Genomic DNA, 223787 nt, shown 5'->3' on the forward strand with positions numbered 1-223787 from the left:
GTCAACGTCCTGTGGGCTCTGATCCGTGACCGACGGTGTTACGAAGTGACACCCCCAGCGACTACGGCAGCTTGACAACAGCATTAGGAAGCGACGCGGCTGCGCCATCAGGCGGAGCTGTCCTCCGGGCGCCGCTGCGGGGCGTACGGGCCCAGGTAGTCGGCCCCGCTGCCCTGGCCGTGGGGCGCGGCCGCCGGGACAGGCTGCGGCTGACGCAGCGCGCGGCGGGGGGCGATCTTGTTGCGCAGCCTGATGGTCCAGGTGGCCAGCAGGGCGAGCACGATCAGGACCAGCACGGTGTTCTGCACCCAGTCGGGCAGGAACCACAGCAGGCTCTCGAAGATCTGGCTCTTGCCGGACGCCAGCGGCTGACCTGTGGACATCGAACGCGTTCCCCTCCCGGTCCCGCCCCCTGCGGAACCGGAAGGATCTTAGCGGGCGTCGAGCGCGTGTTCGCCCGCTTTTCGCATGGCGTCCAGCGGGGCCGGGGTGCGCCGCGTCATCTGCTCGACCTGGAGCACCGCCTGGTGCACCAGCAGGTCGAGCCCGCTGACGACGGCCCCGCCGAACATGGACCAGCGGGCCGCGAGCGCGGTGGGCCAGGGGTCGTAGAGCACGTCGAACAGCGTGGCGGGGCGCTCCGGTACGGCGGAGGCGAGCTCGTCGGTCGTACCGGCCGGAGTGGTCGCGACGACCAGGGGCGCGCGCAGCGCCTCGGCGGCGTCCGCCCAGTCCGCCGTCCGCACCTCGACGTCGAGCCGTTCGCCCCACTGCCGCATCTCCGCGGCGCGGGCAGGGCTGCGGACGTAGGCCACGACCTCGCCGGTGCAGATGCGGGCGAGCGCGGCCAGCGCGGAGGAGGCGGTGGCGCCGGCGCCCAGGATCGCGGCCGAGTCGACCTGCTCGATGCCGCGTTCGCGCAGGGCGGCGACCATGCCGGGGATGTCGGTGTTGTCGCCGGTGCGGCGGCCGTCCTCGGTGAACACGACGGTGTTGACCGCCTCGACCGAGCGGGCCGTCTCGCTGATCTCGTCGAGCAGCGGGATGACCGCCCGCTTCAGCGGCATGGTCAGCGACAGTCCGGCCCACTCGGGGCCGAGCTCGGCGAAGAACCCGGGCAGCGCCGCCTCGTCCACCTCGTACCGGTCGTACGTCCAGCCGGTGAGCCCCAGCTGCTCGTAGGCGGCGCGGTGCAGCACCGGCGAGAGGGAGTGGGCGATGGGCGAACCGAGCACGGCGGCCCGGCGGGCGTCTGTGCCCTGACCTGTCATTGCACCTGTCCTTGAGCCGTCAGTCGTTGTTCCGCGACGCGTTGAACTGCTCGACCAGCTTCTCGTGCTCGGCGAGCGTCTTGGTGAACTTGCTGGTCTTGCCGTCCAGCGAGATGAAGTAGTACCAGCCGTCGTCCGTCGGGTTCAGCGCGCCCTTCAGCGCCTCTTCGCCCGGGTTGTCGATCGGGCCGGGCGGCAGTCCCTTGACGAAGTAGGTGTTGTACGGGTTGTCGAACTCCCGCAGCTCGGCGATCGTCAGGTCGATCTTGCTCTGGTTCTTGATGTAGTTGTACGTGGAGTCGAACTCCAGCGAGCCGTAGGTCTCGGGGTTGCCGGGCTCGAGGCGGTTGTAGACCACCTCGGCCATCTTGCGGAAGTCGTCGTGGCTGGTGCCCTCGGCCTGCGCCAGGCTCGCCACGGTGAGCAGCTGCCAGGGGCTTTCCAGGCCCAGGTCGGCGGCCTTCTTCTCCAGGCCGAGCTCCTCGTACTTCTCCGTGGCCCGGGCGACCATCCGCTTGAGGACGGCCTCGGGCTTCTGGCCCTTGGCCACCGGGTAGCTGGACGGGTAGAGGAAGCCCTCCAGCGGGTCCTTGACGTCCTTGTGGCCCGTCGCCCACTCGGGAAGGCCGAGGCTGTCCGCCTTCTCCTCGGCGATCTCCGCCGTGGTGCCCTTGTCGAGTTCGAGGCGCGCGTCGATCAGCTTGTAGACCGCGACATTGCGGGTGCCCTCGGGGATGATCAGGTTGTTCTGGCTCTTCGGGCTGAGCATGAGGTCGACCGCGCTGCTGGCCGACATCTCCTTCTGCAGCGTGTAGACACCGGCCTGGATCGTGTTGCCCTTGGGGTTCTGCTGCTGGGCGGCGACGAACGCGTCGACGCTCTTGACCACGCCCTTCGACTTCAGCTCCTGGCCGATGGAATAGCCGCCGGCGCCCTCGGGGATCTCGACGGTCACCTGCTCGCCGTTGCCGCTGCCCGCATAGTCCGGGGCGTCGCCGAAACGATCCTGGTAGAACTGATAGCCGAAATATCCGACGCCGCCGATGCCTCCGCCGAACACCAGCAGGACGACCAGACAGGCGCATCCGCTACGGCGTTTCTTGCCGCCTTTGCCGCCCCGGCCCCGCCGGTCGCCTCGGCCGCGGCGGCTCCCCAGGTCGTCGACGTCGTCGTCATCGTCGCCGCCCGCGAAGAAGGCGTGCTCGCCCTGGTCGGGACCCGGGTCCCAGTCGGTGCGCGGCTCCGGCTCGGCCTGTCGTCGGCTCGGCGGCTCCGGCGGCGGGTACGCCTCGGGAGTGCCGTAGAAGTCCGGCTGCTGTTCGCCGTAGGCGGCGTTCTGCTGGCCGTAGGGGTCGGCGGGATCGGTGTACTGGACCTGCCCGTGCGTGCCGGTGCCCCAGCCGCTGTTGTCGTACCCTTGCTGGCCCTGGTCCTGGTACTGCTGCTGGTCGTACTGCTGCGGGTACTGCTGCTGCGCCTGACCGTATCCGCCCTGCTGGCCGGTGCCCCAGTCGCCGTACTGCTGCGGCTGCTGGGGTTCCTGCGGCTGCTGCTGCTCCGGATAGTGCTGCGGCTGGCCGCCGTAAGGGGACTGCTGGCCCGCCTGGGCCTGCTGTCCCTCCCATCCACCGTCCCCGTGGTACGGGTCCTCGGGATGCCACGGTTCGGAGCCCTGGCCCCGGCCATACTCAGTCATCGATCCCCTAGAGCCGCGAGGCGGCGGTCGCGCGGGGTGGGGCCCGGCTTCCGTTCCGCCTCTCTTTGTGCGGCGGCTGTTCGAACACCGCCGCATCGCGCGGAACGTTACCGTATCGCGATCAGATGACCACTTCGACGCCCTCGCCGGGAGCTTTACCTGACACCCGTTCGGATTCCAGTGCCTGCTGGAGGATGATCACAGCCGCTGCCTGGTCAATGACCGATCTGCCCTTTTTCGACTTCACGCCCGAGGCGCGCAGTCCTTGACTGGCCGTCACCGTGGTCATCCGTTCGTCCACGAGCCGCACCGGAACCGGCGCGATCAGGCGCGCCAGTTCCTGGGTGAAGCCGCGGACCTTGACCGCGGCCGGGCCCTCGCCCCCCTTGAGGGAACGCGGGAGACCGACGACGACCTCGATCGGCTCATACTCCTCGACCAGTTGCCTCAGCCGCCGCTGGGCCGCGGGGACGTCCCGGCCGGGGACCGTCTCCACCGGGGTCGCGAGGATCCCGTCGGGGTCGCACGAGGCGACCCCGATCCGGGCGTCCCCGACGTCGATGGCGAGCCGACGTCCTCTGCGCATTACTTGGCCGTCTCCCCGACCAGGCGCTCCACGGCGTCCACGGCCTCGCCGACCGCGGCCGGGTGCTGGCCGCCGCCCTGGGCGACGTCCGGCTTGCCGCCACCGCCGCCGCCGAGCGTCTTGGCCGCCGTACGGACCAGGTCGCCGGCCTTCAGGCCGCGCTCGCGGGCGGCCTCGTTGGTGGCGATGACCGTCAGCGGCTTGCCGTTGACCACGCTGAACAGGGCGACTACGACGGCCCGGCCGCCCTGGATGCGGCCACGCACGTCGAGGACCAGCCTGCGCAGGTCGTCGGCGGTGGTGCCGTCCGGGACCTGGCCGGTGACCAGCGCGATGCCGCGGACGTCCTTGGCGGACTCGGCGAGACCGGCGGCGGCCTGGAGCACCTTCTCGGCGCGGAACTTCTCGATCTCCTTCTCGGCGTCCTTCAGCTTGCCGAGCATGGCGGAGACCTTCTCCGGAAGTTCCTCCGGGCGGCCCTTGATCAGCTCCTGGAGCTGGGCGACGACCGTGTGCTCACGGGCGAGGAAGTTGTAGGCGTCGACACCGACGAGAGCCTCGATACGGCGCACACCAGAGCCGATCGAGGACTCGCCGAGCAGCTTGACCAGGCCGAGCTGGGCGGTGTTGTGCACATGGGTGCCGCCGCACAGCTCCTTGGAGAAGTCGCCGATGGTCACCACCCGCACGCGCTCGCCGTACTTCTCGCCGAACTCGGCGATGGCGCCCTGCTTCTTGGCGTCGTCGATGCCCATGACCTCGGCCCGCACGTCCAGATCGCGGGCCAGCACCTCGTTGATCTTCTGCTCGACGTCGGTCATCACGGCCGTCGGAACGGCGGACGGCGAGCCGAAGTCGAAGCGGAAGCGGCCGGGCTGGTTCTCGGAACCGGCCTGGGCGGCCGTCGGGCCGAGGGCGTCACGCAGGGCCTGGTGGGTCAGGTGGGTGGCCGAGTGGGCGCGGGCGATGGCCGTCCGACGGCGGGCGTCGATGGCGGCCTCGGCCTTGGCGCCGACGGTGACCTCGCCGACCTGGACGACGCCCTTGTGGACGTACACACCCGGCACCGGCTTCTGGCAGTCGCGGATCTCGATCACGGCACCGGAGTCCACCTTGATGCGGCCGGTGTCACCGATCTGGCCGCCGCCCTCGGCGTAGAACGGGGTGCGGTCGAGGACGATCTCGACCTCGTCGCCCTCGGTGGCGGCCGGGGAGGAGACGCCGTCGACGAGGATGCCGACGATCGTCGACTCGCCCGCGGTGTCGGAGTAGCCGATGAACTCGGTCTCACCGGCCCGGTCGGCGATCTCGCGGTAGGCGCCCATGTCGGCGTGGCCGGTCTTCTTGGACTGGGCGTCGGCCTTGGCGCGCTCCCGCTGCTCCTTCATCAGGCGCCGGAAGCCGTCCTCGTCCACGGACAGCCCTTGCTCGGCGGCCATCTCCAGGGTGAGGTCGATCGGGAAGCCCCAGGTGTCGTGGAGCAGGAAGGCCTTGTCACCGGCGAGGACCGTGCCACCGGCCTGCTTGGTCTCGGTGACGGCGGTGTCGAGGATGTTGGTGCCGGCCTTCAGCGTCTTGAGGAAGGCGTTCTCCTCGGCGACGGCGACCTTCTCGATCCGCTCGCGGTCGGTGACCAGCTCCGGGTACTGCTGGCCCATCATCGCGATGACGGTGTCGGCCAGCTCCTTGACCACCGGACCGGTGGCGCCGAGCAGCCGCATGTTCCGGATGGCGCGGCGCATGATGCGGCGCAGGACGTAGCCGCGGCCCTCGTTGCCCGGGGTGACCCCGTCACCGATGAGCATCACGGCGGTGCGCATGTGGTCGGTGACCACGCGCAGCGAGACGTCCGAGCCGTGGGCGTCGCCGTAGGCCACGCCGGTCAGTTCGGTGGCCTTGTTGATGACGGCCATGGAGGTGTCGATCTCGTACATGTTCTGCACGCCCTGCAGAATCATGGCGAGCCGCTCCAGGCCGAGCCCGGTGTCGATGTTCTTGCTCGGCAGGTCGCCGAGGATCTCGAAGCTCTCCTTGCCGGTGCCCTCGCCCCGCTCGTACTGCATGAAGACGAGGTTCCAGATCTCCACGTACCGCTCGTCGTTGACGGCGGGACCGCCCTCGGCGCCGAACTCGGGGCCGCGGTCGTAGTTGATCTCGGAGCAGGGGCCGCAGGGGCCGGGGACGCCCATCGACCAGTAGTTGTCCTTCATGCCGAGGCGCTGGATGCGCTCCTTCGGCACCCCGACGACCTCGTGCCAGATGCGCTCGGCCTCGTCGTCGTCCTTGTAGACGGTGATCCAGAGCTTCTCCGGCTCCAGGCCGTAACCGCCCTTGTCCTGGGGGCTGGTGAGCAGCTCCCAGGCGAGCTTGATGGCGCCTTCCTTGAAGTAGTCGCCGAAGGAGAAGTTGCCGCACATCTGGAAGAACGTGCCGTGCCGGGTGGTCTTGCCGACCTCTTCGATGTCCGGCGTGCGCACGCACTTCTGCACGCTGGTGGCGCGGTCGAAGGGCGGCTTGACCTCACCCAGGAAGTAGGGCTTGAAGGGCACCATGCCGGCCGGGACGAGGAGCAGAGTCGGGTCGTCCGCGATGAGCGACGCCGAAGGGACGACGGTGTGCCCGCGCTCCTCGAAGAAGCTCAGCCAGCGGCGGCGGATCTCAGCCGACTCCATCAGTGGTCCTCATTCCGGTTGTACGTGTACGTCGTGTCGTCGATGACGTACGTCTTCGGCTCGGTGCGGTTCTCGATCGCGGCTTGCCGCCGCAGTGCGGGGAGTTCGGGGTCCGCGTCGATGCCCAACGCGTTCTCCAGCTCGGCCTCCCGCTGGGCCATGTTGTCGCGGACGTCGAGGGCGAAGCCCACCGCGCGGTCCTTGAGGCGGGTGCCCGCCTCGAGTGCCTTGTTGGCGGCCTGGGTGGCCAGGTGCTCCGGGGTCAGCTGCTTGATCTTGCGGTTGACCTTGGTGGTGGCCCACACACCGGCCGCGACACCTGTGGTGAACCAGAACGAACGGCGGAACATCGCTGGATCAGCCCTTCTTCCGCTTGTTCCGCCGTGCGGCCGGAACGGTACGGCCCACGATCACGGTACGTCGGGGTTCCTTGGCGGGCACGTCGTCCTTGCGGCCCGCGATCGCGCGGCGCACGCCGTAGCCGAAGGCCGCGACCTTGACCAGGGGGCCGCCGAAGGTGGAGGCCACCGTGCTGGACAGCGCGGAGGCGTTGGAGGTGACCTCCTGGACGTCGGAGGCGATCGCGTCGACCCGGTCGATCTGGGTCTGCGCCGAGCGCACCGCCGAGGAGGCGTCCGCCAGCAGCGGCACGGCCTGATCGGTCACGTCCGCGACCAGCTTGGTGGTCGCCCTGAGCGTCTGGGCCAGCCTCACCAGTGCCACGGCGAGGAAGGAGACCAGGATCGCCCAGAACACGGCCACCAGGATCCCGGCCACCTCTCCACCGGACACTGTTGCACCCGCTCCCTGAAACGTGTCTCACCATCGAAAAGTCGTGGGTCGAGCCTATCGCGCCGGGCGCGCGGCTCCGTACCGGATTACGGCCCGCGGGCGCGCGAGTTCGACGAAGCGATTGTACGGAGTGAATACGGTTCAGTACGCTCCGTATCCCATGCGAGATCGACAGCGTGAGGCCGCTCCGGTGGCCGGCAATCTCCCTTTGGAGCTCGACGCGTTCGTCGGGCGTACGGCCGAACTCGCGGGGCTTGCCGAGGCGCTCGGCGAGACGCGGCTGGTGACCGTGTGCGGAACGGGCGGGGTGGGCAAGTCACGGCTCGCGGCCCACGCGGCCGCCCGGTGCGCGCCGCCGGACGGGGTGTGGCGGGTGGAGCTGGCGCCGGTCAGCGATCCGGCGTTCGTCGACCACGCGGTGGTGGCGGCGCTGGGCCTCACCGACCACACCACCCGCCCGCCGCGCGAGACGCTCCTGTCCCATCTCGCCGGACGTCAACTCCTGCTGCTGCTCGACGGGTTCGAGCACCTGGTCGACGCCTGTGCCGAGCTGGTGACCGAGTTGCTGGGCCGGGCGCCGGGTCTGACGGTGCTCGCGGTGGGCCGCAGGCCGCTGTCGGTGCGGGGCGAGCGGCTGTTCCCGCTGGAGCCGCTGGCCGAGGACGAGGCCGTCGAGCTGTTCGCGGAGCGGGCCGCGCTGCACGGGGCGAAGGTGGCCACCGGCGATGACGACGTACGGGAGCTGTGCCGGCGCCTGGACGGGATCCCGCTGGCGGTGGAACTGGCGGCCGGGCGGCTGCGGGCGCTGTCGGCCGGGCAGTTGCTGGCCCGGCTCGACGACCGGTTCCGGCTGCTGACCCGGGACGGCGGGGAGGCGCTGTGGCGGCACCGGACGCTGCGCACGGCGATCGGCTGGAGCCATGAACTGTGCACGCCCGAGGAGCGGTTGTTGTGGGCGCGCCTGTCGGTGTTCGCGGGGAGCTTCGACCTGGAGTCCGTGGAGTACGTGTGCAGCGGGCACGGCCTGCACGCCGACGACGTCCTCGACGTGCTCTCGGAACTCCTCGCCCAGTCGGTGGTCTCCCGGGAGGAGACCGCGTCGGGCGTGCGCTACCGCATGCTGGACACCGTCCGGGCCTACGGGGCCGACTGGCTGGCGGCGACCGGTGACGCGGAGCGGCTGCGGCGCCGGCACCGCGACTGGTACCTGGGCCTGGCGACCTGGTGCGAGCTGGACTGGTTCTCGCCGCGCCAGGCGGAGGTCGCCGCGCGCGTGGGGGCGGAGCTGCCGAATCTGCGCAGCGCCCTGGAGCACTGCCTGTCCGAGCCCGACGAGGCGCATCTGGGCCAGCTCCTCGCGGGCTCGCTGTGGTTCTACTGGGTCGGCTGCGGACGTCTGTCGGAGGGCCGGCACTGGCTGGACCAGGCCGTCCGGCTGGACTCCGGCCATGAGCAGTCCCGGCTGAAGGCGCTGTGGGTGCTGGGTTACGTGGCGGTCCTCCAGGGCGACACGGGCGCCGCGCTCGCCGCGCTGCACGAGTGCGGTGAGGAGGCGCGGGCGTCGGCGAACCCCGTCGCGGCGGCCTACGCCGAGCACCGCATCGGCTGTGTCGCCCTGGTCACCGACGACATGGCCCGTGCTGAAACGCTGCTGCGCTCGGCGCTGGCCCGCTACCAGGAGATCGGCGAGCTCAACAGCAACGTCCTCATGGGCCAGGTGGAGCTCGCCATGGCCCGGGCCTTCCAGGACGATCCGGCCGAGGCGGTACGGCTGTGCGAGGACGTGCGCCGGGTGTGCGAGGACCACGGCGAGCGCTGGGCCCGCGGCTACGCCCTGTATGTACTGGCGTACGCCGCCTGGCGCGAGGGCGACCGGGCACGCGCGCGCGAGCTGCTGACCGACTGCCTGTCCGGCGCCCACTCCTTCCACGACCTGCTCGGCTCGGTGCTCACGGTGGAGCTGCTGGCCCTGGTCACGGCGGCCGACGGCGACGCGGCGGAGGCGGCGCTGCTGCAAGGGGCGGCGGAGCGGATGTGGCCGTCGGTGGGACTGCCGCTGTTCGGCTCGGCCTACTACAACGCCCCGCACGAGCTGTGCGAGGCCATGGCCCGGGAGCGACTGGGCGACGAGCGGTACGAGGAGTGCGTACGGGCGGGTGCGCTGCTCGACCGGGAGGCGGCGGTGGCCCGGGCGCTGCGCCTCGGGGGGCCGGCGGCCGGGGCGCCGGCGGGGCTGCCCGCGCCGCGCGGGCCCGTACGGCACTCGCCCGCCACCCCTGACATGCACGAACCCGCCGCCTCGCCCACCCGGAAGGGCGGCGAGACGGCGGGCTGACGCGCAGGTGGTGCTACGTCCGCTGACGGATCAACGGGCGTAGTACTCGACGACGAGCTGCTCGTCGCAGATCACCGGGATCTCCTTGCGGTTCGGCTCGCGGTCCAGGCGGAACGCCAGGGCCTTGAGGTTCACCTGGAGGTAGCGCGGGATCTCGCCGTCGGGGGCGAAGCCGCCCTCACGGGCGATCGAGAAGAGGGTCTTCTCGCGGCTGCGCTCGCGGACCATCACGACGTCGTCGGGACGGACGCGGAACGACGGCTTGTCGACCTTCTGGCCGTTGACCTCGATGTGGCCGTGAACGACCATCTGACGGGCCTGGTAGATGGTGCGGGCGATGCCCGAACGCAGCACCAGGGCGTCGAGACGACGCTCGAGCTCGATGATCAGGGCCTCACCGGTCTTGCCCTGAACCTTCGAGGCACGCTCGTAGGCGCGGACGAGCTGGCGCTCGGACACGTCGTACTGCGCGCGCAGACGCTGCTTCTCCAGCAGACGGACCTTGTAGTCCGAGTTCTGCTTGCGGCCGCGGCCGTGCTCGCCCGGCGGGTAGGGACGGGCCTCGAAGTACTTGACGGCCTTCGGGGTCAGCGCGATGCCGAGGGCACGCGACTTCTTGACCTTGGGGCGGGGCTGATTCGCCACTTGTTTCTCATTTCCTGGTGTTCGGCTTGTCAGGGTTGAGGGAGGTCGCATCCGCAGCCGGGGAGACCCTGCACGTCCGGTCGGTCGGACCTGCTGGGCAGCCGCTCCCTGATCTGGGCACATACGTGCAGCACGCGAGTGGCCCACCGACCGGTCCCGTCCTGCGACGAGTGGTGGTGGGCTGCCCGCGACACCGTTCGACGGTGCGCGACGCTCCTGGAGCCGGTTCCTGGGAACCGGGTCTCCGGCTGACCGTCCCGTTCTGACTGCACGGGACACAGCACTTCGAGGGAGTCTACAGGTTGCTCAGGACCGCTTGCGACCGAGGCGCTTCCTGGTCCACTCCACCGCGTCCGCGTACCGGGCCTCCGTGCCGTGCCGGGTGGGGGTGTAGTACTCGCGGTCCTTGAGGGCGTCCGGGGCGTACTGCTGCTCGGCGATGCCCTCGGCCAGGTCGTGCGGGTACACATACCCCTGCGCGTGGCCGAGCTTGGCGGCGCCCTTGTAGTGCCCGTCGCGCAGATGCGCCGGCACCGGCCCGGCATGTCCCTTGCGGACGTCCTCCATGGCTGCGCCGATGGCGGTCGTCGCGGCGTTGGACTTGGGCGCCAGGGCGAGGGCGATGGTGGCGTGGCTGAGGGTGAGGGCGGCCTCCGGGAAGCCGATCATGGCGACGGCCTGGGCCGCGGCGACCGCGAGGGGCAGGGCCTGCGGGTCGGCGAGCCCGATGTCCTCGCTGGCCGAGATCATCAGCCGACGGGCGATGAAGCGGGGGTCCTCGCCGGCCTCGATCATCCGGGCCAGGTAGTGCAGGGCCGCGTCGACGTCGGAGCCGCGGATGGACTTGATGAGGGCGCTGGCGACGTCGTAGTGCTGGTCGCCGTCGCGGTCGTACGTCACCGCCGCCCGGTCGACGGTCTGCTCCAGCGTCCGGAGGCTGATCTCGCTCTCGCCCTGGTCCAGGGCGGCCCCCGCGGCGGCCTCCAGGGCGGTCAGGGCGCGCCGGGCGTCGCCGCCGGCGATCCGAAGCAGGTGCTCCTCGGTGTCCTCCGGGAGGCCGAGGGCGTCCCCGAGGCCGCGCTCGTCGCTCAGCGCCCGCCTCAGCAGACCTCTGACGTCGTCGTCGGTGAGGGATTCGAGGGTGAGCAGCAGGGAGCGGGACAGCAGGGGCGAGATGACGGAGAAGTACGGGTTCTCCGTGGTCGCCGCGATCAGCGTCACCCAGCGGTTCTCCACCGCGGGCAGGAGGGAGTCCTGCTGGGCCTTGCTGAAGCGGTGGATCTCGTCGAGGAAGAGGACGGTCTCCTTGCCGTAGCCGCCGGTGGCGCGGCGGGCGCCCTCGATGACCGCGCGGACCTCCTTGACCCCGGCGGTGATCGCGGACAGCTCCACGAACCGCTTGTTGGTGGCCTTGGAGACGACGTAGGCGAGGGTCGTCTTGCCGGTGCCGGGCGGGCCCCACAGGATCACCGAGGAAGGGCCGGCCGGGCCGCCGCCGGACTCCCCCACCAGTCTGCGCAGCGGTGAGCCCGGCTTCAGCAGGTGCTGCTGGCCCACCACCTCGTCGAGGGTGCGCGGGCGCATCCGGACGGCCAGGGGGCTGGCGGCCGGGTCCTTCTCCTGGCGTTCTTCGGCTGCGGCGGTGAACAGGTCGGGCTCCACCCTGAAACCCTACCGGGGGTCTGGGGGTGTCCCCCAGAATGCACAGCACCGCACTGACAATGCCCCCGGCGCCGTCAGCTGGTCCAGAAGTCCCACCAGCGGGTCATGATCAGGATGCCGATGACGCCGATGTGCAGCACCGGCAGCACCCAGGTGAACTCGCCGAAGAAGGCCTTCAGCCGGCGGGGGCCGGGCATGAAGCCGTTGCGCACGTTGAACGAGGTGACGTACCAGAACATGATGATCGTCGCGACCCACGCCAGCGAGCACCACAGGCACAGGGCGCCGATGCGGTACAGCGACTGGAACTGCAGCCAGGTGCAGAAGCCGACGCCGAACAGGGTGCCGGCGTTGAAGGTGAGCCAGTACCAGCGCGGGAAGCGGGCGCGGGCGAGCAGGCTGATGCCGACGCAGACGACGATGCCGTAGGCGACGAGGCCGAGCATCGGGTTGGGGAAGCCGAAGACCGAGGCCTGGTCGCTCTCCATGACGCTGCCGCAGGAGACGACGGGGTTCAGGCTGCACCCGGGGACGAAGGTCTTCCCCTCGGCCTTGGCCTCCAGCAGCTTGAACTTGTCGAGCGTGATGACCCACGCGGCGAGCAGCCCGGCCGCGCCGGTGATCACCAGCATCAGCGCGAAGGCCGTGCTGCCGCCCGCCGTGCGCGGCGCCTCGACGGTGCGCTCGGGCTCGGTGGAGACGTCTTGGAGGGTCGTCTTGCTCATCACGCCGATTCCGTCACTTGAGAGGGGGACCTGCTCCGGGCAGGGGTCATTGTGCCGCAAACGGACCCGTCCCCACCGTTCACTGGAGATAAGGAACCCTCGCGAGGGACGAGGAGCGTTCGGTTCACGACAACGGGGGCCTCGCGTTCCCGCGAAGCCCCCGTGACCGTGACCGTGCGGCCCTCAGCCCAGCCGGGCCTCCAGCTCGGCGACGATCTCGTTGACGCCGATCGCCGTCTGCTCGCCGGACTCCATGTCCTTGAGCTGGACGACGCCCTCGGCGAGGTCGCGTTCGCCGGCGACGACCGTGTAGCGGGCGCCGCTGCGATTGGCGTTCTTCATGGCGCCCTTGAGGCCCTTGGCGCCGTAGCAGAAGTCCGCCGCGACGCCCTGCTTGCGCAGCTCGCCCACCTTGGCGAACAGCACCCGGCGGGCCTCCTCGCCGAGCGGGACCGCGAACACGCTGGTGGTGGAGGGCAGTTCGAGCTCGACGCCCTCCGCCTCCAGCGCGAGGACCGTGCGGTCGACGCCGAGGGCCCAGCCGACGGACGGCAGCGCGGGGCCGCCGATCATCTCGGACAGGCCGTCGTAGCGGCCGCCGCCGCCCACCGCGGACTGGGAGCCCAGACCGTCGTGGACGAACTCGAAGGTCGTCCGGGTGTAGTAGTCCAGGCCGCGCACCAGCTTGGGGTCGTCCTCGAAGCCGACGCCCGCGGCCGTGATCAGCTCGCGGACCTCCTCGTGGTACGCCTTGCACGCGTCGCAGAGGTAGTCGCGCAGCAGTGGCGCGTCCCCGAGCTGCTTCTGGACCGCCTCGCGCTTGTCGTCGAGGACGCGCAGCGGGTTGATGTCCGCCCGGCGCAGGGTCTCCTCGTCGAGGTCGAGGCCGCGCAGGAACTCCTGGAGCGCGGCGCGGTAGACCGGACGGCACTCCTTGTCGCCCAGGCTGTTGAGCAGGATGCGGAAGTCGCGCAGGCCCAGGGAGCGGTACGCCTGGTCGGCCAGGATGATCAGCTCGGCGTCCAGCGCCGGGTCCTCCGCGCCGATCGCCTCGGCGCCGACCTGCGAGAAGTGGCGGTAGCGGCCCTTCTGGGGGCGCTCGTAGCGGTAGTAGGAGCCGGAGTACCAGAGCTTGACCGGGAGGTTGCCCGCCTTGTGCAGGTTGGCCTCCAGCGCGGCGCGCAGCACGGACGCGGTGCCCTCGGGGCGCAGGGCCAGCCGGTCGCCGCCCTTGGTCTCGAAGGCGTACATCTCCTTGGTCACGATGTCGGTGGACTCCCCGACTCCGCGCGCGAACAGCTCGACGTTCTCGAAGCCGGGCGTCTCGATGTAGCCGTAGCCGGAGTTGCGCAGCGGGGCGGCGATGGCCTCGCGGACGGCCAGGAACTTGGCGCTGTCCGGCGGGATCAGGTCGTAGGTGCCCTTGGGGGCCTTGAAGGTGCTCACGGGAGGTCTCTCGTCACATTCCTCGTCGGGGAGCCTGCGGGGCTGCTCCGCGATCCTGGCGGCCTGCGGCCACCTGCCGCAGATACGGGTTGGTGGCACGCTCGTGGCCGATGGTCGTCTGGGGGCCGTGGCCGGACAGCACCACGGTCGAGTCGTCGAGCGGCAGGCACACACGGGCCAGCGAGTCGAGGATCTCGGCCATGTCACCGCCGGGCAGATCGGTGCGTCCGATGGAGCCGGCGAACAGCAGGTCGCCCGAGAAGAAGACCGGCGGGATGTCCGCCGCCTCGGGCATCCTGAAGGTCACCGACCCCTTGGTATGGCCCGGCGCATGGGCGACGGACAGCTCCAGGCCCGCCAGCTCCAGCTTCGCGCCGTCGGCCAGCTCCTTGACGTCGTCCGGCTCGCCGATCGTCAGGTCGCCCAGCAACGGCATCCCGATGGAACGGCCGAGCGCCCGCTCGGGGTCGCTCATCATGTACCGGTCCTCGGGGTGGATCCAGGCCGGTACGTCGTGCGCGCCGCACACCGGGACGACCGAGGCCACATGGTCGAGGTGGCCATGGGTGAGGACGACGGCGACGGGCTTGAGCCGATGCTTCTTCAGTGCTTCCTCGACTCCGGGGGCCGCCTGGTGGCCCGGGTCGATGATCACGCACTCCTCACCGGCGGCGGGGGCGACGAGATAGCAGTTCGTCCCCCAGGCCCCGGCGGGGAACCCGGCAATGAGCACGATCGTCCTTCGTTGTGTCGGTTCGGGTGACAAGTCGGTGGGCTGCGCCTGAGGTCAGAGCCTACCGGCGCTGCCGATTCCGCAGCGAACCCATATACGGTACGGGGCACACGCAGACGGTCGGCCCACCGGACGCACTCGCACCGGTCGACGCATTCAGACGCTTGAGGAGACAACCCCGTGGTCAGCCAGGAACAGCGGCGGCGTCAGCTCGCCCGGGAGAAGTTCTTGCGGCAGCAGCAGCGGCGCACGGACGCGCGGCGCAAGTCACGCACGCGCAACGCGGTCATCGCGTCCGCGCTCGGCGTCGTACTCATCGGCAGCCTCGGGCTGTATACGGCCGGCGCCTTCGACGGGGACGACGGCAAGTCGAACGCGAGCGCGGAGGCCACCCCGAGCGCGGCGCCGACCAGCAAGGTCCCGGACCCGTGCAAGAAGCCGGCCGCGGGCAAGGTCGAGACCATGAGCTGGAAGAAGGAACCGGCCATGACCATCGACAAGTCCGCGGACTACACGATGAAGCTGGACACGACCTGCGGTGAGATCGACATAGCGCTCAAGGCGTCGGCCGCCCCGCACACCGTCAACTCGTTCAACTTCCTCGCCGGCAAGGGCTACTTCGACCACACCAAGTGCCACCGGCTGGTCGACAGCGGGATCTACGTGCTCCAGTGCGGCGACCCCACGGGCACCGGCACCGGCGGTCCCGGCTACACGATCCCGGACGAGAACCTCAAGGACAAGAGCCTCAAGGGCGACACCTACCCGGCGGGAACGGTCGCGATGGCGAACCAGTTCAACGCCCAGACCGGGGAGGGCAAGGACTCCGGCGGCAGCCAGTTCTTCCTCGTCTACCAGGACAGTCCGCTGCCGCCCAACTACACCCCGTTCGGCACGGTGTCCGAGGCGGGGATGAAGATTCTCAAGAAGCTGGCGGCCGCCGGAGCGCAGGCCGCGGACCCCACGACGGGCAACACCGCACCCAACGCGACCGTGGTGATCAACAAGGCAACTGTCACCAAATCCTGACCCCTCAACTGCGAAATTTCGGTCGCGCGGGATGCGGACAGGCAACCCGCCGGTCGCCTATGTTGGCCGTGACGAAACTGTGGACGATGCCCGGGGGCGCTGAAGCCCCGAGCAGGCATCATGTGGAGGAGGCGCTGTGAGCAGCGACCCGTGGGGCCGCGTCGACGAGACGGGGACCGTGTACGTGCGTACGGCCGACGGCGAGCAGGTCGTCGGTTCCTGGCAGGCCGGCTCCCCTGAGGAGGCGCTGGCCTACTTCGAGCGCAAGTACGAGGGCCTGGTTGTCGAGATCGGCCTCCTCGAGAAGCGAGTGAAGACCACCGACCTGTCCGCGAAGGACGCCCAGGTGGCGATCGACCACATTCGCCAGCAGGTCGACGCGCACCACGCGGTCGGTGACCTGGACGCGCTGCGGCAGCGTCTGGACAAGCTCGTGGAGACCGTCGAGAAGCGGCGCGAGGAGCGCAAGCAGCAGCGCGCGAAGCAGTCCGACGAGGCGCGGCACGCCAAGGAGGCGCTGGTCGCCGAGGCGGAGGAGCTGGCGCAGTCCGACCAGTGGCGGTCGGCCGGCGAGCGGCTGCGGTCGCTGGTGGACACCTGGAAGGGGCTGCCGCGGCTCGACCGCAAGTCGGACGACGAGCTGTGGCACCGCTTCTCGCACGCGCGCTCGGCGTTCTCCAAGCGCCGCAAGGCCCACTTCGCGGCGCTGGACGCGCAGCGCGAGGAGGCCCGCAGGACCAAGGAGCGTCTGGTCGTCGAGGCCGAGTCGCTGTCCGGGTCGACGGACTGGGGTCCGACGGCGGCCCGATACCGCGAGCTGATGACGGAGTGGAAGGCCGCGGGCCGTGCCCAGCGCGAGCACGAGGACGACCTGTGGAACCGCTTCCGCGGCGCCCAGGACGTGTTCTTCGCGGCGCGCAGCTCGGTCTTCGCCGAGCGCGACGCCGAGCAGTCCGAGAACCTGAAGCTGAAGGAGGAGTTGGCCCACGAGGCCGAGAAGATCCTCCCGGTGACGGACCTCAAGGCCGCACGTGCCGCGTTCCGCCAGATCAACGAGCGCTGGGAGGCCATCGGCCATGTGCCGCGGGACGCCCGGCCGAAGGTCGAGGGCCGGATGCACGCCGTCGAGCGGGCCATCCAGGCGGCCGAGGAGACCGAGTGGCGCCGGACCAACCCGGAGGCACGCGCGCGTGCCGAGGGCCTGACCGGCCAGCTCCAGGCCGCCGTGGACAAGCTGCGCGGCCAGATCGAGCAGGCGCGCGCCCAGGGCAACAACGCCAAGGCCGACAAGCTGGAGCGTGAGCTCGAGGGCCGCCAGGCGCTGCTCGACCAGGCCCTGAAGGGCCTTCAGGAGTTCGGCGGCTGACGACGACGGAGAACATGGGAAGGGGCTCCCCGCGGGGAGCCCCTTTCGTCATGTCCCGTCTCGTCATGTCCCGTCTCGTCATGTCCCGTCTCGTCATGTCCCGTCAGGAGGGCGAGGCCCTACGACCGGCTGCGCGCCGAGGTGACCCGGTAGACGTCGTAGACGCCCTCCACTCCCCGGACCGCCTTCAGGACGTGCCCGAGGTGCTTGGGGTCGCCCATCTCGAAGGTGAAGCGGGAGGTGGCGACGCGGTCGCGCGAGGTCTGCACGGCCGCCGACAGGATGTTGACGTGCTGGTCGGACAGGACGCGGGTGACGTCCGACAGCAGCCGCGAGCGGTCCAGGGCCTCGACCTGGATGGCGACCAGGAAGACCGAGGACTGGGTGGGCGCCCACTCGACGTCGAGGATGCGCTCGGGCTCGCGGGACAGTGAATCCACGTTCACGCAGTCGCTGCGGTGAACCGATACACCACTGCCCCGGGTCACGAAGCCGATGATCGGGTCGCCGGGGACGGGCGTGCAGCAGCGGGCGAGCTTGACCCAGACGTCGTCGACGCCCTTCACCACCACACCGGGGTCCTGGCTGCTGCGCCGCTTGCGGCTGCGCCCGCGCGCGGGCGGCACCGACTCGTCGATCTCCTCGGAGGCCGCCTCCTCGCCGCCGAGCGCCTGCACCAGCTTCTGTACGACGTTCTGCGCGGCCACATGGCCTTCGCCGATCGCCGCGTACAGCGAGGAGATGTCGGGGTAGCGCATCTCGTGCGCCAGCGTGACGAGGGAGTCGCCGGTGAGGATGCGCTGGATCGGCAGGTTCTGCTTGCGCATCGCGCGGGCGATGGCGTCCTTGCCCTGCTCGATCGCCTCGTCGCGGCGCTCCTTGGAGAACCACGCCCGGATCTTGTTGCGGGCGCGCGGTGACTTGACGAAGCCGAGCCAGTCGCGGGACGGGCCCGCACCGGCGGCCTTGGAGGTGAAGACCTCCACCAAGTCGCCGTTGTCCAGGGTGGATTCGAGAGGGACGAGACGGCCGTTGACCCGGGCGCCTATGGTGCGGTGGCCGACCTCGGTGTGGACGGCGTAGGCGAAGTCGACCGGGGTGGCGCCCGCGGGGAGCGCTATGACGTCGCCCTTGGGGGTGAAGACGAAGACCTCGTTGCGGGACAGGTCGAAGCGCAGGGACTCCAGGAACTCGCCCGGGTCCTCGGTCTCCTTCTGCCAGTCCAGCAACTGGCGCAGCCACGCCATGTCGTTGAGGTGGTCGTCCTTGCCCTTGGCGACCCTGGGCACATCGGTGCGCACCTTGGAGGCGCCGGCGACGGCCTCCTGCTTGTACTTCCAGTGCGCGGCGATGCCGTACTCGGCACGGCGGTGCATGTCGAAGGTGCGGATCTGGAGTTCGACCGGCTTGCCGTTGGGGCCGATGACCGTCGTGTGCAGCGACTGGTACATGTTGAACTTGGGCATCGCGATGTAGTCCTTGAACCGCCCCGGAACCGGGTTCCAGCGGGCGTGGACGGTGCCCAGCGCGGCGTAGCAGTCGCGGACGGTGTCCACCAGGACGCGGATGCCCACCAAGTCGTAGATCTCCGCGAAGTCACGGCCGCGGACGATCATCTTCTGGTAGACGCTGTAGTAGTGCTTCGGGCGGCCGGTGACGGTGGCCTTGATGCGGGCCGCGCGCAGGTCCTGCTGGACCTCGTCGGTCACTATGGCCAGGTATTCGTCACGCTTCGGTGCCCGCTCGGCCACCAGCCGGACGATCTCGTCGTACATCTTGGGGTAGAGGATCGCGAAGGCGAGGTCCTCCAGTTCCCACTTGATGGTGTTCATGCCCAGGCGGTGGGCGAGCGGCGCGTAGATCTCCAGGGTCTCGCGCGCCTTCTTCTCCTGCTTCTCTCGCTTGAGGTAGCGCATGGTGCGCATGTTGTGCAGCCGGTCGGCGAGCTTGATGACCAGGACGCGCGGGTCCTTGGCCATGGCGACGACCATCTTGCGGACGGTCTCGGCCTGCGCGGCCTCGCCGAACTTGACCTTGTCCAGCTTGGTGACGCCGTCGACGAGCAGGGCGACGGAGTCGCCGAAGTCCCGGCGGAGCTGGTCGAGGCCGTACTCGGTGTCCTCGACGGTGTCGTGCAGCAGGCCCGCCATCAGCGTGGCCGGATCCATGCCCAGCTCGGCCAGGATGGTGGTGACGGCGAGCGGGTGCGTGATGTACGGGTCGCCGCTCTTGCGCTTCTGGCCGCGGTGCCAGCGCTCGGCGACCTGGTAGGCCTTCTCGATCTGCCGGAGGGTGGCGGTCTCGATCTTCGGGTCGTTACTGCGCACTATCCGCAGCAGGGGCTCCAGCACCGGGTTGTACGGGTTGGAGCGCTGCACTCCGAGGCGGGCGAGACGGGCGCGGACGCGGTTGGAGGAGCCGGTGCGGGGCGGCTGGCCGGTGTTGGGGCGGACCACGGGGGCGGCCGGGCGCTCGGCGGGGACCGGCTTGGGGCGCGACTCGTCGGCCGACTTGTCGACGGGCGCGGACTGGGCGTGCTCGACCGGCCCGCGGGCGTCGTTCTTCGCGTTCGACGTCTTCGGCGCGGGCTTGTCCGCGGGGCCCGAGGCGGAGTCGGGCTTGGCGGCGGTCAGGTGCTGGGCCTCGTCTGGCAAGAGGGCTCCTCGTGCGCGATCCGGGTCCCCCGGTCAGGCTCCGGATACCCCATGGTAGCGATCCTGCGCCCCGGGATCGCCTTCAGGCCGATGTGGGGGCCGTATACCGGAGGAACGCGAGGGACTGCCGCCGGATTCCCGGGGAGGGGTCTCCGCGTCGCGGCGGGCACGGAAACGGCCGCCCCGATGTGCCGGGGCGGCCGTTTCCGTGATGTGCGGGGTCAGACCCTGAGCAGCGCTTCCAGCGGGGCGCCGGCCAGCGCGGGCTCCAGGCGGGCGCGGCCGCCGAGGAAACCGAGCTCCATCAGCACGGCCAGGCCCGAGACCTCGGCGCCCGCCCTGCGGATGAGCTGGATCGAGGCCTCGGCGGTGCCGCCGGTGGCGAGGACGTCGTCGACGATCAGGACGCGGTCCTCGGCGGTGAGGTCCTCGGCGTGCACCTCGATCTCCGCCGAGCCGTACTCCAGGTCGTAGGCCTGGGCGAGGGTGGCTCCGGGGAGCTTGCCCGCCTTGCGCACCGGGATGAAGCCCAGTCCGGCGCGGACGGCGACGGGGGCACCGAGGATGAAGCCGCGGGCCTCCAGGCCGACGACCTTAGTGGCGCCGGTGCGCTCGGCGATCTGCGCGAGGGCGTCGGTGAGCGCGGTGAACGCGGCCGGGTCCGCCAGCAGCGGGGTGATGTCCTTGAACTTCACCCCCGGCTCCGGGTAGTCGGCCACATCACGGATACGGCTGAGCAGCAGCTCCTCGATGCCGGTCATCGCCGCTTCCCCGACGGGCGGCCACGGCCCCGGGTGCGGGACGCGGGCTGGTTGCGGGGGCCGACGACCGCGGGCGCGGCATCGTCCGGCTCGTCGTCGTAGGGCTCGTCGACCGGACCGTCGCCCACCGGCTCACCCTTGGCCGCGGCCTGGGCGCGCTTGGCGAGTACGCGCTTCTTCAGGGCCTTCATCTGCGGCTCGAGCTCCTTGAGATCGGCCACGAGCGGGGTGGCGATGAAGATCGAGGAGTACGCACCGGCGGCGAGGCCGACGAACAGCGACAGCGAGATGTCGTTCAGCATGCCGGCGCCGAGGAAGCCGCCGCCGATGAACAGCAGGCCGGCCACCGGCAGCAGCGCGACCACCGTGGTGTTGACGGAACGCACCAGCGTGCTGTTGATCGACCGGTTGGCGATGTCGCTGTAGGTCCAGCGGGTCTGTTTGGTGATGTCCTTGGTCTGTTCCTTGAGGCTGTCGAAGACGACCACCGTGTCGTAGAGCGAATAGCCGAGGATGGTCAGCAGACCGATCACCGTGCCCGGGGTGACCTCGAAGCCCACCAGGGCGTAGATGCCGACCGTGATGGTGATGTCGTGGATCAGCGCGACGAACGCGGCCACCGCCATGCGCCACTCGAAGGCGATGGCCAGATAGATCACCACCAGGACCAGGAAGATCCCCAGACCCTGCCAGGCCTTGTTGGCGATCTGCTCACCCCAGCTGGGGCCGACCAGCTCGCCGGTGACGTCGTTCTCGTCGACCTTCAGGTCCTTGGCGAGCTCCGCGGAGACCCGGTCGGCCTCCTTGGTCTCGATGCCCGCGACCTGGATGCGCAGCTTGCCGTCGCCGAGCTTCTGCACGATCGCGTCATGGCCGGAGGCCTCTTCCGCGTACTCCTGCGCCTGGGCGACGGAGACGGAGGTCTTCGGGGTGGTGAAGACCGCGCCGCCCTGGAACTCGATGCCCATGTTCAGGCCGCGCACCGCGAGGCCCACGATCGCCGTGATGGTGATCAGGATGGACAGGCCGTACCAGAGCTTGCGGTTGCCGACGAAGTCGTAGCCGACCTCGCCACGGTGCAGTCGGGCGCCGAGGTTGCCGAGCTTCGACATCTCACGCCTCCTTCGGGTCGACGGGGCCGGCGGGACGACGGGTACGGCGCAGCGGCGGCTCGGCCCCCAGTCGCTTGGGGTCGAGGCCGGACCAGGGGTGGCCGCTCGCGAAGAACTTGGTGCGGGCCAGCAGGGTCAGCAGGGGCTTGGTGAACAGGAACACGACCACCACGTCGAGCACGGTGGTCAGGCCCAGCGTGAACGCGAAGCCCTGGACCTTGCCGACGGTGACGACGAACAGCACCGCGGCGGCCAGGAACGACACGAAGTCGGAGACCAGGATGGTGCGCCGGGCGCGCGGCCAGGCCCGCTCCACGGCGGGGCGCAGCGAGCGGCCCTCGCGGATCTCGTCCCGGACGCGTTCGAAGTACACGATGAACGAGTCCGCCGTGATGCCGATGGCGACGATGGCACCGCAGACGGCCGGCAGGTTCAGCGCGAAGCCGATGGCCGGGCCCAGCAGCGACATGATCACGTAGGTGAGGGCGGCGGAGACCAGCAGCGAGGCGATGGCGACGAGCGACAGGCCGCGGTAGTAGACCACCAGGTACAGGATGACCAGGGCGAGACCGATCGCGCCCGCGATCAGACCGGCCTTGAGCTGCTCGCCGCCGAGCGCGGCGGTCACCGTGGTGACGCTGTCCTCGCTGAAGGACAGCGGCAGGGCGCCGTACGACAGCATGTTGGCGAGGCTCTGGGCGGACTCCTGGTCGAAGTTGCCGGAGATCTCGGCGTTGCCGCCGGTCAGGGCCTGGCTGACGCGCGGGTCGGAGACGACCTCGTTGTCCAGGACGATGGCGAACTGGTTCTGCGGGGGCTGGTTCTGCGCCAGCTTGCCGGTGATGTCACCGAACTTCTTGCGGCCCTCGCCCGTGAACTTCATGTTCACGGTCCAGCCGGCGCCGGTCGTGGTGGCGAAGGCGGCCTCGGCCTCGGCGACGTCCGTGCCGTCGACCTCGGCGGGGCCGAGGATGTACTTCTGCCACTGGCCCGGCGTGCTCTGGCCGCAGGCCACGGTCGGCTCGGTGGGCTTGGCGCCGTCACCCGCCTTGGCGCGGGCCGTCTCGTCGGTGCAGTCGAGGGCCGCGTACTGGGCTTCGAGCTTGCTGGTGTCCGCGGCGCCGGAGGCACTGGCGGACGGCGAGGCGCTGGAGCTGGGGCTCGCCGATCCGGTGGGGTCCGCCTTGAGGGCGTCGGTGACCGCGCGGCCCTGGGAGGTGGCGCTCGCCGAGGGGGTGCCGGTCGCCGAGGGGGACGAGGAGGAGGTCGCCTTGTCGGTCGCCTTGTCCGTGGCGCTGCTGGAGGCGCTCGGCGACGGGCTGGTCGTCGCGGCGGCGCCGGCGGCCTCGGTGGCGATGACCGGGCGGAAGTACAGCTTGGCGGTGGTGCCGACCTGGTCCCGGGCTTCCTTGGAGTTCGTGCCCTTGGGGATGTTGACGATGATGTTCTTGTCGCCCTGGGTCTGGACCTCGGCCTCCGAGACACCAAGACCGTTGACACGCCGCTCCATGATCTCAACGGCGGTGTCCATGTTGGTCTTGTTGATCGCGGATTCCTGGCCCGGCTCGGCCTCCGCGCGCAGCGTGATGCTCGTACCGCCGGCCAGGTCGATGCCCAGGCGCGGGGTGGTGTGCCCGGAGAGGAACATTCCTCCGGTGAGCGCCACGATGGCGATCAGAATGAGGGCCAGCGAGCGCCCCGGCCTGCTCTGGGCGCTCGCGCTCCGGCCCTTCTTAGGTGCTGCCACCTTCTCGTACTCCCTCTCGGGCCGCCTCTCGCCGGGTGGGCGCCGGCGGCCATGCCATGTAGTCGGGATGCCGTGCGAGAGCCACGCGTGCCCGGGGCGCGCGGGTCACGCCCGCGCGCTCCGGGAAGCGGCTACTTCGCGCCGGATTCGCCGTCGGACTTCTTCGGCTCGCTGTCGGCCTTCGCCTCGGCGGCCGCGACGTCGTCGGCGGGCTCCGCGTCCGCGTCCTTCTTCCCGAGGTCGACGGACTTCTCGTCGGAGGCGGCGGCAGCGTCGTCGGGCTCGGTGAGGGAGGAGGCGTCGTCCGGAACGATGTCGGCGTCGGCCTTCAGGTCGTGCTCGACGCCGTGGACGATGCGGTTGTACTCGTCGTCCGAGAGGACGGCGCCGATGGCGTTCTTCGCGAAGAGCAGGTCCACGCCCGGGCCGGCGTCGAGGAGGACGGTGTCCTCGTTGACCTCCTTGACCGTGGCATACATGCCCCCGATGGTGCGGACGCCGGAACCGGGCTGCATCTGGTTCCGCATGTCGGCGGCCTGCTGCTGCTTCTTCTTGGCCGACCGGGTCATCAGGAACATGGCCCCGATGAGCACGATGAACGGGAGGAGGGTCACGAGACTCACGGGTCGGAACTTCCTTCACACGACCGCGATGGTGAGCGGCCTGATGGTTGGGGGTGTATGTGCCGCCGACAACGGCGGCATCGGCGGAGTCTAAGCGAGTCCGCGTGCAAGGAACAACGCTCAGCATGGCACCGAGGTTCCTGACCCGGCCAATGCCCGCGCCGGGCGAGCCCCGGCACGGGGTCCTACGCCCCGAACAGGTCCCCTTGTCCGTTTCCGGCCGCCGCGGAGCGGGGCGGGGTGAGGCCGAGATGCGCCCATGCGGCGGGCGTGGCCACCCGGCCCCGGGGTGTACGGGCCAGCAGGCCCTCCCGGACCAGGAAGGGCTCGGCGACCTCCTCGACCGTCTCGCGCTCCTCGCCGACCGCGACGGCGAGGGTGGACAGGCCGACCGGCCCGCCGCCGAACAGCTTGAGCAGGGCCTCCAGCACCCCCCGGTCCAGCCGGTCCAGGCCCCGGGCGTCGACCTCGTAGACCGCGAGGGCCGCGGCCGCGATGTCCTTCGTGATCACGCCGTCGGCCTTGACCTGGGCATAGTCGCGCACCCGGCGCAGCAGCCGGTTGGCGATGCGGGGCGTGCCACGGGAGCGGCCGGCGATCTCGGCGGCGCCGGCGGAGTCGATCTCGACGTCGAGGAGGTGGGCGGAGCGGTGGATGACGCGCTCCAGCTCGGGCGGCTCGTAGAACTCCATGTGCGCGGTGAAGCCGAAGCGGTCGCGCAGCGGGGGCGGCAGCAGTCCCGCGCGGGTGGTGGCGCCGACCAGGGTGAAGGGGGGCAGCTCCAGGGGGATGGCGGTGGCGCCGGGGCCCTTGCCGACGATCACGTCGACGCGGAAGTCCTCCATCGCCATGTACAGCATCTCCTCGGCGGGCCGGGACATGCGGTGGATCTCGTCGAGGAAGAGGACCTCGCCCTCCTGGAGGGAGGAGAGGATCGCCGCGAGGTCGCCGGCGTGCTGGATGGCGGGCCCGGAGGTGATGCGGATCGGGGCGCCCATCTCGGCCGCGATGATCATCGACAGGGTGGTCTTGCCGAGGCCGGGGGCGCCGGAGAGCAGGACGTGGTCGGCGGTGGCGCCCCGCGCGCGGGCGGCGCGCAGGACCAGGTCGAGCTGTTCGCGGACCTTCTCCTGGCCGATGAACTCGTCCAGGTCCTTGGGGCGCAGCGCCGCCTCGACGGCCTGGTCGTCCCGGTCGGCGGACGCGCCGACGAGCCGCTCCTCGGCGGGGGTGTCGGTCGTGTCGTCCCAGTTCACGGCAGTTCTCCTCGGTACGGGCTAGCGGGCGCGGTTCAGCGTCTGGAGGGCCGCCTTCAGCAGCTGCCCCACTTGCGGCGTGCCCTCGGCCGCCTCCGCCTGGGGCGCCACCGCGGACACGGCCTCGTCCGCCTCCCGGGTCGCGTACCCGAGGCCGATCAGCGCCGCGTGCAGCTGGTCGCGCCAGCCCTGGGTGACCGGTGCGCCGACGGCGGGGGCGCCGATCGGCTCGCCGAGCCGGTCCTTGAGCTCCAGCAGCAGTTTCTGGGCGCCCTTCTTGCCGATGCCGGGGACGGCGGTGAGTGCCTTCTCGTCGCTGGTCGCGACGGCTCTGCGCAGGGCGTCGGGCGCGTGCACGGCGAGCATGGCCTGCGCCAGGCGGGGTCCGACCCCGCTCGCGGTCTGGAGCAGCTCGAAGACCTGGCGCTCGTCGTCGTCCACGAAGCCGTACAGGGTCAGCGAGTCCTCGCGGACCACGAGGGAGGTGGTGAGTTTCGTCTGTTGGCCCATGCGGAGCCCGGAGAGCGTGTTCGGCGTGCACTGGACCGCGATGCCGATCCCGCCCACCTCGACCACCGCGGAGTCGGGGGCGAGGGCGGCGACCGGGCCGCTGACGAAGGCGATCATGTCGTACGGCCTTTCGATGCGTGCAGGGCCACGGCCTGCTGGAGTCGGTTCTGGGCGGGGGCGCGCCAGATGTGGCAGATGGCGAGCGCGAGGGCGTCGGCGGCGTCCGCGGGCTTGGGCGGCGCGCTGAGCCGCAGCAGCCGGGTGACCATGGCGCCGACCTGGGCTTTGTCGGCGCGGCCGCTGCCGGTGACGGCCGCCTTGACCTCGCTGGGGGTGTGCAGGGCGACCGGGATGCCACGGCGGGCGGCACACAGCATGGCGACGGCGCTGGCCTGGGCGGTGCCCATCACGGTGCGGACGTTGTGCTGGCTGAACACCCGCTCCACGGCGACGCATTCGGGCCGGTGCTCGTCGAGCCACTGCTCGATGCCCTGCTCGACGGCGACGAGGCGCTGCCCCAGCTCGGCGTCCGCGGGCGTACGCACGACCCCGACGCCGAGCATGGTGAGCGGCCGGCCCGCGACTCCCTCGACCACGCCGACCCCGCACCGCGTCAGGCCCGGGTCCACCCCCAGTACGCGCACTGAGCGCCCCTCCTTCGATCGCCTGTTTGTGCAGGCTATCCGCCGGCACTGACAACGGCGGCGGGCCGGTGGGTGTGTCCCACCGGCCCGCCGGTATCCGCTCGGTCCGCGGCAGGGGTTACGCGTCGACCTTCTCCATGATCTCGTCGCTGACGTCGAAGTTGGCGAAGACGTTCTGCACGTCGTCGCTGTCCTCGAGCGCGTCGATCAGCTTGAAGATCTTCTTCGCGCCCTCCTCGTCGAGCTCGACCTGCATGGTCGGGACGAAGTTGGCCTCGGCGGAGTCGTAGTCGATGCCGGCTTCCTGGAGGGCGGTGCGCACCGCGACCAGGTCGGTGGCCTCACTGAGCACCTCGAAGGACTCACCGAGGTCGTTGACCTCCTCGGCGCCGGCGTCCAGGACGGCGCCGAGGACGTCGTCCTCGGTCAGCTCGCCCTTGGGGACGATCACGACGCCCTTGCGGTGGAAGAGGTACGACACCGAGCCCGGGTCGGCCATGTTGCCGCCGTTGCGGGTCATGGCGACGCGGACGTCGGAGGCGGCGCGGTTGCGGTTGTCGGTGAGGCACTCGATGAGCACCGCGACACCGTTGGGGCCGTAGCCCTCGTACATGATCGTCTCGTAGTCGGCGCCGCCGGCCTCGAGACCGCCACCGCGCTTGATCGCGGAGTCGATGTTCTTGTTCGGGACCGAACTCTTCTTGGCCTTCTGGACGGCGTCATAGAGCGTCGGGTTGCCGTCGAGGTCGACGCCGCCCATGCGCGCCGCGACCTCGATGTTCTTGATCAGCTTCGCGAAGAGCTTGCCGCGCTTGGCATCGATCACGGCCTTCTTGTGCTTCGTCGTGGCCCATTTAGAGTGGCCGGACATCTGCCTGTCTCCTTCGCGTAACCCGTCTATGAACGAACGCCAGAGATCCTACAAGGACTCGGCCGCCCGGGTGGCGCGCACCATCTCGACGAAGAGCCCGTGCACGCGGTGGTCACCGGTCAGTTCCGGGTGGAACGACGTGGCGAGCGCGTTGCCCTGGCGGACCGCGACGATGTGGCCGTCGTGCTCGGCGAGCACCTCGGCCTGGGCGCCGACGGATTCCACCCAGGGGGCGCGGATGAAGACGCCCTCCACAGGATCGCCCGGGATGCCCGTCACGTCGAGGGCCGCCTCGAAGGACTCGTTCTGGCGTCCGAAGGCGTTGCGGCGCACGATCATGTCGATGCCGCCGACGGTCTCCTGGCCCGAGCGCGGGTCGAGGATCTTGTCGGCGAGCATGATCATGCCGGCGCAGGTGCCGTAGACGGGCAGTCCGGCACGCACGCGTGCGCGCAGCGGCTCCATGACGCCGAACAGGACGGCGAGCTTGGAGATGGTGGTGGACTCGCCGCCGGGGATGACCAGGCCGTCGATGTCGTCGAGCTCTTCGGGGCGCCGCACCGGCCTGGCCACGGCGTCGGCCGCGGCCAGGGCGATGAGGTGCTCCCGTACGTCGCCCTGGAGTGCGAGCACTCCGACCACGGGAGCGGTCATCACCAGCCCCGGTTCGCGTAGCGCTCGGCCTCGGGGAGGGTGTCGCAGTTGATGCCGACCATGGCCTCGCCGAGGTTGCGGGAGGCGTCCGCGATGATCTTCGGGTCGTCGTAGAAGGTGGTGGCCTTCACGATGGCGGCGGCGCGCTTGGCGGGGTCGCCCGACTTGAAGATGCCGGAGCCGACGAAGACTCCCTCGGCGCCGAGCTGGCGCATCAGCGCGGCGTCGGCCGGGGTGGCGACGCCGCCGGCGGAGAACAGCACGACCGGCAGCTTGCCGAGCTCGCTGACCTCCTTGACCAGCTCGTACGGGGCGCGCAGCTCCTTGGCGGCGGCGTACAGCTCGTTGTTGTCGAAGCCGCGCAGCTTGGCGATCTCGTTCTTGATCTGGCGCAGGTGGCGGACGGCCTCGACGACGTTGCCGGTGCCGGCCTCGCCCTTGGAGCGGATCATGGCCGCGCCCTCGGCGATGCGGCGCAGGGCCTCGCCCAGGTTGGTGGCACCGCAGACGAAGGGGGTGGTGAACGCCCACTTGTCGGAGTGGTTGACCTCGTCGGCCGGGGTGAGGACCTCGGACTCGTCGATGTAGTCCACGCCGAGGGACTGCAGGACCTGGGCCTCGACGAAGTGGCCGATGCGGGACTTGGCCATCACCGGGATGGAGACCGCTTCGATGATGCCTTCGATCATGTCCGGGTCGGACATACGGGCCACGCCGCCGTCCTTGCGGATGTCGGCCGGGACCCGCTCCAGGGCCATGACGGCGACGGCGCCCGCGTCCTCGGCGATCTTCGCCTGCTCCGGCGTGACGACGTCCATGATCACGCCGCCCTTGAGCTGCTCGGCCATGCCGCGCTTCACGCGGGCGGTGCCGGTTGCGGGAGCCTGGTTCTCGGTGCTGGACACGGGTTGACCTCACATATGTGAAAAGAGGGTTGCTACTGCACCGAGGAAACGCGAATGGGCCAGGCCACAGCAAGGGCCAATGGTCAGGCGGTGGATCCTTTTCGGGTACGGCGGCCTAGTACTGCAACGGTGCTTGTTCTGAGTGCTGGGCAGTTTTCAAGGGCTGTGTCCACGTCGTTTGTAGTGACTGAGTCGTGCTTGATACTGGCGTCTGCGGCGCCATGTCGACCAGTGCAGGATGTGGTCGACCGGGGTGGGACGGCGGTCGGTGAGACGGGTGATCAGGCGTCGGATTTCGGCGAGGCTGAGGTGGATGAGCTGGGAGGATCCGTTTCTGCTTTGTCCGCGTTCAGTTGTCGGGCTCGCAGGACGGTCAGGCAGGCGTGGGCGGCCATGGCCAGGGTCATGTGGCGGTGCCAGCCGGGATAGCGGCGGACCTGGTAGTCGTCCAGGCCGCACTCCTGCTTCGCGGTCTGGAAGCACTCCTCAACAGCCCAGCGGCTGCCCGCGATGCGGATCAGCTCGTCCAGTGTGGTGTCGGCCGGGCAGTAGGCGATGTAGTAGGAGATCTCCTCGGGCCTGTTGACGCTGCGGCGGGCGAGAACCCAGTGCCGGCGGTCCTCGCGGTGCCAGGGCCTGACCTCGATGCGGGCCCAGTCGTAGATGCGCCTGCCGTGAGCTCCTTCACCGCAGGAACGGCGTTTCCACTTCTGCCGCGCAAGGCCGGGGAACAGGTCGTGGACGGGGTGGTCGATGGACCAGCGGGTGACGACGGTGTCGTGGCGGGTGGTGGCCATGACGTGGAAGACATCAGCCTGTTCCAGCTCGAACCGCCAGCCCTTGCTGAACCCATAGGCAGCGTCTGCCGTCACCCACCGGAACGGGACCTTGTCGGCGATGGCCCGGCGGACCATCGCCTTGGCCATCGCCACCTTCGTTTCGAATACGACGCTGTCGTCGATGCCGGCCCGACGGCAGCGTTCCCGGTCGTCCGTCCAGGAGGTGGGCAGGTAAAGCCGCCGGTCGATCAGAGTGCGTCCGCGGCTCGTGGCGTAGGCGAGGAAGACGCCGATCTGGCAGTTCTCGGTGCGTCCGGCGGTGCCGGAGTACTGCCTTTGCACGCCGGCCGAGCGGATGCCCTTCTTCAGGAACCCGGTGTCGTCGACGATCAGGACGGCATCCTGGTCTCCGAGGTGTTCGACGACGTAGTCGCGTACGTCGTCCAGGACCTCGTCGGCGTCCCACTCGATGCGGTTGAGCAGTCGGTGGATGCGATCGGGGCCCGCGTGCCCGGCCTCCTCCGCCAGTGTCCAGCCGTTCTTTCGCTCCAGCGGAGCGATCAGTCCGCGCATGTATGCCAGTGCCGACTGGCGCGGCTCCTCCCGGTTGAACCGGTGCACGAACCGGTCATGCATCGCCTCGAGTTCACCAGCCCACAACCTGACATCAGCAAGGTCCCCACCCATGACCACATCAACGACCGAGCTGGCCAGCAGTCACGGCAAGCACCGTTGCAGTACTAGGCGGACCGGTCCGTGAGCGCCGACGGGGGCTCGTCGTCCATCTCGAAGGCCAGCGGGAACGGCGCGTGGCCGGCCAGCCGGAACCAGCGGACCTTGTAGTGCCGGCGCAGCGAGCGGGCGGCGCGTACCGCGTCGTTGTGGAAGCGGCGGGCCATCGGCACCCTGCGCACCGCCTCGGTCAGTTCGCGGGCGGCCTCCTCTCCCCCGGGCGCCTGGCGGACCGCCTCGACCTGCTGGGCCTCGGCGAACACGGCCCGCAGCGCCTGGCTGAGTTCGCTCTCGGCGACCTCCCGGTGCTCCTCCTCGGCCTGCCGGGCGGCGTGGGCTGCCTCGTAGAGGACGATCGAGGCGGCCGGGTCGAGCACTCCGGAGGTGGCGAGTTCCTGGGTCACCGAGGCCCGCCTGAGCAACTGGGCGTCCAGGGCGGCACGGGTCGCGTCGATCCGGGCGTGCAGCCGGTCCAGACGACCCGCGGTCCAGCTCAGATACAGGCCGATCGCGACGAGGGCGACGAGGATCCAGATGAGGGTTGCGGTCACGGGCGGCAAGGTTACCGAGACCCCACCGGCACGCTACGAGCACCCACGCGCAAGCGGGCCGGACCCGAGGGCGAGGCGTGCCACGCCGCCCCGCCGGGACCACACGCACTTACGCGGCGAGCGCCCGCCCAAACGGGCCAAGGCCCAAGGGCCGAGCGCCCCACGTCCCGCCCCAGCCGGAACCACACGCGCTCACGCGGCAAGCCCCGCCCGAACAGGCCAGGGCCCAAGAGCCGGCATCCCACGCCACCCCGACCAGGACCACACGCGCTCACGCGGCGAGGGCCCGCCCAAACGGACCGGAGCCCAAAGGCCGGGCACCCCACGCCACCCCGACCAGAACCACACGCCCCCACGCGGCAAGCCCCCGCACAAACGGACCGGAGCCCAAAGGCCGGGCACCCCACGCCACCCCGACCAGAACCACACGCCCCCACGCGGCAAGCCCCCGCCCGAACAGGCCAGGGCCCAAAAGCCGGGCATCCCGCGCCACCCCGACCAGGACCACACGCGCTCACGCGGCGAGGGCCCGCCCAAACGGACCGGAGCCCAAAGGCCGGGCACCCCACGCCACCCCGACCAGAACCACACGCCCCCACGCGGCAAGCCCCCGCACAAACGGACCGGAGCCCAAAGGCCAACCGCCCCACGCCGCCCCCGGCCGGCACCACGCGCGCTGACGCCAAGAACGGCGCCGAGTCGCACGCCCGCATGCCCCAGCCCGACCCCTCAGGGTGCCGCCACTCGGCCCAGGGTGTCCGCAACACTCCTCCGGCCTCCGGGCACGCGCCTTGCCGCTGGCCCCCGACCTGCGCACGACGATGCGGGCACCGACCCGACGAGCCCCGCAGCACCTGCGCGTGCCGAGCCACCCCCGCCCCTCTGCACGCCCGCTGAGACCGCGCCACCCATACGCGCGCCTCACGACGAACCTACGCACGCATACCCGTACCGCCGCCCCAGCTTCCACACACGGCCGGCCCTGCCAAGCGGCGCCCCCGGCTCAGTCCCGCGCCAACCCCAGCCGTGCCCGCAGCCCCGGGAACCGGTCCGTGCGGTCGTCCGCGGCTACCGCTGTCGTTCCGTCGGTCACCGTCTCGTACACCGACAGGATGTCCGCGCCGACCGTCGACCAGTCGAACCGCCGGACATGGGCGCTGCCCCGCTCGCGCAGTTCCGCGCGCCGGGCCGGGTCCTCCAGCAGCCGTACCGCCGCCTCGGCGAGCGCGTCGGCGTTCTCGTTGGCGAACAGTTCGCCCGCCGCTCCCTGGTCCAGTACCTGGGCGAAGGCGTCCAGGTCCGAGGCGAGCACCGGCGCCCCCGCCGACATCGCCTCGACCAGGATGATCCCGAAGCTCTCGCCGCCGGTGTTGGGGGCGACGTACAGGTCGACACTGCGCAGGAAGCGTGCCTTGTCCTCGTCGCTGACCATGCCGAGGAACTCCACGCGCGAGCGCAGTTCCCGCGGCAGGTTCTCCACCGCCTCCTCCGCGTCACCGCGCCCGGCGACCAGCAGCCTGGCCTGCGGCCGCGCGGCGAGGATCCGCGGCAGCGCCTTCATCAGCACCGGCAGGCCCTTGCGCGGCTCGTCGATCCGGCCGATGAACCCGATCGTGTCACCCTGCCACTCCGGCTTGGGCTCGGCCTTGGCGAAGAAGTCGACGTCGACGCCGTTGGGGATGACGACCGCGTCCCCGCCCAGGTGCTCCACCAGCGTGCGGCGGGCGTACTCGCTGACCGCGATCCGCGCGCTGATCTTCTCCAGGGCGGCCTGGAGGATCGAGTACGCGGCGATCATGGCCTTGGAGCGCGGGTTGGAGGTGTGGAAGGTCGCGACCAGCGGGCCCTGCGCGGCCCAGCAGGCCAGCAGCCCGAGGGACGGCGAGGACGGCTCATGGATGTGCACGACGTCGAACGCGCCGTCGTGCAGCCAGCGCCGCACCCGCGCGGCCGACAGGAAACCGAAGTTCAGCCGGGCCACCGAGCCGTTGTACGGCACCGGGACGGCACGGCCGGCCGAGACCACGTACCGCGGCAGCGGGGTGTCGTCGTCGGCGGGGGCGAGCACGGACACCTCGTGGCCGAGGCGGATGAAGTACTCGGCCAGGTCCCGGATGTGGAACTGGACGCCGCCCGGCACGTCCCAGGAATACGGGCAGACGATGCCGATCCTCACGACGAGCCCTTCGCGGAGTCGAGATCGGCCACCCACAAGCGCTGCAGCATGTGCCAGTCCTCCGGATGCTCGGCGATCCCCGTGGCGAAGGCGTCGGCCAGCGCCTGTGTCATGACAGACGTCTTCTCGGCCCGGGTACCTGTCTCGGGCACCTCGACCGGGGGATGCACCCGGCCCCGCATCATGCGCGGGCCGTCGTACCAGAGCGTCGCCGGAAGCAGCAGCGCGCCCGTGTGCTGGGCGAGCAGCGCCGGTCCGGCCGGCATCCGGGCCGTCTCGCCGAAGAACTTGACCTCGACGCCGGAGGCGGACAGATCCCGGTCGGCGACCAGGCAGACCAGGCCGCCGTCGCGCAGCCGCCGGGCCAGCGTGCCGAACGCGGAGCCGCCGCTGTGCGGCAGCACCTCCATGCCGAGGCCCTCGCGGTAGGCGACGAACCGGTCGTAGAGGGTCTCCGGCTTCAGCCGCTCGGCGACCGTCGTGAACGGTGTGTTCATCGCGGTGGTCGCATAGGCGCCGGCCAGGTCCCAGTTGCCGAGGTGCGGCAGCGCCAGGACAACGCCCTTGCCGGCCGCCAGGCCCTCGGTCAGGCGGTGCAGGTCCTTGATCTCGACCCCGGTCCTGATGCGTTCCGCGCTCCAGGCCGGGAGCCGGAAGGACTCCATCCAGTAGCGCAGGTACGAGCGCATGCCCGCGCGGGAGAGCTCGGCGAGGCGCTGGGGGCTCGCGTCGGGCACCACGCGCGCGTAGTTGCTCTCCAGCCGCAGCACGCCCTGGCCGCGCCGCTTCCACGCGGCGTCCGCGATCGCCTGACCGAGCCGTACCGCGACCGGCTCGGGCAGCTTCTTCACGGTGCTCCAGCCCAGGCCGTACAGCGCGTCCGTCAGCCGCTCCCGGGCGCTCATTTCGCGGCCTCGCTCCCCCGCGCGGTGCTCCCCTGCCCGGTGCTCCCGGCCGCGTCCGCCTGGTCCGCCTCGGCGGATTCCCGGCGGACGGTGACGACCCGCTGGATCAGCGTGATCAGGCTGCCCACGGCGACGATCCACAGCGCGACGGGCAGCAGGTACTGGATGCCGGGCACCCCGAAGGCGTGCAGGCCCGCGAGTCCGGCCGCGACCAGGGAGATCACCAGCCGCTCGGCCCGCTCGATGAGACCGTTCACGGCGACCGGCAGCCCGATCGACTCGCCCCGGGCCTTGGTGTACGACACCACCTGGCCGCTCGCCAGGCAGAAGATGGAGACCGCGCACAGGACGAGGTCGTCGCCGCCCCCGGCGTACCAGAGCGCGAAGCCGCCGAAGACCGCGCCGTCGGCGACCCGGTCGAGCGTGGAGTCCAGGAAGGCGCCCCAGCGGCTGGAGCGGCCCAGCTGGCGGGCCATGTTGCCGTCGACGAGGTCGGAGAACACGAAGAGCGTGATCACGACCGTGCCCCAGAAGAACTCGCCCTGCGGGTAGAACACCAGCGCGCCCGCCATCACGCCGGCGGTGCCGATCAGCGTGACCGTGTCAGGGCTGACGCCCCGCCGGATCAGAAACGCGGCGAACGGTGTGAGGACACGCGTGAAGAATGCACGCGCGTACTTGTTCAGCATGGCCTTCCCGAGGTTCGGTGTGGCCGCGCGGCCCCTGCTGGCCACCGGCTGGCCCATCGTAGCCACGCGCGCGTGGCCGCGGCGGCCGGGCGCCGGTTCACGGGACGGACAGGAGGGGCGGGCGGGAGCGGCGGGCGCGATCGCGTCCGCCGTATGGACGCACCGTGACGGGAGTGGAAAGCTCGAAGAACCGCGGGCGTCACCGGAGCCGCCACCGAACGCGGAGTCGCACGTCCGCGCCCACAGAAGACCTCACCGTGCACGGGAGGCAAGGCCATGGGCGACAAGGCGAACGCACACCCCGGAGCCGCCGGCAGGGCAACAGCGGCCGACCACCCCGCGTCCGTACGGAATGTGGTGCTGGTCGGCCACTCCGGATCGGGCAAGACGACGTTGGTGGAAGCCCTCGCGCTCACCGCGGGGGCAGTGAACCGGGCGGGCCGCGTGGAGGACGGCGGCACCGTTTCCGACTACGACGACATCGAGCACCGCCAGCAACGCTCGGTACAGCTCTCCCTGGTGCCCGTCGAATGGGACGGCATCAAGGTCAACCTTCTGGACACCCCCGGATACGCCGACTTCGTCGGGGAACTCAGGGCCGGTCTGCGAGCGGCGGACGCGGCCCTCTTCGTCGTCTCGGCCTCCGACGGCGTGGACGGCTCGACCCGCATGGTGTGGGAGGAGTGCGCGGCGGTCGGCATGCCGCGCGCCATCGTGATCACGCACCTGGAGTCCGCGCGCGCGGACTACGAGGAGATGACGCGGATCTGCGCGGACGCCTTCGGCGCCGACGACCCCGACGCCGTGCTCCCGCTCTACCTGCCGCTGCACGGCCCGCCGGCACCGGACGGGCACGCGCCGGTGACCGGCCTGATCGGGCTGCTGTCGCGGAAGCTGTTCGACTACTCCTCCGGGGAGCGCAAGGAGTCCGAACCCGGAGAGGACCTGCTGCCGCGGATCGAGGAGGCCCGCAACCGGCTCATCGAGGGGATCATCGCCGAGAGCGAGGACGAGACCCTCATGGACCGCTATCTCGGCGGCGAGCAGGTCGACGTCAAGACACTCATCCAGGACCTGGAGCGGGCCGTCGCGCGAGGGGTCTTCTTCCCCGTCCTGGCCGCCGCCCCCGCGGCCGAGGGCGCCCGGCAGGGCCTCGGCACCATCGAGCTGCTGGAGCTGGTCACCGGCGGCTTCCCGACCCCGCTGGAGCGCGAGGCGCCCCGGGTCACCACGATCGACGGCAAGCCGCGCGAGCTGAAGCTGTGCGATCCGGACGGGCCGCTGGTCGCGGAGGTGGTCAAGACGGCGTCGGACCCCTACGTCGGCCGGGTCTCGCTCGTCCGCGTCTTCTCCGGCACCCTGCGCCCCGACCAGACGGTCCATGTCTCGGGGCACGGCCTCGCCGACCGCGGGCACGAGGATCACGACGTCGACGAACGGATCGGCGCGCTGTCCCGGCCGTTCGGCAAGCAGCAGCGGGCCCTGACCCACTGCATCGCCGGCGACCTCGCCTGCGTGGCGAAACTGAACCGCGCGGAGACCGGCGACACCCTCTCCGCCAAGGACGACCCGTTGCTGATGGAACCGTGGGAGATGCCCGACCCGCTGCTGCCGCTGGCCATCCAGGCGCACAGCAAGGCCGACGAGGACAAGCTCTCCCAGGGGCTGTCCCGGCTGGTCGCCGAGGACCCCACCATGCGTCTGGAGCAGAACCAGGACACCCACCAGGTGGTCCTGTGGTGCCTCGGCGAGGCCCACGCCGACGTGGCCCTGGAGCGGCTGCGCAACCGCTACGGCGTCCAGGTCGACGTCGTACCGCACCGGGTCTCCCTGCGGGAGACGTTCGCCGCCAAGTCGGCCGGGCGCGGGCGGCATGTGAAGCAGTCCGGCGGGCACGGGCAGTACGCCATCTGCGAGATCGAGGTCGAGCCGCTGCCCGGCGGCTCGGGCATCGAGTTCGTGGACAAGGTGGTCGGCGGAGCCGTGCCGCGGCAGTTCATCCCCTCCGTCGAGAAGGGCGTACGCGCCCAGGCCGCCAAGGGAGTCGCGGCCGGCCATCCGCTCATCGACGTCCGGGTCACCCTCACCGACGGCAAGGCGCACTCGGTGGACTCCTCCGACGCCGCCTTCCAGACGGCCGGCGCGCTGGCCCTGCGGGAGGCCGCGGCCGACGCGAGGATCCACCTCCTGGAGCCGGTCGCCGAGGTGAGTGTGCTGGTCGGCGACGAGTACGTGGGCGCCGTGATGAGCGACCTGTCCGGGCGGCGCGGCCGGGTGCTCGGCACCGAGCAGACCACGGGCAACCGCACCCTGGTCCGCGCCGAGGTGCCGGAGATCGAGATCGGCCGGTACGCCGTCGACCTGCGCTCCCTCTCGCACGGCACCGCCCGCTTCAACCGCTGCTACGCGCGGCACGAGCCGATGCCGCCGCAGGCCGCTGAGAGGGTCCGCGAACAGACCCGGGAATCCGCGTAGTTGGTACCGGGCACCAGCCGGGCGGGGCCGAACGGGTCCCGCCCGGAAGGCCTTTGTGCAGCGCTCCCCTCCGCGCCGGCGGGCGGCTTCGGCCGTCCGCCGACGAACTGCCGGTGGCTGCGGATACCCTGATGACCTGATCAACAGGTGTGCGGGGCAGGGAAGTCGGGAAGGCCGCAGAACGACAGTGGCGGCGATCGGGGGCGGGAATGACCGTTGACAGCGGCTACGGGGACATCTTCGGTCCCCAGGTGCCGCGCACGGGCGACGAGGGACAGACGGCGACGTTCGCGCTGGCCTCGGCGGCCTACCGCGACACCGGCGTCGAGCAGATCCTGGACGCCAACAGCGAATGGCACCAGTCCGCCGTCAAGGCGGGCAAGATCAAGCTGTTCCGGCCGAACCTCGGCGAGGCCTTCTCCCGCGCGGTCGTCGACCGCATGATCGGCCCCGGCCGCAAGCCCCTCATCCAGTCCTTCGGCGCCGAGCCGCAGGTCGTCGTCGAGCACTGCCTGGCGGCCAACAACATCCGCAAGGATCGCGACAACCGCCTGACCGTCGTGATGGTCCTGTGCGGCGTCCTCTTCCTGCCCGGACTGCTCGCCTGGCTGCTCGTCTTCCAGCTGCGCACCAGCATGACCAGGCGCGAGGACCGGCGGGTCGGCGCGCTCGCCACCGTGCTGCTCGTCGCCGTCGGCGCCCTCGCCATGCTCTTCCTGGTCAAGATGCCGTTCACCGGCTTCTGGGCCTGGTATGCGCGCGCCTCGCTCGTCCTGCCCGTCATCGGCTGGTACCTGGCCAAGCAGATCTGCGAGCGCACGGCCGCGGACCTGCGCGAGCGCTGGGACGGCCTGCTGGCCGGCAGCAGCGTCGGCGCCAAGGTCCCCGAGGCCGTCCCCAGCAGCCCCGGCGAGAACGCGGCCGAGCAGCTCCGCCAGTCCCTGGCCAAGCTCAGCGCCGAACAGCAGTCCAACTCCGTGTTCTACGCCGGCCCCAAGGGCATCCTCGGCATGGGCACCCGCTGGGGCAGCTGGCAGCTCGCCGAGGATCTCGTCTCCGCCGACCCCACCCGCGAGATCCACCCCTTCCGCAGCTGGGACGTCATACGGTCCATCCACGACCAGCTGAAGATGCTGGCACGCGGCCCGCTGAACACCGGCGGCTTCCCGACCCCGTCCATACGGCACTGGGTCGTCACGCCGATCGGCGAGAACGCCAAGGCGGTGGCCCGGCCCGGCGGCACCGACGTCGAGGCCTACCAGGTCAAGCAGCACGCGATACAGGAGATCTGCAACAAGCAGCAGTTCGGCGCGGGCGACCGGCACTACCTGGGCGTGCAGTGGACCCTGTGGGACGGACAGCTGGTCATCACCATGCTGATCACGGTCACCGTGCTGCACGAGACCCTGCGCATCGAGGTCACCGGCCACGCGCTCGGCCCGGTGCACCCGCTGTTCACCTCGAAGTCCGAGGCCCCCACCAGGGAGGTCAGCAAGTCCCTCAAACCCTGGGAGACCCGGACGATCAAGCTGCCGCTGGTCAACGCCGACGAGGTGGTACGCCTCGCCGCCCGCGCCCCGCTCGGCTGGTACCCGCCGCTGCTGAACTGGCTCGGCGGCAGCCTGAGCCTGCCGGAGCCGTTCGGCCTGCGGCACGCCTGGGCCGACAAGCCGTGGCGGCACCGCTTCATGGCCGACGACGCCCTGCGGGCGGCCACTCCGGTGCTGCGGGTGGTGCACGCGGCGGCGATCAAGGTGCTGGAGGAGAACGGCGTGAACACCGAGAAGTTCGGGGCACGGTCCGCGTTCCTCAGTACGGCGGTGCAGGACCCGGCGCCCCGAAAGGCGGACGTGTACGACGCGTGACGGCGGCGGGCGCCGGTCCGGCGGACGGCGCCCGTCCCCACGTCATACGGCCGGCCAGGCCTCCGCCAGCATCTTCCTGGTGTCCGCCAGCAACTGCGGCAGCACCTTGGTGTGCCCCACCACCGGCATGAAGTTCGTGTCGCCGCCCCAGCGCGGCACGACGTGCTGGTGCAGATGGGCCGCGATCCCGGCACCGGCGACCGTGCCCTGGTTCATGCCGATGTTGAAGCCGTGCGCCCCGGACGCGGTGCGCAGAGCCGTCATCGCCTGCTTGGTCAGAGCCGCCAGCTCGATGGTCTCCGGCTCGGTGAGATCGGTGTAGTCCGCGACATGGCGGTAGGGCACGACCATCAGATGGCCGCCGTTGTACGGGTACAGATTCAGCACCGCGTACACCTGCTCACCGCGCCGGACGACGAGACCGTCCTCGTCGGATTTGGCCGGAATCGAACAGAAGGGACAGCCGTCGTCGGCCCCGGGGCCGGTCGGCTTGTTCTCGCCCTGGATGTAGGCCATCCGATGGGGTGTCCACAGACGCTGGAACGCGTCCTGCGTCCCCACTCCCCACTGCTGCTCCGGCTCACTCGTCATGCCATGCAGCATATGGCGTCGCCCGTTCGAGCCGTGTCGCCGGGGCTCGCGGGACGGCGGCTCGGGCGAAGCTGGGCCCGTGTACGAAGACGACCGTCGGGGCCGCTGGGAGCAGCGCACCGAGGTGCCGCTCGCTGTGGCGTCCGTCGCCTTCCTCATCGCCTACGCGGTCCGCGTCCTGGCCACCGGTCCGACCGGGTTGGGACCGGATGTGACCCTGGCGGTGATGCTGGGCGCCTGGGCGCTGTTCGTCGTGGACTACGCGGTCCGCTGGCGCCTCGGCGGCCAGGGGCTGCGTTTCGTACGGACGAACTGGCTGGACGCGCTGGTGGTGCTGCTGCCGCTGCTGCGCCCGCTGCGCATCGTCCGGCTGTACGAGGCGGTCCAGCGCCGGCACGGGCAGCCCCGGCTGTCGCTGTACGCGCGCGTGATCACCTACGCGGGGGTGTCGGCCGTGCTGCTCGGCTTCGCGGGCGCCCTGGCGGTGTACCAGCAGGAGCGCGGGGCGCCCGGCACCTCCATGCACACCTTCGGGGACGCCGTCTGGTGGACCTGCGCCACGCTCACCACGGTCGGCTACGGCGACGTCACCCCCGTCACCTTCTGGGGCCGGCTGATCGCCGTCGGCATGATGGCGGGCGGCCTGGCCCTGCTCGGCGCGGTCACCGGCTCGTTCTCGTCGTGGCTGATCCAGGTGTTCTCCCGGGAGGACGACGAAAGGCCCCCGGGGAGCTGAACTCTCCAGGGGCCCGACAGCCGGATCAGACCTGCGTCCGCTCCTCGACGACCTTCGCGATCTTCGCGAGGGCCTCCTCGAAGGGGATGCCGTTCTCCTGCGAGCCGTCGCGGTAGCGGAACGACACCGTGCCGCCGTTCATGTCGTCGTCCCCCACGATGATCATGAACGGCACCTTCTGCTTCTGCGCCGTCCTGATCTTCTTCTGCATGCGGTCGGACGACGAGTCCACCTCGACCCGCAGCCCCTTGCGCTTGGCCTCCGCGGCGAACTTCTCCAGGTACTCGACGTGCGCGTCGCCGACCGGGATGCCGATCGCCTGCACCGGCGCCAGCCACGCCGGGAAGGCGCCCGCGTAGTGCTCCAGCAGCACCGCGAAGAACCGCTCGATGGAGCCGAACAGCGCACGGTGGATCATGACCGGGCGCTGCTTGGAGCCGTCGGGGCCGGTGTACTCCAGGTCGAAGCGCTCGGGCAGGTTGAAGTCGAGCTGGATCGTCGACATCTGCCAGGTACGGCCGATGGCGTCCTTGGTCTGCACGGAGATCTTCGGGCCGTAGAAGGCGGCGCCGCCCGGGTCCGGGACCAGCGGCAGGCCCTGCTTCTCGGCGACCTGGCGCAGCGTCTCGGTCGCCTCCTCCCAGACCTCGTCCGAGCCGACGAACTTCTCCGGGTCCTTGGTGGACAGCTCCAGGTAGAAGTCGGTCAGACCGTAGTCCCGCAGCAGCCCGAGCACGAAGGTGAGCGTCTTGTCGAGCTCCTCCGACATCTGCTCGCGGGTGCAGTAGATGTGCGCGTCGTCCTGCGTGAAGCCACGCGCCCGGGTGAGGCCGTGCACGACGCCCGACTTCTCGTACCGGTACACGGTCCCGAACTCGAAGAAGCGCAGCGGCAGTTCACGGTACGAGCGGCCGCGCGCGTCGAAGATCAGGTTGTGCATCGGGCAGTTCATGGGCTTGAGGTAGTAGTCCACGCCCTCGTCGAGCTGCATGGGCGGGTACATGCCGTCGGCGTACCAGTCCAGGTGCCCGGACGTCTCGAAGAGCTTCCCCTTCGTGGCGTGCGGGGTGTAGACGAACTCGTAGCCCTCTTCCTCGTGCCGACGGCGCGAGTAGTCCTCCATCACGCGGCGGACGATGCCGCCCTTGGGGTGGAAGACGGCGAGGCCGGAGCCGATCTGCTCCGGGATGGAGAACAGGTCCAGCTCGCTGCCCAGCTTGCGGTGGTCGCGCTTCTCGGCCTCGGCGAGGAAGTCCAGGTAGCCCTTGAGCTCGTCCTTGGAAGGCCAAGCGGTGCCGTAGATGCGCTGGAGCATCGGGTTCTTCTCGCTGCCGCGCCAGTAGGCCGCGGCGTTGCGCATCAGCTTGAACGCCGGGATCAGGCGGGTCGAGGGCAGGTGCGGACCGCGGCAGAGGTCCTTCCAGCACAGCTCGCCGGTCTTGGCGTCCAGGTTGTCGTAGATCGTCAGCTCGCCGGCGCCGACCTCGACGTCCGCGCCGTCGTCGGAGGACGCGGCGCCCTTGAGGCCGATCAGCTCCAGCTTGTAGGGCTCGTCCGCGAGTTCCGCGCGGGCGGCCTCGTCGGTCACCACGCGGCGGGCGAACTTCTGCCCGCGCTTCTGGATCTCCTGCATCTTCTTCTCGATGGCCTTGAGATCCTCGGGCGTGAACGGCTTCTCGACGTCGAAGTCGTAGTAGAAGCCGTCCTTGACCGGCGGTCCGATGCCGAGCTTGGCCTCGGGGAACAGCTCCTGCACGGCCTGCGCCATGACGTGCGCGGTGGAGTGGCGCAGGATGTTCAGGCCGTCCTCGGAGGAGATCTCGACGCCCTCGACCTCCTCGCCGTCGGCCAGGACGTACGACAGGTCCCTGAGCTCGCCGCCCACGCGCGCGGCGATGATCGAGCGCTCGCCTGCGAAGAGCTCGGCGGCCGTAGTGCCCGTCGTCACCACGCGCTCTTCCCGCTCGGAATCGCGATGGATGATCACACGGACGTCTGACACCGGTCTCTCCTGACTGAAGGGGGGCTGCGGCGCCATACCGGGAGCGCACGCATGACGGGATCGTACCGACCCGCACCCGGTCAGGGCGAAATCAATCCCCTCCGCAGGCTTCCTCGAAGCAGTCGAGATTCTCCTGGAGCGACTTCATCAGCCGGTCCCGTTCCGCCTCGTCGACCTGCACGGGTACGACGCCACGGACGCCGGTGAGCTTGCGGAAGCCGCCCCGGCTCTCCAGCCGCCCGTGCACCCGCACCGGCAGTCCGACCAGGTGGGCGTGGCCGGCGATCCGGTAGGACTCCTCGTCCAGGGTCAGCCGGACGTGCGGGATCTCGGCGCCGGCCAGCACCCGCAGCCGTACCGCCCCCTCGCCGCGCGGCCCCGACCGGCGCATCCGGACCACGGCGCCGGTGACGCGCACCGCCACGGACGGTTCCGCGCGCAGATAGCGGGCCCCGGCCTCGCGCAGCACCGGCAGGTCGCCCGGGGAGAACTCGACGGCCTCGGCACCGGCCGCACAACCGTCGGGGACCGCGGCGGCGGGCGCCCACTCCACCGCGATGCGCGCGCCCTCGGTGCCCCGGACGAGGGCGATCAGGGCCTCGGTGAGTTCGCGGCTGACGCCGGCCTCGACGGCGCCGTCGAAGGCGTCCATGCCGCCGGTGGCGCGCCGGTAGTCGATGGCCTCGCGGGCGGCGTACAGCGCCTGGTGCAGGCGTACGGCGAGCGGGCGGCCGGTGCCGACGGGCACGAAGGCGGTCAGGTTCCGGCCGCCGGCCGGGGAGCCGACCAGGACGTTCTCCAGCATCGCGGCAGCGGGGCGGCGGTGCCGGGCGCCGTGGTAGCCGGCACGCGCGCGGGTGGCGAGGGCGGCGGCGAGGAGTGTCTGGCGGGCGGCGCTGCGCAGCTGCTCCTCGACGGTCCAGGAGGTGGTGCCGGCGGGGCCGGTGGGCACGTCCCGCCACCAGCGGATCTCGTCGCTCGGTACGGCGAGGCAGACCAGCACCTCGCGGGCGGAGGGAGTGCCGCTGCGGGCGAGGGCGGCGAGCGCCTCGCCGAGCAGGTCGTCGCTGTCGGGGAAGGCGCGGCTCTCGGGCACGAGCAGGCTGGTCCCGCCGCCGTCCGGTCCGGGCGGGGTCCAGCGGCCGTAGCGTCCCGCGGCGCCGCCGCGGCGCCGCCAGCCGTGCCGGCGCAGCAGGGCGCTGAGGACGGCGGGGTCGACCTGGTCGGGCTCGGGGGGCCGGTACCAGCCGGCGGGGTCGGCCGGGTGCGGCCCGACCGGCCGCCGGGGCTCCTCGATGGGGCGGTGCGTCATGGTATGCCTCCCGTCCCGACCCGCGTCATGATCTCGCACAGCGCACGGTCGTCGAAGATGCGTGCGGTCGGGATCCGCACGGTGGTCCGGGTGCGGCCGGTGACCGGATGCCCCGCGAGGTTGACCCAGTAGCAGCAGTGCCTGAGGTCGAGCCGGTCGTGGCTGGCGCGCAGCCAGTCGTCCGGTGAGCGCGGGACGAGCATCACGACGAGGATCTTGTGCACGGAGACCGGGGTGCGGGCGAGCTTGCGCAGGTGGTCGTTGTCCAGCGTGAAGGAGAAGGTGCGGCCCGGGGGGTTGGGCGGGATCTGGTAGGTGGCCTTGAGCTGCACCTTGATGGTGACCTCGTCGTCGACCGTGTGGCCGGGTGCGCTGTGGCTGACGTGCCAGTCGATGCCGTTGTCCGGGAACGGCTGCGACAGCGAGCACCCGGCGGCCGCCGCGACGGCGTGCAGATAGCCCACCTGCAAGGTCTCCATGCAGGCGGTGGTGGCGAGTGTGCCGCGATGGGGGCCCGTGCGCTCGGGCAGCAGCCCGCTCCGCTCGGGCTGCGCTATCGCCATGACGAACAGCCTTCCACGCCAAAGGAATCCCCCTGCCGGGCCGCTGAACTGCAAGGACCCGCACTCCTGTTCTGTCCTTCGGGCGTACGGCGCAAACAGCCCGGGTATCACCGAACCGGCAGAAGACGGTGCGTCAGCTGCCGTGGGTGAGCGAGGGGTTGTGGAGATATGGCGAGCTGGTATGAGGGCCCGCTGGCGGCATTCGACACGGAGACGACCGGCGTACATGTCGAGACCGACCGGATCGTGTCGGCGGCGATCGTGGTCCAGGACACCCCGGGCGCCCGGCCGCGGGTGACCCGGTGGCTGGTGAACCCGGGCGTGCCGGTGCCGGAGGCGGCGACGGCGGTGCACGGACTGACGGAGGAGCAGCTGCAGCGCAACGGCCGCTGGCCCGCGCCGGTGATGCACGAGATAGCCGCACGACTGGCCGAACAGGCCCTGGCGGGACGCCCGTTGGTGGTGATGAACGCGCCGTTCGACCTGACGATCCTCGATCGTGAGCTGCGCCGCCATCGGGCGTCGTCCCTGGACCACTGGTTCGAGACGGCTCCGCTGCTGGTGCTCGATCCGAGGGTGCTGGACAAGCATCTGGACCGCTATCGCAAGGGCCGGCGCACGCTCACCGACCTGTGCGCGCACTACGGGGTCGCCCTGGACGGCGCGCATGACGCGGGCGCGGACGCGCTGGCCGCGCTGGAGGTCGTACGGGCGGTGGGGCGCCGTTTCGCGGCACGGCTCGAGCGGCTCTCACCCGCCGAACTGCACATGCTGCAGGCGGTGTGGCACGCGGCGCAGGCCCGGGGGCTCCAGGCGTGGTTCGCGCGCAGCGGCACGGAGGAGGCGGTGGACCCGGCGTGGCCGCTGCGTCCGGATCTGCCGGCGGCGGCATGAGAAAAGGCCGGTCCGTACGGACCGGCCTTCTTTCCCGGTGGGCGATACTGGGTTCGAACCAGTGACCTCTTCGGTGTGAACGAAGCGCTCTCCCACTGAGCTAATCGCCCGGGAACGCACTGAACCATACAGGCCTTCGCGGGTTTCCTTCAAACCGCTTCCAAGTGCGCGGCAAGGCCCCGCCGTCCGGCCCGCATCATCAGCCAGTGGTTGGCGCGGAAGACGGGCCGTCCGGGCACGGCCAGTGCGCGCATCAGCGGCTTGCGCACGTCGACGACCTGCTCGTAGCGGGCCAGGCTGCCGGTGCCGTCCGGGGTGACGGTCCAGCGGGCCCAGCCCTCCAGGTCGCCGGAGAGGGCGATCTCCAGCACCCCGGCGGCCGGATCGCGCCGCGTCTCCCGCGCGGTGAAGGTCAGGTCGTACGGCAGCAGGGAGCGGATGCGCACCACGCCGCCGGTGTCGTCGAGCCGGTTCACCTCGCGCACCTGGGGCCACCAGCAGGGGTAGTCGTCGGCGCGCTCCAGGGCGGTGTAGACGGCGGCGGGCGGCGCGGGCAGGGGCCACAGGCTGCGGAATCGGTAGTGGGACCAGTCCATGGGCCGAGTGTGGCACCGGAAGTGAGTAGGTTCTGAGTACGCGCACTCATGTCGTACGGCGTGACGGGGACCACACTCCAAGCCATGACGCACATTCCGTCCCCCGTCGAGGAGCTGCGGCTCCTCGACGCCGAGCTGCGGCAACTGGACGCCCGCCGGTTCCAGTTGCTCGCCCGCCGCGGCTGGCTGGTCGCCTCCCTGGAGGCGGCCCGCCCGGCGCCGGTTCTCGCACCGCCGCGCCCCGAGGCAGCACCGCCGCGGGTGCAGAACGTGCTCCTGCTGCTCGGCGGCGCCCTGCTCACCATCGCCGCGATGGCGTTCACGCTGGTCGGCTGGGGGCACCTGGGCATCGTCGGCCGCTCCGCGGTGCTGGGCGCGATCACGGTGGCGGCGCTCGCGGCACCCCTGCCGCTGCTGGCCCGTGGGCTGCGCTCGACGGCGGAGGCGGTGGCGGGGCTCGGTCTGGCGCTGACGGTGCTGGACGCGTACGCGCTGCACGAGGTCGCGCTGGGCGGGGTGGACGGGGTGGACGGGGTCGGCTATACGGCGGTCGCGGCGGCGGTGCTCGCGGCGCTGTGGACGGCGTACGGCCTGCTGCCGAGGACGGCGGAGCTGCGGCTGCCGCTGCCCGCCGCCCTGGCCTCGGCCCAACTCCCGCTGCTGCTTTGGGCGTTGGCGGCGGACGCCGGCCCGTACCTGCTGGCCGCCGCACTGCTGGTCACCGCCGGCCTCGACACCGCTGTGGCGCTCCGGGTGCCCACCCGTTCCGTACGGATCGCCGCCGCGGTGGGCGCGTACGGCATGGGCGCCGGGGGCGTGCTGACGGCCGGGGGGCTGTCCTGGACGGCCACCGGTCCGAGCGCCGCCGCCCGTGCGGCGGCGCTCCTCCTCCTCGCGGCGCTGATCGCCCTGGCGGCGGCCCGGCGCACGGCGACGGTGACGGCGCCCGTGGGCGGTCTGGTCCTGGTCGCAGCCGCGGGCGGCGTCCCCCGCGTGCTGCTGCCGGAGATGTGGACGGTACCGGTGCATCTGGCGTGCGCAGTCGCCCTGTTGGCGTCGGTACGGGTGCGGCGGTTGCCCGAGCCGGTGCGCCGGGGCCTCGGTCAGGCGTCCGCGGCGGTCCAGGCGCTCGCCGTGCTGTGGGCGGCACCGGTCGTCGCCGTCACCCTGCTGGGCCCGCTCGCCTGGATCGGCCGCCCCTGGTCCGGGGCGCCGGCGGACATCCGGGCCGCGGTGACGGCCGAGGTGCCGTGGCCCGCGCTGTCCCAGACGGCGCCGCTGGTCCTGGCCACCGTCGCCGCGGTACTGGCGCTCTCGGCGCGCCCCGGAGCGAGGACGGCGGCGCTGGTGGTGGTGTGGGCCACGGCGCTCGTGCTGCCGCCGGTGCTTCAACTCCCCTACGAGGCTGGTCTGGTGGTGGCGCTGTCGGTGGTGGCCCTCGCCCTGGTCCCGGCGGCGCCGACGGCCACCGTCCTCGCCGTGGCCGCCTCCCTGCACGCGGCCTCCCTGGCCCTGGCCGCGCAGTCCGCGACGCTGGCCGTCCTCACCACGCTGACGCTCCTGTTCGCGGCGGCCTCCCGGCGCCGCGCTCTCGTGGCGGCGCCGGCCGCCCTCGTCTGGGCCACCGCGCTGGCCTGTGCGATCGGCGCCGCCGCGGGCTGGGCACCGCAGCACACCGCGCTGCTGGTCCTGACGGTTCCGGTGGCCGCCGCCCTGCTCGCCGCCCGCGGCGCCGGGGCGGCCCTCCCGGTCGAGGTGACGGGTGCCGCGGCGGGCCTGCTCGCCATCGCGCTGACGATCACCGACCCGCCCGTGCTGGCCCTCGTCCTCGCACTGTGCGGCGTGATCACCGCGGCCACGGCACTCCGGCCGGACCGCCGCCTCGTCGGCTACGCGTCCGCCGCCCTCTTCGTGCTGGCCGCCTGGGTCCGCCTGGCGGCCTGGGAAGTCGGCACCCCGGAGGCGTACACGCTCCCGGTGACGATCCCGGCCCTGCTCGTGGGCGCCCTGCGGCGGCGCCGTGACCCACGGACCTCGTCCTGGACGGCGTACGGGCCGGGCCTGGCCGCGACCCTGCTGCCGAGCCTGGTCGCGGTCTGGGCCGACCCGCACTGGACGCGCCCCCTCCTGCTGGGCCTGGCGGCCCTCACGGTCACCCTCCTGGGCGCCCGCCACCACCTCCAGGCACCGCTCCTGCTCGGCGGCGCGACCCTGCTCCTGGACGCCCTGCACGAACTGGCCCCCTACCTGATCCAGGTGGCGGGCGCCCTCCCCCGATGGGCCCCGCCGGCCCTCGCCGGCCTCCTCCTGCTCGCCCTGGGCGCGACGTACGAGCAGCGCATCAGGGACGTCCGGCGGGTGCAGGGAATCCTCGGGAAGATGAACTGACCCACAGAGGGGCGGGGAACTGCGCGACCGGCGCCCACCGGCCCGCAGTTCCCCACCACCGTCACGGCATCCTGTGCCCGAGCAGCGCCAGATTCTCGATGGCGGCCAGCCCGTACAACGCGGTGTCATTGGTGGACACCCAGGCGGCCTCGCTGCCCGGCACCAACGCCGCCGGCCCGCTCAGCTCCACGGTCTTCCAGGGCGCCGACTCCCGGTAACCGTCGGAGTTGTAGAACTTCTCCCAGGCCCGCTTGGCCAGCTTCTCGTCCCCCGTCTTCACGGCGGCGTAGGCATCCAGCCGCGAGTGCCCCTGGAACAGCAGCAGGTTCCCGAAGTTGGACCCGTAGCGCGCCGCCTGCTCGGCCTTGGTGGCGTTGAAGTACCGGCAGTAGTCGAAGTACGCCTCGTTGAACTTCGGCATGTCGACGAGGTCGATGAGCTCGGCGCACAGCTCGTTGAGCCCGAACACCGCGGACAGATGCGACACCCCCACCACCGGCTTCTCGGCGACGGCGAAGCGACCGATGTCCAGGTCGTAGAGGCCGGTGCCCTGCACGAAGCCGTTGGGCTGCGCGGCGATGGTCTCCATCGTCGACAGCACCCGCGCCTTGGCCTTCTCCCACTTGGGCCCCTTGCGCTCCCACTCCGTCAGCCAGGCGGAGACCAGTCCGCTCCAGTCCGTGCCGAAGCCGACCGACAGCGCGTGCCGGTCGGGCGTGTACGGCTCGGTGCGGATCTTGCGGATCGGGTCGAGGACGAGGAACGTCTCGTCGGAGTCGACATTGGCGTGCATGAGGTCGCCGACCCGCTCGTCGCCGGTGAGGAAGTAGTAGTAGCGGCGGTACGTGGTGTTGGCGATGCGCTGCTGCTTGGCGCTGTCGGCGTAGTGCTGGACGCCGTGCCGGGTGCCGAGGCCCGCCCATTCGCCGAGGTGGTAGACGTCGACCTCGCCGGTGTGCCGGGTCATCGCCTCGGCGAAGCGGAAGATGTCGGCGCGTCCGGAGCGCAGGTAGGCGAACCAGAGCCACAGGTCCGGCGACAGCTCGGAGTTGTCCCAGGCGTAGCCGCCGATGTCGTACCGCCACTGGTGCCTGACGGTGTCGTAGGTGTGCATGATGTCGCCGTAGTCCCAGAAGCCGTACCAACGACGCATCTCCACCTGGTCCTTGTAGTAGGTGAAGAGGAAGTCGAGGTGGTCCTCGATCCTGGCCTTGGCGGGGGTGGAGCGGTCGGGCTCGGAGTACAGGCCGGGGCCGAAGACGCCGGCCTTGATGAGCTGCCGGGGCGGCGCGGCGAGCTGTGGCAGCACCCGTACCGCCTCGACCTGCTGGGCCAGCGCGTCCGCCGAGGGGGTCGACTCGTTGGCCCAGAAGAGGAGTTCGGAGGTGCGGGCGATGCCGTAGGGGGTGCCGAAGCCGGGTTCGTAGTCCTCGTAGGTGATGTTGAGGCCTTCGAGCTGCTCGGGGAAGGTGTCCTGGCCCATGCCGTCGTGGTAGAAGCGCAGGTCCATCGGCTGTGCCTCGGGCGACCAGAGCCAGAGGGTGACCTCGGCCGCGTCGGTGTGGGCGTCGCGGATGTCGAGCTGGGCGGGGAACTTCTCCCAGAAGTCCCGCAGGCCGAAGGAGAATCCACCGCTGACGCCGCCGACGTACCCGAAGCCGTTCGCGCGGCGCCCGCCGCCGGCGGCGATCCAGCCGTGGCCCTTCTTGGTCCGCTTGCGCACGGTGAAGCCGTCGGCGGACAGCTGGGAGAGGGTGTAGTCGCCCCACTCGGGGATGTACTGCAGGCGGGTGGTGACGCGCTGGTCCCAGGTGGCCGGGTCGGGCAGCTTCCTGCCCTCGAACTGGGCCGCCTGGACGGCCGCGCCGGGGTCGCGGCGCAGTCCGGTGATGCCCTTGACGGCCTCGCGGAGCATGCCGGTGCCCTCGCCGCCGAGGCGTATGTGCCGGTCGTAGGACTGGTCGCGCAGGGGGACGGTGAAACGGACGCCGAGGCCGCGGATGAAGTCGCCGCTCGCCTTGCCTGGCTCCTGGGTGCCGTCGAAGGTGAGGGTGTGCACCATGCGGAAGGAGTCGGCGCCCGCGTAGAAGTACAGCCGGATCGAGAAGGGCAGCCAACTGCGGTTGCCCTTGCGGTGCTTGCCGTCGATGCGGACGACCGCGCGGACCGGGCCGTCCTGCTCGACCTCGACCTTCGCGATGGCGCCGTCGAAGCGCTCGGTCCTGACCTGGCCCTGGTCCTCGTCCTCGATCTCGGGCTGGCGGAGCAGGACGAGCCTGCCGTTCCTGGCGATCTCGGTGGAGCCGCGGGTGACGGACTTGATCAGCGTGGCGCCGGACGTGCCGATCCGCGCGGTGATGACACCGGTCGATATGTCGATGGTGCCGCCGCTCTTGTCGACGGTGACCTTCTTCGCGGGGGCGGCGGGCTCGCCCGCGGCGAGGGTGAGCTTGCCGGCGCCGCCCGAACTCACCGCGTGAGCGGTCCACTTGAGGGATCCGTCGGGCCAGTAGGCGAGCGGCCACGTCTGTACGGGCACCGCCTTGCCGTCCGCGTCCGTCAGCGCGAAGGTCTGGTCCTCCTGGAAGGTGCCCTTCGGCCAGGGCACGCCGAGGGTCGAGCCGGGGGCCGCGCCGAGGCCGCCGTCCTCCAGCCAGTCCAGGGTCACGGGGTCGCCGTCACCGGCTACGGCGCGGGGCGCGGCCTGCGCGTCCTTGGCCCCGAGCGCCCAGCTGAACTGCGCGGCGGCGCCGGCGACGGCGGCCGCTTTGAGGAGGGACCTGCGAGGGATGGGAGACATGACCGTTCCTTCCATGCGGAGGGGATGGGCAGGGGCATGACAGACAGCGGTACGGCGCCCAGGGGGCACCGACCTGTGCGGGGTCAGCGGTGCCGGTACCGCTCCTCCACGGCGACGGCCGCCGCCGCGACGGCCCCGAGGACGGGGACCGCGAGCGGTGCGACGAACGCGGCGGACAGGGCCACCACGGCGAGCCCGGCGATGATCAGAAAGGAACCGGCGGGGTCGAGCACGGTCCGGCGTCCGGCGTCCGCGAGCAGCGCCCGCCAGGTGCGGCCCGGTGCCCACAGGGCCGTCGCCCGCAGCAGGGCCACGGCCAGGCCGATCAGCGCGAACAGGCCGACGGCGCCGACGAGGGGCCCGCCGGGCAGCCCGGCCCGCGCGGCCTGGACGTCCACCCAGACCGCGGCGGCCGCCGCCCAGCCGGCCAGCCCGACGGCCCACCCCGCGCGCAGGGCCGCCCGGAAGTCCGCGACGAACTCCCGCACGCCACCGGCCTCGTGCCGGGCCCGGCGCCGCAGATGCCGGGCGCCGGCGGCGAAGGCCGCGGGGTAGGTGATCACCCCGAGGCAGGCCACGGCGATCCACACGCCGGTGAGCAGCGCCTCGGCGAAGAGCGCGAAGCGCTCGCCGAACAGGGATTCCCGGCGCGCCTTCGTGCGGGCCTCGGCCATGGTCACCCCTTCAGTCCGGACGTCGCCATACCGTCGATGAGATACCGCTGGAAGGCCATGAAGAAGGCGATGACCGGCACCAGCGCCACCAGCGACATCGCGATCATGCTGCCGTAGTTGGAGATGCCCTCCTGGTCGCGGAACATCATCAGGCCGAGCGAGACCGTGTACTTCTCCGGGGTGTTGAGGTAGATCAGCGGCCCCATGAAGTCGTTCCAGGCGTTGATGAAGGTGAAGATGGCGCTGGTGATGATGGCCGGGCGGCTCAGCGGCAGCACGATGGACCAGTAGGTCCTCAGGTGCCCGCAGCCGTCGAGCTTGGCGGCCTCGTCCAGCTCGCGCGGCAGCCCGCGCATGAACTGCACCATCAGGAAGACGAAGAACGCCTCCGTCGCGAGGAACTTGCCCGCGACGAGCGGCACCAGGGTGTCGACGAGTTCGAGGTTGCGGAAGAGCACGTACTGCGGGATGAGCAGCACGTGGTACGGCAGCAGCAGGGTGCCGATCATCAGCGTGAACAGCAGGTTCCGCCCGGCGAACCCGATCTTGGCGAAGGCGTAAGCGGTCAGCGAGCTGGACACCACGACACCGGCCACGGCGAGACCGGCGTACATCAGCGAGTTCCAGAAGAAGCTGCTGATGGAGATGCCGGAGATGCCGTCCGCGAGCCCGGAGAAGTTCGCCCAGACCGGCTCGGTGGGCAGCAGGTCGAGGCTGGCGATGATGTCCTTGCTCGGCTTGAACGAGGCACCGACGACCCAGATCACGGGATACAGCACGACCGCGAGGACGAGCAGCGCGCCCACGTGCCAGGCGATCGATCCGGTGCGCCGTCGCTCGTTCGCGGCGTGCGCGGCGGGGCTGGTGGCGGTGGTCACTTGGCGGCCTCCTCGTAGTGCACCCACTTCTTCTGCGACCAGAACAGGACCGCCGTGACCAGCGCCACCGCGACCACCAGCGTCCAGGCCATCGCGGAGGCGAAGCCCATCTGGGCCTCCTTGAAGCCCTTCTGGTAGAGGTAACAGGTGTAGACGAGGGTGGCGTCGGCGGGCCCGCACCGGGTGTCGGAGACGACGTAGGCGGAGCCGAACACCTGGAACGCGTGGATGGACTCCAGCAGGACGTTGAAGAACAGCACCGGCGAGATCATCGGCAGGGTGATGTTCCAGAACCGCCGCAGCGGACCGGCCCCGTCCACCTCGGCGGCCTCGTACAGCTCCCGCGGCACCTGCTTGAGGCCGGCCAGGAAGATGACCATCGGCGCGCCGAACTGCCAGATGCTCAGGGCCACCAGGGAGTACAGGACGTAGTCGGGGTTGCCGATCCAGCCGCCCACGTCCAGCCCGAAGATCTTCTGGGTGCGGTCCACGACCGCGTCGTCCGAGAACAGCGCCCGCCACACGAAGCCCACGGAGACGCTGGCGCCGATGAGCGAGGGCATGTAGAACGCGGCCCGGTACAGGCCCTGTCCGCGCCGGCTCTGGGCGAGCAGCAGCGCGACACCGAGGGCGAGCAGCAGCTTCAGCGGGGTGGCGATGACGACGTACTTCAGTGTGACCTCGACCGACTTCTGCCAGCGCGGGTCCTGGAACATCGTCGTGAAGTTGTCGAGCCCCACCCACCGGGGCGGCGTGAACAGGTTGTAGCTGGTGAACGCGTAGTACAGCGACGCGATCATCGGTCCTGCCGTGAGCAGCAGGAAGCCCGCGATCCACGGCGACATGAAGAGATAGCCGGCGAGGTTCTCGCGGCGCCGCCCGCGCCGCCCGGCGGGGGGTGCGGCGGACCGCTTCCCGGCCGGGCGCACGGGCGCTTCCTTGACGAGCGTCATGGTGGTACGTCCCCTCAGCCCGCGAACGCGGCCTTGGCCTCGCTGAACAGCGCCTTGGCGGCGTCGGCCGGCTTGGTCTTGCCCTGGGCGACCTCACCGCCGAGCCGCAGGAACGCCGCCTCGATGACATCGGCGCCGGACGGGTGCGGAGTGATCTTCCCGAGCACGCCCGCCGCGGCGACCTCCTCCTCGTACGCCTTGACGCCCTTGTTGGTCTCGTCGGTGGGCGTGAACGCCTCGTACTGCTCGGTCGTGGGGAGGATGCCGCGGTCGTAGCCCATGATCTTGCCGACCTCGGGGTCGTGGACCATGAAGTCGATGAACTGGGCGACTTCCTTGGGGTGCTTGGTCCCGGAGAAGGCGCTGAGCATCAGGGAGCCGAGGTACTGGCCGGTGTCCTTGCCGTCCGTGGTGGGGATCGGCGCCAGCCCGTAGTCCGACTCGCCCTCACCCTCGTAGCGAATGGAGAAGTTGTCCCAGGTGAACTCGGACGCGGCGAGTCCCGCGGACAGGCCGGACTTGGGCGCGACCTGCTCGATCTTCTTGGGGTCGGCGACCAGCCCGGAACGCACGCGCTTGTAGCCGTCCTCCCACCACTGCGTCAGATCGTCCTGGGTGAAGCCGAGATCGGAGTCGGTGAAGAAGGCCTTTCCGTTCTGACGCAGATACAGGTCGTAGAGGTACATGATGCCGAAGTAGCCGGTGTCACCGGCGATCTTCAGCTTGTCCTGGATGGTCTGGAGCGCGTCGAAGTAGTCGTCCCAGGTCCAGCCGAACTCCGCCTTCACGCCTGCCTTCTCGAAGGCCTTGAGGTCGATGACCAGCGCCATGGTGTTGGCACCGACCGGGATGCCGAGCTGCTTGCCGTCGACCTGACCGTTCGCCAGAACGCCGTTGCGGAAGTTCTCCAGGCTCAGATTCCCGGAGTCCGCCTGCGACTTGAGATCCATCAGAACGCCGCGCTTGTCGTACTTGCGCAGAAAGCCGACCGCATTCTGGAAAACATCCGGCGGATTCCCGCCGGAGGCCTGCGTCTGGAACTTCTCCCAGAAGGCCGCGTAGTCCGTGAATTCCGGCTTGATCTTGATCTTCGGGTACTTCTTCTCGAAGAGCGCGATCGACTTCTTGATGGCGATGGTGCGCGGCTCGCCACCCCACCAGGCGTAACGGAGCGTCACCGTCCCGTCTCCGGAACCGCTGTCGCCGCCGCACCCCGTCGTCGCCGCCAGACCCAGCGTGGCCGCCGAAGCACCGGCCACCTTCAGGATCGTTCGCCTCTCAACATTCCTGCTGGTTCCCATGGTTGGGCCACCTCCCCGCAGCGTCATCGCCGCCTGCATGAATCGTTTCAAGTAAGCGCTTGCTGGCACAAGTTACGGAGGGCCCCGGAGTGCGTCAATGATTCGGACAGGAATTTCTTGCGGAGGCGGCGGGCGGGTCGGCCGCGCCCGGAGCCCGGCAGCGGCGCCCTGCGGCAAGTCATCGCAGGTGGGGCGCTCAGGATCGACGGGCGAACGGAATGCGGGGCGTCGGACAAAAAGGCGGCTCGGCCGGAAGTCGTCCCCACGCACGGGAGGTCCGGCGCCGCCCCGAACGCCGACGGCCCGTCTGCTGTGCAGCAGACGGGCCGTCGTCCCGGGTGGGCGATACTGGGTTCGAACCAGTGACCTCTTCGGTGTGAACGAAGCGCTCTCCCACTGAGCTAATCGCCCGGGCGCAGGAAGAACATTACCCCATGTCAGGGGGTGCCTGTGACCAGCACGGACATGGACCGGCCGGCCCCCGCGCCCCCTCGGCGGATCACTGGTCCTTGATCTTCCAGGGCATCACGACGCCGAACTTCCAGAGGTAGATCCCGCCCAGGACGGCCACGATCACGAGGCCGATCGACGTCAGGATGATGTTGCGGCGGCGCACCTTCGGATCCAGGGCTCGCTGGGCGGCCTCGGTGACCTTGCGCTTGGTCCAGCGCAGCACCAGCTGGGCCCAGACGAACTCGGTCGCCCAGATCGCCATGCCACCGAAGATCACCACCCAGCCGGGACCGGGCAGCGGCAGCATCACGATGCCGACCCCGACGACCGCCAGGCCGATGATGAAGACGCCCACCTGCCAGCTCAGGTGCAGCAGACGGCGGGCCCTGACGAATTCCGGCGCTCTGGAGCCGAGCGCCCGCTCGCTCCGCGCACCGTCCACTTCGGTCTCGTTCGACGCCATGGCCACCTCGCCAGGCTCGCTACTCCCCGTGTTCATACGGCCAAACCCTACCGGAGAGAAACGAGTCACCGGAATGGTCGTACCTCGCGAACGGGACGTCGGCCGGAAGAGTTACATAAAGGCACGCAAAACACTCAGAGGGGTTTACAACGGCACCGTAGGTGGCATGTCGATTTCGCCGACGTGCGAATCCCCGAGCGCACACTGAGCGAAAGGCCCTGGCGCTTATGAACACCACGGTCAGCTGCGAGCTGCACCTGCGCCTCGTTGTGTCGAGCGAGTCCTCCCTGCCTGTCCCCGCAGGCCTGCGGTACGACACGGCCGACCCCTACGCCGTGCACGCCACCTTCCACACCGGAGCCGAGGAAACCGTCGAGTGGGTGTTCGCCCGCGACCTTCTGGCCGAGGGCCTGCACCGACCCACCGGGACCGGCGACGTCCGAGTCTGGCCGTCGCGCAGTCACGGCCAGGGCGTCGTGTGCATCGCCCTGAGCTCCCCGGAGGGCGAAGCCCTGCTCGAGGCCCCGGCACGGGCCCTGGAGTCCTTCCTGAAGCGAACAGACGCCGCCGTGCCCCCCGGCACGGAACACCGGCACTTCGACCTCGACCAGGAGCTCTCGCACATTCTGGCGGAGAGCTGAAGCGGGGCACCACGAAGCCGCCCGGCGCCGTCGACTCGGGGAGACGGCTCGGGCCCAGGACAAACAACTGCATACGGTATGCGCCGACGCCGTCACTGTGAGTCACCCACGGGGCGGCGTCGGCGTGCGTGGGTCCGGCCCCGGCGCGGCCTGATCTCGCCGCCCGGGGCGCCATTCGGTTGCCCCCGGCTACCAGGCCCTGGCGCGACCCTCCCGCCGTCGGCGAAGCTACTACCATCGGCCAGCATCGGCGGGCGCCCCCGCGTCCGACCCTCCGGCCAGGGAGCGAAATGTGCTGATCACCCACGACACCCGGTGCGCCCTCGACGCTGTCGTGGATCTGGTGAACACCGCACCGGACGACGACGGGACGCAGGAGGCGCTGCCGGACGTCGCGGCCCTCGCCGACTTCGTGCGCCGGCACGAGATCAGCGATGTCGGCGTGCTCTCCGAGCTGGACCTGTCCGCGGTGCGCAAGATCCGGGCGAGGTTCGCCGGGATCTTCGCGGCACCGGAGGCCCGGAGCGCGGCCGGTCTGATCAACGAGCTGATCGCCGCCGCCGGCACCACTCCCCGGCTCACCGACCACGACGGCTACGACTGGCATGTGCACTACTTCGCGCCCGGCGCCTCGGTCGCCGACCACCTCGCGGCGGACGGCGGCATGGCCCTGGCGATCTTCGTGGTCGCCGGAGAGCAGGAACGGCTGCGGCGCTGCGAGGCCCCCGACTGCCGTCGCGCCTTCGTCGACCTCTCCCGCAATCGCTCCCGCCGCTACTGCGACAGCCGCACCTGCGGCAACCGCCTCCACGTCGCCGCCTACCGGGCTCGACGCAAGGAGGCGGCGGGCTGAGATCCCCGGGGGCGGGGGGCGAACACCGGCGTCATGGAGGGTGCTCGGCCGGACACCGGCACCGCGAGGGCTCCAGGACTGGACACCGGCATCGTGCGAGATCGCGGAGGCAGACCCCGGCGTCGAGCTGGCTCCGGGGGCCGCGGGGGCGGACACCGGCATCGTGCGGGGTCCCGGGGGCGGACGCCGGCATCGAACTGCCTCCGGGTGCGGACACCCGCGTCGTAGGGCTGCGGGGCCGGACACCGGCGTGGACTCAGAGGCTGGACACCGGCCTCGTGCGGCTCCCGGGGGCAGACCCCCGGCGTCGAGCTGGCTCCGGGGCCGGGCACCGGCGTCGACGCGGGCCCCGGCGGGTGGCGCCGGGGGCCGCGGGTAGGGCTCAGAGCAGCAGCAGGTCGTGCAGCGCAGCCATGAGCAGCAGACACCCGATCACCGCAAGGAAGATCATCAGCGGTGGCTGGGAAAGGGCGAAGAGGCATCCACGCGGCTCGTCCTGCGGCGGCGCGGTCTCGCTCTGTGTCGTGTCCAGCATCTCGCGGGCGATGATGACGCAGTGAACCCTCCCGGCGCGATCAACACGCCCGCAAGCAGCGGTAGTTCGCCTTAATCCGCAATGTCCGGTCCGGGTCGTGATCGATTACGCGCGGACGGCGACCCCCTGTGTCGTTTCAGCCTTTGTGCGGGCCGTCATATGCCGTGCTTCTTCAGGATGGCCTCGATGTCGCTGAAGTCCTCCTGCGGTGCCGCCGCGGGCCTGGCCGTCGGCCGGGAGCCGGAGCCCAGGGTGGGTGCCGAGGCCGCCGGGGCCACCGCCTCGCGCTGCGCGGACCGGGCCTGCCTGCGCTCCTTGCGGGTGCCGCCGCCCCGGCGGCGCTCCACGGCCCGGGTGCTCGCGAAGAGCACCCAGGAGACACCGAGCACGCCGAAGCCCGCCCAGGCGGCCGGGCTGAACGCGGTGTCCGCCAGCCACTCGACCACTCCGGTCATCACCAGACCCAGCGGGACGAGGGAGTACGCCGCGATCCGGGCCGCGGAGAGGAAACGCTTCCGGTACGCCGTGATCGCCGCGATGCCCAGGCCGGCCGCGGCTACGGCGGAACAGACGGTCTCGGCAATCATCCGGTCCTCCAGACAGGATTCGGTCAGGCGCGGAGCCCTCGTCCCCTCCATCCTGCACCTGCCGGGCCCCGCCGGGCCATGCTCCCGCCGGACATCAGGGACATCTCCGGGTCGGCTCCTCCGCAGGTGCCGGTCCGCTCGCGGATCCCTGATTGGGCCCGGACGGTACCGGGCTGGGAGACTGAGCCCATGAGCGACTCCTCCCCCGTCCGTCCCACCGCGCCCGTCCTCGACGTGTGGTGCGAACTCCAGTGCCCGGACTGCCGTACCGCCCTCGATGACCTGCGAGCCCTGCGCGCCCGCTACGGCGACCGGCTGGAGCTCAGGCTGCGGCACTTCCCGCTGGAGAAGCACAAGCACTCCTTCGCCGCCGCGCAGGCCGCCGAGGAGGCCCTGGAGCAGGGCCAGGGATGGCCGTACGTCGAAGCGGTGCTGGGCCGGGTCGAGGAGCTGGACCGTCAGGGAGAGCCCTTCCTGGTCCAGGTGGCCGGAGAACTCGGGCTGGACGCCGAGGAGTTCGACACCGCGCTCGTCGACGGCCGGCACATCCTGATCGTGGACGCCGACCAGGCCGAGGGCAAGGCGATCGGCGTGACCGGCACGCCCACGTACGTCATCGGCGGCGAGCGTCTCGACGGTGGCAAGAGCCAGGAGGGACTGCGCGAACGCATCGAGGAGATCGTGGACCGGCTGCTGGCCGAGGCCGGGCAGGGCTGACCCCGGAGCGGCTTCCTGCACTCAACGCGGGTCCTTTTCCCGTACTCAGCGCAGGTCCTCGCACTCTCACAGCAGGTTCTTGTACATGGAGTAGCCCACCGGCACATAGCCGAGGGACGCGTACAGGCGCTCGGCCGGGGTGTTGTCCGCGAAGACGTTGAGGCCGATGGTCCGCTTCCCGGCGGCCACCGCCTGCCCCTCGGCCAGCAGCATCAGCGTGCGGCCGTGCCCCCGGCCGCGGAAACGGGCGTCGGCCTCGATGTCGTAGACGAACGCCTTGTCCCCCGCCACCGACAGCCACAGCGTGCCGACTGCCTCGCCGACGTGCTCCAGGACGCTGATCAGCATGCCCTCGGTGGCCAGGCCCTGCGGGAGGAGCGTCGACATGTCGCTCAGCGCCTTGGCCCACGCCTGGTCCTCGGGCACGCCGCGGTCGATCCAGCTCTGCGCGTAGTGAGAATTGCCGTGCTCCACCCACGGCTCGTACTCGCCCTGGGTCATGGGCCGCCCCCGGCTGCCCTCCGGCAGGGCGGGCGGGGTGGTGCCGAGCTGCTTCTCCATACCGCGGTTGCGGTGGACGTAGCCCAGCGCGGTGGCGAGCCGCAGCGCGGGCCCGCAGTCGCCCGGCACCCTGATGTCGATCCGGGTGCAGCCCCAGCCGCGGGCCACTTCCTCGGCGGCGAGCGCGGCCACGGTGCCCCGGCCGCGCCCGCGGTCCGGCTCCTCGATGCGCAGGTCGCTGATGCGCGCGACGGCCGGCCCGAACAGGGGGTCCGTCGCCAGGTGTATCGCGCCGACGGGACGGCTGTTCACGCACACCCGGAAGTGGCGCGACAGCACCCCGTCGGCATCTCGCTGGAGCGGCTCGGTCGGCCGCAGGGTCGTGGTCATCACGGGTGTTCTACCCGCGATGGAGGCCCACGTCAGCTTCTTTTCGTCCGGTTCACGGATCTTGGTCCTGGCCGGAGCGCTCGTCGAAGATCCGCATGGCCTTGGCGGTCACCGGCCCCGGGGCGCCCGGCAGTTCGCGCTCGTCGACGCGGTGCACGGCCTGGACGTCCCGCAGCGTCGACGTCAGGAAGATCTCGTCGGCCCGCTGAAGGACGTCCAGCGGCAGATCGGTCTCCTTGGCGCCCGTCCACTGGACGACCAGCTCGCGGGTGATGCCCGCCAGACAGCCGGAGCTGACCGGCGGGGTGTGGATCTCGCCGTCCAGGACGACGAAGACGTTGGACCCGGTGCCCTCGCAGAGTTGCCCGACCGTGTTGGCGAACAGCGCCTCGGAGCCACCCTCTTGGTGGGCGCGGGCGAGGGCGACGACGTTCTCGGCGTACGAGGTGGTCTTCAGGCCGGTGAGCGCGCCGCGTTCGTTGCGGGTCCAGGGGACCGTGATCACGGCCGTGGAGTCGGGGCGGCGGGTGGTCTCGCCGAGGGCGACGACCAGGGTCGGGCCGTGCTCGCCGCGGTCGGAGCCGAGGGGGCCGTGACCACCGGTGTAGGTGATGCGGAGCCGGCCGAGCGGCATCGGGTTGGCCTCGAGGACGGCCGTACAGGCGCGGCGGATCTCGTCGTGGTCGGGGTCCGGCAGGCCGAGTCCGCGCGCGGAGCGGGTCAGCCGGTGCAGATGCCGGGTGAGCGCGAACGTCTTGCCGTCCGTCGCCTTCACCGTCTCGAAGATGCCGTCGCCCACGGTCAGCCCGTGGTCGAAGACGGAGACACGGGCGGACTCGATGTCCTGGAGCCCGCCGTCGAGCCAAAGCTTCACTGGTCAGTACCTCGTGTGAGTGTGCCGGGCGCGTCGGGCCGGCCGGGGGTGCGGGGGTCGCTCCCCGGGTCAGCACAGTACGTGAGTGCCTCGCCGTGCACCTCGTACGCCCCCGACGCTACCGCGAGCAGCCGGGACGCCTTCAGTTCGGTCTCCCGCCACTCACCCTCCGGGTCGGAACCCCAGGTGATGCCGGCGCCGGTGCCGAAGCGCAGCGCCCCCTGCGCGCGGTCGATCCAGAAGGTGCGGATGCCGACCGCGAGCTCGCCGGTCCCCCGGTCCGCGTCGACCCACCCGATCCCCCCGCAGTACGGGCCCCGGGGTGCCGTCTCCAGGGCGGCGATGATCCGCAGCGCGCTGGACTTGGGGGCGCCGGTGACCGAGCCGGGCGGGAAGGCGGCGGCGAGCAACTCGGGCCAGCCGGCGCCGGCGCGCAGCTCGCCGCGCACGGTGGAGACGAGGTGGACCAGGCCCGGGTGCTTCTCCACGGCGCACAGGTCGGGCACGGTGACCGTGCCGGTGGCGCAGACGCGGCCGATGTCGTTGCGGACCAGGTCCACGATCATCACGTTCTCGGCGTAGTCCTTCTCCAGCAGGTCCGCCTCGGTGCGGCCGGTGCCCTTGATCGGCCCGGACTCCACGGTCCGGCCGTCCCGGCGCAGGAACAGCTCCGGGGAGGCGGTGGCGATCTCCACGCCGTGCTCCGGCAGCCGGATCGTTCCTGCGTACGGCGCCGGGTTGCCGCGGGCCAGCAGGGCGGTCAGGGCGTCCACGTCGGCGTCGGGGGCGACCGGGGCGGAGAGCACCCGGCAGAGGTTGGCCTGGTAGACCTCGCCGGCCGCTATGTGCTCGCGGATGCGGCGCACGCCCGCGGTGTAGGCGGCGCGGTCGAGGGAGGAGGTCCAGTCGGCCGCCGCGGGGCCGTGCCAGGCGCCGGGCACCGGGGCGGGCACGGGCGACTCCCGGACGTCCCGGAAGCGGGCGCAGGTCAGCCGGCCCTCGAAATCCGCGGTGACGGCCCAGAAGCCGGTGGAGTCCAGGGCCGCGGGGTCGCTGGTGACGTCGAGGAGGCCGGTGGCGAGACGGTCGCCGAATCGGGCCAGGGGAGGGAGGTCGAGCACGCTGTCGAGTCTATGGCGGGTGTCTTCGGGGTGGCCCGGTCATGTCCTCGCGGGGGCTCTGACCACGTCCGGGACCAGGTCGGGCCGGGGTGAGGCGCAGCACGCTGCACAAACGCGTTTTTGTACTGGCCCAGGAATCCGCTAGAGTTCAACACGTCGCCGGGCCGCGCAAGCGGGTCGGAAGGACAGGCGAACGTAGCTCAGTTGGTAGAGCGCAACCTTGCCAAGGTTGAGGTCGCGAGTTCGAACCTCGTCGTTCGCTCGGAAGAGCAAGGGGGATCATCCCGAACCCCCGCACTCCTGGTGGAGTGGCCGAGAGGCGAGGCAACGGCCTGCAAAGCCGTCTACACGGGTTCAAATCCCGTCTCCACCTCCAAGGACGATTAGCTCAGCGGGAGAGCGCTTCCCTGACACGGAAGAGGTCACTGGTTCAATCCCAGTATCGTCCACTGGATCTTCTCGAAGATCTGTACCCGCGCGATTAGCTCAGCGGGAGAGCGCTTCCCTGACACGGAAGAGGTCACTGGTTCAATCCCAGTATCGCGCACGCAGCAGTCGTGATCTCCGGGTCACGGTTCCCCGCGCGATTAGCTCAGCGGGAGAGCGCTTCCCTGACACGGAAGAGGTCACTGGTTCAATCCCAGTATCGCGCACGCACCGAAGCCCCCGGCCTTGTGGTCGGGGGCTTCTTCGTGTGTGCTGCCGCTCAGCTGCTCAGTGCTCAGTCCTCAGCTGGAGAAGAGCATGTGGCCGAAGCTCTTCTGGCGCTTGTGGCCGTAGTGACCGCCGCCGTGCTGCGGGGCGCCCCAGGCGGGTGCCGCGGGGGCGGGGGCGGCCGGGTACGCCTGCGGGGCGGGGGGCGCGGGTGGGGCCGGCTGGGACCACTGGGACTCCAGGCGGGTCAGGGCCTCCAGCTCGCCGTAGTCCAGGAAGATGCCGCGGCAGCCGCTGCACTGCTCGATCTGGACGCCGTTGCGGTTGTAGGTGTGCATGGGGGCACGACACTTCGGACACTGCATGGTCGGCTCAACTCCTCGCCGGTCGGTCCTGCTTCGCGTATTGCCAGGACAGACTCTGTCCGGCTGTGGTCGGTTGCACCCTACTTGGCTGATTCGTACGTCAACTCGGGCGGGGTGGACGCGATTCGGTCGCAGGCGTCGATCAAGGACTGCTCGATCTCGTCGAGGGGACGGCCGGCGTGGGCCGCCTTGGCTGTCGCGGTCGCGGCGGTCTGCACGGTCAGGGCGCGGGCCGCGAGGTCGAGGGCGGGCCAGGGGTCGCCGTGCGGGGGGACCGCCGGGCCGGCCGCGGCGCGGTAGGCGGTGAGGAAGCGGGTCCACTCTTCCGGGGCGAGGAGGCCGCAGGCGTACCAGGCGGCGGGGCGGGCGAGGTCCCAGGCGGGGGTTCCGGTGCCGAGGTCATCGACGTCTATGAGCCGCCAAGGGCCGTGGGGGGCGGGGTGCCGGACGAGCTGGCCGAGGTGGAAGTCGCCGTGGCAGAGGGTGCGAGGGGCGTCGCCGGGCATCGGGGTCTCGGCTCGGGCCCAGGTGGGGAGGGTGCGCCAGGCGCGGAGGACGGCGGCGGTTTCGCTGTCGGCGGGCGCGGTGGCCTTGAGTCGCTCGATGGCTTGGGCGGCCTTGGCGGGGCCGCGCATGGGCGGGGTCCCCGGGAGGGGTGGGTGGCGGTGGAGCTGGGCGAGGAGGGTGGCGGCGGCTTCCCAGGGAGCGGTGTCGGGGTCGTGCGGATCTACGGGGGTCCCGTACGGCCAGCAGGTCACCAGACGGTCGTGGAGGGGCGCCGGGGAGGGGGTGAGCGGGGGCAGGAGGGTGCCGGGGAGGGCGGCGGCGGTGGCGAGGCGGAGGGTGAGGTCGGCGGGGTCGGTGTTCGGGGGGTGGGCCTTGGCGACGGTGTCGGCGTGCCGGACGACGGCGGCATCGGGGCGATCGGCGAGCGTTTCGGTGACCCCGCAAGGGCAGGTGGAACGGCGTGCGTGGGCGGTGACGGTGGCGGCACGGGCCAGGTCAGGCAAGAGGCGGGTGACTGTCACGGGGCTCCCTGCGGGGGGGTGGGTCTGGGGTGAGGGTACGCAGGGGTGGGGGTGGGCTGGTGAGGGTGGGTCGATGGGGTCGGGTGCTTGCGGGCGGGCCGAGTATGGGGGGGTGCTTGGCGGCGGGCCGGGTGTGGGGGCAGGTCGGTGGAGCCCGGGAGCCAGTTGGGGCCGGGAGCGTGGGTGCAGGGCGGTGGGGGTGGCGGGGTGGGTTTCGCTCGATCGCGCGGACGGGGTGTCCCCGGAGGAAGCCCCAGCGCCCATCCGTGACGCCCCAGTGGCACGGGTGCCCGCAGCTAGTGCGGCTCGAGGCGGCGCCCAGCAGGGGCGGGCGGGTGGGGCGGCACAACTGCCCGCGGCTGGGCGACTACGACGAGCTGAGGCGGCTCGGCGAGACGGTTACCGAGGGCTACGGGCGCCGAGGCAGCCCGCCGACTGGGGCGACTACGACGGCACAGCTTCGCAAGGCCCGCGACACGTCTGACCGCGGCTGGGGCGATGACCGCAGCGCGGGTGCCTCAGCTGAGGCGGCACGACTTCAGCAGCGCGAGCGGCTACGTCGGAACGGCCGCCTGAAGCTGGGCGGCGCCACGGGCGGTACGACTGCCCACGGCTGCGCCGGCATCCGCCCGCCGCCTGGGCGGCCACGACTCGCGCGGCTCCAGCGAGACCGCCGCCGACGGCTCCGGCCGGCTTCGGCGACACGACCTCCGACAACGCGAGCGGCTTCGGTGAGACGGCTGGTGCCCAACTGCGTCGGCATGGCCGGCTGTGGACCGACCCGCGGGAGCCGCAGAGCCGTCTGGTAAAGGAGATGGGCAACAGTAATGCCGGCGCAGCTCCCCAGCTGCGCCGGCATTTGTGCCGTCCGCCGCACCCCCGTCCCCACGGGGTTTCATGGGTGGATGTCCCCGCCCGGACCGCTCATCCGGGCCTGGGGTCGCCGCTCAGCGCCCCAGCATCACTCCCACGGACGACGCTTGTGTGGCCACTGTCTCCCAGCCGTCGAAGACGAGGAGCAGCAGGGCCGCCAGAGGAAGGGCCATCAGCGTCGCCACCAGCGGGTGGCGACGGCCGTCGCGGCGGGAACGGAGCGCCGTGCGGGTCCGCGGTGCCGTGTAGGCCATGGTCCCTCTCCTGACCGTTCGGTTGTCGTGACAGCGGCGGGTGTCTGACCTCGGGGGACGAGTGCTGCACCCGCCGCTTGACCTCAAATCTACGGGCGCGGCCCCCGCCGGACGTCATGCCCTCGTACCGATTGCCGGGCCTCCCGGAGGATGAGCCATGACCCGCTGAGTACTCCCCTGGGTGGAGACGGAGTCCTAGGTCTCGGGGTCTTCCCCGAGGGGTCGCCCGGTGTGCCCTGCTTTCTCCGAGCCGTCCTCGCGCGGCACCGGCTGCTCGACCAGTGCCAGCACCCGGTTCGCCATGAACCGGGCCGTACGGACGACAGTCCCGCTGCGGGTGACTTCGCTCACTTCGACCACGCCCCGGCGTACCGCCGTCTCCACCCGGCGGCCCGCCCTGCTCGCCACCACCTCATAGGTGCGGGTCGTGTCCCCCGCATCCACCACTATCTCCACGCGATCACCCTTCACGGGTTCAATCCCCCTTCTGTGACGGGTGGTTGGGATCACAGGCAACGCGAAGTCGGCCTGTTCTCCAGCTCCCTGACCACCCCTCAAGTCTCCCACCCGGCACTGACAATCCGTCGGGCCGAGAGGGCGCGGCCTCTGCGCGCGGGCGGCCGGGGAAACGTAAGCTGTGGCTCGTCACAGGACCGGGCAGCGGGGATGAACATGGCGATGATGCGCCTGAGGCGCGAGGACCCGCGCGTCGTCGGCTCGTTCAGGCTTCACAGGCGGCTGGGCGCGGGTGGGATGGGCGTGGTCTACCTGGGCTCCGACAAGAAGGGGCAGCGGGTCGCGCTGAAGGTCATCCGGCCCGATCTGGCCGAGGACCAGGAGTTCCGGTCGCGGTTCGCGCGCGAGGTGTCCGCCGCCCGGCGGATCCGGGGCGGCTGCACCGCGCGGCTCGTCGCCGCCGATCTCGACGCCGACCGGCCGTGGTTCGCCACGCAGTACGTTCCCGGGCCGTCCCTGCACGACAAGGTCGCCGACGAGGGCTCGCTGATCGCGGCCGAGGTCGCCGCGATCGGGGCGGCCCTGTCGGAGGGGCTGGTCGCGGTGCACGAGGCCGGGGTCGTCCACCGGGATCTCAAGCCGTCCAACATCCTGCTGTCCCCCAAGGGACCGCGGATCATCGACTTCGGCATCGCCTGGGCCACGGGGGCCTCGACGCTGACCCACGTGGGCACGGCGGTGGGCTCGCCCGGCTTCCTCGCGCCCGAGCAGGTGCGCGGCGCCGCCGTCACCCCGGCCACGGACGTGTTCTCGCTCGGCGCGACCCTGGCGTACGCCTCGATGGGCGACTCGCCCTTCGGGCACGGCAGTTCCGAGGTGATGCTCTACCGCGTGGTGCACGAGGAGCCGCAGCTCCACGGCGTGCCCGACGCGCTGGCGCCGCTGGTGCGGGCCTGTCTCGCCAAGGCGCCCGAGGAGCGGCCGACCACGCTCCAGCTGTCGCTGCGGCTCAAGGAGATCGCGGCCCGCGAGGCGCAGGGCGTCGCCGAGCTGCGTCCGCCCGCGCCCCGCGCCGGGGACGGGGACCGGCCGACCGGACGGCTCACGGAGAGCTACCCGGACCGTGCTCAGCGGCGCCCGCAGGGGACGACTCCCACGCCGCGCGCCACCGGTCCCGGCTCCCGCGGTACCGCTCCCTCCCGGGGCGGCGCCGCGCGCGGTGGTCCGGCGCCCTCCTCGTCCGGCCGGTCGGGGCCGCGGCCCACGCCCACCTCGCGGAACACCGGACGGACGGGCAGCGGCAGCCGGCCCGGCCCGCGCAGCGGAACCCGGCGTACGGCTCCGCGGACCACGGGCACGGGCCGCCGGCCCGCCAACCCGCAGCTGCTGCGCCAGCGGCTGATCGTGTTCGTCGTGGTGACCTTGCTGGTCGCGCTCGGCATCGCCGCCGCCCAGGGCTGCCAGGGCCCGAGCCGGGGACTGGGCGGCCAGCGGGACGTCGTACGGCAGGAGCGGTCGGCCTCGCCCGCGCCGGGTCACCAGCCGTCGGACGGGGCGCTCATGTCGCAGCGGTACGAGTCGACGTTCGAGGCGTCGGACTAGTCACGCTTCGGGGCGGCCGGTCGCCACCGCGTAGAAGGCGACCGCGGCCGCCGCGCCCACGTTGAGGGAGTCCACGCCGTGGGCCATGGGGATGCGGACCCACTCGTCCGCGGCGACCAGGGCCTGGCGGGACAGGCCGTCGCCCTCGGCGCCGAGCATCAGGGCGACCCGGTCCATCCGGTGCGGGGCGGCCTCGTCGAGGGACCTGGCCTTCTCGTCCGGCGTGAGGGCGAGAAGGGTGAACCCGGCCTCGCGGACCGACTCCAGGCCCTTGGGCCAGCTCTCCAGACGGGCGTACGGCACCGAGAAGACGGCGCCCATCGACACCTTCACGCTGCGCCGGTACAGCGGGTCCGCGCAGTCCGGGGAGAGCAGGACCGCGTCCATGCCGAGGGCCGCCGCCGAGCGGAAGATCGCGCCGATGTTGGTGTGGTCGTTGACCGACTCCATGATCACCACCCGGCGGGCGGTCCCCAGCAGCTCGGCCGCCGTGGGGAGCGGCTTGCGCTGCATGGAGGCGAGCGCGCCGCGGTGCACGTGGTAGCCGGTGACCTGTTCGGCCAGCTCGGGGCTGACCGCGTAGACGGGGGCCGGGAGTTCGTCGATCACATCCCGCATGACGTCGACCCACTTCGCGGACAGCAGCATGGAGCGCATCTCGTAGCCGGCGTCCTTGGCCCTTCTGATGACCTTCTCGCCCTCGGCGATGAACAGGCCCTCGGCGGGCTCGCGCTTGCGGCGCAGTTCTACGTCGGTCAGGCCCGTGTAGTCGCGCAGGCGCGGGTCGGCGGGGTCCTCGACGGTGATGAGATCGGCCACAGGGTGATACTGCCTTGTCGTGCGTGCGGTGCCAACGGCTCGGGAGTCGGTGAGTTACCTCGGGTTACGGCAAGGTCGCCGGGCCGACCTTCACGACCTCGCCGATGACGATGACGGCCGGTGGCCGGACCTCCTGGGCGATGACCGCTTCGGCGGCCGTCGCGAGGGTCGCGTCGACGCGACGCTGGGCGGCCGTGGTGCCCTCCTGGACCAGGGCGACGGGCGTGTCCGGGGACTTGCCGTGCGCGATGAGCGTCTCGGCGACCTTCCCGATGGTGCCGACGCCCATCAGGATCACCAGCGTGCCGGTCAGCTTGGCGAGGGACGGCCAGTCGACCAGGGAGCGCTCGTCGTCGGGGGCGATGTGGCCGCTGACCACCGTGAACTCGTGCGCCACGCCCCGGTGGGTGACCGGGATGCCCGCGGCGCCCGGGACCGAGATCGAGCTGGAGATGCCGGGCACGACCGTGCACGGGATGCCGGCCTCGGCCAGCGCCTGGAGCTCCTCCATGCCGCGGCCGTAGACGTAGGGGTCGCCGCCCTTGAGGCGGACCACCGACTTGCCCTGCTTGGCGTGCTCGATCAGGGCGTTGTTGATGGCCTCCTGGGCCATGAACCGGCCGTACGGCAGCTTGGCCGCGTCGATGACCTCGACGCTGGACGGCAGTTCCGCGAGGAGGTCGCGCGGGCCCAGGTGGTCGGTGATGACCACGTCGGCCTCGGCGAGCAGCCGGCGGCCGCGGACGGTGATCAGGTCCGGGTCGCCGGGGCCGCCGCCGACCAGGGCGACGCCCGGGGTGCGGGTGCGGTGGTGGGGGGCGACGAGGGTGCCGTCGCGCAGGCCCTCGACGACCGCGTCCCGGATGGCGGCGGTGTGCCGGGGGTCGCGGCCGCGGGCCTCGGTGGTGAGGACGGCGATGGTGACGCCCTCGCTGGTGCCCGTGGCCGGGGTCCAGGCCGTGGCCCGGTCGGCGTCGTCGGAGCGGACGCACCAGACGCGGTGCCGCTCCGCTTCGGCGGAGGCCGCGTGGTTGGCCTCGGTATCGCTGGTCGCGATGAGGGCGTACCAGGCGTCCGCGAGGTCGCCGTCCGCGTAGGGCCGCTGGTGCCAGGTGAGCTCGCCCGCCTCCGCCATGGCCTCGACGGAGGGGGTCACCTCCGGGGAGACGAGGTGGAGGTCCGCGCCCGCCGCGATGAGTGCCGGGAGGCGGCGCTGGGCGACCTGGCCACCGCCGAGGACGACGACCCGGCGGCCGGTGAGGCGGAGGCCTACGGGGTAGGCGGGGTTTTCGGCCATGAGGGTCTGGCTCCCTTTTGCGGCAGTGGTGCGATGCCCTGACGTGCGGATTTTACGGGGCGGGTGCGGGGGACGGCTCGGGTGTCCGATGGCTGAGCAGCGTCACCGCCGGGTGGGGCAGTCGGGGATGTGGGCAGTCGCTCCGCCGTGCGGAACGACTGCCCACGCCGTGCGCCGGCCGCCTACTTCTCGGTGACGCCCGCCGAGTCGAACGTCGCCACCTCGTGCATCGCTCTCGCCGTACTCTGCACCAGAGGCAGCGCCAGGAGCGCGCCCGTGCCCTCGCCGAGGCGGAGGTCGAGGTCGACCAGCGGGCGCAGGCCCAGCTTGTTCAGCGCCGCCACATGGCCCGGTTCCGCGCTGCGGTGGCCCGCGATGCACGCGGCCAGGACCTCCGGGGCGATGGCACGGGCGACCAGGGCCGCGGCGCCCGCGCTGACGCCGTCCAGGATCACCGGCGTCCGCAGGGACGCGCCGCCCAGCAGCAGGCCCACCATCGCGGCGTGCTCGAAGCCGCCGATCGCGGCGAGGACGCCGATGGGGTCGGCCGGGTCCGGCCGGTGGAGTTCGAGGGCCCGGCGGACCACCTCGGTCTTGCGGGCGAGGGTCTCGTCGTTGATGCCGGTGCCGCGGCCGGTCACCTCGGCCGGGTCGGCGCCGGTGAAGACCGAGATCAGGGCCGCCGAGGAGGTGGTGTTGGCGATGCCCATCTCGCCCGTCAGCAGCGCCTTGTTGCCGGCCGCCACCAGGTCGCGGGCCGTCTCGATGCCCACCTCGATGGCCTGCTTGGCCTCCTCGCGGGTCATCGCGGTGCCGGTGGTCATGTCGGAGGTGCCCGCGCGGACCTTGCGGGGCAGGAGGCCGGGGGTGGCGGGCAGGTCCGCCGCCACGCCCACGTCCACCACGCACACCTCCGCGCCGACCTGGCCGGCGAAGGCGTTGCAGACCGCGCCGCCGCCGAGGAAGTTGGCGACCATCTGGGCCGTCACCTCCTGCGGCCAGGGGGTCACGCCCTGGGCGTGCACCCCGTGGTCGCCGGCGAAGATCGCGACGGCCGCGGGCTCCGGGATCGGCGGCGGGCACTGGCGGGACAGCCCGGACAGCTGGGCGGAGATGATCTCCAGCATGCCGAGCGCGCCGGCCGGCTTGGTCATCCGCTTCTGCCGCTCCCACGCCTCGCCGAGCGCCTTGGCGTCCAGCGGGCGGATCTGCGCGACGGTCTCGGCGAGCAGGTCGTGCGGGTCCTCGCCGGGCAGGGCGCGACGGCCGTACGTCTCCTCGTGGACCACCCAGGACAGCGGGCGGCGCTTGGACCAGCCGGCCTGCATCAGCTCGGGCTCGTCCGGGAACTCGTCGACATACCCGACGCACAGGTAGGCGACGACCTCCAGGTGGTCGGGCAGGCCGAGGGCGCGGACCATCTCGCGCTCGTCGAAGAAGCTGACCCAGCCGACGCCGAGGCCCTCGGCGCGGGCGGCGAGCCAGAGGTTCTCGACGGCGAGCGCGGAGGAGTACGGGGCCATCTGCGGCTGGGTGTGGCGGCCCAGGGTGTGCCGGCCGCCGCGGGTCGGGTCGGCGGTGACCACGATGTTCACCGGGGTGTCGAGGATGGCCTCGATCTTCAGTTCCTTGAACTGCTTCGCCCGGCCCTTGGGCAGCGACTTCGCGTACGCGTCGCGCTGGCGCATCGCCAGTTCGTGCATCGACCGCCGGGTCTCGGCGGAGCGGATGACGACGAAGTCCCAGGGCTGCGAGTGGCCGACGGACGGGGCCGTGTGGGCGGCCTCCAGCACGCGGAGCAGCACCTCGTGCGGGATGGGGTCGCTGCGGAAGCCGTTGCGGATGTCACGGCGCTCGCGCATGACCTTCAGTACGGCCTCGCGCTCGGCGTCGTCGTAGGCGGGCGCGGCCGGGCCGGTGGACTGTCGTGCTTCTGCCACGGGGGCCGTGCTCTCTTCCTGCTCGGCGGCCCGGGTGTCCAGGTCCTCCGCGTGCTGTACGAGTCCGGGGTCGCCCGCGCGCGGTGCGGGGACCTCGGGGGCCTCCTCGACGGGGAGGACGATCGGCTGCGGCGGGGTCGGCGCGAGGTGCGGGGTGGTCGGCACCTGGCCGTCCACCGGCACGAACTGCCCGAGCGGCTGCTCCGGCCCGGGCTCTCTCGGCACGGCGGCCTCCGGCATCCGCAGCTGGGGCCCGGCCGGGTCGGCGACGTAGGGCTGCGGGGCGGGTGCGGGTGCCTGCGGCGCCTCGGCGAGCGGGGGGACGGGGTGGGGTTCGGCGGGGGTGGCGTCGGGGTGCGCTTCGACCGCGGCAGGCTCGGGGTGCGGGGTGGGCTCGGGGATGACGGCCGGGGCCTCTGCTGCGACGGGCGCGGCGGGCTCGGCGGGGGTGTCCACCAAGGGCTCCGCGGGGGCGTCCACGAAGGCGGCGGGGGCCTCGGGGGTCTCCGGGGCGGGTACGGGTGCCGCCTGCGGGGCCTCCGGGGCGGGCGGCACCTCGGCCACGGCCGCGACCGGCTCGGGGGTGAGGGCCGCGGGGGCCTCGTGCGCTTGCGGGGCGTCGGGTACGACGGACTCGGGGGCCTCGGCGGTCTGCGGGGCATCCGGTACGACGGACTCCGGGGCCTCGGCGGTCCGCGGGGCATCCGGTACGACGGACTCCGGGGCCTGGAGGGCTTGCGGGGTGCCCGGCACGACCGACTCGGGCAGCTCGGTGGCCTGCGGGGCGTCCGGTACGACGGACTCCGGGACCTCGGGGGCTTGCGGCGCGGTCGATACGACCGACTCGGCAGCCTCCGGCGCGTCCGGTACGACCGACTCCGGCAGCTCGGTGGCCTGCGGGGCATCCGCAGCGACGGAGTCCGCGACCTCGGCAGCCTGCGGGGACTCCGGGGCCTCGGGAGTCCGCGGCGCGTCCGGTACGACGGACTCCGGGGCCTCGGGAGTCTGCGGCGCGTCCTCAACGACCGGCTCGGGGACCTCGGCAGCCTCCGGCGCGTCCGGTACGACCGACTCGACAGTCGCCGGAGCCTCCTGGGCAACCGCCTCTACCGGAAGCTGCTCCGCGACCCCCGCTTCGGGAGCCGCGACCTCCGGCGCCGCCACCTCGTCGCCCGGCGCCTGCACAGCCTCGACGGACTGCCCATCCGCAGGCGCGATCTCAGGCTCTGCCACCGGCACCGCGTCCGCGACCGGCTCCCCGGCCTGCACACCCTCGAAACCGCCGACCGAGCCGTCCTCCGCCACGGGCACGGAGAACGCCTCCGCCACCGGTGCCGCCGGCATCTGCTGCTGGGCCTCCTCCGGCGCGGGCACCGTCTCCGGGGCAACGTGGGCCATGGCCGCCTGGGCCGGGTCGGGAGCCGGGGCGGGCGCCGGAACAACCGTTTCCGCAGCCGAGACCTCGGTGCTCACCGGCGCGGCGGCGGGCACGGGCATCGGGGTGCCCCAGGGCGTCGCCGGCTGGGGGCCCGGGATGTCGAGGTACTCCGGACCTGCCATGGACGGACTTGCCATGGACGGGCCCGCCATGGACGGCCCCGGCTGCCGTACCGGCGGCGCGCCCACCGCGCCGCGGTCGGCGAGGGAGCGGACCGGGCTGGCGGAGGCGTCCGGGGTCGGCGGGCCGAGGTGCAGCGGGCGCCGCGGGGTCGTCGGAGGCACCGGCGCCGGACCCGGCACCCGGACCGCACTGAGGTCCACCGAGCCGCTGTCGCGGCCGGACATCTCGTGCGCACCGGGTTCGTGCAGGGCCTCCACGACCGGCTCCGGCGCGGGCGGAGCGACCTCGTTGCCCCAGGCGCCCTGGGCACCGGGCAGCAGCAACAGGTCGTCGTCCTCGGCGGTGGTCTCGGAGAGGTAGGTGTACGCACCGGGCGCGGGGACGCCCGGCTGCTCCACCATGCCTGCGTTCTCCGGCAGTCCCTCGCCCGGGACCTGGCCGGTGTCGGTCATGCGTACCCCTCGCCCATCGGTTAGTGCTTCCACGACCAGCTCACCCGGAGCGGCGCACCGACCGCCCCGTAGTGAAGAACGAGCGTGCGCGCCCAGCGGCACGAACGACCCGTCCACAAAGACGACAAAGCCATTAACTGGCATTGTCGCGGCCGTTCCCCCGTCACGACAGCTTCATCCGCGACGATCCCGCTGTGGACTGCGCCACGTTGCGCGTCCTCCGGTTGTGCCGTACCACACCCACCCCAAACCGGGCGTGTTTTCGGGACATTGACCTACGAAGCGTCAGGTGTCCGAGTGCGGTGCAACGATCGGCCAGCCTACCGCGCGCGGTACGACAACAGGATCACGGGGACGGGATCGGGGTCAGCCCGTTCTGTCCGGCAGCAGGCCGCTGAGCAGGAACGCGACACTCCGCTCCCGCTCCGTCCAGGCCCGGGTGTCGAGTTCGACGGACTGGAGCAGGGCGCACTCCACCCGGTAGCCGTGCTCGGTCAGGTCGCGGCCGACGATCTCGGCCTCGTCGCGGGTGGCTGCGTGCGTGACGATGCGCTGCGGGCGTCGGTCGGCGACCGCGGAGACGACCGCCGCTCCCCCGCCGCCGACGCGTACGACATCCGGTTCGGGCAGGTTCTCCAGGACGTGCGGCGCGGTGCCCTGGACCACCTGGAGCTGGACGCCGAGGGCGCGGGCGTTGGCCTCGGTGCGGTCGCAGGCCCGTGGGTCGTGGTCGACGGCGATGACGGCCGCCCCGGCCCGTGCGGCCTCGGTGGCGAACGCGCCGCTGCCGCAGCCGATGTCCCACACCAGGTCCCCCATGCGCGGTCCGAGCCGGGCGAGTTGGGCGGCGCGCAGCGGTTCCAGCTCGCCCTCGCCCATGAGGCCGCCGTAGGTCTCGGCGGGCAGGGTCCAGCCGCGCGGGGTGGCGGACGGGTCGCGGCCGGCGATCCAGCCGCCGTCCTCCGCGGCGCCGGCCGGGCCGCCGATGACGATGACGACGTTGGGGTCGCGCCAGGTGTGGTCTGCGGCCTTGTCGGAGGTGACGACGGTGACCTGTTCGCGTGCGGTGCCGAGTTCCTCGCAGATGACGAAGGTGCGGTGGACGCCTTCGAGCAGGAGGCCGAGTTCGGCGGGGCCCGCGCCGGGCGAGGTGAGAACGGCGACCTTGGGGTGGGCCCGGCACACGTTCACCGCGCGTCGCAGGGTGCGCGGGTGTGCGACGACCACATGGGCGTCGTCCCAGGGCATACCGGCGCGGGCGAAGGCGGCGGCGACCGAGGAGACGCCGGGCACGACCTCGACCTCCAGGCCGAACTCGGGCGCGCGCAGGGTGCGTACGACTCCGAAGAAGCCGGGATCGCCGTCCGCGACGACGACCGCCGTGCCGCGATGGCCGGCGATCCGGCGGGCGGCGAGGGCGACGCTGCCGAGGCGGATGCGCTCGGCGGTGGCGGGCACCTCGGGCAGCGCCAGGTGGTGCGCGGCACCGGCCACCAGCGTGGCGGCTCCGAGGGCGGAGCGTGCCGCGGCGGTCAGCGGCGAGCCGTCCCATCCGATCACCGTGACCCGGTCGGCCATCGTCGTCAGTCTCCAGGGGTTTTGCGCAGGTGGACGGGGCAGCCTGAGGGTATCCCGTCCGGCCGGGGTCAGTTCCAGTCGGAGTAGGACGTGAACCCGCCGGAGTCGGCCGGCTGCTCCGCCGCGCCTTCCAGGTCCTCCGGCAGCAGGCTCCAGACGATGAAGTCGGTGCGCAGGTCGCTCCAGGTGCCGTCGTCGCCGCGGACGTGCGCTATGCAGGCGTTGCGCAGGACGCCCTCGCTGATGCAGCCGATCTTCTGGGCGACCTGCTGGGAGGCGGTGTTGCCGGCGGCCGTGCGCAGCTCGATGCGCTCGAACTTCTGGTCACCGAAGAGCCATTGGGCGGTGGCGAGGGCGGCCTCGGAGGCGTAGCCCTCGCCGCGGGCCCAGGGGGCGATGATGTACGACAGCTCGGTGGAGCGGATGTGCCAGTCGGTCCTGCCGAGTTGGACGAGGCCGACCAGGCGCTGGGTGAGGAACTCGGTGACGGCGAGGTCGAGACCGTGGCCCCCGGTGCGCTGGGCGGGGGCGTACTCGGTGATCCAGGTGTGCGCGCCGGCCCGGGTGAAGGGCCGCGGGACGTCCGTCCAGGCGGCGACCTGCTCGTCGTTCATCATCTCGGTCAGGGCGGGCACGTCGTCCTCGTCCAGGGGACGCAGCACCAACCGCTCCGTGCTGATGGAGATGTTGGGGAAGGTGCTCGTCATGCGCCGCTCCGTAACCTTCGAAACCGTCGGCCTGCTGAACTGCCCAGCATGCAGCATGAAAGCACCGGGCCGCACCACGGGGTCCGCCCTGTTCGGTGAGGGCGGACCCCGTGCTGCGGCGCGTCGCCGGACGGCTGCGGTCAGAAGGAGGCGATGACGGAACCGGCGTACTTGTCCTCGATGAACTTCTTGACCTCGGGGGAGGTCAGGAGCTTGGCGAGCTTCTTCACGCGCGGGTCGTCCTCGCCGCCCTCCTTCACGGCGAGGAAGTTGCCGTACGGGTTGTCGTCGGCGGACTCCAGGACGAGGGCGTCCTCGGCGGGCTTGAGGTCGGCCTCGATGGCGTAGTTGCCGTTGATGACGGCGGCGTCGACGTCGTTGAGGGAGCGCGGGGTCTGGGCCGCCTCCAGCTCCTTGAACTTGAGGTTCTTGGGGTTCTTGACGATGTCGGCCGGGGTCGCCTCGTTGCCCACGCCGTCCTTGAGCGTGATGATGCCGTTGGCGTCGAGCAGCTTGAGGGCCCGGGCCTCGTTGACGCTGTCGTTCGGGACGGCGATCGTGGCACCGCTCTTGAGGTCGTCGGCGCTCTTGACCTTGCTGGAGTAGAGGCCGAGCGGCTCCAGATGGACCGTGACGACGGGCACGATGTGGGTGCCGTTCTTCTTGTTGAAGTCGTCGAGGTACGGCTGGTTCTGGAAGTAGTTGGCGTCGACCGAGCCGTCCTCCGTCGCCGTGTTCGGCGTGACGTAGTCGGTGAACTCCCGGACCTCCAGGTCCAGGCCCGCGTCCTTCGCCAGGTTGTCCTTCACGTAGGTGAGGATCTCGGCGTGCGGGACGGGGCTCGCGGCGACGACCAGCGGTCCGCTGGTGTCGGAGGAGGAGTCGCCGTCGGAGGAGCCGCAGGCGGTGAGCCCGAGGGTGAGGGCTCCGGCGGCGAGGGCGGCGGTGGTGAACTTGGCGGTGTTACGCACGAAAAGTGCCTTTCCTGAGGTGGTGCGACCCCGTGATGGGTTGTACGGGGGGTTTCAGACGGTCTTGCTGGTGGCCGTCGCGGCCTTCAGCAGCCGAAGCCTGGGGGCGGGGCCCGAGGTGCCGCTGCGGCGGTGCAGCGAGCGGGCCGCGTAGTCGCCGGCGAACTGGATGAGGGAGATGACCACGGCGAGGATGGCCACGGTGATCCACATCAGTTCGGTCTCGAAGCGCTGGTAGCCGTAGCGGATGGCGATGTCGCCGAGGCCGCCGGCGCCGACCGTGCCGGCCATCGCGGAGTAGCCGATGAGGGCGACGATCGTGGTCGTGGTGGAGGCGATCAGCGAGGGCAGGGACTCCGGTACGAGGACCTTGCGCACGATCGTCCAGGTGTTGCCGCCCATCGACTGCACGGCCTCGACGAGCCCGCCGTCCACTTCGCGGACCGCCGTCTCGACCAGGCGCGCGAAGAAGGGGATGGCGCCGATGGCGAGCGGCACGATGGCGGCCTCGCGGCCGATGGTCGTGCCGGTGATGGAGCGGGTGAAGCCCATCAGCGCGACCATCAGGATGATGAACGGCATCGAGCGGGCGACGTTCACGACCTGCCCGATGACCTTGTTGGCGACGACGTTCTGGAGCAGGCCGCCGCGGTCGGTGAGGACGAGCAGGACGCCGAGCGGAAGGCCGCCGACGACGGCGATGAGCGTGGACCAGCCGACCATGTAGAGGGTGTCCCAGCACGCCTGCTCCAGCAGCGGCTGCATCTCGGACCAGGTCACTTGGCACCTTCCTTCAGCAGAACGGGCTCCTGGCCCAGTACGTCGATCTGCAGGCCCTGCTCGCGCAGGAAGCCGATCGGCACGACGTTGTCCTCGTACCGGCCGGGCAGCTCGATGCGCATCCGGCCGACCTGGAGGCCGCCGACGGTGTCGATGGCCGCGCCGAGGATCGATATGTCGACGTTGTAGGTGCGCGCCAGCTGGGAGATGACGGGCTGGGTGGCGGCCTCGCCGTGGAAGGTGACGTCGACGACGGTGCGGTCGGTGCCGGTGGCGTCGCCGGTCACCGGGAACAGCGCGGAGGCCAGTTCGGAGCCGGGGGTGGCGAGCAGTTCGCTGACGGTGCCGGACTCGACGATGCGGCCGTTCTCCATGAGCGCGGCGGAGTCGCAGACCGACTTCACGACGTCCATCTCATGGGTGATGAGCAGGACCGTGAGCCCCAGTTGGCGGTTCAGGTCGCGCAGCAGCTGGAGGATGGAGCGGGTGGTCTCCGGGTCGAGGGCGCTGGTGGCCTCGTCGGAGAGCAGCACCTTGGGGTCGCCGGCGAGCGCCCGGGCGATGCCGACGCGCTGCTTCTGACCGCCGGAGAGCTGGGCGGGGTAGGCCCCGGCCTTGTCGGCGAGGCCGACCAGGTCGAGCAGTTCGAGCGCCTTGCGGGTGCGCTCCTTGCCGGACCTGCCGAGAATCTCCAGCGGCAGTTCGACATTGTCCCGCACGGTCCGCGAGGACAGCAGGTTGAAGTGCTGGAAGACCATGCCGATACGGCTGCGCGCCTGCCGCAGCTCCCGGCCGGCGCGCGGGCCGCGCCCGGCGAGCGCGGTGAGGTCCTGGCCGGCGACGGTGACCGTGCCGGCGGTGGGGCGCTCCAGGAGGTTGACGCAGCGGATGAGCGAGGACTTCCCGGCGCCGGACTGGCCGATGACGCCGTACACCTCGCCTTCGCGGACGTGCAGGTCGACGCCGTCGAGGGCGGTGACCTCTCGACCTCGGGTGCGGTAGACCTTGGTCAGGCCCGATGTGGTGATCACTGGGGTTTCCGTCACTGTCGAGTACGCGGGCGTGGGTGTGCCCTGGTACGGGAGGGAAAAGGTGCGCGGGGCAGCTGGGTCACGTACGGCTGGAGGCGTACGGACAGGCCGTGGCGGCTCGCTTCGGGGCGCGAGGCTCGAAAAGTGGTGCGGGGGCCCTCTAGAAGGCGCACATTCGACACATACAACGAGCACCGGGCGTCATGGTCGCCTCGGTCGCAAGGGTGCGGCAGCTCGTCGTGGTCATGCGATCAGTAAAGCAGACATGGAGCGGTGAGCGAGAACCGCTGTCCGGCATCCGGACAGCGGTGGACAGGCGTCAGCCCCGGACGGAGATCTCCACGCCCCGGGCGGTGACCAGCGCGGACAGGACCGAGAGGTCGGTGACCACCAGGTCTGCGTCCAGCTCGTGGGCCTGGTGGGTTGTGGCCAAGGCCACGGTGGTCATCCCGGCGGCACGGCCGGCCTGCAGACCGGCGGGCGCGTCCTCGAAGACGACGCAGCGGGCCGGGTCGACGCCCAGCCGGCGGGCGGCGAGCAGATAGGGCTCGGGGTCGGGCTTGCCACGGGTGATGTCGTCCGCGGCGATCAGGGTCTTGGGCAGGATGCCGACGGCGTCCAGACGGGCCTCGGCGAGCCGGCGGGTGGCGGAGGTGACGACCGCCCAGCGGTCGGCTGGCAGTGAGTCGAGGAAGGCGCGGGTGCCGGGCAGCAGCTCGACTCCCCCGTCGGGCACGTCCTCCACCTCCAGCGTCTCGATCCGGGCCACGGCCTGCGGCACGATGCCTGCGGGCAGCAGGTCGGCGGCTATCTCGGCGGCCGGCCGGCCGTGCAGTTCGATACGGGCGAACTCCTCGGCGGTGATTCCGTACTCCCCCGCCCACCGCGTCCAGCAGCGGTCGACCGAGGCGAGCGAGGAGACGAGGGTGCCGTCGTTGTCGAACAGCAGGGCTTCGGCGTGGATGTGCATGCCCTCGACCCTACGGTGCCACCCGGGGCCGCCCGCACCAGGCCTTTTGGCCCGTAATAGGGTCGCTGCATGCTTGCTGCCCTGACGCTCGTGACCGGCGTCTTCGCCCTGCTGCTCGCCGCGTGGTGCGGCTTCGCCGCGTACCGCGACCAGCCGACGAAGGACTGGCACTTCATCGGCATGGCCGTGGTGACCCTGCTGGCGCTGGTCCAGCTGGTGGTCGGGATCGTGCTGCTGGCGCGCGGCGAGGACCCCGAGCAGGGGACGACGATCTTCGTCGCCTATCTGCTGGGCTCGTTCGCGTGCGTGCCGGCCGCGGGGTTCCTGTCGCTGGCCGAGCGGACCAAGTGGGGGTCGATCACGGTCGCGGCCGGGGGCGTGGTGCTCGCGGTGCTCCAGGTCCGGCTCTACGACATCTGGGGAGGCTGAGATGACGGCCGTGGAGGGAAAGCGCACCCGGCTCATCAGCGGGCCCGGCATGCTGCTCGTCTGGCTGTACGGCGTGATGGTGGTCGGCGCGGTGTCGCGGTCGGCGGTGCAGATCGCCACGGAGTTCGACCGGGCCCCGCTCGCCTACTCGCTGTCGGCGGTGGCGGGGCTGGTGTACGGCTTCATCACGTACACGCTGGTCCGGGGCGGGGAGATGGCCCGCAAGGCGGCGCTGGTGTGCTGCGCCGCGGAGTTGCTGGGCGTGCTGGTGGTCGGCACCTGGACGCTGGTCGAGCCGTCGAGGTTCCCGGACGCGACGGTGTGGTCGGACTACGGGATGGGCTACCTGTTCATCCCGGTGCTGCTGCCGCTGTCGGCGATCTACTGGCTGCGCAAGGCCGCGCGGCCGGGGGATGCCGCCTGAGTCGTCGGGCGACACCCGGCCGGTCGTGGCTGGTCGCGCAGTTCCCCGCGCCCCTTCGAGGCGCGTTCGTCAGGCCGTGGCCGCGTAGTCGCCGACCGCCTTCTCCAGGATGATCATCGGTACGCCGTCCGTGCCCTTGGAGGTGCCGACCGCGGTGTAGCCGACCTTGCGGTAGAGGCGGAGGCTGGTTTCGCTGCGGTGGCCGGTGTGCAGGCGGAAGCGCTTGGCGCCGCGCTCCTCGGCGAGGGCGGATTCGGCCGCCCGGAGGAGACGGGCACCGATGCCGTGGCCCTGGAGGCGGGGGTGGACGCAGAGCTTGCCGATGGCGGCGGCGCCGTCCTCGGTGACCGAGCCGCGGACCGAACCGACCACCTCGTCGCCGAGACGGGCCACGAAGACGCAGTCCCGGACGACCTCCTCACGCACCGAGTCCAGCGTCTGGACGAGCGGGTCGATGCGGTAGTTGCCGTACAGCGCCGCCTCGCTCTGGAAGCACAGGTACTGCAGCTTGTAGATCTGCTCCGCGTCCTGCTCGGTCGCCGCAGAGATGGTCACGCTCATGCCCATGTGCGCACGCCTCCCGCTCACCTGATCACCTGTTGTCCCTCACTCCTATCCCCGTGCTCCGGAAGCCGCAACCTCCGGCGTCAGCATTCGCCGCAGACAACCCAGGCATCTGGAACGTTCCGGGCCAAGACTGCCCTGTGAGATACCCAACTCCCCCGCGATCTCCCGGTATGTCAGGTCCCTCGGCGAGAGCAGCGCCTCCACCAGGCCGGGGCAGCGGCCGGGCAGCCGGCGGACGGCGTCGCGCAGGGCCTGGTGGCGGGCGGAGCTGAGGGCCAGTTGCTCGGGGTCGCGGCCGGACTCGTCCGCGGGTTCGGCGCCGTACGGCCGTTCGAGGCGGTGGGTGCGGCGGGTGCGGCGGACCTCGGAGCGCACGGCGGAGCGCAGCCAGCGCTCGGGGTCGGGCGGCGGACCCTGGGCGTCGAGGAGCTCCAGGAGGCGGAGCCAGACCGCCTGCTCCAGGTCGCCGGGTTCGGTGCCGGAGGCGTGCGCCTCGGCGGAGGCCTCTGCGGTGAGCAGGGGACGCAGGGCGAGAACGTCGGCAACAAAGTCGTATGTCATATGCGGCACGACGCGGCCGCCCGGGCAGCGGGTTGCCCGGGCGGCCGCGTGTCACCCCAACCGGGGCGTGGGGCTCAGCCGTTGACGAAGTCCTCGCGGGCCAGCAGACCGGTGTCCGGGTGATCCGTGAAGACACCGTCGATGCCGGTGGCGAAGTACGCCCGGTACGCGCCGAAGACATCGCCGTAGGCGTCCGGGTCCGTGCCCTTGCGGAAGTCCGCCGGCAGGAACGGGTTCTCGTTGCGCAGCGTCCAGGGGTGCAGGACCAGGCCCACCTTGTGCGCGTCGGCGACCAGGGTGGTGGGGGTGGTGAGCCGGCCGCTTCCGTCCCTCGGGATGATCAGGTCGAGGGTCGGGCCGATGCCCTGGGCGTAGGAGGCGATCTCGCGCAGCCCGGCCGGCTTGATCAGGTCGGCGACGGTCCGCGGGTCGCCGCTGTCCACGAAGTCGTACGGCCGCGTGCTCGCGCCGGACAGCAGCACCACCAGCGGGTTGTCGATGAGCTTGTGCAGGCGCTGGATGCTGGTCGGCTCGAACGACTGGACGATGACCGGCGAGTTCCACTTGTGCTTGCCGTACTTGCGCAGCACCTTCGCGATCCGCTCCTCCAGGCCGAGGCCCAGCGTGCGGAAGTAGGTGGGGTGCTTGAGCTCGGGGTAGATCCAGACCTGCTTGCCGCGCTTGCGGGTCTGCTCCTCCTGCCAGCGGAGCACCTCTTCGAAGGTGGGGATCTCCCAGCGGCCGTTGTAGAGGGTGTTGTGCGGGCGGGTGGCCGGGATGCGCTCGATCGCGCGGAGCGTCTTGAGCTCGGCGAGCGTGAAGTCCTCGGTGAACCAGCCGGTGGTGGCGACCCCGTCGAGCAGCTTGGTGGTCTTGCGGCCGGCGAACTCGGGGTGGTCGGCGACGTCGGTGGTGCCGCCGATCTCCGGCTCGTGGCGGCAGACCAGATGGCCGTCCTTGGTGGGCACCAGGTCGCCGGCCTCGACGACGTGGGCGCCCATGTCCAGGGCCAGCTGGTAGGCGCCCAGGGTGTGCTCGGGCCGGTAACCGCTGGCGCCGCGGTGGCCGATGATCGTGGGCTTGGGCAGGCTCTTCACCCCGCCGCCTCCGTGTCCGGCGCCCGCGGCCCGGGCCGTACCGGACAGTCCGAGGACCGCTCCGCCCGCCCCCAGCACCGCGGCGCCCAGCAGCGCCCGGCGCCCGGTTCCGCGCACCTGCTCGTCCGACTCCTGCGTTCCCATGAGCGCCCTCCAGCCCTCGGCTCTTCAGTGCGGGCCGATCGTAGGTTGCCTCCCATGACCGGCGGGAGACCCCTGATCGAACACGCGGGTGACTCGGGATGTCGTGTGGGGACGGAGTTCTGACGAGCCGTCGGCATCGGGCGCGGCTTCCAGGGTAGTCGTCAGGCGTACCCCCTCACCCGGGTCGGCGCGATGTCGGTCACACCGTTCCGCGCGGGTTTCCGGCGGGCGACGGCACAGCACCGCAGGTAAACCTGCGTCAACAGTGCGTAAGACCTCCGTGAACCCGATGTGCGCCACCCCGGGGACCGCGAGTATCGTCCTCACCTGCACAGATTTATATCGACCCCTTGACACCGGAGGGCCCGTTGTCCCGCTTCGCGCTCATCAAGGCAGTGCTCGGACCGATCATGCGCCTGATGTTCCGCCCACAGGTGGAGGGCGCGGAGCACATCCCGGGCGACGGTCCGGTCATCCTGGCCGGCAACCACCTCACGTTCATCGACTCGATGATCCTGCCGCTCGTCTGCGACCGGCAGGTCTTCTTCATCGGCAAGGACGAGTACGTCACCGGCAAGGGGTTCAAGGGCCGGCTGATGGCCTGGTTCTTCACCGGCGTCGGCATGATCCCGGTCGACCGGGATGGCGGCCGGGGCGGTGTCGCGGCGCTGATGACCGGACGCCGGGTGCTGGAGGAGGGCAAGCTCTTCGGCATCTACCCCGAGGGCACCCGCTCGCCCGACGGCCGCCTCTACCGCGGGCGGACCGGTATCGCGCGGCTGACCCTGATGACCGGGGCGCCGGTGGTGCCGTTCGCGATGATCGGCACGGACAAGATCCAGCCCGGGGGTGCGGGGATGCCTCGCCCCAGCAAGGTGACGGTGCGCTTCGGCGAGGCGATGGAGTTCTCCCGCTACGACGGCATGGACCGCGACCGCTACGTCCTGCGCGCGGTCACCGACTCGGTGATGACCGAGGTCATGCGACTGTCCGGCCAGGAGTACGTGGACATGTACGCCACCAAGGCCAAGGCGGCGTAGCCGAATTCCCCCCGTCCCGGCGGGCCGCTCCCCGAGCGGCCCGCCGTTCGCGTTCCTCCGGCTTCTCGCCGGGCGGGGGGCAGGTGCTCGACGCGGCGGGTCGTCCCGGGGGCCGCTGCAGACGGCGCGTGCCTGCGGGTTCCTCGTCGGGCGCCGATGTCGACGAGGGGGCCGCCGCGCGGGTCACCTTCCGGTCGCCGGGGCGGATGCGCCGGTCGGCGGTCGAAGGCCACCGAGCCCACCATGCCGCTCCTCATTACGCCCGGTTGTCCAGCTTCTGGTGGCGGAGCATGAACCACGCCGCCACCGATGCCAGCAGCAGGACCGTCGCTCCGGCGCCCGCCGCGAGTGCCAGACCGTCCACGAAGGACTGACGGGCCGCGTCCAGCATGCTCTGCGCGGACTCCGCCGGCATTCCCGCCGCCGCTTCCACGGCGCCGCCCAGCGACTCGTGCGCCCCCGCGGGAGTGCCCGCCGGGCCCGTGAAGTCCCGGTAGACGCCCGTGACGATCGAGCCCAGTACGGCGATGCCGAGGGCCGCGCCCAGTTCGTACGCCGTTTCCGACACCGCCGAGGCCGCGCCCGCCTGTTCCTTCGGTACGGAGGACAGGATGACGTCCGCCGTCACCGTGAAGGAGAAGCCGGCGCCGATGCCGACCACCAGCAGGGCCGCGCCGAGCAGGGGGTAACCGGTCGACTGGTCCAGGACCGTCAGCGCGGCCAGGGCCAGGCCCACCGCCGCCAGGCCGCCGGAGACCACCGCGCGCACGGAGTAACGGCGCGCGGTCCGGCCCGCGATCAGGCCCGCCGCCACCGCGCCCACGGCGGCGGGGAGTTCGGCGAGACCCGCCTCGAAGGGCCCGCGGCCCTGGACGAGTTGCAGGTACTGGGAGAGGAAGAAGACCAGTCCGGACAGGCCGAGGATGGTCAGCAGGTCGGCCAGGACCGCCCCGCTGAAACCGCGGTTGCGGAACAGCCGCATGTCCAACAGCGGCGCCGGAAGCGTCAACTGGCGGCGTACGAAGCCGTACAGCGCGGCGGCGCCCAGCAGGCCCACGGCGAGGGAATCGAGGGCCGGTCCGTGTGCCGCGGCCTCCTTGACGGCGTAGACCAGGCCGACCATGCCGACCAGCGACAGCAGCACGCTGGGCAGGTCCCAGGGGCCGGGGTTCGGATTGCGCGACTCCGGCAGCATCTTGATGCCGACGAGCACCAGGACCGCCATCACGGGCAGGTTGATCAGGAAGACCGAGCCCCACCAGAAGTGCTCCAGCAGGAAGCCGCCCACGATCGGGCCGACCGCCGTACCCGCGGAGGCGGTGGCGCCCCAGATGCCCACGGCGAGGCTGCGTTCGCGCGGGTCGTGGAAGAGGTTGCGGATCAGGGCGAGCGTGGCCGGCATCAGGGTGGCACCGGCGACGCCGAGCAGCGCGCGGGCCAGGATCATCAGCTCGGGGGTGGTGGCGTACGCGTTGAGCACGGAGACCGCGCCGAACGCCGTCGCGCCCACGAGCAGGATCTTCTTGCGGCCTATTCGGTCGCCGAGGCTGCCCATGGAGACGAGCAGACCGGCGATGACGAAGGAGTAGACGTCACCGATCCACAGGAGCTGGGTGCCCGAGGGATTCAGGTCCTCGCTGATGTAGGGGGTCGCGAGACCGAGGACGGTCGCGTCGACGGCCACCAGCAGCACGGCGAGCACCAGGACGGACAGCGCGAGCCACCGGCCCGGACGCTGCACCGCCTCGGTCGGGTCCGCCGGCCGCAGGGTGCTGGTCATGATTCCTCTCTCCGTAGTGCGCCGCCGAGCAGCAGCTCGGTGATCATGTGTGTGAAGTCGTTGGCCGCGACCCTGCCCTCCTGGACCGCCCAGGCGGCGGAGGCCGTCAGGCCGTACAGCGCCTCGGTCAGCCAGGCCGGGGTGAGGTCGATCCGGAACTCACCGCGGTCCTGGCCCCGCCGGAACAGCGCGGCGATCCGGACGTCGAGCCGGGACCAGCCCTCGTGCTGCCCGTCGCCCTCGAACAGCTGGTTCTCGGTGTAGAGGAAGGCGAGCAGACCGGCCGCGGGCTCCATCTCGCGCACGAGCCGCCGTACGGCCTCACTGGCGCTGCCCTCCTCCAGGCGGGCGGCGTCCAGCGCGGCCTCGCACTCCGCGATGCCGAGCGCCTCCAGCGCGCGGACGAGCGCGTCGCGCCCGGCGAAGAGGCGGTGCAGCGTGGCCCGGCTGATCCCGGCGGCCTTGGCGACCTCGTCCATGGTGGACGTGGATTTCCGGGTGAGCAGGGCGGCTGCGCTGCGCAGCACGTGGTCACGATCGACAGCCATGAGACAACCATAACCCACATGAGACATTCTTGTCTCACAGTGGGCGTGCGCGTCTCACGGTGCCGTCACGCAGTCAACAACTGGGTCCGTCAGTGCCAGGGCAACCGGCCGCGCCGCTCCCAGTACGCCCCCGGTTCCTCCACCAGCTCCGCCAGCCTGCTCAGCTGGTCCTCGTCGAGGTCCACGACGGCCGCGTGCAGGTTGGAGGCGAGCTGCAGGGCGGTCGCGGCGCCGGAGAGGACGACCCCGGCCCAGGGCTGGCGCAGGACGTGCGCGAGGGCGACGGCGTCGGCGCCCAGGGAGGTCTCGGCGGCCACGGCCTTCAGGACGTCCGGGGCGTGGGGCTCCGCGAGCCTGCCGTTGGCCATGGCCTCCTTGACGATCACCGTGAGCCCGGCGTCACGGGCCTCGGCCAGGGCGGGGGCGGCGGAGGTCTCCAGGAGGTTGTACGTCGACTGCACGGTACGGAAGAGGGGCTCGCCGTCGACCGTCACGGTGAGGGCGGCCCGGATCGCGTCCGCCTGGGCGGGCCCGCTGGTGGAGAAACCGACGCTGAGGCCCTGGGCGGCGGCCTCCGCGAGCCGGGCGTGCAGTTCCTTGTCGGTGAGGGCGGGGCTGTCCGGGGTCACCGAGTGGATCTGGTAGAGGTCGAGCCGGTCTCCGAGCAGGGCGTCGGTCTCGGCGCGCTGGCGCTCGTACGTCGGGAGGCTGTGGTCCTTGACCTCGTGCGTCTCGGCCTCGGCCGACCAGCCCGCGGTGTAGGTGTAGCCCCACTTGCTGCCGATGACCACGTCGTCGATGTCGGGGCGGGCGTTCAGCCAGTCGGCGAGGAACTCCTCCGAACGGCCGTAGGAGCGGGCCACGTCGAAGTAGCGGACGCCTTGGGCGTAGGCGGCGTCGAGGAGTTCGTGCGTCCGGGTGCGCAGGGCGTCGACACTGCGGTTCTCTCCGAGGTCCTGGTCCCGGCCGAGGTTGATGTAGCCGGGGCGGCCGACGGCGGCGAGGCCCAGTCCGATGTGGCAGGTGGGGGTGGTGGCGGTGGCCAGTCGGGCGAAGGGCATCGCGGGCTCCGTTCGGTCGTTCCGGTACGGCTTCGACCAACGTAAACCCGCGATGACCTTCGCGTCGGAGTGCGGTGGCTCGGCGAGTGCGGGCGCGTCGTGGCTCGGCGCGCGCAGTTCCCCGCGCCCCTAGGCCTGCTTTGCCTTCGCCCAGTCGTGCTGTGCCGCCACGTCCGCCTTGATCTCCGCCAGCTGAATCGCCACCGCGCTCGGTGCCGTGCCGCCGCGGCCGTTGCGGGAGGCCAGGGCGCCCGGGACGTTCAGGACCGAGCGGACCTCGGGGGTCAGGTGCTCGGAGATCTTCGCGAACTGGTCGTCCGTCAGCTCGTCCAGTTCCTTGCCCTCCGCCTCGGCGGCCTTGACGCAGGCGCCGGCCACCTCGTGCGCGACCCGGAACGGGACGCCCTGCTTGACCAGCCACTCGGCCACGTCGGTGGCGAGGGAGAAGCCCGCCGGGGCCAGCTCCTCCATGCGCTCCCGGTGGACCGTGAGCGTGGCGATCATGCCGGTGAAGGCGGGGAGCAGCACGTCCAGCTGGTCGCAGGAGTCGAAGACCGGCTCCTTGTCCTCCTGGAGGTCGCGGTTGTACGCGAGCGGAAGCGCCTTGAGGGTCGCCATCAGGCCCGTCAGGTTGCCGATCAGACGGCCCGACTTGCCGCGCGCCAGCTCCGCGATGTCCGGGTTCTTCTTCTGCGGCATGATCGACGAGCCGGTGGAGAACGCGTCGTGCAGGGTCACGAAGGAGAACTCCTTCGTGTTCCAGATGATGATCTCCTCGGCGATCCGGGAGAGGTTCACGCCGATCATCGCGGTGATGAAGCTGAACTCCGCGACGAAGTCACGCGAGGCCGTGCCGTCGATGGAGTTGGCGACCGAGCCGTGCTCGAAGCCGAGGTCGGCGGCGACCGCCTCCGGGTCGAGGCCCAGGGAGGAACCGGCCAGCGCGCCCGAGCCGTACGGCGACACGGCCGTCCGCGCGTCCCACTGGCGCAGCCGCTCGGCGTCCCGGGACAGGGCCTGCACATGGGCGAGGACGTGGTGGGCGAAGAGCACCGGCTGGGCGTGCTGGAGATGGGTGCGGCCGGGCATCGCCACGTCCGGATGGGCCTCCGCCAGGCCGATCAGGGCGTCCTGGAGGTCGGCGATCAGACCGGCGATGCTGCGCGCCTGGTCCCGCAGGTACATCCGGAACAGGGTCGCCACCTGGTCGTTCCGGGAGCGGCCCGCGCGGAGCTTGCCGCCGAGGTCGGGGCCGAGGCGCTCCAGCAGACCCCGTTCCAGGGCGGTGTGCACGTCCTCGTCGGCGATGGTGCCGGTGAAGGTGCCGTCGGCGACGTCCGCGGCCAGCTGGTCGAGCCCGGCGATCATCCGCGTCAGCTCGTCGTCGGAGAGCAGTCCCGCCTTGTGCAGCACGCGCGCGTGGGCCCGCGAGCCGGCGATGTCGTACGGCGCGAGCCGCCAGTCGAAGTGGACCGAGGCGGACAGCCTGGCCAGGGCCTCGGCGGGCCCGTCGGCGAACCGTGCGCCCCAGAGCCGGACGTCTGAGCTGTTGCTGCTCACTTGGTGTGCTCCTCGAAGGATCTGGATGTGGCACCGCCTCCCCGTGGCGTGAACGGGGAGGCGGCCGTCGGGGGCGGGGCCGCTCACGGCGCCCGGGCCGGTCAGGACAGGTCTCGCCGGGCGGCGATCTTCGACGACAGACTGTAGATGTCGATGAAGCCCTTGGCGGCGGCCTGGTCGAATGTGTCGCCGGTGTCGTAGGTGGCGAGGTCGAAGTCGTAGAGCGACGCCTGCGAGCGCCGTCCGGTCACCACCGCGCGGCCGCCGTGCAGGGTCATCCGGATGTCACCGGTGACCTGCCGGCTCGCCTCCTCGATGAAGCCGTCCAGGGCGCGCTTGAGCGGGGAGAACCACTGGCCGTCGTAGACGAGTTCGCCCCAGCGCTGTTCGACCTGGCGCTTGTAGCGGGCGAGTTCGCGCTCGACGGTGACGTTCTCCAGCTCCTGGTGGGCGGTGATCAGGGCGACGGCGCCCGGAGCCTCGTACACCTCGCGGGACTTGATGCCGACGAGACGGTCCTCGACCAGGTCGATCCGGCCGACGCCCTGGGCGCCGGCGCGCTCGTTGAGCTGCTGGATCGCCTGGAGAACGGTGACGGGGCGGCCGTCGATCGCGACGGGGGCGCCCTCCTCGAAGGAGACGATCACCTCGTCGGCGTCCCGGGCGACGGCCGGGTTCTGCGTGTACGCGTAGATGTCCTCGGTCGGCGCGTTCCAGATGTCCTCCAGGAAGCCCGTTTCGACCGCGCGTCCAAAGACGTTCTGGTCGATGGAGTAGGGGGACTTCTTGGAGGTGGCGATCGGGAGGTTCCTCGCCTCACAGAACGCGATGGCCTTGTCCCGGGTCATCGCGTAGTCGCGGACCGGGGCGAGGCACTTCAGGCCGGGGGCGAGGGCGACGATGCCGGCCTCGAAGCGGACCTGGTCGTTGCCCTTGCCGGTGCAGCCGTGGGCGACGGTCGTGGCGCCGAGCTTCTTCGCGGCGGCGACGAGGTGCTTGACGATCACCGGCCGGGAGAGCGCGGAGACCAGCGGGTAGCGGTCCATGTAGCGGGCGTTGGCCTTGATCGCCGGGAGGCAGTACTCCTCGGCGAACTCGTCCCTGGCGTCCGCGACCTCGGCCTCGACCGCGCCGCATGCCAGGGCGCGCTTGCGGATGACATCCAGGTCCTCGCCGCCCTGGCCGACGTCCACCGCCACCGCGATGACCTCGGCGCCGGTCTCCTCGGCGATCCAGCCGATGGCGACGGAGGTGTCCAGACCGCCCGAGTAGGCGAGTACGACGCGCTCGGTCACGGTGCTCTCCTCACCTGCGCTCCCGACTGATATGCATGAGTATGCAGAACCCTGCATGATTCGTCAATCTGGTCGGGCTTTGAACGGGGGAAAACGCTTTCCCGTATCTCTCGGCGGACGCAGGCGCCGCGTCCGTACCGAGATTCCCGAGCGAACACCCCCGACCCGAGTGAGGCTTGCGCATGTCCAGGGCTCTTCCGAAGTACCACAAGCGTCGTGTCGCGCTGATCGGCGGCGCCGCCGCGCTGGCACTGTCCGGAGCGGTGATCGTCAACTCCGCGCTCGCCGGGGAGACGCCCGGCAGCGACGCGCGTACCCTGGCCGGCCCCGGCACGATCAGCTGCCCGGACGTCGCCTCCCAGCTCCCCGCGATCCCGGCCACCGCCCAGGCCGAGGTCGACCGGAACCTCGCCCTCCTCCAGACCCAGATCGACGAGGCCGACAAACGGCTCACCGAGACGGTCGGCCAGGGCGGGCCCAACTTCGTCCAGAACGCCATCCTCGGCCCCCTGGCCAGCAAGCGGACGGCGGCCATCGACCGCATCGCCATCTCCATCGGCCGCACCGCCGAAAAGCCCCAAGGTCTCGGCGCCCTGGCCGCCTGCACCCTGAACGCCGACGGGGCCGCCGACACGGGCGAGGAGGTCGAGGCCACTGCCCCCGCGACCGCCCCGGAGGAGGGAGGCGGAAGCGGCACCGGCGCCATCAGCTGCCCGGACGTCGCCTCCCAGCTCCCCGCCGTCCCGGCCACCGCCCAGGCCGAGGTCGACCGGAACCTCGCCCTGCTCCAGACCCAGATCGACGAGGCCGACAAACGGCTCACCGAGACGGTCGGCCAGGGCGGGCCCAACTTCGTCCAGAACGCCATCCTCGGCCCCCTGGCCAGCAAGCGGACGGCGGCCATCGACCGCATCGCCATCTCCATCGGCCGCACCGCCGAAAAGCCCCAGGGCCTCGGCGCCCTGGCCGCCTGCACGCTCGATCAGTGAGCTGACAGGCAGCCATGGCCGCCCCGTTGCACGCCGGCCGGGGCGGCCATGACCGGGCGGCGGAGCCAAGAATTCCTTAGACAAACGAAATACTTGCCCGCATAATCATGAATCATGGGAAAGACCTATGAGCGCATAGACGGCAGACTCCGCACCTTCATCGAGGCACAGCCCCTCTTCTTCACCGCGACCGCGCCCCTCTCCGAGGACGGCACGGTCAACCTCTCCCCCAAGGGGCTCAAGGGCTCCTTCGTGGTCCTGGACGAACGGACCGTGGCCTATCTGGACTTCGCCGGGTCCAACGCGGAGACCATCGCGCACCTGCGGGAGAACGGCCGGATCACCCTGATGTGGTGCGCCTTCCAGGGCCCGCCCAACATCGTCCGGGTACACGGCCGAGGTGAGCCGGTCTTCCGCGACGACCCGCGCTTCGCCGCACTCCTCGCCCACTTCCCCGACATCGACCCCGGCCCGCACGGGCTGCGCGCGATCATCGTGGTGACGGCCGAACTCGTCCGGGACACCTGCGGATACGCGGTGCCCTTCATGTCGTACGACGACGAGCGCGACCTGCACCGGAAGCGGTTCGCGCGCGAGGACGACGAGTCGCTGAACGCCTACTTCACCAAGAAGGAGCACATCGCCACCAGCCTGGACGGCCTACCCGGGCTGCCGTTGCCGCTGCCGCCGTCTACGGTCTGAGCCATGCGTCCCGGTGTCGTCGCCCTCGCCCTTGCCTCCCTGCTCGCACTCGGTGCCGCGCCCGCCGGTGACCCGCCGCTGCCGGCGCGGATGGCGGACACCGGCGGCGGCACCCAGCTGATCACCGCCGTCGCCGACCGGACGGACGCCACCACCGGCACGGTCACCTGGTGGGACCTGCGGCACGGCCGCTGGGTGCGGGCCGGTACCGCCGCCGCCCGCTTCGGGGCGAACGGCCTGGTCGAGGGCGCCACGCGCCGCCAGGGCACCAGCACCACCCCGACCGGGCTGTACGACCTGCCGTACGCCTTCGGGATCAAGGCGGCGCCGGCCGGGACGGCGTACAAGTACCGCCCGGTGCACCGGGATTCATGGTGGTGCCAGGACAACGACTCGCGCTCCTACAACCGTTGGACCGAGCCCCGCCCGGCGGACTGCCGGGCCGCCGAGTCCGAGCAGCTGATCACCTACACCGGCCAGTACGCGCACGCCCTCGTCATCGGCTTCAACTACGCGCAGCCGGTGCGCGGACGAGGGGCGGGGATCTTCCTGCACGTCCACGGGCGGGGTGCGACCGCCGGTTGTGTGTCCGTGCCCGCCGAGGACATGCGGCGGATCCTGCGGTGGGCCGATCCGGCCCGAAAGCCGCACATCGCCATCGGAACGACGAGCGGACCGACCGCGATCACGCGGTACTGAACACACCGGCCGCCCCGCACGTACCTCTGGGCCGAGGGACCACGCCACTCCCCCTTGTCCGTCCCCGGAGGAACCGTGACCACCACGCTCGCAGGCGGCCGTGCAGCCCGCCGCCAGACGATGCGCCGCATCCGTCCGCGCCGCTCCCCGGCCGTCCCGCTGGTGATCGCCCTGTGGGCCGGCGCGGCGGCGGTGCTGTGGCTGTGGTGGGACAACACGCCGTCCCTCGCGGACAACACCGCCAGGATCCTCGCCGCCGGCCGGATCACCGGTCTGCTCGCCGGCTATCTGATGGCGCTGGTCGTGCTCCAGATGGCCCGGGTGCCCGCGCTGGAACGGCGGGTCGGCTCCGACCGGGTCGCGCGCTGGCACGCGATGAGCGGCCGCTACACGATCTGCCTGGTCATCGCGCACGTCTTCCTCATCATGTGGGCGTACGCGCTCCAGGCGGGCAGGACGCTCGGCGACATCGTCCAGCAGACCGTCGACTCGATCAACACGCTGCCGGACATGGGCAAGGCGGCCATCGGCACCGGGCTGCTGTTCCTGATCGCGTTCCTGTCGATCGGGGGCGTGCGCCGCCGGATCCCGTACGACACCTGGTACCACGTGCACCTGCTGACGTACGCGGCGGTGTACCTGACCTTCTGGCACCAGATCACCACCGGCAACGAGTTCGCCGTGGAACCCTCCGCGAAGACCTTCTGGTACGCCCTGTACGGCGCCGTCACCGCGCTGGTGGTCTGGTACCGCGTCCTCACCCCGATCCGCCTCAACCTGCGTCACCGGCTGTACGTCGAGGCGGTCATCGAGGAGACCCCGGGCGTGGTGTCGGTGCTGATCGGCGGGCGCAGGCTGCACCGGATGGGCGCGGAGGCCGGGCAGTTCTTCCGGTGGCGGTTCCTGGCACCGGGCATGCGGTTCAGCTCCCACCCCTACTCGCTGTCGGCGGCACCCCGCCCCGACATGCTGCGCATCACCGTCAAGGCGATCGGCGACCACAGCGCACGGCTGCGCGAGCTGGAGCCCGGCACCAAGGTGTGGGCGGAGGGCCCGTACGGCGCACTCACCGCGCAGCGACGCAGCCGGGGCAAGGTGCTGCTGGTGGCGGGGGGGGTCGGGATCACGCCGATGCGGGCACTGTTCGAGACACTGCCCGGCGCGTCCGGGGACATCACCCTGCTGTACCGGGCCAACAGCACCCAGGACCTGGCCCTGTGGGACGAGCTGTCCGCCATCGCCGAGGAGCGCGGGGCGCGGCTGATGTACGCGGTCAACAGCCCGGACGGCGAGCGCCCCGACATCTCGGCCGAACGGCTGCAGCAGAAGCTGCCGGACATCGACCAGCACGACGTCTTCATGTGCGGGCCGCCCGGCTTCGCGCAGTCCGTCTACGAAGCACTGCGCGGCGCGGGAGTGCCCGCCCGCCGCATCCATCACGAGTCGTTCGAGATGTGAGCGACGGGACTTCAGGAGCTGTAGGAGCGATGAGGAAGACTCACCCCATCCGGCGTGTCGTGCTCGCGGGCGCCGCCACCGTGTCCGGGATCGTGCTGCTGCTGTCGCTGAAGCCGGCGTCCGACCCGGCGTCGGCGGCGGGCAGCGCGGCCCCGCAGCAGACCGCGGCCGCCCAGGAGTCCGCGCAGGGCGGCAGCGCGGACCCGGCGGGCACCGTCACCGGCGACGCGGTGCGGACGCAGTACGGGCCGGTGCAGGTGCGGCTGACCGTGAGCGGCGGCAAGGTCACCGATGTGCGGGCCGTGCAGGCGCCGAGCGGTGGCCGCAGTACCGAGGTCACCAACACCGCGGTGCCCCGGCTGAACCGGGCGGCGCTCGCGACCCAGAGCGCGGAGATCGACGCGGTGTCCGGAGCGACGTACACCAGCAGCGGGTACAAGCAGTCGCTGCAGTCGGCGCTGGACAAGATGGAGAAGGCGGCCGGTGGTGCCGAGGCCGGTGACTCCGGGACCGGGGGTTCCGCCGAAGCCGGGGGTTCCGCCGAAGCGGGGGGTTCCGCCGAGGCCGCCGCCCGTACGGTCACCGGGGAGACGGTGACGACGCAGTACGGGCCCGTGCAGGTGCGGATCACCGTGAGCGGCGGGAAGATCACGGCGGCGGAGGCCGTGCAGGCGCCGAGCGGCGGGCAGAGCACGCGGATCAACGGCAGTGCCGTGCCGAAGCTGAACGCCGCCGCCGTGGCGGCCGGGAGTGCCGACATCGACGCGGTGTCCGGCGCGACGTACACCAGCAACGGCTACCAGCAGTCGCTGCAGTCGGCGCTGGACCAGGCCGGTGGCTGAGTCGGTGACCGATCCGGCGCAGGCTCCCGCCGCGGTGCGTCATGCGGAGGAGGTCATGGGGACCGTCTTCTCCTTCGACGTCCGTGGCGGGGATCCGGAGGCGGTGCGGGCGGCGCTCACGGAGGCGGTGGCCGGGCTGCACCGGGTCGACGAGGTGTTCAGCACGTACCGGGAGGACAGCGAGGTCTCGCGGCTTGCGCGCGGGGAGCTGACGGTGGCGGAATGCGCACCGGAGGTCGGTGAGGTCCTGACGCTGGGCGCGGAGGCCGAGCGGCTCAGCGACGGCTGGTTCAGCACCTCGTACGAGGGCCGGCTCGATCCCACCGGGATCGTGAAGGGGTGGGCGGTCGAGCGGGCGGCCCGGCGGCTGGCGGAGGCCGGGGCGAGCGGGGTGAGCGTCAACGGCGGCGGGGACGTGCAGCTGTTGGGCATGCCCGGTCCGCAACGGCCGTGGCGGGTAGGGGTGTCCGACCCGCTGCGCCCGGGCGGGCTGGCGGCGGTGATCTCGGCGGCGGGCGCCGCGGAACTGGCGGTGGCGACCTCCGGTACGGCGGAGCGGGGCGCGCACATAGTGGACCCCCGCACCGGCCGCTCGGCGGTGACGGACCTGCTGGCGGTGACGGTGGTGGCCCCCATGGTGACCTGGGCCGACTGCTGGGCCACGGCGGCGTTCGCGATGGGCTCCCGGGACGGCTTGCGCTGGCTGGAGACACTGCCCGACGTGGAGGCCCTCCTGATCACGGCAGGCGACGAGGTCCGCTGCACGGGGGGCCTGGCGGCGCGCCTGGGCTGACGGCGACTGCACCCACCCAGGTGCGCGGGGCTGTGTCGCAGTGCGGCGCGCGACCAGCCCTCACGCACCCGCACCCGGCCCCGCACCGAACCGCCCCTCTCAGTGGCCGTTCTGAGCCAACCGCAGCAGATGTTCCGCCAGCGCCTGACCCCCCATCGCCTCCCGGCTGATCAACAGCAACGTGTCGTCCCCCGCGATCGTCCCCAGGATGTCGTGCAGTTCCGCCTGGTCGATCGCCGACGCCAGAAACTGCGCCGCCCCCGGAGGGGTCCGCAGGACCACGAGGTTCGCCGAGGCCTCCGCCGAGATCAGCAGCTCCTGCGAGAGCCGCCGCATCCGCTCTTCCTTCGCCGACCCCCCCAGCGGAGCCCGGGGGGTACGGAAACCGCCCTCGCTGGGCACCGCGTAGATCAAGTCACCGTCGGTGTTGCGGATCTTGACCGCGTTCAGCTCGTCCAGGTCCCGGGACAGCGTCGCCTGCGTCACCGTCAGCCCGTCGTCCGCCAGCAGTTTCGCCAGCTGACTCTGCGACCGCACCGGCTGCCGGTTGAGGATGTCCACGATCCGGCGGTGGCGGGCGGTCCGGGTCTGCGGTACGGCAGGCCCGGCGCCCGCGTGCTCGTGATCCTGCGCCTGACTCATCGTCGTCTCATTCTCCGGCTCATCCGTCCACCCCTTGGGCCTCGTCCAGAACGCCGGGCAGCGCCCGGAGGAACGCGTCCACCTCGTCGTCGCCGAGATTCAGCGGCGGCATCAGCCGTACGACATCGGGGGCGGGCGCGTTGACCAGGAAGCCGGCGTCCTGAGCCGCCTGCTGCACCCGCGGTGCGAGCGACTCGGTGAGCACGATACCCAGCAGGAGCCCCGCACCCCGGACATGGGAGACCAGCGGATGCCCGAGCGACTCGATTCCGTCCCGCAACTTCTCGCTCTGCCGCTTGACGTTCTCCAGCAACCCCTCGTTCTCGATCGTGTCGAGTACGGCGAGTCCGGCGGCGCACGCCACCGGGTTGCCGCCGAAGGTCGTGCCGTGGTGACCGGGCCCGAGCAGTTCGGCGGCCCGCCCGAAGGCGACGGTGGCGCCGAGCGGCAGCCCGCCGCCGAGCTGCTTGGCGAGGGTGACGACGTCGGGCAGCACGCCCTCGTGGGCCTGGTACTCGAACCAGTGGCCGGTCCGCCCGATGCCGGTCTGCACCTCGTCCAGGACGAGCAGCGCGCCGGTCGCGGCGGTGATGGCCCGCGCGGCCTTGAGGTAGCCGGGGGGCGGGACGACCACGCCGTTCTCGCCCTGGATCGGCTCGATGATCACGAACGCGGTCTCCTCGGTGACCGCCGCGGCCAGCGCCTGCGCGTCGCCGTAGGGCACATGGGTGACGTCGCCGGGCAGCGGCAGGAAGGGGTCCTGCTTGGCGGGCTGGCCGGTGAGCGCGAGGGCGCCCATCGTGCGGCCGTGGAAGCCGCCGTCGGTGGCGACCATACGGGTCCGCCCGGTGAGCCGGCCCAGCTTGAACACGGCCTCGTTGGCCTCGGCGCCGGAGTTGCAGAAGAAGACCCTGCCGTCCCGGCCGAAGAGCTGGAGCAGCCGCTCGGCGAGCGCGACGGGCGGCTCGGCCATGAACAGGTTGGAGACATGGCCGAGGGAGGCGATCTGCCGGCTCACGGCCTCGACGACCGCCGGATGGGCGTGGCCGAGGGCGTTGGTGGCGATCCCGCCGACGAAGTCGAGGTACTGCCTGCCGTCCGCGTCCCACAGCCTGGCGCCCTCACCGCGCACGAGGGCGAGCCGGGGGGTGCCGTAGTTGTTCATGAGGGCGCCCTGCCAGCGGGCGGTCAGCTCCTGGTTGGTCATGACTCCCCCTGATCGGTTCCGTCGGGCACGACCATCGTGCCGATGCCCTCGTCCGTGAAGATCTCCAGCAGGATCGAGTGCTGGACCCGGCCGTCGATGACGCGGGCGGTGTGCACGCCGTTGCGGACGGCGTGCAGACAGCCCTCCATCTTCGGCACCATGCCGGAGCTCAACTCCGGCAGCAGTTTCTCCAGTTGGGCGGCGGTGAGGCGGCTGATCACCTCGTCGCTGCGCGGCCAGTCCTCGTAGAGGCCCTCGACGTCGGTGAGGACCATGAGGGTTTCGGCGCCCAGTGCCGCAGCGAGTGCCGCAGCCGCCGTATCAGCATTGACGTTGTAGACATGTCCGTCGTCCTGGCTACGGGCGATCGACGAGACGACCGGGATCCGGCCGTCGGCCAGCAGTGCCTCGATCGCGCCCGTGTCGATGTCGGTGATCTCGCCCACCCGCCCGATGTCGACCAACTCGCCGTCGATCTCGGGCCGGTGCTTGGTGGCGGTGATGGTGTGCGCGTCCTCGCCGGTCAACCCCACGGCCAGCGGCCCGTGTTCGTTGAGCAGGTTGACCAGCTCGCGCTGCACCTGCCCGGCCAGCACCATCCGTACGACGTCCATGGCGTCCTCGGTGGTGACGCGCAGGCCCGCCTTGAACTCGCTGACGATGCCGTGCCGGTCGAGGGCGGCGCTGATCTGCGGGCCGCCGCCGTGCACGACGACCGGCTTGAGCCCGGCGTGGTGCAGGAACACCACGTCCTGGGCGAACGCGGCCTTCAGGTCCTCGTCGATCATGGCGTTGCCGCCGAACTTGATCACGACGGTCTTGCCGTTGTGGCGGACCAGCCAGGGCAGCGCCTCGATGAGGATCTGGGCCTTGGGCAGGGCGGTGTGCTTGCGTGTCGATCCGCTGCTCATGAGGAGTACGCGCTGTTCTCGTGGACGTAGTCGGCGGTGAGGTCGTTGGTCCAGATGGTGGCGGTCTCGGCGCCGGCGGCGAGGTCGGCGACGATGTGCACCTCGCGGTAGCGCATGTCGACCTGGTCGCGGTCCTCGCCCACGCCGCCGTCCTTGCAGAGCCAGACGCCGTTGATGGCGACGTTGAGCCGGTCCGGCTCGAAGGCGGCCCGCGTGGTGCCGATCGCGGAGAGCACCCGGCCCCAGTTGGGGTCCTCGCCGTGGATGGCGCACTTGAGGAGGTTGTTGCGGGCGATGGAGCGGCCCACCTCGACGGCGTCGTCCTCGGTCGCGGCGTTGATCACCTCGACCTTGATGTCCTTGCTGGCGCCCTCGGCGTCCCGGATCAGCTGCTGCCCGAGGTCGTCGCAGACCTGCCGTACGGCCTCGGCGAACTCCTCGTGGGCGGGGGTGACCTCGGCCGCCCCCGACGCGAGCAGCAGCACGGTGTCGTTGGTGGACATGCAGCCGTCGGAGTCGACCCGGTCGAAGGTCGTCCGGGTGGCGGCCCGAAGCGCCGTGTCCAGCACGTCGCTCGGGAGGTCGGCGTCGGTGGTGAGGACGACCAGCATGGTCGCCAGGCCCGGCGCGAGCATGCCGGCCCCCTTCGCCATCCCGCCCACGGTCCAGCCGTCCTTGGTCACAACGGACGTCTTGTGGACGGTGTCGGTGGTCTTGATGGCGATGGCGGCCTTCTCGCCGCCGTGCTCGGAGAGCTGCGCCGCGGCGGTCTCGATGCCGGGCAGCAGCTTGTCCATCGGCAGCAGCACGCCGATGAGACCGGTCGAGCAGACGGCGACCTCGATCGCGCCCCGGCCGAGCACCTCGGCCGCCTTCTCGGCGGTGGCGTGCGTGTCCTGGAAGCCCTTGGGTCCCGTACAGGCGTTGGCGCCGCCGGAGTTGAGGACGACCGCGGAGACCTCGCCGCTCTTGAGGACCTGCTCCGACCACAGCACGGGCGCGGCCTTCACGCGGTTGGCGGTGAAGACGCCCGCGGCGGCGCGGCGGGGACCGTTGTTGACCACGAGGGCCAGGTCAGGGTTGCCGTTCTCCTTGATCCCGGCGGCGATGCCCGCCGCCGTGAATCCCTTGGCTGCCGTCACGCTCACGGCGCAACTCCGATCGTGGTCAGCCCCGTGGTCTCGTCGAGTCCCAGGGCGATGTTCATGCTCTGGACGGCACCGCCGGCGGTGCCCTTGGTCAGGTTGTCGATGGCACTGATCGCGATGATGCGTCCGGCGGCCTCGTCGTACGCGACCTGCACCTGAACGGCGTTGGAACCGTGGACGGACGCCGTGGCGGGCCACTGGCCCTCGGGGAGCAGATGGACGAAGGGCTCGTCGGCGAAGGCCTTGTCGTAGGCGGCGCGGACGGCCTCGTCGCTCACCCCCGGCTTCGCGGCGGCGCTGCATGTGGCGAGGATGCCGCGGGACATGGGCGCGAGGGTCGGGGTGAAGGAGACGGTGACCTTCTGCCCCGCCGCCGCGCTGAGATTCTGGCTCATCTCGGGCGTGTGCCGGTGGCCGCCGCCGACGCCGTACGGCGTCATGGAGCCCATGACCTCGCTGCCCAGCAGGTGCGGCTTGGGGGTCTTGCCCGCGCCGGAGGTGCCGGACGCGGCGACGATCACGGCCTCGGGCTCGGCCAGTCCGGCGGTGTAGGCCGGGAAGAGGGCGAGGGAGACGGCGGTCGGGTAGCAGCCGGGCACCGCGACCCGCCTGGACCCCTCCAGCGCGGCGCGGGCGCCCGGCAGCTCGGGCAGGCCGTACGGCCAGGTGCCGGCGTGCGGGGAGCCGTAGAACGTCTCCCAGTCGGCCGGGTCGGTGAGCCGGAAGTCAGCGCCCATGTCGACGACGAGCGTGTCCGGGCCGAGCTGTTCGGCGACGGCGGCGGACTGGCCGTGCGGCAGGGCGAGGAAGACGACCTCGTGTCCGGCGAGCACCTCGGCGGTGGTGGGCTCCAGGACACGGTCGGCCAGCGGCAGCAGGTGCGGCTGGAGCGCGCCGAGCCGCTGACCCGCGTTGGAGTTGCCGGTCAGGGCGCCGATCTCGACCCGCGGATGCGTCAGGAGCAGACGCAGCAGCTCTCCGCCCGCGTATCCGCTCGCTCCGGCCACGGCCGCACGTACCGTCATGGATTCCTCCTCCGTGATGGCATGACTATACGTTTCGCTGCACGTTTATGCAATGCTGTTCCGCTCCACGCGGCCCTGCCCCGCCGACGCGGTCGTCGGCGGGGCAGGGCCTGGGACGATCTTCGGCTAGCTCTGCTTGATCCGCAGGAAGGTGACCGAGTTCGCCGGGAAGGTGTACTCGAACGTCGAGGCGATCCCGGAAACCGTGGACGTCACCGGGGTGACCGGAGTGTTCGTCTCCGTGTTCACCGAGTCCGGGTCGCCCGCCAGGGTGGTCACCCGGGCCCGGGAGGCGACCTTCGCGCCACCGAGGTCGACGGTCGTCCGGGCGTCGGCGGACTGGGCGTTGACGACCTTGACGATCAGGTCACCGGTCGCCGCGTCCTTGGTGACGACCTGCCGGAACGGCTCGGCGGGCTTGTCGTCGGTGAAGCTGCCCCACTCCTGGCCGTCGAGGTAGAGGGTGACCTGGCGGCCCCGCACCTTGATGTCGATGTCGTAGGCGCGGCCCGTCTCGATCGACCCGGCCTTGGAGATCAGCGTCGACTTGCCGCCCTCCGAGGCCTGCTCGACGGCGGACTGGGTGTTGTTCCAGCCGCCCAGGTTCCACCAGTAGTAGTTGCCCGTGTCCTTGACGCCGAAGGCGACCAGGAAGCCCTCCTTGCCGGACTTCTTGGTGGCCTTCACATGCAGGTCGTAGTCGTGCCACGCGGGGTCACCGGCCGTGACCAGGGTGTTCTCGGCGGCCTCGTCGGTCTGGACGTAGGCGCCGTCCCGGACGGCCCAGCTGCCCGTGCCGTGGTGCGTCCACTTCGATGCGTCACCGGAGAAGTCGTCGCCGAGCAGCGGGGTTCCGTCCGCCGCCGTCACCGACACATCGTCGTACGCCGCACTGGTCGCCCACGTCGACAGGCCGACGGCGCCGGAGATCGGGCCGCTGACGTCCGGGGTGCCGGTCGCGGTGGACGGGACGACGCGGTCGCCGACGTTGGTCATGAACAGCTTCTGGACCTCGTAGTTGGCGGAGTTCCAGGAGGCGTGGTTGTTGAACCAGATCAGGTCGGGCCGCCACTGGACGTAGTCCTCGTTGGCGAGCAGCGGGGCGTACGAGGCGAGTTTGACGATGTCGGCGTTGCGCTCCAGGCCGGTCATGAACGCGGCCTCGGCGAGGGCGTTCTTCATGGCGTTGCCCTGGGAGGCGTACTCACCGAGGAAGACCTGGGGGCCGTTCCTGTCGTAGCTGTCGTAGCGGTCGTTGTTCTGCAGGAACCACTGCGGGCTGTTGTAGTAGTGCTCGTCGACCATGTCGACCTTGCCCTCGCGGTTGAGGTCCCAGTGCCGGTCGAAGGTCGAACCGGTGTCGTCCGGGCCGGAGTTGGAGATCACCGTGATGTCCGGGTACTTCGCCTCGATCGCGGTGCGGAACTTCTGGAAGCGGGCGAAGAACTCGTCCGGGAGGTTCTCCTCGTTGCCGACGGCGAGGTGGGTCAGACCGAAGGGCCTGGGGTGTCCCATCTCGGCGCGCTTCTTGCCCCAGGTGCTGGTGGCGGGGCCGTTGGCGAACTCGATGAGGTCGAGGGTGTCCTGGATGTGCCGCTGGAGCAGCGCCTCGTCGTCGGTGGCGCGGTTCTGGCCGCAGCCGGTCACCAGGGCGGGGACGACGGGCAGCGGCATGGCGCCGATGTCCTCGGAGAAGCGGAAGTACTCGTAGTAGCCGAGTCCGTAACTCTGGTTGTAGCCCCAGAAGTTGGCGTTGGTGGCGCGCTGCTCGACCGGGCCGATGGTGTCCTTCCACTGGTAGGAGCGCTTGCGCTGCCAGCCGGACGCCTCGCTGTAGTCCTGCATGGAGCCGGTGTTGACGATGCAGCCGCCCGGGAACCGGACGAACGACGGGTCCAGGGCCTCGATCTTCTCGGCGAGGTCCTTGCGCAGGCCGTTCGCCTGGCTCTTGTAGGTGTCGCGCGGGAAGAGCGAGACCATGTCGAGCGCGGCGGCCCCGGTGGAGGCGACGGCGAGGCGGCCGTGGGAGCTGGTGCGGCTCGCGGTGAAGGTGGCGGTGTACTTCTTCCAGCCGCCGGAGACGGCCACCTGGCGGGCGGTCGCGAGCGTGCCGGCGGCGTCCTTCAGGCCGACGGTGAGGGTGCTGCTGGCCTCGGCGCGGGCCCACACCGAGAAGTCGTACCGCTTGCCCTGCTCGACACGGATGCCCGTGTTGTAACCGGCGTTGGTGACGGACGAACCGGCGCCGAGGGCCAGGTAGTTGCGGTTGCGCTCGTTCAGGCGGCCGGTGTCGTCCCGGACCTGGGCGGTGCCGGAGGCCGCCCAGGAGGTGAGCGGGGTGTACGAGCCGTTGTCGGCGGTGGAGTACTCGAAGGACCGGTTCTGCACCAGCTCGGCGTACAGACCGCCGTCGGCGGCCCGGTTGATGTCCTCGAAGAAGACGCCGTACATGGTGTCGTCGATGGCCGCGCCCCGGGCCGTCGGGTCGACGGTGATCGTGTAGTCGGTGACGTCCTCGGCGTGCGCGGGTGCCGGGACGAGTCCGGTGGCCGCCACCAGGAAGGCGGTGGCGGCGAGACCGAGTCTCCAGCGGGTGCGGGTGCGTGACATGGATACTCCGCGGCTCGATGGTCGTGATGCAGGTCGCTCAAAAGTGTTCGGGATATCGGACGTTGACCAGAAGGTCGAACGGCAAGATAGGGAGGGGGCAGGGGCCCGTCAATGGGTCGCGCAGGAACGGACGGGACGGAGACAGCGGCGTCATGGGCGAGTTCTGGCCAGTACCAGATGTGCTGGCGTACCTGACGGGCTCGTGGCGGGTGCGGCGGTCCGTGCGGGATCACGCGAGCGAGGCGTGGGGCGAGTTCACCGGGACGACTGTTTTCGGCCCGCTGGAGACGGGCGGGCTGCTGCACGAGGAGTCCGGAACATTCGTCTGGCAGGGCGTGCCCCGGCCCGCCGAGCGGACCCTGCGCTTCCTGCCCGGGAGCGCGCCCGGCACGGCCGACGTCCGCTTCGCCGACGGCCGCCCCTTCCACGACCTGGACCTGTCCACGGGCCGGCACCTGGCGGACCATCCCTGCTCGGCCGACCTCTACCGCGGCGAGTTCACCGCGGTCGACGAGGACCACTGGCGGACGGTGTGGCGGGTGCGCGGCCCCGCGAAGGATCTCGTCCTGACCACCGACTACGCCCGGGAGCGTCGGCCCCTACGCCCATGAGGGCTGGACCGGCGCCCCGTCGAAACGGAGGTTCCAGCGGCCCGCCCGACCGCTGACGGTCGTCGTCGACAGCGAGCGGACGTCGAAATTCCAGTAGGTGGCGGGCGGCGCCTTGAGGGCGTAGACCAGGGCGGCGCGGATCACCGAGGGTTCGGCCACGGCGACGACCCGGCCGCCGTCCTCCACCGGCCGGGTGTCCAGCCAGCCGCCGACCCGGCCGATGAACGCCGACAGCGACTCCCCACCGTGTGGAGTGGCTCGCGGATCCGCGAGCCAGGCGTCCACCGCCGCCGGTTCCCGGGCCATCGCCTCGCCGAGCGTCAGCCCGCGCCAGCGGCCCATGTCACAGTCGCGCAGGGCGAGTTGCACCAGGGGCGCGTACCCGAGGGCGTCGCCGGTGGCGCGGCTGCGCGGCGTGGGCGAGCAGTAGCGCAGCTCGGCCGCCGACAGCGGCACCAGATCATGGGCGAAGCGCTGCACCTCGTCCCACCCGGCCTGGTCCAGCGGACGGTCGTCCTCGAAACGCTCGGCGAGCAACGAGGAGCTGCGCGCGGCGGCGACGAACGTGACCCGAAGTGACATGCCGAGATGGTGATTCCCGGAAGTGCGCAGGTCAAGTGGCGTTACCTCTGAGTCACCCAGCGTACCCAAGGCCTTACTCGCAGGTCAGGACCGGCCGCCCTCGGCTAGCGGACCTCCGCCAGGGCCCGCCGCAGCCGCCGTACCCCTTCCGCGATCTCGCCCGTCCCCGCCACCGCGGCGAAGCTCAGGCGCAGGTGGGCGGCCGGGGGTTCGGCACTGAAGTACGGGCGGCCGGGGGTGATCGCGACGCCCGCGCGCAGGGCGGCCGCGGCCAGGGCGGTCTCGTCGGTGCCGTCGGGCAGCCGGGGCCAGAGGTGGTAGCCGCCGGACGGGATGTGCGGCAGGGCCAGTTCGGGCAGCTCGCTCAGCAGCGCGGCCGTCATCGTGTCCCGGCGCAGCCGCAACTGCGTGGAGATGGCGCGCAGATGGCGGGTCCAGGCGGGCGAGCCGACGAGCTCCAGGGCCGCCTCCTGCAGCGGCCGGGGCACGAAGAAGGTGTCGACGACCTGGATGGCGCGCAACCGCTCCAGCACCGGACCGCGGGCGGCCAGCGCGCTGACCCGGAAGCTCGGCGAGGTGGCCTTGGTCAGGGAGCACACGTGCACCACCACCCCGTCGGGATCGTCCGCGGCCAGCGGACGCGGCAGCGGCCCGGCGTCCTCGTGCACCAGCCGTCGGACGAAGTCGTCCTCGATCACGAACGCGCCGGCCGCGCGCGCGATGCGCAGCACCTCGGCGCGGCGGTCCGGGGCGAGCACGGCGCCGGTCGGGTTCTGGAAGAGCGGCTGGCAGACGAAGACGCGGGCGCCGGTGGCCCGGAACGCGTCGGCGAGGAGGGCGGGGCGCACCCCGTCCGGGTCCACCGGGACCGGCACCGGGCGCAGGCCGGCGGCCCGGGCGATGGCCAGCATGCCGGGGTAGGTGGGCGACTCCACCAGGACCGGCGCCCCGGGCGGTGCCAGCGCGCGCAGGGCCGTGGTGAGCGCCGACTGGCCGCCGGAGGTGACCAGCACCTCGGCCGCGGTGACCGCGCCGCCGATGCTCCGCGCGAACCACTCGCGCAGCTCCGGCAGCCCCTCCATGGGCGGCCGCCCCCAGGCCCCGGGCCGGCGCCCCGCCCGGGACAGCGCCGCCGCCATGGCGCGCTCCGGCTGCAGGGAGGGGTGCAGATAGCCGCCGTTGAACTCGATTACTCCGGGCGGCGGAGCGGCGAGCGACACGAGGACACCGGAGGCGTCCACCGAGCGCGGCACGAGTTCGGCGGCGCTGTCCGCGCTCAGCGACACCTCCTGCCAGGAGGTGTCCCCGGCGGGCGTCGCCTCCGCCCGCGGCCGGGCCCGGAAGGCTCCGGCGCCGGGCCGGGTGACGACCAGGCCCTCGGCCGCGAGCTGCGCCAGGGCGCGCGAGACGGTCACCGGGCTCACCCGGAACCGCTCGACGAGGGCCCGGCTCGACGGGAGCTTTCCACCGTATGAGTAGCGGTCGAGTTCTCGCCGCAGTTGATCCGCCAGTTCACCGACGCTGCTACGCTCTTGCATGAGAGCACAGAGTAGCGCTACCGCTCCGAGCCGGATAGCGGTCGACACCCCGAGCGGCACCTCACCGGCGTACGGCACCCTGCTGGCCGCGCTTGGCGTGACCGCCTTCTCCCTCACCTTCCCCGCCACCGCCTGGGGCCTGGAGGGCTTCGGCCCCTGGTCGCTGGTGGCCGTGCGCAGTGTCCTCGCCGCCGTGCTCGCCGGTGGCTGCCTGCTGGCGCTGCGGGTGCCGCTGCCGGACCGCCGGCACTGGGCGGGGCTCGCCATGGTGGCGGCCGGAGTGGTCGTCGGCTTCCCCCTGCTGACCACGCTCGCGCTCCAGACGTCCACCACCGCGCACGCGGCGGTCGTCGTCGGCCTGCTCCCGCTGACCACCGCGCTGCTCTCCGCCCTGCGCATGGGCACCCGGCCCTCGCGCACCTTCTGGACGGCCGCGCTGGCCGGCGCCGCCGCGGTCGTCGCGTTCACCGTGCAGCAGAGCGGGGGCGCCCTCACCACCGCCGACCTGTACCTCTTCGGGGCCCTGCTGGTGTGCGCGGCCGGTTACACCGAGGGCGGCCGGCTGGCCCGGGTCATGCCGGGCTGGCACGTCATCGGCTGGGCGCTGGTGTGCTGCCTGCCGGTGTCCGTGCCCGCCGCCGTGCTCGCCCTGGCCCAGGAGCCGGTCCAGCTCACCGCGCACAGCGTGACCGGACTGCTGTGGGTCGCGGCCGGCTCGCAGTTCGCCGGCCTGGTCGTCTGGTACCGGGGCATGGCGGTCATCGGCATCCCCAAGGCCAGCCAGTTGCAGTTGGCGCAGCCGCTGCTCACACTGGTGTGGTCGGTGCTGCTGCTGGGCGAGCATCTGACAGTGGCCGCCCCGCTGACGGCCGCGGCGGTGCTCGTCTGCATCGCCGTCACCCAACGGGCGCGCGGTTGAGCGGGTCGTACGACCCCCTTACCGCCGCCGCCCGCGGCCGTGGGCTCAAGGCCACGGACCGCTGCTCCCGCACATGCCGAGGAGGCCCCCAGATGCGTGCAACCGTGGGCGACCAGCTTGTCCAGCACGGCAGGGTGGTCGGACAGCACGACAAGGTCGGCGAGATCGTCGAAGTCCTGGGCCAGGAGGGCAATCCGCCTTACCGCGTCCGCTTCGAGGACGGGCACGAGGGCCTGTGCTCGCCCGGCCCCGACACCGAGATCCGCCACACGCGGATGCCCCACCGGGACATCACCCCGATGTAGGCCGGCGCGGGGTCGCCGCCGGCTGCCGGTAGTGGTCGGCGACCACCCGCGCCATGGCCCCGATCGGGTCCGCCGCCACCTCCTTGGCGGCGAAGAAGACATGCCCGCGCGCCTCCGGGTGCTCCTTGGCCAGCGTGAGGTGCCGGGACAGCTCGGCCGGCTGCTGCCAGGCGGCGCCCTGCGCCGGGTCGCCCGCCCGGTACAGCCCCTCACCGACGTACAGCTGCGTCGCGGTGCCCCGGACCGTGCGGGCCCACCAGGGCAGCAGGACGGCGTAGTCGGCGGCGGCGTGGCCGATGGGCCAGTACAGCTGCGGGCAGATGTAGTCGAGCCAGTTCTGCCGCACCCAGCTGCGGGTGTCCGCGTACAGGTCGTCGTACGCCTGCAGGGCCCGGGTGTCGCTGCCGAGCGGGTCGGTGCCCGCGTTGCGCCACACCCCGAAGGGGCTGATCCCGAACCGGGCGCCCGGCCGGATCCGCCGGACCCGGGCCGACGTCTCCTGGACCAGCCGGTCGATGTTGTGGCGCCGCCACGCGGCCCGGCCCGAGAACCCGCCGCCGTGCCGGTCGTAGGCCTCGTCGTCGTCGAAGGTCTGGCCCGCCCGCGGATACGGATAGAAGTAGTCGTCGAAGTGCACGCCGTCCACGGCGTACCGCTCGACCGCGTCCATCATCGCGTCCTGCACGAAGGCGCGGACCTCGGGCAGCCCGGGGTTGTAGTAGAGCTTCCCGCCGTAGCGCACCACCCAGTCGGGGTGCCGCCGGGCCGGATGCGAGGCGACGAGCGCGCTCAGGTCCGTGTGGTTGGCGATCCGGTACGGGTTGAACCAGGCGTGCAGCTCCAGGCCGCGGGCGTGGGCCTCCCGGACGGCCGTGCCGAGCGGATCCCAGCCCGGCGCCTTGCCCTGCGTCCCGGTCAGCACGGCCGACCAGGGTTCGTGCGGCGAGGGCCACAGCGCGTCGGCCGTCGGCCGCACCTGGAAGATCACCGTGTTCAGCCGGCGCCGTACCGCGGTGTCGAGATGGGCGATCAGCTCGGCGCGCTGTCTCGCCGCGCTGAGGCCCGCGGCGGAGGGCCAGTCGCGGCCCGCGACCGTCGCCAGCCACATGCCCCGCATCTCGCCGCCCGCCGCATGCCGCCGCTCCGGCGCCGCCGACGCTCCCGAGGCCGTCGAGAAGGCTCCCAACGCGGCCAGGGCGAAGGCCCGACGCGTGATTCGGCCCATTTCGCGCACCCCCATCGCACTGCGGATCCGCACGGTCACGGATCGTCTTCGCGCCCCAGGATGCCCCCACCCCGGCGATCGATCATCGATACTTGGCGGTAACGTGCACGAACGGAGCAGGCACCGGGACCCGGGGTCCTGCCACAGCCGAAGTTCAGCGAAAGGGACGATGTGACCGACATCGAACGCGTCGGAGTGGTGGGCTGCGGCCAGATGGGCGCCGGCATCGCCGAGGTGTGCGCCCGGTCCGGGCTGGACGTGAAGGTCGCCGAGACCACCGGCGAGGCCCTGGAGATCGGCCGTACCCGGCTGTTCAACTCCCTGGCCAAGGCCGCCGAGCGCGGCAAGATCAGCGAGGACGAGCTGGCGGCCACGCAGGCGCGGCTCAGCTTCACCACCGACCTCGGCGAGTTCGCGGACCGCGATCTGGTGATCGAGGCCGTCGTGGAGAACGAGCAGGTCAAGACCGAGATCTTCCAGGTGCTGGACCAGGTCGTGACCCGGCCGGACGCGATCCTGGCCTCGAACACCTCCTCCATCCCGCTGGTGAGGCTCGCGGTCGCCACCTCGCGGCCCGACCAGGTCATCGGCATCCACTTCTTCAACCCGGCCCCGGTGCAGAAGCTGGTCGAGCTGATCCCGGCGCTCACCACCTCCGAGGGCACCCTCAGCCGCGCCCAGGTCTTCACCGAGAAGGTGCTCGGCAAGCACGCCATCCGCGCCCAGGACCGCTCGGGTTTCGTGGTGAACGCGCTGCTGATCCCCTACCTGCTCTCCGCTATCCGGATGTTCGAGTCGGGCATCGCCAGCCGCGAGGACATCGACAACGGCATGGAGCTCGGCTGCGCCCACCCGATGGGCCCGCTGAAGCTGTCCGATCTGATCGGTCTGGACACCGTCGCCTCGGTCGCGTACTCGATGTACGAGGAGTACAAGGAGCCGCTCTACGCCGCTCCCCCGCTGCTCCAGCGCATGGTCGACGCCGGCCGCCTCGGCCGCAAGTCCGGTTCGGGGTTCTACAGCTACTGATTGCACAGTGCCCGATGCAGGGTGCTGATTACACAGTGCGACGAGCACGGGCCCGGCACTCCTCGGAGCGCCGGGCCCGCGGCATTCACACACCGTGTGCGCGCCGGGCTCGCATATGCCCTTCGCACACTCTCCCCACGCGCCCACCAGGGGAGTTGACTCTTCATGCGCATGCAAGAGCGCACGCAGGGATGTGACGACTACGGAAAGGAGCGGACTCGTGACCGCCGAACCCGAGCATCCCGTGGTCCATGGAGAACTCGCAGAGTTACGGCGTCGCCTCGACGTGGCCTATGCCCGTGTCGAGGGAGGCCTGGCCCTGCTCAGCCATCGCACCGAGGAGACATGCAAGGAGCTCGATGATCTGTCCGCGCGCATCGTCGCCCTGGAGCACGCCCGCTGGCCGCTGCCCGCGGTGGCGGTACTGACCGCGCTGGGCGCGCTCGTCGTGGCGATCTGGCAGGCCCTCGGGCATTAACTCGCAGGGCGCGGCGGGGGGATCAGGGCAACGCGTCCTGCCCGAGCCTGAGGTGGTGCAGCAGGAGTAACGCGGCCGCCATGTTGGCGGCCGGGACCTCCCCACGGGCGACCATGTCGGGGACGAGCTTGAGGGGGACCCATTCCCGGCGGTCCGACTCGAAGTCGTCCACGGGGTGCCCGACGTACTCACCCTCGTCGGCCCAGTAGATGTGGTGCCTGGCGTCGGTGAGTCCGTTGGACGGCTCCACGCTCATGAGGTGGTGCAGCCGTCCCGGCCGCCAGCCGGTCTCCTCCTCCAGTTCCCTGGCGGCCGCCACGGCGATGTCCTCGCCGTCCTCGACCACTCCGGCCGCGAGTTCCCACCCCCAGCTGTCGGTGATGAACCGGTGGCGCCACAGGAGGAGGACCTCATTGGCCTCGTTGACCACCGTGGCCACGGCGACCGGCCGCAGCCGGATCAGGAAGTGGTCGAGGTGCCGGCCGTCCGGCAGTTCGACATCCGCGAGATTGACGCTGAACCAGCGATTTGAGTACACAGTTTGTTCGCTCTGTTTCGCCCACTGCACGGTTCTGCCACCTTCCGTCGAGTAAGTGGCAATATCGCAGCAGGGACTGTGAGCTGTCGGTGGTCGAGCACCGACCTACAGCGGTACGCGTAGTGCGCCGTCGATGAGTTCGGCGGCCTCGGAGGTGCCCGCGCAGCCGCTGCGCACCAGGTATTCGCGTACCGCGCGGAGTCTGTCGCGCAGCCGCTGGGACTCCATTCCCCTCGCCTGTTCGGCCATCTGCACCGCGGTGGCCACCGCCTTGTCGGCGTGGCCCTGACGCAGTTCGATCGTGCTGAGCATGGCGAGCCGGTGCACCCGGCCGCGGTCATGGGCGGGATTGTCGACGGCCGCGGCCGCGTGCTCGCCGGCCGCCGCGAGTTCGCCCAGGCTCAGCAGCGCCTCCGCCACCTGGACGTTGACGAGCCCCGGCTGGACATAGCCCGTTTCGTCGGGTTCGTATCCGCGCCGGATGCGTTCGGCGGCCTGCTCGGCACGCCGGATGCAGGACAGGGCGCTCGTGCCGTCACCGAGGTGTGCGTACGCCTTCGCCTGCATCGCGTACAGATCCGAGGCGAGCGCCGGCGTGATGTGCCGGCCCGCGGCACGCAACGCGGCCTCCGCGAAGGCGACGGCCTGGCGGAACTCCCGCATGAACAGCGCCTGGTTGACCAGCAGGGCGATCACATAGGCGCCGAGCCCTCGGTCACCGCTGGCCTTCGCGAGCCGCAGCGCCTGGTGGAAGTAGCGCTGGGCCAGGCCGTGCGCGTCGGAGTCGTAGGCACAGATCCCGGCGACGGCCACCAGACCGCCGGTGGCGCGGTGGAGTTGGCGGCCGATGGCGTCGGTGTAGCTGCCGCGCAGCAGCGGGGCGGCCTCGGCGTTGAGGAAGCCGACGATCCGGGTGCGGGTCGCGATGCCGCCGGCCTTGCGGTACATCTGCTCGTAGTGGGTGCGGGCGGCCCGCAGCATCTCCAGGTCGGCGGGCGTGACCCGGTGCCGGCCGCCACGCGAGACGTCCACGTCCTCGGGCGGGTTCTCCCACTCCCACACCGGCATCACGGCGGGGGTGCCGGTGACGGCGGGCGCGCCGAGGATGTGCGGACGCTGCTGTTCGTCGGAGCGCCACAGGGCGGTGGCCCGCTCGACGAACCCGGACAGCGAGGTGGCGTGCGGGGCGGAGGGCTCGCCGGGTACGCCGAGTCCGATGTCGTCGAGGGTGACCGGGCGTTGGAGGCGGCCGGCCAGCACCTCGCAGATCAGGTCGGGGACTTGACCGCGCGGCCGCTGCCCCTTCAACCACCGTGCGACGGCGGTGTGTTCGTACCTGAGCGCGAGCCCGCGCGCCCGTCCGGCCTGGTTCACGTGTGCTGCCAGCCCCGCGTGCGAGATCCCCGCCTCGTCCAGGATCGCGTCGAGCAGAGTGTTGGGCTGCATATATGCCCCCCGGGTGGCTCGGTTCCGTCAGAGTAGTGGTTCCGGCTTCACACGGGGTGTGAACGGAGTGCTCGAATCCGCGCAGTGTGCGCACTGTCGCGGAGAGTTTCCAGCCGGTTGACTGAATTGCCTCGCAAGAGGCCGGCCGGGCCGCCGGCTCCCCCTCGTACAGTGCGGCGGCCCTGCCGGGACGCTGCGCTCGCTGCGCCGGGCGACTGTTCACCGTGGCACTAGTGGTGCTGTGTCGGCTGCGGGTTCGATGTGGCTGGTCGCGCAGTTCCCCGCGCCCCTATGGAGTTGCCCCTCACGTGAGTTCGGTCGTTCCGCAGGATCAGCAGTGCGATGTCGTCGGAGGGTGTGCCGCCCGCGTGACGCATCAGCGCGCTCAATACCGTACGGAGGATCAGCTGTGGGGAGCCGGGGTGTGTGCGGGAGGCGCCCAGCAGAGCCGCCGGAAGTGAAAAGAACCGGCCACGCGCGTCCCGCGCGTCTTCCGCACCGTCCGTGTACAGGGTCAGGGACTCGCCGGGGAGCAACGGTCCGCACGAAAGGGCCGCCAGTTCCCTCGGCAGCGGGAAGGGACCTAGCGGCGGCAGCGGATCCGCGCGCGCCAGGGGCTCCACCCGCGTGCCGCTGATCAAGTAGGGCCAGGGATGGCCGCAGTTGAGGGCCCGCACTTCCGCGTCCCGGCCGATCTCCAGCAGCAGGACGGTGGCGAACTCCTCCGCCGCCTCGGGTTCGTCCCGGTACCGCTCCCGCAGGTGCCGGGCGAGGGCGCGGTCCATTCGACGGAGCACCCGCCCCAGGTCCGGCTCGTCGTGGACCGCCTCGCGGAAGCTGCCGAGGAGTGCCGCGGCCGTGCCGACGGCGGCGATGCCGTGTCCCCGTACGTCGCCCATCACCACGCGCACCCCGTGCTCGGTTGCGATGACCTCGTACAGGTCCCCGCCCACCGAGGCCCCCCGGTCCGCGGAGAGCTGGGTGGCGGCGATGTTCAGTCCGTCGATCCGCGGCGGCAGCGGCCGCAGCAGCACGCTCTGCGCGACCCCGGCGACCCGGCGGATCTGCCGCAGCTCCCGCAGCAGGACTTGGCGGACATGGAGGATCAGCCCGGTGCCGACCGCGAAGAAGACGGCGCTGGTGACCGCGCGGGCTCCGATGCCGTCCTGCTGGGCGAGCGGACAGGTGAGCTTGTAGGTGATCGCCATCGCGCCCCAGGCGGTGGGCAGCCCCAGCGCGAGCAGCCGACGGGGAAACACAGCCTTGATGCGGATCATGCCGGTGGCCCCCAAGTAGGCCGCGTCAACGCAGAATCGGACCGACCCCGAAAGGCCGGTCCGATTCTGTCGACCGCATGGCCCAAGAGGACCAGTACACCGGCAGTTCTCACTCGAACGAGTGAGGTGACCGGCAACAACCCGCAGGCGTACGAGGACTAGCCCCGCAACACCGCCCCGGTCCGCTCGCCCGCGAGGGCGACCGCCGCGTCCCGGGCCGCCGAAGCCTCGTCCACGGTCAGCGTGCGATCCGGCGCCCGGAACCGCAGCGCGTACGCCAGCGACTTCTTCCCGTCACCCAGCTGCTCCGCGTTCTCGTACACGTCGAACAGCCGGATGGCCTCCAGCAGGCCCCCCGCGCCCTCGCGCAGCGCGGCCTCCACCTCGGCGTGCGGCACGAACTTGTCGAGGACGAGGGCGACATCCTGCGTGGCGACCGGGAACGAGGAGATGCCCGGCGCCTGCGGCACCCCGTCGCCCACCTGCTCCAGCGCGTCCAGGTCCAGCTCCATCGCGCAGGTGCGCGCGGGCAGTCCCAGCGCCTTGAGGACCCGCGGGTGCAGCTCACCGGCGTGGCCCACGACCCGCTCGGCACCGTCGACGGTGACGACCAGCTCGGCGCACCGGCCCGGATGCCAGGGCCCGTACTGCCCGGGCCGCACGATCAGTTCCGCACCCGCCTCGGCGGCGACGGTCCGCGCGGCCTGCACCGCGTCGGCCCACCCGGCCGGACGGCCCGCGCCCCACCAGCCGGCCTGCTCGCGGGCGCCCGCGAGGACGACGGCGACATGGCGCGGCTGCTCGGGCAGGACGGCGTCGAGCGCGGCGATCTCCTCGTCGGTCGGACGCCGGTCCACGGGCAGCTGCGCGGCGACCCGCTGCTCCTCGCGGGGCAGGAAGACCAGGCCGGTCTCGAACAGGGCCAGGTCGTGCGAGCCCCGTCCGTCGTTGCGCCGCAGCGCACCGAGCAGGCCCGGCAGCAGCGACGTACGGAGCGCGGGCTCCTCGTCGTTGAGCGGGTTGGTCAGCTTCACGACTCGGCGGGCCGGGTCGTCGGCGTCGAGACCGAGCTGGTCGAAGACCTGCTCCCCCACGAAGGGGTAGTTCGGCGCCTCGACGTACCCGGCACCGGCCAGGGCGCGGCCGACGCGCCGGTGCAGCCGCTGACGGGGGGTCAGGCCCCGGCCGGACGGCGGCTTGGGCAGCGTGGAGGGCAGGTTCTCGTAGCCCTCGAGCCGGATGACCTCTTCCGCGAGGTCGTTCTGCTCCAGCAGGTCGGGACGCCAGGACGGGACGGTGACGATCAGCTCGTCCTGTCCGTAGACGTCGCAGCCGACCTCCTGGAGGCGGCGTACGACGGTCTCGCGGCCGTACTCGACGCCGGCGACCTTGTCCGGGTGGTCCGCCGCGACCGTGATGGTGTGCGGCGCGGACGGGGCGATGACCTCGGTGACGCCGGCGTCGGCGGTGCCGCCCGCGAGCAGCACCAGCAGGTCGACGGTGCGCTGGGCGGCCGCGGCGGCGGCCATGGGGTCGACACCGCGCTCGAAGCGGCGGGACGCCTCGGAGGACAGTTTGTGCCGGCGGGCCGTCCGCGCGATCGCCACGGCGTCGAAGTGCGCCGCCTCGATGACCACGTCCGTCGAGGCGTTCTCGACATCGTCGTGGTCGGCGATCTCGGTGTTGGCGCCGCCCATGACACCGGCGAGGCCGATGAGGCCGCTGTCGTCGGTGATGACCAGGTCCTCGGCGTGCAGCGTCCGCTCGACGCCGTCGAGGGTGACGATCTTCTCGCCCTCGGCCGCGCGGCGGACGCCGATGGTGCCCTGGACCAGCTTGCGGTCGTAGGTGTGCAGCGGCTGGCCGAGCTCCATCATCACGTAGTTGGCGACGTCGACGGCGAGCGAGATCGGGCGCATGCCGACCTTCTGCAGCCGCCGCTGCAGCCAGATCGGGGACCGCGCCTCGGCGCTCAGACCGGTGACCGTACGCGCGGTGAAGCGGTCGCAGCCCACGGGCTCGGAGACCTGCACCGGGTAGCCGAAGGCGTTCGGGGCCGGGACGTCGAGCAGCGCCGGGTCGCGCAGCGGCAGACCGTAGGCAATGGCGGTCTCGCGGGCGACGCCGCGGATGGACAGGCAGTCTCCGCGGTTGGCGGTGACGGCGATGTCCAGGACCTCGTCGAACAGTTCCAGCAGCTCGATGGCGTCCTTGCCGACCTCGGTCTCCGGCGGCAGCACGATGATGCCCTTGGTGCCGTCGTCACCCATGCCCAGCTCGTCGCTGGAGCAGATCATGCCGTGCGAGGTACGGCCGTAGGTCTTGCGCGCGGAGATCGCGAAGCCGCCGGGCAGCTCGGCGCCGGGGAGCACGACCACGACCTTGTCGCCGGCCTGGAAGTTCCGGGCGCCGCAGACGATCTCCTGGGGCTCACCGGTTCCGTTCGCGGTGCCGACGTCGACGGTGCAGAAGCGGATCGGCTTCTTGAAGCCCTCCAGCTCCTCGATGGTCAGCACCTGGCCGACGACCAGGGGGCCCTTGAGGCCGTCGCCGAGCTGCTCGACCCTCTCGACCTCGAGGCCGGCCGAGATGAGCTTGGCCTGCACATCGCGGCCGGTCTCGGTGGCCGGCAGGTCGACGTACTCCCGCAGCCAGGAAAGCGGGACCCGCATCAGATCTCCATCCCGAACGGCCGGGTGAACCGGACGTCACCCTCGACCATGTCTCGCATGTCCTCGACGTTGTGGCGGAACATCAGCATCCGCTCGATGCCGAACCCGAAGGCGAAGCCGCTGTACTTCTCCGGGTCGACGCCGCAGGCCGTGAGCACCCGCGGGTTGACCATGCCGCAGCCGCCCAGCTCGATCCAGCCCTCGCTGGAGCAGGTGCGGCAGGGCCGGTCGGGGTTGCCGACGGACTCGCCGCGGCAGACGTAGCACACCATGTCCATCTCGGCGGACGGCTCGGTGAACGGGAAGAAGTTCGGCCGCAGCCGGGTCTTCATGCCCTCGCCGAACAGGGACTGCACCATGTGGTCCAGCGTGCCCTTGAGGTCCGCCATGGTGAGGCCCTCGTCGACCGCGAGCAGCTCGACCTGGTGGAAGACCGGGGTGTGGGTGGCGTCCAGCTCGTCGGTGCGGTACACGCGGCCCGGGCAGATCACGTACACCGGCAGCTCACGGTCGAGCAGCGAGCGGATCTGGACCGGCGAGGTGTGGGTGCGCAGCACGACACCGGACTCGGTGCCGCCCTGCGGGCCCTCGACGAAGAAGGTGTCCGCCTCGCCGCGCGCCGGGTGGTCCGGGCCGATGTTGAGGGCGTCGAAGTTGAACCACTCGGCCTCGACCTGGGGGCCCTCGGCGACCTCGTAGCCCATGGCCACGAAGATGTCCTCGATGCGCTCCGAGAGCGTGGTCAGCGGGTGGCGGGCGCCGGCCGGTACCCGGTCGAACGGCAGCGTGACGTCCACCGCCTCCTCGACCAGCACCCGGGCGTCACGCTCGGCCTCCAGCTCGGCCTGGCGGGCGGCCAGCGCCTTGTTGACGGCGCCGCGGGCCTGGCCGACCAGCTTTCCGGCGGCGGCCTTGGCGTGCGGGGGCAGGGCGCCGATCTCGCGGTTGGCGAGGGCCAGCGGGGAGGTGCCGCCGGTGTGGGCGACCTTGGCCTCCTGGAGCTTGTCGAGCGAGTCCGCGGCGGCGAAGGCGGCGAGCGCCTCGTCCCGCATGCGCTCGATCTCTTCCGGTTTCAACGCCTCGACCTCTACAGGGTCGTACGACTTATTCGGTGCCGACATCTCTTCCCGTGCTTCCGATCTGCTGGCTGAAGGTCCCCGTCACCGACTCAGTGGGCCGTCTCCGGGACGCAAAGGTGCCAAAGGCCGAGTCTAACGGGGTGCGGACAGGCGGATGCGCCCGTGGCCGTCAGGCGAGATACGCCGGAGCCGCCACGGGCAACGTAAATCGGAACTCGGCGCCGCCGCCGGGGGCGCGGCCGACCGTGATGGTGCCGCCGTGGGCCTCGACGATGCCCTTGACGATGTAGAGCCCGAGGCCGGTGCCGCCGCGCTTGCTGCCCCGCCAGAAGCGGGTGAAGACGCGGTTCATGGACTCCTCCGGGATGCCGGACCCCTCGTCGCTCACCGTGACCGACGTGCCGGCGTCCTCTCCCTCGCGGGGCGACGCCGTGGGCGTGACGTCAATGGTGACGGTTCCCTCGCCGTGCCGCACCGCATTTTCCAGCAGGTTGCTGAGCACCTGGTCGATCTTGTCGGGGTCGGCCCACAGATCGGGCAGCGGCTGCTGCAGGCGGAGCAGGAAGCGGTCGGCGGGCTGCCCGGCGGCGACGTACGCCTGGATGTGCCGCCCCACCGCGGCGCCGATGTCGACGGGCTGGCGCCGCACCTCCAGCCGCCCGCTGTCGATCCGCGAGATGTCCAGCAGCTCGGCGATGAGCCGGGTGACGCGGTCGGCGTCGGCGTCGACGGTCTCCAGCATCAGCCGCTTCTGGTCGTCGGTGAACCTCTCCCACTTGGCGAGCAGGGTCGCGGTGAAGCCCTTGACGGAGGTGAGCGGCGAGCGCAGTTCGTGGGCGACCGTGGCGATCAGTTCGGCGTGGCTGCGCTCGGTGCGGCGGCGGGCCTCGGTGTCCCGCAGCGAGACGACGACGCGGCGGACGGGGCCGGTGGGCTCGGCCCGGACGTACCGCACCGAGACCAGGACCTCGCGCCCGCCCGGCAGCAGCAGGTTCCGCTCGGGCTGGCGGTTGCGGATGGCCAGTCCGCCGTACGGGTCGGTGACCTGCCACCAGCGGCGGCCCTCCAGATCCTCTAACGGCAGGGCCTTCTCCAGACGCTGTCCGAGGGCCTCGGCGGCGGAGACGGCGGTGATGCGCTCGGCCGCGGCGTTGAAGCAGACGACCTGGCCGTGCTCGTCGGCGACGACGAGGCCGTCGGGCAGGTCGTCGGGGGTGATGCCGAGTTCGGCGAGGTCGCCGTACCGGGGCGCGGGCGGGTGGCTCATGTCCCGTGCTCCCGGTGCGCTGCTCGTGCCGACACTCATCCCCGTACCCCACCTCTCGAACGACCGAGGGGCCCCGAGCTGGTCACCCTACTAGCTCTCGGTGACGGAGCGGCACCCTCCGAAGGCGCGCTGTGCACGGGCCGACGCGTAGAGACATACGGCTGCGGCGGTGGCGAGGTTCAGGCTCTCGGCCTTGCCGTGGATCGGTACGCGCACGACGGCGTCCGCGAGCGCGCGGGTCTCCTCCGGGAGCCCCCAGGCCTCGTTCCCGAACACCCAGGCGGTCGGCCCGCCCATGGTCCCCTTGTCGAGCTCGTCGTCGAGGTCGTCGGCCCCGGCGCCGTCGGCGGCGAGGATGCGCACCCCGGCGTCCTTGAGCCCAGCGACGGCCCGCTCGACGGGCACTCCCACGGCCACGGGCAGATGGAACAGCGACCCGACGGAGGCGCGTACGGCCTTGGGGTTGTAGAGATCGACGGAGGCATCGGTGAGTACGACGGCCTCGGCGCCCGCGGCGTCGGCGCACCGCAGCACGGTGCCCGCGTTGCCGGGGTCCCGGACGTGCGCGAGGACCGCGACGAGCCGGGGCCGGGCGGCCAGGATCTCCTCGAAGGGGGTGTCGAGGAACCGGCAGATCCCGACGAGGCCCTGCGGGGTGACGGTGGTGGAGATGTCGGCGATGACGTCCTCGGAGGCGAGGTGCACCCGTGCTCCGGCGGTACGGGCCTCGCCGATGATGTCGGCGTACCGCTCCGCGGCCTCGACCGTGGCGAACAGCTCGACCAGGGTGCCGTCGTGTCCGGCCGCCTCCCGCACGGCCTGCGGCCCCTCGGCGAGGAACAGCCGCTCCTTCCCCCGGAAGTTCCGCTTGCCCAGCCGCCGGGCGGCGGAGACACGGGGGGAACGGGGGGAGATCAGGTCGGGGGCAACGGGGGGCATGGAGCTCACTTTCACCATCTTTTCCGCCGCAACGGCGATCAACCACAGGGGCGGATTCCGGCGGTGCCGAACCCGCCGCACCGCGCAACGCAACGGACCCGCAGGAAACAACCCACGGGTCCGTCACTCACGTCGGCTCAGGCCAGCGCAGCGTCACGCAGCCTTCGGCGCGTTGACGTCGCTCGGCAGGGCCTTCTGCGCGACCTCGACGAGCGCGGCGAACGCGTTCGGGTCGTTGACGGCCAGCTCGGCGAGGATCTTGCGGTCGACCTCGACGTTGGCGGCCTTCAGGCCCTGGATGAAGCGGTTGTACGTGATGCCGTTGGCGCGGGCAGCGGCGTTGATGCGCTGGATCCACAGCTGGCGGAAGTCACCCTTGCGCTTCTTGCGGTCGTTGTAGTTGTAGACCAGCGAGTGGGTGACCTGCTCCTTGGCCTTGCGGTACAGACGCGAACGCTGACCGCGGTAGCCGGAGGCCTGCTCGAGGATCGCCCGGCGCTTCTTGTGGGCGTTGACTGCCCGCTTGACGCGTGCCACTTGTTAACTCCTTGTAGCGGGGCCGTGGGTGTCCTCACACGACCCGAAATCGATTGGGTCCCGGTCCTGACGTGCGGCGGCGAGGCGCCGGAACGTCACTTGCCGAGAAGCTTCTTGATCTTCGCGGCGTCGCCCGGGGCCATCTCGGCGTTGCCGGTGAGGCGACGCGTCACGCGGGACGACTTGTGCTCGAGCAGGTGGCGCTTGCCGGCACGCTCGCGGAGCACCTTGCCGGAGCCGGTGATCTTGAAGCGCTTGCTGGCACCGCTGTGCGACTTGTTCTTCGGCATAGCGCCGTTCTCTCCTCGTCGGTGGCGCTCCGGTGCCCGGTCGTGAAACCGGGCACGGTGGAGCGTCGTTCTGGTATCGGATACATCCTTGGGGACTCGCGTCCCCCGGGATCACGCCTCGGCGGATGCCTCGGCCGGAGCCTCGGCGTCCTCGACGTCCTCGGCGAAGTCGGACTCCGCGGCGTTCTGCGACTTGCCGGGGTTGGCCTTCGCTTCTGCCTTGCGGGCTTCCTGCGCCTGACGGGCCTCGGCCATCGCCTCGGTCTTCTTCTTGTGCGGACCGAGAACCATGATCATGTTTCGGCCGTCCTGCTTCGGATTCGACTCCACGAAGCCGAGGTCCTGGACGTCCTCCGCGAGACGCTGCAGCAGTCGGTAGCCCAGCTCGGGCCGGGACTGCTCGCGACCACGGAACATGATCGTGATCTTGACCTTGTCGCCCTGCTTGAGGAACCGGACGACGTGACCCTTCTTGGTGTCATAGTCGTGCGGGTCGATCTTCGGCCGGAGCTTCATCTCCTTGATGACCGTGTGCGCCTGGTTCTTGCGCGCCTCACGGGCCTTCATGGCCGACTCGTACTTGAACTTCCCGTAGTCCATGAGCTTGCACACAGGCGGACGGGCGGTCGCCGCCACCTCGACCAGGTCCAGGTCGTACTCCTGCGCAAGCTCCAGTGCCTTGGCCAGGGGGACGATGCCCACCTGCTCGCCACTGGGACCGACAAGTCGCACCTCTGGAACGCGAATCCGGTCGTTGATGCGGGGCTCGGCGCTGATGGATCCTCCTCGGTAGCACCACACGGCGGTCTGGCGGACAGCCGCGTATGTCTGATTGACATAGGACCAACCATCGCGGCGCATGAAAAATGCCCCGGACGGGACACAGGCGGGGCTCCTTTGATGCCGGAACACCGCCGCGTCGACCGCGGGGCGCAATCTCGGGCGACTCTCCACCGTCCGTACGGAACGGTGGTGGCCGCCTGACCGGTGACCCGCCGTCCCGGAGGACAGTCGGGTGGGAGTTCGGAGCCTCCACTTGCGGGCCGGACACATGCGTGTTCGGCCGGTCGTCACCCAAGGTTAGCAGCTCCCGCCGGTCGGGGCTAACCGAGGCAGTGTCGGGCCGGGCCGGTGCGTGCACCTATCGTGGGCGCCATGAGTGACACCTCTTCCCCGGACAGCCCCGAGACGCCCGACTTCGACGAGATGACCCGCGACATCGCCGAGGTCCCCGCCGTCGAGGTGATCGTGACGGTCGCCGTGAACCTGATGAGCGCCGCCGCCGTGAAGCTCGGACTGACCGAGGAGGGCGACCGGTACAAGGACCTGGACGAGGCCCGCAAACTGGTCACCGCCCTGGCCGGGCTGCTGGACGCGAGCACCACCGAGATCAGCTCCTTCCACGCGGCCCCGCTGCGGGACGGCCTGAAGTCGCTCCAGCTGGCGTTCCGCGAGGCCTCGCTCGTCCCGGACGAGCCGGGCCAGGGCCCGGGCGAGAAGTACACCGGGCCGGTCTACGGCTAGGCCCCGGCTTCCCGTACGAACAAGGGCTCGCCCGGAGGGTTGGCCTCGGCCGGCAGTAGTGCCAGGTCGAAGCCGCGCACCAGGCGGGCCCTCAGTGTTTCGTCGGCGGCGAGCCGGCGCGCGACCGCGTGGACACCGGCGTCCTGCGGCACGGAGGGGTGGAGGACCAGGGCGAGGGTGCCGTCGGCCCGGCCCGGGCCCAGGTAGGCGCGCAGCACCGCGTCCACGTCGGCGACCGCGGCGCGCACCGCCGCCACGACCGCCGGGTCGGCCAGCGGGTCGGTGCTGGTCCGCCCCTCGGCCAGGGCGAGCAGCGCCGGTCCCGTCAGCTCGAATGGCACCGGTCCGGCCAGGTCCAGCACGACCGTGTCGGCCTTCTCGTGCGCGGCGGCCTCCAGGGCCTGGTGCAGGGGTACGGCGACGGGGCGGGCCGTGGTGTCCCAGCGGGCGAGGGAGTCGGTGGAGGTGAAGGCGGGCAGTGCCTTGCGGTCGCCGGCCCGCAGGGTCGGTACGGCCATGTCGCTGGTCTTCTCGTGACGCAGCCCGTTCTCGTCCTCCTCGACCTCGCCGAGGACGGCCACGACGGGGACGAGCAGCCGGGCGCCCTTGAGCGCCCGGAGCACCGGTGCCACGGCGGTGCGGTCCTCGGCCCAGGCGGCGAGCGCCGCGCTCAGCCGGGGGTCGGCGGAGCCGTCGTCGTCCGGGAAGGGGGAGTCGGGAATGTTCTTGTTCGCCACGGTCACCGACCCTATCGGGGGGATGCTGCTGCGCTTGTGCGGGCCCGGAAACGCGCCCGTCACCCGGCTCACGCGTTTCTCAGGCATCCCTGACACAGATCTGACCCGCGTCTCACGCGAGACACAGTCACCGGCCCGACGATCACGGGCATGGAGTCCTGCAGAGCGCGTCGGCGCCGTGTGCCCCTGCTGTCCGTCGCCCTCGCCTCCGCGGCCGTGGTCGGTGTCATGACGGCGCAGCCGCACTCAGCTCCGGGCGCGGGGAGCGCCGTATCGTCGTCGGCGACGCCCTCCGGGGTCGCGGCGAGCGGGGAGGCATCCGTGGAATCGGTGGCGCGGCCGACGGTGGACCGGGACGGGCTGCTGGCGGACGCCATGGAGTCCGTCGCCGTGGCGGAGGGCGCGGAGGTGTCGGTGGCGGTGCTGGACCTGGACTCCGGCGCGAGCGCCAGGTACGGGGACGGTTCCTTCGACACGGCGAGCATCGTGAAGGTCGACATCCTGGCGGCGCTGCTGCTCCGGGCCCAGGACGAGGGGCGGGCGCTGACCTCGGCGGAGAAGGCGCATGCCACCGCGATGATCGAGCGCAGCGACAACGCCTCCGCGTCGGCCCTGTGGGAGACGATCGGCAGGGCGCAGGGGCTGGCCGCCGCGAACGAGCGGTTCGGGCTGCGGGCCACCGAGGGCGGCGACGGGACGCTGTGGGGGCTGACGCAGACCACGGCGGCGGATCAACTCGTGCTGCTCCAGCAGGTGTTCGGGGAGGAGTCGGAGCTGGGCGAGGCGTCGCGGTCGTATCTGCGAGGGCTGATGGGGCGGATAGCCGTGGATCAGCGGTGGGGTGTCTCGGCGGTGGCGGACGGTTCGCGGTGGGCGCTGAAGAACGGGTGGCTGCCGCGGAGCACGACGGGGCTGTGGGACGTCAACAGCATCGGGCGGGTGACGGTGGACGGGCGGGAGTGTCTGGTGGCCGTGCTGTCCAACGGCAACGCGACGAAGGCCGCGGGGGTCGCGCTGGTCGAGGCGGCGGCGAAGGCGGCGGTGCCGGTGCTGGCGAGGGGCTAGAAGCGGCCTCGGTGCTCGCGAGGGGCTAGAAGCGGGCCCGGTGGTCGTCCTGCCGGGGGCGCCGGCCTCGCCACAGGACGATCGCCGCGACCAGCAGGACGCCTCCGGTGCCGCCCGCCAGGGGGGCCGCCCAGCCCGTGGCGTCGTCCGAGGCCTTACGGGTGTCGGGACCCGGGCCGAAGTACTCGTCGCCGTGTCCCCTGGCCCGCAGGCCCGCCGGTTTGAGGCCGGCGGCCTTCGCGATGGCGGCGGCGGGGTCGATGAAGCCGTAGCCGCGGGAGTCGTCGCGGCCGTCGGCGGGGGCGTTGCGGGCCGTGTCCTCCAGGAGCTTCTTGATCTGGGCCGGGTCCAGGCCCGGGTGGGCGGACTTGACCAGGGCCACCGCGCCGGAGACGAAGGCCGCGGCGGCGCTGGTGCCCCAGCCCTCGTAGTACTTGCGGTCCGGGTCGGCGATCACGACGTCGACGCCGGGGGCGCTGACCGTGGCGTACCAGCGGCGGGTGGAGAAGGAGGCGCGGGTGCCGAACTTGTCGACGGCGGTGGCGGCGATGACGCCCGGATAGGCGGCCGGGTAGGAGATGTGGTCGCCCTTCTCGCCGCCGTTGCCGGCCGAGGCGACGACGACGGCGCCCTTGCGCAGGGCGTACTGGACGGCCTCGTCCTCGGCGGGTTCGGGGTGCGCGGACTTGGAGTCGTCGCCCAGGGAGAGGTTGATGACGTCGGCGCCGTGGTCGGCGGCCCAGCGGATGCCCTCGGCGAGGGCGTTGCCGCGGGTGGTGCGGGCCTTGGCGCGGGCCGGGTCGCCGTCCTCCAGGATCACGCGGACGGGGAGGATCCTGGCCTCGGGGGCGATGCCCAGTACGCCGTCGCCGTTGCCGGGGCCGTGTCCGTGGCCCGCGATGATGCCAGCCATGGCGGTGCCGTGGCGGGCCCAGGCGCGGTCGCCGCGTTTCGCTCCGAAGCCGACCATGTCCTTGCCGGGCAGGACGTTGCCGGCGAGGTCGGGGTGCTCGTCGTCGACGCCCGTGTCGAGGACGGCGACGGTGATGCCCTCGCCCTGGGTGGTCTGCCAGGCCTCGTCGGTGTGCATGGCTTCCAGGGCCCACTGCTGGCCGCGGATGCCGTCGGCGTGGGCGGCGGTGGACGGGACCAGGGCGAGGGAGGCGGCGAGGAGGACGCCGAGCAGGCCCGTGCGGCGGGCGCGGGCGGCGGTCATGAGGCCGGCTCCGTGGCGTAGGGGCCGACGTGCTTGCGCAGGGCGCGTTCGACGCGGTCGGCGAGGCCCTTCGCCTCGTGGCCGAGGCCGGCCTGGGCGGGGGCCGTGGTGGCGCCGGACTCCATGGCGTCCTCGGCGGGCTGCGGCTCGTCGACGTCGCGGCCGTCGGCCCAGCCGGAGACGGAGTAGACGACGACCGGGGCGTCGGTGAGGACGGACACGGTCCAGGTGGCGCGCTGGTCGCTGTCGAAGCCGGGGCCGTACGGGCGGGGCATGAGGTCGGTACGGCTGTCCAGGCCCTCCTCGGTGAACCGCTCGGCGAGGGAGGTCATTGCGGTGGCGTCGGCCTTGGTGAAGAGCAGGCCGACGGTGGTGACGTAGGTCTGGGTGGCGTCGGTGTAGGTGGCGCGCAGGAGCCGCTGGCAGCCGACGGGGGCGAGGGCCTTGCGCAGGAGCGGGTCGAAGGCGTCCGCGCAGCCGCTGTCCGGGGCGACGGCGATCCGGGTCCAGGTGCGGTCGGCGCCGCCCGGGCCGGCGCCCTGCCCCTTGACGCTCGCCGGGAACAGCTGATCGACGGGGAGGCTGTGCCACAGGCTACGGGCGGCGACGAAATCGTCCCGGGAACCGGCGGCCTCGGAGTCCCCGACGAGCCAGCTCCCGGTGACGGCTCCCCCGACGAGTCCGAGCCCCAGCACGAGACAGGCGGCGACGGCGGCCACCCGGCCCCCGCGCCCCCGCGTCCGCCCTCCCCCGTCGTACCCCTCGGGCTCCCCGAACGACACCACGGGCCGCTCCCGCGGCGCCGCCACGGGAGCACTCCAGGAAAACGCAGGATCGGGCCCCGCCCCCTCACCCGGAACGGGCCGCAATCGCCGAGTGGTCTCCGAGCCGGCCTCAGGGTGACGGCTACCGGAACGCCCGACCTGGTGAGCCGAGGAACCGGTGACCTGCGGAGGCACGGTGGGAGGTCCCTGCGAGGGGCCGGGCGCGGCGGGGCGGGGCGGGACGGCGGGAGCTGCCGGAACCATGCGACGCGAGGAGTCAGGCGCGCCAGGCGAAGGCGGGGTGGCGGACGGAACCGTGCGACGCGAGGAGTCAGGCGCGCCAGGCGAAGGCGGGGTGGCGGACGGGGCCGGGCAATGCGAGGCGGCAGGCGCGCCAGGCGAAGGAGTGGACGGGGCCTGGCGATGCGACTGCGAGGAAGCAGGCGCGTCTGGCCGGGGCGGGGTAGCGGACGGGGGTGTGGCGGGGCGCGCCGGAGCGACGGCAGGGGTAGACGCCGGGCGCGGGGGCATGCCCGCCGGGCCAACCGGAGCGGAGCTCGGGCGCTGTGACGCGCCGTCTGCGGCAGCGGGGCCGGAGGCCGGGCGAGGGGGGAGGCCCTCGGAAGCAGTCTGAGCCGGAACCGACGGCGAATCCGCGCCTGGGCGCTGGGGCGGGGCCCCGAAAACCGTCGAGCGACCTGAAGCCGAGGGCGCAGCAGAATCCGAACGCTGGCCCGCGCCACCGGCGGCAGCCGGGCTCGATGCTGGGCGGGGCGGAACCGGCGGCGGAGCCGAGGCCGGATAGTGGGCCCCGCCATCAGCAACAGCGGGGCTCGACGCCGGACGCGGGGACACCTCGTCGGAAGCCGTCGGGCGAGGGACAGCCGAGCCCGGCCGCTCGGGCGCCGGGCGCCGGAGCGGGCTCTCGAAAACCGGCGGGCGCGCCGAAGCGGCGTCCGGGCGCTGGGCCGCGCCGCGGGAGGCAGTCGGGCTGGCAGCCGGACGCGGGGGCAGGCCGTCGGAAGCCGTCGGACGAGCCGAGGGCGAAGCGGCATCCGCGCGGCGGGCTACGCCACCGGCGGCAGCCGGGCTCGATGCTGGGCGGGGCGGAACCGACGGCGACGGCGCGCCCGGGCGCCGAGGCGTGCCGTCGAAAAATGTCGGGACGGACGGAACCGACGGCGGAACCGCGCCCGGGCGCCGAGGCGTGCCGTCGGAGGATGTCGGGGTGGCCGGAACCGGCGGCGGGGCCGCGCCGGCGGGGGTAGCCGGGCTTGACGCCGGGCGGGGCGGGACCGACGGGGGGGCCGCCTCGTCCGCGGGGGGAGGGGTCGTGTCCGGGAAGCGGGCGGAGGGGGTGCGGAGGGTCGGGAAGCGGGAGTCCTGCGCAGTCGGCGCGCTCTCGCCCTCCCCCGACCCGGGCGTCGGCTGGCAGGCGCGCTGCGCTTCCGTGTTCATGCGCCCCCCGTTTCCTCGTACCCGGGCCTGGTGTCCTGCGCGGGCCCCGTTCCGTTCGCCCGAGCCCGGTGTCCCGGGCACCATCTACCCGCACGCGGAGCCCGGCATCCCGGCCCTCACATGCGTGCGCGTCACTCTACGGCTTGCCCCCGGCGCCGCGGGAACCAGTCCACGAGCCCGGGGCTTTAGCCCGGAACGTCCCCCTACCCTGCGGTAATCCAGTCTGGCAGGCTTCGTTCATGACTGCGCGCGCCGCCGACCGGGCCCGTTACGACCGGGCCACCGCCCATCTCGACGCCCCCCTCGCGATCGTGGACCTGGACGCCTTCGACGCCAACGCGGACGACCTCGTCCGTCGCGCGGCAGGCAAGCCCATCCGCGTCGCCAGCAAGTCCGTACGCTGCCGTGCCCTGCTCGAACGCGTCCTCGCGCGCGACGGCTTCGCGGGGATCATGTCCTTCACCCTCGCCGAGTCCCTGTGGCTGGCCCGCTCCGGCTTCGACGACATCCTGCTCGCCTACCCGTCCGCCGACCGCGCCGGATTCGCCGAACTCACCAGCGATCCCAAGCTCGCCGGCGCCGTCACCGTGATGATCGACGACCCGGCCCAGCTCCGGCTCATCGACGACGCCCGCGACGGGGGACGTGAAGTCGTCCGGATCTGCCTGGAGTTGGACACCTCGCTCAGGCGGCTCGGCGGCCGGATCCGGGTCGGCGCCCGCCGCTCCCCGCTGCACACCCCGGGCCAAGTCGCCGACCTGGCCCGTCTCGTGGCCCGCCGGCCGGGGTTCGAGGTCGTCGGGCTCATGGCGTACGAGGGACACATCGCCGGCGTGGGCGACTCCGTCGCCGGGCACCCCCTGCGCTCACGTGCCGTCCGGCTGATGCAGGCCACCGCGCGCCGGGAACTCGCCGGGCGCCGGGCCGAGGTGGTGCGGGCTTTGCGGGCGGTGGCACCGGAGTTGGCCTTCGTCAACGGCGGCGGTACCGGCAGCGTCCAGCACACCGCCGCCGAGGACTGCGTCACCGAGATCGGCTCCGGGTCGGGACTCTACGTACCGCGGCTCTTCGACAACTACACATCCTTCCGCGGACGTCCGGCCGCCCTGTTCGCCCAGCCCGTGGTCCGGCGCCCCGGCGTCGGCGTCGTCACCGTCCTGGGCGGCGGCTACCCGGCCTCCGGTGCCGCGGGACCCGACCGGCTCCCGGTGCCGTACCTTCCGGAAGGGCTGCGCTACGACCCCCAGGAGGGCCCCGGCGAGGTCCAGACCCCGCTGCTCGGCTCCCCCGCCGACGACCTGCTCATCGGCGACAAGGTGTGGTTCCGGCACGCCAAGGCGGGCGAGCTGTGCGAACGCTTCGCGCAACTGCACCTCGTCGAGGGCGACACGGTGACGGCGACCGTCCCCACGTACCGAGGCGAGGGCCACACCTTCCTCTGACGCGTCTGCATCCCCCGGCCGGGTCCTACCCCTCGCCGGGGCCCACGCTGCTGCCCACTCCCCCGCCGCCGTCCGGGTCGGCGAAGGACCGGATGCCCTTGGTGATCCGGTCCATGTCGGCCAGGGGCGGTCCATCCGGGCCCGCGTCGAAGACGTAGCGCACGCAGACCGGTGACTCGGTGCCGACGCGGGACGGGAAGACCGTCGACTGGACGTAGCCGCCGGGGCCCTCGGCCGTGGTGACCCGCCAGCGCACGAACCAGCCGGCCCGGCCCGCCACCGCGACCGGGCCCGACGTGACGACCTCGTGGGACTCCATGCCGCCGTAGGGCCGCCTGCCGATCGTGTCGCGGTCGTACGCGGACTCGGCGGCGTCCTCGATGTCCTGCTCGGCCAGCACCCGCGGGGACCGCTCGTCGTTCTCGGTGACCGTCCGGGACATGACGAGGCCGTGGCGGCAGACGCCGTCGTCGCCGGGGCAGTCGTAGGTGCCGTCCGTGGTCATGACGACGTCGTCCTCGGCGACGTACTTCGGCCGGACCCAGCCGTCGAGCAACGGCAGGGTGATGCCGTTGAGTTCGTCGGTCACGACGGCCGGGTCGTCGGCGGACGGTTCGCTCCCGGTCGGGGTCGGCGAGGGAGGGGCCTCGGTGGAGTACGTGGGCGCCGTCTCCAGCTCCGCACCGCCCTGGTCCTCCCCCTGCCCCAGCACCACCGCGCCCGTGACGATCGCCGCCACGAGCACGACCGCCGCCGCGGTGACGGCGACGGCCCTGGACCGCCCGGAGGCTCCCGCGACCGGCATCGGCGCCGTCACCTCGGGGGTGCGCCGGTACTCGGTCCAGGCGGTTCCGTCCCACCAGCGCTCCAGGTGCGGGGCCTTGGGGTCGCGGTACCAGCCGGGTGGTGGCGTCATGCTCATGCAGGCACTGTAGGACGCGGCCTACAGCGGAGTGACGTACGCCCCCGAGATCCCGCCGTCCACCAGGAAGTCGGTGGCGTTGACGAAGGAGGAGTCGTCGCTGGCCAGGAAGGCGACGGCGGCGGCGATCTCCTCCGCCTCGGCGAACCGGCCGAGCGGGATGTGCACCAGGCGGCGCGCGGCGCGCTCGGGATCCTTGGCGAACAGCTCCTGCAGCAGCGGGGTGTTGACCGGCCCGGGGCAGAGCGCGTTGACGCGGATGCCCTCGCGCGCGAACTGCACGCCCAGCTCACGGGACATCGCGAGGACGCCGCCCTTGGAGGCCGTGTAGGAGATCTGGGACGTGGCCGCGCCCATCCGCGCCACGAAGGACGCGGTGTTGATGATCGAGCCCCTGCCCTGGCGCCGCATGTAGGGGATCGCGGCCTTGCAGCACAGGTAGACGGAGGTGAGGTTGACCTCCTGGACGCGCTTCCAGGCCTCCAGGCCGGTCTCCAGGATGGAGTCGTCGTCGGGCGGCGAGATCCCGGCGTTGTTGAAGGCGATGTCGACGCTGCCGTAGGTGTCGTGGGCCGTCCGGAACAGCGCCTCCACCTGCTCGGCGTCGGTGACGTCGACCTCGACGAAGGTGCCGCCCACCTCGTCCGCCGCCGCCTTGCCGCGCTGCTCGTCGACGTCGCCGCAGACCACGTGCGCGCCCTCGGAGGCGAGCCGGCGGACGGTAGCGAGACCGATGCCGCTGCCGGCTCCGGTGACGACGGCGGTACGGCCGACCAGTCGGCGGCAGACGGGCTGTTCGGTTGCTGAGGTTGATGAGGTCACTGTGCGGGGCCCTCCGTGCTGATGAAGACGTTCTTGGTCTCGGTGAAGGCGGTCAGCGCGTCCGGGCCGAGCTCGCGGCCGACGCCGGACTGCTTGAAGCCGCCGAAGGGGGTCCAGTAGCGGACGCTGGAGTGGGAGTTGACGGACAGGTTGCCCGCGCGGACGGCTTGCGAGACGCGCAGGGCGCGGCCGACGTCCCGGGTCCAGATCGAGCCGGACAGGCCGTAGTCGGTGCCGTTAGCGAGCGCGACGGCCTCGGCCTCGTCCGCGAAGGGGAGGACGACGGCCACCGGCCCGAAGACCTCCTCGACGGCCACGCGCGCGTGCGGGTCGACGCCGGTGAGGACGGTGGGCGGGAACCAGAAGCCGGGGCCCTCGGGGGCCTTGCCGCGGATGCCGGCCGCGTCCGGGTCGACGTAGGAACTCACCCGCTCCAGCTGGGCCCTGGAGATCAGCGGGCCCATGTCCGTGGTCTCGTCCGCGGGGTCGCCCACGCGTACCGCCTCGATCGCCGGGCCCAGCAGCTCCAGGAAGCGGTCGTACACCGTCCGCTGGACGAGGATGCGGGTGCGGGCGCAGCAGTCCTGGCCGGAGTTGTCGAGGAAGGACATGGGGGTGGCCCGGGCGGCGGTTTCCAGGTCGGCGTCGGCGAAGACGATGTTGGGGCTCTTGCCGCCGAGTTCGAGGGTGACCCGCTTGAGGTGCGCGGCGCCCTTCGCCCACACCTGTCTGCCCACCGCCGTCGACCCGGTGAAGACGATCTTCGCGACGCCGGGGTGTTCCACCAGGGCGTTCCCGGCGACCGGACCGTGGCCGGGCAGCACCTGGAACAGGCCCTCGGGAAGACCGGCGGCCAGGGCCAGCTCCGCCAGTCGCAGAGCGGTCAGCGGGGTCGTCTCGGCGGGCTTGAGGAGCACGGCGTTGCCCGCGGCGAGCGCGGGCGCGGTGCCCCAGGCCGCGATGGGCATCGGGAAGTTCCAGGGCGCGATGACGCCGACGACGCCGAGCGGTTCGAGGAAGGTGACGTCGAGGCCGCCGGGGACCGGGATCTGGCGTCCGGTCAGGCGCTCCACGCCGCCCGCCGCGTAGTCGAGCAGATCACGGACGTTGCCCGCCTCCCAGCGGGCGTTGCCGATGGTGTGCCCTGCCTCACGGACCTCCGACTCGGCGAGTTCTTCGAGGTGTTCGTCCACGACGACGGCGAACCGGCGCAGCAGCCGGGCCCGGTCGGCGGGGGCGAGGGCCGCCCAGGCGGTCTGGGCGCGGGCGGCCCGTACGACGGCCGCGTCGACGTCCGCCGCGGACTCCGCCGGGACGGTGGCGACCACCTCTTCGGTGGCCGGGTTCAGTACCTGGAGCTGGTCGGACACAGCGGGCCTCACATGCGTTCGAAGGAGCGGCGCAGCTCCCAGTCGGTGACCGCGGCGTCGTAGGCGTCGGTCTCGACGCGCGCCATGTTCCGGTAGTGCGCGACGACCTCGTCGCCGAAGGCGGCCCGGGCGATGGGGCTGTTCTCCCAGAGCTCGGCGGCCTCGCGCAGGGTGGTCGGGACGTGCTGGTACCCGGCGGTGTAGGCGTTGCCGGCGCAGGCCTCGGGCAGCTGGAGCTTGTGCTCGACGCCGTACAGGCCCGCCGCCACCATGCCCGCGACCGCGAGATGGGGGTTGACGTCGCCGCCGGGGAGACGGTTCTCGAAGCGCAGCGAGCGGCCGTGGCCGACCACGCGCAGGGCGCAGGTGCGGTTGTCCTGCCCCCAGGCGACGGCGGTCGGCGCGAAGGAGCCGGGCTGGAACCGCTTGTAGGAGTTGATGTGGGGGGCGTAGAGGAGGGAGAAGTCGCGCAGGGCCGTCAGCTGTCCGGCGAGGAAGTGCCGCATGACCTCGGACATCCCGTCGGGCCCGGCCATGGCGTTGTCACCGGCCTCGTCCGTGAGCGAGAGGTGGATGTGGCAGGAGTTGCCCTCGCGCTCGTTGTACTTGGCCATGAAGGTCAGGGACATGCCCTCCTGGGCGGCGATCTCCTTGGCGCCGGTCTTGTAGATGGCGTGCTGGTCGCAGGTGACCAGGGCCTCGTCGTAGCGGAAGACGATCTCGTGCTGGCCGGGGTTGCACTCGCCCTTGGCGGACTCGACGGTGAGTCCGGCGCCGGCCATCTCGTTGCGGATGCGGCGCAGCAGGGGTTCGATGCGGCCGGTGCCGAGGACGGAGTAGTCGATGTTGTACTGGTTGGCCGGGGTCAGGCCCCGGTAGCCCGCGTCCCAGGCCTGCTCGTAGGTGTCCTTGAAGACGATGAACTCCAGCTCGGTGCCGACCTGGGCGGTGAGCCCGAGCCCGGCGAGGCGCTCCAGTTGCCGCCGCAGGATCTGGCGCGGGGCGGCGACGACCGGGGAGCCGTCCTCCCAGGCGAGGTCGGCGATGACCATGGCCGTGCCGGCGTTCCAGGGGACGCGGCGCAGGGTGGTCAGGTCCGCGTGCATCGCGAAGTCGCCGTAGCCGCGGTCCCAGGACGACATGGCGTAGCCGTCCACGGTGTTCATCTCGGTGTCGACGGCGAGCAGGTAGTTGCAGCCCTCGGTGCCGTGGTGCAGTACCTCGTCGAGGAAGAAGCGCGCGGCGAACCGCTTGCCCTGGAGCCGCCCCTGCATGTCCGGGAAGGCCAGGACGACGGTGTCGATCTCACCGCCGGCGACGAGGGCGTGCAGCTCCTCGACGCCGAGCGGCGGTGTGCGGTCTGCCACGGGAAAGCCTCCTTAAGGCTTCTTCGGTCAGCTCCGGAGCCATAAGGTATTGCTCAGAACCATTGCTTGGGAAGGGGGCACGGCCGGATGTCGGTGGAGACGGAACCGGGCCCGGAGGACCGGCTCACCCCGGTGCTGCGGCCGGTGCGGGCGGGCAACGGCTTCGAGGAGGCGCTGGAGCAGATCCTCCAGGTGGTCCGGCTCGGTCTGGTGCCGGGCGGCGAGCGGCTGCCGGCCGAGCGGGAGCTGGCGGAGCGGCTCGGCATCAGCCGGGTGACGCTGCGCGAGGTGCTCAAGGTGCTCCAGGACCAGGGCCTGGTGGAGTCCCGGCGCGGGCGGTACGGCGGAACGTTCGTGCTTCCGCGCGCGGACGCCGCCGGCGAGGACGAGCTGCGCCGCCGGATCGCCTCGGTGGACATCGAGGACGTGCTGCGCTTCCGGGAGGTGCTGGAGGTGGGCGCGGCCGGGCTGTGCGCGGCGCACGGGCTGAGCGGGGAGCAGCGGGAGCGGCTGCGCGGCGCGCTGGCCCGCACCCGGGACGCGCCGCTGGGCGACTACCGGCGCCGGGACACGCTGCTGCACCTCACGCTGGCCGAGCTGTGCGGTTCACCGACGCTGACCGCGCAGTACGCGGCGGTGCGGGCGACGGTGAACGAACTGCTGGACTGCATCCCGATCCTGGTCCGCAACCTGGAGCACTCGCAGCGGCAGCACGCGGCGCTGGTGGAGGCGGTGCTGGACGGGGACGCGGACGCGGCGCGGGAGATCATGCGGGAGCACTGCTCGGGAACCGCGGCCCTGCTCAGGGGGTTCCTGACGTGAGGCAAAGGTATGAGAACGGTCCATTGAAAGGGCGGGGCATGCCGGACAGGCCGCTGATCGGGGTCAGTACGTATCTGGAGACCGCCGCGCGCTGGGGCGTGTGGGAGCTGGAGGCGGCGCTGCTGCCGGCCGGCTATCCGCGGCTGGTGCAGCGGGCGGGCGGGCTCGCGGTGATGCTGCCGCCGGACGTCCCGGAGCACGCGGCGGCGACGGTGGCCCGGCTCGACGGGCTGGTGATCGCGGGCGGACCCGATGTGGAGCCGGTGCGCTACGGCGTCGAGCGCGATCCGCGGACGGGACCTCCGGCGCGGGAGCGGGACGCGTGGGAACTGGCCCTGATCGAGGCCGCGTTGGCCGCGCGGGTGCCGCTGCTCGGGATCTGCCGGGGCATGCAGCTGCTGAACGTCGCCCTCGGCGGCACGCTGGTGCAGCATCTGGAGGGCCACGCCGAGCTGGTCGGCATCTTCGGCCGGCACCCGGTCAAGCCGGTCCCGGGCACGCTGTACGCCGGTATCGCCCCGGAGGAGACGAGTGTGCCGACGTACCACCACCAGTCGGTGGACCGTCTCGGCGCGGGGCTCGTCCCGTCGGCCCATGCGGCGGACGGCACTCTGGAAGCCGTGGAACTGCCCGGGGAGCACTGGGTATTGGGCGTGCAGTGGCACCCGGAGATGGGTGAGGACGTGCGGGTGATGAGGGCACTGGTGGAAGCGAGCCGCACGGCCACGCCCTGAAGGGAGAGCCCGGCGCGGCACTCAGCCCCGCGTCAGATGCAGCAGATCCCGCGCCGGACCCACCGGCCGGTGCCCCGTCGGCCACACCGCTCGCAGGTCCCGGGCCAGCGACACGTCCGCCACCGGGATGCTCACCAGGCGGCGCATGGACAACTCCTCGCGGACGGCGAGTTCGCTCAGCACGGCGGGCCCCGCCCCGCTCACCGCCGCCGCCTTCACCGCCGTGGTGGAGGAGAGCTCGATCAGCGGGCGGGCCAGGCCGCCCAGGGCCGTGTCCAGGACCTGCCGGGTGCCCGAGCCCTTCTCGCGGAGGATCAGCGGGGTGGCCGCCAACTCCTCGGGGGTGAGCGGGCGTCGGCGGCGGGCCCAGGGGTGGCCGGGGGCGGTGACGACGATCAGCCGGTCGTGGGCGATGACCACCGAGTCCAGGCCCGTCGGGACCGTCAGGCCCTCGATGAAGCCCAGGTCCGCCTCGTCGGCGAGCAGCCGTTCGGCCACCGCGGCCGAGTTGCCCGCGAGCAGCGACACCGCGGTGTCCGGGCGGCCCGCGCGCAGGGCCAGGAGCCAGCCCGGCAGCAGGTACTCGGCGATCGTCATGCTCGCCGCCACCCGCAGCCGGGAGTCCCTCCGGTCCCGCAGCGCCTGCGCGCCCACGTCGAAGGCCTCCGCCGCCTCCACGATCCGCCGCGCCCAGTCGGTCACCAGCGCACCGGCGTCGGTCAGCCGTGAGCCCCGCGGTGAGCGGTCCACCAGCGCCACCCCGAGCTGCCGTTCCATCGACCGGATCCGGCTGCTGGCCGCGGGCTGGGTGATGCCCAGTTCCCGGGCCGCCCCGCCCAGACTGCCCAGCCGGGCCACCGCCAGCAGCAGTTCGAGGGCGCCGAGATCCGGGACTCGATGGGCCAGGGAGGTCGTCACCGCACTACTCATAAAGCCAGCTTATGTCCTCATAGAGACGTCCTCCCTGGTGGTGGGCGTCGAGGGGCGGGACGGTGGCAGCATGGTCACCGCCGCCCCGACCCTCCCCCGTGCCCCGGCCGTCCGTCACCTCGGACCGAACTGGTACGCCTCCGTGATGGGAACCGCCATCGTCGCCACCGCCGGCGCCGGGCTTCCCGTGCCCCGGCCGCTGTGCACCGCCGTGTGGGCGCTCTCCGCGCTCCTGCTGGCCGCCCTGCTCGCCGCCCGCGCCCTGCACTGGGTCCACCACCGCGACCAGGCCCGCGCCCACCTCATGGACCCGGCGACGGCCCCCTTCTACGGCTGCCTCGCCATGGCCCTGCTGGCCGTCGGGGGCGGCGCCCTGGCCGTCGGCCGGGACTGGATCGGCATCGGAGCGGCGGTCGCGCTGGACGTCGTGCTGTTCACGGCCGGCACGGCTGTCGGACTCGCGGCGGCGGTGACCGTCCCGTACCTGATGGCCGTACGGCATCGGGTCGAGCCGCGTCAGGCCACGCCGGTCTGGCTGCTGCCGCTCGTGGCGCCCATGGTGTCCGCGGCCCTCGGCCCGTCGCTGGTGCCGTACCTGCCCGCCGGACAGGCCCGGACGACGCTGCTGCTGGCCTGTGTCGCGCTGTTCGGGCTGAGCCTCCTGGCGACCCTGCTGATGCTGCCGCTGGTCTTCGCGCGTCTGATCACCACCGGCCCGCTGCCGCTCGCACTGACCCCCACCCTGTTCCTGGTGCTGGGTCCGCTGGGCCAGTCGACCACCGCGGTCGGCAACTTCGCCGATCACGCGCCGGGCGTCGTACCGGCCCCGTACAGCGAGGGCTTCGATGTACTGGCCGTGCTGTACGGCGTGCCGGTCATGGGCTTCGCGCTGCTCTGGCTCGGTCTCGCCACCGCCCACGGCGTGCGCGCCCGCCGGCAGGGCATGCGGTTCGCGATGACCTGGTGGGCCTTCACCTTCCCGGTGGGCACCTGCGTCACCGGCGCCGAGTCCCTGGCCCGGCACACCGGCCTGGTGGTCTACGACGGCCTGGCCGCCGTGCTCTACGCCGTCCTGGTCACCGCCTGGCTGACAGCCACGGTATGCACCGCACGCGGCCTCCGCACCGGCGCACTGCTCGCGGGGCCAGGCCCGGCGCGGCTCAGCGGCGCACTGCCCGCAGGGCCGCGCCCAGCACGTCCGGCGCCTCGGTCAGAGACGGGCCGTACCAGGTCAGGTGCCGGCCGCTGAGCAGCGCGCAGGGCCGGCCGGGGAAGGCCTCGGGGCCGTCGTCGGGGGTGAAGCGGTAGGGCTCGTCCGGGAGGACGACGACGTCGGGGGCCGCCGCCCGCAGCTCCTCCAGCGGGACGCGCGGATAGCGGTCCTCGTGCGTCGCGTACAGGTGGTCCACGCCGAGGCGGGCCAGGACGTCGCCGGCGAAGGTGTCGCGGCCCAGCAGCATCCAGGGGCGCCGCCAGACCGGCACCACGGCGGTCGTACGGCGGTCGGAGGGCCGCAGCGCCGACCAGGTCCGCTCGGCCTCGTCGAGCCAGCGGGGCCGGGACCCGGTGCCGCAGGCGGTGAGCACCCGGTCCACTTCCCGGAACGCCCCCGGCACATCGCGGATCCCGGTCACGAGCACCTCGATCCCGGCCGCCCGCAGGGCCGCGAGGTCGGGGGCGCGGTTCTCCTCCTCATTGGCGATCACCAGGTCGGGGGCGAGTGCGGCGATCCGCTCGATCCCGGGGTTCTTGGTGCCGCCGATCCGGGTCACGCCGAGGCCCGCCGGATGCGTGCACCAGTCCGTGGCGCCGACCAGGACGCCGGGGGCCGAGAGGGCCACGGCCTCCGTCAGGGACGGCACCAGGGAGACCACGCGCATCAGCGCGGCCGGTCCTGGACCGCCTCGATGTGCTCGGCCACCGCGACGACCACCACCCGGGTCTCCGGCACCGTGGCCCGCCAGCGATGGCGGACCCCGCCGGTGAGGTACAGGGTGTCGCCGCGGCCGAGCCGGTAGGCGCGTCCCTCCGCCTCGATCTCCACGGCGCCGTCGGCGACGTACATCAACTGGTCGTTGCGGTACTGGAACTCGCGTCCCGCCTCATGGTCCCCGGTGAACTCCGAGGCGTGCATCTGATGGTGACCGCGCACGAGGGACCGCGTGCGCGGCTCCGGGGCCACCTCGGCGCACTCCGAGCGGACCACGTCCACGCTGCACGCCGGGTCAGCCGCGGCGAGGAGTTCGACGGCCGTGGTGCGCAGGGCGTCGGCGAGCTTCTCCAGGGAGCTTCTGCTCGGGCGGGCGCGGTCGTTCTCCACCTGGCTCAGGAAGGGCACCGACAGGCCGCTGCGCTCGGCCACGACGGCGAGGGTGAGCTCCAGCGCGCGACGCCGCCGCCGTACGGCCGCGCCCACCCGCAGGGGCTGCTCTTTGTGGTCGCCCATCGCTCCGGCTCCCTCCTTCACCCGTCGTCCGGTGCCGACTCCTCTGGTGAGTTCTCTGCACCCTACGCATGTTCGGCAAACCGTTTCCCACGCCCGTCACATCGACGACACACGGCGGGAGCCGGACCTCACAGTTCGCGCCATCGTCCGGCCCCGGCCGGCCCGCCGCCGCGGGCACCGCCCGCCGCACCGGCGCCCGGGTCCCGGGCGAAGCGGCAGGTCGACCCGGTGAACGACATCCCCTCACCCTACTTGGCCGGATTTCGCGCACAAAGAGCGCGCACAAAGAGAAGGCGGGCGTCCGGCACCGTCAGGTGTGCCGGACGCCCGCCGTATTCGGGGGTTCAGGCCGCGGGGGTCATGCGGTCGACCATCTCCGGGTGCTCCTCGAGCCACGCGGCGACGGCCTCCTCCTCATGCCCCTGACCACGGTCCTTGATCTCACGCTCCAGGGTGCCGAGCTCGTCCTCGCTCATCCTGAAGTTCTTGATCCACTTCGTGAGCTGGGGGTACCGCTCGGGGAAGTCCTTGTTGGAGATCGTCCGGATCGTGTTGCCCTCACCGAAGAACTTCCGCGGGTCCTTCAGCTTGGTCAGCTCGTACTCGCTGTACGCCCAGTGCGGGGACCACAGCACGACGGCGATGGGCTCCTTCTTGGCGTAGGCGCGCTTGAGCTCGGCCAGCATCGCGGGCGTGGAGCCGTCGACGACCTGGTACTCGTCGTCCAGCCCGTACCCGGGAAGCACCTTGGCCTTGAGCAGGTTCATCTCCCCGGTGCCGGGCTCGATGCCGACGATCTTCCCGTCGAAGGTGTCCGCCTTGCCCTTCAGGTCCGCCAGCGAGTCGATGCCCTTCACATAGGACGGCACGGCGAGCTCCAGCGAGGTCGGTTCGTACCAGGTCCCCAGGTCGTGGAGGTTGTCCTTGCTCTTGTCCCAGTAGTTCTTCTGCGCGTACGGCAGCCAGGCGTCGAAGTTGAGATCGAGGTCGCCGGAGGCGAGGCCGGTGTAGACGGGGCCGACGTCCATCTGCTTGAGGTTCAGCCGGTAGCCGCGCCGCTCCAGGACGTTCTTCCACAGGTAGGTGACGGCGATGTCCTCGTCCCAGGGGAACCAGGCCACGTCCAGCGGGCGCTTCGCCTCGGGCGGGGTCTGGGTTTCCTTGACCGGCGCGAGCTTGTCGACGAGCCCCGGCTCACCCTTCAGCCAGGCCCGTACGGCGTCCTGCTGCCGGCCCTTGCCGGCCTTGTTGATCTCCGACTCCAGCCCGGTGAGCTGCTCCTCGGTGAGCTTGAAGTCCTTCAGCCACTCACCGACGACCGGGTTCTCCTCGGCGAAGCCCTTGCGGGACAGGGTGTGCACCCCGTCGCCCTCGCCCCAGGCACCCTTGGGGTCCTTGAGCTTCTTCAGCTTGTAGTCGCTGTACGCCCAGTGCGGCGACCAGAGCGTGACGACGATCGGTTCCTTCTTGGCGTACGCCCGCTTGAGCTCGGCCAGCATGGCGGGCGTGGAGCTGTCGACGACCTTGAACTCCTGGTCCAGGCCGTACTCCTTCAGCACCTTGCTCTTGAGCAGGCTCATCATCCCGGCGCTGGACTCGATGCCGGTGATCCGGCCGTCGAACTGCCCGGCCTTGCCCTTGAGGTCCTCCAGCGAGTCGATGCCCTTCATATAGGCGGGCACGCTCAGTTCGAGGGAGGTCGGGCCGTACCAGGAGCCCAGGTCGTCCAGCTGGGAGCCGTACTTCTTCCAGTACTGCTCGTGGGTGGTGGGCAGCCAGGCGTCCGTCTGGAAGTCGACGTCGCCCTGGGCGAGGGAGGTGTAGAGGGGGCCCGCGTCGAACTGCTTGGCCTCGACCTCGTAGCCACGCTGCTCCAGGATCTCCTTCCACAGGAAGGTGGAGGCGACGCCCTCGTCCCAGGGGATGTAGCCGATGCTGATCTTCTTGCCCTGGCCGACGTTGTCGCCGCCCGCGACGGGCTCGCTCTCGTCGGCGCCGCCGAAGACACCCATGCCGCCCGCGACCAGCGCCAGCACCACGACACCGACCACGGCGACGGAGGCGCGGGGGCGGTACGACCAGATCCTCAGTCCCCGGGCGGCACGCGCCCGGGCGGCGGCGCGGCGGCCGAGCGGGGAGACCTGGGTGCCCAGCGCGCTGGTCATCCGGTCCAGGTAGATGGCGAGGATGACGATGGCGATGCCCGCCTCGGCGCCGAGGCCGATGTTGAGCTGGCCGATGGCCTCGTTGACGTCACCGCCGAGACCGCCGGTGCCGACCATGCCGGCGATGGCCGCCATGGACAGGCCGAGCATGATGACCTGGTTGACGCCCGCCATCACGGTGGGCAGGGCCAGCGGGAGCTGGACGCGCAGCAGGGTGTCGCGCGGGGTGGTGCCGAAGGCCTCGGCGGCCTCGACGAGCTCCTTGTCGACCTGGCGGATGCCCAGCTCGGTCATGCGCACACCGGGGGCGAGCGCAAAGACGAGGGTGGCGACGATGCCCGCGGCGGCGCCGCTGCCGAAGAAGAGGATCGCCGGGATCAGGTAGACCATGGCCGGCAGTGTCTGCATCAGGTCCAGGCCGGGCCGCACGATCGCGCTGACCCGGCTGGAGCGCGCCGCCCAGATGCCAAGCGGCACCGAGATCACCAGCGCGATGAGGGTGGCGACGAGGACCAGCGACAGGGTCACCATCGCGTCCTCCCACAGATCGAGGGAGATCACGAAGGCGAAGCCCACGAAGGTGAGGACCCCGGCGAGGGTGCCGCGCAGCCAGCACGCGATCACCGCGAAGATGCCGGTGAGCAGCAGCGGCTCGGGCGCCTGGAGGACGGCGTCGACGCCCTCGTAGGCGCCGCGGAAGACCTGCTCCAGGAAGTCGAACAGCCAGCCCATGTGGGTGGTGAGCCACTCGACCGCGTCGTTGACCCATGAACCGAACTGGATCCTAGGCACGGGCGGTCACCTTCTCTCCGTCCTTGTCCCGGGGGGCCGGGCACGGCTCGGGTTCGGCGGTCTCGTCGCCGAGGAAGCCGACGAGGCGCTGCCGGGGCACGACGCCGACCAGCTGCTGCTGTCCGTCGAGCACCGCGACCGGGTGGGAGAGGCGGGCGCTGAGGGCGCACAGGTCGTGGAACGGGGTGTCGGGCGTCGCGGTCGCGCAGGCGCAGTCGGCCTCGTCGCCGCGGACCTCGCGGTTCATGACGGAGGAGGCGGTGAGCACCCGGGAGCGGTCGACGTCCTGGGTGAAGGAGGCGACGTAGTCGTCGGCGGGGCGCACCAGGATGTCCTCGGCGGTGCCGATCTGGACGATGCGGCCGTCGCGCATGACGGCGATGCGGTCGCCCAGGCGCATGGCCTCGTTGAGGTCGTGGGTGATGAAGACGATGGTCTTCTTCAGCTTCGTCTGCAGCTCCAGCAGCTGGTCCTGCATGTCGCGGCGGATCAGCGGGTCCAGCGCGCTGAAGGACTCGTCCATCAGCAGCAGGTCGGCGTCGGTGGCGAGCGCGCGGGCGAGGCCGACGCGCTGCTGCATGCCGCCGGACAGCTCGTCGGGCCAGGACTTCTCCCAGCCCTTCAGGCCGCACAGTTCGAGGGCCTCGGTGGCGCGCGCGAGCCGCTCCGCCTTGGGCACGCCCTGGACCTCCAGGCCGTAGGCGGCGTTCTCGACGACACTGCGGTGCGGGAAGAGCGCGAAGTGCTGGAAGACCATGCTGATCTTCCTGGCCCGGACCTCGCGCAGCTCGCGGGGGCTGAGCGCGGTCAGGTCCTGGCCGTCGAAGCGGACCTGTCCCGCGGTCGGCTCCAGCAGGCCGTTGAGCATCCGCAGCAGCGTGGACTTGCCGGAGCCGGACAGGCCCATGACGACGAAGATCTGGCCCGGTTCAACGGTGAAGGAGGCGTCGATGACGGCCGCGGTGGTGCCGTCGGCGCGCAGCTCCTCCCGGTCGGCCCCGGCTCGGAGCCGCTCCACTGCCTCGTCCTGTCGTCTCCCGAACACCTTGTGAAGATGTTCGGCTTCCAGCCTGGCTGACACGCGTACCTTCTCGTTCTCGACGGCAAAGGGCTCCATAAAGAGAGAGCGACGCGGCGCACGAGGCGGCATCGCTCCGGGGCGGCGCCTGCCCTTCCGCGTCGGACACAAACGCACAAGTGTTCCAGCCCACAGCCGACGCGCCTGACGCACCCCGTTGCGCCGGGACAGCCCCCTGTCAGTGGGGTACGGCATGATGCGGGGCGTGACCGGACGACTGATGCTCCTCGACACCGCCTCGCTCTACTTCCGCGCCTACTTCGGCGTGCCGGACTCCGTGAAGGCCCCGGACGGCACCCCGGTGAACGCCGTGCGCGGGCTACTGGACTTCATCGACCGCCTGGTGAAGGACCACCGCCCGGACGCCCTGGTGGCCTGCATGGACGCCGACTGGCGGCCGCAGTGGCGGGTGGACCTGATCCCCTCGTACAAGGCGCACCGGGTCGCCGAGGAGCATGAGGCCGGCCCCGACGAGGAGGTCGTCCCGGACACCCTCTCGCCGCAGGTGCCGGTGATCGAGGCGGTCCTGGACGCACTCGGCATCGCGCGGGTGGGGGTCGCGGGGTACGAGGCGGACGATGTGATCGGCACGTTCACCGCGCGGGCGAAGGGCCCGGTGGACATCGTCACCGGGGACCGCGACCTGTACCAGCTGGTGGACGACGCGCGGGGGATCCGGGTGCTGTATCCGCTCAAGGGCGTGGCCTCGCTCCAGCTCACCGACGAGGCGTGGCTGCGCGAGAAGTACGGCGTCGACGGCCGCGGGTACGTGGATCTGGCGCTGCTGCGCGGCGACCCGAGCGACGGTCTGCCGGGGGTGCCGGGCATCGGGGAGAAGACGGCGGCCAAGCTGCTGACCGAGTTCGGGGACCTGGCCGGGATCATGGCGGCGGTGGACGATTCGAAGTCGAAGCTGACCCCGGCGCAGCGCAAGCGGCTCGACGAGGCACGGCCGTATGTAGCGGTGGCGCCGACGGTCGTGCGGGTCGCGGACGACGTACCGCTGCCGGACGTGGACACCGCGCTGCCGCGCACTCCGCAGGATCAGGCCGCGCTCCAGGGGCTGGCGGAGCGCTGGGGGCTCGGGGGATCTCTGCAGCGCCTGCTGACGACGCTGGCGGCGTGAAGGGCGTTCCCCCATCGAGTGAATGAGGTTCACTGGGCTGGGAATTCGTCCCTTGAATTCTCCTTCACGCGCTTTGCCGCAGGAACCATTCGACGGGCCGAGGTGCTAACTTAGGTAACCCTAAGCTTATTCGAGGGAGGCCGTCATGGCAGAACGCCCTGCCCGCAAGCCGCGCAAGCCCCACGCCGCGCAGGTCGTCCGTACTGAACGGCTGACCCCGCACATGCAGCGCGTGGTGCTCGGCGGGGAGGGCCTGGCCGACTTCTCGGCCGACACCTGCACGGACCACTACGTGAAGCTCCTCTTCGGCCCCGACGGGGTCACCTACCCGGAGCCCTTCGACCTGGAGCGGATCCGGGCGGAGTTCCCCCGCGACCAGTGGCCGGTGACCCGCACCTACACCGTGCGCGCCTGGGATCCCCAGCACCGCGAGCTGACGCTGGACTTCGTGATCCACGGCGACGAGGGCCTCGCGGGACCCTGGGCCCTGCGCGCCCGGCCCGGGGAGACCGTGCGGTTCATGGGCCCGGGCGGCGCCTACGCCCCCGACGCCACCGCGGACTGGCATCTGTTCGTCGGCGACGAGAGCGCCCTGCCGGCCATCGCCTGCGCCCTGGAAGCGCTGCCGGCCGGCGCCAGGGCGTACGCCTTCGTGGAGATCGCGGGCCCGGAGGAGGAGCAGAAGATCGACTCCGACGTGCCAGTGAGCTGGCTGCACCGCGGGGACCGCCCGGTCGGCGCGGCCGTGACCGAGGCCGTCCGCGCGCTGCCCTTCCCCGAGGGCCGGGTGCACGCCTTCGTCCACGGCGAGGCGGCCTTCGTGAAGGACCTACGCCGCCTGCTCCGCGTCGAACGGGAGATCCCCCGCGAGGACCTGTCGATCTCCGGCTACTGGCGCCTCGGCCACAACGAGGACGGCTGGCAGGCCTCGAAGCGCGAATGGAACGCCCGAATCGAAGCAGAACAGGAAGGCAAACCGGCCGCCTGATCCCTGGGGGAGGACGCGACGGGGCCCCATCATGGCCCCCGCCCTGAGCGCCACCGCGGACCCGCCGCCCTGAACCCCACCGCGGGCCCCCTGCCCTGAGCCCCACCGCACGACCGCCGCGGGAGACGCCCGCATGGAAACGCTGCATGAGCCCATCGGGCAGGCCTTACGCCCCACCGCACGACCGCCGCGGGAGACGCTCGCGTGGAAACCGCAGCCTGAGCCCCTCGGGCACGCGCGGACCCGCCGCGAAGCCCCGCCACGGGTCGCCGCCGATGCTCCCGCGGCCACGCCCTCCGCGCCCCACCACCGGTCGGCCGGATCGGGGACACCGGTGATGCAGCCGGCGCACCCACCACCAAGCCTCACCACGGGCCCGCTCCGAAGCCTCACCACGGGACCGCCGCCAGATCCCCGGCAGCCAAGCCTTCCGCGCCCCACCACGGACCCGCCGAGCCCCACCGCGCACCCGCCACCAAGCCCCACCACCGGGGCCTCCACCGGACCGCCCCCTCAGCCCGACCACCGCACCACCACCGGGGCCTCAACCGGACCGCCCCCTCAGCCCGACCACCGCACCACCGCCGGGGCCTTCCACCGACCGCCCCCAACCCAACCGCCGCACCACCGCCAGCGTCCCCACCCGTACCCTTGATCATGATGCGACGCCGGATTCCTCCCCCGCCCTCCCCGCTCCCCCAGCGCGACGGGGTCGATCCGGTGCGGGTGCGGTTGCCGGGTGGGGGTGGCTGGGCCACCGTGCGGGAGCATCTGGTGGAGCGGCTCGCCGCCGGGGACGGGGTCATCGACCGGATGTTCGAGGCGGGGCTGTTCGTCGGGGCCGACGGGCGGCCCGTCGAGGGCGACGCCCCCTATGTGCCGGGGATGTTCGTGTGGTTCCACCGCGAGCCGCCGGACGAGGCACCCGTGCCGTTCCCGCTGGAAGTCGTCCACCGCGACGAGCACATCGTCGTCGTCGACAAACCGCACTTCCTCGCCACCACCCCCCGCGGCAGCCACATCAAGGAGACCGCGCTGGCCCGGCTGCGGCGCGAGCTGGAGCTGCCGACGCTCGGCGCCGCGCACCGGCTCGACCGCCTCACCGCCGGACTCGTGCTGTTCACCGTGCGCCCCCAGGAACGGGGTGCCTACCAGACGCTGTTCCGCGACAAACGGATCCGCAAGGAGTACGAGGCCGTCGCGCCGTACGACGCCTCCCTCGCCCTGCCCACGACCGTGCGCAGCCGGATCCTCAAGGAGCGCGGGGAGCTTGCCGCCCGGGAGGTGGCGGGCGAGGTCAACGCCGTCAGCCGGATCGAGCTGGTCGAGCACCGGGGCGACGGACTCGGACGGTACCGGCTGTTGCCCGCCACCGGGCAGACCCACCAGCTGCGGGTCCACATGAACGCCCTCGGCATCCCCATCCTCGGCGATCCGCTCTACCCGGTGGTGGCCGCCCCCGCACCGGCCGGTGACTTCCGGCGCCCGCTGCAACTGCTCGCGCGGGCACTGGAGTTCACCGATCCGATCACGGGGGCGGAGCACCGCTTCCGCAGCGGGCGGGTGCTCGGGGCCTGGGCGTCGTACGGCACCTGGGCCGGTCAGTAACCCCTCCACCAGCGGACCAAGCGGCGCCACGCGCCCGGCCTGCGGGGCGGTTCGGGCGCGGGGACCGGTGGCGGGACTGCGGGCACCGGCTGGGGTGCGGGTGCCGGCTGGGACACGGAACCCGGCTGCAGCACGGGCGCCTGCTGGGACACGGACCCCGGCAGCGGACGCGACCCCGTGCTGATCTGCCACGCCGGACGCGGGGCCGGCACCTGGTTGAGGCTCGGCTTCATCGTCACGTCCTGCTGCGGCTTCGGCTCGAAGCGGACCGGGAGCTCCACCAGGTGCCGGGAGGAAATCGACTGACGCCAGGTCAGCTCCTCCTCGGCGCAGTCGAGCCGGACGTCCGGCAGGCGCATCAGCAGCGCGTCGACGCCGACGTCGGCGATGCCACGGGCGATGTCCTGGCCGGGACACTCGTGCGGACCCCCGCCGAAGGCGAGATGGGACCGGTTGCCCTGCATGTTGGCGGCGAGGTCGGGCCGGACCCGCGGGTCGACGTTGCCCGGTGCGATGCCGAAGAGCAGACCGTCGCCCTTGCGAATGCGCTGGCCGCCCAACTCCGTGTCGTGCTTGGCGTAGTAGGCGAAGACGGTGCTGAACGGCGGCTCGTCCCACAGGGACTGCTCGACCGCCTCGGGCACCGTCATCTGGCCGCCGTTCAACTGCGCCCGGAAACCGGGGTCGGTGAGGACCATGCGCAGCACATTGGCGAGGAGGTTGGCCGTGGCCTCGTAGGCCGCCATCAGCACGACCCAGAGGTGTTTGGTGACCTCGTCGTCGGTGAGCCGGGCCGGGTGGCTCATCAGCTGACTGGCGAAGTCGTCGGCGGGCTCGACCCGGCGGCGCTCGGTGAGCCGCTGCAGGGCGCCCATCACGTACGCGTGACTGGCGATGGCGGTCTCGGTGCCGCGCAGCATGTCGCGGGTGGCCTGCACCATCCGGTCGTTGTACTCCTCGGGCATGCCGAGGATCTCGCACATCACCGCCATCGGCAGATGCTCGGCGAACTGGCCGACGAGATCCGCCCTGCCCTGCTCGCAGAACTGGTTGACCAGGCGCTGGGTGGACCGGTTGATGTACCGCCGGATGCCGCGGTGGTCGATGGTGGACATGGCGCCGGTGACCGCACCGCGCAGCCGGAGGTGCTCGTCGCCCTCGGCGTAGGAGCAGATCGGCTCCCAGGCGATGTGCGGCATCAGGGGGTGGTCGGGCTTGACCATGCCCTCCAGCAGCGGGGTCCAGATACGGCTGTCCCGGCAGAACTGCGAGGGGGTGCGGAGCATGTGCATGTTCTCGGCGTGGCCGAGCACCACCCACATCGGCACGTCGTCGTGGAGCAGCACCGGCGCCACCGGCCCGTGCTCCTCGCGCAGTTCCTCGTACAGCTCGTCCAGGTCCTCCGCGTCGGGACCGTAGAGCCGGCGCAGTCCCCCTGGCCCGAGGCGATGGGCGGGGCAACCGGGCGGCGGGCCGGACCGCGGGTCGTCCGTGCCGGTCAGGGAGTGGGATTCAGGCGTCACGTGGTCGCTCCGAAGTGGATCCGGTGTCAGGGGAGTTCGGGATACGCCGGTCAGGTCAGCGCGCCCGTCATGGCGAGCGAGTGCAGGAAGCGCATCAGGGTCATGAGGGTGTCCCGGCTGGAGGCGCGGCGGCGGGCGTCGCACTCCACGATGGGGATCTCCGGGGGCAGGTCGAGCGCCAGCCGCAGCTCCTCGACGGGGTAACGGGGCGCGTCCGGGAAGGAGTTGACGGCGACCACGAAGGGCACCCCGCGCTCCTCGAGGCGCCCTATGACGTCGAAGCTGACCTCCAGCCGGCGGGTGTCGATCAGCACGACCGCGCCCAGCGCGCCCTCGAACAGGCCGTTCCACAGGAACCAGAAGCGCTCCTGGCCGGGGGTGCCGAAGAGATAGAGCACCAGCTTCTCGGTGATGCTGATGCGGCCGAAGTCCATGGCGACGGTGGTGGCGGTCTTGGTGTCGGAACCGAAGTTGTCGTCGACACCGATCCCGGCCTGCGTCATGGTCTCCTCGGTGGTCAGCGGCCTGATCTCGCTGACCGAACCGACCATGGTCGTCTTGCCGACGCCGAAACCGCCCACGATCACGATCTTCACCGCGGCCTGTGCCGTCTGCGGCAGCCGGTCCTCGGCGCGTGGTCCCGGGATGGTGTCAGAGCTTTTGAAGTCCATGCATCACCGCTTCGAGGAGGGAACGGTCGGCGACCGACTGCCGCACCAGCGGCTTGTGCGCCTGCACCAGTTCGTCCGCCAGCATGTCGGTGAGCACCACGGTCACCACGCTGAACGGGAGGTTGAGATAGGCGGACAGCTCGGCCACCGACAGGGGGGCCGTGCAGAGCCGGAGCAGCGCCGTCTGCTCGGGCGTCGCGGAGGGCGGTGGATCGGCGCGCGCCGTGATTAAGGTGACCAGGTCGAGGTCGGCGCGCAGCTCACCGTCGCCGCCGACCACGAACATCCGCTCGGGGTTCCTGCGCTCGCCCTCTTTGGCCGGCTGCGCGACGGGCGGTGGCTTCGGGGACCGCCGCCGGCGTTGCGGAGGAGTCATACGGTCTGCCCATTGCGCCGGGGCGGGCTGGTCAGATGCGGTCCGATCCGGTCCACCAGGTCCCGCATGCGGTTGCTCATCAGACCGGGTTCGGCGAACGTGTCGGAGAGCACCGCGAGATAGGCGTTGGGCCCCGCGGCCATCAGATAGAAGTAGCCGCGGTTGATCTCGATGATGACCAGCTTCATCTTGCCGTCGCTGTCCGGGATCTCGTGCGCAACTGCGCTCGCCAGGCTCTGCAGGCCGGCGCAGGCCGCGGCGACCCGGTCGGCGGCGTCGGGGTCGCCGCCGTGCCGGGCGATGCGCAGGCCGTCGGCGGAGAGCACGACGATCATCTCGATGCCGGGTACGCCGTCGGCCAGATCCTTGAGCATCCAGTCGAAGTTGGCTCGCTGCTGGATCACTTGAGGTCCCCCTCGTCATCGGCCGGGGCGTGGGCCGGTTCATTGGTCGGCTGGCGGAATGCGTTGGGATCAGGGTCGCGCTTGAGGCCCTCCCAGAAGGCCTCCACCCACAGTCCGGGGGGCGTGTCGTCCTCCGGCGCCGGCTCGGGGGCGGGCGGCTTGATGGCATCACCCCACACGGGCTTCTCGCCGCGGGCGATGCGCTCCTGGTCCTCGCGTTCGAGCTTGGCCTGCTGGGCGATGCGCTCGCTGAGCGGGGTCTTGACCCGGCTGCGGCGCTGCGGCAGGCCGCCCGGCGTCCACTCGGTGACGACCGGGACGTCGTCCTCCAGGGAGAGCCCGGCGGGGATGCGCGGGTTGGTGGGGCGGCGCGTCTTGGGCTTGCGCTTGGGGCCTTCGAGCGCGCCGAGCTCCGGCAGGGGGGCGGCGGTGGCACCGATGCCGTGGGCGTACCCGGGGGCGGGTTCGGTGGTGATCATCTCGCGCGGCACGATGAGGACGGCGCGGACGCCGCCGTACGCCGACGTGCGCAGCGACACCTGCATGTCGAAGGCGGTGCACAGCCGGCCGACGACGGCGAGGCCGAGGCGCGGGGTGTCGCCGAGCTCCTGGAGATCGATGCCGGCCTTGGCGGCCTCCAGCATGCCCTCGACCTTGGCGCGAGCCTCTTCGCTGAGGCTGACGCCGGCGTCCTCGATCTCGATGGCGACGCCGGTCTGCACCTCGCTGGCGGTGACGTGCACCTTGGTCTGCGGCGGCGAGTAGCGGGTGGCGTTGTCGAGGAGTTCGGCGGCCGCGTGGATGACCGGCTCGACGGAGATCCCGCGGATGTTGACCTTGCAGATGTTGTCGAGCGAGATGCGCCGGTACTCCAGGATGCGCGACATGGCGCCGCGCAACACGCTGTAGAGCGCGACGGGTTCGGGCCACTGACGGCCCGGGCGGCCACCGCCGAGGACGGAGATGGAGTCGGCGAGCCGGCCGATCAGCGCGGTGCCGTGGTCGATGCGCAGCAGGTCGTCGAAGACCTCGGGGTTGCGGCCGTGGTCCTCCTCCATCTCGAGGAGTTCCTTGTTCTGCTGGTGCACGATCGCCTGGACGCGGCGGGCGATGTTGACGAAGGAGCGCTGGGCGGAGTCCCGCAGCTGTTCCTCGTGGTCGATGATGTAGAGCACGCGCTCGATCATCGACAGTTCGGGCGGGGTGAGTTCACGGTAGGACGGGTCGAGTTCACCCAGGTGCTGAATCACCTCTGCGGGGGAATTGCCGCGGTGCATGTAGTCGATCGCGACGGGCACGATCTCCCGGGCGAGCCGGTCCATCTGGTACTCGTGGGCGGCGACCCGCCGCTCCAGATACGCGGTGTCACGAGCGTGCTCCTCGCGCGCGCTGCGCAGGGCGCGGCCGCGGCGTACGACTTCGGCCGCCGTGGCGATCACCAGGACCGTGGCGACGGCGCCGCACCAGCCGACGGCCGTCCGGGCCGGCCCCGTCACCAGGGCGGCGGCGGCTCCGGTCGCCGCGGCCATCAGTATGGCGGGCGGCAACAGCACGCGCGCGTACGGCAGTTCACGCCGTCGTGGCTGGGCGGGAGGGGGTTGAACACTCACCATGTGGGCCCTCTGAAAGGAATCGGCTCGGAGTCGGGGGAACTTGCAGGGGGGTACGTCATGGAACGTTCTGGATCTACGGGAGGTTTAGGGAACAAGCGCACGAATACGCCTCAACTCGGTGCGCTGCGGGCGAGCTTAGTCCGACCGGATCATCGCCGTGTCATATTCAGCAAGCACCTGAAATCACCCCCGTGGCAGGAGTACTCTCAACTCCATTTGCACGCTGGGGAATCACTCGCACACACCGTGTCACGACGTACGCCGGTGCGAAAACACTCACCGTGACGGGTGAACGCGCTCCTGTGGAACGCGAAGGGCGGGGCGGGACACGGCATCCCGTGTCCCGCCCCGCCCTTCACCCAGCCCGGTACGGCCGGGCCGTCATCCCACCGAGGAGTAGGCCACGACTCCCCGCAGCAACTGATCGACCGCCTTGCGCGCGGCCTTCGCCACGGTCGACCCCTCCCCCGGCGCCGCCGCCGAGATCTGGCCCAGCACGTCGATCACCTGCTTGCACCAGCGCACGAAGTCACCCGCGGGCATCTCCGCCTCGCGCAGCACCTCGTCCAGGCCCTTGCCGCCGGCCCACATGTACGCGGCCCAGGCGAACCCGAGATCCGGCTCCCGCTGTCCGACCCCCTCGGTCTGACTGATCCGGAAGTCCTCCTCCAGGGCGTCCAGCCGGCCCCAGATGCGGACCATCTCGCCGAGCGCGGCCTTCGCCTTCCCGGACGGCACCTTCGGCGCCATCGCGTCGTCGCCGACCCGGGACTCGTACACCAGGGCCGAGACGCACGCGGCGAGTTCGGCGGGGCCGAGCCCCTCCCAGACGCCCGCCCGCAGGCACTCGCTGGCCAGCAGATCCAGCTCGCCGTACAGCCGCGCGAGCCGCTTGCCGTGCTCGGTGACCTCGTCGCCGCGCAGATAGTCCAGCTCGGTCAGCAGCGCGACGATCCGGTCGAAGGTCCGCGCGATGGTGTTGGTGCGTCCCTCGATCCGCCGCTCCAGCTGGGAGGTGTCCCGCATCAGCCGCTGGTAGCGCTCGGCCCAGCGGGCGTGGTCCTCACGGTCCTGGCACCCGTGGCAGGGATGGGCGCGCAGCGCGGTGCGCAGCCGGGCGATCTCCCGGTCGTCGGCGGCCTGCGCGCGCTGCTTGCGGGCCCGCTCGGGCGGGATGTGCCCGGCCTTGGTGCGCAGCGCGGACGCCAGGTCCCGGCGGGACTGCGGGGAACGCGGGTTGAAGGACTTCGGGATCCGCATCCGCTCCAGCGCCTCGACCGGCACCGGGAAGTCCATCGACGCCAGCCGCTTGACCTGCCGCTCGGCGGTGAGCACCAGCGGGCGCGGCCCGTCGTGGTGCTCGAAGCCCCGGTGGCCGTTGGACCGCCCGGCGGGCAGCCCGGGGTCCAGCACCAGCGCGAGTCCGGCGTACTTGCCGGTCGGGACATGGATGACATCGCCCGGCTTGAGCTTCTCCAGCGCCACCGCCGCCTCGGCGCGCCGCTGGGCCACGCCCTGGCGGGCCAGCTCGGTCTCCCGGTCCTTCAGGTCGCGGCGCAGCCGCGCGTACTCCTCGAAGTCGCCGAGGTGGCAGGTCATGGAGGCCTTGTAGCCCTCGAGCCCCTCCTCGTTGCGCTGCACCTGCCGGGAGATCCCGACGACCGACTTGTCGGCCTGGAACTGCGCGAACGACGTCTCCAGCAGCTCGCGGGAGCGATGCCGCCCGAACTGCTCGACGAGGTTGACCGCCATGTTGTACGAGGGCTTGAAGCTGGAGCGCAGCGGATACGTGCGCGTGCCGGCCAGCCCCGCGAGATGCTCCGGGCTCATCCCCCGCTGCCACAGCACGACCGCGTGGCCCTCGACGTCGATGCCACGCCGTCCCGCTCGCCCGGTGAGCTGGGTGTACTCACCCGGGGTGATGTCGGCGTGCTGCTCGCCGTTCCACTTGACGAGCTTCTCCAACACCACCGAGCGGGCGGGCATGTTGATGCCGAGCGCGAGGGTCTCGGTGGCGAAGACGGCCTTCACCAGACCGCGGACGAACAGCTCCTCCACGACTTCCTTGAAGGTCGGCAGCATGCCCGCGTGGTGGGCGGCGATCCCGCGCTCCAGGCCCTCCAGCCATTCGTAGTAGCCGAGGACATGCAGGTCCTCGGTGGGAATGGACGCGGTGCGCTCCTCGACCAGGGCGCGCACCTTCTCCCGCGCCTCGTCGTCGTTGAGCCGGAGTCCGGCGTACAGACACTGCTGTACGGCGGCCTCGCAGGCGGCGCGGCTGAAGATGAAGGTGATGGCGGGCAGCAGCCCCTCGGCGTCGAGGCGTTCGATCACCTCGGGCCGGCCGGGTGTCCACACCCGTGAGCGCTGTCTGCGCTCCCGCTCCCGATCGGCCTCGCGCATCGCGCGCCCGCGTCTGCGGTCCTGGTACGACGGCCGGGTCGCCTCCATGCGGGCGAGCCGCGCCAGATCGGGGTTGACGGCCTTCTTGTGCCCCTCACCCTCCTCGAACAGGTCGTACATCCGGCGGCCGGCCAGCACATGCTGGAACAGCGGCACGGGCCGGTGCTCGGAGACGATCACCTCGGTGTCACCGCGGACGGTGTCCAGCCAGTCGCCGAACTCCTCGGCGTTGGACACGGTCGCCGAGAGGGACACCAGGGTCACCGACTCGGGCAGGTGGATGATCACCTCTTCCCATACGGCGCCGCGGAAGCGGTCGGAGAGGTAGTGCACCTCGTCCATGACCACATACCCGAGGCCGATGAGGGTCTGGGAGCCCGCGTACAGCATGTTCCGCAGCACCTCGGTGGTCATCACGACCACGGGGGCGCCGGAGTTGACGCTGTTGTCGCCGGTGAGCAGGCCGACCTTGTCGGCGCCGTAACGGCGGGACAGGTCGGCGTACTTCTGGTTCGACAGCGCCTTGATGGGTGTCGTGTAGAAGCACTTCTTGCCCTGCTGCAGGGCGAGGTGGACGGCGAACTCGCCCACAATCGTCTTGCCGGAGCCGGTGGGGGCGGCCACCAGCACGCCCTTCCCCGCTTCGAGCGCCTGGCAGGCCTCGATCTGGAAGGGGTCGAGGCCGAAGTCGTACATCTCGCGGAAGGAGGCGAGCGCGGTGGCCTGCTCGGCGGCCCGCAGACGGGCAGCCGCGTACCGCTCGGCCGGTGAGAGGTCCTCTGTCATCGTGCTTTCGAGCGTACCGGGCCGCACTGACAACAGGACGATCATTATCCGGATCCGGGTTCCGTAAACTCCGGATCCGCGCAGCTCACGGCGCTACGACCCGCACCGCCCCCGGTATGCAGCGCGCGATCAGCGGCAGCGGCCCGAACGGCTCCCCGTCCGCGTAGCCGGTGATGTCCTGGGCGGCGATCTCGACCTGCGCGGCCCGCACCACGGTGACCTTGGGATGGCCGACGTGCCCGCCCCGGTAGACACTCGGGAAGACTTTCAGCAGGGTGGCGCGGGAGCAGTCCCCGACGACGGTGATGTCGAACAGCCCGTCGGTGAGGTCGGCGCCGGGACAGATCCGCATGCCGCCGCCGTACGACGGGCCGTTGCCGACGGCGACCAGCGTGGCCTCGAACTCGCGGACCTCGCCGCCGTCGAGGGTGACCCGGTAGGGGAAGGGCCGGAAGGCGGCCAGCTCGGCGAGCATCGCGAGGTCGTACTTCAGGCGGCCGGAAGGGCGGCGCATCCGGTTGCCGCGGTCGTTGACCCGGGAGTCGAACCCGGAGGCGAGGACGGTGCCGAACCAGCGGTCGCCGACCCGTCCGAGGTCGATGTCGCGCAGCCGGGCGCCCTTGAGTCCTTCGGCGATCACCCGGCCCGCGGCGGCCGGTTCCCGTACGGGCAGGCCGAGCGCGCGGGCCAGATCGTTGCCGGTGCCGACCGCGACCAGGCCGAGCGGGGTGCGGGTGCCGGCGACGGCCTGGAGCGCGAGGTTGGCCATCCCGTCACCGCCGACCGCGACCAGCGCCCCGGTGCCGTCCGCGACGGCCGCACGCGCGCGTGCCAGGGCGTCCTCGGCGTCCGTCCCGAGGACCGTCCGTACGGTGAATCCCGCGTCCCGGAAAGCGGCGGCGGCCGGCTGCGCCGCACGGGCGCCCCGGCCGCGGCCCGCGGTGGGATTGACGAAGAGAGTGATCTCGCTGCTCACGGATCAGACCCTATGAGCTGCCCCACGGTCCTCAGGTCACGTCGTCATAACCGTTGACGCGCTCCGTGGTCGCCTGCTCGGGCAGCGCCCGGCTGGCGGAGACGGTCTCGACCTCGCCGATCTCCTCGGGCGTGAGATCGAGCTCGGACGCCTCGTCGTCGGCGGGGCCCAGTGCGTCGCGGCGGCGTCTGCGGCGGTCGTTGAGCAGGGAGACGGCGACGGCGGCGAAGTACAGGATCCAGATGGGCCCGGCGAGCGCCAGCATGGTCAGCGGGTCGGTGCTCGGGGTCGCGATGGCGGCGAACACGGTGATGCCCATGATCATGCCGCGCCACCAGCCGAGCATGCGCTTGCCGGTGATCGCGCCGCTGAAGTTGAGCATGACCAGCAGCAGCGGCAGCTCGAAGGAGAGGCCGAAGACGACCACCATGCGCGTGACGAGGTCGAGCAGATCGTCGAGCGGCAGCAGGTTGTCGACGCCGAACGGGGTGAACTCGATCAGCACCTTCGCGGTGGTGGGCAGCACCTTGTACGCGAAGAGGGCGCCCAGCAGGAAGAGCGGGAAGCCGGTGGCGACGAAGGCGTACGCGTATTTCTTCTCGTGCCGGTGCAGGCCCGGGGCGACGAAGGCCCAGAGCTGGTAGAGCCAGATCGGCGAGGCCAGGACCACGCCGGCCATCAGCGACACCTTCAGCGCCAGCGTGAAGGGGGTGAGCAGACCGTTGATGGTGATCTGCGCGCACTGCTCGTCGGAGCTGGTGTTGGCCAGTTCCTCGAAGCTCTTCGCACAGCCGACCGACTCGAGGATCGGCTTGGTGAAGAAGCTGATGATGTCCATGTAGAAGAAGGCGGCGACGATCGTCACGGCGACGATGGCCAGCAGTGCCTTCGCGAGCCGGTTGCGGAGCTCACGAAGGTGCTCCGCGAGGGGCATCCGCCCCTCGGGATCCTTCTCCGTGTTGCGGGCAGGCTTCAGCAACCCACGTTCCCATCTCGTGCGGCGGGCCGGAGGTCACCGGCCCTGCGTCAGCGCTTGGTCGTGTCCGTCGGCTCGGTGACCGGGCGCGAGCTGGTCACGTCGCCGGGCGAGGCCTGGATGACGCGCTGGGCGGGGGGCTGCTCGTCGTTGTTCGGCGGGTCGGCCGGGGCGGGGGTCTTGCCCTCGTCCTTCATGGCCTTGGCCTCGCTCTTGAGGATGCGGGCGGACTTGCCGAGCGACCGAGCCATGTCCGGAAGCTTCTTCGCGCCGAACAGCAGGATGATGACGACGAGGATGAGAATGATCTCGGGAGCGCCGAGCCTTCCGAACATAAGTCTTTACCTTCTCACCGAGGCGGCTTTGGGTGGGATGCTGTCCGATCGGTCGGACACGCGTCCGAAGGATCGTGCTGACAGCGATCGTAACGCTCAGGGGTGAACGTGAGGCAATCCCCGTGCGTACTCCCGGTCCGCGGTCCGGGCCTCGTTCTCCGGGCCGCGACCAGCAGCGTACCTGGCGCTGGTGGCAAGTTGACAGGGCGAAGTGGCCCAAAACGCATGCGGCTCAGGACTCACACCGGGTTCTCAGCCGGACTCACAGGGAGTCCACAGCCCGCGCGGTGCTGACCGCGGCCCGTTCCAGATCCTCCGCCGCCCTGTTGATGCGCCGCGCGGAGTCGGCGACCTGCCTGCCGAGGCGCTGGGCCTCCAGGAAGACCCGCACCGCGAGCACACCGAGAACGGCGAGACCCAGGAAACCCACAGCGATCGCGAACATCGGCCAGAACATGACGCCGAGCCTAGAGGGTCGAGTGCAGCCGCAGGGTACGGACCCCGCCGCCGGTGAGCAGCTCGACGATCCGCTCCCCGGCCGGCTTGCGCACGGACGCGCCGCACTCCGGGCAGGTGAAGGAGTAGAAGGTGGTACGGCTGGAGGCACCGATGGCCAGTCGCAGGGCGCTCGCGGCGAGCTCGAACCGCCCGCGGCAGTCCGGGCAGCCGGCCCTGAACCGCACCGGGGTCACGCTGCGCATCCCCGCGAACGCGGACGCCACCGACGCACCGGGCACCACGGAATCACTCATGCCCCTCCACCCCTTCTGACTGCTCGTACGCCTGGCGGGGCGCCCCCGGACGGTGCCGGGGCGCCCCTCCGGCTCACTCCCGGATGCCGTTGTCCTGCGTGCTCTGCGCCTCGACCCCGTCGTACGCGGCCAGCGCCTCCTGGGCCGCCCGGCGGGCGCTCTCGGCCAGCTCGGGCGGCGCGACGATACGGCCCTCACGGCCGAGCCGGAGCGCGAGGCGCTTCAGTGACGCCGGGTCGGGCGTCCGCAGACAGATACGCAGCCCGCCGTCCGGCAGCTCATCCGCACTGTCGTGCGGGTAGTACTCCGCGACCCACCGCCCGCCCGGTCCGACCTCGACGATGACCTCCGGATCCTCGGCGGCGGGCTGCACCAGCCCCTCCGAGAGGTCCCGCAGCTCGACCTCGGGCGGCGCGGACGGCTCGTCGAGGATCTTGATCTCGGCGACCCGGTCGAGCCGGAAGGTGCGGCGCGCCTCGGAGCGGCGGCACCAGGCCTCCACATAGGTGTGGCCCACGCTGACCAGGCGGATGGGGTCGATCTCGCGCTCGGTGACCTCGTCACGGGCCGGCGAGTAGTAGCGGATCCACAGGCGCCGGCGCTCCGAGATCGCCCGGTCGACGTCGGCGAAGACACCGCCCTCGGACTCGAAGGTCACCGAAAGGCGGGCGCTGGCCCCGGCGGCCTCGCCGGCCGCGGCCTCCACCTTGGCGGTGGCCCGCAGCAGCGCCTGCCGGTCGCCCTCGCGCAGACCGGGCAGCGTGGACACCGCGCGGGCGGCGACCAGCAGCGCCGTGGCCTCGTCGGAGGCGAGCCGCAGGGGCTCGGCGACATCGTCGGGGTTGTGCCACCAGATGCGCTCGCCGTCGGTGTCGATGTCCAGCAGATCGCCGCCGCGGAAGCTGGTGCCGCACATCGGCAGCACATCGAGGTCCGAGACCAGCTCGTCCTCGGTGATGCCGAAGGCGCGCGCGACGTCCTCGACCCGGGCGCCGGGCCGCTCCTTGAGATAGGTCACCAGGGAGAGCATCCGCCGGGTCTGATCGATGGCGTTCACTGGTCTGACCGGTTTGCCTGCCACAGTCCTCGTCCGCTCCCCCTCAGCCCTTGGCCACGGCACGCAGCCGGTCCATCACGTCGGCCCGCAGTTCGGCGGGCTCCAGCACGACGACATCGGGACCGAACTCCACCAGCCAGGCGTCCAGGCCGTGCCCGTACGGAATCTCCAACTCGTCCCAGCCGTCGCCGAGTTCCCGGACCCGGGTGGCTTTCGCCCGCAAGGGGTACCCGGCGCCGCTCCGCAGCCGGATCAGCGCGGAACGGTCCGCGGTCTCCCCCGCCCAGCCGGCGACGGTCTCCCGCACGGTGACGACATCCGGCACCGGGGCGGTGTACTTGCCGCCGCGCGAGCGGACCTTGCCGGTGATCCGGGAGAGCCGGAACACCCGCTCGGCGCCCCGGTCGCGGTCCCAGCCCGCCAGGTACCAGTGGCCGCGCCAGCACTCCAGCGCCCAGGGCTCGACATGCCGGGGCTCGGGGCGCGCGGCGGTGGCCTTGCGGTACTCGAAGACGACCGGGCGGCGGTCGCGGCAGGCCAGCATCAGCGGCTCGAAGGCGGCCTCGTGCACGGGGATCCGCGGCTCCAGCGCGCCATGGGCCTCGTAGGGGTCGACGTCCTCGGGCAACCCCGCCGCGCGCAGCTTATGCAGGGCACCGCTGGCCGCTCCGGCGAGCCGGACCTGCTGCCACACCTTGGCGGCGAGACCGAGGGCGGCGGCCTCCTCGGCGTCCAGGGTGATGGGCGGCAGCCGGTTGCTGTCCCGGCGGGCCAGATAGCCGACCTCACCGTCCAGGCTCTCCACGGTCTCGATGACCAGGCCGAGCTCACGCAGATCGTCCTTGTCCCGCTCGAACATGCGGTTGAAGGAGTCGTCCGAACCGGCTTCCAGATAGGCCTCGATGGACTCGCGCAGCTCGCGCTTGCTCAGCGGCCGCCGCGTCCCGAGCAGACACAGCGCCAGATTCATGAGCCGCTCGGCCTTGGCAATGGCCATCGATGCCCTTCGCCTTCCCTATGGTGCTTACGACCGATGACCGTACCGCTCCCAGGTGGCGCGGCAAAAGCCGAGGGCCCATGCCCGGACAGGCATGGGCCCCAGGTGATCGGGTCCGGTCGTACGACGATCAGACCCCGAGTGATCGGACGGCGAGTGATCAGACTCCCAGGAGGTCGACCACGAAGATCAGGGTCTCGCCCGGCTTGATCGCCGGCGTCGGGCTCTGGTTGCCGTAGGCGAGGTGCGCCGGGATGGTCAGCTGGCGGCGGCCGCCGACCTTCATGCCCTGCACGCCCTGGTCCCAGCCCTTGATGACGCGGCCGCCGCCGAGCGGGAAGCGGAACGGGGTACCGCGGTTCCAGCTGGCGTCGAACTCCTCGCCCGTGCTGAAGGCGACACCGACGTAGTGCACGGTGACGGTCTGGCCGGCCTGGGCCACCTCGCCGTCGCCCTCCCAGATGTCCTTGATCTCGAGGTCCGCCGGCGGCTCGCCACCCGGGAAGTCGATCTCCGGCTTGTCGATGCTCACGTGTTCAGCTCCATGCTTGTGGTGTAGAGACAACGGTCACAGTCTTACATCCCTCGCGGGGTCACATCTTCGCCAGGATGTCGACCGAGAAGACAAGCGTGGAGTCCTTCTTGATGCCGCTGCCCTGCGGCGGATTGTCGCCGTAACCGAGGTCCGGCGGGATGACGATGAGGACGCGGCTGCCGACCTTCTTGCCGGTCAGGCCCTGCGCCCAGCCCTTGACGACCTGCTGGAGCGAGAAGGAGGCGAGCTGCTTGTTGGTGTACGTGGCGTCGAACTCCTTGCCGTCCTCCCACAGCACGCCCTTGTACTGCACCAGCACGCTGTCCTCGGCGCCGACCTTCTCGCCGTCACCCTCCAGGACGTAGCTCGCCACCAGCTTGGTCGGCGCGTCGGTGTCCGGTACCTCGATGGAGGGCGCCTTGCCGTCGGTGTCGGTGCCGACCTTGGGCAGGTCCACGTTGTCCTGCGCGACCTCGGTGCCCTTGGCGGAGCTCTTGGCGTTGAAGGTGCCCTGCACATCCACCACGAAGACCAGCGTGTCGGTGCCCTTGATGCCCGCCTGGCTGTTGCCCTGCGTGCCGTAGCCCCAGGTCGGGGGGACGGCCATCTGGACGCGGCTGCCGACCTTCTTGCCCGCCAGGGCGTAGCGCCAGCCGTCGATGATGCTGCCCTTGGCGAGCTGGATGACCAGCGGGGTCTTGCGGTCGTAGGAGTTGTCGAAGACCTTCGCCGTGGCCCAGACCTGGCCGAGGTAGTGGGCCTGGACGTAGTCGTTCTCCGCGACGGTGCCGCCGTTGCCCGCGATCACCGTCTTCACGGCGAGGTCCTTCGACGGGTCGCCGCTGCCCTTGGCGATGGTCGGCTTCTCGCCGAGCTTCGCGCCCGCGGTGATCGCCGGCAGCGGGCCGTCCACGATCTTCGGCGACGGCGCGGCCGAGGTCTCGGGGGCCGAGGGCGACGCGCTGTCGCTCGCCTCGCTCGATCCGGAATCCTCGTCCCCGCATGCGGCGAGCGTGGCGAGTCCGGCGGGTACGGCAATGAGAAGTGAGCGTCGGCGCACGGTGGGGGCCTCGTAATCGGTCGATCTTGTAGATGGCGTGCGCGCAACTCTACGGCGTGAGAAGGGCGCCGTACGGGAAACGTACGGCGCCCGTGTTGCGTTCCGGCACAGGGGCCGAAACGCGTTGCTCACATACCGGCGATCAGTTTCTCCACCCGGTCGTCCACGGAACGGAACGGGTCCTTGCACAACACGGTGCGCTGGGCCTGGTCGTTGAGCTTGAGGTGGACCCAGTCGACGGTGAAGTCCCGGCGCTGTTCCTGGGCCCTGCGGATGAAGTCGCCGCGCAGCCGGGCCCGAGTGGTCTGCGGCGGAACGGACTTGCCTTCGAAGATCTTCAAGTCGTTGCAGATCCGGGCTGCTTGACCCTTCTTCTCCAGCAGGTAGTACAGGCCCCGGCGGCGGTGGATGTCGTGGTAGGCGAGGTCTATCTGCGCGACCCGCGGATGCGACATGGTCATGTTGTTCTTGGCGCGGTAGCGCTCGATGAGCTTGTACTTCATGACCCAGTCGATCTCGGTGCCGATGCGGTCGAGGTCCTCGGACTCGATCGAGTCCAGGGTGCGGCCCCACAGCTCCAGCACCTGCTCGACGGTGCCGGTGCGGATCCCGCGGCGCTCGCAGAAGTCCACGGCCTTCTCGAAGTACTCCCGCTGCACCTCCAGCGCGGAGGCCTCCCGGCCACTGGCCAGCCGCACCTTGCGCCGGCCCGTGATGTCATGGCTGACCTCGCGGATCGCCCGGATCGGGTTCTCCAGGGTCAGGTCCCGCATCACCGTGCCCGCCTCGATCATGCGCAGCACCAGGTCGGTGGCGCCGACCTTGAGCAGCATGGTCGTCTCGGACATGTTCGAGTCGCCCACGATGACGTGCAGCCGTCGATAGCGCTCGGCGTCCGCGTGCGGTTCGTCGCGGGTGTTGATGATGGGCCGGGAGCGGGTCGTCGCCGAAGAGACGCCCTCCCAGATGTGCTCGGCGCGCTGGCTCACGCAGTACACGGCCCCGCGCGGGGTCTGCAGCACCTTGCCGGCCCCGCACAGCAGCTGGCGCGTGACCAGGAACGGAATGAGGATGTCCGCGAGCCGGGAGAACTCCCCGTGCCGGGCGACGAGATAGTTCTCGTGGCACCCGTAGGAGTTGCCGGCCGAGTCGGTGTTGTTCTTGAAGAGGTAGACGTCGCCCGCGATTCCTTCCTCGTGCAGGCGTCGTTCTGCGTCTACCAGTAGCCCTTCCAGAATGCGTTCGCCGGCCTTGTCGTGGGTGACCAGCTCGGTCACGTTGTCACATTCGGGTGTCGCGTATTCCGGATGTGAGCCCACGTCGAGATAGAGGCGGGCGCCGTTCCGCAGAAAGACATTGCTGCTGCGGCCCCATGACACGACACGGCGGAAGAGGTACCGCGCCACCTCGTCAGGCGACAGGCGGCGCTGTCCCCTGAACGTGCACGTGACGCCGTACTCGTTCTCCAGCCCGAAAATGCGGCGGTCCATGACTGAACATTACGCCCGATCCCCTGTGCTGAAACGGGGTTCGACGGCACGGTTTGGATCATTTTCCGATGAAGCCGCAATGACCGCTCCCGGCCCGGACGCCGCGAGGACCCGCCCGGTGGCCAGCAGGACCAGCAGCGACACGCCTCCCGCGGCCCCCGGAACGGCGAAGCCCCACAGGGCCCCACCGGCCTCGACGACCGGACCCGTCAGCCCTGTTCCGACCGACGCGCCGACGGTGAACGTGGTCACCAGCCAGGAGAACGCCTCGGTGACCGTCCCGCGGGGGGCGTGCCGGTCGACGAGCACAAACGCACAAGCGATGCAGGGCGCCAGGAACACACCCGACAGCAGCGTCAGCAGCACCATGGGGACCGTGCCCGGCATCAGCATCAGCGGCAGGTAACACACCGCCAGAAGGGCCGTCAGGACCGTCAGTCGCCGCGCGGGCTCACCGGCCCACTGCCGGGCCCCGTACACGGTGCCGCCGATCAGCGCGCCCAGCCCCAGCGCCGCCATCAGCCAGCCGTACACCGCGTCACCGCCGTGGTCGTCCGCGTACGACACGGACGCGACCGTGATGGAGCCCAGCGCGATGCCCACGAACAGGAAAGCGGCCAGCAGCGCCAGCAGTCCGGGCGAGCGCAGCGCGCCCAGCCAGTGCGCCTCACGCGGCGCCGAACGCCACGCGCGCGAGGGCGGCGAGACGACCACGGAGAGCGCCCCGAGCACACCGATGACGTTCAGCACGAGCAGCGCCGTCTGGGCGGACCACAGCGCCGTGCACAGCGTGACCAGCAACGGTCCGACCGTGAACATGACTTCCTGCGCCACGGCGTCCATGGCGTACGCCGTGTGCACCTGGCCCTCCTTGGGCAGGACCGAGGACCACAGCGCCCGCAGTCCGCCCTCCAGCGGCGGCGTGAACAGTCCGGCGGCCGCGACCGCCGCGTAGGCGAGCGGCAGCGGTCCGATGCCCGCGAAGGCGAACACGGCCATCGCGAGCGCGGAGACGACCGCGGACGGCAGCTGCACCCGCGGCTGCCCGTGCAGATCGACCAGCCTGCCGAGCAGCGGCTGCCCTGCGGCGTTGGCGACACCGTAGACCGCCGCCAGCACCCCGGCGAGGCTGTAGCTGCCGCCCTCGGCACGGACGAACAGCACGATCGCGATGGCGGCGGTGGCGTTCGGCAGCCGTCCCACCAGCGTGCCGACGAGCAGGCGCGTGGCGTGCCTCGCCCTGAGGATCTCCAGGTATCCCGCAGCCATGTTCGCCCACTCCTCGCCGTGACCCATGAGGTTTTACGTATAACGTCCTTCGTCATACGTACCATGTGCGCTGTTCACACGTCCAGACGAAAGCGCAGGCCCACGGTGGTACGAGGCAGTACGCGCCCCACGAGCCGTGACGTCGCCCAGGCCGCCGGCGTCTCGCAGGCCGCGGTCTCCCTCGTGCTCGGCGACAAATGGCGCGGCCGGGTCTCCGAGGCCACCGCGGAACGGGTCCGGGAGGCCGCCCGCGACCTCGGTTACCGGCCCAACCTGGCCGCCCGCAATCTCCGCCTGGGCCGCACCCGCACGGTCCTGCTGGTCGTCCCCGCGCTCACCACCGAGTTCTTCGCCGGTGTCTACACCGGCGCCGCCCGGGTCGCCGCCGCGCACGGCTTCGGCGTCGTCCTGTACCCCTCCCCGGAGGGCATCGGCCCCGCCCGCGACCCCTTCGCCTCCGCCCAGGCCGCCCTCGACGGTGTCATCGCCTCCTCCATGGCCGCCGACGCCCTCACCGCCATCCGCGGCGACCAGCTGCCCCTGGTGATGCTCGACAGCGACCCGGCCGGCAGCCTCGGCGCGGCCACCGTCAACCTCGACATCGCCGACGCCGTACGCCAGGTCGCCGAGCACCTGCTGGGCCTCGGCCACCGCCGCTTCCTGCACCTGGCCGCGGACGTGCCCTCCTGGACCTTCGAGGTCCGCGCCCGGGAACTGCACGCGCGCGTGGCCGCCGTCCCGGGCACCGAACTGACCACCGCCCGGGCACCCATCTCGATCGAGGACGCTCAGCGCGCCGCCGAGACCGCCCTCGCCACGCCCGGCCCCCGCCCCACCGCTCTGATCTGCGACGACGACAAACTTGCCGCCGGTGCCTACAAGGCCGCCCGGCGCCTGGGCCTGCGCGTCCCCGAGGACCTCTCGGTCACCGGCCTGGACGACCTCGCCCTGGCCACCGCCATCGACCCGGAGCTGACGACCGTACGCCTGGACGCCGAGCTGTTCGGGGAACGCGGCATGCGAGCCCTGCTGGCCGTCCTGGAGGGCCGTGAGCCCGAGGCGGGCGACATCCCCGTGGAACTGGTCGTACGGGGCTCCACGGCCCCGCCGCGCGCCTCCTGAGACGCCTGTGCCCCGGCCGAGGGATCGGCCGGGGCGGGTACCGCGGGGTCAGGCGGGTGGGATCAGCCGGGCGGGGTCACTCCTCGTCGGTGTCGTCCGGGCCGTCCGCGCTCTCGGCCTCGGTGGACGCGCCGCCGACCTCCAGCAGCCGGCCGAGCTGACGGCCGACGATGCGCTTGAACTTGCGCTGCTGCGGACGTGTCCGGTCCAGCACCGCGACCTCGAGCCGCTCGGTGGGGATCTCCCGCTGCGAGCCGTTGGACTCCCGGGACAGCGCCTGCACGGCCAGCTTCAGCGCCTCCGCCAGCGTCATGCCGTCCTGGTGACGCTGGTCCAGGTAGGTGCTGATCAGCTCGGCGTTGCCGCCGACGGCCACCGAGCCGTGCTCGTCGACGATCGAGCCGTCGTGCGGCAGCCGGTAGATCTGGTCGCCCTCGGGCGTCTCCCCGACCTCCGCGACGACGAGCTCCACCTCGTACGGCTTCTCCGCCGCGGACGAGAAGATCGTGCCCAGCGTCTGGGCGTAGACGTTGGCCAGACCGCGCGCGGTCACGTCGTCCCGGTCGTAGGTGTAGCCACGGAGGTCGGCGTACCGGACGCCGCCGATCCGCAGGTTCTCGTACTCGTTGTACTTGCCGGCGGCCGCGAAGCCGATCCGGTCGTAGATCTCGCTGAACTTGTGCAGCGCGCGGGACGGGTTCTCGCCGACGAACACGATGCCGTCGGCGTACTGCAGCACGACCAGGCTGCGACCGCGTGCGATGCCCTTGCGGGCGTACTCCGCCCGGTCGGCCATGGCCTGCTGGGGGGAGACATAGAACGGCGTCGACACCGGTTATCCGTCCCTTTCTGTCGGAGTCACAGGATCACCTTGATAAGACCGGACCGCCGCCTACAGCAGCGCGGCCCGCGGGCCGTCGGGCTGCTCCAGGCGCCGCTCCAGGATCGAGCGGGCGATCTCGGAGGACTCCTGATCGGTCAGCCGGCGGAAGCCGTCCTCGGTGATCACGGTGACGATCGGGTAGATCCGGCGGGCGACATCGGGACCACCGGTCGCCGAGTCGTCGTCTGCCGCGTCGTACAGGGCCTGCACCACCAGGGTGGTGGCCTCGTCCTCGGTCAGGTCGCTGCGGAAGAGCTTCTTCATGGCACCGCGAGCGAAGATCGAACCGGAGCCGGTGGCCGCGTAGCCCTGCTCCTCGGAACGGCCGCCGGTCACGTCGTAGGAGAAGATGCGGCCCTTGCCGCGGTCCACGTCGAAGCCCGCGAAGAGCGGCACGACGGCCAGGCCCTGCATGGCCATGCCCAGGTTGGAGCGGATCATGGTCGACAGCCGGTTCGCCTTGCCCTCCAGCGACAGCTGGGCGCCCTCGACCTTCTCGAAGTGCTCCAGCTCCAGCTGGAACAGCTTCACCATCTCGACGGCGAGACCGGCGGTGCCGGCGATGCCGACGGCCGAGTACTCGTCGGCGGGGAAGACCTTCTCGATGTCGCGCTGGGCGATGACATTCCCCATCGTCGCCCGCCTGTCACCGGCGAGCACGACACCCCCGGGGAACGTGGCGGCCACGATGGTTGTCCCGTGCGGCGCCTCGATCACGCCCTGCACGGGCGGCAGTTGACGCTTGCCGGGCAGCATTTCGGGCTGATGCTCGGAGAGAAAGTCCATGAAGGACGAGGACCCAGGCGTCAGGAAGGCAGCTGGTAGACGCCCGGTGCTACGAGTGTTGGCTTCCACGCGATTCCTTCCAAGTAAGCGGCGGCCCGGCGGACGGCGTCGGGGTCGTCTCCCAACTTGCCGATGGCCGAATTGCAGTTGAAGCACAGTACGCCACGGACCCTACCCGTCTTGTGGCAGTGATCCACATGAACGGCCGGAGCCTTCAGACAGATCACACAGAGCCCCATCTGAGAGGCGACCATCGCGTCGCGTTCGGCTTCGGTGAGGCCGTAGTGGCGCTTCAGGTGGCCTGCGCGCCCCTCGACGGCTCGACACGCCTTGCAGCGCGTCGATAACCCGTCCGAGGCCGTTGCATTGCGGTGCCACTCGCTCCACGGCTTGACCTCACCGCACTTGAGACAGAGCTTGTGCCCCTCGGGCACGCCCACCTTGGGGCGCACCTTCCGCCCCAAGCTCAGCTGCTGTTGCCGGTGATAGTCCGATGCGCAATCCCGACAGTGGTGCTGCAGACCGTCCAGATTGGAACGCTTGCGAGCGAAGGCTGCGTACGGCTTGTCCTCGCCACACCGCACGCAGCGCTTGCCGCCCTCTTCATTCGCCAATTCGATCCCCATTTACCTTCGATTCGAAGGCTACTGGCCGCCTTTCTGAACGAATGACCGAACGAAGTCCTCGGCGTTCTCCTCCAAGACGTCGTCGATCTCGTCCAGGACGGAGTCGACGTCGTCGCTCAGCTTCTCCTGCCGCTCCTTGAGGTCCTCGGAAGCCTGGGCCTCTGCGGCCTGCTCCTCGACCTCCTCGGTGGAGCGTGTGGCCTTCTGCTGTCCGCCGCCGGTGTCCTTGGTTGCCATAACCCTCACCCCGCTCAGTTCGCCCGACATGGTCGCCAGGTCGACATTCCTGCCGATCGGTGATGATCAGACCCTACAAGCCCGGTCTGACATCGGCCCCGCACTTTCCACAACGTGCGGGGGCCACCTCGATGATTCCCGGACGGCGGCTTTTCCACCCTGCCCGGCTGCCTCGCCCCGGGTACCCGCTCAGCCGCCGGACAGCACCTTGACCAGGTCTTCCGCGGTGCGGCAGCGGTCCAGCAGCTCCTTGACGTGATTACGCGTTCCGCGAAGCGGTTCGAGGGTTGGGACCCGCTGGAGGGAGTCCCGGCCCGGCAGATCGAAGATCACCGAGTCCCAGGATGCCGCGGCGACGTCGTCGGCGTACTGCTCCAGGCAGCGGCCGCGGAAGTACGCGCGCGTGTCCTCCGGCGGCTTGGTGCGGGCCCGGTCGACGTCGGCCTCGTCCAGCAGCCGCTTCATCCGCCCGCGGGCCACGAGACGGTTGTAGAGGCCCTTCTCGGCGCGTACGTCGGCGTACTGGAGGTCGACCAGGTGGAGCCGGGCGGCGTCCCAGTCGAGGGTGTCCCGGCGCCGGTAGCCCTCCATGAGCTCCCGCTTGGCGACCCAGTCCAGCTCGCCGGCCAGGCTCATGGGGTCGTTCTCCAGGCGGTTGAGGGTGTCCTCCCACCTGGCCAGGACGTCCTTGGTCTGGTCGTCGGCGTCGGCCCCGAAGCGTTCCTCGACGTACTTGCGGGACAGCTCGTAGTACTCCATCTGGAGCTGGACCGCGGTGAGCGTCCGGCCGCTGCGGAGCTTGACCAGGCGCTTGAGGCCGGCGTCGTGGGAGACCTGGTGGAGGGTGCGCACGGGCTGGTCCACGGCCAGGTCGACGGCGATGAAGCCGTCCTCGATCATGGACAGCACCAGCGCCGTCGTACCCAGCTTCAGGTACGTGGAGATCTCCGAGAGGTTCGCGTCCCCGATGATCACGTGCAACCGGCGGTACTTCTCGGCGTCGGCGTGCGGCTCGTCGCGGGTGTTGATGATCGGGCGCTTCAGCGTCGTCTCCAGGCCCACCTCGACCTCGAAGTAGTCCGCCCGCTGGCTGAGCTGGAAGCCGTGCTCGTGGCCGTCCTGGCCGATGCCGACGCGGCCCGCCCCGGCGAAGACCTGGCGGGAGACGAAGAAGGGCGTGAGGTGGCGCACGATGTCCGAGAAGGGGGTCTCCCGCTTCATCAGGTAGTTCTCGTGCGTGCCGTAGGAGGCGCCCTTGTTGTCGGTGTTGTTCTTGTAGAGGTGGATCGGCTGGGCGCCCGGCAGCTGGGCGGCGCGTTCCGCGGCCTCGGCCATGATGCGCTCGCCCGCCTTGTCCCAGAGCACGGCGTCGCGCGGGTTGGTGACCTCCGGGGAGCTGTACTCGGGGTGGGCGTGGTCGACGTAGAGCCGCGCGCCGTTGGTGAGGATGACATTGGCCAGGCCGATGTCCTCGTCGGTGAGCTGGCTGGAGTCGGCGGCCTCGCGGGCGAGGTCGAAGCCTCGCGCGTCGCGCAGCGGATTCTCCTCCTCGAAGTCCCAGCGGGCCCGGCGGGCCCGGTGCATCGCCGCCGCGTAGGCGTTGACGATCTGGGATGAGGTGAGCATGGCATTGGCGTTGGGGTGACCGGGGACGGAGATCCCGTACTCCGTCTCGATGCCCATTACTCGCCGTACGGTCATGCGGCCCTCCTTGCCCGGCGGCGCCCTCGGTCGGGGGCGCTGCTCAAGTACCGCTGGCGCTCCGGTGCGTGTGCGGTGCCCGTCCCCGCACTGCGCGACTCGGCGGTACGGAAGAGCCTAGAACGCCTTTGCGCTGGTGGGGAGATCATTTGCGTCATTCCCTGCTCCGGTCGTGGCCGCAAAAACAGTCGGCTGCGGGTACCCGCTGAGGGCACCCGCAGCCGCCCTGTGTTTTACAGGTACTGACCGGTGTTCGCCACCGTGTCGATGGAGCGTCCGGTGTCCGCGCCCTGCTTTCCGGTGATCAGGGTGCGGATGTAGACGATCCGCTCGCCCTTCTTGCCGGAGATGCGGGCCCAGTCGTCCGGGTTGGTGGTGTTCGGCAGGTCCTCGTTCTCCTTGAACTCGTCCACGCAAGCCTGGAGGAGGTGGGAGACGCGCAGGCCCTTCTGGTTGTGCTCCAGGAAGTCCTTGATCGCCATTTTCTTGGCGCGCCCGACGATGTTCTCGATCATGGCGCCGGAGTTGAAGTCCTTGAAATAGAGGACTTCCTTGTCTCCGTTGGCGTAGGTGACTTCCAGGAAGCGGTTCTCCTCGGATTCGGCGTACATCTGTTCCACCGCGGTCTGGATCATGCCCTGGACCGTGGCACCCCGGTCGCCGCCGTGCTCCCCGACGTCCTCGGGGTGCAGCGGAAGGCGCTCGGTGAGGTACTTCTGGAAGATGTCCTTGGCCGCTTCGGCGTCCGGACGCTCGATCTTGATCTTCACATCGAGCCGGCCGGGACGCAGGATGGCGGGGTCGATCATGTCCTCGCGGTTGGAGGCACCGATCACGACCACGTTCTGGAGGCCTTCCACACCGTCGATCTCGGCGAGGAGCTGCGGGACGATGGTGTTCTCCACGTCCGAGCTGACACCGGAGCCGCGGGTGCGGAAGAGGGACTCCATCTCGTCGAAGAAGACGATGACGGGGGTACCCTCGCTGGCCTTCTCACGGGCACGCTGGAAGACCAGGCGGATCTGCCGCTCGGTCTCGCCGACGTACTTGTTGAGGAGCTCGGGGCCCTTGATGTTGAGGAAGAAGCTCTTGCCGGTGGCCTGGCCGGTGACCTCGGCGACCTTTTTGGCCAGCGAGTTGGCGACCGCCTTGGCGATGAGCGTCTTGCCGCATCCGGGAGGCCCGTAGAGCAGCACGCCCTTGGGCGGGCGCAGTTCGTGCTCCTTGAACAGGTCCGGGTAGAGGTACGGAAGCTCGACCGCGTCGCGGATCATCTCGATCTGGTTGCCCAGACCGCCGATCTGCTCGTAGCCGATGTCCGGGACCTCTTCGAGGACCAGTTCCTCGACCTCGCTCTTGGGGACCACCTCGTAGACGTAGCCGGAGCGGGGTTCGAGCAGCAGGGCGTCGCCGGGACGGATGGTGACGTCCAGCAGCGGCTCCGCGAGCCGCACCACCCGTTCCTCGTCGGTGTGCCCCAGTACCAGGGCGCGCTCGCCGTCCTCCAGGATCTCCTTGAGGGTGACGATGTCCCCGACGCGCTCGTACTCCATGGCCTCGACCACGTTGAGCGCTTCGTTGAGCATGACTTCCTGGCCGCGGCGCAGGTCGTCGAGTTCGACGCTTGGGCTGACGTTCACCCGGAGTTTGCGTCCTCCGGTGAAGATGTCGGCGGTGCCGTCCTCGTTCGCCGTGAGGAAGACACCGAAGCCGGCCGGCGGCTGTGCGAGCCGGTCGACTTCTTCCTTGAGGGCCACGATCTGGTCGCGGGCCTCACGGAGCGTGTTGGCGAGTCGCTCGTTCTGGGCGGACACGCCGGCCAGGTTGGTCTGCAGCTCGACGATCCGCTCTTCGAGAATCCTCGTGTGTCGCGGAGAGTCGGCGAGCTTACGTCGCAGGACGGCGATCTCCTGCTCAAGGTAGGCGATCTGCCCGGCAGGGTCTTCGGACCCTCGTCCCGGGCGGATGCCGCGGTTCATGTCGTCGTCGTGGGCTGCCACGGTCCTCACCTCCTCCAAGGGGAGCTGGACGCTTCCAGACCCTACCTGGGTGGGTGTCGATTGAAACCCCTAGATCACAAAGACTGTCAAGGTGTGTCGTCGGCCACACCCTGAGCTGTTCTCACGCCGTGTGGATACCCACTCAACGTCTTTCGGAAGCGGCCTGTTCCGGGCCGGAGTGGTCAAACACCGTCAAGTTTGGCTGGAGTTGCGGGTCGGAGGCACGGAGAGAGCCGCCGCGGGGCCGGTCGGGGCCGCATATGGCGGGGCCGAATCCGGTGACCCGGGTCCGTGACCCTGGGTGCCCGTGCGGGCGGGTCGGGTGACGATCGGGCGGCGGTCGACCGGCGGTGGAGCGGAGGTAGGGTCGAAGTCGGTCAACGGCCGCCGGTGCGGGCCCGTCCCGCCAGGGGGCCGGTCGGACGGCGTGGGAAACGGCAGGAGACATGGACGTGGAGCTGGAGGCCGGGGTCGGCGAGGCGCTGGAGGTCTGGATCGATCAGGACCTCTGTACCGGCGACGGCATCTGTGCCCAGTACGCGCCCGAGGTGTTCGAACTGGACATCGACGGCCTCGCCTATGTGAAGAGCGCGGACGACGAGCTCCTCCAGGACAAGGGCGCCACGACCCGGGTGCCGCTGCCGCTGCTCACGGATGTCGTGGACTCGGCCAAGGAGTGTCCCGGCGAGTGCATCCATGTCCGCCGGGTCGCGGACCGGGTCGAGGTGTACGGGCCCGACGCGCCGTGACGCGCCGGGCGCCGAGGGTCGTCAGACGCTCTGGGCGCCGGCCGGGGTGGAGCGGGCGAACGCGCCGTCGTCCCACTGCCATTTCGCGCGGTCGGTGACGTCGGGGCAGCAACTGGGCACGTCGGCCGTCGAGTAGCCGAGCAGGGTGGCGGTGACGGCCCCCTCGCGTACGGCGAACTCGCTGACGGTCTGGCGGTCCTTCGGGTCGACGAGGGTCGCCACCACCCGGGGCCGCTCGCTGCCGGTCCCGCGCGTGAGGACGTAGACGCCGTCCGGCGGGGTGCCCATGGGGGCGTCGCAGTGCACGACGACCACGGTCTCGGGGCGGCCGTCGCCATCGAGGTCCCCCGACGCCTTCTTGACCACGATCGCCTTCACCGGGCCGCATTCGAGCGGGAAGTCGACGCCTTCGGGGTCGGGTGCCGCGACGGCGGCGGGGGCGGTCCTGGACTGCGGGCCCGCCGCCTGGGCGGCGTTGGCCGCGTCCGGTTGCAGGACCGACGAGAGCGCCACGACAGCGGCCAGGGCGGTGGCGGTCGCGAGCCAGTGGATCGGACGGGTGTGGGTGTGGGCCAGTTCCGGGACGGCGGAGTGCTGCACTAGGGGTGTCTCCCGCGAGGGCTGTGCCGGTGGGGGGGGTGCCAGGCATGGTGCCACACGTCACACCACGGGGGAACGGCGGGGGTGTGCCGTTCCGGTGACGAAATGGGGACCACGGATGGCGGGCCGTCAGCACAACGGCGCCGCGGTGGAGTTCCCAGTGCTCCAGGGGAACTCGACCACGGCGCCGATACGTTGTACGCGGCGGGGGGCCACCCTCAGCGGCCGGAGCCGCCGTCGGCGTTGGGTCCCGCGTAGTCCTCGCCGTAGGCGCCCTTGGCGGGGCGGCGGCGGCGCATGGGCGGCTCGACACCGTCGGCGAGGCGGCGGGCGGTGAGCAGGAAGCCGGTGTGGCCGATCATCCGGTGGTCCGGGCGGACGGCCAGGCCCTCGACGTGCCAGTTGCGGATCATCGACTCCCACGCGGTCGGCTCGTTGAAGCAGCCGATCTCGCGGATGGACTCGACGGTCCGGGCGAGCTGGGTGGTGGTGGCGACGTAGCAGCACAGGATGCCGCCGGGGACGAGCGCCTTCTTGACGACGTCCAGGCACTCCCAGGGGGCGAGCATGTCGAGGATGACCCGGTCGACGTCGGTGTCGGACAGGTTGTCCTGGAGGTCGCCGACGGTGAGCTGCCAGGCGGGGTGGGGGCCGCCGAAGTAGCGCTCCACGTTCTGCCGGGCGATGTCGGCGAAGTCCTCGCGGCGCTCGTAGGAGTGCAGCATGCCCTGGTCGCCGATGGCGCGCAGCAGGAAGCTGCTGAGCGAGCCGGAGCCGACACCGGCCTCGACGACGCGGGCGCCGGGGAAGATGTCGGCGAACGCGAGGATCTGCCCCGCGTCCTTCGGGTAGACGACGGCTGCCCCGCGGGGCATGGACAGGACGTAGTCGGGGAGCAGGGGGCGCAGCGCGAGGTAGGCGACGTTCCCGGTGGTGCGGACAACGCTGCCCTCGGGAGCGCCGATCAGTTCGTCGTGCGGGAAGGAACCCTTGTGGGTGTGGAAATTCTTCCCGGCCTCGAGCGTGAACGTGTAGTGGCGGCCCTTGGGGTCGGTCAGCTGAACCTGGTCCCCGACCTTGAAGGGCCCGCGCCTGCGGGCGGCACCGGTCGGTTCGGACATGTGAACAGACTACCGGGGTTTACCGGGCCCGCCGACCATCAGGAAGGCCGGGCCATCGCCTTCACGAAGGCCCGCTCCACGTCCGCCGCCGACAGCACGCCGTAGATCTCCCCCGTCTCCTCGACCACCAGGTACTCGGTGGCCGGAGTCGCCCGGAGGGCCTCCAGCAGCTCCTCCCCCGACAGTTCCGCGGAGACCCGCATGCCCTCGGTGAGGTCCTGGGCGAGGCCGCCGACGGCGACCCAGGGGCGCCGGTGTTCGGGGACGCCGACGATGGCGGCCTCGCGGACCAGGGAGAGCGGGGTGCCGTCGGCGTCGACCACGACGAGGGCGCGGGCCCCGGCGGTGTTGGCGCGGCGCAGGGCCTCCGAGAGGGGGGTGTCCGCCTCCACGGGGACCGCGCGGCGGGTCAGGGAGCGGGCGCGCAGTTCGGGCAGGTGTTCGCGCAGCCGGGCCATCCGGAGGCTGTTCCCGGCGCCGGTCCAGATGATCGCGGCGAGGATCGCGGCCAGCAGGGCGTCCATGACGGTGTCCATGCCGACGTTGTCCTCGGCGTTGGAACCGAGCGCTCCGGACTGGGTGAGCAGCGGGAGCCCGATCAGCACGGAGACGGCGAGCGCGCGGCCGACCCAGGCGGCGGCGACGGTGCCGCTCATCGGCTTCCCGGTGATCTTCCAGACGACGGCGCGGAGCATCCGGCCACCGTCCAGGGGGAGGCCGGGCAGGAGGTTGAAGGCGGCCACGATGAGGTTGGAGATCATCAGGCCGGCCAGCAGCACGCCGGGCACGGTGCCGGGCTCCACGGCCTGCATGGCGCCGTAGAAGAGGCCGGCCAGGATCAGGGAGAGCAGGGGGCCGACGAAGGCGAGGACGAACTCGCGGCCCGGGGTGTCGGACTCCTTCTCGATCTCGGAGACGCCGCCGAAGAACTGCAGCTGGATACGGCGGACCGGGAGCTTGAAGCGGAGGGCGGCGACGGTGTGCGCGAGTTCGTGCACGAGCACGGAGGCGTAGAAGGCGACCGCGAAGAAGAGGGAGACGAGATAGCGGGCGGCGCCGAGTTCGGGCAGTACCCGGTCGAGCTGGCCGCCGAACACCCAGGTGATCAGGGCGGCGACCAGGAACCAGCTGGGCGCGACGTACACCGGTACGCCGAAGGGGCGGCCCATCAGGAGGCCGCCGCGGGGCGCGGGGGGCTTGGGGGGCTTGCCGGCGCCGGAGTGGGCGAGGGGGCGGTCGGGCGCGGCGGGGCCCCGCTCGTCGGAGGGCGGGGTGTCGGTGGCGGTCCGCCGGGGCGGGTCCGCGTCCTTGCGCCGCGTCTCGTCCCCGGGGGCCTGGGGCGGGTCCGAGGGCTCCTGGGGGGCCGGGTTCGCGGGCGGGGTCGTCGGTGTTGCGTGGTGGCTGGCCGGCTCCTCGGTGCCGGGCCGCGGCTGCCCGCTCCCGCCGCTCTCGTCCACGGTGTCCCCTCGTTCGAAGCGTCTTCCACGCCTGCCGGGCGGAAGGGTCTCTGGTCGATGGTATGCGTCCGGCGCGATGCGATCCGCCCCGGCACCCCCTGTGTTCGCGTGACGCCGCTCGGGTGACTGTCAGTGCCGGGCCGTAAGGTCTGTGGGCATGGAGACGAGCACGGAGGACGGGGAGCCGTCGGTGGCGGCCGAGGCCCCTACGGCATCGCAGGCGCAGGGTGTGGCGGACGGCGGGCGGGCCGTGCCGCTCGCCATAGTGCCAGCCTCGCTGTCGCCCTCGCGTGCGGGTGACTTCATGCAGTGCCCGTTGCTGTACCGGTTCCGGGTGATCGACCGGCTGCCCGAGAAGCCCAGCGAGGCGGCGACCCGGGGCACGCTGGTGCACGCGGTGCTGGAGCGGCTCTTCGACGCCCCGGCCGCCGAGCGGACCGCGCCCCGCGCCAAGTCGCTGATCCCGGGGCAGTGGGACCGGCTGCGCGAGTCCCGGCCGGAGGTCCAGGAGCTGTTCGCCGAGGATCCGGAGGGCGAGCGGCTCGCGCGGTGGCTCGACCAGGCCGAGCAGCTGGTCGAGCGGTGGTTCACGCTGGAGGATCCGACCCGGCTGGAACCGGCCGAGCGCGAGCTGTTCGTCGAGGCCGAGCTGGATTCCGGGCTGCGGCTGCGCGGCATCATCGACCGGGTCGACGTGGCGCCGTCCGGCGAGGTGCGGATCGTCGACTACAAGACGGGCAAGGCGCCCCGGCCGGAGTACGCCGAGGGCGCGCTGTTCCAGATGAAGTTCTACGCCCTGGTGGTGTGGCGGCTGAAGAACGTCGTGCCGCGCCGGCTCCAGCTGGTGTATCTCGGCAGCGGTGACGTCCTGACGTACGACCCGGTGCTCGCCGACCTGGAGCGGGTGGAGCGCAAGCTGCTGGCGCTGTGGGAGGCGATCCGCACCGCGACCGAGACCGGCGACTGGCGGCCGAGGCCGACCAAGCTGTGCGGCTGGTGCGACCACCAGGAACACTGCCCGGAATTCGGCGGCACTCCCCCGCCCTACCCGCTGCCGATCCGGGGGGCGGCCGAAGATGCGGGTGGCGTCCCCCGGCAAGCACAACCGACTGCCGGTCAGGGGCCCACGGCGGTTCGGGGCCGTCCCCGGGAAGCACAGCCCGCCGCCGATGAGGGCGGCTCACGCGGTTCGGGGGGCGTCTCCCGGGAAGCACAAGCCGCTGCCGGTCAGGGCGGCTGAAAAGGAACCGGTCAGGGCGGCGGAGTCGGGTGAGCGCGCGCAGGGCAGAATGGGGCCGGACTAGCGAAGGAGACTTACGTGGCCATCCGCGTCCTACTGGTCGACGACCAGCCGCTGCTGCGTACCGGCTTCCGGATGATCCTGGAGGCGGAGCAGGATCTCGCGGTCGTGGGCGAGGCCGGAGACGGCCTTCAGGCACTCGACCAGGTGCGGGCACTGCAGCCCGATGTGGTTCTGATGGACATCCGCATGCCGCGGATGGACGGGGTGGAGGCGACCCGGCAGATCACCGGCCCCGGGCGGGACGGCCCGGCCAAGGTGCTGGTGCTGACCACCTTCGACCTCGACGAGTATGTGGTGGAGGCGCTGAAGGCGGGCGCCAGCGGCTTCCTGCTGAAGGACGCCCCCGCCAATGAGCTGGTGCAGGCCATCCGGGTGGTGGCCGGGGGCGAGGCGATGCTGGCACCGAGCATCACGCGTCGGCTGCTCGACAAGTACGCCACGCATCTGCCGTCCGGCGAGGAGCCCGTCCCGGACACCCTGCACACCCTCACCGACCGCGAGGTGGAGGTGCTGAAGCTGGTGGCGCGCGGGCTGTCCAACGCCGAGATCGCCGCCGATCTGTTCGTCAGCGAGACCACGGTCAAGACGCATGTCGGGCACGTGCTCACCAAACTGGGCCTGCGCGACCGGGTGCAGGCCGCGGTGTACGCGTACGAGAGCGGGCTGGTGCGCCCCGGCGCGCAGTAGGGACCGACGCGAGGGCGCCCGCTTCCCCGGAAGGAAGCGGGCGCCCTCGCGCGTGTGCGGGCTCAGCCCTTGCTGAGCTCCCAGAAGCGGAACACCGTGGAGGCGTCGAGGCAGTACTCCAGGCCGTACACGCCGTCGTGGACGACCGCGTACTGCTTGGCCTGCCAGATGGGCAGGACGGGGAGCTCCGCGGCCACGATGTCCTGGAGCCGGCCATAGTCGTCCTCGGTCGCGGTGCGGTCGCTCTGGGCGCCGGTGCGCGGGATCAGCGTGCCGGTGATGGTGTCGTTGCTGTAGTTGTTGCCCAGCACGTTGCCCTCGCCGAAGAAGGGCGACGTGAAGTTGTCGGCGTCCGGGTAGTCCGGCACCCAGCCCTTGACGTACACGCCGTACTTGCCGGCGGCGATGTCCTTCTCGTACTGCTCGTACGCGACGGACTTCACCTCGGCGTCGAACAGGCCGCTGGCGTTGAGCTGCCCGGCGATCGCCTTCAGCTCCTCGTCGGTGGCCGGGCCGTAGCGCGACGGGGTCGACCACAGCGTCAGCTTCACCTTGCCGGTGATGCCGTCGGCCTGCAGGGCCGCCGCGGCCTTGGCCTTGGAGGGGCGGGCGCCGTAGGTGTCGAAGAAGGCGGTGTTGTGGCCGCCGATGCCCGCCGGGATGATCGAGTACAGCGGGGTCGCGGTGCCCTGGTACACGTCCTCGACAAGGGCCTCGCGGTCGAGCAGGTAGGCCATGGCCCTGCGGACGCCGAGCCGGCCGGCGACCGGGTCGTCCATGTTGAAGACCAGGTGCTGTACCTCGGCGCCGGTGCCGTCGACGATCTCGACGCCGGAGCTGGAGCTGTCGTCGGCCTTCTCGATCTCGGCGATGTCGGCGGCGCTGAGACCTCGGTAGGCGATGTCGATCTGCTTCTCGCGCAGCGCGGTCCGCAGGGCGGTCCGGTCGCCGTGGAAGAACTTCATGGTGACGCCGGAGTTCTTGGTCTCGGCGTTGCCGGTGTAGTGCTCGTTGACGGAGAAGGCGGCCTCGTCGTCGCTGAAGGAGTCCAGCTTGTAGGGGCCGGAGCCGACGGCCTCGCCGTCCTCGCGCAGTCCGCCCGCGTCGTACTGGCGGTGGTCGACGATGGAGCCGGCGCCCGAGGCGATCTTGCTCGGGAAGGTGGCGTCCGGGGTGTTCAGCCGGAAGACGACCGTCTTCTCGTCCGGGGTCTCGACCTTCTCCAGCATCGGGAACATGATCGCCGGACCGGCGTCGTCGTTGATCTTCAGCATGCGGTCGAAGGAGAACTTGACGTCCTTCGAGGTGAGCGGGTCACCGTTGCTGAACTTCAGCCCGTCCTTCAGCGTGCACTCGTAGACCTTGGTCCGGGTGTCGGTGAAGGCGCAGGATTCGGCGGCGTCCGGCTCGGGGTCGGTGCCGCCCTTGGGGAAGCTGAGCAGGGACTGGAAGACGTTGTTGAACAACAGCCAGGAGCCCGGGTCGTAGCCGGACGCCGGGTCGGTGGCCAGGACGTCGTCGGACATCCCTATCACCACCGAGGAGCTGTCGCTCGCGGAGCCGCCGGTCTCCGTGCCGCAGCCGGTCAGCAGGCCGGAGGCCAGCCCCGCCATCACAGGCAGGACCGGCCACTGGTTGCGCATGTTCACGTGCAGGTGCCTTGTCGTCGTGTCGGACATCGCGGGCCGCCGTCCCGGCGTCCCGGCACGGGATACGTCAGCCGCTCACGCCGCGGCCGAGCTCCCACAGCTGAAGGGTGGAGGAGGAGTTGAGCGCGTAGGCGGTGCCCGTGACGTCGTCGCGCGCGGCGACGTACTGCTTGCCCTGCCACAGCGGGATCACCGGGACGTCCTCGGCGACGATGTCCTGAATGCTCGTCAGGCTGTCGACCGCGGACTGCCGGTCGGCCTCACGACGGGACTCCGGGATGAGGGAGTTGCGGATCTCGCTGTTCGCGTACGGCGAGCCGAGGAAGTTGTCCTTGTCGAGGAACGGCGCGATGTAGTTGTCGGCGTCCGGGAAGTCGGGGAACCAGCCCATGCCGTAGACCTCGTACTCGCCCTTCTGCTCGGCGGGGCGGAAGGTCTCCCAGGGGGTGCCCTTGATCTTCACGTCGAACAGACCGCTGGAGTTCAGCTGCTCCTTCAGCAGCTCGAACTCCTTCTTCGTGGCCGAGCCGTAGTGGTCGGTGGTGTAGTGCAGCGTCATCGACACCGGCGTGCTGACGTTCGCCTTGGCCAGCAGCGCCTTGGCCTTGGCGGTGCTGGGCTCGCCGTACTTGTTGAAGAAGGCGTTGGAGTGGCCGGTCAGGCTGGCCGGGACCAGCGAGTACAGCGGCTCGGCCTGGGTGCCGTAGACCTTGCTGACCAGTTCGCCGCGGTTGATGACCTGGGCCATCGCCTGGCGGACCGCCTTGCTCTCGACGGCCGGGGCATCGGTGTTGAAGGCGAGGTAGCGGATCTCCAGGCCGGACATCTCGACCAGGTCGACCGTGCTGTCGGAGGCCGTGGACAGCCGCTGGATCTGGTCCGGCGACATCGTGCGGGACATCAGGTGGATGTCGCCCTGCTCGATGGCGCTGCTCATGGCGTCGGCGTCGGCGAAGGAGCGCAGCTCGACCTCGTCGTTGTTCACCGTCAGGGCGCCCTTGTAGGAGGGGTTCTTGGTGAACACGGCCTTGACCAGCTTGCCGTCCTCCTCCTCGGCCGCGAAGGTGTACGGCCCCGAGCCGTCGACCTGGAAGCCGTCGCGGAGCTTGCCGGCCTCGTAGTCGTCCGGGTCCACGATGCCCGCGACGGGCGTGGACAGCTTGTACGGGAAGGTGGCGTCGGCGGTGTTCAGATGGAAGATGACCTCGCGCTCGCCCTGGGTCTCCACGGTGTCGACGGTCGACAGCAGCGCGGAGACCCCGCTGTCCGCCTTGAGCTTGAGGGCGCGCTCGATGGAGTACTTCACATCGGCGGCGGTGACCGTGTCGCCGCCTGCGAACTTCAGCCCCTCGCGCAGGGTGCAGGCGTAGCGCTCGTTGCCGGTGTCGGTGAAGCCGCAGCGCTCGGCCGCCTCGGGGACCGGCTCGCCCTCGCCGCGCGGCTGGATCATGAGGGTCTGCACGGTCTGGCGCAGGATGTTCCAGGTGCCGACGTCGTAGGCGTACGCCGGGTCCAGCGGCGCGGGTGCCTCGCTCGTGGCGGTGAACTCGTCCGTGGTACCGACGACGATCGCGTCCCCACCGCCGCTGCCGCTGTCCGATCCGCCGCAGGCGGCGAGGACCGGGGCGAGCAGACCGATGACGGCCGGCAGCACCAAAGTCTTGCGGTTCATGCTCGAGTTTCTCCAGAGCTGTCTCGTCCGTGTACCCGGCATGCAGGGGTGTCGCGGCGGATCACGGCGATAGGGGGTGATGTTCTCGCGATGAGATTAGTCGGCGTCCCGAGGACGCCTCGCGCCCACCGGAGTTGAGCCCCCATCACGCAGCGAAACCGGGTGTGGACGCACCGAAAAGCCGACAGCGGAAGGATTAGTGCAGCGTCATCCCAATCGGGACACAAGGGCACGCCGATGACGCCCCAAAGGGGGTGAACAGCACACGGCCTGCGGCCTGTCGAGGCCGCCCGGGGTGGCGAACCTCACACCTGCGGGCAGCCCGGACGCTCGGCGGAATTCGGCCATCCGGCGGACCCGAATTCCTTGATCTGCGGGGCAGTTCCCGGGGCCCGCCGCCCTGCCGGATTTTCTTTGTATCGCGGCTGCACGCTCGGTGAACGGCTAGCGCATTTCCGTCATCAGGCCGCGCAGAAAAGCCAGGTCCACCTCTTCCAGCGAGCCGACGACGGTCCGCCGGTGGGCCGGGGCGATGGTGGCGACCGAGGGCACCACCACGACCTGGCAGCCGGCCGCCTCCGCCGCCGCGACCCCGGTCGCGGTGTCCTCGACGACCGCGCATCTGGCCGGATCCACGCCGAGTCCGGCCGCGGCGGCCAGATAGGGGTCGGGGTGCGGCTTGGTGCGCGGCACCTCGTCGCCGGCCACCGTCAGCGCGAAGTACTGCGGGCCGAGCGAGGCCAGGACGCGGTCGATGATGCGCCGGTGCGAGGCGGAGACCAGGGCGGTGGGGATCTCGTGCGCGGCCAGTTCGGCCAGCAGCCGGGTGGCGCCCGGCATCAGCGGCAGGGAGCGTTTGATGCGCTCCTCGAAGCCCTGGTTGAGGAGCACCGTGAGTTCGGCGAGGGTGATGTCGGCACCGGTGGCCTCGATCAGGAATCCCGCACTGCGGCTCATGGGACCGCCGACCACGACATGGCGCCAGGAGTCGTCGAGGGTGTGCCCGAGACCGGCGAAGACCTCGGCCTCGACGTCCCACCAGAACCCCTCGGTGTCCACGAGGGTGCCGTCCATGTCGAGGAGTACGGCCTGGAGGGCGGAGCCTTCCGCCGTACGGGTTACTGGCGCGGGGACCGTGCTGGTCATCCGGGCGCACCTCCTTGAGGGACGATCAGGCCGGTTCCCGCGCGGGGAACCGGCCTGCAGTGGACCGACCAGTGTACGTCGTGTGTCGCTGCGCCGCCCTGTTTAACCGACGTGGCCCGGGGCACACCGGAGCCTCGGTCGAGGGCGCCTCGCCTACCGGGGGCCGGCGGGCGTCAGCGCGCGTTGAAGTACTTCGCCTCCGGGTGGTGGATGACGATGGCGTCCGTGGACTGCTCGGGGTGCAGCTGGAACTCCTCGGAGAGGTGCACCCCGATGCGCTCGGGCCGGAGCAGTTCGGCGATCTTCGCGCGGTCCTCCAGGTCGGGGCAGGCGCCGTAGCCGAGCGAGAAGCGGGCGCCCCGGTACTTCAGGGCGAACATGTCCTCGACGTCGCTCGGGTCCTCGCCGGAGAAGCCCAGCTCGGAGCGGACGCGCGCGTGCCAGTACTCGGCCAGGGCCTCGGCCAACTGCACGGACAGGCCGTGCAGTTCGAGGTAGTCGCGGTAGGAGTCGGACTCGAAGAGCCGGGCCGTCTCCTCCCCGATGCGGGAGCCGACGGTGACGACCTGGAGGCCGACGACATCGGTCTCGCCCGACTCCTCCGGGCGGAAGAAGTCGGCCAGGCACAGCCGGCGGCCGCGGCGCTGGCGGGGGAAGGTGAAGCGGGTCCGCTCGTTGCCCTGGTCGTCCAGGATGATCAGGTCGTCGTCCTTGGACACGCAGGGGAAGTAGCCGTAGACGACGGCCGCTTCGAGGAGGTTCTCGGTCTGGAGCCGGTCCAGCAGACCGCGCAGGCGGGGGCGGCCCTCGGTCTCGACCAGCTCCTCGTAGGTCGGGCCGTCGCCGGTGCGGGCCTGCTTGAGGCCCCACTGCCCCTTGAACAGCGCGCCCTCGTCCAGCCAGGAGGCGTACTCCTTGAGCTGGATGCCCTTGATGACGCGGGTGTCCCAGAAGGGCGGCGTGGGCACGGGGTTGTCGGTGGCGACGTCGGAGCGGACGTGCCCCTCCTCCGGGCGCTCCTCGACCACCGTCTGGGCGGTGGCCCTGACCCGGCGCTGCTTGAGCTCGGGCAGCTTCGCGCCGGGCACGCCGCGCTTGACGCCGATCAGGGCGTCCATCAGGCGCAGCCCCTCGAACGCGTCGCGGGCGTAGCGGACTTCACCCTCGTACAGCTCGTGCAGGTCCTGCTCGACGTAGGCCCGGGTGAGGGCGGCGCCGCCGAGGATGACGGGGTAGTCCGCCGCCATGCCGCGCTGGTTGAGCTCCTCCAGGTTCTCCTTCATGATCACCGTGGACTTGACCAGCAGGCCGGACATGCCGATGACGTCGGCCTTGTGCTCCGCGGCGGCGTCCAGGATCGCGGAGACCGGCTGCTTGATGCCGAGGTTGACGACGTTGTAGCCGTTGTTGGACAGGATGATGTCGACGAGGTTCTTGCCGATGTCGTGCACGTCGCCGCGGACGGTGGCCAGCACGATGGTGCCCTTGCCCTCGGCGTCGGACTTCTCCATGTGCGGTTCGAGGTGGGCGACGGCGGCCTTCATGACCTCGGCGGACTGGAGCACGAAGGGCAGCTGCATCTGGCCGGAGCCGAAGAGCTCGCCGACCACCTTCATGCCGTCCAGCAGGATCTCGTTGACGATGTCGAGGGCCTTGCGGGTCTGCAGCGCCTCGTCGAGGTCGGCCTCCAGGCCGTTGCGCTCGCCGTCGATGATGCGGCGCTTGAGGCGCTCCTCCAGCGGCAGCGCGGCCAGCTCCTCGGCCCGGCCGGCCTTGAGGGACTTGGTGGTGGCGCCCTCGAACAGGGCCATCAGCTTCTGCAGCGGGTCGTAGCCCTCGGCGCGGCGGTCGTGGATCAGGTCGAGGGCCGTCCGCACCTCCTCCTCGGTGAACCGGGCGATCGGCAGGATCTTCGAGGCGTGCACGATCGCCGAGTCCAGGCCCGCCTTGACGCACTCGTCGAGGAAGACGGAGTTGAGCAGGACGCGGGCGGCCGGGTTCAGGCCGAAGGAGATGTTCGACAGGCCCAGCGTGGTCTGCACCTCGGGGTGGCGGCGCTTGAGCTCGCGGATCGCCTCGATGGTGGCGATGCCGTCCTTGCGGGACTCCTCCTGACCGGTGCAGATGGTGAAGGTCAGGGTGTCGATGAGGATGTCCGACTCGTGGATGCCCCAGTTCCCGGTCAGGTCGTCGATCAGCCGCTCGGCGATCTCGACCTTCTTCTCCGGGGTGCGGGCCTGGCCCTCCTCGTCGATGGTCAGCGCGATCAGCGCGGCGCCGTGCTCCCGGGCGAGCTGGGTGACCTGCGCGAACCGGGACTCGGGGCCGTCGCCGTCCTCGTAGTTGACGGAGTTGATGACGGCACGCCCGCCGAGCTTCTGCAGGCCGGCCCGGATGACGTCGACCTCGGTGGAGTCCAGCACGATCGGCAGCGTGGAGGCGGTGGCGAAACGGCCCGCCAGCTCCTCCATGTCGGCGACGCCGTCCCGGCCGACGTAGTCCACGCACAGGTCGAGCATGTGCGCGCCCTCGCGGATCTGCTCGCGGGCGATCTCCACGCAGTCGTCCCAGCGGGCGTCGAGCATGGCCTCGCGGAACTTCTTGGAGCCGTTGGCGTTCGTCCGCTCGCCGATCGCAAGGTAGGAGGTGTCCTGCCTGAACGGGACGGTCTGGTAGAGGGAGGCGGCGCCCGGCTCGGGGCGCGGGTTGCGCTCGCCGGGGGTGAGGGTGCGGGCCCGCTCGACGACCTGGCGCAGATGCTCGGGGGTGGTGCCGCAGCAGCCGCCGATGAGGCTGAGGCCGTAGTCGCGGACGAAGTTCTCCTGGGCGTCCGCCAGGCCCTCGGGGCCGAGCGGGAAGTGGGCGCCGTCCTTGGTGAGGATCGGCAGGCCCGCGTTCGGCATGCACAGCAGCGGGATGCGGGAGTGCCGGGTGAGGTAGCGCAGGTGCTCGCTCATCTCGGCGGGGCCGGTGGAGCAGTTCAGGCCGATCATGTCGATGCCGAGCGGCTCCAGCGCGGTGAGCGCGGCGCCGATCTCGGAGCCGAGCAGCATGGTGCCGGTGGTCTCGAAGGCCATGGAGGCCAGCAGGGGCACCTCGACGCCGGTCGCCTCCATGGCGCGGCGGGCGCCCAGCACGGACGCCTTGGTCTGCAGGAGGTCCTGGGTGGTCTCCACGATCAGGGCGTCGGCGCCGCCGGCCAGCAGGCCCTCGGCGTTCGCCTGGTAGCCGTCGCGGATCGTGGTGTAGCCGACGTGGCCGAGGGTGGGCAGCTTGGTGCCGGGGCCGATGGAACCGAGCACCCAGCGGGTACGGCCGTCGCGGGCGGCGTACTCGTCGGCCACCTCGCGGGCGATGCGGGCACCGGCCTCGGACAGCTCGTGCACGCGGTCGGCGATCTCGTACTCCGCCGCCGCCGTGTGGTTGGCCCCGAAGGTGTTCGTCTCGACGCAGTCGACGCCCACCGCGAAGTACGCGTCATGGACGGAGCGGACGATGTCGGGCCGGGTCAGGTTCAGGATCTCGTTGCAGCCCTCGAGGTTCTCGAAGTCCTCGAGCGTGGGGTCCTGCTCCTGGAGCATGGTGCCCATGGCTCCGTCGGCGACCACCACCCGGGTGGCGAGGGCCTCGCGGAGGGCGGACACACGGGTCCGGCTGTCGGCGGAAGGGGTCTGTGGCAACGAGGCCATGAAAGGGCTCCCTGAGGTGCGACGGCTGTCGGCTTTGCGCCCTTGCGGTCTGTTCCGCGGTGGGCGCACGCCGCCAGGGTAGCCGGGACCGGGACCTGATGGTCAGGGCGTCCACGGGACGGACGAGGATGACGGGCGGGCCGCCCGCGGGATACGAGTGACACAACGGATCGCTGCGGACCATTGGCGGTTGGTCGGCATGGACCGGTAGTGTTCGGCATTGCCGAACAACGGCGTCGTCGAGGTCGGCGATCGAGGGGACGGAGGCAGGACGGCGATGGCACGGAACATCCAGTCGCTCGAACGGGCGGCGGCGATGCTGCGGCTCCTCGCGGGCGGCGAGCGCCGGCTCGGCCTGTCGGACATCGCCTCCTCCCTGGGGCTCGCCAAGGGCACCGCGCACGGCATCCTGCGCACCCTCCAGCAGGAGGGGTTCGTCGAGCAGGACGAGGCCTCCGGGCGCTACCAGCTGGGCGCGGAGCTGCTGCGCCTGGGCACCACCTACCTGGACGTGCACGAGCTGCGGGCGCGTGCCCTGGTGTGGACCGACGACCTGGCCCGCTCCAGCGGGGAGAGCGTCTACCTGGGCGTCCTGCACCAGCAGGGCGTGCTGATCGTGCACCACGTCTTCCGGCCCGACGACAGCCGGCAGGTGCTGGAGATCGGGGCCATGCAGCCCCTGCACTCCACGGCGCTGGGCAAGGTGCTGTCGGCGTACGACCCGGTCGCGCACAGCGAGGCGCTGGAGGCCGACCGCAAGGCGTTCACCGACCGGACCGTGTGCGACCTGGAGAGCTTCGAGCGCCTCCTCGACACCACACGCGCGCGCGGGTACGCGGCCGACGTCGAGGAGACCTGGGAGGGCGTCGCCTCGCTGGCCGCCCCCATCCACGACCGACGGCGGATGCCGGTCGGCGCGGTCGGCATCACGGGCGCCGTGGAGCGGCTGTGCCAGGACGGCGAGGTACGCCCCGAGGTGATCGCCGCGGTACGGGACTGCGCCCGCGCGGTGTCGCGGGATCTGGGCGCCGGGCGCTTCTGACCTCACCACCGGATCACCGGAGCGCCGTCGGCGTTCCGGTCTTCGGCCTACCCTGAGACGGACAAATGGGGATGTTCGCGTCAACCTCCCCTCCGCACATCGATAGCCCAGGGCGATCAATAACGATCGTGCTTTCGATAACAGAACTCTTGACTCACCTGTGAAGCCGGAGCAAGACTCCCGTCCATCGGTCGGCATTGTCGAACACCTACCGGCAATAAGCGCTAGAGTGTGGCAACGCCAAGGGCCGGTACAGCTCTCATCCCCGAGGGCGCGAACCACCGGTGGGACCCGGGGTTCGGCTTCCCCTGGACGAAGGACAAAGGAGTCGCGGGTGTCCAGCTCCGACATCTTCATCGGCGAGACCATCGGTACCGCCATACTCATCCTGCTCGGCGGCGGTGTCTGCGCCGCCGTCACGCTGAAGGCCTCCAAGGCCCGTAACGCCGGCTGGCTCGCCATCACCTTCGGGTGGGGCTTCGCGGTCCTCACGGCGGTCTACATCTCGGCGCCCCTGTCCGGCGCCCACCTGAACCCGGCCGTGACCCTCGGGCTCGCGATCAAGGACGACGGCATCCCGTGGAGCGACGTCCCGACCTACGTCGGCGGACAGCTGCTCGGCGCCATGATCGGTGCGGCCCTGGTCTGGGTCGCCTACTACGGCCAGTTCCTCGCCCACCTGACCGACAGGGAGATCGTCGGCGGTCCCGGCGCCGAGACGACCACCGCCAAGGCGGTCGAGGCCCGGGAGAAGGGCGCGGGTCCGGTCCTCGGCGTCTTCTCCACCGGTCCGGAGATCCGGGTCGCCTGGCAGAACGTGGCCACCGAGATCATCGGCACCGTGGTGCTGATCCTCGCGGTCCTCACGCAGGGCCTGAACGCGGCCGGCGACGGTCTCGGTGCCCTGGGCGGTCTGATCACCGCGCTCGTGGTGGTCTCGATAGGTCTGTCGCTGGGCGGTCCGACGGGTTACGCGATCAACCCGGCCCGTGACCTCGGCCCGCGCATCGTGCACGCCCTGCTGCCGTTGCCCAACAAGGGGGGCTCCGACTGGGGCTACGCCTGGGTCCCGGTGGTCGGCCCGCTGATCGGCGCGGCCGTCGCCGCAGGCATCTACAACGTCGCTTTCGTCTAAAGCTCACACGGACGCCCGAAGCACAGGTAGACACGTCCCCTTGAAACCACGGACCCTCCAGGAGCACACAGTGACCGACGCCCACACCGCCGGCCCCTTCATCGCCGCCATCGACCAGGGCACCACCTCCTCCCGCTGCATCGTCTTCGACCGCGACGGCCGTATCGTCTCCGTCGACCAGAAGGAGCACGAGCAGATCTTCCCGAAGCCGGGCTGGGTCGAGCACAACGCCACCGAGATCTGGACCAACGTCCAGGAGGTCGTCGCCGGAGCCATCGCCAAGGCCGGCATCACCCGCGACGACATCAAGGCCATCGGCATCACCAACCAGCGCGAGACCACCGTGCTGTGGGACCGGAACACCGGCGAGCCCGTCCACAACGCCCTCGTCTGGCAGGACACCCGCACCGACTCGCTCTGCAGGGAGCTCGGCCGCAACGTCGGCCAGGACCGCTTCCGCCGGGAGACCGGCCTGCCGCTCGCGTCCTACTTCTCCGGCCCGAAGGCCCGCTGGCTGCTGGACAACGTCGAGGGCCTGCGGGAGCGCGCCGAGGCGGGCGACATCCTCTTCGGCACCATGGACACCTGGGTCATCTGGAACCTGACCGGCGGGGTCGACGGCGGCAAGCACGTCACCGACGTCACCAACGCCTCCCGCACCATGCTGATGAACCTGCACACCATGAAGTGGGACGAGAAGATCGCCGAGTCCATCGGCGTCCCGCTGACGATCCTGCCGGAGATCCGCTCATCCGCCGAGGTCTACGGCGAGGTCACCGGCGGCAAGCTGGGCGACCTGCTCGGCGGCATCCCGGTCGCCTCGGCGCTCGGCGACCAGCAGGCGGCCCTGTTCGGCCAGACCTGCTTCTCCGAGGGCGAGACCAAGTCCACCTACGGCACCGGCACCTTCATGGTGATGAACACCGGCGACAAGATCATCAACTCCTACGCGGGCCTGCTGACCACCGTCGGCTACAAGATCGGCGACCAGCCGACGGTCTACGCGCTGGAGGGCTCGATCGCCGTCACCGGCTCCCTGGTGCAGTGGATGCGCGACCAGATGGGCCTGATCTCCACCGCGGCCGAGATCGAGACGCTCGCGCTCTCCGTCGAGGACAACGGCGGCGCCTACTTCGTGCCGGCCTTCTCCGGCCTGTTCGCCCCCCACTGGCGCTCCGACGCCCGCGGTGTGATCGCCGGCCTGACCCGGTACGTCACCAAGGCGCACCTGGCGCGCGCCGTCCTGGAGGCGACCGCCTGGCAGACCCGGGAGATCGCCGACGCCATGGTCAAGGACTCCGGCGACGAGTTGGTGACCCTGAAGGTCGACGGCGGCATGACCTCCAACAACCTCCTGATGCAGACGCTCTCGGACGTCCTGGACGCGCCGGTGGTGCGCCCGATGGTCGCCGAGACCACCTGCCTCGGCGCCGCCTACGCCGCCGGCCTCGCCGTCGGCTTCTGGTCCAGCACCGACGAACTGCGCGCCAACTGGCGCCGGGCCGCCGAGTGGACCCCCCACATGGACGCGGAGACCCGCGACCGCGAGTACAAGAACTGGCTCAAGGCCGTCGAACGGACCATGGGCTGGATCGACGACGACGACAACTGACCGGAGCGCGCGGGGAGCTCGGCAGCGAGTTCCCCGGGAGCTTCGCCGCACGCTCTGACGAGGAGTAAGAACCCGAAATGACCAGTCAGTCCACCCTCCAGTCCGTGCCTGCCCTCGGCACGCGCCCGGCCTCCGGCTCGAACCCGAGCCGTGCCGAGACCCGGGAGCAGCTCTCCAAGGCGTCGTACGACCTTCTCGTGATCGGCGGCGGCATCCTGGGCATCTCCACCGCCTGGCACGCCGCGCAGTCCGGTCTGAGGGTGGCCCTGGTCGACGCCGGCGACTTCGCCGGCGCCACCTCCTCCGCCTCCTCCAAGCTCCTCCACGGCGGTCTGCGGTATCTGCAGACCGGCGCGGTGAAGCTGGTGGCGGAGAACCACTTCGAGCGCCGTGCGGTCTCCCGCCAGGTGGCCCCCCATCTGGCGAACCCGCTCACCTTCTACCTCCCCGTGTACAAGGGCGGGCCGCACGGCGCGGCGAAGCTCGGCGCGGGCGTCTTCGCCTACTCCGCGCTCTCCGCGTTCGGTGACGGCGTCGGCCACCTGCTCTCCCCGGCGAAGGCCGCGCAGGACGTGCCCGAGCTGCGCACCGACAACCTCAAGGCCGTGGCCGTGTACGGCGACGACCAGATGAACGACGCCCGGATGGCGTTGATGACGGTCCGCGCGGCCGTCGAGGCGGGCGCCGCCGTCCTGAACCACGCCGAGGTCACCGGCCTGCGCTTCACCCGCGGCCGGGTCACCGGCGCCGAGCTGCGCGACCGGGTGTCGGGCGACGAGTTCGGCGTCGACGCCCGCCTGGTGCTGAACGCCACCGGTCCCTGGGTGGACCACCTGCGCACCATGGAGGACCCCAAGGCCGCACCGTCGATCCGCCTGTCGAAGGGCGCGCACCTGGTCCTGAAGCGGACCTCGCCCTGGAAGGCGGCGCTGGCCACCCCGATCGACAAGTACCGCATCACCTTCGCCCTGCCGTGGGAGGACATGCTCCTGCTCGGCACCACGGACGAGGAGTTCGAGGGCGACCCGGCGGACGTCTCCGTCACCGAGAAGGACATAGCCCAGATCCTGGACGAGGCCGCGTTCTCCATCCGCGACCAGCAGCTGTCCCGGGATCTGATCACCTACTCCTTCGCCGGTCTGCGGGTGCTGCCGGGCGGACCCGGCGACACCGCGAAGGCCAAGCGCGAGACGGTCGTCACCGAGGGCCGCGGCGGCATGCTGTCGGTCGCCGGCGGCAAGTGGACGACCTTCCGCCACATCGGCCGCACGATCATGAAGAAGCTGGAGGCGCTGCCGGGCCACCCGCTGGGCGACGACTTCGAGCCGATCAGCACCCTGCCGAAGAAGATCCCGCTGCCCGGTGTCGCCAACCCGCGCGCGGTCGCGCACCGCCTCCTGGTGGACGGTCCCGCGCCGGGCCCGCGCATGGGCGCCGACACCGCCCGGCACCTGGCCACCCACTACGGTTCGCTGGCCTTCGACATCGCCCGGCTGGCCAACGACAACCCCGAACTCGCCGAGCGCGTCCACCCCGACGCCCCGGAGATCTGGGCCCAGGTCGTCTACGCCCGCGACCACGAGTGGGCGGAGACGGCGGACGACGTCCTGCGCCGCCGTACGACGCTGACGATCCGCGGACTGGCCTCGGACGACGTGCGGGCGAAGGTCCAGGACCTGCTCGACAAGAAGTAGCCCGCGGCGGGCGCCGGTGACGTGCCTCCATAATGTGCTCAGACATCGGATGTCTCAGCACACTGGAGGCCGTCATGGCAGTCACCGACGAGGCGATCGAGAAGATCAAGGGCATGATCGTCTCCGGTGCGCTGCGCCCCGGCGACCGGCTCCCCAAGGAGAGTGAACTCGCCGCCGGACTGGGCCTGTCCCGCAACTCCCTGCGCGAGGCGGTGCGCGCCCTGTCGCTGATCCGGATCCTGGACGTGCGGCAGGGCGACGGCACGTATGTGACCAGCCTCGATCCGCAACTGCTGCTGGAGGCCATGAGTTTCGTCGTCGACTTCCACCGCGACGACACCGTGCTGGAGTTCCTGGCCGTCCGGCGCATCCTGGAGCCGGCCGCGACGGCCATGGCGGCGGCCCGCATCAGCGAGCGGCAACTGGACGAGCTGGCCGAGCAGTTGGACGGGCTCGGCACCTCACCCTCGGTGGAGGAACTCGTCGCCTGCGATCTGGAGTTCCACCGGGCGATCGTGCGGACCTCCGGCAACTCGGTGCTGTGCTCCCTGCTCGACGGGCTGTCGGGGCCCACCACCCGTGCCCGGATCTGGCGGGGGCTGACCCAACAGGACGCCGTCGGCCGCACCCTGTACGAGCACCGGGCGATCCTCACCGCCCTGCGCGACGGGGACGCGGAGGCCGCCCGCTCGTGGGCGACGGTGCACATCGCGAGCGTGGAACAGTGGCTGCGCTCCGCCCTGTGAGGACCACCGGACGAGGGGGTGTTCCGGGGTGGCGATCGGGGCAGTGATCCGTTCACTCCCCCGTGCAAGGGGGCTGCGGGCGCCCCCGCCGCACGCCGTAAGGTTGGGTCGTCAGGCGAGGGCACGTCGGAAGGAGGCACTGGGTGATCGAGCTCGAGGGGGTTCCCGAGCTGATCGACCCGGTCATGGTGGCCGCGTTCGAGGGCTGGAACGACGCCGGCGACGCCGCCTCCACCGCGGTCGCGCATCTGGACAGGGAGTGGAAGGGCGAGGTGTTCGCGGCGCTGGACGCCGAGGACTACTACGACTTCCAGGTCAACCGCCCCACGGTGTGGATGGACGCGGGCGTACGGAAGATCACGTGGCCCACGACACGGCTGTCGGTGGTCCGGGTCGGCGGCGAGAAGCCACGGGACCTGGTGCTCGTCCGGGGCATCGAGCCGTCCATGCGCTGGCGCTCGTTCTGCAACGAGTTGCTGGCCTTCGCGCACGAACTGGGCGTGGAGCTGGTGGTCATCCTGGGCGCCCTGCTCGGCGACACCCCGCACACACGTCCGGTCCCGATCAGCGGGACCACGTCGGACCCGGATCTGGCCCGCCGGATGGACCTGGAGGAGACCAAGTACGAGGGGCCCACGGGCATCGTCGGCGTCCTTCAGGAGGCGTGCACGCACGCGGGCGTGCCGGCCGTCAGCCTCTGGGCGGCCGTACCGCACTACGTGTCGCAGCCACCCAACCCGAAGGCGACCCTGGCGCTGCTGAACCGGCTCGAGGACCTGATCGACGTGCGCATCCCGCTGGGCGAGCTGCCGGAGGACGCGCGCGCCTGGCAGGTGGGCGTGGACCAACTGGCCGCCGAGGACACCGAGGTCGCCGAGTACGTGCAGACGCTGGAGGAGGCCCGGGACACCGCGGAGCTGCCGGAGGCGTCGGGCGAGGCCATCGCGCGCGAGTTCGAGCGGTATCTGCGGCGCCGGGACGGCGGCCCGCCGGTCGGCGGACACGCCACGGACGGCGGGGACGGCACCTACCTGCGGGACAACCCCAGCGGTCGCACCCGCCCGCCGAAGCCACCCAAGCCGGGGCCCGAGGACGACGAGTCGTCGGAGGACTGAGGCCGTGCCAGTAAGCGGATGAGGGCGGTGCGCCGGTGCGCACCGCCCTCATCCGTCACCTCGGCACGGAGACCACGGAGTACGCCGTGGTGGGCGTCGGCGGGGTGGTGAACCGCGCGTTGGGCAGGTAGAGCCGCCCCCGGTACGCGGCCACCGTCGTCGGCACGTCGAAGGCGGGGTCGGTGATCCGGCGCCGGAAGACACCGCTGCGGCCGTCGGCGGCCAGCGTGAAGACGTCGATCGCGTTCTGCCGGTTCTGCACGACGTACAGCGTCCGCCCGGTCAGCAGCAGTCCGTCGCCGTTGGTGAGCGGTGCCGCGTCGCCGAGGTCGACGAGTTCGGTGACGCCGGTGCGCGGATCGACCCGGTACAGGGCGCCGACCCCGGACTGCACCACGAGCAGCGCCGAACCGTCCGGGGTGCGGGTGATGCCGTTGGCGTTGACGACCTCGCCGGGCACCTGGCGCCAGGCGCCGCCGAGAGGGATCCGCACGACCTCGTCGGCGCCCGGCAGTTCGCCGTGCCGGCCGAGCGGGAGGGCGTACAGGGCCGGCTGGTAGGAGTCGGTGAACCAGGCCGCGCGCCGGGTCAGGAACACGTCGTTGGCGAAGGTCGGGGTGGTGGTGGTGAGGACGTACGAGGCGAGGATCTCGCCGCTGCGGGCGTCCACCACCCGGGCGCCCTGGCCACGTCCGGCGACGAACAGCCGTCCCCGGTCGTCGAGTTTGAGCCCGACCGAGGGCGTGCCGGGGCCGGGCGAGACGATCGAGCCCGATCCGGTGCGCAGATCGGCGCGGTAGAGGGAGCCGTCGCCGAGGGAGCCGAGGTAGGCGTACGGCCCGCCGCCGATCGTGATGCCCTCCGGACGGAAGCCGTCGGGCAGCGCGATGACGGTGGGCCCGGCGACGGCCCGGGCGGGGGCGCCGACGAGTGCGGCGCCGGTCGCCGCGGCGCCGGCGGTCAGCAGTCCGCGGCGGGTGAGATGACGTGCGAAGGAACCGTGAGTGGGAGCCACGGGGAGCCCTTCCGCGAGGGGGACCGGCGGGTGGCCGGTCCAGCGGTCAACTACCGCTCCACCCCACCACACGGGCCGCCCGCATCACAGGCCCCGACAGTCCTTCGACAGCGTCTCGACAGCATCCGGCCGCGGTGCCGGACCCGGCGGAGGGCGCTTCCCGGCCACGGCGAAGCGCCCCCACGCGCGTGCTACAGCGCGACCCCGAGCAGCGCGTCCACGGCACGGGAGACGACACCGGGAGCGCCCTCGTCCGTGCCGCCCCGCTCCTCCTGGAGCGCCGCCCAGCGGTCGACCGCGGCGAGCGCGGCCGGGGCGTCCAGGTCGTTCGCGAGGGCCGCGCGGATCTCCTCGACGAGCGCCTCGGCGGGCGGGCCGTCGGGCCGGGACACGGCGGCGCGCCAGCGGCCGAGGCGGGCGACGGCGTCCCGGAGGACCTGGTCGGTCCACTCCCAGTCGGCCCGGTAGTGGTGGGAGAGGAGGGCGAGCCGGATGGCGACCGGGTCGACGCCCTCCCGGCGCAGCGTGGAGACGAAGACCAGGTTGCCCTTGGACTTGGACATCTTCTCGCCGTGCAGGGCGACCATGCCGGCGTGCACGTACGCCTTGGCCATGGGGAACTCGCCGGTCAGCACCTCGGCGTGCGAGGCGCCCATCTCGTGGTGCGGGAAGGCGAGGTCGGAGCCGCCGCCCTGGACGTCGAAGCCCATGCCCAGGTGGTCCAGGGCGATGGCCACGCACTCGATGTGCCAGCCGGGGCGGCCCCGGCCGAGCGAGGCACCGTCCCAGCTCGGCTCGCCCGGACGGGCGGCCATCCACAGCATCGGGTCGAGCGGGTTCTTCTTGCCCGGGCGGTCCGGGTCGCCGCCGCGCTCGGCGGACAGCAACCGCATGGCAGCCGCGTCGAGGTGCGAGACCTTGCCGAAGTTCGGGTCGGCCTCGACGGAGAAGTAGACGTCGCCGTCCAGTTCGTAGGCGGCGCCCGCGTCCCGCAGCCGCTCGACGAGCGGGACGATGCCGGGTATCGCCTCGACGGCGCCGATGTACTGGCGCGGGGGCAGCATGCGCAGGGCGGTCATGTCCTCGCGGAAGAGGGCGGTCTCCTTCTCGGCGAGGGCCACCCAGTCGATGCCGTCACGCTCGGCCCGCTCCAGCAGCGGATCGTCGACGTCGGTGACGTTCTGGACGTAATGGACCTGCCGCTTGGTGTCGAGCCACACGCGCTGCACGAGGTCGAACGCGTTGTAGGTCGCCGCGTGTCCCAGGTGGGTCGCGTCGTACGGGGTGATGCCGCAGACGTAGAGACGGGCGACGGGACCGGGCTCGAGGGTGACGAGTCCACCGGTCGCGGTGTCGTGGATCCGGAGGTCGCGGCCCGTGCCGGGCAGGGCGGGGACCTCAGAAGCGGGCCAGGCATACATGTCATGAGCGTAACCGGACCGGCGTTCCATATACGAACCGGACCGGGCCGGATGGCCGGTAAGGCGCTCTTGCGCGTGACCGGCCCTTGTGCCTTGCGGCTATACCGGCGGCCAGGGGATCGCGGGCCACTCCCCGCTCGGCTCGGGATGGGTGCCGGAGGTGAGCATCGCCTCGACCCGCGCGCGGGTGGCGTCGATCTCCGCCGGGGTGATCAGGGAGGTGAGCGTGGCGGTCAGGGGACCGTCGGGGCCCAGCGCCGCCTGCAGGTCCTTGAGCACCTCCACCGCCTCCCCGGTCAGGGCCTCCCCCGCCCAGCCCCACAGCAGGGTCCGCAGCTTGTTCTCGGCGTGGAAGGTGACCCCGTGGTCGATGCCGTACAGCCGCTCCTCGGCGGCCGGCAGCAGATGGCCGCCCTTGCGGTCGGCGTTGTTGATCACGGCGTCCAGGACGGCGAGCCGTCGCAGCCGTTCGTCGTCGGCGTGCACCAGCAGGGCGGTCCGCCCCTCACCGACCTCGGCGAACCCGATGGCCTTCCAGCCTTCCTCCGGCTCCTCCCGGTCCACCAGCGCGAGCAGTTCGGCACCGGGCACGACGTCGATCCACAGCTGACACATGCCCTCCCCGTAGGGCCCGTCGCGCAACACGGTGGGCGGTACGAGCCCCCAGCCGGTCGCCTCGGAGACCGCGTACGCGGCGACCTCCCGCTCGGCGAGGGTGCCGTCGGGGAAGTCCCACAGCGGGCGCTCGCCGGAGATCGGCTTGTAGACGCAGGACGCCTCCTGGCCCTGGTGGGCGACCGTGCAGAACAGGGCGGCGTTGGAGGCCTCGCGGATGCGGCCGCGGACGGTCAGCTCACCCTCGCTGAGCAGCTCCAGCGGGGTCACGCTCCGCGGCGGTATCCGTTCTGGCGCGGACATACGTGTCCCTCCGGGTCCAGGGGCAGGCTGCACAGCGGGCACGGCGGCCGCCCGGCGTTGACGACGTCCAGGGCGCGCTTGGCGAAGGCCCGGGCCTGCACGCCGGTGAGCCGGACCCGCAGCATCGGGGGGCCGTTCTCCTCGTCCTGGAGCAGTCGCTCCTCGGCCTCGGCGAGGTCCTCCTCGGACTCGGCTTCCAGCTCGACCAGTGCCTGCGCCTCGACGATCATGCGCTGTTCGTCGCCGTCCCAGGCCAGCGCCATGGTGCCGACCCGGAACTCCTCCTCGATCGGGGTCTGCAGAGGTTCGGTGTCGGCGACCTCGGTGGGGGCTACGGCCGGTACCGCGGCGCTGCCGCCACTGCGCCGTACGACCTCGTCGAGCAGTTCGTCCATGCGCTCGGCGAGCGCTGCCACCTGCGTCTTCTCCAGGGCCACGCTGGTCACCCGAGAGCCGGCGGTGGCCTGGAGGAAGAACGTACGGCGTCCGGGCAGTCCGACCGTGCCGGCCACGAAACGCTCCGGCGGGTCGTAGAGGAACACCTGACGGGACACGTCCTGTCTCCATGGGAATCGTGGTCGGACTCGTGATCGGGCCGCTGGCGCGACCGCTTCACCCTACTGCGCCCGACGATCACGGTGCGCCCGCACCGCCCCCTACGGGAGCGTCACCGGCCGGCGGTTCCTCGCGCGGCGCCAGGGACGCGAAGTCGCCGGTGTCACCGAGGCGCAGGAGAAACGGCCTGAGCCGGGTGTAACGGATCGCCGTGATGGAACACGGTTCGACAGCAATCCGCTGGAAGAGGTCGAGATGAAGTCCGAGCGCGTCCGCGACAAGAGATTTGATGATGTCGCCGTGGGAGCACATCAGGTACACGGCGTCGGCGCCGTGCTCGCGCTCCACGCGCGCGTTCCACTCCCGTACGGCCTCCGCGGCCCGCGCCTGCATGGCCCGCATCGACTCACCGCCCGGGAAGGCGGCCGCCGAGGGGTGTGCCTGGACGACGTCCATCAGCGGCTCGTCCTTGAGCTCGGCGAGCTTGCGGCCCGACCAGTCGCCGTAATGGCACTCCCCGATCCGTTCCTCGGTGTGCGCGCGCAGCCCCGGCCGGGCGTCGAGGAGCGGCCGGACCGTCTCCTCGCAGCGCTGCAGGGGGCTGGTGACCACCTCGGAGATCGGCAGCTCGGCGAGGCGCCCGGGCAGGGCGGCGGCCTGCGCGGCGCCGCGTTCGTCGAGGGCGACGCCGGGCGTCCAGCCGGCGAGCAGTCCCTCGGTGTTGGCGGTGGAACGTCCGTGCCGGACCAGGATCAGCGTGGGCATGCGGCCCAGCGTAGGCGCACCACGAGGTGTGCCGAGGAAGAGTGGACAGGAGAATACGCACTGTGATCGTCGACTGCGCCATCTACCGCGAAGGGCGGCGGGCGGACGGCCCCGAGGACCTCTCCGACGCACTCGCCGAGGCACGGTCCGTCGGCGGCTTCGTCTGGATCGGCCTGCACGCTCCCTCCGAGGAGGAGTTCGACCGGGTCACCGAGGAGTTCGCGCTGCATCCGCTGGCCGTCGAGGACGCCCTCAAGGCCCACCAGCGCCCCAAGCTGGAGGTCTACGACGACTCACTGTTCCTGGTCCTCAAGCCGGTCGTCTACGAGCCGCACAGCGACACCGTGTCCTCCGGCGAGATCATGGTCTTCCTCGGCGACGGCTTCGTGGTGACGGTCCGTCACGGCGAGGGTTCCCCGCTGAAGACCGTACGGCATCGTCTGGAGGAGGAGCCGACGCTGCTCGGCAAGGGGCCCACGGCGGTGCTCTACGCCGTCGCGGACGCGGTCGTGGACCACTACCTGGAGGTCGCGACCGAGCTCCAGACCGACCTGGAGGAGCTGGAGGCGGAGGTCTTCTCCCCGGTCGACGGCGGCTCCCGGCACACCGCCTCCCGGATCTACAACTTCAAGCGGCAGGTCCTGGAGTTCCGCCGGGCGACCGGGCCGCTGGCGCCGCCGCTCGGGCGGCTGTCCGGGTCGAGCGGCGGGCCCGGCGGGTCGGTGCCGTTCGTGGACGACCGGGCACGGCCGTTCTTCCGGGACGTCAATGACCACCTCACGCGGGTGAACGAGTCGGTGGAGGGCCTGGACCGGCTGGTGTCGGACATCCTCTCGGCACATCTGGCGCAGATGAGCGTCCGGCAGAACGACGACATGCGGAAGATCTCCGCGTGGGCGGCCATGGCCGCGGTCCCCACGATGATCGCGGGGGTCTACGGCATGAACTTCGAGCACATGCCCGAGCTGCGCTGGGCGTGGGCGTACCCGGCCGTGATCGTACTCATGGCGGCCCTGGAGGTCCTGCTCTACCGGATGTTCAAGAGCAGGGGGTGGTTGTAGCCGCCGTCAGGCGAACTCGGGGGCGGAGGCCGCGGGGCCGCCGAGCGCGTCCCGCCGCCGGGGCGTCTTCAGCGAGACCATGCGCCGCCAGCCCGCGGCCCGCTCCCAGGCGTACACGGCGTGGATACCGGCGGCGAGGACCGCCGACTTCGCGCGCGACCAGCCGAGGATGCGTCCCATGTGGGCCATCACGGCGAGGCTGACGTCCCGGTAGATCCAGATCTCCGCCAGCGCGCACTCCCGGAGGGTCCGCTGGATGGCGCGGCCGTGACCGGCGTGCGCGAGACGCAGCAGTTCCTCGTGGCAGTAGGCGAGGTGGTTGTCCTCGTCGGCGGCGATCATCCTCACCGCGCGGCCGATGTCGGGGTGGTCCGCGAAGTGCTTGCGCAGCAGGTCCATCTGTTCCGCGGCGCGCTGTTCGGTGACCCTGCTGTGGGCGAGGTAGATGACGATGTCCCGCACCGTGAGGCGCTCCTCGTCCTTGAGCTTCTCGTGGGCCAGGCCGATGCCGTGTTTCTCCAGGAGCAGCGTGTAGTCGGTCTCGTGCGGGACGGGGACGGGTTCGAGGCCGCGCTTCTTCATGAGGGCGTTGAAGATCCGCCCGTGCTTGTCCTCGTCGGCGCCATGGCGAGTGATCTTGGGGGCGAGTGCGCGCTCGCCGTCCGGGACGAGCGCGGCGATGCGGGCGTTCTCCCAGCCCCCCTGGGACTCCCCGCTCGCGGCGATGGAGCAGAAAAGGGCGAAGGACTCGTCGTTGTCGATGATCTCCTGGAACAGGCTCTTGGCCGACAGCATCGTGAGCACCTCTCTGCGTGCCTCCGCGCGGGACTCCGCAAAGGACGAGTCAAGTGCGGCGGGAGGGGTGCTGCAACAGTTGTGTCGGACAACTCCTCCAAAAGGAGGACGCTCGGGGTACGACGGAGGCGTAACCGCACGGCCCCGGGCGCGTTGTTCTGCGTGACGGCCGTGGCGGGGAAGACCCCCGAGCCCCCACCACGGCCGCAGAACTTCCCCGGCCGCCTCACGCGAGGCCGGCGCGCTCCAGGGCCTCGGTGCCGGCCCGCAGCGAGGCGAGACGCTCGTCCAGGGTGAAGCCCGCGGGGGCGAGCGTGAGGGTGGTGACACCGGCCGCCGCGTAGGCCGTCATCCGGTCCGCGATCCGGTCGACCGAGCCCAGCAGGGTCGTCTTGTCGATGAGGTCGTGCGGTACGGCGGCCGCGGCGCCCTGCTTGTCGCCGGACAGGTACTTGTCCTGGATCTCGGCGGCTTCCTTCTCGTAACCCATGCGCTGGGCGAGCTGGTTGTAGAAGTTCTGCTTGAAGCTGCCCATGCCGCCGACGTACAGGGCGGTGTAGGGGCGGAAGGTGTCGGCGAGGGCCGTGACGTCCTTGTCGTCGCCCACGGCGAGCGGCAGGGTCGGGCAGACGTCGAAGCCGTCGAACGTCAGGCCGGCCTTCTCGCGGCCCGCGCGCAGGTGCCGCATCGCGGTGTCCTCCAGGTGCTCGGCGGAGGGGAAGATCAGCAGCGCGCCGTCGGCGATCTCGCCGGTCTGCTCGAGGTTCTTCGGGCCGATGGCGGCGATGTACAGCGGGATGTGCTCGCGGGTGGGGTGCACGGTGAGCTTGATGGGCTTGCCGGGGCCGCCGGGCAGCGGCAGCGTCCAGTGCTCGCCCTCGTGGCTGAGGCGTTCGCGGCTCATCGCCTTGCGGACGATCTCGACGTACTCACGGGTGCGGGAGAGCGGCTTGTCGAACTTGACGCCGTACCAGCCCTCGGAGACCTGCGGTCCGGAGACGCCGAGGCCGAGGCGGAAGCGGCCGCCGGACAGGGAGTCGAGGGTGGCGGCGGTCATGGCGGTCATCGCCGGCTGGCGGGCCGGGATCTGGAAGATGGCCGAACCGACGTCGATGCGCTCGGTCTTGGCGGCGACCCAGCTGAGCACGGTGGCCGCGTCGGAGCCGTAGGCCTCGGCGGCCCAGCAGACGGCGTAGCCGAGTCGGTCGGCCTCCTGGGCGACGGCGAGGTTGTCCCCGTCCATTCCGGCACCCCAGTAGCCGAGGTTGATCCCGAGCTGCATGGCCGATTCCCCTTACTGATCAGTAACGTCCTTGTTGCCGAGACCTTAGCGCGGTGGAGGGCATGGCGGGGAGGGCGCGGGGCGCACCGCGGACCCCCACGTCGTGGACGGGGGAACTGGTTATCCACAGGCACCCACGGGGCAGGTTCTGGCCAGTAATCTCGGCGTCCATGGAGCAGAGGCATCTCGGCCGCACCGGCCTTCGTGTGTCCCGTATCGGACTCGGCACCCTCACCTGGGGCAGGGACACCGACGACCATGACGCCGCGGACCTCTTGAAGACGTTCTGGGAAGCCGGCGGCACCCTCGTCGACACGGCGGACGTGTACGGCGACGGAGAGGCCGAGTATCTGCTCGGACAGCTCATAGAAGGGCTCGTGCCGCGCCGGGACCTGGTGATCTCGACCAAGGCGGGCAGCGTGCCCGACCCGGACCGCCGGTTCGACGGCTCCCGGGGGCATCTGCTCTCCGCCCTGGACGCCTCGCTCGCCCGGCTCGGCACGGACTACGTCGACCTGTGGCACGTCCACGCCTACGACCCGGGCACCCCGTTGGAGGAGACCCTCCAGGCCCTCGACATCGCGGTCAGCAGCGGCCGTGCCCGGTACGCCGGCGTCTCCAACTTCTGCGGCTGGCAGCTCGCCAAGGCCGCGACGTGGCAGCTGGCCGCGCCGGGCATCCGGACCCGGCTGGCCAGTACGCAGCTGGAGTACTCGCTGCTCCAGCGGGGCGTGGAGCGCGAGGTGCTGCCCGCGGCGCTCGACCTCGGCATCGGGATGCTGCCCTCCTCCCCGCTCGGCCGCGGGGTGCTCACCGGCAAGTACCGGGACGCCACGCCGCCCGACTCCCGGGGCGCCTCGGAGCACTTGGCGCCGTTCGTCGCGCCGTACCTCGACGACACGGCGAGCCGGATCGTGGACGCCGTGCGGACGGCGGCGGACGGGCTCGCGGTGACCCCGCTGCAGGTCGCCCTCGCCTGGGTGCGGGACCGGCCGGGGGTCGCCGCGCCCATCGTCGGCGCGCGCAACGCGCAGCAGCTCACGGCGGCATTGTCAGTGGAGGCCCTTAGTCTTCCTGACGAGATCTGCCGGGCGCTCGACGATGTGTCGGCGCCCGTGCACCGCTATCCCGATCACGACTGGAGCACGCTGTGAGCACGGAGCCCGAGACCACGGGGGACGCCGAACCGGGGACGCCGGCCGAGCAGCCCGCGCCGGAGGAGGCCGCCGCCGGCGACGCCGCCCCGGCCGCCGAGGGCGGCGACGGCGCCGAGGGCGCGGCTCAGTTGTCGGCGGCCGAGGCCGAGTTGGCCGCGCAGCGGCTGGAGCGGGAGCGGATCGCGCGGCGCAAGGCCGAGAAGGCGGCGCCCATCGAGGCCGGGGCCAAGCTCAGCGGGACGGCCGCGGATCTGCTGGCCGCCGTACGGGCCGTGGAGAGCGGGGCCAAGCCCGCGGCGACCGTGTTCGCCGAGCCCGAGCCGCCGCGGCGGCCCGCCCCGGAGCCGGTGCGGCGGACACAGCCCGTGCCCGCCGAGGCACCCGTGGTGGCGCTGCCCGAGGCCGTGGAGGGCGTGCGGCTGGTGCTGGCCGAGGGCGGCGCCCCGGCCGCGCTCGCGGCACCGGTCGCCGCCGTCCTCGGTGAGGGCGCGCCCGACCGGTTGCGGGCCGATCCCTGGCAGTTGCTGCGGGTCGCCGGGGTGCGGCCCGAGCAGGCCGACGGGTTCGCGCGGGCGCTGCTGGGTGCCGCGTGCGGTCCGGACGACGAGCGGCGGGGGCGGGCGCTGACCGTCTGGCTGCTGGAGCAGGCGGCGCTGGCGGGGCACACGGCCCTGGAGATGCCGACGCTGACCGCCGCGCTGGCCCGGCAAGGGGTGCCCGACCCGGACGCCGCGGTGCAGAGCAGTCTCGCGGAGGGCGAGGCGCTGGCCTTCCAGGACGGCCTCGACGAGGAACCGGCGGCCGAGGAAGCGGCCGAGGACGGCGAGGAGGAGCGGCCCGTCCGGGTCCTGGTCGGCCTCGAGCGGTACGCCCTGGCCGAGGAGAGCCTCGCCGACGGTCTGGGCCGTCTGATCAACTCCGTGCCCAAGCAGGACGGTTCCGCGGGCGCCTGGGAGGAGGCCGCCGCTGCCGGTGGCTCCGCGGGTGAGCTGATCCGGGCGGTCGCCGGGCACGCGCTGGTCCTGCACACCGGCGGTGCGGCCTCGCTCGCCGAGCCCGCGGCGCTGGTGCGCGCGGCGCGCGGCATGGGGCTGCGCGCCTGGGCGGCGGCCCACGGTCCGCTGGGCCGGGACCGGTTCGCGGCGCTGCTGGAGGAGAGCGCGGGTGTCACCACCGTGGCCGGGCTGCTCTCCGGGGCCGAGGGGCCGGGCCGGGACCCGGAGGGGGCGCTGGATCTCGATCTGCTGGTCGTGCTCGACGCGCCTCAGCTGGACGTGGAGACGGGCGCGCTGGTCACCGAGTCGCTGCCGGACGGGGCCCGGCTGGTGCTGGCCGGGGATCCCGGGGTGCTGTGGTCCGTGGGGCCCGGGCGGGTGTTCGCGGATCTGCTCGCCGCGCGGGTGTGTCCGCAGATCGCCTCGCGGCGGCCGGACCCCGGGCCGCTCGGCGAGCTGGTCTCGGGCATCGGCGTCGGCGAGCTGAACCAGGTCGAGGCGCCCGGCAAGGAGGTCGTGATCGTGCCGGTGCGGGACGCCGGGGAGGCCGTGCACCGGACCGTGCAGCTCGTCGCGGACTCGGTGCCGCGCGCGATCGGCGTCCCGGCCGAGGACACCCAGGTGATCACGCCGGGTCATGGCGGCGCGGTCGGCACCCGTGCGCTCAACGCGGCGCTCAAGGAGCGGCTCAATCCCGGCCCCGGTCGCTTCGGCGGCTTCGACCCCGGCGACCGGATCGCCTACTCCCCCGTGCCCGGACGGACCCATATGGGCCGGGTGGTGACGGCCGACGCCGAGGGGCTGCACCTGTCCTGCGCGGGCGAGGACGTCGTCGTGCCCAAGGAGCGGGTGGAGCAGTCCGTGCGGCACGGCTGGGCGCTCACCGCGCATCAGGCGGTGGGCGGACGGTGGCCGGCCGTCGTGGCGGTGCTGCCCGGAGACGCGGCCGGGGCGCTCAGCCGGCCCTGGGTGTACACGGCGTTCGGCCGGGCGGAGCGGCATCTGTCCGTGGTGCACGGCGTGGAGCAGGCCCTGGCCCGTGCCGTGGCGGAGGTCCCGGCCAAGCCCCGGACGACCCGGCTGGCGGAGCTGCTGGCACCGCAGGCGCCGACCGAGGCCCGGTAGCGGCACCCGCGACCGCCGTGCGGGTCGCAGGCCAGGGCAACAGGCCCCGGCCGCGCCGCGGCACCCCACCACCGCGCGAGCCCGTGGTGCAGCGCCACGGGCTGCCGGTCAGGAGAAGCGCGAGGCCCACGCTGCCCGCCAGGGCCCCGGCGGGCAGCGTGTGCTTCGAGACGGTGGCCGGACCCGGCGCCAGCACCGCGGCACGCGAAGCACGAGGCTCAAGCGCCCACCGCCAGTGGCCGGACCCGGCGCCAGCACCGCGGCACGCGAAGCGCGAGGCCCACGCCCACCGCCAGAGCCTCGGCGGGCAGCGTGCGCGTCGAGACGGAGGCCGGACCCGGCGCCAGCGCCCCGGCACGCGCAACGCGAGGCCCACGCCGGACGCCAGGGCTTCGGCGGGCAGTGTGGGGGTCGAGACGGAGGCCGGACCCGGCGGCGGCGCCCCGACACGCGAAGGGCGAGTCCCATGCCGACCGCCAGGGCCCCGGCGGGCAGCGTGTGCTTCGAGACGGTGGCCGGACCCGGCGCCAGCACCGCGGCACGCGAAGCGCGAGGCCCATGCCCACCGCCAAGGCCTCGGCGGGCAGCGTGCGCGTCGAGACGGGGGCCGGACCCGGCGGCGGCGCCGCGGTACGCGAAGGGCGGCGGTCCGCTCCGGCCGCCGCCCGCCCTTCGTGCCGTACAGGATCCTCGCTCAGCGTTCCGCGTCGAGCGGCTCCAGGTCCTCGTCCTCGTCCACCAGCTCCGCGTCGAGGACGTCGTCCGGCTCGTCGTCCGGGTCCTCGACGTCGAGATCGTCGTCGAACACCGCGCTGACGTCGAAGCGGCAGACCGCCTTGTGCGGATCGACCTGCTCGAACGGGGCCTCCAGCCACTCGCCGGGATCGGCCGGCTCGTCGGCGGCGGTCACCCACAGCGTGGAGTCGCCCTCCTCCAGGCCGAACTCCTTGTGCCGGGAGGCGATCTCGTCGGGTTCGAACTCGCCGAAGAGAAGGCCCAGCGCCCCGTGGACGGTTCCGGAGGCCCCGGAGCCCGTGCCCTCGTCGTAGTCCGCGGCCTCGATCCGCTGTGCCTGTGCCAGCAGCCGCTGCGGCTCCACCACGGCGTAGTCGCGGCGGATCAGCACGCTCAGCGCGTTCGGCTCCTCGGGGCCGGCGTAGGGCGGCAGAGCGTCCTCGGTGCCGGGGATCTCGAAGGGCGTGACCTCGTCGTATCGGTCGTAGAGCAGCTCGTCGTACGCCTCTGCGGCCGTGGCCAGGTGGTTGAACGCCTCGTAGACGGCCGGGTCGTCCTCGCCCGACCTGCGTTCGACCGCGGCGAGATGGCGGTCGAGCGCGGTCTTGACCGCCTCGGCGGCGGCGCGTACCTCGGCAGCGGTGGGCTGCGCAGCATCAGACATAGTGCAGACGCTATCCGTACCGGGGCCCAGCCCGCACAATAGATGCGATGCCGGAATACGAATTTGTCGACGTGTACGTACCGCGCGGGGTTTCCCGCAAGGACGCCACACGTCTGCTGACGGACCATGCAGAGTACGGACACTGGGAGTTGGACCGCCTGAGCCTGCTGCGCGACGGAAGCCGCAGGGTGCGGCTGCGCCGCAGGATCATCCGCCAGGTGCGCGCCACGTGGTGAGAGCGGACGGAGACGGAGCGGGCCCCGCCGGGACGGCGGGGCCCGCTCCGTCGTGCGCGGCGTCTCAGGCCGAGGCCCGCGCCTTGCGGTAGAGCACCGCGCCCGCCAGCAGCGCGCCCGCGCCCACGGGCAGGGCGAGTCCCAGCGGCAGCTCGCTGCCGGTGGCGGCGAGCGAGGCGAGGCCCCCGGGCTCGGTGACGGACCCGGCTCCCGGCAGGTCGGCCCGCGGGGTCAGCCCACGCGAGGCGGACGGGGTGTCCGGGGTTCCGCGGCCATCGGTACCGCCCGGATCGCCGTGATCACCCGGATTGTTCGGATTGCCGGGTTGGTTTCCGGAGTTGCCGGGGTGTTCGGGGCTCCCGGGGCTCCCCGGGTTCTCCGGGCCGCCCGGATGCCCCGGCCGCTCCGGCGTACCCGGCGGGTTCCCGTGCCCGCCCCCCGGCGGGTTGTGCCCACCGCCGCCGTTCCCGCAGTCGTTGCCCGTGGTGCCGTTGCCGACCCCGATGACGTCGACGCTGTTGCCGCAGACGTTGACCGGCGCGTACACCGGCACCTCGACATGGTTGCCCGATGCCACACCGGGCGAATCGGCGGCGTGACCGCCGGAGTGCGCGCCCCCGGAGCCGCCCCGGTCGCCGTAGCCCCCGTGTGCGCCGCCCCCCTTGTTGACGCAGGTGTTGCCCGCCGCCGGGTTGAGCACCCCGACGACGTCGACCGTGTTTCCGCAGGCGTTGACCGGTGCGTGCACCGGCGCCTGGACCGTGTTGCCGGACAGCACTCCGGGCGAGCGCGCGGCGGAGCCGCTCGCGCCGGAGTCCGCCTGCGCGGCCCCTCCCGCGGCGGCGATCACCCCGGTCGCGGCGGCCACGGTCATCAGCCCTTTGCGGGTGACCTGTCGCATGCTGAATTCCCTGCCTTCCCCCTCGTGACCCACACGAACATGGCCCACATGAACGCATAAACCGCACGAACTCATGACCCGCATGAATTCAAGCAAAGACCGGTCGGTCCCGGAGCGCATGGCACGCGCTCCGGGACCGACGGTGTCGTACGGAACCTCAGTAAGGCAGCGTCACTTGTTCACGCAGGTGTTGCCGAAGGCGGGGTTCAGCAGCCCGATCACGTTGATCGTGTTGCCGCACACGTTCACCGGGATGTGCACGGGAACCTGGACCACGTTGCCGGACAGGACGCCCGGGGAGTGCACCGCGGCACCCTGGGCACCGGCGTCGGCGACGGCCATGCCCGCACCCGCGAGAACCAGACCACCGGTGGCAGCCGCAGCGGCGACGATCTTCTTGATCATTATTCCTCCTAGTTGGCAATGCGATCCCAAACAGCGGATCGCATCACCTGTAACGAGGAAGAACTAATGGAGCTACGAGCTTATGGTCGGATTCACTCTTCTCAGTCGATTCCGCACAGGCGCGCGAAATTCAGGACGCGTCGAGGAATCGGTCGAGCACCCGTACGCCGAACTTGAGCCCGTCCACCGGCACCCGCTCGTCGACCCCGTGGAACATGCCCGCGAAATCCAGCTCGGGCGGCAGCTGCAGCGGCGCGAAACCGAAGCAGCGGATGCCGAGGTCGTCGAAGGACTTGGCGTCGGTGCCGCCCGAGAGCATGTACGGCACGGCCCGCGCGATGGGATCCTCGGCGCTCAGGGCGCTCTGCATGGCGTCGACCAGCCGCCCGTCGAAGTCGGTCTCCAGGGCCTTGTCGGCGTGCACGTCCTCCCGCTTCACCCGCGGGCCGAGGATGCGGTCGAGGTCGGCGAGGAACTCCTGCTCGTATCCCGGCAGGAAGCGTCCGTCGACGTGCGCGGTGGCCTGGCCGGGGATGACGTTGACCTTGTAGCCGGCGCCGAGCATGGTGGGCGCCGCCGAGTTCCTGAGGGTCGCGCCGACCATCTTGGCGATGCCGCCGAGCTTGGCGAGCGTCTCGTCCATGTTCTCGGGGTCGAGTTCGGTGCCGAGCGCGTCGGAGAGCTCGTCGAGGAAGGACCGTACGGTCTTGGTGACCCGGACCGGCCAGGTGTGCCGGCCGAGCCGCCCGACGGCCTCGCACAGCTCGGTGATGGCGTTGTCGTCGTTGGTCATCGAGCCGTGGCCGGCGGTGCCGTCGACGGTGAGCCGCATCCAGTGCATGCCCTTCTGGGCGGTCTCCACCAGGTACAGCCGCAGCTTCTCGTTGACGGTGAAGGAGAACCCGCCGACCTCGCCGATCGCCTCGGTGACGCCCTCGAAGAGCTCCGGGTGCTTCTGCACCAGGTACTTGGCGCCGTAGGTGCCGCCCGCCTCCTCGTCGGCGAGGAACGCGAGCACGATGTCGCGCGGCGGCTTGCGGCCGCTGCGCAGCCGGTCGCGCACGACCGCCAGGGTCATGGCGTCCATGTCCTTCATGTCGACGGCGCCGCGCCCCCACACACAGCCGTCCGCGATCTCGCCGGAGAAGGGGTCGTGGGTCCAGTCGGCGGCGTTGGCCGGTACGACGTCGGTGTGGCCGTGGACGAGGAGCGCGGGCCGGGAGGGGTCCTCGCCCTCGATCCGGGCGATCGTGGAGGCGCGCCCCCGGTGCGCTTCGATGATCCGTGGTTCGAGGCCCACCTCGGCGAGCTTCTCGGCGACGTACTCGGCGGCCTTGCGCTCGCCCGGGCCCGAGTGGTCGCCGTAGTTGCTGGTGTCGATCCGGATCAGCTCGCGGCAGAGGTCCACGACCTCGTCCTCGCCGGTGACGCTGCTGGCCGTGTCCGTCCCGCTCACGCTGGTTCCTCCCACTGTCACTGCTGGTGGTCCCCCTCATCCTCCTCCTGCGACGGGCCGGGCCCAAGCCCGCCCCGGCCCGTCGCACGCCGTTCACGGCGGGACGGGGGGTGATCGGCCACTGTCGAAAGCCTGGTAATGTTTTCTCTGTCGCCGCGGGGGTAACCCCGCACGACAGACACCTTGTCCGGGTGGCGGAATGGCAGACGCGCTAGCTTGAGGTGCTAGTGCCCTTTATCGGGCGTGGGGGTTCAAGTCCCCCCTCGGACACCAGCTGTTGCAGCATCGAGTGCCGGCCGGGAGCGATCCCGACCGGCACTTCGCGTTGCACGGTGCACTCCTGCGCGTCATGCGCTCTGGGGCAGGCGGCACGGGCTGTGGCTGCTGTCCATCAGCTGGGACCGGTGGGCGGCCGTCTTCGGGGAGGCGCAGGCACCCCAATCGCCGGCCGTGAGCTGTCCCAGGCGTCGGTGGCCATCGATCCGGCGCCGTTCCGCGGGGTGCTGCCGCTGTCCTCGCTGCGCGCGGCGCGGCCGGTGCTCGGCAACCCGGCCAACCTCCACCGTGCGGTGCCGCTGACGTTCGAGCAGTTCCGCTACTCCCTTCGCCGACGCGGTGAGCGAGGAGGAGGCGCGCGAGCTGTGCGACACCTTCGCGGTGCCGGCGCCGGGCGAGCCGCCGTTCCAGGCGGCGGCCAACATCCACCCGTGGACCGAGGTGAAGGTCGACACAAGTCGCCGACACGGCACTGACGTTCATCAAGCGTTTCGCCCGGTGGACACGCACCGCGGTCGGTCTGGCGCTCTGTGTGGGGCATCTCTCCCGCCCTCGCGAAACGCCAGGTCATCGGCGTGCCCACGACAGCCGCACGGCCCGAAAGATCGATTCCGGGTGGCCGCCGGAAGGGGGCGGACATAGCGTCATACTAAAATTTCCGGCTTGTTACGGAGCTGGACCGGACAACCCCAGGCGCACTGCGGGCCCGCCGGCGCCCCGGAGGCTTCCGGGATCGAGACGCGAGGACCCGATGGCAGCCATGTACGAGAGCAGCGCTCTCGGTCTGCTCGACGAAGAGATCCGTGAGCGGTTCGGTGATACGGCACGTTTCTCCGGGGGCCCGGCGGCCTCTCCGCGTACGCTCGTCGACATCCTGGACGCGTCCGTACGCTCCTTTCCGGACGAACTCGCCCTGGACGACGGCACCACGCGGCTGACCTACCGGGCGCTGGCGGCCGAGGTGGCGCGGGTGCGGCGGCTGCTCGCCGGGGCCGGGGTCGGACTCGGTGACCGGGTGGGCGTGCGGGTGCCGTCCGGGACCAACGATCTGTACGTCGCCGTCCTGGCGGTGCTCGCGGCCGGTGCCGCCTATGTGCCGGTCGACGCGGAGGACCCGGACGAGCGGGCCGAGCTGGTCTTCGGCGAGGCGGACGTCCGGGCCGTCATCGGGGCCGGGCACGAGATCACCGCGTACAGCCGCTCGGAGGTCCCCGCCGGGCGGCCCGGCGTGGAGCACGACGCGTGGATCATCTTCACCTCCGGTTCGACCGGCCGGCCCAAGGGGGTCGCCGTCAGCCACGAGAGCGCCGCCGCGTTCGTGGACGCCGAGGCCGCGCTGTTCCTCACCGAGGAGCCGATCGGGCCCGGGGACCGGGTGATGGCGGGACTCTCGGTCGCGTTCGACGCGTCCTGCGAGGAGATGTGGCTGGCCTGGCGGTACGGCGCCTGTCTGGTGCCGGTGCCCCGGTCGCAGGTGCGCAGCGGCGCCGATCTGGGGCCGTGGCTGGTCGAGCAGGAGATCACCGTGGTCTCCACGGTGCCCACCCTGGCCGCGCTCTGGGAGCCGGACACCCTCAACGAGGTCCGGCTGCTGATCTTCGGCGGTGAGGCCTGCCCGCCGGAGCTGGCGCAGCGGCTGGTGACCGAGGGCCGCGAGGTGTGGAACACCTACGGGCCGACCGAGGCGACCGTGGTGGCGTGCGCGTCGCTGATGTCGGGCGAGGAACCGATCCGGATCGGGCTGCCGCTGAACGGCTGGGAGCTGGCCGTCGTCGACGAGTCCGGGGAGCCGGTGCCGATGGGCGGCAGCGGCCAGCTGGTGATCGGCGGGGTCGGGCTCGCCCGGTACCTGGACGCCGGGAAGGACGCGGAGAAGTACGCGCCGCTGACGTCGCTGGGCTGGGACCGGGCGTACCGCAGCGGTGACCTGGTGAAGGCGGAGCCGGAAGGGCTGATCTTCCTCGGGCGGGCCGACGAGCAGGTCAAGCTCGGCGGGCGGCGGATCGAGCTGGGCGAGGTCGACGCGGCGCTCCAGGCGCTGCCCGGGGTCGCCGGCGCCGCGGCCGCCGTGCGCACCGCCCGCAGCGGCAACCAGCTCCTCGTCGGGTACGTCGTCACCCAGGACGGCTGGGACCAGGCGGCCGCCGTCGAGAAGCTGCGCGCCGAACTGCCGGCCGCGCTGGTGCCGCTGCTGGCGCCGGTCGCGGACCTGCCGACCCGCACGAGCGGCAAGGTGGACCGCAACGCGCTGCCCTGGCCGCTGGAGGGCCTGGAGACGGGCCGCAAGGCGGAGCGGCTCTACGGCACCGAGGCGTGGCTCGCCGAGCAGTGGACGGAGGTCCTCGGCATCCCGGTGACCGGTGCCCGGGACGACTTCTTCGCGATCGGCGGCGGCAGCCTGGCCGCCGCCCAGCTCACCACCCGGCTGCGCGAGCGCTACCCGAGCGCGGCCGTCCTCGACATCTACCAGCAGCCCACCCTGCGCAAGCTGGCCCGGCACCTGGAGGAGTCCGCGCAGGGCGACGGCTCCCGGCGGACCATCGCCCCGGTGCCCCGGCGCGCGCAGGCGGTCCAGCTCCTCGTGCTGCTGCCCCTGTTCACGCTGCTCGGGCTGCGCTGGATGGTGCCGCTGGCCGCGCTGGGCAACGTCCTGACCGGGTACGCCTGGCTGCCGACCGCGCCCTGGTGGCTGGTGGTGGCCGGAGCGCTGGTGTTCTTCAGCCCGCCGGGGCGGCTCGCCATCGCCGCGGGCGGGGCCCGGCTGCTGCTGCGGGGCGTGCGGCCCGGCCGGTACCGGCGCGGGGGCGGTGTGCACCTGCGGCTGTGGACCGCCGAGCGGCTCGCGGAGTTCAGCGGGGCGACCTCGCTGACCGGGGCCTGGCTGGAGCGGTACGCCCGTGCGCTGGGTGCCAAGGTCGGGCCGGACGTCGATCTGCACGCGCTGCCGCCGGTCACCGGCATGCTCAAGCTGGGCCGGGGCGCGGCCGTCGAGTCCGAGGTGGACCTGTCCGGGTACTGGCTGGACGGTGACCGGCTGGAGATCGGCGCCGTGAAGGTGGGCGCGCATGCCGTGGTCGGCACGCGCAGCCTGCTCTTCCCGGGCGCCCGGGTCGGCAAGCGGGCCGAGGTGGCGCCGGGTTCCGCGGTGACCGGAGGGATTCCGACCGGTCAGCGCTGGGCGGGGGCGCCCGCGGTGAAGCTGGGCAGGGCCAAGCGGAACTGGCCCAAGGACCGGCCGCGCCGCAGCGCGTTCTGGCGGGGCATGTACGGCGTGAGCGGGCTGGCGCTCAGTGCGCTGCCGGTGGTGTCGGGGGCCGCGGCGCTCGGGGTGGCCTATCCGCTCGTCGACGCCGATGCCCCCCTCACGGGTGCCGCGCTGGCGCTGGTGCCGGCCACGCTGGTCTTCGGGCTGACGTACGCGCTGCTGATCCTGATCGGCGTACGGCTGCTGAGTGTGGGCCTGGGCGAGGGCACGTACGCCACGCACAGCCGGGTCGGCTGGCAGGCCTGGACGGTCACGCAGCTCATGGACCGCTCCCGGGAGACGCTGTTCCCGCTGTACGCCGGGCTGGCCACGCCGGTGTGGCTGCGGCTGCTCGGCATGCGGATCGGCAAGGGTGCCGAGGTCTCCACGGTGCTGGCGCTGCCCGGCCTCACCACGGTCGGCGAGGGTGCCTTCCTGGCCGACGACACCCTGACGGCGCCGTACGAGCTCGGCGGCGGCTGGGTGCGGATCGGGCGCGCGGAGATCGGGCGGCGGGCGTTCCTCGGCAACTCGGGGATGACCGCGCCGGGGCGGAGCGTGCCGGACGACGGTCTGGTCGGGGTGCTGTCGGCGACGCCGAAGAAGGCCAAGAAGGGCACCTCCTACCTGGGTCTGCCGCCGGTGAAGCTGCCGCGCAGTGCGGGCGGCGGCGACCGGAGCCGGACGTACGATCCGCCGGCGCGGCTGCTGTGGGCGCGCGGTGCGGTGGAGCTGTGCCGGATCGTGCCGGTGTTCTGCTCGGCCGGGCTGGCCGTGCTGACGGTGGCGGCGCTGTGCGCGCTGGGCGGTTGGGCGTGGCCGCTGGGCGGCCTGGTGCTGCTCGCGGCGGGCGCGGCGGCGGGGCTGGTCTCGATCCTCGCCAAGTGGGCACTCGTCGGGCGGCACCATGGTGGGGAGCATCCGCTGTGGAGCGGGTTCGTGTGGCGCAACGAGCTGGCCGACACCTTCGTGGAGGTGCTGGCCGTGCCGTGGCTGGCCGGGTCCGTGCCGGGCACCGCGGTGCTGACGGCGTGGCTGCGCGGGATGGGGGCGCGGATCGGCAAGGGCGTGTGGGTGGAGAGCTACTGGCTGCCGGAGACGGATCTGGTGACCCTGGAGGACGCGGCGACGGTGAACCGGGGCTGTGTGCTGCAGACGCACCTCTTCCACGACCGGATCTTGCGGACGGATACTGTGGTCCTCCGTGAGGGCGCGACGCTGGGTCCTGGCGGAATCGTCCTGCCCGGCAGCACGATCGGGGCCCGCACCACGCTGGGTCCCGCGTCGCTGGTGATGGCCGCGGAGTCCGTTCCCGACGACACGCGCTGGCTGGGCAACCCGATCGAGTCGTGGCGGCGTTGACCGGCGCCGTGGCGCCGGGGGACGAGGAACGTCGTACGAGCGCAGCGCAGGGAGCAGACGCAGCAGTGGCAGTTCAGCAGTCCGTGGGTGCGGACCCGTACTTCCCCGACAACGGTGATCCCCGTTATCGGGTGCATCGGTACGAACTCGCGCTGGACTACCGCCCGGGCCCCAACCGGCTGTCGGGGACGGCCCGGATCAACGCCATCGCGGGCCGGTCGCCGCTCGCCGAGTTCCAGCTGAACCTGGCCGACTTCAGGATCGGCCGGGTCCGGCTGGACGGCCGTCAGGCGCAGTACACGCACCGCGGCGGGCGGCTGCGGGTGAAGCCGGCCAAGGCGCTCCGGCCCGGGGCCGCGTTCACCGTCGAGGTGCACTGGTCGGGCAACCCCAAGCCGGTCGCCAGTCCTTGGGGCGGGCTCGGCTGGGAGGAGCTGGAGGACGGGGCGCTGGTGGCGAGCCAGCCGGTCGGGGCGCCGTCCTGGTACCCGTGCAACGACCGTCCGGCGGACAAGGCGTCGTACCAGATGTCCGTCACGACTCCCTCGGCGTACGCGGTGGTCGCGGGCGGCCGGCTGCTCACCCGGACGACCAAGGCGTCGACGACGACCTGGGTGTACGAGCAGTCCGCGCCGACGTCCAGCTATCTGGTCGGGCTGTCGATCGGCAAGTACCAGACGGTGCTGCTGGGCGACCCGGGCCCCGGCGGGGTGCCGCAGCACGGGCACATCCCGGCGCAGCTGCTCCCCCGGTTCTCCCGGGACTTCGCGCGCCAGCCGCAGATGATGGAGCTGTTCCAGGAGCTGTTCGGGCCCTACCCGTTCGACGAGTACGCGGTCGTGGTGACCGAGGAGGAGCTCGATGTGCCCGTCGAGGCACAGGGGTTGTCGCTGTTCGGCGCCAACCACGTGGACGGGGCGCGGGGTTGGGAGCGGCTGGTCGCGCACGAGCTGGCCCACCAGTGGTTCGGCAACAGCGTCTCGATCGCCGACTGGCGGCACATCTGGCTGAACGAGGGGCTGGCGAAGTACGCCGAGTGGCTGTGGTCGGAGCGGTCGGGCGGGCGTACGGCGCAGCAGCTCGCCGCCGTGGCGCACCGGTCGCTGGCCGCGCAGGCGCAGGATCTGAAGCTGGCCGATCCGGGCCGCAAGCTGATGTTCGACGACCGTCTCTACCAGCGCGGCGGGCTGACCGTGCACGCCCTGCGCTGCGCGATGGGCGACGACGCCTTCTTCCGCATGCTGCGCGGCTGGACGGGGCTGCACCGGGGCGGGGCGGTGAGCACGACGACGTTCACCGCGCACGTGGCCCGGTTCGCGAGCGAGCCCCTGGAGGAACTGCTGGAGGCATGGCTGTACGGCACGGCGCTGCCGCCGTTGCCGGCGCCGGTGACGGCGTTGCCGGTGAAGCCGCCGTATCCGCCGAGCACGGGAGCCTCCGCATGAGCCGGTGTCCTTGCGGTGGGGCCGAGCCGTACGGGGCGTGCTGCGGCCGCTTCCACTCGGGTGCCGCCGCGGCCCCGACCGCCGAGGCGCTGATGCGGTCGCGGTACAGCGCCTTCGTGAAGGGGAACGTGCGGTATCTGCTGCGGACGTGGCATCCGCGGACCAGGCCCGCGCGGCTCGACCTGGACCCGTCGATGCGGTGGACCGGTCTGGAGATCCTGGCGGCCACCGAGGGCTCGGCGTTCCACTCCACCGGCACCGTGACGTTCCGGGCGTCCTTCCGGGGCGGTTCGCTGCACGAGCGGAGCCGGTTCGAGCGGGTGGACGGGGCGTGGGTGTACGTGGACGGGGAGTTCCTGGACCAGTAGGCGGGGACCGGCAGGCCGGGCTACGGGCCGGGGGCCAGGATGTCCAGTTCCTGGAGGGCGCCGACCGTGATCTCGCGGACCAGGTGTTCGGCGCGGGCCGCGTCGCGGGCGCGGACCGCCTCCGCCACCTGGACGTGCAGGGTGACGGCGGCGGGGTCGGGGTCCTCGAACATCACCTCGTGATGGGTGCGGCCGGCGAGGACCTCGGCGACCACGTCTCCGAGGCGGGCGAACATCTCGTTGCCGGAGGCGGTGAGGATGACCCGGTGGAAGGCGATGTCGTGGAAGAGGTAGCCCTCCAGCTGGTGGCCGCGGGAGTTGGCGACCATGCCGAGGGCGCACTCGGTGAGTTCGGCGCACTGTTCGGCGGTGGCGTTCCGGGCGGCGAGGCCCGCGGCGGCCGGCTCGATCGCGGAGCGCAGCACGGTGAGCGAGCGCAGCTGGTGGGGACGGTCGGCGCCGGCCAGCCGCCAGCGGATGACCTGCGGGTCGTAGACGTTCCACTCGCACTTCGGGCGGACGGTCACGCCCACCCGGCGGCGGGACTCCACCAGGTGCATGGACTCCAGGACGCGGACCGCCTCGCGCATCACCGAGCGTGAGACGTCGAATTGCTGGGCAAGTTCGTCGGTGCGCAGGACGCTGCCCGGGGGGTACTCACCCGCGGTGATCGCGGGGCCGAGGGATTCGAGTACCTGTCCGTGCAGCCCCCGGCCGGTTGTGCTCATGCACACAGCGTACGGGGGAGCTCACAGGAACAAAAAGTCAGACTTATTTGTCACAGGCTCTTGAATTCGTCGTACCTAATGGGTTTCAGTGTGGCCGACGTCAGATGGCGACGTCGTATGTCGAGGAAGACAGCGAGGCAGTGATGCGTACCCCCTACGTCGTCGTGGTGATGGGCGTCGCCGGAACGGGCAAGACCACGATCGGTCCGCTGATAGCCGCCCGGCTCGGCGTCCCCTACGCCGAGGGTGACGACTTCCACCCGCAGGCCAACATCGCCAAGATGTCGGCCGGCACCCCGCTCGACGACGCGGACAGGTGGCCCTGGCTCGATGCCATCGGCGCCTGGGCGCACAAGCGGACGGGGCTCGGCGGCGTGGTCAGCAGCTCCGCGCTGAAGCGGTCCTACCGCGACCGGCTCCGGGCCGCCGCTCCCGGGGTGGTGTTCGTCCACCTCGCCGGCAGCCGCGAGTTGATCGAGGACCGGATGCGGCAGCGCAAGGGCCACTTCATGCCCACAGCCCTGCTGGACTCGCAGTTCGCCACCCTCCAGCCGCTCCAGGCGGACGAGGCGGGCGTCGTGGTGGAGGTCTCGGGCACGCCCGAGGAGATCACCGCGCGTGCCGTGGCCGCGCTGGACGCCCTCGGCACTCCGCCGGACCCGGCGTCGTAACCCCCCACGCTCCCCTCTCCCCACCCCCGTAACCGCAAGGGAATCCCCCCGTGACCAGTCTCAACGCCGAGCTGCTGGCAGCGGACACCGTCGAGCCCATCACCTCGGCCGGTCATGCCCAGCTGGGCATCGCCGTGCTGGCGGGCATCGCCGTCATCGTCCTGCTCATCACCAAGTTCAAGCTGCACGCCTTCCTGTCGCTGACCATCGGGTCGCTGGCGCTGGGCGCGTTCGCCGGAGCGCCGCTGGACAAGGTGATCACCAGCTTCACCACCGGGCTCGGCACCACCGTCGCCGGCGTGGGCGTGCTGATCGCCCTCGGCGCGATCCTCGGCAAGATGCTCGCCGACTCGGGCGGCGCCGACGAGATCGTCGACACGATCCTCGCCAGGGCGAGCGGCCGGTCCATGCCCTGGGCGATGGTGCTGATCGCCTCGGTGATCGGTCTGCCGCTGTTCTTCGAGGTCGGCGTGGTGCTGCTGATCCCGGTCGTGCTGATGGTCGCCAAGCGCGGCAACTACTCCCTGATGCGCATCGGCATCCCCGCGCTCGCCGGTCTGTCCGTGATGCACGGCCTGGTCCCGCCGCACCCCGGCCCGCTGGTCGCGATCGACGCGGTGCAGGCCAACCTGGGCGTGACGCTGGCCCTCGGGGTCCTGGTCGCCATCCCGACGGTGATCATCGCCGGTCCGCTGTTCTCCCGGTACGCCGCCCGCTGGGTGGACGTCCCGGCCCCCGACCGGATGATCCCGCAGCGCGCCTCGCAGGAGCTGGAGAAGCGCCCCGGCTTCGGCGCCACCCTCGCCACGATCCTGCTGCCGGTCGTGCTGATGCTGTCCAAGGCGCTCGTCGACATCATCATCGACGACCCCGAGAACACCACCCAGCGCGTCTTCGACGTCATCGGCTCCCCGCTGATCGCCCTGCTCGCGTCCGTCCTGATGGGCATCTTCACGCTGTTGCGCCCGGCCGGGTTCGGCAAGGACCGGGTCTCCGGCCTGGTCGAGAAGGGCCTCGCGCCCATCGCCGGCATCCTGCTGATCGTCGGCGCGGGCGGCGGCTTCAAGCAGACGCTGATCGACTCCGGGGTCGGACAGATGATCCTGGAGATATCCGAGGACTGGTCCATCCCGGCGCTGCTGCTGGCCTGGCTGATCGCGGTGGCGATCCGGCTGGCGACCGGTTCGGCGACGGTCGCCACGGTCTCGGCGGCGGGCCTGGTCGCGCCGCTCGCGGCGGGCATGTCCACCGGTGAGACGGCCCTGCTGGTCCTCGCCATCGGTGCTGGCTCGCTCTTCTTCAGCCATGTCAACGACGCCGGTTTCTGGCTGGTGAAGGAGTACTTCGGGCTGAGCGTCGGCCAGACCATCAAGACCTGGTCGGTGATGGAGACGATCATCTCGGTGGTCGCGGGCGGCATCGTGCTGCTGCTGTCGCTGTTGATGTAGCGGCGTTGATGCAGCGGCCTTACGGCACCGCTGGGCCCGCCCCGTCCTCGGTATCGAGGAGGGGGCGGGCCCTGCTGGTCACGGCCGCCACAACGGGTGCTCCCGCTGTGCCCACTCCCGGCTCACCGAGCCGGTGCGCATGCCGCGGCGGCCCTCCGGGTCGGCCAGGGCCATGCCGATGTGGCCCCCGAGGACGATGCCGAGGGTCAGGGCCAGCCAGTCGTGGACGAAGGTGGCACCGGTACGCCAGGTCAGGGGCGTGAGGTGGGTGAACCACATCATCAGGCCGGTGCCGAGCATGACCAGCGTGGCGCCCGCGATCCAGGAGGCGTAGAGCTTCTGGCCCGCGTTGAACTTGGCGGCGGGCCGGGCTCCGGGGGTCCGGTCGCGGCGCAGGGCGGCGCGCAGCCAGCGGCGGTCATGGGGGCCGAAGCGGTTCAGCCGGCCCAGGTCGGCCCGCAGGGCGCGGGAGACCAGGCCCGCCAGGAGCGGGACCGGCAGGGCGAGGCCAGCCCACTCGTGGACGCGGACCACCAGGGCGCGTCGGCCGACCAGCTCCGCGAGCTGGGGGACGTAGAGGCAGGCCGCCGTGGCCACGCAGAGGCCCATCAGGAGTGCGGTGGCGCGGTGGACCCACCGCGTCGCCCGGCCGAAGCGGCGGAGCGTCGGGGCGGGTGGGGGCTCAGTCCGTGGGCTCATCGTCGCGTCCGTTCGAGCGGCCCACCCAGGCGTCGACGTCGTAGCCGCGCTCCTCCCAGTAGCCCGGGCGCACGTCCTCGGTGACGGTGATGCCGGAGAGCCACTTGGCGGACTTGTAGAAGTACATGGGGGCCACATAGAGGCGGGCCGGGCCGCCGTGGCTGTGGCCGAGGTCCTTGTCCCGCATGCGAAGGGCGACCAGGACGTCGGAGCGGCGGGCCTGGTCGAGGGTGAGGCTCTCGGTGTAGACGCCGTCGAAGCAGGTGAAGCGCACCGCCCCGGCCGAGGGGCGCACCCCCGCCGCGTCCAGGAGCCGGGACAGCCGTACGCCCTCGAAGGGGGTGTCGGGGACGCGCCAGCCGGTGACGCACTGGACGTCGCGGACCAGGCGGGTCTGCGGCAGCGCGCGCAGCTCGGCGAGGGTGTAGGACCTCGGGCGGTCCACCAGTCCGTCGACGGTGAGGCGGTAGTTCCCGGCGTTCTTGCGCGGCACGGAGGAGGCGACCGAGTAGTAGCGGAAGCCGCCGCCGTTGGGGAGCAGCCCGGTCAGTCCGGTCGGGTCCCGCTCGGCGGCACCGGCGAGGAAGGACTCCAGGCCGCGCTGGAGGACGGGCGCGGCAGCCACGCCGAGGGCGCCCAGGCCCAGGGTGCCGAGGAGGACGCGGCGGCCGATCGGCGTGCCGCGCTCCTCGGGCCCTGCGGGGTCGTCGGGGTTCACCTGTTCATTCGAGCACCCGTGGCCCGGGGTGGGCCAGAGGCCGCAAGTGCCCGTCAGGGTTCCGTAATCTCAGTTCGTCGTCTCCGACGCCTTCTCCAGCTGGAACGCCTCGTTGCCCTGGCCGATGCGGGCGTGCGCCTCGGGGTCGCGCGCGCGCAGGACGAGGCCCTGGGCCAGGCCGACGACCAGGGCGAGGGCGATGATGCCCGGCAGGATCCAGTGCAGGGACGAGCCGGGTCCCGAGCCGACGAGGACGTCGAAGTCCTTGACGGTGTAGACGACGATGAAGCACAGCGCGACCGTGGCGAGCCCGGCGGCGGTCAGCCGCCAGAACTGGCTGCCCGCGGCCCCGCGGCGGACGAAGAAGGCCACGACGGACACCGAGGCGATGGCCATCAGGAGCGTGACGCCGAGCGCGCCGACGTTGCCCATCCAGGTGAACAGGTGCAGCACCGGCGCGGTCGGGTCACCGGTCGGCTTGTCGTCGGCGAGCGCGAAGGCGCTCACCACCACCAGGGCGATCACCGTCTGGAGCAGGGAGCCGGTGCCGGGGGCGCCGCTCGCGCTGTTGGTGCGGCCGAAGACGGCGGGCAGCAGACCCTCGCGGCCCATGGCGAAGGCGTAGCGGGCGACGACGTTGTGGAAGCTGACCATCGCGGCGAACATGCCGGTCACGAACAGGATGTGCAGCACGTCGGTGAAGGTCTCCCCGAGCAGGCCCTCGGTGAGGAAGAACAGCATTCCGGCGCTCTGCTCCTGGGCGGTGCCGACCACCGCGTCGGGGCCGGTGGCCACCGTGATCGCCCAGCAGCTGATCGTGTAGAAGACGGCGATGCCGCCGATGGCCAGGAACATCACGCGCGGCACGAGGACGTGCGGGCGGCTGGTCTCCTCGGCGTAGACGGGGGCCTGCTCGAAGCCGAGGAAGGCGGCGACGCAGAAGCAGAGCGCGGTGCCGATGCCGGCGCCGCTGAGCGTGTCCGGGTCGAAGGCGGCCAGGGACAGGCCCTCGGGGCCGGGGTCGCCGAGGGCGGCGATGTCGAAGATCACGACGAGCGCCACCTCGATGAGGAGCAGCACACCGAGCACGCGCGCGTTGAGGTCGATCTTCAGCAGGCCGAGCGCGCCGACGAGGAGCACGGCCAGGAGGGCCGGTATCCACCAGGCGAGCTCGATCTCCAGGTAGGTGGCGAAGAGGCCGGAGACCTCGAACCCGAAGATGCCGTAGATGCCGACCTGGAGGGCGTTGTAGGCGACCAGCGCGACCAGGGCCGCGCCGGATCCGGCGGTGCCGCCGAGGCCCCTGGAGATGTAGGCGTAGAAGGCGCCGGCGTTGTGCACGTGCCGGCTCATCTCGGCGTACCCGACGCTGAAGAGGGCGAGCACCACACCGAGCATCACGAAAAGCAGCGGCTGCCCGGTGATGCCCATGACCCCGAAAGTCGTGGGCATGACACCAGCGACCACCATGAGCGGTGCGGTCGCGGCGAGCACGGACAGCAGCAGACCGAGGGTGCCGAGCCGGTCGGCGCGCAGGGCCCGGTCCTGGCCCTTGAACGTGCTGATGCCGCCGTCGGCGGGAGGACTGCTCGTTCTCGAACTGCCCGTGGTCATCGGGGGTGATCCTTTCGGGAGTGGCGGGGGTGAGGAGGGTGGCGGTGCGGGGCGTGCGGGTGGTTCACATCGTGCCGAGCGCGCTGTCGCGGGCGGCACGGAAGGCGGGGTAGGGGTCGCGGTCCGGGTACGACCAGGGCGCCGGGGTGACGTGATCGCCGATGCGGTGGAACAGGGCGGCGGCCTCGGCGCCCCGGCCCTCGCAGTACTTGGCGTGGGCGAGGAAGTTCAGGTCGACCAGGCGGCGCGGATGGCCCTCGTGCTCCCACTCCAGCCACCAGTCGAAGGCGGCCTTCATCACCTGGCGGGCCCGGCGGCCGACCCAGTGCCCCGAGGCGGCCGGGTCGGCGGGCTCGTGCCCGGCGGCGGCCAGCACCCGGTAGCGCTCGGCGTGCGCGATGACGGGCAGGATCGCGAGCGGGGAGTCGGCGGGTGCGCGGTCGGCGGCGCCGTTGGCGAAGTCGTAGACCTCGTGCAGCGGGTCCGGGCCCAGGGCCGGGTGGCGCTCGGCGAGCCGGGCGACCATCAGGTGGTGGGCGTGGTGGTGGTCGGGGTGCCGGGCGCGGACCTCCTCGAAGAGCTTCAGCGCCTCCTCCTCGGTGCCGGTGCCCCGGGTGAGCATGAGCAGGCCGAGCCAGGGGGTGGGGTCCGCCGGGGCGTGCGCGGCCGCGGTGTGGCAGGCCTCGCGGGCGCGGTCCGGCTTCTCCTTGCCGCGCAGGGCGCGCTGGACCTGGGCGAGGGCGAGCAGGACGCGGGCGTCGGCGGACTCGGGTTCGGCGAGCAGCCACTCGCGGGCCCAAGGGGCGCTGTAGGTCTCCTGGGCGAGGACGGTGACGCGGTGGCCCCGGCTGTCCCAGTCGTCGGCGGTGTGCGCGAGCAGGGAGCGGGCGCTCTGCCACCGGCCCTGCGCCAGTGCCGCCCGCGCGGCGCTGAGGTCAAGGTCGTCGAGGGCGCCGTCCGGCGTCTGGGCCGCGCGTTTGCGGCCGCGGCCCAGGGGTGGGGGTGGAGACACCGCGGGAACATCCTCACGCGACGCGGGTCGACGTCTGGTTTCGGTTTGCCATGGTTTCGGTTCGCCATCAAGCGATCACACACAGCCAACCCCCCGCCAATGCTTCGCGTCAAGGGCCGCCGACGCGTTACACGCGTCAACTCCTGTGACGGATGAGGCAGTTGTGGCGTGTTGCGGGGCTTGTGATCGTCCGGATCGTGGGATTGGACCGTACCTGTGGCGTAGGCCATGGTGTTTCCGGCGCCGGGCGCGGACCATGACGGGAAGTCCATCGCTCCCAGGGGCGCACCGGCTCCCGGGAAAGACACGGTCGGCCATCGCGCGGTACGCCTCCCGAGCCCCGGCCGAACGATCGAGGAACGTCGCGTGTCGCTTCAGGTTCTGATTCTCGCCGTGAGCGCCGCCTGCTGCCTGGGCTTCGGCTTCGTCCTCCAGCAGGACGCCGCCCAGAAGGCCCCGCTCAGCGACTTCCTCTCCCCGCGCCTCCTGCTGGACCTGGTGAAGGTGCCGCGCTGGCTCGGCGGCATCGCCTTGATGGTGGCCGGCATGGCGCTCGGCGCGGTCGCGCTCGGCCAGGGCCGGCTGTCCCTGGTGGAGCCCCTGCTCGCGACCAACCTGCTCTTCGCGATGGCCCTGTCCCGGTACCGGACAAAGCAGTCCCTGGGACGGCAGGGCTGGCTGGGTCTGCTGCTGCTCGCGGGGGGCGTGGCGACGTTCATCGTGGCCGGCGAGCCGACCGGCGGCGCCGCGCCGACGGACCCGTTCCGGCAGTGGCTGATCATCGGCGTGATGACCGGCACGGCGCTGCTGCTCACCGCGTACGCCAGGCGCTCGCGCCTCGGCTCCGGGCCGGCCCTGCTCGCCACGGCGGCCGGTCTGCTCTACGGCGTCCAGGACGCCCTCACCCGGGTGACCGGCCAGCGCTTCGGCGAGGGCGGTCTCGTCGCGGTGCTGACCGGCTGGCAGCCGTACGCCGTGCTGGTGCTCGGAATCACCGGTCTGGTGCTGGTGCAGAGCGCCTTCGAGACCGCGTCGCTGCGTGTGTCGCTGCCCGCCCTGACCGCCGCCCAGCCGCTGGCCGGCATCGCCTGCGGGGTCGGTTTCCTCGGCGACCGGCTGCGCACCGACGCGGGCGCCCTGGCCTGGGAGTCGGCGGGGCTCGCCGCGGTCGTCGTGGGCATCGTCCTGCTCGGCCTGCATCCGGCGATGCCGTCCGGCCAGGCGGTCCGGGAACGGGCACGGGCCCTCCAGCCGAGCGCCTGACGTGACGGGCCCTGCTCGGGTGGGCCCCATGAGTTCGGGTGGGCCTGTGCGCTCGGACGGCCCCGTGCGCTGGGAGGGGCCCATCAGCTAGGACGGCCCCGTGCGGGAGGGCCCATCAGCTCGGACGGCCCCATGACCTGAGAGGGCCCATCAGCTCGGACGGCCCATGCGCTTGGCAGGGCCCCATCGGCTACGACGGCCCCATGCGCTTGGATGGCCCCATGAGCGCAGCTGACGAGATCCTCGACGTCGTCGACGAGAACGACCAGGTCATCGGCGTGGCCCCGCGCGGCCGGGTGTACGCCGAGGGTCTGCGGCACCGGTGCGTGTTCATCCAGGCCAGGGACGCCGACGGCCGCCTCTTCGTGCACCGCCGCACCCCGACCAAGCTGGTCTTCCCCTCCCTGTACGACATGTTCGTCGGCGGTGTCGTCGGCGCGGGCGAGTCCTACGCGCAGGCGGCCCTGCGGGAGGCCGAGGAGGAGCTGGGGGTGTCCGAGCTGCCGGAGCCGCGGTTCCTCTTCAAGTTCCTCTACGAGGACGACGCCGGGCACGGCTGGTGGTCGGCCGTGTACGAGGTGCGCTGCGAGCTGCCGGTGAACCCCCAGGTGGAGGAGGTGGCGTGGCACGCCTTCCTGCCGGAGCCGGAGGTGGTGGCGCACCTCGACGACTGGGAGTGGGTGCCGGACGGGCTCGCCGCGTACCAGCGGCTGCGGGCGCACCGGGCGGCGGAGGGCTCCCGGTAGGGTCCGGGACGTGATCGAATTCGTACGGAACGTCCGGCTGTGGTTCGCGCCCGAGGAGATCCGGCGGGAGGGCGGCACGCCGGACTACCGGTTCTCGCTGGCGAACGAGCGCACCTTCCTGGCCTGGCTGCGCACCGCGATGGCGCTGGTCGGTGGCGGTTTCGCGGTGGACCAGTTCCTGCCGGACCTGCGCTGGGCCTGGCGGGTCGGGCTCGCGCTCGCGCTGCTCGCGGCGGGCGTGCTGTGCTCCCTGCGCGCGGTCAATCACTGGGTGGCCTGTGAGCGGGCGATGCGGCGCGGCGAGGATCTGCCGGTGTCCCGGTTCCCGGCGCTGCTGAGCGTGGTGGTCGCGGTGGTGGCGCTCGCGATGGTCGTGGTGGTGCTGGTCGGATGGGAGGGGTGACCCCGCCGCCGGCGCGGGACCCGGGGCTCCAGCCCGAGCGGACCCGGCTGGCGTGGCGTCGTACGACCCTGGCGGGCACCGTCGCCGCGGTGCTCGCCGTGAAGACGGCCCTGCACGGCGGGGTCTCGGCGCCGCGGATCGCGGTGTGCGCCCTGTGCTGTGCGCTGTGGCTGGGCTTCCTCGCGGTCGCCAACCGCCGCATCCGCACCCTCGCGGCGAGCCCGGCACCGACGGCACTCGCGCCCCGGCACGCGACGGCCGCGGTCCTGTGCACGGTCGCGCTGGCGGTGTGCGGAGCGCTGCTGATCCTCTAGGGCGACGGCCGGGACTGAGGGGAGTCCTCGTCCCAGGGAACCGTCACCACGATCTTGCCTCTGGTGCGTCCCTCCTCGTTCGACCGGTAGGCCTCCGCCGCCCGTTCCAGCGGGTACGTCTCCGAGACGTGGACCGTGATCACGCCCTGCTCGGCCAGCTCGGTCAGCCGCAGCAGGTCCTCGGCGGCGGGGCGGACGAAGTAGTAGCGGCCGCCGTAGTCGAAGACCTCCGCGTCGGCGAGGGACACCAGCCGCCCCTCCGGGCTCAGCACGTTCGCCGACACCTTCAGCGCGTCGCCGCCGACGGTGTCGAGGACGGCGTCCACGCCCTCGGGGGCCAGGCCCCGTACCCGCTCGACCAGGCCCTCGCCGTACTCCACCGGCTCACCGCCCAGGCCGCGGACGTAGTCGTGGTGGCGGGCGCTCGCCGTGCCGATGACCCGGGCGCCGAGGTGCCGGGCGAGCTGGACGGCGATGGAGCCGACCCCGCCGGCCGCCGCGTGCACCAGGACGGTCTCTCCGCGCCTGACCTGGAGCACCTTGACCAGCACCTGGTACGCGGTCAGCCCGACCAGCGGCAGTCCGGCCGCCTCCTCCCAGGTGAGGTTGCGCGGCTTGCGCGCGAGGGTGCGCAGCGGAGCCGCGACGTACTCGGCGAGGGTGCCGCGGGACAGGAAGTCCTCGCGCACGTACCCGATGACCTCGTCGCCGACGCCGAACTCGGTGACCGAGACCCCCGGTTGCACCACCACCCCGCACAGGTCCCATCCCGGCACCACCGGGAAGACCGCCGGCAGGGCACCGTCGAGCAGCCCCTCGCGACACTTCCAGTCGACCGGATTCACGGCCGCGGCCCGTACCTTGACCAGCACCGAGTCGGGTCCGACCTTGGGGTCGGCCAGCTCGCCGTGGACCAGCACGTCGGGGCCGCCGTAGCGGGAGTAGCTGATCGCCTTCATGGCTCCGACCCTCCGGGGTACCCGGACGCCACGCAAGCCGAATGAGCGCATATGCGCCGTTCGCGTGGCAGCCTGTCCGACGTCATCCCCCGCACCTCCGAAGGTGAGCACCATGACCACCCCCCACCAGGAACACGCCTCCCACGCCCACTCCCACGGACCCGGTTGCGGACACACCGAGGTGCAGCACGGCGACCACGTGGACTACGCGCACGGCGGTCATCTGCACCGCGAGCACGGCGGCCACTGGGACGAGTGCGAGCCGGACGGCCACGCCACCCACGAGGGCCACGACCACCGGCACGGAGACGGCTGCGGGCACGAGAGCGTCCTGCACGGCGACCACGTCGACTACTTGCACGACGGCC

Annotated in this window: 203 protein-coding genes and 8 tRNA genes (1 of these 211 running past the window's edge); 65 read left to right on the forward strand and 146 right to left on the reverse strand. The window is 71.5% G+C overall.

The annotated features are described in order from the left end of the window. Window positions 1-107 precede the first annotated feature (107 nt). The 7 genes from ACFYW5_RS24570 to ACFYW5_RS24600 form a co-directional block, all read right to left on the reverse strand. Window positions 108-383, reverse strand: a complete 276-nt coding sequence (locus ACFYW5_RS24570; RefSeq protein ID WP_389419228.1) for a hypothetical protein — start codon at window positions 381-383, stop codon at window positions 108-110. A gap of 48 nt (window positions 384-431) precedes the next feature. Beyond that, window positions 432-1271 carry a shikimate dehydrogenase gene (locus tag ACFYW5_RS24575; RefSeq protein WP_389419229.1) on the reverse strand — a complete coding sequence of 280 codons (840 nt, stop codon included), beginning with the start codon at window positions 1269-1271 and terminating at the stop codon, window positions 432-434. A 19-nt stretch (window positions 1272-1290) separates the two neighbouring features. Beyond that, on the reverse strand, window positions 1291-2967 hold the full coding sequence (mltG, locus tag ACFYW5_RS24580; RefSeq protein ID WP_389419230.1) for an endolytic transglycosylase MltG: 1677 nt from the start codon (window positions 2965-2967) through the stop codon (window positions 1291-1293). Window positions 2968-3088: 121 nt separating this feature from the next. Then, complete coding sequence (ruvX, locus tag ACFYW5_RS24585) at window positions 3089-3553, reverse strand: Holliday junction resolvase RuvX (RefSeq protein WP_389419231.1); 465 nt, start codon at window positions 3551-3553, stop codon at window positions 3089-3091. After that, window positions 3553-6225 carry an alanine--tRNA ligase gene (gene alaS / locus ACFYW5_RS24590; protein WP_389419232.1) on the reverse strand — a complete coding sequence of 891 codons (2673 nt, stop codon included), beginning with the start codon at window positions 6223-6225 and terminating at the stop codon, window positions 3553-3555. The genes ruvX and alaS overlap by 1 nt, the downstream gene beginning before the upstream one ends. Further along, the gene (locus tag ACFYW5_RS24595; protein WP_389419233.1) at window positions 6225-6575 is read right to left on the reverse strand and encodes a hypothetical protein; all 351 of its coding nucleotides are present in this window, start codon (window positions 6573-6575) and stop codon (window positions 6225-6227) included. Before ACFYW5_RS24595 ends, alaS begins: the two co-directional genes overlap by 1 nt. Window positions 6576-6582: 7 nt before the next feature. Next, window positions 6583-7017 (reverse strand): DUF948 domain-containing protein, encoded by a 435-nt coding sequence (locus ACFYW5_RS24600; protein ID WP_389419234.1) that lies wholly within the window; start codon window positions 7015-7017, stop codon window positions 6583-6585. A gap of 160 nt (window positions 7018-7177) precedes the next feature. On the opposite strand from ACFYW5_RS24600, the gene ACFYW5_RS24605 reads away from it, so the two are divergent. Continuing rightward, window positions 7178-9352 (forward strand): ATP-binding protein, encoded by a 2175-nt coding sequence (locus ACFYW5_RS24605; RefSeq protein WP_389419235.1) that lies wholly within the window; start codon window positions 7178-7180, stop codon window positions 9350-9352. Window positions 9353-9382: 30 nt separating this feature from the next. Here ACFYW5_RS24605 and rpsD read toward each other — a convergent pair whose 3' ends face one another. From rpsD to ACFYW5_RS24630, 5 genes are all read right to left on the reverse strand, one after another. Continuing rightward, the gene (gene rpsD, locus ACFYW5_RS24610; protein ID WP_389419236.1) at window positions 9383-9997 is read right to left on the reverse strand and encodes a 30S ribosomal protein S4; all 615 of its coding nucleotides are present in this window, start codon (window positions 9995-9997) and stop codon (window positions 9383-9385) included. A 306-nt stretch (window positions 9998-10303) separates the two neighbouring features. Continuing rightward, entirely contained in the window at window positions 10304-11659 is a 1356-nt protein-coding gene (locus ACFYW5_RS24615; protein WP_389419237.1) for a replication-associated recombination protein A, read from the reverse strand. Between the two features lie 74 nt (window positions 11660-11733). Beyond that, a complete protein-coding gene (locus ACFYW5_RS24620; protein ID WP_389419238.1) occupies window positions 11734-12384 on the reverse strand; it encodes a vitamin K epoxide reductase family protein in 651 nt (216 codons plus the stop codon). 183 nt (window positions 12385-12567) lie between these two features. After that, window positions 12568-13830 (reverse strand): histidine--tRNA ligase, encoded by a 1263-nt coding sequence (gene hisS, locus ACFYW5_RS24625; RefSeq protein ID WP_389419239.1) that lies wholly within the window; start codon window positions 13828-13830, stop codon window positions 12568-12570. Window positions 13831-13843: 13 nt separating this feature from the next. Next, the gene (locus ACFYW5_RS24630) at window positions 13844-14563 is read right to left on the reverse strand and encodes an MBL fold metallo-hydrolase (RefSeq protein ID WP_389419240.1); all 720 of its coding nucleotides are present in this window, start codon (window positions 14561-14563) and stop codon (window positions 13844-13846) included. Window positions 14564-14743: 180 nt separating this feature from the next. Between ACFYW5_RS24630 and ACFYW5_RS24635 the strand changes: the two genes are divergently transcribed. Further along, window positions 14744-15592: a peptidylprolyl isomerase gene (locus ACFYW5_RS24635; RefSeq protein ID WP_389419241.1), complete on the forward strand. Its 849-nt coding sequence runs from the start codon at window positions 14744-14746 to the stop codon at window positions 15590-15592. Between the two features lie 136 nt (window positions 15593-15728). Then, window positions 15729-16958 carry a DUF349 domain-containing protein gene (locus tag ACFYW5_RS24640; RefSeq protein ID WP_389419242.1) on the forward strand — a complete coding sequence of 410 codons (1230 nt, stop codon included), beginning with the start codon at window positions 15729-15731 and terminating at the stop codon, window positions 16956-16958. A 119-nt stretch (window positions 16959-17077) separates the two neighbouring features. Here ACFYW5_RS24640 and ACFYW5_RS24645 read toward each other — a convergent pair whose 3' ends face one another. The 16 genes from ACFYW5_RS24645 to pgsA all read right to left on the reverse strand — a co-directional run bounded on the left by ACFYW5_RS24645 (window position 17078) and on the right by pgsA (window position 34584). Further along, complete coding sequence (locus ACFYW5_RS24645) at window positions 17078-19612, reverse strand: RelA/SpoT family protein (protein WP_389419243.1); 2535 nt, start codon at window positions 19610-19612, stop codon at window positions 17078-17080. A 221-nt stretch (window positions 19613-19833) separates the two neighbouring features. Next, window positions 19834-20373 carry an adenine phosphoribosyltransferase gene (locus tag ACFYW5_RS24650; RefSeq protein WP_389419244.1) on the reverse strand — a complete coding sequence of 180 codons (540 nt, stop codon included), beginning with the start codon at window positions 20371-20373 and terminating at the stop codon, window positions 19834-19836. After that, the gene (gene secF, locus ACFYW5_RS24655) at window positions 20370-21485 is read right to left on the reverse strand and encodes a protein translocase subunit SecF (protein WP_389419245.1); all 1116 of its coding nucleotides are present in this window, start codon (window positions 21483-21485) and stop codon (window positions 20370-20372) included. Before secF ends, ACFYW5_RS24650 begins: the two co-directional genes overlap by 4 nt. A 1-nt stretch (window position 21486) precedes the next feature. Beyond that, window positions 21487-23232 (reverse strand): protein translocase subunit SecD, encoded by a 1746-nt coding sequence (gene secD / locus ACFYW5_RS24660; protein ID WP_389419246.1) that lies wholly within the window; start codon window positions 23230-23232, stop codon window positions 21487-21489. 131 nt (window positions 23233-23363) lie between these two features. Further along, entirely contained in the window at window positions 23364-23855 is a 492-nt protein-coding gene (gene yajC / locus ACFYW5_RS24665) for a preprotein translocase subunit YajC (RefSeq protein WP_389419247.1), read from the reverse strand. Window positions 23856-24040: 185 nt separating this feature from the next. Continuing rightward, a complete protein-coding gene (gene ruvB / locus ACFYW5_RS24670) occupies window positions 24041-25111 on the reverse strand; it encodes a Holliday junction branch migration DNA helicase RuvB (protein ID WP_389419248.1) in 1071 nt (356 codons plus the stop codon). Between the two features lie 21 nt (window positions 25112-25132). Continuing rightward, window positions 25133-25738, reverse strand: a complete 606-nt coding sequence (gene ruvA, locus ACFYW5_RS24675; protein ID WP_389419249.1) for a Holliday junction branch migration protein RuvA — start codon at window positions 25736-25738, stop codon at window positions 25133-25135. After that, on the reverse strand, window positions 25735-26265 hold the full coding sequence (gene ruvC / locus ACFYW5_RS24680) for a crossover junction endodeoxyribonuclease RuvC (protein WP_389419250.1): 531 nt from the start codon (window positions 26263-26265) through the stop codon (window positions 25735-25737). The genes ruvA and ruvC overlap by 4 nt, the downstream gene beginning before the upstream one ends. A gap of 118 nt (window positions 26266-26383) precedes the next feature. Continuing rightward, entirely contained in the window at window positions 26384-27136 is a 753-nt protein-coding gene (locus ACFYW5_RS24685) for a YebC/PmpR family DNA-binding transcriptional regulator (protein ID WP_389419251.1), read from the reverse strand. A 48-nt stretch (window positions 27137-27184) separates the two neighbouring features. Beyond that, window positions 27185-27790, reverse strand: a complete 606-nt coding sequence (gene pdxT / locus ACFYW5_RS24690) for a pyridoxal 5'-phosphate synthase glutaminase subunit PdxT (protein WP_389419252.1) — start codon at window positions 27788-27790, stop codon at window positions 27185-27187. Continuing rightward, a complete protein-coding gene (gene pdxS / locus ACFYW5_RS24695; RefSeq protein WP_389419253.1) occupies window positions 27790-28695 on the reverse strand; it encodes a pyridoxal 5'-phosphate synthase lyase subunit PdxS in 906 nt (301 codons plus the stop codon). Before pdxS ends, pdxT begins: the two co-directional genes overlap by 1 nt. A gap of 281 nt (window positions 28696-28976) precedes the next feature. Continuing rightward, window positions 28977-30161, reverse strand: a complete 1185-nt coding sequence (locus ACFYW5_RS24700; protein WP_389419254.1) for an IS701 family transposase — start codon at window positions 30159-30161, stop codon at window positions 28977-28979. Window positions 30162-30214: 53 nt separating this feature from the next. Continuing rightward, on the reverse strand, window positions 30215-30757 hold the full coding sequence (locus tag ACFYW5_RS24705; protein ID WP_389419255.1) for a hypothetical protein: 543 nt from the start codon (window positions 30755-30757) through the stop codon (window positions 30215-30217). Between the two features lie 1003 nt (window positions 30758-31760). Further along, window positions 31761-32933, reverse strand: a complete 1173-nt coding sequence (locus ACFYW5_RS24710; protein ID WP_389419256.1) for a glycosyltransferase family 4 protein — start codon at window positions 32931-32933, stop codon at window positions 31761-31763. Further along, window positions 32930-33838: a phosphatidylinositol mannoside acyltransferase gene (locus ACFYW5_RS24715; protein WP_389419257.1), complete on the reverse strand. Its 909-nt coding sequence runs from the start codon at window positions 33836-33838 to the stop codon at window positions 32930-32932. Before ACFYW5_RS24715 ends, ACFYW5_RS24710 begins: the two co-directional genes overlap by 4 nt. After that, window positions 33835-34584: a phosphatidylinositol phosphate synthase gene (gene pgsA / locus ACFYW5_RS24720; protein ID WP_389419523.1), complete on the reverse strand. Its 750-nt coding sequence runs from the start codon at window positions 34582-34584 to the stop codon at window positions 33835-33837. The genes ACFYW5_RS24715 and pgsA overlap by 4 nt, the downstream gene beginning before the upstream one ends. A gap of 219 nt (window positions 34585-34803) precedes the next feature. On the opposite strand from pgsA, the gene ACFYW5_RS24725 reads away from it, so the two are divergent. Together ACFYW5_RS24725 and ACFYW5_RS24730 are read left to right on the forward strand one after the other, a co-directional pair. Beyond that, entirely contained in the window at window positions 34804-37002 is a 2199-nt protein-coding gene (locus ACFYW5_RS24725; RefSeq protein ID WP_389419258.1) for an elongation factor G-like protein EF-G2, read from the forward strand. Window positions 37003-37211: 209 nt separating this feature from the next. Then, window positions 37212-38867 carry a hypothetical protein gene (locus ACFYW5_RS24730; protein WP_389419259.1) on the forward strand — a complete coding sequence of 552 codons (1656 nt, stop codon included), beginning with the start codon at window positions 37212-37214 and terminating at the stop codon, window positions 38865-38867. Between the two features lie 42 nt (window positions 38868-38909). Here the strand turns inward: ACFYW5_RS24730 and ACFYW5_RS24735 are convergent, their stop codons facing one another. Next, window positions 38910-39470 (reverse strand): HIT family protein, encoded by a 561-nt coding sequence (locus ACFYW5_RS24735; RefSeq protein WP_389419260.1) that lies wholly within the window; start codon window positions 39468-39470, stop codon window positions 38910-38912. 67 nt (window positions 39471-39537) lie between these two features. Here ACFYW5_RS24735 and ACFYW5_RS24740 point away from each other — a divergent pair, with 67 nt between their 5' ends. Beyond that, window positions 39538-40194 carry a potassium channel family protein gene (locus ACFYW5_RS24740; protein WP_389419261.1) on the forward strand — a complete coding sequence of 219 codons (657 nt, stop codon included), beginning with the start codon at window positions 39538-39540 and terminating at the stop codon, window positions 40192-40194. A gap of 25 nt (window positions 40195-40219) precedes the next feature. Here ACFYW5_RS24740 and thrS read toward each other — a convergent pair whose 3' ends face one another. The 3 genes from thrS to ACFYW5_RS24755 all read right to left on the reverse strand — a co-directional run bounded on the left by thrS (window position 40220) and on the right by ACFYW5_RS24755 (window position 44071). Beyond that, window positions 40220-42196 (reverse strand): threonine--tRNA ligase, encoded by a 1977-nt coding sequence (gene thrS, locus ACFYW5_RS24745; protein WP_389419262.1) that lies wholly within the window; start codon window positions 42194-42196, stop codon window positions 40220-40222. A 91-nt stretch (window positions 42197-42287) separates the two neighbouring features. Next, a complete protein-coding gene (locus tag ACFYW5_RS24750; protein ID WP_389419263.1) occupies window positions 42288-43508 on the reverse strand; it encodes a hypothetical protein in 1221 nt (406 codons plus the stop codon). Then, on the reverse strand, window positions 43505-44071 hold the full coding sequence (locus ACFYW5_RS24755; protein ID WP_389419264.1) for a DUF4365 domain-containing protein: 567 nt from the start codon (window positions 44069-44071) through the stop codon (window positions 43505-43507). Before ACFYW5_RS24755 ends, ACFYW5_RS24750 begins: the two co-directional genes overlap by 4 nt. Before the next feature lie 168 nt (window positions 44072-44239). Here ACFYW5_RS24755 and ACFYW5_RS24760 point away from each other — a divergent pair, with 168 nt between their 5' ends. Continuing rightward, window positions 44240-44965, forward strand: coding sequence for a 3'-5' exonuclease (locus ACFYW5_RS24760; protein WP_389419265.1), 726 nt, complete (start codon window positions 44240-44242; stop codon window positions 44963-44965). Between the two features lie 38 nt (window positions 44966-45003). Here ACFYW5_RS24760 and ACFYW5_RS24765 read toward each other — a convergent pair. Both ACFYW5_RS24765 and ACFYW5_RS24770 read right to left on the reverse strand, forming a co-directional pair. Beyond that, window positions 45004-45075 (reverse strand) — tRNA-Val (locus ACFYW5_RS24765). Between the two features lie 39 nt (window positions 45076-45114). After that, window positions 45115-45561, reverse strand: coding sequence for an SRPBCC family protein (locus ACFYW5_RS24770; RefSeq protein WP_389419266.1), 447 nt, complete (start codon window positions 45559-45561; stop codon window positions 45115-45117). Window positions 45562-45645: 84 nt separating this feature from the next. On the opposite strand from ACFYW5_RS24770, the gene ACFYW5_RS24775 reads away from it, so the two are divergent. Next, window positions 45646-47949 carry an SCO7613 C-terminal domain-containing membrane protein gene (locus ACFYW5_RS24775; RefSeq protein WP_389419267.1) on the forward strand — a complete coding sequence of 768 codons (2304 nt, stop codon included), beginning with the start codon at window positions 45646-45648 and terminating at the stop codon, window positions 47947-47949. A 61-nt stretch (window positions 47950-48010) separates the two neighbouring features. Here ACFYW5_RS24775 and ACFYW5_RS24780 read toward each other — a convergent pair whose 3' ends face one another. The 7 genes from ACFYW5_RS24780 to ACFYW5_RS24810 form a co-directional block, all read right to left on the reverse strand. Next, window positions 48011-50749: a Tat pathway signal sequence domain protein gene (locus ACFYW5_RS24780; protein WP_389419268.1), complete on the reverse strand. Its 2739-nt coding sequence runs from the start codon at window positions 50747-50749 to the stop codon at window positions 48011-48013. An 83-nt stretch (window positions 50750-50832) separates the two neighbouring features. Beyond that, window positions 50833-51423 (reverse strand): hypothetical protein, encoded by a 591-nt coding sequence (locus ACFYW5_RS24785; RefSeq protein ID WP_389419269.1) that lies wholly within the window; start codon window positions 51421-51423, stop codon window positions 50833-50835. A gap of 2 nt (window positions 51424-51425) precedes the next feature. After that, window positions 51426-52301, reverse strand: coding sequence for a carbohydrate ABC transporter permease (locus tag ACFYW5_RS24790; RefSeq protein WP_389419270.1), 876 nt, complete (start codon window positions 52299-52301; stop codon window positions 51426-51428). After that, complete coding sequence (locus ACFYW5_RS24795; protein ID WP_389419271.1) at window positions 52298-53254, reverse strand: carbohydrate ABC transporter permease; 957 nt, start codon at window positions 53252-53254, stop codon at window positions 52298-52300. Before ACFYW5_RS24795 ends, ACFYW5_RS24790 begins: the two co-directional genes overlap by 4 nt. 14 nt (window positions 53255-53268) lie before the next feature. After that, entirely contained in the window at window positions 53269-54555 is a 1287-nt protein-coding gene (locus ACFYW5_RS24800; RefSeq protein WP_389419272.1) for an ABC transporter substrate-binding protein, read from the reverse strand. A gap of 339 nt (window positions 54556-54894) precedes the next feature. Beyond that, window positions 54895-54966 (reverse strand) — tRNA-Val (locus ACFYW5_RS24805). Window positions 54967-55054: 88 nt separating this feature from the next. Continuing rightward, window positions 55055-55507 carry a TIGR02611 family protein gene (locus ACFYW5_RS24810; protein ID WP_389419273.1) on the reverse strand — a complete coding sequence of 151 codons (453 nt, stop codon included), beginning with the start codon at window positions 55505-55507 and terminating at the stop codon, window positions 55055-55057. 191 nt (window positions 55508-55698) lie between these two features. Here ACFYW5_RS24810 and ACFYW5_RS24815 point away from each other — a divergent pair, with 191 nt between their 5' ends. Together ACFYW5_RS24815 and ACFYW5_RS24820 are read left to right on the forward strand one after the other, a co-directional pair. Further along, window positions 55699-56112 (forward strand): SsgA family sporulation/cell division regulator, encoded by a 414-nt coding sequence (locus tag ACFYW5_RS24815; protein ID WP_004002642.1) that lies wholly within the window; start codon window positions 55699-55701, stop codon window positions 56110-56112. 292 nt (window positions 56113-56404) lie between these two features. Further along, a complete protein-coding gene (locus tag ACFYW5_RS24820; RefSeq protein WP_389419274.1) occupies window positions 56405-56965 on the forward strand; it encodes a CGNR zinc finger domain-containing protein in 561 nt (186 codons plus the stop codon). A gap of 382 nt (window positions 56966-57347) precedes the next feature. Here ACFYW5_RS24820 and ACFYW5_RS24825 read toward each other — a convergent pair whose 3' ends face one another. After that, window positions 57348-57500 (reverse strand): hypothetical protein, encoded by a 153-nt coding sequence (locus ACFYW5_RS24825; protein WP_176711650.1) that lies wholly within the window; start codon window positions 57498-57500, stop codon window positions 57348-57350. A gap of 155 nt (window positions 57501-57655) precedes the next feature. Then, window positions 57656-58087, reverse strand: coding sequence for a hypothetical protein (locus ACFYW5_RS24830; protein ID WP_389419275.1), 432 nt, complete (start codon window positions 58085-58087; stop codon window positions 57656-57658). A gap of 189 nt (window positions 58088-58276) precedes the next feature. Here ACFYW5_RS24830 and ACFYW5_RS24835 point away from each other — a divergent pair, with 189 nt between their 5' ends. Further along, entirely contained in the window at window positions 58277-58804 is a 528-nt protein-coding gene (locus tag ACFYW5_RS24835) for a DsbA family protein (RefSeq protein ID WP_389419276.1), read from the forward strand. A gap of 66 nt (window positions 58805-58870) precedes the next feature. Here the strand turns inward: ACFYW5_RS24835 and ACFYW5_RS24840 are convergent, their stop codons facing one another. From ACFYW5_RS24840 to ACFYW5_RS24850, 3 genes are read right to left on the reverse strand one after another with little or no spacing between them, the layout of a single operon-like run. Then, entirely contained in the window at window positions 58871-59695 is an 825-nt protein-coding gene (locus ACFYW5_RS24840; protein WP_389419277.1) for a GNAT family N-acetyltransferase, read from the reverse strand. 52 nt (window positions 59696-59747) lie between these two features. Further along, window positions 59748-60569: an aminotransferase class IV gene (locus ACFYW5_RS24845; protein WP_389419278.1), complete on the reverse strand. Its 822-nt coding sequence runs from the start codon at window positions 60567-60569 to the stop codon at window positions 59748-59750. Continuing rightward, on the reverse strand, window positions 60566-61690 hold the full coding sequence (locus tag ACFYW5_RS24850; RefSeq protein ID WP_389419279.1) for a chorismate-binding protein: 1125 nt from the start codon (window positions 61688-61690) through the stop codon (window positions 60566-60568). Before ACFYW5_RS24850 ends, ACFYW5_RS24845 begins: the two co-directional genes overlap by 4 nt. Before the next feature lie 189 nt (window positions 61691-61879). On the opposite strand from ACFYW5_RS24850, the gene ACFYW5_RS24855 reads away from it, so the two are divergent. From ACFYW5_RS24855 to ACFYW5_RS24875, 5 genes are all read left to right on the forward strand, one after another. Next, window positions 61880-61952: transfer RNA gene (locus ACFYW5_RS24855), tRNA-Gly, on the forward strand. 40 nt (window positions 61953-61992) lie between these two features. Continuing rightward, window positions 61993-62066, forward strand: a tRNA-Cys gene (locus ACFYW5_RS24860). Window position 62067: 1 nt separating this feature from the next. After that, window positions 62068-62139 (forward strand) — tRNA-Val (locus ACFYW5_RS24865). 26 nt (window positions 62140-62165) lie between these two features. Beyond that, window positions 62166-62237: transfer RNA gene (locus ACFYW5_RS24870), tRNA-Val, on the forward strand. A gap of 34 nt (window positions 62238-62271) precedes the next feature. Beyond that, window positions 62272-62343, forward strand: a tRNA-Val gene (locus tag ACFYW5_RS24875). A 75-nt stretch (window positions 62344-62418) separates the two neighbouring features. On the opposite strand, the gene ACFYW5_RS24880 is transcribed toward ACFYW5_RS24875, so the two are convergent. The 4 genes from ACFYW5_RS24880 to ACFYW5_RS24895 all read right to left on the reverse strand — a co-directional run bounded on the left by ACFYW5_RS24880 (window position 62419) and on the right by ACFYW5_RS24895 (window position 65335). After that, on the reverse strand, window positions 62419-62709 hold the full coding sequence (locus ACFYW5_RS24880; protein ID WP_389419280.1) for a zf-TFIIB domain-containing protein: 291 nt from the start codon (window positions 62707-62709) through the stop codon (window positions 62419-62421). A gap of 80 nt (window positions 62710-62789) precedes the next feature. Then, window positions 62790-63737: a phosphotransferase family protein gene (locus ACFYW5_RS24885; protein ID WP_389419281.1), complete on the reverse strand. Its 948-nt coding sequence runs from the start codon at window positions 63735-63737 to the stop codon at window positions 62790-62792. Between the two features lie 947 nt (window positions 63738-64684). After that, window positions 64685-64864: a hypothetical protein gene (locus ACFYW5_RS24890; RefSeq protein ID WP_389419282.1), complete on the reverse strand. Its 180-nt coding sequence runs from the start codon at window positions 64862-64864 to the stop codon at window positions 64685-64687. Window positions 64865-65059: 195 nt separating this feature from the next. Beyond that, window positions 65060-65335 carry a hypothetical protein gene (locus tag ACFYW5_RS24895; protein ID WP_389419283.1) on the reverse strand — a complete coding sequence of 92 codons (276 nt, stop codon included), beginning with the start codon at window positions 65333-65335 and terminating at the stop codon, window positions 65060-65062. 195 nt (window positions 65336-65530) lie between these two features. Between ACFYW5_RS24895 and ACFYW5_RS24900 the strand changes: the two genes are divergently transcribed. Beyond that, window positions 65531-66922, forward strand: a complete 1392-nt coding sequence (locus tag ACFYW5_RS24900; protein WP_389419284.1) for a protein kinase — start codon at window positions 65531-65533, stop codon at window positions 66920-66922. Here the strand turns inward: ACFYW5_RS24900 and ACFYW5_RS24905 are convergent, their stop codons facing one another. The 9 genes from ACFYW5_RS24905 to ACFYW5_RS24945 all read right to left on the reverse strand — a co-directional run bounded on the left by ACFYW5_RS24905 (window position 66923) and on the right by ACFYW5_RS24945 (window position 79028). Next, window positions 66923-67741: a TrmH family RNA methyltransferase gene (locus tag ACFYW5_RS24905; protein ID WP_389419285.1), complete on the reverse strand. Its 819-nt coding sequence runs from the start codon at window positions 67739-67741 to the stop codon at window positions 66923-66925. A gap of 64 nt (window positions 67742-67805) precedes the next feature. Next, window positions 67806-69038, reverse strand: coding sequence for a uroporphyrinogen-III C-methyltransferase (cobA, locus tag ACFYW5_RS24910; protein ID WP_389419286.1), 1233 nt, complete (start codon window positions 69036-69038; stop codon window positions 67806-67808). A gap of 182 nt (window positions 69039-69220) precedes the next feature. Continuing rightward, window positions 69221-72991, reverse strand: a complete 3771-nt coding sequence (gene cobT, locus ACFYW5_RS24915) for a nicotinate-nucleotide--dimethylbenzimidazole phosphoribosyltransferase (protein WP_389419287.1) — start codon at window positions 72989-72991, stop codon at window positions 69221-69223. A gap of 366 nt (window positions 72992-73357) precedes the next feature. Further along, window positions 73358-74569 carry a precorrin-6y C5,15-methyltransferase (decarboxylating) subunit CbiE gene (gene cbiE / locus ACFYW5_RS24920; protein WP_389419288.1) on the reverse strand — a complete coding sequence of 404 codons (1212 nt, stop codon included), beginning with the start codon at window positions 74567-74569 and terminating at the stop codon, window positions 73358-73360. A gap of 68 nt (window positions 74570-74637) precedes the next feature. Next, a complete protein-coding gene (locus ACFYW5_RS24925) occupies window positions 74638-75276 on the reverse strand; it encodes a GNAT family N-acetyltransferase (RefSeq protein ID WP_389419289.1) in 639 nt (212 codons plus the stop codon). A gap of 140 nt (window positions 75277-75416) precedes the next feature. After that, window positions 75417-76247 (reverse strand): MetQ/NlpA family ABC transporter substrate-binding protein, encoded by an 831-nt coding sequence (locus tag ACFYW5_RS24930; RefSeq protein ID WP_389419290.1) that lies wholly within the window; start codon window positions 76245-76247, stop codon window positions 75417-75419. 54 nt (window positions 76248-76301) lie between these two features. Further along, window positions 76302-77027, reverse strand: coding sequence for a methionine ABC transporter permease (locus tag ACFYW5_RS24935; protein WP_250078125.1), 726 nt, complete (start codon window positions 77025-77027; stop codon window positions 76302-76304). Further along, window positions 77024-78058: a methionine ABC transporter ATP-binding protein gene (locus ACFYW5_RS24940; protein ID WP_389419291.1), complete on the reverse strand. Its 1035-nt coding sequence runs from the start codon at window positions 78056-78058 to the stop codon at window positions 77024-77026. The genes ACFYW5_RS24935 and ACFYW5_RS24940 overlap by 4 nt, the downstream gene beginning before the upstream one ends. 319 nt (window positions 78059-78377) lie before the next feature. Continuing rightward, a complete protein-coding gene (locus tag ACFYW5_RS24945) occupies window positions 78378-79028 on the reverse strand; it encodes an HAD family hydrolase (RefSeq protein ID WP_389419292.1) in 651 nt (216 codons plus the stop codon). Window positions 79029-79097: 69 nt separating this feature from the next. On the opposite strand from ACFYW5_RS24945, the gene ACFYW5_RS24950 reads away from it, so the two are divergent. Next, entirely contained in the window at window positions 79098-79457 is a 360-nt protein-coding gene (locus tag ACFYW5_RS24950; protein WP_389419293.1) for a hypothetical protein, read from the forward strand. Between the two features lies 1 nt (window position 79458). After that, window positions 79459-79881 carry a hypothetical protein gene (locus ACFYW5_RS24955; RefSeq protein WP_389419294.1) on the forward strand — a complete coding sequence of 141 codons (423 nt, stop codon included), beginning with the start codon at window positions 79459-79461 and terminating at the stop codon, window positions 79879-79881. A 69-nt stretch (window positions 79882-79950) separates the two neighbouring features. On the opposite strand, the gene ACFYW5_RS24960 is transcribed toward ACFYW5_RS24955, so the two are convergent. The 3 genes from ACFYW5_RS24960 to ACFYW5_RS24970 form a co-directional block, all read right to left on the reverse strand. Next, on the reverse strand, window positions 79951-80448 hold the full coding sequence (locus ACFYW5_RS24960) for a GNAT family N-acetyltransferase (RefSeq protein ID WP_389419524.1): 498 nt from the start codon (window positions 80446-80448) through the stop codon (window positions 79951-79953). 45 nt (window positions 80449-80493) lie between these two features. Continuing rightward, window positions 80494-81009 (reverse strand): sigma-70 family RNA polymerase sigma factor, encoded by a 516-nt coding sequence (locus tag ACFYW5_RS24965; RefSeq protein WP_389419295.1) that lies wholly within the window; start codon window positions 81007-81009, stop codon window positions 80494-80496. 74 nt (window positions 81010-81083) lie between these two features. Beyond that, the gene (locus tag ACFYW5_RS24970; protein WP_389419296.1) at window positions 81084-82250 is read right to left on the reverse strand and encodes a glycerophosphodiester phosphodiesterase; all 1167 of its coding nucleotides are present in this window, start codon (window positions 82248-82250) and stop codon (window positions 81084-81086) included. A 368-nt stretch (window positions 82251-82618) separates the two neighbouring features. Here ACFYW5_RS24970 and ACFYW5_RS24975 point away from each other — a divergent pair, with 368 nt between their 5' ends. Further along, a complete protein-coding gene (locus tag ACFYW5_RS24975) occupies window positions 82619-83290 on the forward strand; it encodes a lysophospholipid acyltransferase family protein (protein WP_389419297.1) in 672 nt (223 codons plus the stop codon). A 256-nt stretch (window positions 83291-83546) separates the two neighbouring features. Here the strand turns inward: ACFYW5_RS24975 and ACFYW5_RS24980 are convergent, their stop codons facing one another. The 5 genes from ACFYW5_RS24980 to ACFYW5_RS25000 all read right to left on the reverse strand — a co-directional run bounded on the left by ACFYW5_RS24980 (window position 83547) and on the right by ACFYW5_RS25000 (window position 89534). Then, complete coding sequence (locus tag ACFYW5_RS24980) at window positions 83547-85070, reverse strand: MFS transporter (protein ID WP_389419298.1); 1524 nt, start codon at window positions 85068-85070, stop codon at window positions 83547-83549. Beyond that, a complete protein-coding gene (locus tag ACFYW5_RS24985) occupies window positions 85067-85618 on the reverse strand; it encodes a TetR/AcrR family transcriptional regulator (protein ID WP_389419299.1) in 552 nt (183 codons plus the stop codon). Before ACFYW5_RS24985 ends, ACFYW5_RS24980 begins: the two co-directional genes overlap by 4 nt. Window positions 85619-85707: 89 nt before the next feature. Continuing rightward, the gene (locus ACFYW5_RS24990) at window positions 85708-86679 is read right to left on the reverse strand and encodes an aldo/keto reductase (RefSeq protein ID WP_389419300.1); all 972 of its coding nucleotides are present in this window, start codon (window positions 86677-86679) and stop codon (window positions 85708-85710) included. A 129-nt stretch (window positions 86680-86808) separates the two neighbouring features. Then, on the reverse strand, window positions 86809-88239 hold the full coding sequence (argH, locus tag ACFYW5_RS24995; protein ID WP_389419301.1) for an argininosuccinate lyase: 1431 nt from the start codon (window positions 88237-88239) through the stop codon (window positions 86809-86811). A gap of 101 nt (window positions 88240-88340) precedes the next feature. Beyond that, the gene (locus ACFYW5_RS25000) at window positions 88341-89534 is read right to left on the reverse strand and encodes an argininosuccinate synthase (RefSeq protein ID WP_389419302.1); all 1194 of its coding nucleotides are present in this window, start codon (window positions 89532-89534) and stop codon (window positions 88341-88343) included. A 182-nt stretch (window positions 89535-89716) separates the two neighbouring features. Here ACFYW5_RS25000 and ACFYW5_RS25005 point away from each other — a divergent pair, with 182 nt between their 5' ends. From ACFYW5_RS25005 to ACFYW5_RS25030, 6 genes are all read left to right on the forward strand, one after another. Then, window positions 89717-90523 carry a hypothetical protein gene (locus ACFYW5_RS25005; RefSeq protein ID WP_389419303.1) on the forward strand — a complete coding sequence of 269 codons (807 nt, stop codon included), beginning with the start codon at window positions 89717-89719 and terminating at the stop codon, window positions 90521-90523. 114 nt (window positions 90524-90637) lie between these two features. Beyond that, the gene (locus ACFYW5_RS25010; protein WP_389419304.1) at window positions 90638-91225 is read left to right on the forward strand and encodes a pyridoxamine 5'-phosphate oxidase family protein; all 588 of its coding nucleotides are present in this window, start codon (window positions 90638-90640) and stop codon (window positions 91223-91225) included. 3 nt (window positions 91226-91228) lie between these two features. Next, entirely contained in the window at window positions 91229-91924 is a 696-nt protein-coding gene (locus tag ACFYW5_RS25015) for a L,D-transpeptidase (RefSeq protein ID WP_389419305.1), read from the forward strand. A 75-nt stretch (window positions 91925-91999) separates the two neighbouring features. Beyond that, window positions 92000-93382: a ferric reductase-like transmembrane domain-containing protein gene (locus tag ACFYW5_RS25020; protein WP_389419306.1), complete on the forward strand. Its 1383-nt coding sequence runs from the start codon at window positions 92000-92002 to the stop codon at window positions 93380-93382. Window positions 93383-93411: 29 nt separating this feature from the next. Continuing rightward, complete coding sequence (locus ACFYW5_RS25025) at window positions 93412-94224, forward strand: FMN-binding protein (RefSeq protein WP_389419307.1); 813 nt, start codon at window positions 93412-93414, stop codon at window positions 94222-94224. Between the two features lie 55 nt (window positions 94225-94279). After that, window positions 94280-95017, forward strand: coding sequence for an FAD:protein FMN transferase (locus ACFYW5_RS25030; RefSeq protein WP_389419525.1), 738 nt, complete (start codon window positions 94280-94282; stop codon window positions 95015-95017). Between the two features lie 99 nt (window positions 95018-95116). Here the strand turns inward: ACFYW5_RS25030 and ACFYW5_RS25035 are convergent, their stop codons facing one another. The 6 genes from ACFYW5_RS25035 to ACFYW5_RS25060 form a co-directional block, all read right to left on the reverse strand. Further along, entirely contained in the window at window positions 95117-95659 is a 543-nt protein-coding gene (locus ACFYW5_RS25035) for an arginine repressor (protein ID WP_389419308.1), read from the reverse strand. A 19-nt stretch (window positions 95660-95678) separates the two neighbouring features. After that, complete coding sequence (locus ACFYW5_RS25040) at window positions 95679-96866, reverse strand: acetylornithine transaminase (RefSeq protein ID WP_389419309.1); 1188 nt, start codon at window positions 96864-96866, stop codon at window positions 95679-95681. Beyond that, window positions 96863-97777 carry an acetylglutamate kinase gene (argB, locus tag ACFYW5_RS25045; protein ID WP_389419310.1) on the reverse strand — a complete coding sequence of 305 codons (915 nt, stop codon included), beginning with the start codon at window positions 97775-97777 and terminating at the stop codon, window positions 96863-96865. Before argB ends, ACFYW5_RS25040 begins: the two co-directional genes overlap by 4 nt. Then, window positions 97774-98925, reverse strand: coding sequence for a bifunctional glutamate N-acetyltransferase/amino-acid acetyltransferase ArgJ (gene argJ / locus ACFYW5_RS25050; protein ID WP_389419311.1), 1152 nt, complete (start codon window positions 98923-98925; stop codon window positions 97774-97776). The genes argB and argJ overlap by 4 nt, the downstream gene beginning before the upstream one ends. Then, window positions 98922-99950: an N-acetyl-gamma-glutamyl-phosphate reductase gene (gene argC / locus ACFYW5_RS25055; protein ID WP_389419312.1), complete on the reverse strand. Its 1029-nt coding sequence runs from the start codon at window positions 99948-99950 to the stop codon at window positions 98922-98924. The genes argJ and argC overlap by 4 nt, the downstream gene beginning before the upstream one ends. A 126-nt stretch (window positions 99951-100076) precedes the next feature. Then, window positions 100077-102560, reverse strand: a complete 2484-nt coding sequence (locus tag ACFYW5_RS25060) for an alpha-L-arabinofuranosidase C-terminal domain-containing protein (RefSeq protein WP_389419313.1) — start codon at window positions 102558-102560, stop codon at window positions 100077-100079. 152 nt (window positions 102561-102712) lie between these two features. On the opposite strand from ACFYW5_RS25060, the gene ACFYW5_RS25065 reads away from it, so the two are divergent. Then, window positions 102713-103171 (forward strand): DUF6314 family protein, encoded by a 459-nt coding sequence (locus ACFYW5_RS25065; RefSeq protein ID WP_389419314.1) that lies wholly within the window; start codon window positions 102713-102715, stop codon window positions 103169-103171. Here the strand turns inward: ACFYW5_RS25065 and ACFYW5_RS25070 are convergent. Next, window positions 103160-103753 carry a histidine phosphatase family protein gene (locus ACFYW5_RS25070; protein ID WP_389419315.1) on the reverse strand — a complete coding sequence of 198 codons (594 nt, stop codon included), beginning with the start codon at window positions 103751-103753 and terminating at the stop codon, window positions 103160-103162. The genes ACFYW5_RS25065 and ACFYW5_RS25070 overlap by 12 nt on opposite strands. A gap of 104 nt (window positions 103754-103857) precedes the next feature. After that, the gene (locus ACFYW5_RS25075) at window positions 103858-105291 is read right to left on the reverse strand and encodes a PLP-dependent aminotransferase family protein (RefSeq protein ID WP_389419316.1); all 1434 of its coding nucleotides are present in this window, start codon (window positions 105289-105291) and stop codon (window positions 103858-103860) included. On the opposite strand from ACFYW5_RS25075, the gene ACFYW5_RS25080 reads away from it, so the two are divergent. Both ACFYW5_RS25080 and ACFYW5_RS25085 read left to right on the forward strand, forming a co-directional pair. Beyond that, window positions 105290-106210, forward strand: coding sequence for a DMT family transporter (locus tag ACFYW5_RS25080; protein ID WP_389419317.1), 921 nt, complete (start codon window positions 105290-105292; stop codon window positions 106208-106210). The two genes, ACFYW5_RS25075 and ACFYW5_RS25080, sit on opposite strands and share 2 nt — an antisense overlap. Window positions 106211-106302: 92 nt before the next feature. Further along, entirely contained in the window at window positions 106303-106515 is a 213-nt protein-coding gene (locus ACFYW5_RS25085; RefSeq protein ID WP_389419318.1) for a DUF1918 domain-containing protein, read from the forward strand. On the opposite strand, the gene ACFYW5_RS25090 is transcribed toward ACFYW5_RS25085, so the two are convergent. Continuing rightward, the gene (locus ACFYW5_RS25090; protein WP_389419319.1) at window positions 106502-107740 is read right to left on the reverse strand and encodes a glycoside hydrolase family 10 protein; all 1239 of its coding nucleotides are present in this window, start codon (window positions 107738-107740) and stop codon (window positions 106502-106504) included. The genes ACFYW5_RS25085 and ACFYW5_RS25090 overlap by 14 nt on opposite strands. Before the next feature lie 171 nt (window positions 107741-107911). Here ACFYW5_RS25090 and ACFYW5_RS25095 point away from each other — a divergent pair, with 171 nt between their 5' ends. Next, a complete protein-coding gene (locus ACFYW5_RS25095; protein WP_389419320.1) occupies window positions 107912-108769 on the forward strand; it encodes a 3-hydroxybutyryl-CoA dehydrogenase in 858 nt (285 codons plus the stop codon). A gap of 220 nt (window positions 108770-108989) precedes the next feature. Continuing rightward, window positions 108990-109247, forward strand: a complete 258-nt coding sequence (locus tag ACFYW5_RS25100) for a hypothetical protein (protein WP_389419321.1) — start codon at window positions 108990-108992, stop codon at window positions 109245-109247. Between the two features lie 22 nt (window positions 109248-109269). Here the strand turns inward: ACFYW5_RS25100 and ACFYW5_RS25105 are convergent, their stop codons facing one another. The 10 genes from ACFYW5_RS25105 to infC form a co-directional block, all read right to left on the reverse strand. After that, a complete protein-coding gene (locus tag ACFYW5_RS25105; protein WP_389419322.1) occupies window positions 109270-109815 on the reverse strand; it encodes an NUDIX hydrolase in 546 nt (181 codons plus the stop codon). Window positions 109816-109890: 75 nt separating this feature from the next. Then, complete coding sequence (locus ACFYW5_RS25110; protein WP_389419323.1) at window positions 109891-111231, reverse strand: transcriptional regulator; 1341 nt, start codon at window positions 111229-111231, stop codon at window positions 109891-109893. Between the two features lie 230 nt (window positions 111232-111461). Next, a complete protein-coding gene (locus ACFYW5_RS25115; protein ID WP_389419324.1) occupies window positions 111462-112508 on the reverse strand; it encodes a PP2C family protein-serine/threonine phosphatase in 1047 nt (348 codons plus the stop codon). A 158-nt stretch (window positions 112509-112666) separates the two neighbouring features. Further along, a complete protein-coding gene (gene pheT / locus ACFYW5_RS25120) occupies window positions 112667-115180 on the reverse strand; it encodes a phenylalanine--tRNA ligase subunit beta (protein ID WP_389419325.1) in 2514 nt (837 codons plus the stop codon). After that, entirely contained in the window at window positions 115180-116301 is a 1122-nt protein-coding gene (gene pheS, locus ACFYW5_RS25125) for a phenylalanine--tRNA ligase subunit alpha (protein ID WP_389419326.1), read from the reverse strand. The genes pheT and pheS overlap by 1 nt, the downstream gene beginning before the upstream one ends. 127 nt (window positions 116302-116428) lie before the next feature. Further along, window positions 116429-117565, reverse strand: coding sequence for an ATP-binding protein (locus ACFYW5_RS25130; protein WP_389419327.1), 1137 nt, complete (start codon window positions 117563-117565; stop codon window positions 116429-116431). A 51-nt stretch (window positions 117566-117616) separates the two neighbouring features. Continuing rightward, entirely contained in the window at window positions 117617-118465 is an 849-nt protein-coding gene (locus ACFYW5_RS25135) for a TrmH family RNA methyltransferase (RefSeq protein ID WP_389419328.1), read from the reverse strand. Window positions 118466-118618: 153 nt separating this feature from the next. Beyond that, window positions 118619-119002: a 50S ribosomal protein L20 gene (gene rplT / locus ACFYW5_RS25140; RefSeq protein ID WP_003977226.1), complete on the reverse strand. Its 384-nt coding sequence runs from the start codon at window positions 119000-119002 to the stop codon at window positions 118619-118621. A 95-nt stretch (window positions 119003-119097) separates the two neighbouring features. Further along, complete coding sequence (gene rpmI / locus ACFYW5_RS25145) at window positions 119098-119292, reverse strand: 50S ribosomal protein L35 (protein ID WP_003977225.1); 195 nt, start codon at window positions 119290-119292, stop codon at window positions 119098-119100. Window positions 119293-119403: 111 nt separating this feature from the next. Next, a complete protein-coding gene (gene infC, locus ACFYW5_RS25150; RefSeq protein WP_389419526.1) occupies window positions 119404-120093 on the reverse strand; it encodes a translation initiation factor IF-3 in 690 nt (229 codons plus the stop codon). A gap of 354 nt (window positions 120094-120447) precedes the next feature. On the opposite strand from infC, the gene ACFYW5_RS25155 reads away from it, so the two are divergent. After that, a complete protein-coding gene (locus tag ACFYW5_RS25155; protein WP_389419329.1) occupies window positions 120448-120816 on the forward strand; it encodes a DUF1844 domain-containing protein in 369 nt (122 codons plus the stop codon). On the opposite strand, the gene ACFYW5_RS25160 is transcribed toward ACFYW5_RS25155, so the two are convergent. Beyond that, window positions 120813-121553: an SseB family protein gene (locus ACFYW5_RS25160; protein ID WP_389419330.1), complete on the reverse strand. Its 741-nt coding sequence runs from the start codon at window positions 121551-121553 to the stop codon at window positions 120813-120815. The genes ACFYW5_RS25155 and ACFYW5_RS25160 overlap by 4 nt on opposite strands. Window positions 121554-121703: 150 nt before the next feature. On the opposite strand from ACFYW5_RS25160, the gene ACFYW5_RS25165 reads away from it, so the two are divergent. Further along, window positions 121704-122618, forward strand: coding sequence for a serine hydrolase (locus tag ACFYW5_RS25165; protein WP_389419331.1), 915 nt, complete (start codon window positions 121704-121706; stop codon window positions 122616-122618). Window positions 122619-122643: 25 nt separating this feature from the next. On the opposite strand, the gene mycP is transcribed toward ACFYW5_RS25165, so the two are convergent. Further along, window positions 122644-123834 (reverse strand): type VII secretion-associated serine protease mycosin, encoded by a 1191-nt coding sequence (gene mycP, locus ACFYW5_RS25170; RefSeq protein ID WP_389419332.1) that lies wholly within the window; start codon window positions 123832-123834, stop codon window positions 122644-122646. Then, complete coding sequence (locus ACFYW5_RS25175) at window positions 123831-124643, reverse strand: hypothetical protein (RefSeq protein ID WP_389419333.1); 813 nt, start codon at window positions 124641-124643, stop codon at window positions 123831-123833. Before ACFYW5_RS25175 ends, mycP begins: the two co-directional genes overlap by 4 nt. A gap of 1652 nt (window positions 124644-126295) precedes the next feature. Here ACFYW5_RS25175 and ACFYW5_RS25180 point away from each other — a divergent pair. Beyond that, entirely contained in the window at window positions 126296-127498 is a 1203-nt protein-coding gene (locus tag ACFYW5_RS25180; RefSeq protein WP_389419334.1) for an amino acid deaminase/aldolase, read from the forward strand. Window positions 127499-127523: 25 nt separating this feature from the next. Here ACFYW5_RS25180 and ACFYW5_RS25185 read toward each other — a convergent pair whose 3' ends face one another. From ACFYW5_RS25185 to ACFYW5_RS25200, 4 genes are read right to left on the reverse strand one after another with little or no spacing between them, the layout of a single operon-like run. Continuing rightward, window positions 127524-128414, reverse strand: a complete 891-nt coding sequence (locus ACFYW5_RS25185) for a DUF2510 domain-containing protein (RefSeq protein ID WP_389419527.1) — start codon at window positions 128412-128414, stop codon at window positions 127524-127526. A 27-nt stretch (window positions 128415-128441) separates the two neighbouring features. Beyond that, the gene (locus tag ACFYW5_RS25190) at window positions 128442-129242 is read right to left on the reverse strand and encodes a 3-oxoacyl-ACP reductase (RefSeq protein WP_389419335.1); all 801 of its coding nucleotides are present in this window, start codon (window positions 129240-129242) and stop codon (window positions 128442-128444) included. Beyond that, window positions 129239-130612 (reverse strand): aldehyde dehydrogenase family protein, encoded by a 1374-nt coding sequence (locus ACFYW5_RS25195; protein ID WP_389419336.1) that lies wholly within the window; start codon window positions 130610-130612, stop codon window positions 129239-129241. The genes ACFYW5_RS25190 and ACFYW5_RS25195 overlap by 4 nt, the downstream gene beginning before the upstream one ends. Before the next feature lie 8 nt (window positions 130613-130620). After that, entirely contained in the window at window positions 130621-131979 is a 1359-nt protein-coding gene (locus ACFYW5_RS25200; RefSeq protein WP_389419337.1) for a glutamine synthetase family protein, read from the reverse strand. A gap of 87 nt (window positions 131980-132066) precedes the next feature. On the opposite strand from ACFYW5_RS25200, the gene ACFYW5_RS25205 reads away from it, so the two are divergent. Both ACFYW5_RS25205 and ACFYW5_RS25210 read left to right on the forward strand, forming a co-directional pair. Continuing rightward, window positions 132067-132801: a FadR/GntR family transcriptional regulator gene (locus ACFYW5_RS25205; protein ID WP_389419338.1), complete on the forward strand. Its 735-nt coding sequence runs from the start codon at window positions 132067-132069 to the stop codon at window positions 132799-132801. Between the two features lie 38 nt (window positions 132802-132839). Further along, entirely contained in the window at window positions 132840-133535 is a 696-nt protein-coding gene (locus ACFYW5_RS25210) for a gamma-glutamyl-gamma-aminobutyrate hydrolase family protein (RefSeq protein ID WP_389419339.1), read from the forward strand. Between the two features lie 21 nt (window positions 133536-133556). Here the strand turns inward: ACFYW5_RS25210 and ACFYW5_RS25215 are convergent, their stop codons facing one another. Beyond that, window positions 133557-134465: a LysR family transcriptional regulator gene (locus ACFYW5_RS25215; RefSeq protein WP_389419340.1), complete on the reverse strand. Its 909-nt coding sequence runs from the start codon at window positions 134463-134465 to the stop codon at window positions 133557-133559. Between the two features lie 70 nt (window positions 134466-134535). On the opposite strand from ACFYW5_RS25215, the gene ACFYW5_RS25220 reads away from it, so the two are divergent. Continuing rightward, complete coding sequence (locus ACFYW5_RS25220) at window positions 134536-135714, forward strand: TDT family transporter (RefSeq protein WP_389419341.1); 1179 nt, start codon at window positions 134536-134538, stop codon at window positions 135712-135714. Here ACFYW5_RS25220 and ACFYW5_RS25225 read toward each other — a convergent pair. The 4 genes from ACFYW5_RS25225 to ACFYW5_RS25240 all read right to left on the reverse strand — a co-directional run bounded on the left by ACFYW5_RS25225 (window position 135626) and on the right by ACFYW5_RS25240 (window position 140949). Then, window positions 135626-136345 (reverse strand): helical backbone metal receptor, encoded by a 720-nt coding sequence (locus tag ACFYW5_RS25225; RefSeq protein WP_389419342.1) that lies wholly within the window; start codon window positions 136343-136345, stop codon window positions 135626-135628. The genes ACFYW5_RS25220 and ACFYW5_RS25225 overlap by 89 nt on opposite strands. Continuing rightward, on the reverse strand, window positions 136345-136911 hold the full coding sequence (locus ACFYW5_RS25230) for a helix-turn-helix domain-containing protein (RefSeq protein WP_389419343.1): 567 nt from the start codon (window positions 136909-136911) through the stop codon (window positions 136345-136347). Before ACFYW5_RS25230 ends, ACFYW5_RS25225 begins: the two co-directional genes overlap by 1 nt. Before the next feature lie 344 nt (window positions 136912-137255). Next, window positions 137256-139868, reverse strand: coding sequence for an ABC transporter permease/substrate binding protein (locus ACFYW5_RS25235; RefSeq protein ID WP_389419344.1), 2613 nt, complete (start codon window positions 139866-139868; stop codon window positions 137256-137258). Then, window positions 139861-140949, reverse strand: coding sequence for a glycine betaine/L-proline ABC transporter ATP-binding protein (locus tag ACFYW5_RS25240; protein WP_389419345.1), 1089 nt, complete (start codon window positions 140947-140949; stop codon window positions 139861-139863). Before ACFYW5_RS25240 ends, ACFYW5_RS25235 begins: the two co-directional genes overlap by 8 nt. A gap of 193 nt (window positions 140950-141142) precedes the next feature. Between ACFYW5_RS25240 and ACFYW5_RS25245 the strand changes: the two genes are divergently transcribed. From ACFYW5_RS25245 to ACFYW5_RS25255, 3 genes are all read left to right on the forward strand, one after another. Beyond that, window positions 141143-142072: a 5'-3' exonuclease H3TH domain-containing protein gene (locus ACFYW5_RS25245; protein ID WP_389419528.1), complete on the forward strand. Its 930-nt coding sequence runs from the start codon at window positions 141143-141145 to the stop codon at window positions 142070-142072. A gap of 145 nt (window positions 142073-142217) precedes the next feature. Beyond that, on the forward strand, window positions 142218-143060 hold the full coding sequence (locus tag ACFYW5_RS25250; RefSeq protein WP_389419346.1) for a siderophore-interacting protein: 843 nt from the start codon (window positions 142218-142220) through the stop codon (window positions 143058-143060). Window positions 143061-143720: 660 nt separating this feature from the next. Continuing rightward, the gene (locus ACFYW5_RS25255) at window positions 143721-144668 is read left to right on the forward strand and encodes an RluA family pseudouridine synthase (protein WP_389419529.1); all 948 of its coding nucleotides are present in this window, start codon (window positions 143721-143723) and stop codon (window positions 144666-144668) included. Here ACFYW5_RS25255 and ACFYW5_RS25260 read toward each other — a convergent pair. From ACFYW5_RS25260 to ACFYW5_RS25340, 17 genes are all read right to left on the reverse strand, one after another. Continuing rightward, window positions 144662-146191, reverse strand: a complete 1530-nt coding sequence (locus ACFYW5_RS25260; RefSeq protein WP_389419347.1) for a cytochrome P450 — start codon at window positions 146189-146191, stop codon at window positions 144662-144664. The two genes, ACFYW5_RS25255 and ACFYW5_RS25260, sit on opposite strands and share 7 nt — an antisense overlap. Before the next feature lie 50 nt (window positions 146192-146241). Continuing rightward, window positions 146242-146862: an ATP/GTP-binding protein gene (locus ACFYW5_RS25265; protein WP_389419348.1), complete on the reverse strand. Its 621-nt coding sequence runs from the start codon at window positions 146860-146862 to the stop codon at window positions 146242-146244. Next, window positions 146843-147238, reverse strand: coding sequence for a DUF742 domain-containing protein (locus tag ACFYW5_RS25270; RefSeq protein WP_389419349.1), 396 nt, complete (start codon window positions 147236-147238; stop codon window positions 146843-146845). The genes ACFYW5_RS25265 and ACFYW5_RS25270 overlap by 20 nt, the downstream gene beginning before the upstream one ends. Continuing rightward, on the reverse strand, window positions 147235-147642 hold the full coding sequence (locus tag ACFYW5_RS25275) for a roadblock/LC7 domain-containing protein (protein WP_186283327.1): 408 nt from the start codon (window positions 147640-147642) through the stop codon (window positions 147235-147237). The genes ACFYW5_RS25270 and ACFYW5_RS25275 overlap by 4 nt, the downstream gene beginning before the upstream one ends. Beyond that, the gene (locus ACFYW5_RS25280) at window positions 147639-149255 is read right to left on the reverse strand and encodes a sensor histidine kinase (protein ID WP_389419350.1); all 1617 of its coding nucleotides are present in this window, start codon (window positions 149253-149255) and stop codon (window positions 147639-147641) included. Before ACFYW5_RS25280 ends, ACFYW5_RS25275 begins: the two co-directional genes overlap by 4 nt. 381 nt (window positions 149256-149636) lie before the next feature. Next, window positions 149637-152489 (reverse strand): DEAD/DEAH box helicase, encoded by a 2853-nt coding sequence (locus ACFYW5_RS25285; protein WP_389419351.1) that lies wholly within the window; start codon window positions 152487-152489, stop codon window positions 149637-149639. 40 nt (window positions 152490-152529) lie between these two features. Beyond that, window positions 152530-153420, reverse strand: a complete 891-nt coding sequence (locus ACFYW5_RS25290) for a diacylglycerol kinase (RefSeq protein WP_389419352.1) — start codon at window positions 153418-153420, stop codon at window positions 152530-152532. Between the two features lie 31 nt (window positions 153421-153451). Then, window positions 153452-154399, reverse strand: a complete 948-nt coding sequence (gene tatC / locus ACFYW5_RS25295) for a twin-arginine translocase subunit TatC (protein WP_389419353.1) — start codon at window positions 154397-154399, stop codon at window positions 153452-153454. A gap of 47 nt (window positions 154400-154446) precedes the next feature. Further along, on the reverse strand, window positions 154447-154731 hold the full coding sequence (gene tatA, locus ACFYW5_RS25300) for a Sec-independent protein translocase subunit TatA (protein WP_250077621.1): 285 nt from the start codon (window positions 154729-154731) through the stop codon (window positions 154447-154449). A gap of 262 nt (window positions 154732-154993) precedes the next feature. Then, complete coding sequence (locus ACFYW5_RS25305) at window positions 154994-155188, reverse strand: hypothetical protein (protein ID WP_389419354.1); 195 nt, start codon at window positions 155186-155188, stop codon at window positions 154994-154996. A 10-nt stretch (window positions 155189-155198) separates the two neighbouring features. Beyond that, a complete protein-coding gene (locus tag ACFYW5_RS25310; protein ID WP_389419355.1) occupies window positions 155199-155483 on the reverse strand; it encodes a hypothetical protein in 285 nt (94 codons plus the stop codon). 73 nt (window positions 155484-155556) lie between these two features. After that, window positions 155557-156564, reverse strand: a complete 1008-nt coding sequence (locus ACFYW5_RS25315; protein WP_389419356.1) for a helix-turn-helix transcriptional regulator — start codon at window positions 156562-156564, stop codon at window positions 155557-155559. A gap of 19 nt (window positions 156565-156583) precedes the next feature. Further along, window positions 156584-157537 (reverse strand): helix-turn-helix transcriptional regulator, encoded by a 954-nt coding sequence (locus ACFYW5_RS25320; RefSeq protein ID WP_389419357.1) that lies wholly within the window; start codon window positions 157535-157537, stop codon window positions 156584-156586. A 160-nt stretch (window positions 157538-157697) separates the two neighbouring features. Further along, window positions 157698-158069, reverse strand: a complete 372-nt coding sequence (locus tag ACFYW5_RS25325; protein ID WP_030835713.1) for an FKBP-type peptidyl-prolyl cis-trans isomerase — start codon at window positions 158067-158069, stop codon at window positions 157698-157700. Window positions 158070-158130: 61 nt separating this feature from the next. Then, window positions 158131-159132 carry an FKBP-type peptidyl-prolyl cis-trans isomerase gene (locus ACFYW5_RS25330; RefSeq protein WP_389419358.1) on the reverse strand — a complete coding sequence of 334 codons (1002 nt, stop codon included), beginning with the start codon at window positions 159130-159132 and terminating at the stop codon, window positions 158131-158133. Between the two features lie 128 nt (window positions 159133-159260). Continuing rightward, window positions 159261-160622 carry a Pup--protein ligase gene (gene pafA / locus ACFYW5_RS25335; protein ID WP_389419359.1) on the reverse strand — a complete coding sequence of 454 codons (1362 nt, stop codon included), beginning with the start codon at window positions 160620-160622 and terminating at the stop codon, window positions 159261-159263. 9 nt (window positions 160623-160631) lie between these two features. Beyond that, complete coding sequence (locus tag ACFYW5_RS25340) at window positions 160632-161891, reverse strand: MFS transporter (RefSeq protein ID WP_389419360.1); 1260 nt, start codon at window positions 161889-161891, stop codon at window positions 160632-160634. Window positions 161892-161996: 105 nt separating this feature from the next. Between ACFYW5_RS25340 and ACFYW5_RS25345 the strand changes: the two genes are divergently transcribed. Beyond that, on the forward strand, window positions 161997-163013 hold the full coding sequence (locus ACFYW5_RS25345) for a LacI family DNA-binding transcriptional regulator (protein ID WP_389419361.1): 1017 nt from the start codon (window positions 161997-161999) through the stop codon (window positions 163011-163013). A 76-nt stretch (window positions 163014-163089) separates the two neighbouring features. Here the strand turns inward: ACFYW5_RS25345 and prcA are convergent, their stop codons facing one another. The 6 genes from prcA to arc form a co-directional block, all read right to left on the reverse strand. After that, window positions 163090-163845 (reverse strand): proteasome subunit alpha, encoded by a 756-nt coding sequence (prcA, locus tag ACFYW5_RS25350; protein WP_389419362.1) that lies wholly within the window; start codon window positions 163843-163845, stop codon window positions 163090-163092. Between the two features lie 60 nt (window positions 163846-163905). After that, window positions 163906-164751 carry a proteasome subunit beta gene (gene prcB, locus ACFYW5_RS25355; RefSeq protein ID WP_389419363.1) on the reverse strand — a complete coding sequence of 282 codons (846 nt, stop codon included), beginning with the start codon at window positions 164749-164751 and terminating at the stop codon, window positions 163906-163908. Next, complete coding sequence (locus ACFYW5_RS25360) at window positions 164703-165308, reverse strand: endonuclease VII domain-containing protein (RefSeq protein ID WP_389419364.1); 606 nt, start codon at window positions 165306-165308, stop codon at window positions 164703-164705. The genes prcB and ACFYW5_RS25360 overlap by 49 nt, the downstream gene beginning before the upstream one ends. An 18-nt stretch (window positions 165309-165326) precedes the next feature. Further along, the gene (locus ACFYW5_RS25365) at window positions 165327-165545 is read right to left on the reverse strand and encodes a ubiquitin-like protein Pup (RefSeq protein ID WP_030244016.1); all 219 of its coding nucleotides are present in this window, start codon (window positions 165543-165545) and stop codon (window positions 165327-165329) included. 189 nt (window positions 165546-165734) lie between these two features. Next, the gene (gene dop / locus ACFYW5_RS25370; protein WP_389419365.1) at window positions 165735-167246 is read right to left on the reverse strand and encodes a depupylase/deamidase Dop; all 1512 of its coding nucleotides are present in this window, start codon (window positions 167244-167246) and stop codon (window positions 165735-165737) included. Between the two features lie 233 nt (window positions 167247-167479). Next, a complete protein-coding gene (gene arc / locus ACFYW5_RS25375; RefSeq protein ID WP_389419366.1) occupies window positions 167480-169246 on the reverse strand; it encodes a proteasome ATPase in 1767 nt (588 codons plus the stop codon). Between the two features lie 446 nt (window positions 169247-169692). Here arc and ACFYW5_RS25380 point away from each other — a divergent pair, with 446 nt between their 5' ends. Beyond that, window positions 169693-169995 carry a ferredoxin gene (locus ACFYW5_RS25380; RefSeq protein ID WP_389419367.1) on the forward strand — a complete coding sequence of 101 codons (303 nt, stop codon included), beginning with the start codon at window positions 169693-169695 and terminating at the stop codon, window positions 169993-169995. A 21-nt stretch (window positions 169996-170016) separates the two neighbouring features. Here ACFYW5_RS25380 and ACFYW5_RS25385 read toward each other — a convergent pair whose 3' ends face one another. From ACFYW5_RS25385 to ACFYW5_RS25395, 3 genes are all read right to left on the reverse strand, one after another. Beyond that, a complete protein-coding gene (locus ACFYW5_RS25385) occupies window positions 170017-170595 on the reverse strand; it encodes a hypothetical protein (RefSeq protein WP_389419368.1) in 579 nt (192 codons plus the stop codon). A gap of 218 nt (window positions 170596-170813) precedes the next feature. Beyond that, the gene (locus tag ACFYW5_RS25390) at window positions 170814-171716 is read right to left on the reverse strand and encodes a tRNA (adenine-N1)-methyltransferase (RefSeq protein WP_389419369.1); all 903 of its coding nucleotides are present in this window, start codon (window positions 171714-171716) and stop codon (window positions 170814-170816) included. Between the two features lie 38 nt (window positions 171717-171754). Beyond that, window positions 171755-173173, reverse strand: coding sequence for a site-2 protease family protein (locus ACFYW5_RS25395; protein WP_389419370.1), 1419 nt, complete (start codon window positions 173171-173173; stop codon window positions 171755-171757). Window positions 173174-173330: 157 nt separating this feature from the next. Between ACFYW5_RS25395 and ACFYW5_RS25400 the strand changes: the two genes are divergently transcribed. After that, window positions 173331-174413 (forward strand): RecB family exonuclease, encoded by a 1083-nt coding sequence (locus tag ACFYW5_RS25400; RefSeq protein ID WP_389419371.1) that lies wholly within the window; start codon window positions 173331-173333, stop codon window positions 174411-174413. 78 nt (window positions 174414-174491) lie between these two features. Next, window positions 174492-175163 (forward strand): response regulator, encoded by a 672-nt coding sequence (locus ACFYW5_RS25405; RefSeq protein ID WP_389419372.1) that lies wholly within the window; start codon window positions 174492-174494, stop codon window positions 175161-175163. A 62-nt stretch (window positions 175164-175225) separates the two neighbouring features. On the opposite strand, the gene ACFYW5_RS25410 is transcribed toward ACFYW5_RS25405, so the two are convergent. The 4 genes from ACFYW5_RS25410 to metH all read right to left on the reverse strand — a co-directional run bounded on the left by ACFYW5_RS25410 (window position 175226) and on the right by metH (window position 183319). Next, window positions 175226-176812, reverse strand: a complete 1587-nt coding sequence (locus ACFYW5_RS25410; protein WP_389419373.1) for an ABC transporter substrate-binding protein — start codon at window positions 176810-176812, stop codon at window positions 175226-175228. 67 nt (window positions 176813-176879) lie between these two features. Beyond that, window positions 176880-178484 carry an ABC transporter substrate-binding protein gene (locus ACFYW5_RS25415; RefSeq protein WP_389419374.1) on the reverse strand — a complete coding sequence of 535 codons (1605 nt, stop codon included), beginning with the start codon at window positions 178482-178484 and terminating at the stop codon, window positions 176880-176882. Window positions 178485-178928: 444 nt separating this feature from the next. Beyond that, the gene (locus tag ACFYW5_RS25420) at window positions 178929-179630 is read right to left on the reverse strand and encodes an HAD family hydrolase (RefSeq protein WP_389419375.1); all 702 of its coding nucleotides are present in this window, start codon (window positions 179628-179630) and stop codon (window positions 178929-178931) included. A 173-nt stretch (window positions 179631-179803) separates the two neighbouring features. Then, complete coding sequence (metH, locus tag ACFYW5_RS25425; protein ID WP_389419376.1) at window positions 179804-183319, reverse strand: methionine synthase; 3516 nt, start codon at window positions 183317-183319, stop codon at window positions 179804-179806. A 277-nt stretch (window positions 183320-183596) separates the two neighbouring features. On the opposite strand from metH, the gene ACFYW5_RS25430 reads away from it, so the two are divergent. The 6 genes from ACFYW5_RS25430 (at window position 183597) to ACFYW5_RS25455 (ending at window position 190663) form a co-directional block, all read left to right on the forward strand. After that, entirely contained in the window at window positions 183597-184361 is a 765-nt protein-coding gene (locus tag ACFYW5_RS25430; RefSeq protein ID WP_389419377.1) for an IclR family transcriptional regulator, read from the forward strand. 334 nt (window positions 184362-184695) lie between these two features. Continuing rightward, window positions 184696-185496, forward strand: coding sequence for an MIP/aquaporin family protein (locus ACFYW5_RS25435; protein WP_389419378.1), 801 nt, complete (start codon window positions 184696-184698; stop codon window positions 185494-185496). Between the two features lie 70 nt (window positions 185497-185566). Then, entirely contained in the window at window positions 185567-187108 is a 1542-nt protein-coding gene (gene glpK / locus ACFYW5_RS25440) for a glycerol kinase GlpK (RefSeq protein ID WP_389419379.1), read from the forward strand. Between the two features lie 77 nt (window positions 187109-187185). Beyond that, window positions 187186-188802, forward strand: coding sequence for an FAD-dependent oxidoreductase (locus tag ACFYW5_RS25445; protein ID WP_389419380.1), 1617 nt, complete (start codon window positions 187186-187188; stop codon window positions 188800-188802). A 74-nt stretch (window positions 188803-188876) separates the two neighbouring features. Next, the gene (locus ACFYW5_RS25450; RefSeq protein WP_389419381.1) at window positions 188877-189548 is read left to right on the forward strand and encodes a FadR/GntR family transcriptional regulator; all 672 of its coding nucleotides are present in this window, start codon (window positions 188877-188879) and stop codon (window positions 189546-189548) included. Between the two features lie 143 nt (window positions 189549-189691). After that, on the forward strand, window positions 189692-190663 hold the full coding sequence (locus tag ACFYW5_RS25455; protein ID WP_389419382.1) for a PAC2 family protein: 972 nt from the start codon (window positions 189692-189694) through the stop codon (window positions 190661-190663). Between the two features lie 55 nt (window positions 190664-190718). Here the strand turns inward: ACFYW5_RS25455 and ACFYW5_RS25460 are convergent, their stop codons facing one another. From ACFYW5_RS25460 to ACFYW5_RS25480, 5 genes are all read right to left on the reverse strand, one after another. After that, window positions 190719-191678, reverse strand: coding sequence for an SMP-30/gluconolactonase/LRE family protein (locus ACFYW5_RS25460; RefSeq protein WP_389419383.1), 960 nt, complete (start codon window positions 191676-191678; stop codon window positions 190719-190721). Between the two features lie 191 nt (window positions 191679-191869). Continuing rightward, window positions 191870-193099 carry a cysteine--1-D-myo-inosityl 2-amino-2-deoxy-alpha-D-glucopyranoside ligase gene (gene mshC, locus ACFYW5_RS25465; RefSeq protein ID WP_389419384.1) on the reverse strand — a complete coding sequence of 410 codons (1230 nt, stop codon included), beginning with the start codon at window positions 193097-193099 and terminating at the stop codon, window positions 191870-191872. Between the two features lie 99 nt (window positions 193100-193198). Next, a complete protein-coding gene (locus tag ACFYW5_RS25470; protein ID WP_389419385.1) occupies window positions 193199-194017 on the reverse strand; it encodes an SCO1664 family protein in 819 nt (272 codons plus the stop codon). Next, window positions 193981-194571 (reverse strand): DUF3090 domain-containing protein, encoded by a 591-nt coding sequence (locus ACFYW5_RS25475; protein ID WP_389419386.1) that lies wholly within the window; start codon window positions 194569-194571, stop codon window positions 193981-193983. The genes ACFYW5_RS25470 and ACFYW5_RS25475 overlap by 37 nt, the downstream gene beginning before the upstream one ends. Window positions 194572-194650: 79 nt before the next feature. Continuing rightward, window positions 194651-195337, reverse strand: coding sequence for a histidine phosphatase family protein (locus ACFYW5_RS25480; protein WP_389419387.1), 687 nt, complete (start codon window positions 195335-195337; stop codon window positions 194651-194653). A 62-nt stretch (window positions 195338-195399) separates the two neighbouring features. On the opposite strand from ACFYW5_RS25480, the gene corA reads away from it, so the two are divergent. After that, window positions 195400-196398: a magnesium/cobalt transporter CorA gene (corA, locus tag ACFYW5_RS25485; protein WP_389419388.1), complete on the forward strand. Its 999-nt coding sequence runs from the start codon at window positions 195400-195402 to the stop codon at window positions 196396-196398. A 6-nt stretch (window positions 196399-196404) separates the two neighbouring features. On the opposite strand, the gene ACFYW5_RS25490 is transcribed toward corA, so the two are convergent. Further along, entirely contained in the window at window positions 196405-197193 is a 789-nt protein-coding gene (locus tag ACFYW5_RS25490; RefSeq protein ID WP_389419389.1) for a ferritin-like domain-containing protein, read from the reverse strand. A 226-nt stretch (window positions 197194-197419) separates the two neighbouring features. Beyond that, window positions 197420-198475, reverse strand: a complete 1056-nt coding sequence (locus ACFYW5_RS25495) for an LLM class F420-dependent oxidoreductase (protein WP_389419390.1) — start codon at window positions 198473-198475, stop codon at window positions 197420-197422. A 170-nt stretch (window positions 198476-198645) separates the two neighbouring features. Here ACFYW5_RS25495 and ACFYW5_RS25500 point away from each other — a divergent pair, with 170 nt between their 5' ends. Next, on the forward strand, window positions 198646-199629 hold the full coding sequence (locus ACFYW5_RS25500; RefSeq protein ID WP_389419391.1) for an aldo/keto reductase: 984 nt from the start codon (window positions 198646-198648) through the stop codon (window positions 199627-199629). Beyond that, entirely contained in the window at window positions 199626-201752 is a 2127-nt protein-coding gene (locus tag ACFYW5_RS25505) for a helix-hairpin-helix domain-containing protein (RefSeq protein ID WP_389419392.1), read from the forward strand. Before ACFYW5_RS25500 ends, ACFYW5_RS25505 begins: the two co-directional genes overlap by 4 nt. A 694-nt stretch (window positions 201753-202446) precedes the next feature. Here ACFYW5_RS25505 and ACFYW5_RS25510 read toward each other — a convergent pair. Further along, the gene (locus tag ACFYW5_RS25510) at window positions 202447-203151 is read right to left on the reverse strand and encodes a hypothetical protein (RefSeq protein WP_389419393.1); all 705 of its coding nucleotides are present in this window, start codon (window positions 203149-203151) and stop codon (window positions 202447-202449) included. Window positions 203152-203198: 47 nt separating this feature from the next. Here ACFYW5_RS25510 and ACFYW5_RS25515 point away from each other — a divergent pair, with 47 nt between their 5' ends. Next, window positions 203199-203387 carry a DUF5703 family protein gene (locus ACFYW5_RS25515; RefSeq protein ID WP_005485166.1) on the forward strand — a complete coding sequence of 63 codons (189 nt, stop codon included), beginning with the start codon at window positions 203199-203201 and terminating at the stop codon, window positions 203385-203387. 64 nt (window positions 203388-203451) lie between these two features. On the opposite strand, the gene ACFYW5_RS25520 is transcribed toward ACFYW5_RS25515, so the two are convergent. The 3 genes from ACFYW5_RS25520 to ACFYW5_RS25530 form a co-directional block, all read right to left on the reverse strand. Beyond that, complete coding sequence (locus tag ACFYW5_RS25520) at window positions 203452-204288, reverse strand: chaplin family protein (protein ID WP_389419394.1); 837 nt, start codon at window positions 204286-204288, stop codon at window positions 203452-203454. A 171-nt stretch (window positions 204289-204459) separates the two neighbouring features. Beyond that, window positions 204460-204693 carry a chaplin ChpH gene (chpH, locus tag ACFYW5_RS25525; RefSeq protein WP_389419395.1) on the reverse strand — a complete coding sequence of 78 codons (234 nt, stop codon included), beginning with the start codon at window positions 204691-204693 and terminating at the stop codon, window positions 204460-204462. A 130-nt stretch (window positions 204694-204823) separates the two neighbouring features. Next, on the reverse strand, window positions 204824-206149 hold the full coding sequence (locus ACFYW5_RS25530) for a M20/M25/M40 family metallo-hydrolase (RefSeq protein WP_389419396.1): 1326 nt from the start codon (window positions 206147-206149) through the stop codon (window positions 204824-204826). A gap of 185 nt (window positions 206150-206334) precedes the next feature. Here ACFYW5_RS25530 and ACFYW5_RS25535 point away from each other — a divergent pair. Beyond that, window positions 206335-206422: transfer RNA gene (locus ACFYW5_RS25535), tRNA-Leu, on the forward strand. A 74-nt stretch (window positions 206423-206496) separates the two neighbouring features. Here the strand turns inward: ACFYW5_RS25535 and ACFYW5_RS25540 are convergent. Then, entirely contained in the window at window positions 206497-206850 is a 354-nt protein-coding gene (locus ACFYW5_RS25540) for a hypothetical protein (RefSeq protein ID WP_389419397.1), read from the reverse strand. Window positions 206851-207176: 326 nt separating this feature from the next. On the opposite strand from ACFYW5_RS25540, the gene ACFYW5_RS25545 reads away from it, so the two are divergent. From ACFYW5_RS25545 to ACFYW5_RS25555, 3 genes are all read left to right on the forward strand, one after another. Continuing rightward, a complete protein-coding gene (locus ACFYW5_RS25545; RefSeq protein WP_389419398.1) occupies window positions 207177-211031 on the forward strand; it encodes a Pls/PosA family non-ribosomal peptide synthetase in 3855 nt (1284 codons plus the stop codon). Between the two features lie 65 nt (window positions 211032-211096). After that, complete coding sequence (locus ACFYW5_RS25550) at window positions 211097-212476, forward strand: M1 family metallopeptidase (protein ID WP_389419399.1); 1380 nt, start codon at window positions 211097-211099, stop codon at window positions 212474-212476. Next, window positions 212473-212844 (forward strand): YchJ family protein, encoded by a 372-nt coding sequence (locus ACFYW5_RS25555; RefSeq protein WP_389419400.1) that lies wholly within the window; start codon window positions 212473-212475, stop codon window positions 212842-212844. Before ACFYW5_RS25550 ends, ACFYW5_RS25555 begins: the two co-directional genes overlap by 4 nt. Before the next feature lie 20 nt (window positions 212845-212864). Here ACFYW5_RS25555 and ACFYW5_RS25560 read toward each other — a convergent pair whose 3' ends face one another. Further along, window positions 212865-213572, reverse strand: coding sequence for a FadR/GntR family transcriptional regulator (locus ACFYW5_RS25560; RefSeq protein ID WP_389419401.1), 708 nt, complete (start codon window positions 213570-213572; stop codon window positions 212865-212867). A gap of 143 nt (window positions 213573-213715) precedes the next feature. On the opposite strand from ACFYW5_RS25560, the gene ACFYW5_RS25565 reads away from it, so the two are divergent. Together ACFYW5_RS25565 and ACFYW5_RS25570 are read left to right on the forward strand one after the other, a co-directional pair. Further along, window positions 213716-214243 carry a gluconokinase gene (locus ACFYW5_RS25565; protein WP_389419530.1) on the forward strand — a complete coding sequence of 176 codons (528 nt, stop codon included), beginning with the start codon at window positions 213716-213718 and terminating at the stop codon, window positions 214241-214243. A gap of 50 nt (window positions 214244-214293) precedes the next feature. After that, a complete protein-coding gene (locus ACFYW5_RS25570) occupies window positions 214294-215691 on the forward strand; it encodes a GntP family permease (protein ID WP_389419402.1) in 1398 nt (465 codons plus the stop codon). Window positions 215692-215769: 78 nt separating this feature from the next. Here ACFYW5_RS25570 and ACFYW5_RS25575 read toward each other — a convergent pair whose 3' ends face one another. The 4 genes from ACFYW5_RS25575 to ACFYW5_RS25590 all read right to left on the reverse strand — a co-directional run bounded on the left by ACFYW5_RS25575 (window position 215770) and on the right by ACFYW5_RS25590 (window position 219734). Next, entirely contained in the window at window positions 215770-216390 is a 621-nt protein-coding gene (locus ACFYW5_RS25575) for a cytochrome b/b6 domain-containing protein (protein ID WP_389419403.1), read from the reverse strand. After that, a complete protein-coding gene (locus ACFYW5_RS25580; protein ID WP_389419404.1) occupies window positions 216374-217108 on the reverse strand; it encodes a molybdopterin-dependent oxidoreductase in 735 nt (244 codons plus the stop codon). Before ACFYW5_RS25580 ends, ACFYW5_RS25575 begins: the two co-directional genes overlap by 17 nt. A gap of 69 nt (window positions 217109-217177) precedes the next feature. Continuing rightward, window positions 217178-218722 carry an APC family permease gene (locus ACFYW5_RS25585; RefSeq protein WP_389419405.1) on the reverse strand — a complete coding sequence of 515 codons (1545 nt, stop codon included), beginning with the start codon at window positions 218720-218722 and terminating at the stop codon, window positions 217178-217180. 64 nt (window positions 218723-218786) lie between these two features. After that, a complete protein-coding gene (locus tag ACFYW5_RS25590; protein ID WP_389419406.1) occupies window positions 218787-219734 on the reverse strand; it encodes a hypothetical protein in 948 nt (315 codons plus the stop codon). A 366-nt stretch (window positions 219735-220100) separates the two neighbouring features. Here ACFYW5_RS25590 and ACFYW5_RS25595 point away from each other — a divergent pair, with 366 nt between their 5' ends. The 4 genes from ACFYW5_RS25595 to ACFYW5_RS25610 all read left to right on the forward strand — a co-directional run bounded on the left by ACFYW5_RS25595 (window position 220101) and on the right by ACFYW5_RS25610 (window position 222460). Further along, complete coding sequence (locus ACFYW5_RS25595; RefSeq protein WP_389419407.1) at window positions 220101-220997, forward strand: DMT family transporter; 897 nt, start codon at window positions 220101-220103, stop codon at window positions 220995-220997. Window positions 220998-221218: 221 nt separating this feature from the next. Then, window positions 221219-221743, forward strand: a complete 525-nt coding sequence (locus ACFYW5_RS25600) for an NUDIX hydrolase (RefSeq protein WP_389419408.1) — start codon at window positions 221219-221221, stop codon at window positions 221741-221743. A 10-nt stretch (window positions 221744-221753) separates the two neighbouring features. After that, window positions 221754-222146, forward strand: coding sequence for a YidH family protein (locus ACFYW5_RS25605; RefSeq protein ID WP_389419409.1), 393 nt, complete (start codon window positions 221754-221756; stop codon window positions 222144-222146). Next, window positions 222134-222460, forward strand: coding sequence for a DUF202 domain-containing protein (locus ACFYW5_RS25610; RefSeq protein WP_389419410.1), 327 nt, complete (start codon window positions 222134-222136; stop codon window positions 222458-222460). Before ACFYW5_RS25605 ends, ACFYW5_RS25610 begins: the two co-directional genes overlap by 13 nt. Here the strand turns inward: ACFYW5_RS25610 and ACFYW5_RS25615 are convergent. Further along, window positions 222457-223419, reverse strand: coding sequence for an NADP-dependent oxidoreductase (locus ACFYW5_RS25615; RefSeq protein ID WP_389419411.1), 963 nt, complete (start codon window positions 223417-223419; stop codon window positions 222457-222459). The two genes, ACFYW5_RS25610 and ACFYW5_RS25615, sit on opposite strands and share 4 nt — an antisense overlap. Before the next feature lie 112 nt (window positions 223420-223531). On the opposite strand from ACFYW5_RS25615, the gene ACFYW5_RS25620 reads away from it, so the two are divergent. Beyond that, window positions 223532-223787 carry the 5' portion of a hypothetical protein gene (locus tag ACFYW5_RS25620; RefSeq protein WP_389419412.1) on the forward strand. Its footprint extends 41 nt past the window's final position, so only the first 256 of its 297 coding nucleotides appear in the window; the start codon lies at window positions 223532-223534; its stop codon lies off the right edge, out of view.

It is taken from the genome of Streptomyces sp. NPDC002779, from assembly GCF_042888685.1.
In the GTDB taxonomy this organism is placed as follows: domain Bacteria; phylum Actinomycetota; class Actinomycetes; order Streptomycetales; family Streptomycetaceae; genus Streptomyces.

What these genes read in the sequence shown, in the direction of transcription:
- ACFYW5_RS25035 (WP_389419308.1), bottom strand. Translation starts at nt 95,659, where the DNA reads ATGAGTCAGGCGCAGGATCACGAGCACGCGGGCGCCGGGCCTGCCGTA.
- ACFYW5_RS24980 (WP_389419298.1), bottom strand. Translation starts at nt 85,070, where the DNA reads ATGACCAGCACCCTGCGGCCGGCGGACCCGACCGAGGCGGTGCAGCGT.
- cbiE (WP_389419288.1), bottom strand. Translation starts at nt 74,569, where the DNA reads ATGGCCGACCGGGTCACGGTGATCGGATGGGACGGCTCGCCGCTGACC.
- ACFYW5_RS25215 (WP_389419340.1), bottom strand. Translation starts at nt 134,465, where the DNA reads ATGAGTAGTGCGGTGACGACCTCCCTGGCCCATCGAGTCCCGGATCTC.
- dop (WP_389419365.1), bottom strand. Translation starts at nt 167,246, where the DNA reads ATGACCGTACGGCGAGTAATGGGCATCGAGACGGAGTACGGGATCTCC.
- cobT (WP_389419287.1), bottom strand. Translation starts at nt 72,991, where the DNA reads ATGACCGACACCGGCCAGGTCCCGGGCGAGGGACTGCCGGAGAACGCA.
- ACFYW5_RS25420 (WP_389419375.1), bottom strand. Translation starts at nt 179,630, where the DNA reads ATGACCAGCACGGTCCCCGCGCCAGTAACCCGTACGGCGGAAGGCTCC.
- ACFYW5_RS25565 (WP_389419530.1), top strand. Translation starts at nt 213,716, where the DNA reads ATGCGTACCCCCTACGTCGTCGTGGTGATGGGCGTCGCCGGAACGGGC.
- ACFYW5_RS25130 (WP_389419327.1), bottom strand. Translation starts at nt 117,565, where the DNA reads ATGAGTGTCGGCACGAGCAGCGCACCGGGAGCACGGGACATGAGCCAC.
- ACFYW5_RS25560 (WP_389419401.1), bottom strand. Translation starts at nt 213,572, where the DNA reads ATGAGCACAACCGGCCGGGGGCTGCACGGACAGGTACTCGAATCCCTC.
- pafA (WP_389419359.1), bottom strand. Translation starts at nt 160,622, where the DNA reads ATGGACCGCCGCATTTTCGGGCTGGAGAACGAGTACGGCGTCACGTGC.
- ACFYW5_RS24890 (WP_389419282.1), bottom strand. Translation starts at nt 64,864, where the DNA reads ATGGCCTACACGGCACCGCGGACCCGCACGGCGCTCCGTTCCCGCCGC.
- ACFYW5_RS24795 (WP_389419271.1), bottom strand. Translation starts at nt 53,254, where the DNA reads ATGACGCTCGTCAAGGAAGCGCCCGTGCGCCCGGCCGGGAAGCGGTCC.
- ACFYW5_RS25480 (WP_389419387.1), bottom strand. Translation starts at nt 195,337, where the DNA reads ATGCCCACGCTGATCCTGGTCCGGCACGGACGTTCCACCGCCAACACC.
- ruvX (WP_389419231.1), bottom strand. Translation starts at nt 3,553, where the DNA reads ATGCGCAGAGGACGTCGGCTCGCCATCGACGTCGGGGACGCCCGGATC.
- ACFYW5_RS24960 (WP_389419524.1), bottom strand. Translation starts at nt 80,448, where the DNA reads ATGGGCATGAGCGTGACCATCTCTGCGGCGACCGAGCAGGACGCGGAG.
- ACFYW5_RS25090 (WP_389419319.1), bottom strand. Translation starts at nt 107,740, where the DNA reads ATGGGCCGAATCACGCGTCGGGCCTTCGCCCTGGCCGCGTTGGGAGCC.
- ACFYW5_RS24955 (WP_389419294.1), top strand. Translation starts at nt 79,459, where the DNA reads ATGACGGCCGTGGAGGGAAAGCGCACCCGGCTCATCAGCGGGCCCGGC.
- ACFYW5_RS25555 (WP_389419400.1), top strand. Translation starts at nt 212,473, where the DNA reads ATGAGCCGGTGTCCTTGCGGTGGGGCCGAGCCGTACGGGGCGTGCTGC.
- ACFYW5_RS25280 (WP_389419350.1), bottom strand. Translation starts at nt 149,255, where the DNA reads ATGGTGAGTGTTCAACCCCCTCCCGCCCAGCCACGACGGCGTGAACTG.
- ACFYW5_RS25365 (WP_030244016.1), bottom strand. Translation starts at nt 165,545, where the DNA reads ATGGCAACCAAGGACACCGGCGGCGGACAGCAGAAGGCCACACGCTCC.
- ACFYW5_RS25390 (WP_389419369.1), bottom strand. Translation starts at nt 171,716, where the DNA reads ATGTCCGAACCGACCGGTGCCGCCCGCAGGCGCGGGCCCTTCAAGGTC.
- ACFYW5_RS25255 (WP_389419529.1), top strand. Translation starts at nt 143,721, where the DNA reads ATGCGACGCCGGATTCCTCCCCCGCCCTCCCCGCTCCCCCAGCGCGAC.
- ACFYW5_RS24595 (WP_389419233.1), bottom strand. Translation starts at nt 6,575, where the DNA reads ATGTTCCGCCGTTCGTTCTGGTTCACCACAGGTGTCGCGGCCGGTGTG.
- ACFYW5_RS24985 (WP_389419299.1), bottom strand. Translation starts at nt 85,618, where the DNA reads ATGGCTGTCGATCGTGACCACGTGCTGCGCAGCGCAGCCGCCCTGCTC.
- ACFYW5_RS25310 (WP_389419355.1), bottom strand. Translation starts at nt 155,483, where the DNA reads ATGAGTGATTCCGTGGTGCCCGGTGCGTCGGTGGCGTCCGCGTTCGCG.
- ACFYW5_RS25600 (WP_389419408.1), top strand. Translation starts at nt 221,219, where the DNA reads ATGAGCGCAGCTGACGAGATCCTCGACGTCGTCGACGAGAACGACCAG.
- ACFYW5_RS25430 (WP_389419377.1), top strand. Translation starts at nt 183,597, where the DNA reads ATGGCACGGAACATCCAGTCGCTCGAACGGGCGGCGGCGATGCTGCGG.
- ACFYW5_RS25155 (WP_389419329.1), top strand. Translation starts at nt 120,448, where the DNA reads ATGAGTGACACCTCTTCCCCGGACAGCCCCGAGACGCCCGACTTCGAC.
- ACFYW5_RS24780 (WP_389419268.1), bottom strand. Translation starts at nt 50,749, where the DNA reads ATGTCTCCCATCCCTCGCAGGTCCCTCCTCAAAGCGGCCGCCGTCGCC.
- ACFYW5_RS24990 (WP_389419300.1), bottom strand. Translation starts at nt 86,679, where the DNA reads ATGCCCTTCGCCCGACTGGCCACCGCCACCACCCCCACCTGCCACATC.
- ACFYW5_RS25180 (WP_389419334.1), top strand. Translation starts at nt 126,296, where the DNA reads ATGACTGCGCGCGCCGCCGACCGGGCCCGTTACGACCGGGCCACCGCC.
- ACFYW5_RS25025 (WP_389419307.1), top strand. Translation starts at nt 93,412, where the DNA reads ATGAGGAAGACTCACCCCATCCGGCGTGTCGTGCTCGCGGGCGCCGCC.
- ACFYW5_RS25245 (WP_389419528.1), top strand. Translation starts at nt 141,143, where the DNA reads ATGCGGGGCGTGACCGGACGACTGATGCTCCTCGACACCGCCTCGCTC.
- ACFYW5_RS25540 (WP_389419397.1), bottom strand. Translation starts at nt 206,850, where the DNA reads ATGTTGGCCGCCGCCTGGAACGGCGGCTCGCCCGGCGCCGGCACCGCG.
- ACFYW5_RS24830 (WP_389419275.1), bottom strand. Translation starts at nt 58,087, where the DNA reads ATGATTGCCGAGACCGTCTGTTCCGCCGTAGCCGCGGCCGGCCTGGGC.
- ACFYW5_RS24760 (WP_389419265.1), top strand. Translation starts at nt 44,240, where the DNA reads ATGGCGAGCTGGTATGAGGGCCCGCTGGCGGCATTCGACACGGAGACG.
- chpH (WP_389419395.1), bottom strand. Translation starts at nt 204,693, where the DNA reads ATGATCAAGAAGATCGTCGCCGCTGCGGCTGCCACCGGTGGTCTGGTT.
- ACFYW5_RS25115 (WP_389419324.1), bottom strand. Translation starts at nt 112,508, where the DNA reads ATGATCCGCATCAAGGCTGTGTTTCCCCGTCGGCTGCTCGCGCTGGGG.
- rpmI (WP_003977225.1), bottom strand. Translation starts at nt 119,292, where the DNA reads ATGCCGAAGAACAAGTCGCACAGCGGTGCCAGCAAGCGCTTCAAGATC.
- metH (WP_389419376.1), bottom strand. Translation starts at nt 183,319, where the DNA reads ATGGCCTCGTTGCCACAGACCCCTTCCGCCGACAGCCGGACCCGTGTG.
- ACFYW5_RS25270 (WP_389419349.1), bottom strand. Translation starts at nt 147,238, where the DNA reads ATGACTCCTCCGCAACGCCGGCGGCGGTCCCCGAAGCCACCGCCCGTC.
- ACFYW5_RS24800 (WP_389419272.1), bottom strand. Translation starts at nt 54,555, where the DNA reads ATGGGAACCAGCAGGAATGTTGAGAGGCGAACGATCCTGAAGGTGGCC.
- ACFYW5_RS24770 (WP_389419266.1), bottom strand. Translation starts at nt 45,561, where the DNA reads ATGGACTGGTCCCACTACCGATTCCGCAGCCTGTGGCCCCTGCCCGCG.
- ACFYW5_RS25080 (WP_389419317.1), top strand. Translation starts at nt 105,290, where the DNA reads ATGAGAGCACAGAGTAGCGCTACCGCTCCGAGCCGGATAGCGGTCGAC.
- ACFYW5_RS25220 (WP_389419341.1), top strand. Translation starts at nt 134,536, where the DNA reads ATGGTCACCGCCGCCCCGACCCTCCCCCGTGCCCCGGCCGTCCGTCAC.
- ACFYW5_RS25110 (WP_389419323.1), bottom strand. Translation starts at nt 111,231, where the DNA reads ATGCAGCCCAACACTCTGCTCGACGCGATCCTGGACGAGGCGGGGATC.
- ACFYW5_RS24730 (WP_389419259.1), top strand. Translation starts at nt 37,212, where the DNA reads ATGACCGTTGACAGCGGCTACGGGGACATCTTCGGTCCCCAGGTGCCG.
- ACFYW5_RS24970 (WP_389419296.1), bottom strand. Translation starts at nt 82,250, where the DNA reads ATGGGAACGCAGGAGTCGGACGAGCAGGTGCGCGGAACCGGGCGCCGG.
- ACFYW5_RS25060 (WP_389419313.1), bottom strand. Translation starts at nt 102,560, where the DNA reads ATGTCACGCACCCGCACCCGCTGGAGACTCGGTCTCGCCGCCACCGCC.
- ACFYW5_RS25380 (WP_389419367.1), top strand. Translation starts at nt 169,693, where the DNA reads ATGGACGTGGAGCTGGAGGCCGGGGTCGGCGAGGCGCTGGAGGTCTGG.
- ACFYW5_RS25360 (WP_389419364.1), bottom strand. Translation starts at nt 165,308, where the DNA reads ATGGGGATCGAATTGGCGAATGAAGAGGGCGGCAAGCGCTGCGTGCGG.
- ACFYW5_RS24945 (WP_389419292.1), bottom strand. Translation starts at nt 79,028, where the DNA reads ATGCACATCCACGCCGAAGCCCTGCTGTTCGACAACGACGGCACCCTC.
- ACFYW5_RS24925 (WP_389419289.1), bottom strand. Translation starts at nt 75,276, where the DNA reads ATGACGAGCACCTTCCCCAACATCTCCATCAGCACGGAGCGGTTGGTG.
- ACFYW5_RS25030 (WP_389419525.1), top strand. Translation starts at nt 94,280, where the DNA reads ATGGGGACCGTCTTCTCCTTCGACGTCCGTGGCGGGGATCCGGAGGCG.
- ACFYW5_RS24755 (WP_389419264.1), bottom strand. Translation starts at nt 44,071, where the DNA reads ATGGCGATAGCGCAGCCCGAGCGGAGCGGGCTGCTGCCCGAGCGCACG.
- ACFYW5_RS25065 (WP_389419314.1), top strand. Translation starts at nt 102,713, where the DNA reads ATGGGCGAGTTCTGGCCAGTACCAGATGTGCTGGCGTACCTGACGGGC.
- ACFYW5_RS25210 (WP_389419339.1), top strand. Translation starts at nt 132,840, where the DNA reads ATGCCGGACAGGCCGCTGATCGGGGTCAGTACGTATCTGGAGACCGCC.
- ACFYW5_RS24785 (WP_389419269.1), bottom strand. Translation starts at nt 51,423, where the DNA reads ATGGCCGAGGCCCGCACGAAGGCGCGCCGGGAATCCCTGTTCGGCGAG.
- ACFYW5_RS25610 (WP_389419410.1), top strand. Translation starts at nt 222,134, where the DNA reads ATGGGAGGGGTGACCCCGCCGCCGGCGCGGGACCCGGGGCTCCAGCCC.
- tatA (WP_250077621.1), bottom strand. Translation starts at nt 154,731, where the DNA reads ATGTTCGGAAGGCTCGGCGCTCCCGAGATCATTCTCATCCTCGTCGTC.
- ACFYW5_RS25135 (WP_389419328.1), bottom strand. Translation starts at nt 118,465, where the DNA reads ATGCCCCCCGTTGCCCCCGACCTGATCTCCCCCCGTTCCCCCCGTGTC.
- ACFYW5_RS25075 (WP_389419316.1), bottom strand. Translation starts at nt 105,291, where the DNA reads ATGCAAGAGCGTAGCAGCGTCGGTGAACTGGCGGATCAACTGCGGCGA.
- ACFYW5_RS24840 (WP_389419277.1), bottom strand. Translation starts at nt 59,695, where the DNA reads ATGACCACGACCCTGCGGCCGACCGAGCCGCTCCAGCGAGATGCCGAC.
- ACFYW5_RS25085 (WP_389419318.1), top strand. Translation starts at nt 106,303, where the DNA reads ATGCGTGCAACCGTGGGCGACCAGCTTGTCCAGCACGGCAGGGTGGTC.
- ACFYW5_RS25015 (WP_389419305.1), top strand. Translation starts at nt 91,229, where the DNA reads ATGCGTCCCGGTGTCGTCGCCCTCGCCCTTGCCTCCCTGCTCGCACTC.
- ruvA (WP_389419249.1), bottom strand. Translation starts at nt 25,738, where the DNA reads ATGATCGCCTTCGTCAGCGGCCCGGTCGCCGCCCTCGCCCCCGACTCC.
- mltG (WP_389419230.1), bottom strand. Translation starts at nt 2,967, where the DNA reads ATGACTGAGTATGGCCGGGGCCAGGGCTCCGAACCGTGGCATCCCGAG.
- ACFYW5_RS25545 (WP_389419398.1), top strand. Translation starts at nt 207,177, where the DNA reads ATGGCAGCCATGTACGAGAGCAGCGCTCTCGGTCTGCTCGACGAAGAG.
- ACFYW5_RS25285 (WP_389419351.1), bottom strand. Translation starts at nt 152,489, where the DNA reads ATGATCGTCCTGTTGTCAGTGCGGCCCGGTACGCTCGAAAGCACGATG.
- ACFYW5_RS24835 (WP_389419276.1), top strand. Translation starts at nt 58,277, where the DNA reads ATGAGCGACTCCTCCCCCGTCCGTCCCACCGCGCCCGTCCTCGACGTG.
- ACFYW5_RS25575 (WP_389419403.1), bottom strand. Translation starts at nt 216,390, where the DNA reads ATGAGCCCACGGACTGAGCCCCCACCCGCCCCGACGCTCCGCCGCTTC.
- cobA (WP_389419286.1), bottom strand. Translation starts at nt 69,038, where the DNA reads ATGGCCGAAAACCCCGCCTACCCCGTAGGCCTCCGCCTCACCGGCCGC.
- ACFYW5_RS24650 (WP_389419244.1), bottom strand. Translation starts at nt 20,373, where the DNA reads ATGACCGGCATCGAGGAGCTGCTGCTCAGCCGTATCCGTGATGTGGCC.
- ACFYW5_RS25340 (WP_389419360.1), bottom strand. Translation starts at nt 161,891, where the DNA reads ATGGCTGCGGGATACCTGGAGATCCTCAGGGCGAGGCACGCCACGCGC.
- argB (WP_389419310.1), bottom strand. Translation starts at nt 97,777, where the DNA reads ATGAGCAGCGGATCGACACGCAAGCACACCGCCCTGCCCAAGGCCCAG.
- argC (WP_389419312.1), bottom strand. Translation starts at nt 99,950, where the DNA reads ATGACGGTACGTGCGGCCGTGGCCGGAGCGAGCGGATACGCGGGCGGA.
- ACFYW5_RS24735 (WP_389419260.1), bottom strand. Translation starts at nt 39,470, where the DNA reads ATGCTGCATGGCATGACGAGTGAGCCGGAGCAGCAGTGGGGAGTGGGG.
- ACFYW5_RS25040 (WP_389419309.1), bottom strand. Translation starts at nt 96,866, where the DNA reads ATGACCAACCAGGAGCTGACCGCCCGCTGGCAGGGCGCCCTCATGAAC.
- ACFYW5_RS25450 (WP_389419381.1), top strand. Translation starts at nt 188,877, where the DNA reads ATGGCAGTCACCGACGAGGCGATCGAGAAGATCAAGGGCATGATCGTC.
- ACFYW5_RS24810 (WP_389419273.1), bottom strand. Translation starts at nt 55,507, where the DNA reads ATGAACACGGGGAGTAGCGAGCCTGGCGAGGTGGCCATGGCGTCGAAC.
- ACFYW5_RS24725 (WP_389419258.1), top strand. Translation starts at nt 34,804, where the DNA reads ATGGGCGACAAGGCGAACGCACACCCCGGAGCCGCCGGCAGGGCAACA.
- ACFYW5_RS24715 (WP_389419257.1), bottom strand. Translation starts at nt 33,838, where the DNA reads ATGAGCGCCCGGGAGCGGCTGACGGACGCGCTGTACGGCCTGGGCTGG.
- ACFYW5_RS24605 (WP_389419235.1), top strand. Translation starts at nt 7,178, where the DNA reads ATGCGAGATCGACAGCGTGAGGCCGCTCCGGTGGCCGGCAATCTCCCT.
- ACFYW5_RS24965 (WP_389419295.1), bottom strand. Translation starts at nt 81,009, where the DNA reads ATGACATACGACTTTGTTGCCGACGTTCTCGCCCTGCGTCCCCTGCTC.
- ACFYW5_RS25445 (WP_389419380.1), top strand. Translation starts at nt 187,186, where the DNA reads ATGACCAGTCAGTCCACCCTCCAGTCCGTGCCTGCCCTCGGCACGCGC.
- ACFYW5_RS24575 (WP_389419229.1), bottom strand. Translation starts at nt 1,271, where the DNA reads ATGACAGGTCAGGGCACAGACGCCCGCCGGGCCGCCGTGCTCGGTTCG.
- pheT (WP_389419325.1), bottom strand. Translation starts at nt 115,180, where the DNA reads ATGCGGGTCCCGCTTTCCTGGCTGCGGGAGTACGTCGACCTGCCGGCC.
- pheS (WP_389419326.1), bottom strand. Translation starts at nt 116,301, where the DNA reads ATGTCGGCACCGAATAAGTCGTACGACCCTGTAGAGGTCGAGGCGTTG.
- ACFYW5_RS25495 (WP_389419390.1), bottom strand. Translation starts at nt 198,475, where the DNA reads ATGCAGCTCGGGATCAACCTCGGCTACTGGGGTGCCGGAATGGACGGG.
- ACFYW5_RS25400 (WP_389419371.1), top strand. Translation starts at nt 173,331, where the DNA reads ATGGAGACGAGCACGGAGGACGGGGAGCCGTCGGTGGCGGCCGAGGCC.
- ACFYW5_RS25225 (WP_389419342.1), bottom strand. Translation starts at nt 136,345, where the DNA reads ATGCGCGTGGTCTCCCTGGTGCCGTCCCTGACGGAGGCCGTGGCCCTC.
- ACFYW5_RS25070 (WP_389419315.1), bottom strand. Translation starts at nt 103,753, where the DNA reads ATGTCACTTCGGGTCACGTTCGTCGCCGCCGCGCGCAGCTCCTCGTTG.
- ACFYW5_RS25230 (WP_389419343.1), bottom strand. Translation starts at nt 136,911, where the DNA reads ATGGGCGACCACAAAGAGCAGCCCCTGCGGGTGGGCGCGGCCGTACGG.
- ACFYW5_RS25005 (WP_389419303.1), top strand. Translation starts at nt 89,717, where the DNA reads ATGTCCAGGGCTCTTCCGAAGTACCACAAGCGTCGTGTCGCGCTGATC.
- alaS (WP_389419232.1), bottom strand. Translation starts at nt 6,225, where the DNA reads ATGGAGTCGGCTGAGATCCGCCGCCGCTGGCTGAGCTTCTTCGAGGAG.
- ACFYW5_RS24620 (WP_389419238.1), bottom strand. Translation starts at nt 12,384, where the DNA reads ATGAGCAAGACGACCCTCCAAGACGTCTCCACCGAGCCCGAGCGCACC.
- ACFYW5_RS25500 (WP_389419391.1), top strand. Translation starts at nt 198,646, where the DNA reads ATGGAGCAGAGGCATCTCGGCCGCACCGGCCTTCGTGTGTCCCGTATC.
- secF (WP_389419245.1), bottom strand. Translation starts at nt 21,485, where the DNA reads ATGTCGAAGCTCGGCAACCTCGGCGCCCGACTGCACCGTGGCGAGGTC.
- ACFYW5_RS25510 (WP_389419393.1), bottom strand. Translation starts at nt 203,151, where the DNA reads ATGTCTGATGCTGCGCAGCCCACCGCTGCCGAGGTACGCGCCGCCGCC.
- pgsA (WP_389419523.1), bottom strand. Translation starts at nt 34,584, where the DNA reads ATGGGCCAGCCGGTGGCCAGCAGGGGCCGCGCGGCCACACCGAACCTC.
- ACFYW5_RS25615 (WP_389419411.1), bottom strand. Translation starts at nt 223,419, where the DNA reads ATGAAGGCGATCAGCTACTCCCGCTACGGCGGCCCCGACGTGCTGGTC.
- mycP (WP_389419332.1), bottom strand. Translation starts at nt 123,834, where the DNA reads ATGACCGCCGCCCGCGCCCGCCGCACGGGCCTGCTCGGCGTCCTCCTC.
- ACFYW5_RS25520 (WP_389419394.1), bottom strand. Translation starts at nt 204,288, where the DNA reads ATGCGACAGGTCACCCGCAAAGGGCTGATGACCGTGGCCGCCGCGACC.
- ACFYW5_RS25265 (WP_389419348.1), bottom strand. Translation starts at nt 146,862, where the DNA reads ATGGACTTCAAAAGCTCTGACACCATCCCGGGACCACGCGCCGAGGAC.
- ACFYW5_RS24700 (WP_389419254.1), bottom strand. Translation starts at nt 30,161, where the DNA reads ATGGGTGGGGACCTTGCTGATGTCAGGTTGTGGGCTGGTGAACTCGAG.
- ACFYW5_RS24950 (WP_389419293.1), top strand. Translation starts at nt 79,098, where the DNA reads ATGCTTGCTGCCCTGACGCTCGTGACCGGCGTCTTCGCCCTGCTGCTC.
- ACFYW5_RS24880 (WP_389419280.1), bottom strand. Translation starts at nt 62,709, where the DNA reads ATGCAGTGTCCGAAGTGTCGTGCCCCCATGCACACCTACAACCGCAAC.
- ACFYW5_RS25415 (WP_389419374.1), bottom strand. Translation starts at nt 178,484, where the DNA reads ATGAACCGCAAGACTTTGGTGCTGCCGGCCGTCATCGGTCTGCTCGCC.
- ACFYW5_RS24685 (WP_389419251.1), bottom strand. Translation starts at nt 27,136, where the DNA reads ATGTCCGGCCACTCTAAATGGGCCACGACGAAGCACAAGAAGGCCGTG.
- ACFYW5_RS25250 (WP_389419346.1), top strand. Translation starts at nt 142,218, where the DNA reads ATGGCAGAACGCCCTGCCCGCAAGCCGCGCAAGCCCCACGCCGCGCAG.
- ACFYW5_RS24570 (WP_389419228.1), bottom strand. Translation starts at nt 383, where the DNA reads ATGTCCACAGGTCAGCCGCTGGCGTCCGGCAAGAGCCAGATCTTCGAG.
- ACFYW5_RS25470 (WP_389419385.1), bottom strand. Translation starts at nt 194,017, where the DNA reads ATGTCCGCGCCAGAACGGATACCGCCGCGGAGCGTGACCCCGCTGGAG.
- ACFYW5_RS24750 (WP_389419263.1), bottom strand. Translation starts at nt 43,508, where the DNA reads ATGACGCACCGCCCCATCGAGGAGCCCCGGCGGCCGGTCGGGCCGCAC.
- ACFYW5_RS25205 (WP_389419338.1), top strand. Translation starts at nt 132,067, where the DNA reads ATGTCGGTGGAGACGGAACCGGGCCCGGAGGACCGGCTCACCCCGGTG.
- ACFYW5_RS25490 (WP_389419389.1), bottom strand. Translation starts at nt 197,193, where the DNA reads ATGCTGTCGGCCAAGAGCCTGTTCCAGGAGATCATCGACAACGACGAG.
- ACFYW5_RS25305 (WP_389419354.1), bottom strand. Translation starts at nt 155,188, where the DNA reads ATGTTCTGGCCGATGTTCGCGATCGCTGTGGGTTTCCTGGGTCTCGCC.
- ACFYW5_RS24775 (WP_389419267.1), top strand. Translation starts at nt 45,646, where the DNA reads ATGACGCACATTCCGTCCCCCGTCGAGGAGCTGCGGCTCCTCGACGCC.
- ACFYW5_RS25320 (WP_389419357.1), bottom strand. Translation starts at nt 157,537, where the DNA reads ATGGCCATTGCCAAGGCCGAGCGGCTCATGAATCTGGCGCTGTGTCTG.
- ACFYW5_RS25515 (WP_005485166.1), top strand. Translation starts at nt 203,199, where the DNA reads ATGCCGGAATACGAATTTGTCGACGTGTACGTACCGCGCGGGGTTTCC.
- ACFYW5_RS24815 (WP_004002642.1), top strand. Translation starts at nt 55,699, where the DNA reads ATGAACACCACGGTCAGCTGCGAGCTGCACCTGCGCCTCGTTGTGTCG.
- ACFYW5_RS25585 (WP_389419405.1), bottom strand. Translation starts at nt 218,722, where the DNA reads ATGACCACGGGCAGTTCGAGAACGAGCAGTCCTCCCGCCGACGGCGGC.
- ACFYW5_RS24900 (WP_389419284.1), top strand. Translation starts at nt 65,531, where the DNA reads ATGAACATGGCGATGATGCGCCTGAGGCGCGAGGACCCGCGCGTCGTC.
- ACFYW5_RS25010 (WP_389419304.1), top strand. Translation starts at nt 90,638, where the DNA reads ATGGGAAAGACCTATGAGCGCATAGACGGCAGACTCCGCACCTTCATC.
- ACFYW5_RS25185 (WP_389419527.1), bottom strand. Translation starts at nt 128,414, where the DNA reads ATGACGCCACCACCCGGCTGGTACCGCGACCCCAAGGCCCCGCACCTG.
- mshC (WP_389419384.1), bottom strand. Translation starts at nt 193,099, where the DNA reads ATGTATGCCTGGCCCGCTTCTGAGGTCCCCGCCCTGCCCGGCACGGGC.
- ACFYW5_RS24825 (WP_176711650.1), bottom strand. Translation starts at nt 57,500, where the DNA reads ATGCTGGACACGACACAGAGCGAGACCGCGCCGCCGCAGGACGAGCCG.
- ACFYW5_RS25165 (WP_389419331.1), top strand. Translation starts at nt 121,704, where the DNA reads ATGGAGTCCTGCAGAGCGCGTCGGCGCCGTGTGCCCCTGCTGTCCGTC.
- pdxT (WP_389419252.1), bottom strand. Translation starts at nt 27,790, where the DNA reads ATGACCGCTCCCGTGGTCGGAGTGCTCGCACTCCAGGGCGACGTACGG.